The organism is Larkinella insperata (assembly GCF_026248825.1).
In the GTDB taxonomy this organism is placed as follows: Bacteria; Bacteroidota; Bacteroidia; order Cytophagales; family Spirosomataceae; genus Larkinella; species Larkinella insperata.
In genome coordinates, this window is sequence record NZ_CP110973.1 from 6,290,024 (window position 1) to 6,520,709 (window position 230,686).

At 52.7% G+C, this 230,686-nt stretch carries 169 protein-coding genes, 4 tRNA genes and 1 riboswitch (2 of these 174 cut by a window edge); of the genes, 109 read left to right on the forward strand and 64 right to left on the reverse strand.

Going from position 1 to position 230,686, the window contains the following annotated elements:
• Window positions 1–1,176 carry the 3' portion of a sensor histidine kinase gene (locus OQ371_RS25340; RefSeq protein ID WP_265991259.1) on the forward strand. The gene continues 105 nt to the left of window position 1, outside the view, so 1,176 of the gene's 1,281 nt are visible here — the last part of the coding sequence; the start codon falls outside the window, past its left edge; the stop codon is at window positions 1,174–1,176.
• Window positions 1,177–1,238: 62 nt separating this feature from the next.
• On the opposite strand, the gene OQ371_RS25345 is transcribed toward OQ371_RS25340, so the two are convergent.
• Window positions 1,239–5,021 carry a PVC-type heme-binding CxxCH protein gene (locus OQ371_RS25345; protein ID WP_265991260.1) on the reverse strand — a complete coding sequence of 1,261 codons (3,783 nt, stop codon included), beginning with the start codon at window positions 5,019–5,021 and terminating at the stop codon, window positions 1,239–1,241.
• 99 nt (window positions 5,022–5,120) lie between these two features.
• On the reverse strand, window positions 5,121–6,239 hold the full coding sequence (locus tag OQ371_RS25350; protein WP_265991262.1) for a Gfo/Idh/MocA family protein: 1,119 nt from the start codon (window positions 6,237–6,239) through the stop codon (window positions 5,121–5,123).
• 287 nt (window positions 6,240–6,526) lie between these two features.
• Between OQ371_RS25350 and OQ371_RS25355 the strand changes: the two genes are divergently transcribed.
• Entirely contained in the window at window positions 6,527–7,399 is an 873-nt protein-coding gene (locus tag OQ371_RS25355; protein WP_265991264.1) for an AraC family transcriptional regulator, read from the forward strand.
• Window positions 7,400–7,433: 34 nt separating this feature from the next.
• Window positions 7,434–8,774: a sigma-54-dependent transcriptional regulator gene (locus tag OQ371_RS25360; RefSeq protein WP_265991266.1), complete on the forward strand. Its 1,341-nt coding sequence runs from the start codon at window positions 7,434–7,436 to the stop codon at window positions 8,772–8,774.
• 86 nt (window positions 8,775–8,860) lie between these two features.
• On the opposite strand, the gene OQ371_RS25365 is transcribed toward OQ371_RS25360, so the two are convergent.
• Window positions 8,861–9,724: an alpha/beta fold hydrolase gene (locus OQ371_RS25365; protein WP_265991267.1), complete on the reverse strand. Its 864-nt coding sequence runs from the start codon at window positions 9,722–9,724 to the stop codon at window positions 8,861–8,863.
• A 281-nt stretch (window positions 9,725–10,005) separates the two neighbouring features.
• On the reverse strand, window positions 10,006–11,067 hold the full coding sequence (locus tag OQ371_RS25370; RefSeq protein WP_265991268.1) for a PA0069 family radical SAM protein: 1,062 nt from the start codon (window positions 11,065–11,067) through the stop codon (window positions 10,006–10,008).
• A gap of 175 nt (window positions 11,068–11,242) precedes the next feature.
• On the opposite strand from OQ371_RS25370, the gene OQ371_RS25375 reads away from it, so the two are divergent.
• On the forward strand, window positions 11,243–11,941 hold the full coding sequence (locus tag OQ371_RS25375) for a peptidase associated/transthyretin-like domain-containing protein (RefSeq protein ID WP_265991269.1): 699 nt from the start codon (window positions 11,243–11,245) through the stop codon (window positions 11,939–11,941).
• A 293-nt stretch (window positions 11,942–12,234) separates the two neighbouring features.
• On the opposite strand, the gene OQ371_RS25380 is transcribed toward OQ371_RS25375, so the two are convergent.
• Window positions 12,235–12,906 (reverse strand): ABC transporter ATP-binding protein, encoded by a 672-nt coding sequence (locus OQ371_RS25380; protein ID WP_265991270.1) that lies wholly within the window; start codon window positions 12,904–12,906, stop codon window positions 12,235–12,237.
• 162 nt (window positions 12,907–13,068) lie between these two features.
• Between OQ371_RS25380 and sucC the strand changes: the two genes are divergently transcribed.
• Entirely contained in the window at window positions 13,069–14,289 is a 1,221-nt protein-coding gene (sucC, locus tag OQ371_RS25385; protein ID WP_265991271.1) for an ADP-forming succinate--CoA ligase subunit beta, read from the forward strand.
• A gap of 87 nt (window positions 14,290–14,376) precedes the next feature.
• Here the strand turns inward: sucC and OQ371_RS25390 are convergent, their stop codons facing one another.
• Window positions 14,377–15,204, reverse strand: coding sequence for a M48 family metallopeptidase (locus OQ371_RS25390; RefSeq protein ID WP_265991273.1), 828 nt, complete (start codon window positions 15,202–15,204; stop codon window positions 14,377–14,379).
• Between the two features lie 151 nt (window positions 15,205–15,355).
• Between OQ371_RS25390 and OQ371_RS25395 the strand changes: the two genes are divergently transcribed.
• The 9 genes from OQ371_RS25395 (at window position 15,356) to OQ371_RS25435 (ending at window position 22,843) form a co-directional block, all read left to right on the forward strand.
• A complete protein-coding gene (locus OQ371_RS25395; RefSeq protein ID WP_265991274.1) occupies window positions 15,356–15,967 on the forward strand; it encodes a fumarylacetoacetate hydrolase family protein in 612 nt (203 codons plus the stop codon).
• 35 nt (window positions 15,968–16,002) lie between these two features.
• Window positions 16,003–17,979 carry a M23 family metallopeptidase gene (locus OQ371_RS25400; RefSeq protein WP_265991275.1) on the forward strand — a complete coding sequence of 659 codons (1,977 nt, stop codon included), beginning with the start codon at window positions 16,003–16,005 and terminating at the stop codon, window positions 17,977–17,979.
• 60 nt (window positions 17,980–18,039) lie between these two features.
• Window positions 18,040–18,489, forward strand: a complete 450-nt coding sequence (gene bcp, locus OQ371_RS25405) for a thioredoxin-dependent thiol peroxidase (RefSeq protein WP_265991276.1) — start codon at window positions 18,040–18,042, stop codon at window positions 18,487–18,489.
• Window positions 18,490–18,566: 77 nt separating this feature from the next.
• Entirely contained in the window at window positions 18,567–19,424 is an 858-nt protein-coding gene (locus OQ371_RS25410) for a transketolase (RefSeq protein ID WP_265991277.1), read from the forward strand.
• A 14-nt stretch (window positions 19,425–19,438) separates the two neighbouring features.
• Window positions 19,439–20,395 (forward strand): transketolase family protein, encoded by a 957-nt coding sequence (locus OQ371_RS25415; RefSeq protein WP_265991278.1) that lies wholly within the window; start codon window positions 19,439–19,441, stop codon window positions 20,393–20,395.
• A 91-nt stretch (window positions 20,396–20,486) separates the two neighbouring features.
• Window positions 20,487–21,047 (forward strand): RNA polymerase sigma factor, encoded by a 561-nt coding sequence (locus OQ371_RS25420; RefSeq protein WP_265991279.1) that lies wholly within the window; start codon window positions 20,487–20,489, stop codon window positions 21,045–21,047.
• A gap of 44 nt (window positions 21,048–21,091) precedes the next feature.
• The gene (locus OQ371_RS25425; RefSeq protein WP_265991280.1) at window positions 21,092–21,541 is read left to right on the forward strand and encodes a helix-turn-helix domain-containing protein; all 450 of its coding nucleotides are present in this window, start codon (window positions 21,092–21,094) and stop codon (window positions 21,539–21,541) included.
• A gap of 126 nt (window positions 21,542–21,667) precedes the next feature.
• Window positions 21,668–22,078, forward strand: a complete 411-nt coding sequence (locus OQ371_RS25430; protein ID WP_265991281.1) for a hypothetical protein — start codon at window positions 21,668–21,670, stop codon at window positions 22,076–22,078.
• Window positions 22,079–22,249: 171 nt separating this feature from the next.
• Window positions 22,250–22,843, forward strand: coding sequence for an HD domain-containing protein (locus tag OQ371_RS25435; protein ID WP_265991282.1), 594 nt, complete (start codon window positions 22,250–22,252; stop codon window positions 22,841–22,843).
• On the opposite strand, the gene OQ371_RS25440 is transcribed toward OQ371_RS25435, so the two are convergent.
• Window positions 22,824–26,069: a cyclic nucleotide-binding domain-containing protein gene (locus OQ371_RS25440; RefSeq protein WP_265991284.1), complete on the reverse strand. Its 3,246-nt coding sequence runs from the start codon at window positions 26,067–26,069 to the stop codon at window positions 22,824–22,826. The two genes, OQ371_RS25435 and OQ371_RS25440, sit on opposite strands and share 20 nt — an antisense overlap.
• 85 nt (window positions 26,070–26,154) lie before the next feature.
• Here OQ371_RS25440 and OQ371_RS25445 point away from each other — a divergent pair, with 85 nt between their 5' ends.
• From OQ371_RS25445 to OQ371_RS25465, 5 genes are all read left to right on the forward strand, one after another.
• Entirely contained in the window at window positions 26,155–29,565 is a 3,411-nt protein-coding gene (locus tag OQ371_RS25445; RefSeq protein ID WP_265991286.1) for a methylmalonyl-CoA mutase family protein, read from the forward strand.
• 170 nt (window positions 29,566–29,735) lie between these two features.
• Window positions 29,736–30,134: a hypothetical protein gene (locus OQ371_RS25450; RefSeq protein WP_265991288.1), complete on the forward strand. Its 399-nt coding sequence runs from the start codon at window positions 29,736–29,738 to the stop codon at window positions 30,132–30,134.
• Between the two features lie 276 nt (window positions 30,135–30,410).
• Window positions 30,411–33,101 carry an MGH1-like glycoside hydrolase domain-containing protein gene (locus OQ371_RS25455; protein ID WP_265991289.1) on the forward strand — a complete coding sequence of 897 codons (2,691 nt, stop codon included), beginning with the start codon at window positions 30,411–30,413 and terminating at the stop codon, window positions 33,099–33,101.
• 361 nt (window positions 33,102–33,462) lie between these two features.
• On the forward strand, window positions 33,463–35,478 hold the full coding sequence (locus OQ371_RS25460) for a tetratricopeptide repeat protein (protein ID WP_265991291.1): 2,016 nt from the start codon (window positions 33,463–33,465) through the stop codon (window positions 35,476–35,478).
• Window positions 35,479–35,581: 103 nt separating this feature from the next.
• The gene (locus tag OQ371_RS25465) at window positions 35,582–36,016 is read left to right on the forward strand and encodes a DoxX family protein (RefSeq protein WP_265991292.1); all 435 of its coding nucleotides are present in this window, start codon (window positions 35,582–35,584) and stop codon (window positions 36,014–36,016) included.
• Window positions 36,017–36,022: 6 nt separating this feature from the next.
• On the opposite strand, the gene OQ371_RS25470 is transcribed toward OQ371_RS25465, so the two are convergent.
• Window positions 36,023–36,952 carry an AraC family transcriptional regulator gene (locus tag OQ371_RS25470; RefSeq protein WP_265991293.1) on the reverse strand — a complete coding sequence of 310 codons (930 nt, stop codon included), beginning with the start codon at window positions 36,950–36,952 and terminating at the stop codon, window positions 36,023–36,025.
• Window positions 36,953–37,152: 200 nt separating this feature from the next.
• On the opposite strand from OQ371_RS25470, the gene OQ371_RS25475 reads away from it, so the two are divergent.
• The 7 genes from OQ371_RS25475 to OQ371_RS25505 all read left to right on the forward strand — a co-directional run bounded on the left by OQ371_RS25475 (window position 37,153) and on the right by OQ371_RS25505 (window position 43,147).
• Window positions 37,153–38,691, forward strand: coding sequence for an aldehyde dehydrogenase family protein (locus OQ371_RS25475; RefSeq protein ID WP_265991295.1), 1,539 nt, complete (start codon window positions 37,153–37,155; stop codon window positions 38,689–38,691).
• Window positions 38,692–38,819: 128 nt separating this feature from the next.
• On the forward strand, window positions 38,820–39,203 hold the full coding sequence (locus OQ371_RS25480) for a DUF779 domain-containing protein (RefSeq protein WP_265991296.1): 384 nt from the start codon (window positions 38,820–38,822) through the stop codon (window positions 39,201–39,203).
• 313 nt (window positions 39,204–39,516) lie between these two features.
• Window positions 39,517–40,392: a cell division protein FtsX gene (locus OQ371_RS25485; RefSeq protein WP_265991297.1), complete on the forward strand. Its 876-nt coding sequence runs from the start codon at window positions 39,517–39,519 to the stop codon at window positions 40,390–40,392.
• Between the two features lie 38 nt (window positions 40,393–40,430).
• Entirely contained in the window at window positions 40,431–40,634 is a 204-nt protein-coding gene (locus OQ371_RS25490; protein WP_111631096.1) for a DUF3098 domain-containing protein, read from the forward strand.
• Window positions 40,631–41,410, forward strand: coding sequence for an undecaprenyl-diphosphate phosphatase (locus OQ371_RS25495; RefSeq protein WP_265991298.1), 780 nt, complete (start codon window positions 40,631–40,633; stop codon window positions 41,408–41,410). The genes OQ371_RS25490 and OQ371_RS25495 overlap by 4 nt, the downstream gene beginning before the upstream one ends.
• 85 nt (window positions 41,411–41,495) lie before the next feature.
• Window positions 41,496–42,185: a tRNA pseudouridine(55) synthase TruB gene (gene truB / locus OQ371_RS25500; RefSeq protein ID WP_265991299.1), complete on the forward strand. Its 690-nt coding sequence runs from the start codon at window positions 41,496–41,498 to the stop codon at window positions 42,183–42,185.
• Window positions 42,182–43,147, forward strand: coding sequence for a bifunctional riboflavin kinase/FAD synthetase (locus OQ371_RS25505; protein ID WP_265991300.1), 966 nt, complete (start codon window positions 42,182–42,184; stop codon window positions 43,145–43,147). Before truB ends, OQ371_RS25505 begins: the two co-directional genes overlap by 4 nt.
• A gap of 72 nt (window positions 43,148–43,219) precedes the next feature.
• On the opposite strand, the gene pheA is transcribed toward OQ371_RS25505, so the two are convergent.
• Together pheA and OQ371_RS25515 are read right to left on the reverse strand one after the other, a co-directional pair.
• Window positions 43,220–44,296 carry a prephenate dehydratase gene (gene pheA, locus OQ371_RS25510; RefSeq protein ID WP_265991301.1) on the reverse strand — a complete coding sequence of 359 codons (1,077 nt, stop codon included), beginning with the start codon at window positions 44,294–44,296 and terminating at the stop codon, window positions 43,220–43,222.
• Between the two features lie 208 nt (window positions 44,297–44,504).
• Window positions 44,505–46,391, reverse strand: coding sequence for a DNA topoisomerase IV subunit B (locus OQ371_RS25515; RefSeq protein WP_265991302.1), 1,887 nt, complete (start codon window positions 46,389–46,391; stop codon window positions 44,505–44,507).
• A 353-nt stretch (window positions 46,392–46,744) separates the two neighbouring features.
• On the opposite strand from OQ371_RS25515, the gene OQ371_RS25520 reads away from it, so the two are divergent.
• The 23 genes from OQ371_RS25520 to OQ371_RS25630 all read left to right on the forward strand — a co-directional run bounded on the left by OQ371_RS25520 (window position 46,745) and on the right by OQ371_RS25630 (window position 71,581).
• Window positions 46,745–49,309 (forward strand): polysaccharide biosynthesis/export family protein, encoded by a 2,565-nt coding sequence (locus OQ371_RS25520; RefSeq protein ID WP_265991303.1) that lies wholly within the window; start codon window positions 46,745–46,747, stop codon window positions 49,307–49,309.
• Window positions 49,310–49,326: 17 nt separating this feature from the next.
• Window positions 49,327–50,433: a hypothetical protein gene (locus tag OQ371_RS25525; RefSeq protein ID WP_265991305.1), complete on the forward strand. Its 1,107-nt coding sequence runs from the start codon at window positions 49,327–49,329 to the stop codon at window positions 50,431–50,433.
• Between the two features lie 102 nt (window positions 50,434–50,535).
• On the forward strand, window positions 50,536–51,375 hold the full coding sequence (locus OQ371_RS25530; protein ID WP_265991307.1) for an ABC transporter permease: 840 nt from the start codon (window positions 50,536–50,538) through the stop codon (window positions 51,373–51,375).
• A 98-nt stretch (window positions 51,376–51,473) separates the two neighbouring features.
• Window positions 51,474–52,739, forward strand: coding sequence for an ABC transporter ATP-binding protein (locus OQ371_RS25535; protein WP_265991310.1), 1,266 nt, complete (start codon window positions 51,474–51,476; stop codon window positions 52,737–52,739).
• Window positions 52,732–53,805 carry a DegT/DnrJ/EryC1/StrS family aminotransferase gene (locus OQ371_RS25540; protein WP_265991311.1) on the forward strand — a complete coding sequence of 358 codons (1,074 nt, stop codon included), beginning with the start codon at window positions 52,732–52,734 and terminating at the stop codon, window positions 53,803–53,805. The genes OQ371_RS25535 and OQ371_RS25540 overlap by 8 nt, the downstream gene beginning before the upstream one ends.
• A gap of 3 nt (window positions 53,806–53,808) precedes the next feature.
• On the forward strand, window positions 53,809–55,851 hold the full coding sequence (locus tag OQ371_RS25545; protein WP_265991312.1) for an ArnT family glycosyltransferase: 2,043 nt from the start codon (window positions 53,809–53,811) through the stop codon (window positions 55,849–55,851).
• Between the two features lie 14 nt (window positions 55,852–55,865).
• Complete coding sequence (locus tag OQ371_RS25550) at window positions 55,866–56,564, forward strand: WbqC family protein (protein WP_265991314.1); 699 nt, start codon at window positions 55,866–55,868, stop codon at window positions 56,562–56,564.
• A gap of 78 nt (window positions 56,565–56,642) precedes the next feature.
• Complete coding sequence (locus tag OQ371_RS25555) at window positions 56,643–57,296, forward strand: acetyltransferase (RefSeq protein ID WP_265991316.1); 654 nt, start codon at window positions 56,643–56,645, stop codon at window positions 57,294–57,296.
• Window positions 57,293–58,492: a glycosyltransferase family 4 protein gene (locus tag OQ371_RS25560; RefSeq protein ID WP_265991318.1), complete on the forward strand. Its 1,200-nt coding sequence runs from the start codon at window positions 57,293–57,295 to the stop codon at window positions 58,490–58,492. Before OQ371_RS25555 ends, OQ371_RS25560 begins: the two co-directional genes overlap by 4 nt.
• A 15-nt stretch (window positions 58,493–58,507) precedes the next feature.
• Window positions 58,508–59,491: a glycosyltransferase family protein gene (locus tag OQ371_RS25565; protein WP_265991320.1), complete on the forward strand. Its 984-nt coding sequence runs from the start codon at window positions 58,508–58,510 to the stop codon at window positions 59,489–59,491.
• Between the two features lie 16 nt (window positions 59,492–59,507).
• Window positions 59,508–60,341, forward strand: coding sequence for a DUF5672 family protein (locus OQ371_RS25570; protein ID WP_265991321.1), 834 nt, complete (start codon window positions 59,508–59,510; stop codon window positions 60,339–60,341).
• Window positions 60,325–61,353 (forward strand): glycosyltransferase family 2 protein, encoded by a 1,029-nt coding sequence (locus tag OQ371_RS25575; RefSeq protein ID WP_265991323.1) that lies wholly within the window; start codon window positions 60,325–60,327, stop codon window positions 61,351–61,353. Before OQ371_RS25570 ends, OQ371_RS25575 begins: the two co-directional genes overlap by 17 nt.
• Window positions 61,354–61,358: 5 nt before the next feature.
• Entirely contained in the window at window positions 61,359–62,324 is a 966-nt protein-coding gene (locus tag OQ371_RS25580) for a hypothetical protein (RefSeq protein ID WP_265991324.1), read from the forward strand.
• A gap of 328 nt (window positions 62,325–62,652) precedes the next feature.
• The gene (locus OQ371_RS25585; RefSeq protein ID WP_265991326.1) at window positions 62,653–64,005 is read left to right on the forward strand and encodes an O-antigen ligase family protein; all 1,353 of its coding nucleotides are present in this window, start codon (window positions 62,653–62,655) and stop codon (window positions 64,003–64,005) included.
• Between the two features lie 37 nt (window positions 64,006–64,042).
• Window positions 64,043–64,765 carry an FkbM family methyltransferase gene (locus OQ371_RS25590; RefSeq protein WP_265991328.1) on the forward strand — a complete coding sequence of 241 codons (723 nt, stop codon included), beginning with the start codon at window positions 64,043–64,045 and terminating at the stop codon, window positions 64,763–64,765.
• A gap of 34 nt (window positions 64,766–64,799) precedes the next feature.
• Complete coding sequence (locus OQ371_RS25595) at window positions 64,800–65,960, forward strand: glycosyltransferase family 4 protein (protein ID WP_265991330.1); 1,161 nt, start codon at window positions 64,800–64,802, stop codon at window positions 65,958–65,960.
• Window positions 65,961–65,977: 17 nt separating this feature from the next.
• A complete protein-coding gene (locus OQ371_RS25600) occupies window positions 65,978–67,144 on the forward strand; it encodes a glycosyltransferase (protein ID WP_265991331.1) in 1,167 nt (388 codons plus the stop codon).
• Window positions 67,141–68,064, forward strand: a complete 924-nt coding sequence (locus OQ371_RS25605) for a glycosyltransferase family 2 protein (protein WP_265991333.1) — start codon at window positions 67,141–67,143, stop codon at window positions 68,062–68,064. The genes OQ371_RS25600 and OQ371_RS25605 overlap by 4 nt, the downstream gene beginning before the upstream one ends.
• Window positions 68,024–68,599, forward strand: a complete 576-nt coding sequence (locus OQ371_RS25610) for a WcaF family extracellular polysaccharide biosynthesis acetyltransferase (protein WP_265991334.1) — start codon at window positions 68,024–68,026, stop codon at window positions 68,597–68,599. Before OQ371_RS25605 ends, OQ371_RS25610 begins: the two co-directional genes overlap by 41 nt.
• The gene (locus tag OQ371_RS25615) at window positions 68,596–69,348 is read left to right on the forward strand and encodes a glycosyltransferase family 2 protein (RefSeq protein ID WP_265991336.1); all 753 of its coding nucleotides are present in this window, start codon (window positions 68,596–68,598) and stop codon (window positions 69,346–69,348) included. The genes OQ371_RS25610 and OQ371_RS25615 overlap by 4 nt, the downstream gene beginning before the upstream one ends.
• Before the next feature lie 139 nt (window positions 69,349–69,487).
• Window positions 69,488–70,696, forward strand: a complete 1,209-nt coding sequence (locus tag OQ371_RS25620; protein WP_265991338.1) for a glycosyltransferase family 4 protein — start codon at window positions 69,488–69,490, stop codon at window positions 70,694–70,696.
• Window positions 70,697–70,773: 77 nt separating this feature from the next.
• Window positions 70,774–71,085 (forward strand): hypothetical protein, encoded by a 312-nt coding sequence (locus tag OQ371_RS25625; RefSeq protein WP_265991339.1) that lies wholly within the window; start codon window positions 70,774–70,776, stop codon window positions 71,083–71,085.
• A 292-nt stretch (window positions 71,086–71,377) separates the two neighbouring features.
• Window positions 71,378–71,581 (forward strand): hypothetical protein, encoded by a 204-nt coding sequence (locus OQ371_RS25630; protein WP_265991340.1) that lies wholly within the window; start codon window positions 71,378–71,380, stop codon window positions 71,579–71,581.
• A gap of 41 nt (window positions 71,582–71,622) precedes the next feature.
• On the opposite strand, the gene msrA is transcribed toward OQ371_RS25630, so the two are convergent.
• From msrA to OQ371_RS25650, 4 genes are all read right to left on the reverse strand, one after another.
• Window positions 71,623–72,279 carry a peptide-methionine (S)-S-oxide reductase MsrA gene (msrA, locus tag OQ371_RS25635; RefSeq protein ID WP_265991342.1) on the reverse strand — a complete coding sequence of 219 codons (657 nt, stop codon included), beginning with the start codon at window positions 72,277–72,279 and terminating at the stop codon, window positions 71,623–71,625.
• Between the two features lie 113 nt (window positions 72,280–72,392).
• Window positions 72,393–75,779: an ATP-binding protein gene (locus tag OQ371_RS25640; RefSeq protein WP_265991344.1), complete on the reverse strand. Its 3,387-nt coding sequence runs from the start codon at window positions 75,777–75,779 to the stop codon at window positions 72,393–72,395.
• A 381-nt stretch (window positions 75,780–76,160) separates the two neighbouring features.
• A complete protein-coding gene (locus OQ371_RS25645; protein ID WP_265991346.1) occupies window positions 76,161–77,531 on the reverse strand; it encodes a hypothetical protein in 1,371 nt (456 codons plus the stop codon).
• A gap of 255 nt (window positions 77,532–77,786) precedes the next feature.
• On the reverse strand, window positions 77,787–78,242 hold the full coding sequence (locus tag OQ371_RS25650; protein ID WP_265991347.1) for a response regulator: 456 nt from the start codon (window positions 78,240–78,242) through the stop codon (window positions 77,787–77,789).
• Window positions 78,243–78,633: 391 nt separating this feature from the next.
• Between OQ371_RS25650 and OQ371_RS25655 the strand changes: the two genes are divergently transcribed.
• The 3 genes from OQ371_RS25655 to OQ371_RS25660 all read left to right on the forward strand — a co-directional run bounded on the left by OQ371_RS25655 (window position 78,634) and on the right by OQ371_RS25660 (window position 81,458).
• Window positions 78,634–79,062 carry a response regulator gene (locus OQ371_RS25655; RefSeq protein ID WP_265991349.1) on the forward strand — a complete coding sequence of 143 codons (429 nt, stop codon included), beginning with the start codon at window positions 78,634–78,636 and terminating at the stop codon, window positions 79,060–79,062.
• A 1,298-nt stretch (window positions 79,063–80,360) separates the two neighbouring features.
• Window positions 80,361–80,771: a BLUF domain-containing protein gene (locus OQ371_RS26390; protein ID WP_374761458.1), complete on the forward strand. Its 411-nt coding sequence runs from the start codon at window positions 80,361–80,363 to the stop codon at window positions 80,769–80,771.
• Window positions 80,772–81,035: 264 nt separating this feature from the next.
• Complete coding sequence (locus OQ371_RS25660) at window positions 81,036–81,458, forward strand: BLUF domain-containing protein (protein WP_265991351.1); 423 nt, start codon at window positions 81,036–81,038, stop codon at window positions 81,456–81,458.
• Window positions 81,459–82,552: 1,094 nt separating this feature from the next.
• On the opposite strand, the gene OQ371_RS25665 is transcribed toward OQ371_RS25660, so the two are convergent.
• The 4 genes from OQ371_RS25665 to OQ371_RS25680 form a co-directional block, all read right to left on the reverse strand.
• Window positions 82,553–82,849 (reverse strand): hypothetical protein, encoded by a 297-nt coding sequence (locus OQ371_RS25665; RefSeq protein ID WP_265991352.1) that lies wholly within the window; start codon window positions 82,847–82,849, stop codon window positions 82,553–82,555.
• A 318-nt stretch (window positions 82,850–83,167) separates the two neighbouring features.
• A tRNA-Arg gene (locus tag OQ371_RS25670) sits at window positions 83,168–83,241 on the reverse strand.
• 99 nt (window positions 83,242–83,340) lie between these two features.
• Window positions 83,341–83,414, reverse strand: a tRNA-Pro gene (locus OQ371_RS25675).
• A gap of 79 nt (window positions 83,415–83,493) precedes the next feature.
• Window positions 83,494–83,581 (reverse strand) — tRNA-Ser (locus tag OQ371_RS25680).
• Between the two features lie 206 nt (window positions 83,582–83,787).
• Between OQ371_RS25680 and OQ371_RS25685 the strand changes: the two genes are divergently transcribed.
• From OQ371_RS25685 to OQ371_RS25705, 5 genes are all read left to right on the forward strand, one after another.
• Window positions 83,788–84,750: a vWA domain-containing protein gene (locus OQ371_RS25685; RefSeq protein ID WP_265991354.1), complete on the forward strand. Its 963-nt coding sequence runs from the start codon at window positions 83,788–83,790 to the stop codon at window positions 84,748–84,750.
• A 59-nt stretch (window positions 84,751–84,809) separates the two neighbouring features.
• Entirely contained in the window at window positions 84,810–85,517 is a 708-nt protein-coding gene (locus OQ371_RS25690; protein ID WP_265991355.1) for a tetratricopeptide repeat protein, read from the forward strand.
• A 42-nt stretch (window positions 85,518–85,559) separates the two neighbouring features.
• Window positions 85,560–86,735, forward strand: coding sequence for a thiolase family protein (locus OQ371_RS25695; RefSeq protein WP_265994361.1), 1,176 nt, complete (start codon window positions 85,560–85,562; stop codon window positions 86,733–86,735).
• A 74-nt stretch (window positions 86,736–86,809) separates the two neighbouring features.
• Window positions 86,810–87,769: a phosphoribosylaminoimidazolesuccinocarboxamide synthase gene (locus tag OQ371_RS25700; RefSeq protein WP_265991357.1), complete on the forward strand. Its 960-nt coding sequence runs from the start codon at window positions 86,810–86,812 to the stop codon at window positions 87,767–87,769.
• A gap of 22 nt (window positions 87,770–87,791) precedes the next feature.
• On the forward strand, window positions 87,792–88,199 hold the full coding sequence (locus OQ371_RS25705) for an STAS domain-containing protein (RefSeq protein WP_265991359.1): 408 nt from the start codon (window positions 87,792–87,794) through the stop codon (window positions 88,197–88,199).
• A gap of 84 nt (window positions 88,200–88,283) precedes the next feature.
• On the opposite strand, the gene OQ371_RS25710 is transcribed toward OQ371_RS25705, so the two are convergent.
• Window positions 88,284–89,327 carry a Gfo/Idh/MocA family protein gene (locus tag OQ371_RS25710; RefSeq protein WP_265991361.1) on the reverse strand — a complete coding sequence of 348 codons (1,044 nt, stop codon included), beginning with the start codon at window positions 89,325–89,327 and terminating at the stop codon, window positions 88,284–88,286.
• An 84-nt stretch (window positions 89,328–89,411) separates the two neighbouring features.
• On the reverse strand, window positions 89,412–90,326 hold the full coding sequence (locus tag OQ371_RS25715) for a sugar phosphate isomerase/epimerase family protein (protein WP_265991363.1): 915 nt from the start codon (window positions 90,324–90,326) through the stop codon (window positions 89,412–89,414).
• 196 nt (window positions 90,327–90,522) lie between these two features.
• Here OQ371_RS25715 and OQ371_RS25720 point away from each other — a divergent pair, with 196 nt between their 5' ends.
• Entirely contained in the window at window positions 90,523–91,434 is a 912-nt protein-coding gene (locus OQ371_RS25720; protein WP_265991364.1) for a ribonuclease Z, read from the forward strand.
• Between the two features lie 68 nt (window positions 91,435–91,502).
• Here OQ371_RS25720 and OQ371_RS25725 read toward each other — a convergent pair whose 3' ends face one another.
• Together OQ371_RS25725 and OQ371_RS25730 are read right to left on the reverse strand one after the other, a co-directional pair.
• Entirely contained in the window at window positions 91,503–94,763 is a 3,261-nt protein-coding gene (locus OQ371_RS25725) for a M4 family metallopeptidase (RefSeq protein ID WP_265991366.1), read from the reverse strand.
• Between the two features lie 27 nt (window positions 94,764–94,790).
• Window positions 94,791–95,246: an FAD-binding oxidoreductase gene (locus OQ371_RS25730; protein ID WP_265991368.1), complete on the reverse strand. Its 456-nt coding sequence runs from the start codon at window positions 95,244–95,246 to the stop codon at window positions 94,791–94,793.
• Between the two features lie 644 nt (window positions 95,247–95,890).
• Here OQ371_RS25730 and gltB point away from each other — a divergent pair.
• The 5 genes from gltB to OQ371_RS25755 all read left to right on the forward strand — a co-directional run bounded on the left by gltB (window position 95,891) and on the right by OQ371_RS25755 (window position 105,220).
• A complete protein-coding gene (gene gltB, locus OQ371_RS25735; RefSeq protein WP_265991370.1) occupies window positions 95,891–100,465 on the forward strand; it encodes a glutamate synthase large subunit in 4,575 nt (1,524 codons plus the stop codon).
• Window positions 100,466–100,568: 103 nt separating this feature from the next.
• The gene (locus OQ371_RS25740; RefSeq protein ID WP_265991371.1) at window positions 100,569–102,056 is read left to right on the forward strand and encodes a glutamate synthase subunit beta; all 1,488 of its coding nucleotides are present in this window, start codon (window positions 100,569–100,571) and stop codon (window positions 102,054–102,056) included.
• A 125-nt stretch (window positions 102,057–102,181) separates the two neighbouring features.
• Complete coding sequence (locus OQ371_RS25745; RefSeq protein ID WP_265991372.1) at window positions 102,182–103,393, forward strand: pyridoxal phosphate-dependent aminotransferase; 1,212 nt, start codon at window positions 102,182–102,184, stop codon at window positions 103,391–103,393.
• Between the two features lie 107 nt (window positions 103,394–103,500).
• Window positions 103,501–104,286, forward strand: coding sequence for a queuosine precursor transporter (locus tag OQ371_RS25750; RefSeq protein ID WP_265991373.1), 786 nt, complete (start codon window positions 103,501–103,503; stop codon window positions 104,284–104,286).
• A 46-nt stretch (window positions 104,287–104,332) separates the two neighbouring features.
• Complete coding sequence (locus OQ371_RS25755) at window positions 104,333–105,220, forward strand: YybH family protein (protein WP_265991374.1); 888 nt, start codon at window positions 104,333–104,335, stop codon at window positions 105,218–105,220.
• A gap of 200 nt (window positions 105,221–105,420) precedes the next feature.
• Here the strand turns inward: OQ371_RS25755 and OQ371_RS25760 are convergent, their stop codons facing one another.
• The 6 genes from OQ371_RS25760 to OQ371_RS25785 all read right to left on the reverse strand — a co-directional run bounded on the left by OQ371_RS25760 (window position 105,421) and on the right by OQ371_RS25785 (window position 116,094).
• Complete coding sequence (locus tag OQ371_RS25760) at window positions 105,421–105,864, reverse strand: hypothetical protein (protein ID WP_265991376.1); 444 nt, start codon at window positions 105,862–105,864, stop codon at window positions 105,421–105,423.
• A 240-nt stretch (window positions 105,865–106,104) separates the two neighbouring features.
• Window positions 106,105–107,646, reverse strand: coding sequence for a SusD/RagB family nutrient-binding outer membrane lipoprotein (locus OQ371_RS25765; protein WP_265991377.1), 1,542 nt, complete (start codon window positions 107,644–107,646; stop codon window positions 106,105–106,107).
• A gap of 22 nt (window positions 107,647–107,668) precedes the next feature.
• Window positions 107,669–110,866: a SusC/RagA family TonB-linked outer membrane protein gene (locus tag OQ371_RS25770; protein WP_265991379.1), complete on the reverse strand. Its 3,198-nt coding sequence runs from the start codon at window positions 110,864–110,866 to the stop codon at window positions 107,669–107,671.
• Window positions 110,867–111,155: 289 nt separating this feature from the next.
• Window positions 111,156–111,806 (reverse strand): response regulator, encoded by a 651-nt coding sequence (locus OQ371_RS25775; RefSeq protein ID WP_265991380.1) that lies wholly within the window; start codon window positions 111,804–111,806, stop codon window positions 111,156–111,158.
• Window positions 111,807–111,927: 121 nt separating this feature from the next.
• Window positions 111,928–115,158 (reverse strand): ligand-binding sensor domain-containing protein, encoded by a 3,231-nt coding sequence (locus OQ371_RS25780; protein WP_265991382.1) that lies wholly within the window; start codon window positions 115,156–115,158, stop codon window positions 111,928–111,930.
• Between the two features lie 180 nt (window positions 115,159–115,338).
• On the reverse strand, window positions 115,339–116,094 hold the full coding sequence (locus OQ371_RS25785) for a TrmH family RNA methyltransferase (RefSeq protein WP_265991383.1): 756 nt from the start codon (window positions 116,092–116,094) through the stop codon (window positions 115,339–115,341).
• A 40-nt stretch (window positions 116,095–116,134) separates the two neighbouring features.
• Between OQ371_RS25785 and tamL the strand changes: the two genes are divergently transcribed.
• The 7 genes from tamL to OQ371_RS25820 all read left to right on the forward strand — a co-directional run bounded on the left by tamL (window position 116,135) and on the right by OQ371_RS25820 (window position 124,544).
• Window positions 116,135–118,828 (forward strand): translocation and assembly module lipoprotein TamL, encoded by a 2,694-nt coding sequence (gene tamL / locus OQ371_RS25790; protein WP_265991384.1) that lies wholly within the window; start codon window positions 116,135–116,137, stop codon window positions 118,826–118,828.
• 217 nt (window positions 118,829–119,045) lie between these two features.
• Window positions 119,046–120,470 (forward strand): tRNA (N6-isopentenyl adenosine(37)-C2)-methylthiotransferase MiaB, encoded by a 1,425-nt coding sequence (miaB, locus tag OQ371_RS25795; protein WP_265991386.1) that lies wholly within the window; start codon window positions 119,046–119,048, stop codon window positions 120,468–120,470.
• Window positions 120,471–120,492: 22 nt separating this feature from the next.
• Entirely contained in the window at window positions 120,493–121,800 is a 1,308-nt protein-coding gene (locus OQ371_RS25800; protein WP_265991388.1) for a sigma-54 interaction domain-containing protein, read from the forward strand.
• Between the two features lie 67 nt (window positions 121,801–121,867).
• Window positions 121,868–122,359: an LptE family protein gene (locus tag OQ371_RS25805; protein ID WP_265991390.1), complete on the forward strand. Its 492-nt coding sequence runs from the start codon at window positions 121,868–121,870 to the stop codon at window positions 122,357–122,359.
• Window positions 122,360–122,488: 129 nt separating this feature from the next.
• On the forward strand, window positions 122,489–123,361 hold the full coding sequence (locus tag OQ371_RS25810) for a DUF8458 domain-containing protein (RefSeq protein ID WP_265991391.1): 873 nt from the start codon (window positions 122,489–122,491) through the stop codon (window positions 123,359–123,361).
• Between the two features lie 58 nt (window positions 123,362–123,419).
• Window positions 123,420–123,785: a preprotein translocase subunit SecG gene (secG, locus tag OQ371_RS25815; RefSeq protein WP_265991392.1), complete on the forward strand. Its 366-nt coding sequence runs from the start codon at window positions 123,420–123,422 to the stop codon at window positions 123,783–123,785.
• A 165-nt stretch (window positions 123,786–123,950) separates the two neighbouring features.
• Window positions 123,951–124,544 carry a hypothetical protein gene (locus tag OQ371_RS25820; RefSeq protein ID WP_265991394.1) on the forward strand — a complete coding sequence of 198 codons (594 nt, stop codon included), beginning with the start codon at window positions 123,951–123,953 and terminating at the stop codon, window positions 124,542–124,544.
• 4 nt (window positions 124,545–124,548) lie between these two features.
• On the opposite strand, the gene OQ371_RS25825 is transcribed toward OQ371_RS25820, so the two are convergent.
• Both OQ371_RS25825 and OQ371_RS25830 read right to left on the reverse strand, forming a co-directional pair.
• Window positions 124,549–125,373, reverse strand: a complete 825-nt coding sequence (locus OQ371_RS25825) for a DUF2490 domain-containing protein (protein WP_265991396.1) — start codon at window positions 125,371–125,373, stop codon at window positions 124,549–124,551.
• A 74-nt stretch (window positions 125,374–125,447) separates the two neighbouring features.
• Window positions 125,448–125,843 carry a DUF4870 domain-containing protein gene (locus OQ371_RS25830; RefSeq protein WP_265991398.1) on the reverse strand — a complete coding sequence of 132 codons (396 nt, stop codon included), beginning with the start codon at window positions 125,841–125,843 and terminating at the stop codon, window positions 125,448–125,450.
• Between the two features lie 437 nt (window positions 125,844–126,280).
• On the opposite strand from OQ371_RS25830, the gene OQ371_RS25835 reads away from it, so the two are divergent.
• On the forward strand, window positions 126,281–126,559 hold the full coding sequence (locus OQ371_RS25835; protein WP_265991399.1) for an Rdx family protein: 279 nt from the start codon (window positions 126,281–126,283) through the stop codon (window positions 126,557–126,559).
• Window positions 126,560–126,589: 30 nt separating this feature from the next.
• On the opposite strand, the gene OQ371_RS25840 is transcribed toward OQ371_RS25835, so the two are convergent.
• The 3 genes from OQ371_RS25840 to OQ371_RS25850 form a co-directional block, all read right to left on the reverse strand.
• The gene (locus OQ371_RS25840; protein WP_265991400.1) at window positions 126,590–130,045 is read right to left on the reverse strand and encodes a pyruvate carboxylase; all 3,456 of its coding nucleotides are present in this window, start codon (window positions 130,043–130,045) and stop codon (window positions 126,590–126,592) included.
• Window positions 130,046–130,259: 214 nt separating this feature from the next.
• Complete coding sequence (locus tag OQ371_RS25845; protein WP_265991401.1) at window positions 130,260–131,186, reverse strand: DUF389 domain-containing protein; 927 nt, start codon at window positions 131,184–131,186, stop codon at window positions 130,260–130,262.
• Between the two features lie 154 nt (window positions 131,187–131,340).
• Complete coding sequence (locus tag OQ371_RS25850; protein ID WP_265991402.1) at window positions 131,341–132,726, reverse strand: MATE family efflux transporter; 1,386 nt, start codon at window positions 132,724–132,726, stop codon at window positions 131,341–131,343.
• Between the two features lie 444 nt (window positions 132,727–133,170).
• Between OQ371_RS25850 and hflX the strand changes: the two genes are divergently transcribed.
• The 3 genes from hflX to OQ371_RS25865 all read left to right on the forward strand — a co-directional run bounded on the left by hflX (window position 133,171) and on the right by OQ371_RS25865 (window position 135,966).
• Complete coding sequence (gene hflX / locus OQ371_RS25855) at window positions 133,171–134,439, forward strand: GTPase HflX (protein WP_265991403.1); 1,269 nt, start codon at window positions 133,171–133,173, stop codon at window positions 134,437–134,439.
• 76 nt (window positions 134,440–134,515) lie between these two features.
• Window positions 134,516–134,587 (forward strand) — tRNA-Arg (locus tag OQ371_RS25860).
• A gap of 116 nt (window positions 134,588–134,703) precedes the next feature.
• On the forward strand, window positions 134,704–135,966 hold the full coding sequence (locus tag OQ371_RS25865; protein ID WP_265991404.1) for a site-specific integrase: 1,263 nt from the start codon (window positions 134,704–134,706) through the stop codon (window positions 135,964–135,966).
• Between the two features lie 171 nt (window positions 135,967–136,137).
• Here the strand turns inward: OQ371_RS25865 and OQ371_RS25870 are convergent, their stop codons facing one another.
• The 6 genes from OQ371_RS25870 to OQ371_RS25895 form a co-directional block, all read right to left on the reverse strand.
• Window positions 136,138–137,211 (reverse strand): hypothetical protein, encoded by a 1,074-nt coding sequence (locus OQ371_RS25870; RefSeq protein WP_265991406.1) that lies wholly within the window; start codon window positions 137,209–137,211, stop codon window positions 136,138–136,140.
• A gap of 28 nt (window positions 137,212–137,239) precedes the next feature.
• A complete protein-coding gene (locus tag OQ371_RS25875) occupies window positions 137,240–137,839 on the reverse strand; it encodes a master DNA invertase Mpi family serine-type recombinase (RefSeq protein WP_265991408.1) in 600 nt (199 codons plus the stop codon).
• 218 nt (window positions 137,840–138,057) lie between these two features.
• Window positions 138,058–138,441 carry a hypothetical protein gene (locus tag OQ371_RS25880; RefSeq protein WP_265991409.1) on the reverse strand — a complete coding sequence of 128 codons (384 nt, stop codon included), beginning with the start codon at window positions 138,439–138,441 and terminating at the stop codon, window positions 138,058–138,060.
• A gap of 186 nt (window positions 138,442–138,627) precedes the next feature.
• Window positions 138,628–139,617, reverse strand: coding sequence for a hypothetical protein (locus tag OQ371_RS25885; RefSeq protein WP_265991410.1), 990 nt, complete (start codon window positions 139,615–139,617; stop codon window positions 138,628–138,630).
• A gap of 38 nt (window positions 139,618–139,655) precedes the next feature.
• On the reverse strand, window positions 139,656–140,036 hold the full coding sequence (locus tag OQ371_RS25890) for a hypothetical protein (RefSeq protein WP_265991411.1): 381 nt from the start codon (window positions 140,034–140,036) through the stop codon (window positions 139,656–139,658).
• Entirely contained in the window at window positions 140,036–143,782 is a 3,747-nt protein-coding gene (locus tag OQ371_RS25895) for a phage tail tape measure protein (RefSeq protein WP_265991412.1), read from the reverse strand. Before OQ371_RS25895 ends, OQ371_RS25890 begins: the two co-directional genes overlap by 1 nt.
• Before the next feature lie 38 nt (window positions 143,783–143,820).
• On the opposite strand from OQ371_RS25895, the gene OQ371_RS25900 reads away from it, so the two are divergent.
• The 5 genes from OQ371_RS25900 (at window position 143,821) to OQ371_RS25920 (ending at window position 150,037) form a co-directional block, all read left to right on the forward strand.
• Complete coding sequence (locus OQ371_RS25900) at window positions 143,821–144,222, forward strand: Rad52/Rad22 family DNA repair protein (RefSeq protein ID WP_310586602.1); 402 nt, start codon at window positions 143,821–143,823, stop codon at window positions 144,220–144,222.
• Window positions 144,223–144,416: 194 nt separating this feature from the next.
• Window positions 144,417–145,544 carry a hypothetical protein gene (locus OQ371_RS25905; RefSeq protein WP_265991413.1) on the forward strand — a complete coding sequence of 376 codons (1,128 nt, stop codon included), beginning with the start codon at window positions 144,417–144,419 and terminating at the stop codon, window positions 145,542–145,544.
• A complete protein-coding gene (locus OQ371_RS25910; RefSeq protein ID WP_265991414.1) occupies window positions 145,541–146,134 on the forward strand; it encodes a LuxR C-terminal-related transcriptional regulator in 594 nt (197 codons plus the stop codon). The genes OQ371_RS25905 and OQ371_RS25910 overlap by 4 nt, the downstream gene beginning before the upstream one ends.
• Before the next feature lie 227 nt (window positions 146,135–146,361).
• Window positions 146,362–148,947 carry a beta-propeller fold lactonase family protein gene (locus OQ371_RS25915; RefSeq protein WP_265991415.1) on the forward strand — a complete coding sequence of 862 codons (2,586 nt, stop codon included), beginning with the start codon at window positions 146,362–146,364 and terminating at the stop codon, window positions 148,945–148,947.
• Window positions 148,948–149,239: 292 nt separating this feature from the next.
• Window positions 149,240–150,037: a DNA adenine methylase gene (locus tag OQ371_RS25920; protein WP_265991416.1), complete on the forward strand. Its 798-nt coding sequence runs from the start codon at window positions 149,240–149,242 to the stop codon at window positions 150,035–150,037.
• A gap of 334 nt (window positions 150,038–150,371) precedes the next feature.
• Here OQ371_RS25920 and OQ371_RS25925 read toward each other — a convergent pair whose 3' ends face one another.
• Both OQ371_RS25925 and OQ371_RS25930 read right to left on the reverse strand, forming a co-directional pair.
• Complete coding sequence (locus OQ371_RS25925) at window positions 150,372–150,686, reverse strand: hypothetical protein (RefSeq protein ID WP_265991417.1); 315 nt, start codon at window positions 150,684–150,686, stop codon at window positions 150,372–150,374.
• 789 nt (window positions 150,687–151,475) lie between these two features.
• Complete coding sequence (locus tag OQ371_RS25930; protein WP_265991418.1) at window positions 151,476–153,545, reverse strand: PKD-like domain-containing protein; 2,070 nt, start codon at window positions 153,543–153,545, stop codon at window positions 151,476–151,478.
• A gap of 572 nt (window positions 153,546–154,117) precedes the next feature.
• Here OQ371_RS25930 and OQ371_RS25935 point away from each other — a divergent pair.
• On the forward strand, window positions 154,118–154,366 hold the full coding sequence (locus OQ371_RS25935) for a hypothetical protein (protein ID WP_265991419.1): 249 nt from the start codon (window positions 154,118–154,120) through the stop codon (window positions 154,364–154,366).
• A gap of 346 nt (window positions 154,367–154,712) precedes the next feature.
• Entirely contained in the window at window positions 154,713–154,958 is a 246-nt protein-coding gene (locus OQ371_RS25940; protein WP_265991420.1) for a hypothetical protein, read from the forward strand.
• Between the two features lie 402 nt (window positions 154,959–155,360).
• On the opposite strand, the gene OQ371_RS25945 is transcribed toward OQ371_RS25940, so the two are convergent.
• The 3 genes from OQ371_RS25945 to OQ371_RS25955 form a co-directional block, all read right to left on the reverse strand.
• A complete protein-coding gene (locus OQ371_RS25945) occupies window positions 155,361–155,612 on the reverse strand; it encodes a hypothetical protein (protein WP_265991421.1) in 252 nt (83 codons plus the stop codon).
• Between the two features lie 495 nt (window positions 155,613–156,107).
• Entirely contained in the window at window positions 156,108–157,133 is a 1,026-nt protein-coding gene (locus tag OQ371_RS25950) for a Kelch repeat-containing protein (protein ID WP_265991422.1), read from the reverse strand.
• A gap of 239 nt (window positions 157,134–157,372) precedes the next feature.
• Window positions 157,373–158,281, reverse strand: a complete 909-nt coding sequence (locus OQ371_RS25955) for a class I SAM-dependent methyltransferase (RefSeq protein WP_265991424.1) — start codon at window positions 158,279–158,281, stop codon at window positions 157,373–157,375.
• A 473-nt stretch (window positions 158,282–158,754) separates the two neighbouring features.
• Between OQ371_RS25955 and OQ371_RS25960 the strand changes: the two genes are divergently transcribed.
• Window positions 158,755–161,310, forward strand: coding sequence for a TonB-dependent receptor plug domain-containing protein (locus OQ371_RS25960; protein ID WP_265991426.1), 2,556 nt, complete (start codon window positions 158,755–158,757; stop codon window positions 161,308–161,310).
• 144 nt (window positions 161,311–161,454) lie between these two features.
• Here OQ371_RS25960 and OQ371_RS25965 read toward each other — a convergent pair whose 3' ends face one another.
• A complete protein-coding gene (locus tag OQ371_RS25965) occupies window positions 161,455–166,005 on the reverse strand; it encodes a putative Ig domain-containing protein (RefSeq protein ID WP_265991427.1) in 4,551 nt (1,516 codons plus the stop codon).
• A 1,283-nt stretch (window positions 166,006–167,288) separates the two neighbouring features.
• Between OQ371_RS25965 and OQ371_RS25970 the strand changes: the two genes are divergently transcribed.
• The 7 genes from OQ371_RS25970 (at window position 167,289) to moeB (ending at window position 177,303) form a co-directional block, all read left to right on the forward strand.
• A complete protein-coding gene (locus OQ371_RS25970; protein WP_265991429.1) occupies window positions 167,289–171,248 on the forward strand; it encodes a hybrid sensor histidine kinase/response regulator transcription factor in 3,960 nt (1,319 codons plus the stop codon).
• Window positions 171,249–171,412: 164 nt separating this feature from the next.
• Window positions 171,413–171,510: riboswitch (TPP riboswitch) on the forward strand.
• 86 nt (window positions 171,511–171,596) lie between these two features.
• A complete protein-coding gene (gene thiS / locus OQ371_RS25975) occupies window positions 171,597–171,800 on the forward strand; it encodes a sulfur carrier protein ThiS (protein ID WP_265991431.1) in 204 nt (67 codons plus the stop codon).
• A 2-nt stretch (window positions 171,801–171,802) separates the two neighbouring features.
• Entirely contained in the window at window positions 171,803–173,680 is a 1,878-nt protein-coding gene (gene thiC, locus OQ371_RS25980) for a phosphomethylpyrimidine synthase ThiC (RefSeq protein ID WP_265991433.1), read from the forward strand.
• A 14-nt stretch (window positions 173,681–173,694) separates the two neighbouring features.
• Window positions 173,695–174,330 (forward strand): thiamine phosphate synthase, encoded by a 636-nt coding sequence (locus OQ371_RS25985; RefSeq protein ID WP_265991434.1) that lies wholly within the window; start codon window positions 173,695–173,697, stop codon window positions 174,328–174,330.
• Window positions 174,327–175,112, forward strand: a complete 786-nt coding sequence (locus OQ371_RS25990) for a thiazole synthase (protein WP_265991436.1) — start codon at window positions 174,327–174,329, stop codon at window positions 175,110–175,112. Before OQ371_RS25985 ends, OQ371_RS25990 begins: the two co-directional genes overlap by 4 nt.
• Window positions 175,113–175,114: 2 nt before the next feature.
• A complete protein-coding gene (gene thiH, locus OQ371_RS25995) occupies window positions 175,115–176,254 on the forward strand; it encodes a 2-iminoacetate synthase ThiH (RefSeq protein ID WP_265991437.1) in 1,140 nt (379 codons plus the stop codon).
• A complete protein-coding gene (moeB, locus tag OQ371_RS26000) occupies window positions 176,251–177,303 on the forward strand; it encodes a molybdopterin-synthase adenylyltransferase MoeB (RefSeq protein WP_265991439.1) in 1,053 nt (350 codons plus the stop codon). The genes thiH and moeB overlap by 4 nt, the downstream gene beginning before the upstream one ends.
• On the opposite strand, the gene OQ371_RS26005 is transcribed toward moeB, so the two are convergent.
• Complete coding sequence (locus OQ371_RS26005) at window positions 177,300–177,884, reverse strand: thiamine phosphate synthase (RefSeq protein WP_265991441.1); 585 nt, start codon at window positions 177,882–177,884, stop codon at window positions 177,300–177,302. The genes moeB and OQ371_RS26005 overlap by 4 nt on opposite strands.
• 509 nt (window positions 177,885–178,393) lie before the next feature.
• On the opposite strand from OQ371_RS26005, the gene OQ371_RS26010 reads away from it, so the two are divergent.
• Window positions 178,394–180,319: a PAS domain-containing sensor histidine kinase gene (locus tag OQ371_RS26010; protein WP_265991443.1), complete on the forward strand. Its 1,926-nt coding sequence runs from the start codon at window positions 178,394–178,396 to the stop codon at window positions 180,317–180,319.
• A gap of 169 nt (window positions 180,320–180,488) precedes the next feature.
• On the opposite strand, the gene OQ371_RS26015 is transcribed toward OQ371_RS26010, so the two are convergent.
• Complete coding sequence (locus OQ371_RS26015; protein WP_265991444.1) at window positions 180,489–182,369, reverse strand: cytochrome c oxidase subunit I; 1,881 nt, start codon at window positions 182,367–182,369, stop codon at window positions 180,489–180,491.
• Between the two features lie 438 nt (window positions 182,370–182,807).
• Window positions 182,808–182,987 carry a hypothetical protein gene (locus OQ371_RS26020; protein WP_265991445.1) on the reverse strand — a complete coding sequence of 60 codons (180 nt, stop codon included), beginning with the start codon at window positions 182,985–182,987 and terminating at the stop codon, window positions 182,808–182,810.
• Window positions 182,988–184,164: 1,177 nt separating this feature from the next.
• Between OQ371_RS26020 and OQ371_RS26025 the strand changes: the two genes are divergently transcribed.
• The 3 genes from OQ371_RS26025 to OQ371_RS26035 all read left to right on the forward strand — a co-directional run bounded on the left by OQ371_RS26025 (window position 184,165) and on the right by OQ371_RS26035 (window position 189,268).
• Complete coding sequence (locus tag OQ371_RS26025) at window positions 184,165–184,419, forward strand: hypothetical protein (protein ID WP_265991446.1); 255 nt, start codon at window positions 184,165–184,167, stop codon at window positions 184,417–184,419.
• An 852-nt stretch (window positions 184,420–185,271) separates the two neighbouring features.
• Complete coding sequence (locus tag OQ371_RS26030) at window positions 185,272–186,222, forward strand: lectin-like domain-containing protein (protein ID WP_265991448.1); 951 nt, start codon at window positions 185,272–185,274, stop codon at window positions 186,220–186,222.
• Between the two features lie 214 nt (window positions 186,223–186,436).
• Entirely contained in the window at window positions 186,437–189,268 is a 2,832-nt protein-coding gene (locus OQ371_RS26035; protein ID WP_265991449.1) for a PAS domain S-box protein, read from the forward strand.
• Between the two features lie 69 nt (window positions 189,269–189,337).
• Here the strand turns inward: OQ371_RS26035 and OQ371_RS26040 are convergent, their stop codons facing one another.
• From OQ371_RS26040 to OQ371_RS26055, 4 genes are all read right to left on the reverse strand, one after another.
• Complete coding sequence (locus OQ371_RS26040; RefSeq protein ID WP_265991451.1) at window positions 189,338–190,150, reverse strand: SDR family oxidoreductase; 813 nt, start codon at window positions 190,148–190,150, stop codon at window positions 189,338–189,340.
• 34 nt (window positions 190,151–190,184) lie between these two features.
• Window positions 190,185–190,937, reverse strand: a complete 753-nt coding sequence (locus OQ371_RS26045) for a carboxypeptidase-like regulatory domain-containing protein (protein WP_265991452.1) — start codon at window positions 190,935–190,937, stop codon at window positions 190,185–190,187.
• A 188-nt stretch (window positions 190,938–191,125) separates the two neighbouring features.
• On the reverse strand, window positions 191,126–191,488 hold the full coding sequence (locus OQ371_RS26050) for a hypothetical protein (RefSeq protein WP_265991453.1): 363 nt from the start codon (window positions 191,486–191,488) through the stop codon (window positions 191,126–191,128).
• A gap of 243 nt (window positions 191,489–191,731) precedes the next feature.
• Window positions 191,732–192,094 carry an MmcQ/YjbR family DNA-binding protein gene (locus tag OQ371_RS26055; protein ID WP_265991455.1) on the reverse strand — a complete coding sequence of 121 codons (363 nt, stop codon included), beginning with the start codon at window positions 192,092–192,094 and terminating at the stop codon, window positions 191,732–191,734.
• 218 nt (window positions 192,095–192,312) lie between these two features.
• Between OQ371_RS26055 and OQ371_RS26060 the strand changes: the two genes are divergently transcribed.
• The 6 genes from OQ371_RS26060 (at window position 192,313) to OQ371_RS26085 (ending at window position 202,164) form a co-directional block, all read left to right on the forward strand.
• Entirely contained in the window at window positions 192,313–195,015 is a 2,703-nt protein-coding gene (locus OQ371_RS26060) for a DUF5686 and carboxypeptidase regulatory-like domain-containing protein (protein WP_265991457.1), read from the forward strand.
• 249 nt (window positions 195,016–195,264) lie between these two features.
• The gene (locus OQ371_RS26065; protein ID WP_265991458.1) at window positions 195,265–195,630 is read left to right on the forward strand and encodes a hypothetical protein; all 366 of its coding nucleotides are present in this window, start codon (window positions 195,265–195,267) and stop codon (window positions 195,628–195,630) included.
• A gap of 68 nt (window positions 195,631–195,698) precedes the next feature.
• Window positions 195,699–196,973, forward strand: coding sequence for a TolC family protein (locus tag OQ371_RS26070; protein ID WP_265991460.1), 1,275 nt, complete (start codon window positions 195,699–195,701; stop codon window positions 196,971–196,973).
• Window positions 196,974–196,997: 24 nt separating this feature from the next.
• Complete coding sequence (locus OQ371_RS26075) at window positions 196,998–198,125, forward strand: efflux RND transporter periplasmic adaptor subunit (protein ID WP_265991462.1); 1,128 nt, start codon at window positions 196,998–197,000, stop codon at window positions 198,123–198,125.
• A gap of 127 nt (window positions 198,126–198,252) precedes the next feature.
• Window positions 198,253–201,369, forward strand: a complete 3,117-nt coding sequence (locus OQ371_RS26080; RefSeq protein WP_265991463.1) for an efflux RND transporter permease subunit — start codon at window positions 198,253–198,255, stop codon at window positions 201,367–201,369.
• Window positions 201,370–201,438: 69 nt separating this feature from the next.
• Window positions 201,439–202,164: a hypothetical protein gene (locus OQ371_RS26085; protein ID WP_265991464.1), complete on the forward strand. Its 726-nt coding sequence runs from the start codon at window positions 201,439–201,441 to the stop codon at window positions 202,162–202,164.
• On the opposite strand, the gene OQ371_RS26090 is transcribed toward OQ371_RS26085, so the two are convergent.
• The gene (locus OQ371_RS26090; RefSeq protein ID WP_265991465.1) at window positions 202,142–202,912 is read right to left on the reverse strand and encodes a LytR/AlgR family response regulator transcription factor; all 771 of its coding nucleotides are present in this window, start codon (window positions 202,910–202,912) and stop codon (window positions 202,142–202,144) included. The two genes, OQ371_RS26085 and OQ371_RS26090, sit on opposite strands and share 23 nt — an antisense overlap.
• On the reverse strand, window positions 202,909–204,066 hold the full coding sequence (locus OQ371_RS26095; RefSeq protein WP_265991466.1) for a sensor histidine kinase: 1,158 nt from the start codon (window positions 204,064–204,066) through the stop codon (window positions 202,909–202,911). The genes OQ371_RS26090 and OQ371_RS26095 overlap by 4 nt, the downstream gene beginning before the upstream one ends.
• 718 nt (window positions 204,067–204,784) lie before the next feature.
• Here OQ371_RS26095 and OQ371_RS26100 point away from each other — a divergent pair.
• Complete coding sequence (locus OQ371_RS26100; RefSeq protein WP_265991468.1) at window positions 204,785–204,970, forward strand: hypothetical protein; 186 nt, start codon at window positions 204,785–204,787, stop codon at window positions 204,968–204,970.
• A gap of 14 nt (window positions 204,971–204,984) precedes the next feature.
• On the opposite strand, the gene OQ371_RS26105 is transcribed toward OQ371_RS26100, so the two are convergent.
• Window positions 204,985–205,785: a DUF5958 family protein gene (locus tag OQ371_RS26105; RefSeq protein WP_265991470.1), complete on the reverse strand. Its 801-nt coding sequence runs from the start codon at window positions 205,783–205,785 to the stop codon at window positions 204,985–204,987.
• A 226-nt stretch (window positions 205,786–206,011) separates the two neighbouring features.
• On the opposite strand from OQ371_RS26105, the gene OQ371_RS26110 reads away from it, so the two are divergent.
• From OQ371_RS26110 to OQ371_RS26125, 4 genes are all read left to right on the forward strand, one after another.
• The gene (locus tag OQ371_RS26110) at window positions 206,012–206,845 is read left to right on the forward strand and encodes an ABC transporter ATP-binding protein (RefSeq protein ID WP_265991472.1); all 834 of its coding nucleotides are present in this window, start codon (window positions 206,012–206,014) and stop codon (window positions 206,843–206,845) included.
• 110 nt (window positions 206,846–206,955) lie between these two features.
• A complete protein-coding gene (locus tag OQ371_RS26115) occupies window positions 206,956–207,750 on the forward strand; it encodes a hypothetical protein (protein WP_265991473.1) in 795 nt (264 codons plus the stop codon).
• A gap of 2 nt (window positions 207,751–207,752) precedes the next feature.
• Entirely contained in the window at window positions 207,753–208,142 is a 390-nt protein-coding gene (locus OQ371_RS26120) for a GntR family transcriptional regulator (RefSeq protein ID WP_265991474.1), read from the forward strand.
• Window positions 208,143–208,174: 32 nt separating this feature from the next.
• Window positions 208,175–208,855, forward strand: a complete 681-nt coding sequence (locus tag OQ371_RS26125) for a hypothetical protein (RefSeq protein ID WP_265991475.1) — start codon at window positions 208,175–208,177, stop codon at window positions 208,853–208,855.
• 3 nt (window positions 208,856–208,858) lie between these two features.
• Here OQ371_RS26125 and OQ371_RS26130 read toward each other — a convergent pair whose 3' ends face one another.
• On the reverse strand, window positions 208,859–211,234 hold the full coding sequence (locus tag OQ371_RS26130) for a penicillin acylase family protein (RefSeq protein ID WP_265991476.1): 2,376 nt from the start codon (window positions 211,232–211,234) through the stop codon (window positions 208,859–208,861).
• 120 nt (window positions 211,235–211,354) lie between these two features.
• Window positions 211,355–212,158, reverse strand: a complete 804-nt coding sequence (locus OQ371_RS26135; protein ID WP_265991477.1) for an alpha/beta fold hydrolase — start codon at window positions 212,156–212,158, stop codon at window positions 211,355–211,357.
• Between the two features lie 101 nt (window positions 212,159–212,259).
• On the opposite strand from OQ371_RS26135, the gene OQ371_RS26140 reads away from it, so the two are divergent.
• Both OQ371_RS26140 and OQ371_RS26145 read left to right on the forward strand, forming a co-directional pair.
• Window positions 212,260–212,487, forward strand: a complete 228-nt coding sequence (locus OQ371_RS26140) for a hypothetical protein (protein ID WP_265991478.1) — start codon at window positions 212,260–212,262, stop codon at window positions 212,485–212,487.
• Between the two features lie 11 nt (window positions 212,488–212,498).
• Window positions 212,499–212,696, forward strand: a complete 198-nt coding sequence (locus OQ371_RS26145; protein ID WP_265991479.1) for a hypothetical protein — start codon at window positions 212,499–212,501, stop codon at window positions 212,694–212,696.
• Window positions 212,697–212,773: 77 nt separating this feature from the next.
• Here OQ371_RS26145 and guaA read toward each other — a convergent pair whose 3' ends face one another.
• From guaA to OQ371_RS26160, 3 genes are all read right to left on the reverse strand, one after another.
• Window positions 212,774–214,306, reverse strand: coding sequence for a glutamine-hydrolyzing GMP synthase (guaA, locus tag OQ371_RS26150; protein WP_265991480.1), 1,533 nt, complete (start codon window positions 214,304–214,306; stop codon window positions 212,774–212,776).
• Between the two features lie 49 nt (window positions 214,307–214,355).
• Complete coding sequence (locus OQ371_RS26155; protein WP_265991481.1) at window positions 214,356–216,467, reverse strand: sialate O-acetylesterase; 2,112 nt, start codon at window positions 216,465–216,467, stop codon at window positions 214,356–214,358.
• Window positions 216,468–216,588: 121 nt separating this feature from the next.
• On the reverse strand, window positions 216,589–217,815 hold the full coding sequence (locus OQ371_RS26160; RefSeq protein ID WP_265991482.1) for an exo-beta-N-acetylmuramidase NamZ family protein: 1,227 nt from the start codon (window positions 217,813–217,815) through the stop codon (window positions 216,589–216,591).
• A 139-nt stretch (window positions 217,816–217,954) separates the two neighbouring features.
• Here OQ371_RS26160 and OQ371_RS26165 point away from each other — a divergent pair, with 139 nt between their 5' ends.
• A complete protein-coding gene (locus OQ371_RS26165; protein ID WP_265991483.1) occupies window positions 217,955–219,193 on the forward strand; it encodes an ABC transporter permease in 1,239 nt (412 codons plus the stop codon).
• Between the two features lie 804 nt (window positions 219,194–219,997).
• On the opposite strand, the gene OQ371_RS26170 is transcribed toward OQ371_RS26165, so the two are convergent.
• The 3 genes from OQ371_RS26170 to OQ371_RS26180 form a co-directional block, all read right to left on the reverse strand.
• On the reverse strand, window positions 219,998–220,717 hold the full coding sequence (locus OQ371_RS26170; RefSeq protein WP_265991484.1) for an SGNH/GDSL hydrolase family protein: 720 nt from the start codon (window positions 220,715–220,717) through the stop codon (window positions 219,998–220,000).
• Window positions 220,718–221,004: 287 nt separating this feature from the next.
• Window positions 221,005–223,866, reverse strand: a complete 2,862-nt coding sequence (locus tag OQ371_RS26175; protein WP_265991485.1) for a PAS domain S-box protein — start codon at window positions 223,864–223,866, stop codon at window positions 221,005–221,007.
• 398 nt (window positions 223,867–224,264) lie between these two features.
• Complete coding sequence (locus tag OQ371_RS26180) at window positions 224,265–224,651, reverse strand: T9SS type A sorting domain-containing protein (RefSeq protein ID WP_265991486.1); 387 nt, start codon at window positions 224,649–224,651, stop codon at window positions 224,265–224,267.
• Between the two features lie 250 nt (window positions 224,652–224,901).
• Between OQ371_RS26180 and OQ371_RS26185 the strand changes: the two genes are divergently transcribed.
• Entirely contained in the window at window positions 224,902–225,870 is a 969-nt protein-coding gene (locus OQ371_RS26185; protein WP_265991487.1) for an alpha/beta fold hydrolase, read from the forward strand.
• A gap of 74 nt (window positions 225,871–225,944) precedes the next feature.
• Window positions 225,945–227,036 (forward strand): SDR family NAD(P)-dependent oxidoreductase, encoded by a 1,092-nt coding sequence (locus OQ371_RS26190; protein WP_265991488.1) that lies wholly within the window; start codon window positions 225,945–225,947, stop codon window positions 227,034–227,036.
• 118 nt (window positions 227,037–227,154) lie between these two features.
• On the opposite strand, the gene OQ371_RS26195 is transcribed toward OQ371_RS26190, so the two are convergent.
• Window positions 227,155–230,686 carry the 3' portion of a putative Ig domain-containing protein gene (locus OQ371_RS26195; protein ID WP_265991489.1) on the reverse strand. The gene runs 1,295 nt beyond the window's last position, so only the last 3,532 of its 4,827 coding nucleotides appear in the window; the start codon falls outside the window, past its right edge; its stop codon occupies window positions 227,155–227,157.

Consider the following 230,686-nt stretch of genomic DNA (forward strand, 5'->3'; position numbering starts at 1 on the left):
GAACGACAATTTCTGCACACGGTTACCAAAGCCCTTCACAAGGTAGCCTCGCGCGTGGCCCAACCTGAAAAAGACAGTCCGGTTGATGTTCAGGTGATTGCTCATTCTCCGGCCGATTATCTGGTCAATCTGAATGTTCCGTTCGATTCGCAAAAGTTGAACTTACACCTCGACAGCGAACTGGCGCTTCACCAGATTCAAACCCCCTTTTACTACGGGTTGTACAATACTCGCGTCAGGCAGATCATCTACCAAGATCCCAATCAACAAACCACCGATCCTTTATCTGAAAGTAGGGTTGTCAAGCCCATTCCGTCACCGTATTACTTTGTGGTCCATTTCCCCGGCCAGGTCCGTTACCTGACGCAGCAGATGGATTTTGAGATTCTGTTGTCGACCATTGTGCTGTTGCTTACCGCCTTTTTTGTTTATTTTTTCTACGGGTTGTTCAGGCAAAAAAGCCGTACGGAAGAGCAGCGGGAGTTTATGAGCAACATGACGCATGAATTGCAGACGCCCATTGCGTCCATCAGGCTGGCCGCCGATATATTGCTATCCCCCAAAATTATCGAACAACCCGAGCGGATGCGAAAGTATGTGCGGATGGTGCAGGAGGAAACCATGCGGTTACAGCAACAGGTAGAGACGGTATTGACCGTGGCCCGTACCGAAGACAGCAATGGCATTAAACTCCATCCAATTTGTATCGATATGCATGAATTGCTGTACCATCTGGCGGAGCGTCACGGCGACTACCTCCATCTGGAACTGGACGCGCAGCACGCCATCATTCAGGCAGACCGGATGCACCTGGTCAACGTGATTGGGAATTTAGTCGATAACGCCCTTAAATACACGCCTAAAAACCCCCTCATCCGGCTGACGACCCACAACGAGAATGGTCAACTGGTGGTGATGGTACAGGACAACGGCATTGGCATTGCGCCCGAACACCAGCCCCATATTTTCGATGCTTATTACCGGGCGCCCGGCGCTAACGCCCAAAGCGTCAAAGGATTTGGCCTGGGCTTAAGTTATGTGCAGAAAATTATTAAAGCGCACCACTGGAAGATTACATTACACAGCACTCTGGGGCAGGGAACCTCGTTCCGCATTCGGATCCCTCAGCACACCGCCCACGCTCAAAAAGAAATAAGAGTGAAAAGTGAAGAGTAAAAAGTCAGTGATGTATCACCAACCCTTTACCCTTCACTTTTCACTCTTAGCTTACTTCGGTTTTATTTGGCCGCTTTTTCAGCGGTCGACGCGGCTTTCACCTTCATAATACCGTTCATAATTCGCCAGTGACCCGGGAACGTACAAACGAACGGATAATCGCCGGGTTGGGCCGGAGCCGTAAACTTCAGGCGGTAGGTCTGCTCGGGGTTCACCAGCGGGGAAGCTGCCACCACCTGCGGAATAGAGGGAACGTAATTCTTTTCCGCCCCGTCTTTGGCCGTAATCAGTTTATCGGCAGCCGTTCCAATAACCTCCAGTGACTTCGGTTTGCCAATGACCACGTTATGCTGCATGGCATCGATGTTTTCGAAGATAATCTCCACTGACTTACCCGCCGTTACCGTGAATTCTTTTTTGTCGAACTGCAGGGCTTCCTTGATCGGTTTCAAACGGACAACCTCCACATTCGGATCAGCCGCCTGTTCCGTCGACAATCCCCAGGCTTGCAGCACCCGGCCCATGCGGTCGCGGCTTTCGGACGGAATCGTGTTAACCAGACTGGCCACGAAGATTTTATCGGCTTCTTTCAACGTGGCCTTGCGCCGGGGAGCCCAGCCGTCGGATACACCTTTCAAAATAGCCGCACTGCCTGCTGGGTCCAGTTGTTGCGACACCCGCAATAATTCCACGACCGATTCGGCCGGAGCGGCTGCGGTGTAGTTCCGGATGGCGCGTTCCAGTACAAACGCATTCATGTTCTGCGGAAGACGGTACGTCAGCTTGCGCGTCAACACATTGTTATTTTCTTTTCCTTCAGGCAGTACGTTATTGCCGTCCACAGTGGCTACGATGTCGTAGTCACCGGCTTTCTCAAACGACACGTAGAAGCTGGTGTTCCAGGGGCCGTTATTGCCTTCCTGAATGGTGACGGTTTCGCCGGGTTTGATGCCCGCCGTGTGCTTCTGGCTGACGTATTCCATTTTCCGGCCCTGACCTTCCACCCGAATGTTCAGCGGAATGGGCGTTCCTTCCGGAATGGCGACGCCCCCTTTGTTGGTTACCTCCACAAAGATCCGAGCCGATTCGCGAACGACCGGAGAAACCGGTTCCGTACGGATTTTTGTTATCACCAGATCCGGTTTATCATCCGATGATGGAGCCGCCGACTGGGTCGTGGTCTGGGCCGTCATGGCGATGTGGTCGTGGTGGCCGCTCATCGATTCCTGCGGTTTGGCCGCGGTTTTGCTATTCTGCGCCAACTGCTTGATGAAGGTTTGCATCAGCTTACCGTCGTGGCTGGTCAGGGCGCAGGCAAACGCATCGGGCAACCAACGGTCGTTGATTTCCTGAGCGCTGTTCAGACGGGCCAGAACTGCCGTTTCAGACGCCGAGCTTGAGGGCATTTCCGACAATGCCAGCAGCGTATTCAGCACCACCAATGGTTCTTTGTCGTTCAGGGAATTGGCCTGGAGCAGCGCACTGACCGAAGCTTCGTTGCGCGGCAGAACCTGTACCGCCGTTTTCCGAACGCCCGCGCAGGCATGTTTCAGAGCCGCCGTGGCCGTTTGCAGTGCATTGGCATCTGAACCGTCCAGGGCACCCAAACCGTGCAGGGTCCACAGCGCGTGGATAGCCGCCGGGTTGATTCCGATTTCGTCCAGCGACTGATCTTTCACCAGTTCCAGCAGTTGCGGCACCACATCTTTCTGCCCGCGTTCAACCAGCAGACGTTGCGCCGTTTGCCGCCAGAACATGTTGTTGTTTTTCAAAGCCGCCACCAGCTCCTGCGGGCGGTCTTTGCTCAACGTCAGGGGCGTATAAGCCGGTGCTTTTTTGTAGCCAATCCGGTAGATCCGGCCGTGGGTAAAATCCCGCAAATCCGTCTCATACGCATTTCCCGCTCCGTTTGTAGCGCCTTTCGGCGTCGGGTTGTGCTGAATGATGAAGCTATACCAGTCAACAACCCAAACCGCTCCGTCCGGCCCAACTTCGGCAAAAACCGGTGCCACCCATTCGTCGGCCCCCGCCAGCAGGTTGAAGCCTAGCCCTTCCGAATCCTCGAAGTCGGTGCCGTTTTTCACCATGATGTTCTGGTGAACGATGTGGCCCGTCGGTTCTGAAACGAAGGCAACTTTATTCCAGTACGCTTTCGGGAACGCGCGGGCGGTGTAGAAGTTATGCCCGGCGGCCGCCGTAAAGCCCCCAAACACATCGACCTGCCGCACCTTTTCGGTAATCGGTTTCATGTCTTTGTGCGTATCCGTGCTGCGGCTTCCGCTGCCAAACCCACCCGGAAAATACCGGTGCGGAATGGCCTGGTACCAGCCATGCGAGTTGTTGGCCGTGGAGCCAAACACATCGCCGGTTTCGTTGAAGGCAAAGCCCCAGGTGTTGTTCGAGGTGCTGGTTACAAACTCCAGCTTCGAGCCGTCGGGCTTGAACCGAAAGAAGCCCTGGCTGAATTTCAGGCTGTCTTCACCGACTTTACCTATGAACCCGGAATACCCCACGCAGCCCCAGATCCAGTTATCGAAACCAACGTGCAGGTTCGACGGACCGGCGTGCGTATCGCCCGTTCCGAAACCGGTGAACAAAATCTTTTTCTCATCCGCCTTGTCGTCGCCGTTCGTGTCTTTCAGGAACAGCATGTGTGGAGCCTGCGAGACGATGACGCCACCGTTGTAGAAAGCCAAACCCGTTGGGATGCTGAGTCCTTCGGCGAATTTGGTGAATTTATCCGCCTTGCCGTCTTTGTTTGTATCCTCGCAGATGACGATGTAATCGGTACCGCCCGTGTCCTTGCGTTCGTTGGGGTAATCCTTGGTGATCAGAACAAAAAGCCGACCGCGTTCGTCCCAGGCCATCGCAATCGGGTGCATGACATCGGGTTCGTGCGCAAACTGCTCGAGCGTAAAGTCCACCGGCACCTGAATGTGCTTCATCGACTCCTCGGGCGAAAGCGGCAATTGACGCATCTGCGGCCCGGAGCGTTTTTCGTAGTTTGGCAGATTAGCTTCTACGTACTGAAACGTCTGGGGTTTCAGGTCGTCGTGCAGTTTCTTAACCTTGTCGCCAACGGCCCACAGAATGCCCTGTTCGAGCAGATCCTGAAAACCCTGCGTCGTCCAGGTCCGCTGATCGTGGCCGTAAGCCGTGTAAAATACGCGGCCATTTCCGTAAGTACGGGTCCAGGTATACGGTTCGGTTTTCTCACCGGGTTTGTCGTTGGCCTGATCGGCTTTGATGTCGCGCACCGCCAAGACGTTGTTGTCGGGCTGGAGTTGGCTGTGCAGGTACGTTTCGTCGTACGCTTTGAACGGCTTCAGGCCCATAATAGCCGGGTGACCCGGTTGCACGGTCACCGTTTGGATGGTATCCATCCGGTGGCGCCAGAACTGACCGCCCACCATCTTGACATAGTCCGGCGAGTTGCGGAAGCAGTACGAAGCGCAGTGAACCGGAATCAGACCCTTGCCACTGGCTACAAAATCGAGCAGCGCTTTCTCCTGCGGTTTGGGGATGCTGTCCCAGTTGGCGTAAATCAGCAATCCATCGTATTTCGAGAGGTTGTCGGCGTTGATGTCCTCCAACCGATCGGTATACGTAAAATTGATGCCTTTGTCGCCCAGCGCAGCCATCAGCTCCGGCACGCGCTCGGAGGGTCGGTGATGGCCGTTATCGCCCAGAAACAGAATCTCTGTCCGACGCGGTTTGTTGTCGTTCGTGGCCGACACACTGGCTCGTCCACCCATATCGCGCGGATTGCTGGCCGGTTGCCGACGGGCGCAGTCGGTCAGCAAAACCAGCAGTCCCAGGGTCAGGAACAGGTTATAGTTTTTCATATTGGGTAGTTTAACGGAATGGTTATTGGCAAAACACCGGATGAGAACGCCAGCGGGTCAGTTGCCATCGCGTCTTGATCCGGTGTTTCTGAGTGACTCTTATAAGCTGCCGTAATCGGGCAGGTTCTTTAGCTTTCCGCCGTCCATCGCCGAGTCATGCGCCAGAATTCCGACGCTCGTCCAGTTGGCCGACTGCACGGCATTGGGGAACGGCTCGCGGTCTTCAACAATGGCCGACACGAATTCGTGTACCATGTGCGGGTGGGAACCGCCGTGGCCGCTGCCCTGCGTAAACGACAGGTGTGTGTTTTCGGCCAGGTCATAAACTCCCTGCGTCGTAAACGGCTGAATCTCTTCGGGCAGGTAGTGGGCGTAATCCGGCACTTTCACGCGCTCCGGAATCTCATGCTCGGGCTTTTTAGCCGTGTGGATCACCGGATCTTCTCCTTCGATCAGCGGCCACTCGAACGATTTCTGCGAACCGTACACTTCGAAGCTTTCGCGGTACTGGCGGGCCGTATCAAACAGCGAGCGGTAGACATAGGCCGACAAATCGCTGTTCTTGAACTTGATGTGTGCCGACTCGATGGCGAACGGCGAATTGTAATGCGGAATCAGCTCTTCCCGGATCGTTCCCGAACCAAAGCACGAAACGTACTCCGCTTCCAGTTTCAGCAGGCCGGATACCGGACCCACGCAGTGCGTTGCGTAGTGCATCGGCGGCAGACCGGGCCAGTAGCCGGGCCATCCGTCCATGTCCTGTTGGTGGCTAGCCTTCAGGAACTGAATTTTACCGAGTTCCCCTTTTTCGTACAACTCCTTAACAAACAGAAACTCCCGGCTATAAACCACCGTCTCCATCATCATGTACTTTTTGCCGCTTTCCTTACAGGCCTTGACAATTTCCATGCATTCCTCCACCGTGGTCGCCATCGGAACCGTGCAGGCCACGTGCTTGCCCGCCCGCAGGGCCTTCAGCGATTGCTCGGCGTGGTTGTGAATGGGCGAATTGATGTGCACCGCGTCAACCTCGGGATCGGCCAGCAGGTCGTCGATGTTGCTGTACCGCTTCTCGATTCCGAACGCATCGCCGATTTCGTTGAGCTTATCGGTGTTACGCTGGCAGATGGCATACATGTTTGTATGCGGGTGGCGCTGGTAGATGGGGATGAACTCGGCTCCGAAGCCCAGTCCAACAATAGCAATATTGATTTTCATACGCATCGGACGAAGCTTGCCCTCGTCTCTTCTTTGAATTTAGAACGACCGGTCGCGGGTGAGGACGGTCACGGGTTTATAAATGGATTGATTAATACGACACATTTGGCGGCCGAAACCCGAGCAATGCTCTTATTCACTCCGGCTAATTCCTATTTATTCTCAAACAATTACCACAAATGTAACGAAGAAATAGCGAATCGTCTCGGCTTTTCTTGTCAAAAACCGATTGTATTTTAACCAAGAACTTTGATAAATTTGGCAAAAACAGCAAAAGAAAGCAAAACATGCGGAACGCGCTGCGTAAAGACCTGGAACCCGTCGCTTCTTCGTTTATTGTTAAAGAACTGGTGGAACCCCACTTCGATCAGAACTGGCACTTCCATTCGCACTACCAGTTATTTCTGGTGGAAGAAGGCACCGGGACCCGCTTTATCGGCGACTCGATCAAACCGTTTGCCGAGGGTGATCTGGTTTTTCTGGGCCCCAACCTCCCCCACCTCTGGCGCAGCGATCAGGCTTTTTTTCAGCGCGATTCCGGCCTGGTTACCCGCGGCATTGTCGTGTATTTCTCGGCCGACTTTCTGGGGGATCATTTTTTCGACAAGCCGGAAATGAACCTGATTCAGCAATTGCTCCTGCACGCCCGGCGCGGACTCGAGTGGACCGGCGCCACGCGTCTGATGGTTCAGCAGGCCCTCAAAGACCTGGTTGCTCAACCCGTTAGTTTCAACCGCGTGCTGACGTTTCTGCAACTGCTCGACGAGCTTTCACACGTTACGGACTACCGCTTCATCACCAGCCTGGGTTACACCAATACCGTCAAGCCGTCGGAAACCGACCGGATGCAGCAGGTTCATAATTACGTGCTGGGGCATTTCCACGATGACATCAGCTTGGATACCGTGGCCGACCTGGCCGGCATGACGCCCCCGGCTTTTTGCCGGTATTTTAAAACCCGGGCCAACAAAACCTTTTCCGAATTTGTGTCCGAAATCCGCATCGGTCATTCCTGTAAACTGCTGATGGAGGGCAAGCTGAGCGTTACGCAGGTTAGCTACGAAAGTGGTTACCGGACGCTTTCCAACTTCAACCGGCAGTTTAAAACCATTACGGGCCAGACACCATCAGAATACGTCCGCACCGTCCGGGCGGTGTAATGGACGACTGCGGTCTTTTGCTATCTTTGCGTTTATGCAAGGTACCATCCTTATTATTGACGACGAAGACCGGCTTCGCCAGCTTCTGGCCCGGCTTCTCAGTCTGGAAGGCTACCAGGTTCTGGAAGCCAACAACGCCCGCAACGGTCTTCGGGTACTCGAACAAGAAGAGATTCATCTGGTCATCAGCGACGTCAAACTACCGGATAAAAACGGCATCGAACTCTCCGCTCAGATCAAACAGCTTTATCCGTCTACCGAAATCATTGTGCTGACGGCATTCGGCACCATCGCCGACGGGGTTACGGCCATCAAGAACGGCGCCTTTGACTACATTACGAAGGGCGACGACAACGACCGCATCATCCCGCTCGTCAGCCGGGCCATCGAGAAAGCCCAATTGCAGTTTCGCATCCGGCAACTGGAAGAGAAAGTCAGCAAACGCTACGGATTTGAAAGCATCATTGGCGAATCGAAAACCATCCGGCAAGCCGTTGACCTGGCCCGAAAAGTGGCCGTTACCGACACTACAGTTCTGCTGACGGGCGAAACGGGCACGGGCAAGGAAGTTTTTGCGCAGGCCATTCACCAGGCCAGCGCCCGGCGATCGGGCGCTTTTGTGGCGGTCAATTGCAGTGCCTTAGGCAAGGAAATTCTGGAGAGTGAGTTGTTTGGCCACCGGGCGGGGGCCTTCACCGGGGCATCCCGCGACAAGAAAGGGCTTTTTGAAGAGGCCCACAAAGGCACCATTTTTCTGGACGAAATTGGTGAGATGGCGCTCGATCTTCAGGCCAAACTGCTGCGGGTGCTGGAAACGCACGAATTCATGCGCGTGGGCGATACCAAACCGACCCGGGTGGATGTGCGCGTCGTAGCGGCTACCAACCGGGATCTGGAGCAGGAAGCCACTGCCGGGCATTTCCGACTGGATTTGTTCTACCGGCTTTCGGTGTTTCGCATTGAGCTGCCCTCCCTGCGCGATCGGCGCGACGACATTCCGGCTCTCGCCGAGCAGTTTGCCCGCCAAAGTGCACTGAAAATTGGCAAGCGCGACGTCAAATTAAGCCCGGAGTTTGAGCAGAAACTTCGTCAGCACGACTGGAAAGGAAATATTCGGGAGTTGAAAAACGTGATTGAACGAGCCGTTATTCTGGCCGATGGACCGGAGTTAACCCCGGATTTGTTGCCTTATGACCTTTTGTACGCCGGAAAATCGGTTTCAAACGGGCCGGTTTACGATCTGGCGCAGGTTGAAGAAAACCACATCCGCTACATTCTTCACCACACCAACGGCAACAAAACCGAAGCCGCCCGGCTCCTCAACATCGGCCTGACGACCCTCTACCGAAAAATCACGGAATACCAGATAAATTAAAAGGTAAGAGTTAAGAATTAAAAGTTGGCTGACGCGCGTCCACCTTTACTTTTCACTCTTAACTCTTAATTTTTAACTTTTCACTCTTAATAAGCGGTTTCAGTCACCGTACTGGTGGACGATATGAACGCCAGCAGATCTTCGTTCAGTTGATCCTTCTGGGTAAAGAACAAGCCGTGGGGCTCTCCTTCGTACACCAGCAGTTGCGACTGCGGGATCAGGGCGTGGGTTTTCTGACCCGATGCCTCAAACGGCACGGTCGCGTCCGAATCACCGTGAATGATCAGCGTTGGAACGTTAATGGCGGCTACATCCGAACGGAAATCGGTGCCGGAAAAAGCCTTGGCACATTCGATGGTGGCTCTGGGTGAACCCAGCAGGGCCAGCATCTGATCCCGTCTCAGGTGCGAATCGCTCACCGGATGGCTCAGCAGATTGACACCATAAAATTGTTTGCCGAATGTCGCCAGGAAATCGGCGCGGTCGGCCTGTATTTTTTCCAGCATGTCGTCAAAAACCGATGGGTCTACGCCATCCTGGTTATCGTCGGTTTTCAGCATGAACGGTGTTACCGCGCTGACCAGAACAATTTTCGCGATGCGGTCTGAACCGTAGCGGCTCAAATACCGCACCACTTCACCGCCCCCCATTGAAAAGCCAACCAGGGTTACATTGTTCAGATCCAGTTCGTCCAGAACGGCTTTCAAATCGGCAGCCAGTGTATCGTAATCATAGCCGTCCCACGGTTTTGATGATTTACCAAAGCCCCGGCGGTCGTAGGCGATGCAACGCAAACCGTGTTTGGGAAGTTCGGTCAGTTGATATTCCCACATTTCGTGACTCAGGGGCCAACCGTGAATCAATACCACGGGATTGCCCGTTCCCCAATCCTGATAGAACAGATTGACCGGCTCACCATTCGCAGCGGTCCCAGCTTGAATGTAACTCATAACGTTGATTGATTAAAGTGATCACCATACTAACGGTTCTGCTGCTCTATTGGATTTTAACTTTCTCAAAAACCAATTAAATAATCGACAAACGTTTGCGTATCAACACATTGTCTTACATTGATTTACCTCCCAATAAAATATTATCTGGAAGGCATCGCCTACTCCTTGCCACCCCAGCATCATTATTGAATGGCACAGCTGCATCGGAGGTGTCCGCAGACCTTCTGATAGAATTGACGTTCATAGGTGCCTGAAACGTTGTGAAACACCGCAGGCCGTTAATTAAACAGACCCAACTGCCGTTTGCGCAGAAAACGGGTCGTATCCAACTGGGGGAATCCGTTTTTCGGCATGTATTTGTTGAGGGCAATCTGGTGAAATTGGCGAATCTGTTCGGCAAACTTGCCTTCGCCCGCCATACGGGTACCAAATCGGGAATCGCTCAACTGTCCGCCGTGGCATTCCCGAATCTGATTCAGGACTTTGTTGGCCCGGTCGGGGTAGTTTTTCTGTATCCAGTCTTCAAACAACGGGCCGATGGCGCCATTCAGCCGGACAATCGTGTACCCCGCCCAGGTCGCGCCGTGCTGGGCCGCCAGTTCGATGATCCGGGGAATATCCTTCTCGTTCAGGCTGGGAATGATCGGTGCCGTCATCACCCCCACCGGAACGCCGATGACCGATAGTTCTTGGATGATTTGCAGCCGACGCGGGACCGTCAATGTGCGCGGTTCCATCTTTTGGCGCAGTTCCTCGTCCAGGGTCGTAATGGTAATCAGCACCACTACGAGCTGCTGGGCCGCCAGTTGCTGCAACAGGTCTTTATCGCGCAGGATCAACGCATTCTTGGTAATGATACTGACCGGATTGCGGTACAGCAGACACAACTCCAGAATACGGCGGGTCAGCTGAAACCGGCGTTCAGCGGGTTGGTAGCAATCGGTATTTCCCGATAAGTGAAGGACCTCTGGCTGGTAGTTTTTGGCCAAGAATTCTTTCTCCAGCAATTCCGGCGCGTTCTTTTTGACCATGATCTTGCTCTCAAAATCCAGCCCTGCCGAGAAACCCCAGTATTCATGCGTGTTGCGGGCGTAACAATAAATACACCCGTGCTCACAACCCAGATACGGATTGACGGAAGCACTAAAGCCGACATCCGGACTGGTGGGCCGACTGATAATCTGTTTCGGATTATCCTCGTAAAACCGCGTCTGTACAGTTGGTTCCGGGAAATCCGCATCCGGAACATTCTGTTCATCATCCGGTTCTACCTGAAGCTTCTGAAAGCGGTTATGAGCGTTGAACTGTGCTCCACGTCCTTTAAGGAAATCGTTTTTCATGGTGCTATATTTCAAAAATGGACGTCCAATAATACAAGTAAAATATATAAAGCACAAATAGAACCAAAGCCAGTCCTCCTTTTGGTAGCAGAACGAGCGGGTAAGCTGTTAATTTTTCTTAAAGAACCGCCGATTATTGCCAACCCATTTGTTTATCGCGAACTTGCCACTTACTATGAGACTCCTGTTTTTTTTTCTTTTTTTTGCCTCTGCTGCCTATTGCCAAAGCCCGAAGTACATCATCGGTAAAGTACTGGATCAGGAAACGGGTCAGGGAGTGAATAACGCCAGCGTCATCAACAAACGCTCGCTGGCGGTGGGGCGTACTAATCAAACCGGCAACTACTATTTGCAGATTAAACCCGGCGATTCGGTGGTGGTAACCAGCCCCACGCATGGTCGGAAAGCCTTTCGCTGGGATGGAAGTACGCAGCAGCCGGTGTTGCGGATGAAGCGCGAACTAGCGGATAACGTCATCAATCTGGCGGAGGTGACGGTTCGGGGCAAGCAGGAAGCAGAACTCAAACGCGAACTCGAACAACTTCTGAGCGAACCGGAAGCCAAGCGGGGGGTAACGGCGGAACAGGTACTGGATCGGGCGGCTTCGGGATCGGTGATTACCCTGCTCTACGAAGCCTTCAGCCGACGGGCCAAGGCCGACCGTAAAGCGCTCGTGCTGATGCAGGAAGACCGGCGGCACAAGCTGGCCGTTTACCGTTTTGAACTGGTGGCAAGCCGGGCAACCGACCTGACCGGCAACGACCTCGAAAAACTTAAGGAATTTTGCCAGCTTGATGACATGGCCATCCTACAAGCCAGTGAATACGAACTTACGTTTGCCATCCTGCAATGCCTCAAAGCCTTTAAGCGCTAACCTTTAAGCATTTACTACGCCCGCAAGTACACTCATCAGTGACTTGCTTCATAAGTTGTTCTACCTAAAAAACGAAAAAGCCATGCGGAATTTCCCTCATGGCTTTCTGATTTACTCAACGTTATGAAAAACTTTTCTTTTCAATGCAAATATATATGATTAGTTATGATATAAAATTCAAAATGGTCAAAAAAATTTTACACCACCAACTTATCCAAAACAAACCATTGATATTCAATACATTAACCGTAAACTAAAAACTAAGCGTAGACTTCCTGATTAGGTACTATTACTTATCGCTGTTCATCGAGGATCAAACCGTCCCGAATCGTCAGTTTTCGGTCGGCCATATCAGCCAGCAACTCATTATGAGTTACAATCACAAACGCTTGCCCTAACTCATTACGTAACCGAAAAAATAGCTTGTGAAGTTCCTCAGCGTTATGTGAATCTAGGTTGCCGCTGGGCTCGTCGGCGAAAACAATGGCGGGAGAATTGATCAGGGCGCGGGCGACGGCGGTTCGCTGCTGCTCCCCCCCCGATAATTGAGATGGTAAATGGGCCTTCCGGTCACCTACGCCCAGAATATTTAATAATTCCTCCGCCCGGACCCGCACCTTTTTCTCGTCGTGACCGGCAATAAATCCCGGCAGACAAACATTCTCTAGAGCGGTAAATTCTGCCAGCAGGTTATGAAACTGAAACACAAACCCGATCCGTTCGTTTCGGAAGCGGGCCAGGTCTTTTTCATTGAGTTTAAACACATTCTGTTCCGCCAGCGTGATTTGTCCTGAATCGGGGCGGTCGAGCGTTCCTAAGATATGAAGCAGGGTGCTTTTACCGGCACCGGAGGCTCCAACGATGGATACGACCTCCCCAGATTGAATACTCAGGTTGATGCCCTTCAGAACGGGCAGATCGCCGTGGGAACGGGTTATGTTGATGGCTTCCAGAAGCGGTTGCATAGAAGATAAGCGGGTCAGAGTGGCGCGAAAAACCGGTTTTTACCAGCAGAACGAGTTCCCTGCTGAATTTTAAAACCGAAAGAAGTTGTTCCGCTAAATTTCGTTAAACTATCTTTACACGCGAAAGTAATGTTTTTTTCACCATTCCTTGTTTTGCTCCATATGAACATTCACGAGTACCAGGGTAAAGAGATATTGAAACAATACGGTGTCCGGGTCCAGGAAGGCATCGTAGCCGAATCGCCCGAAAAAGCCGTTGAAGCCGCCAAGCAGATCATGGCGCAAACCAATTCGAAGTTTGTCGTAATTAAATCGCAGATCCACGCTGGAGGCCGTGGTAAAGGCAAAATTCAGGGATCGGAGCAACGTGGGGTTCAATTGGCCAAGTCGGTCGATGACGTACGTGAAATTTCCAAAAATATCATCGGTAATGTCCTGGTAACGCACCAGACTGGCCCTGAAGGCCGGAAAGTCAATAAAGTCCTGGTTGCTCAGGATGTATACTACCCCGGCGCTTCCGAGCCCAAGGAATATTACATCGGTATTCTGCTGGATCGCGCCAAAGCCTGCAACGTCATCATGGCCAGCACCGAAGGCGGTATGGACATTGAAGAAGTAGCTGAGCATTCTCCCGAAAAAATCGTGAAGGAATGGGTGGATCCGGCCATCGGCCTGCAGTCGTTTCAGGTGCGCAACATCGCCTTTGCGCTGGGCCTGGAGGGTGAAGCGTTCAAAGAAATGGTGAAATTCATCGGAGCGCTGTATAAAGCGTATGTCGAAACGGATTCGTCCATGTTCGAAATCAACCCGGTGCTGAAAACATCCGACAACAAAATTCTGGCGGTGGATGCCAAGGTGAATCTGGATGACAACGCCCTGTACCGTCATCCGGACCTGAAAAACCTCCGCGACATTGCAGAAGAAGATCCGCTGGAAGTAGAAGCAACGGCCAACGACCTGAATTACGTTAAACTGGACGGTAACGTCGGTTGTATGGTAAACGGTGCCGGTCTGGCGATGGCCACGATGGACATCATCAAACTGTCGGGTGGCGAACCGGCCAACTTCCTGGACGTAGGGGGTGGTGCTAATGCAAAAACCGTGGAAGCGGGCTTCCGGATCATTCTGAAAGACCCAAACGTAAAAGCGATCCTGATCAACATATTCGGCGGGATTGTCCGCGGTGACCGGGTTGCAACGGGGGTAGTTGAAGCCTACAAAGCCATTGGCGATATCAAAGTGCCGATCATCGTTCGTCTGCAGGGAACCAACGCCGAAGAAGGAGCCCGCATCATCGACGAATCCGGCCTGAAAGTATTCTCGGCCGTTCAGCTGAAAGATGCTGCTGCCAAAGTGAAGCAAGTACTGGAAGGAGTAGAATAAGGAATCAGGAGTTTCTATAAAGAAGCGGATGCCGGAAAAGGGAGTGTCTTCCTTTTCCGACATCCGCTTCTTTATTTATTCGCGGCCTTATCGTCTACCTTGCTGGTAGTACTTCATGGCGTCCGGCATTTGCTTTTCCAGGTCGCGAATCCGGCGCTCATCCGACGGGTGCGTTGACAGGAATTCCGGCGGTTTTTGGCCCCCGCCCGCTTTCGCCATCCGGCCCCAGAAATTAACCGCTTCCTGCGGATTATAGCCCGCCATCGCCATAAAAATAAGGCCCAGTTTGTCTGCTTCCGACTCCTGCGAGCGGCTGTGCGGCAATGCTCGCCCGACCTGATAGGCGGCCGGAAGCCCCGCTCCGACGGCCTGAAGCAACAACGCGTTGGTCTGGCTGCGCTGGTTTTGCGAGAGCGAGCCCAGAACCAATTGACCGCCTTGCAACAAACCGCTGGCGACCAGTTCTTCACTCATCCGTTCGTTACCATGCTCGGCAATGGCGTGCGAAACTTCGTGGCCCATAACCGTAGCCACGCCCGCTTCGTTCTGCGTGTAGGGCAGAATACCCGTATAAAACGCCACCTTCCCCCCCGGCATACACCAGGCGTTGACCTGCGGACTTTCAATCAGGTTGAACTCCCACTGAAACCCACTCAAACGGTCGCTGAGGTTGTTAGCCGCCATGTATGTTTCGACGGCTTTCTGAATTCGTGCCCCTACGCGCTTGATCATATCTTCCTGCGCCCCGGTACGAACAACCCGGCTCGAATCCAACACACCCTTATAATTTGTAAAACTCAACGGTAACATCTGAGAATTCGGAATCAACACCAGCTGATTCCGACCCGTTAACGGAACCTTCTGACACGCAATTACAAGGCCAACCAGCAATATGGCCATTATCGCTCTTTTCATGGTTAGAATATAGAATTGTTTAAAAAATTAGACGTCAAAACTATCTACTAGAGACTGTTGTAAGTTCCACTTTGTTCAATTTTTTTAACTAGCGTGCGGTTGAGCCGTCTTTCCTGTTTAGATTTGCGGCAGCAGCAAAAGTTTAATTTTTATGAAAATCATCGCCGTCGGACGCAATTACGCGGAGCACATCAAGGAACTAAACAACGAGCAACCCGACGATCCGGTTATTTTCACCAAACCCGAGACAGCCGTCCTGCGCCCCGGCGATCCGTTTTTCTACCCTGATTTTTCAACCGACGTTCACCACGAAGTAGAAATCATCGTGCGCATCAGCCGCACGGGTAAAAACATTGAGCAAAAGTTTGCCCACCGCTATTATGACGAAATTGGCGTGGGCATCGACTTCACGGCGCGCGATCTGCAATCAAAGCTGAAAACCAAAGGGTTACCGTGGGATCTGGCCAAAGGATTCAACGGCTCGGCCCCCATGTCGGCTTTTGTTCCCAAGACGGATTTCCCGGATTTGCAAAACCTAAACTTTCGGCTCGACGTAAACGGCGAAACCCGGCAGGTGGGCAATACCTCCATGATGCTGTTTCAAATCGACTACCTGATTTCGTTTGTTTCCAACTACTTCATGCTCCTTCAGGGCGATATTCTTTTTACCGGTACACCGAAAGGCGTTGGCCCCGTCCAGATTGGCGACCGGCTGACGGCTTACCTCGAAGACCGGAAAATGTTGGAATTTGATGTAAAATAGCGAACGGCTTCAGGCAGGGGAATATGGTAGAAATTGTGAGAACAAAGTTATTTTACGTAGGTCTGGCGAGCTTGCTGCTGCTGTTGCATTCCGGCTTCGGACAAAAGCCCGACAAGACTATTTTGAAAGCCGTTCAACCCGGTTATTTTCTGTTTCCCATCATGCCCGGCGAAGCCAATTCGCTCTCGGGTGGGTTGGGCGATCTGCGTCCGAACCACTTCCACGCCGGAATCGACATCCGGACCGCCCAGCGCGAAGGACTGGACGTGTACGCAGCCGCCGACGGCTATGTGTCCCGGATTGCAGTCTTCACGGGCGGGTACGGCAACGTTATCTTCATCAAACACCCCAACGGCCTCACGACGGTTTACGGCCACCTCAAAACCCTGAGCGATACGCTGGGTCAGTATCTGCGAGCGGAACAATACAAAAAACAGACGTTTGAAATTGATCTGCGTCCGGCGCCCAACCAGTTTCCGGTGAAAAAAGGGCAGATCATCGCGTTGTCGGGAAACACGGGGGGGTCGGGCGGCCCGCACCTGCACTTTGAAATCCGCGACGAAAAGAATAACCTGCTCAATCCGCTGCTTTTCGGCTTTCAGGAAATCGAAGACAACGTTCCGCCTTATTTTGAGCGGATTGCCCTGCAACCCCTGACGCCCGCATCCCGCGTGAACGGTCAGGCCGGGCGGCTGGCACTCACGCCGGTTCGGCGGCCCAACGGGGATTACGTGCTGACGCAACCGATTTCGGCCAGCGGTCTGATTGGTCTGGAAGTACTGGCGCACGATCGTACCAGCGGTTCTCCGTTCCGGAATGGACTCACCTGCATCGAAATTCAGCTCGACGATCAGGAGATGTTTGCCTACAACATGAACAACTTCCCGAACGAAGAAACCCGGCTGATTAACCTGCACATGAATTACGCGGTGGAGCAATTGACGGGCCAGCGGTTTCACCGGTGTTACATCGCCGACGGCAATACCCTCAACTCGTACCGGTACGATCAGAGACAGGGAAAACTGCCCCTCTTCGATGGCAAACCGCACGAAGTCCGGATTACGTTATACGACTGCTTCCAGCACACCACCAACCTGCGGTTTACGGTTTTGCCCGAAGCCGAAAACGCCCTGCCGGGGAAACTGACGCCGAGCAAATTACCGACGGCCATTTTCAGTTCAGTTGAAGAAAACACCCTGATTATCAGAGCCCGCAATTTTCCAACGACCGTTCCGCCAACGGCTCGCTTGTTCGCGAGCGGCGCTTCCAAAGACTTGCCGGTGGATTACGTCCGAGGGAATGAAGCTTATTACGTAGTGGATCTACAAAAATACCTGCCGGATTCGGTACAAGTTGGCAAAACCGTTCTGCCCCTGAATTTCAAGAAACGGATTCTGCCCGGCAAGTCAGCTTTCTACCGTGATTCATCCGTTACCGTTGCGTTTGCTCCGGAGAGCCTGTACGATACCCTGCACCTATCCGTTTCAACCCTGGGTAACCAGCTGACGATTAACCAGAGAACGATTGCTCTGAAAGATAACATTGAAGTGGATTTCGTTCCGGCCGATCCGGTTGAAGACCCCCGCAAAACGCAGATGTACCTGATCAACGGCGGACGACGCTATTACGTGGGCGGTTTCTGGAAAAACAACCATTTTCTGTTCCGAAGCCGTCAGTTAGGAACATTTCAATTGCTGGCCGACCCGAATCCGCCGACGGTCAAATTCCTGCGGAAAGATCATACGGCGCTGGTAGCGACGGTGAAAGATGATTTGTCGGGATTGGATACCGTGCGGGCGATGGTCAACGGCGAGTGGATTTTGATGCAGTACGATTACAAAAGAGCCCTGGTTTGGTCGGATAAATTAGATCCGGCGAAACCGTTTGAAGGCTCGGTGGTGTTAGAAGCAAAAGACCGGGCCGGAAATGTAACCACCGTCACGGCCCAGCTCCCACCCGCTCCCCGACCGATGACCGTCGATTCGGCGGCTGTTGGGGGGGACGAAAACTAACCCTTGGCAGACCATTGAGACGGTTTGCCGTTACTGACAGAAGACTTAAACCTAAAAACTATGGCTCTCCAAACCGGCGACGCAGCGCCCGACTTTGAATCCCGCGACCAGGACGGCAACCCCGTTCGGTTATCGGATTTTCGGGGCAAGAAGGTCGTGCTGTATTTTTATCCGAAAGACGACACCCCCGGCTGTACGGCCGAAGCCTGCAGCCTGCGCGACAACTACGAACATCTGCAAAAAGTCGGTTACGAAGTACTCGGCGTGAGTGTTGATGACGAAAAATCACACCAGAAATTCATCAAGAAATATAACCTGCCATTTCCGCTGCTGGCCGACACCGACCACAAAATCGTGGAAGCCTACGACGTCTGGCACGAAAAGTCGATGTACGGACGCAAATTCATGGGAATCGTCCGCACAACCTTTCTGATTGACGAGCAGGGCACGATTTCCGAGGTTATCACCAAAATTGACACGGAAAAACACGCGGAACAGATTTTAAAATAGAAATTAGCATCCAGCCAGGAGACGACAGACACTTTTTGAACATCTTGCCTCTCTTGTCATAACTCCCTTTTCTACATATGGAAATCCAAGAATTACAACACATTGCCACGCAGGTCCGGCGCGATATCGTCCGGATGGTCCACGCCGTTAATTCCGGCCACCCCGGCGGTTCGCTGGGCTGCACTGACCTTCTGGTCGCGCTTTATTTTGATGTGATGCGCCTGAAGCGGGACCAGGAAGGGAAGGTCATTTTTGACATGGATGCCCGCGACGAAGATGTGTTCTTTTTGTCGAATGGTCACATTTCGCCGGTTTTTTACAGCGTACTGGCCCGTTCCGGTTATTTTCCGGTTTCTGAACTGGCAACGTTCCGGAAGCTCGACAGCCGCCTGCAGGGCCACCCCGCCACCGCCGAACACCTGCCCGGTATCCGTATTGCGTCGGGTTCGCTGGGGCAAGGGCTCTCGGTAGCCTGCGGAGCGGCTTTTGCCAAACGCCTGAACGGCGACGACAAGCAGGTTTACGTACTGATGGGCGACGGTGAGCAGCAGGAAGGCCAGATTTGGGAAGCTGCGTCGTTTGCTCCTCACCATAAACTGGGTAACTTAACGGCCATCATTGACCTCAACGGCCAGCAAATCGACGGCCCGACAAACCTGGTCATGAACAACCGCGACCTGGGCGCTAAATACCGGGCTTTCGGCTGGAACGTGACCGAAATGCATGGCAACGACATGAGCGACATCATCAAAACCCTGCACCAGTCAAAATCCGAACAGGATGTACCGACCCTGATTTTGATGAAAACGGAAATGGGTTACGGCGTCGATTTCATGATGGGTAGCCACAAATGGCACGGTGTTGCCCCCAACGACGAGCAGTTAGCAACGGCCTTAAACCAACTGCCCCTGACGGCGGGAATGGAAGATTATTAATCCTTGTACCTGACATGAAGAAATATACATACACCGAAAAAAAAGACACTCGCTCCGGGTTTGGCGCGGGCATTCTTGAACTGGGCCGCACCAATCCGAACGTCGTTGCCCTGACCGCCGACCTGGCTGGCTCCCTCAAACTGGAAGGATTTATGAAGGAATTTCCGGACCGCTTCATCCAGTGCGGTATTTCGGAAGCCAACATGATCGGGGTTTCGGCCGGTCTGACCATCGGGGGCAAGATACCGTTCGCGACCTCGTTTGCCAACTTTGCCACCGGACGGGTTTACGACCAGATCCGGCAATCGGTTTGCTACTCGAACAAAAATGTCAAAATCTGCGCATCACACGCGGGTCTGACGCTGGGTGAAGACGGCGCGACGCACCAGATTCTGGAAGACCTGGGCATGATGAAAATGCTGCCGCACATGACCGTCATCAACCCCTGCGATTTCAACCAGACCAAAGCTGCAACCATCGCCATCGCCGACTACGAAGGACCGGTATACCTGCGGTTTGGCCGCCCGGTGGTGCCCATCTTTACTCCCGCCGATCAGAAGTTTGAAATCGGAAAAGCCCTCGTGCTGAACGAAGGCCCGGATGTGTCCATCTTTGCGACGGGCCACCTGGTTTGGGAAGCCATCAAAGCCGGTGAAATGCTGGCCGAACAGGGCATCGAAGCCGATATCATCAACATTCACACGATCAAACCGTTTGATGAAGAAGCCGTGCTGGCATCGGTACGCAAAACCCGGTGTGCGGTTTCGGCCGAAGAGCATCAACTGAACGGTGGTCTGGGAGACAGCGTGGCCCAGGCGCTGGCTCGCAACTACCCCGCTCCGCTCGAAATGGTTGGCGTACACGATAGTTTTGGCGAAAGCGGTACGCCCGATCAGCTGATGAAAAAATACGGCCTGACCGCCGAGAAAATTGTTGAAGCTGCGCTGCGGGCGAAGTCCCGCGTCGTTTAATGTTTATCGTCCACGGTTTGTCGTCAAACAACCTGTAACGCTGGTTGATGGCCGACCGTGGACCGTAAGCTTTAAGCCTTAAACGCATAAAATGACAGACGAGGAACTCCTGCAAAAATACCGTGATCCGCAAAGCCGGAATTATGCCTTTAACCTGCTGGTACGCCAATATCAGCAGAAAATCTACTGGCATATCCGAAAAATGGTTATCGACCATGATGACGCGGACGATCTGACGCAGGAAACGTTCATCAAAGTCTGGAATTCGCTGGAGAACTTCCGGGGTGACTCCCAGTTATACACCTGGATTTACCGGATTGCCACCAACGAGTGTCTGAACTTTTTGAATAAGAAGCGCCGACGGTTCTTCCTGCCCATTGGCGATGTGGAAGGCGAGTTGATGGAAAAGCTGGAAAGTAATTCGGACTTTGTTACCACAGGTGCGGAACCTTCCGGGGAGGAAGTTCAGTTGAAATTACAGAAGGCTTTGCTGAAGCTTCCTGAAAAACAACGCCTTGTCTTCAACATGAAGTATTTTGATGACATGAAATATGAAGATATTTCCGAAATTACCGGCACGTCGGTGGGGGCCTTAAAAGCATCGTATCACCTGGCTGTCAAAAAAATTGAAGAATATCTGAATGCAAATTAAACCTGATACCGACTTGCTTGTCAAACCGTTGTGTTTATAAGACAATGGAACCAAAAAAACCAATACGACTTGACGAACTAGATCAGCAACACGCCCTGCGGCAGCTACCGTTTTCGACACCGGAAGGCTACTTTGATACCCTTCCATCACGGATTCAGGCTGAAGCCACCCGCCGTTCGCACCGTTTTACGATAAGCTGGTCGTGGCAACGGTCAGTGTCGACACTGGCGGGAGCGGGATTGGTGGCGGCCCTGGTCTGGTTTACGTACCCGAAAAAGCAGGATTCGCTGGAACCGGAACTGTTGAGCAACATCAGTTCGGCATCGGTTGTCGAATACCTTCAGGATCAGGATATTTACCTGGAAGATTATTCGGATCTGATCGATTCGCACAAGGTGCCTAACGATTCAACCCTGATCCACGAACTGCATGTTTCGCCGGAATCAATCCAGCAAATGATTGAGGAAGATGCAGCCGGTACCGTAACCATCTGAGTAGTTAAACGGTTTAGAGTTTATGGTTTGTAGCGTAACCCGAATAGCCAATGCTACGGGAATGGCCTGTAAACTCTAAACCCAATCTGCCTGATTATGACCGATTCTTTATTCTTACGTATTACTATGAAACCGTTCATTCGCTCACTGGTCCTGTTCTTTGGTCTGCTGCTAACGCTGCCGGCCGCTGCCCAGAATCAGGATCGCCAAAAAATAGAAAGTGCAAAAATTGGCCTGATTACCAATCGGTTGAACTTGACCACCGAACAGGCGCCACAGTTCTGGGCGATATACAATGAGTACAGTGATAAACGGCGGGATATTACGCGGCAATTGCGCCGACCAAGTAAACCCGGCGGCACTGCGCCCATCAATGAATTAAACGAGTCGGTCGAGTTGAAACAGAAGCTGGTGGATCTGGAAAAGGATTACAACGCCAAATTTCTGCGGGTGATCAGTCCGCAGCAGCTTCAGGAGTTGCACAACACCGAACGCATGTTTAACAAAATGCTGATGGATCAGCTTCGATCGAATTAACCAAAAACTTTGCTATACTACACCTGCAACAAGCCCGGCCACTTGGCCGGGCTTTGTGTTTGCACCCATTTCGAAACCGGTTCGAAAAAGCGCACTAAAAATGAACATGTAAATGTTTTCTGTTTCGGCAGCATTTGCCTTACTTTAACCCCGAGGCAGCCAACAATTACGATGAATTTACCCCAGGCCGAAGCATTTATACTAGCCAGACTGGAGCGGGAACTCGCGCCCACCCTGTATTATCACGGCATTCATCATACCCGGGATGTGGCAGATGTGGCGTTGCGGCTGGCGCAGGCCGAGAACATTACCGATGCTCCGACGCTGGCGCTACTCCGAACGGCTGCTTTGTATCACGATTGCGGTTTCGTTACGACCTACCAGGGGCATGAAGCGGAAGGTTGCCGCTACGCCCGCCAAACGCTGCCGGAATTTGGGTACTCAACCCAGCAGATTGAACAGATTTGCGGGATGATCCTGGCTACCCAAATCCCCCAAAGCCCGCAGAACCTGCTCGAACAAATTCTGTGTGATGCCGACCTGGACTACCTCGGCCGCCCGGATTTTGAACCGATTGCACAGACCCTTTTTAGGGAGTTGAAAGCCCGCAACCTGATCAGCGACGAACCCACCTGGAACCGGGTTCAGGTGGATTTTCTGGAGGGGCACCGCTACTGGACGCCAACCGCTAACGCCCTGCGAAGGGAAAACAAACAGCGGCAGTTAGATCACCTCAAAGAGATTGTCAGCCATTATCCGGTTTGACCGCCAGGGTCTGTAGCCGCTCATTCTGAAGCCGGATGCGCTGGCATAAAATCCGCATCATATTCCGCAGCACTTCCTCGCGCTCCTCCATCAGATCGTAGAAATCTTCGTGATCGATCCGGAAGAGCAGCACCTCAGAGGCCGCAATTGCCGAAGCCGACCGCGGTTCGGTATCCAGCAAAGCCAGTTCGCCGAACACATCGCCCCGTTCAAACTGCGCCAGGCGTTCCTTGCGGTCGTAAATATCAACCGAGCCCGAATAAATCACGAACATACAGGTACCTATTTCTCCTTTTTCAAAAATCGTTTGCCCTTCCTGAAACTGCACTTCCTTCATGATGGGAGCAATCGTACTCAGGATGTTTTCCGGCGTATTGGCAAACAATCGGGTATTTTTCAGGACGATAACCCGTTCAAAATCGGAAATGTGCTCTTCTTCAATTGATTTCATAAGTTCAACAGAAATCGTGGGATAATCGACCAGCAGCCGCTGGTACCAGTCGGGGTGTTCCACCTGAACCACCTGCAAAACCCCGCTGGCGCTTTCACTCAGGAGCTGAACCGAATGGTGCAGATACCCACCCAGCAGCCGCGCGTTGGGCAACGACCGGGGCGTCCACCGGCGCATGGCCACGCTGATGGTCCAGGCGGAAAAGACCGTCTCCCCCTGGTGTAAAATGTACGTCAGCAACGATTCTTCAGCCTGAAATAACCCCAGTTGTGCATCCATCAGACGGACTTTTTCGGCGACCGGAACCTCATCGACCATCGCCTGCAACGACTGATACACCACCCGCGGAATGAGGTTGTCGAGCATTTCCAGGGCGTTGGCCCTCCGCTCCCGCGACGCGTGATCAATGCCCGTCCGGACGCTGGCAATGACATCGCGGTCGTACAATTGCATCAACAGAAAAAACACCCGTTGCAGCAACCGCTCCATCTCGTAATCCAGACAGGCCAGCAATTCCTTGTCGTTTTTGTGCAGACTACCGTGGAGCAACCGTTGCGCCAGTTTCAATTCTTCCTGCAAAACCTGGTGGTAAACGTCCGGGCTGGCGCCCGAAAACTCAAAATGACTGAGGGCTTTTATAGCCGCCGTCCGGACCGACAAGTCCGGGCGTCTAACCAGACTCGTCAGGAGTTGGTGGCTTTCCGGCGTCCGGATTTTGGCGCAAACCCCGGCAATCCGGCGAATCAGCACCGAATCGGTGGTATTCTGCAGGGCGTCTTCCAGTAAAGGCAGGGCCGCCTGCTGCATTTGACTCAACCCCTGGGCCGCCGATCGCCAGTACATCCGGTCGGCCAGCAGATTAACCAGCTTACGGGTTAAGCCCGGATGATTTATGACGCCCGCGGTTCGAATAGCCGCTTTAACCAATTCGGCATCGTTACTTTGTAAGGTGTCGCTTACCAGTGTATCGTACGGCTGCAGTTGCAGAATCCGGATGATTTCCAACACCGCCAACCGATCGACGGTTTGGCGCGATTCGACCAGCGCGCGCAAACTCTCGGCCGCCTGAGCCGCAAACGGACGGTTTTCCCAACCGCCCAGGATGGCCCCTTTCCGAATGGTCAGATCGGCATGATGCAGCAAACTTGTCACTTTTTGGGCATCCGCTTTGGGCGATCCGCAATACAACCGACTGGCCGGTTCGCGAATGGCCGGTTCAGAATCACCGGTAGCTAATTGGTATAGAACGGAAGCATCGGGCGTCAGGGACAAGTCCGTGAACGTTTCCAGCGCAAACCGGCGCACCGGCGCATCGGGATGCTGGAGCAGCCTCGTGGACCGCTCCGCCAGTTTATCCGGACGGTGTGTTTTTAACCAGTCAATGGCGTTGATCACTTCCTCCACCCGGGAGCTTTTCAGATTGCCCAGAATCAGTTTCGCAACCTCGTCGGGAGCCGCCAGTTCATTTGTTTCGAGAAACCGCCGGCTCAGGGCCAATTTCAGTTCATCCAGGTAATACCGGTACGTCCGCCGAAGTAGCCAGAAAGCAACGAGCGTACTCAACCCCATCCAGACAAACGGCACCCATTCGTTCAGTTGCGGATAAGCATGATAAGCGTAGAGCAGGATACCCGCCAGGGCCATACCCAGCGGTTCATAAAACCCCTTTACCAACGTGTGCCCCTGCAACCGCTGCGAAGCGCTAAGCGGCTGGAAGAGAACCAGAAAAACCGGGTCGAACAGCGAACGGCGAATCACTTCGAAGGCCAGGTAAAGCGTGCAGTAGTACAGCAACCAGGTCGATTCGCTTACATCCGAAAGGTAAACAGCCGCAAAGACCAGCACGGCCGCGAAAGCCGTCTGCGGCAACAGTTGCAACGAACGCCGAACACCCAGCCGATCCAGCGCCCGCCGGGACAGCAGCACTTTCACCAGCATTGCCACCAGATACGTCAGGGCCAACACCTGACTGACGTACTGAAGCAGCGAAGTTGTTGCGTGAATCTTGTATTTGACGTTGATGAAGAACGCGTATTCGACGCTGGCGGCCACCGTGGCCACGGCAACCAGACTCAGGCACATCAGGGTAATCAGGTGGCTGTTGCCAAACAATTGCTCGACGATGCGGGACTGGCTGTGCCGCACCCGCGACGAACCGTGCGAGGTGTGAATATCGTGGGATCGGTACGTCAGCCGCAGCATGTAGATAGCCGCCAGAAAAGACCCGAAGGCCACCAGCAGCAGAAAAAACATATCCGTGTGGGCGTGCACGAGAGCCGCCAGAATAGCCCCCAGCGCCTTGGCGGGCATATCTCCCGAACTGATGACGCTGAAAAGCCGCTTGCTCTGCCGAACATCAAACACCACCGCCGACACGCCCCAGAACTCCAGACTGGTCAGTAAGTAGATTAACCGGTAGCCCACCATAATGGCAATGGCCGCCCCCACCGAATGACCTACCAAAACCAGCACGGCCAGCACGAACGTCAGGGCAATCACCGCCCACAGCACCCGAACGGCCAGACTCCGCAGCGCCAGGTGGTGTTCGTAGTGGGTGTAAAGCTTCCCGACCAGCATCATGCCAATGGCCGAGACTACGTAGGCAATCGGTAAACTGGTTTCGGGGTGATTTTCAAGCAGAATGACGTTGGCCGAAACGTACGCCAGAATTGTTCCGATACCGAGAAAGAAATTATGCAGAAAAAACAACCAGACCGTTCTGACTTCGTGCTGGCGAACACCAATCGAACGGTAGAACTTTTGCGCTGGCGACATGCCGTTTTCAGCTTGGTAATAACTATCAATAATACGGCTTTTCCGCCATTCTGCCTACTTTTACACGACAATTTCCAATTTGATCATGGTATCACAACAAACGCCAAAGGCTCATCAGCTTCAGAAACCGATTCGGATTGTAACGGCCGCTGCGCTGTTCGACGGCCACGATGCCGCCATCAACATCATGCGCCGGCTGATGCAGGCATCCGGGGCCGAAGTCATTCACCTGGGCCATAACCGTTCGGTTGCGGAAATTGTCGATTGCGCCATTCAAGAGGATGCGCAGGGCATTGCCGTCACATCATACCAGGGCGGCCACATCGAGTTTTTCAAGTACATGATTGATCTGCTCCGGGAACGGGGTGCGGGGCATGTCAAGGTTTTTGGCGGAGGGGGTGGTACGATTTTACCAATCGAAATCGAGGAGTTGCACCGCTACGGGGTTGCCCGGATTTATTCACCGGACGACGGCCGCACCTTGGGCTTACAGGGTATGATCACCGATCTGCTCGAAAAATGTAACCAAGTAACCGAAACGATTAATCCATTGGAAGACCTGAACGGGCAATTGCCTACCTGGACGCGAGCCAGCGATGGGCAACGGATCGGTCAGTTGATTTCCGTCGCGGAAAATGAACCGGAACGTTACGACAAAACCCGTTCCCGCTGGCCATTGGCCGAAAAGCAACCCCGAACCGTTCCCGTCCTCGGTATTACCGGCACGGGTGGAGCGGGCAAATCGTCGCTGGTCGATGAGCTGATCCGGCGGTTTCTGCTTCGTGTTCCGGATAAAACCGTTGCCATTTTATCCGTCGATCCGTCGAAGCGAAAAACCGGCGGGGCGCTCCTGGGCGACCGCATCCGGATGAACGCCATTCACCCCGATCTGGCGGCCGGGCGGGTTTATATGCGCTCACTGGCAACTCGCCAAGCCAATCTGGCCCTGAGCAAACACGTTCGCGACGCCATCGAGATCTGCAAAATAGCGCAGTTTGACCTGATCATTATTGAAACCTCGGGCATCGGGCAGTCGGATACGGAAATCACCGACCATTCGGATGTGAGCCTGTACGTCATGACCGCCGAGTACGGCGCGGCCACCCAACTGGAAAAAATCGACATGCTGGACTTTGCCGACGTCGTTGCCATCAACAAATTCGACAAACGGGGTTCGCTGGATGCGTTGCGCGACGTTCGCAAGCAGTACCGCCGGAACCACGCGGCTACTCATCCCGGCATCTGGGAAACCGACGACGACAAACTTCCCATTTTTGGCACCGTCGCGTCCCAGTTCAACGACGCCGGCATGACCGCCCTGTTCGCGCGACTGATGCAGTTGATCGGGCAGAAAACCGGCGTCCATTTGCTGGAAGGGACTCCCGCCGAATCCCCCTCCTCGCCCGCTCCGGCTTCCATCATTCCGCCCGACCGGGTGCGGTACCTGGCCGAACTGGTGGAAACCAGCGAGCAGTACGACGCCTTCGTTCGGGAGCAGGTCGTCATTGCCCGCAAACTGTATCAGATCAACGGCGTTCTGGAAACGCTGAAAACCGCACCGGATGGAGCGGCTGCGGTGGACGCCCTGAACGCCATGTACCGGGATTTTGAAAACCGTCTGCACCACGACTGCCGCCAGCGACTGAAAGACTGGCCGGCCCTGAAAGCGAAATACCGGGCCGATACGTATCAGTATCAGGTCCGTGATAAAACAATCCACCAGAATCTGTTTACTACGTCGCTGTCGGGTTTGCGGATTCCGAAAATCAGTCTGCCGACCTACGAGGACTGGGGCGACATTCTGCGCTGGCTGCTGACCGAAAATGTTCCGGGCGAATTTCCCTACACGGCCGGGGTGTTTCCGCTCAAGCGTGAGGGGGAAGATCCGGCCCGGATGTTTGCCGGGGAAGGCGGTCCGGAACGCACCAACCGGCGGTTTCACTACGTTTCGAAAGGCTTGCCCGCTAAACGGCTTTCTACGGCATTCGATTCGGTTACGCTCTACGGCGAAGACCCGGATTACCGCCCCGATATTTACGGCAAAATCGGTAACTCGGGCGTCAGCATCTGTACGCTGGACGACGCCAAAAAGCTCTACAGCGGCTTTGATCTCTGCAATCCGGCCACCTCGGTTTCTATGACGATTAATGGGCCGGCGCCCATGCTGCTCGGTTTTTTCCTGAATGCCGCCATCGATCAGCAGTGCGAAAAATGGCTGCGTCAGCAGGGTAATCTCGATAAGATTTCTGTCCTTCTGCCCACTGCACCCCACTACAACGGCCCACTCCCCGACGGCAACGACGGTTTGGGGTTGCTCCTGCTCGGAACCTCCGGCGACCGGGTTCTGCCCCGGGACGTGTACGAAAAAATCAAGGCCGATACGCTCCGGCAGGTGCGCGGAACGGTGCAGGCCGATATTTTAAAGGAAGACCAGGCGCAAAATACCTGCATTTTCTCAACGGAATTTGCGCTGCGCATGATGGGCGACATTCAGCAGTATTTTACCGACAAGCAGGTTCGCAACTTTTACTCGGTCTCGATTTCGGGCTATCACATCGCCGAAGCCGGGGCCAACCCTATTTCCCAACTGGCATTTACCCTGTCCAACGGCTTTACGTTCGTGGAATATTACCTCGCACGGGGTATGCACATCGACGATTTTGCGCCCAATCTCTCCTTTTTTTTCTCGAACGGTATGGACCCGGAATATTCGGTGCTGGGCCGGGTAGCGCGCCGGATCTGGGCAAAAGCCATGAAGCAAAAGTACAATGCCAACGAACGTTCGCAGAAACTGAAGTACCACATCCAGACGTCGGGCCGGAGTTTACACGCGCAGGAAATCGCCTTTAACGACATTCGGACGACGCTCCAGGCGCTGACGGCATTGTCTGACAACTGCAACTCGCTCCACACGAATGCCTACGACGAAGCCATTACGACGCCAACGGAAGAAAGCGTCCGTCGGGCGATGGCGATTCAGTTGATCATCAATCAGGAATTTGGGCTGGCGAAGAACGAAAACCCGTTGCAGGGTGCCTTCATGATGCAAGAACTGACGGACCTGGTTGAGCAGGCCGTTCTGAACGAATTCCGTAGCCTGAACGAACGCGGGGGCGTGCTGGGCGCCATGGAACGCATGTACCAGCGCAGTAAAATTCAGGATGAATCGATGGCGTACGAAATGCAGAAGCACAGCGGCAAACTGCCCATCGTGGGCGTCAACACCTTCCTCGATCCCAACGGCTCACCCACCCGGATTCCGCAGGAAGTTATCCGCTCAACGGACGAGGAGAAACGCTACGCCATCGAATCCCGGCTGGCTTTTCAGGAACGAAACAAAGCAGCAGCCGCAGTGGCCTTGAAGGAAGTTCAAACCGTAGCCCTGTCGAACGGCAACAGCTTCGAAGCGCTGATGGAAGCCACGAAAGTTTGTACGTTGGGGCAGCTGTCGCGGGCCTTATACGCCGTTGGCGGGCAATACCGACGCAATATGTAAACGACTGATTCGCAGACAAAAATTTACTTATTTCTTATAAGACGATGAAAGCAACGTCCATAAGTGCTCTTATTTTTCTGCTCCCCACCGTTTTATGGGCCCAGCTTTCTAAACAAAGAAGCTGGCAAAACGATTTCTTATTCAGGGTGCCGCCCCGACTGGATTCTGGCATGAACATAAACGGGCTCTCCCGCGAGTCGTGTCACCGATTGATTGACAAAATGTTCACCGTCGATCAGCAATACCGGGACAGCTCTATGCGCTATCAATTGCATTCCGAGAAGGAACGGTATTTTACCCGTTTAATGAACCAGAACGATCTGGTGAACTGGACGCTCCTGTTGAAGATAGTAAAACGGCATGGCTGGCCTTGCCAGGCAAACGGTGAACGTTCGTACAAAGCCTGGATCATTGCCTGGCACGCCCGGGCCGACTGGAAATGGATGCAACGTTTTTACCCTCACGTCCGAAAGGCAAACCAATTGCGCTGTGTGCATCCGAATTTGTACCGGGAATTTAAAGACCAGTTTGACCACCTGAACAAAGTCTTCAACCCCACAGGAACTTAAATGGTGTGCATACCAGTAACAAATATTTTTGGCGATTCCGGCAAGACTGGCCCGAAAAATGATCAGGCTCATTGCATATCTTTTTTGTCTGACAAAAGCAAAGAAATCCGCTTTCTGTTACAGAAGAAGGCACTTTTCACAAAGTAAATTCCCAAAAATTAATCGCTATTGTTAAAGCAGAACATTAATTTAAGGCGACAAATGACTTCATGTCCGCCAAGTCGTCTAACCTCAGGACTTAATTTTTCGACGTAACCACCGTACCTGGAGCTTCATATGGAATACAACCTTAAGATGCAAAACAACATCGAACGCGAGCGAATCTACAGCCGCGCAGACAACAAAGGGTGGAAGAAATGGGGCCCTTATCTCTCGGAACGCTCGTGGGGTACGGTTCGTGAGGACTACAGCGTCCACGGCAACGCCTGGGGATTTATTACCCACGACATGGCACGCTCCCGGGCCTACCGCTGGGGGGAAGACGGTATTGGTGGGCTTTCCGACAACAAAGGGCACGTTTGTTTTGCGCTGGCATTCTGGAATCACCAGGACAGCATCATCAAGGAACGGCTTTTTGGGCTGACCGGTCCGGAAGGCAACCACGGCGAAGACGTCAAAGAGCTGTATTACTACCTCGATAGTACGCCGACGCACTCCTACATGAAGATGCTCTACAAGTATCCGCAGCAGCCGTTTCCGTACGGCCGTCTGGTGGATGCGGCCCGCCATCGCAACCGGCTCGAACCCGAATTCGAACTAGTCGATACGGGTATTTTCGACGAGAATCAGTACTTCGATATTTTTATTGAATACGCCAAAAACGACGAAAACGATATCCTGATCAAGATAACGGCGCACAACCGGTATTCGCAGGAGGCTCAACTGACGATGCTTCCTACGCTCTGGTTCCGCAACACCTGGTCGTGGGGGTACGAACAATATGCCTACAAACCGATTCTGAACGGTATTGCTACCACGCAGATTGCGGTTGATCATAAGCTGCTCGGCAAATACAAGCTCTACTGCGAAGATGCCGACGAATTGCTGTTCTGCGAAAATGAAACCAATACCGAACGACTTTACGGTATTCCGAACGAGTCGCTGTTTTGCAAGGACGGTATTAATAATTACGTTATTTCGGGCGACAAGAAGTATGTTAACCCGAACCAAATCGGCTCGAAGGCTTCTGCGCGGTACGTGCGGGCGGTACCGGGGGGCGATTCGGTGACCATCCGGCTGCGGTTCAGCCAGGATACCCACAACAGCCAGCCGTTTGCCGACTTTGACGAAATTTTTGATCAGCGGCTGCGGGAGGCCGACGAGTTTTACGATCAGTTGCAAAGCAACGTCGTTGATCCCGAACTGCGGACCATTCAGCGGCAGGCCTACGCCGGTATGTTGTGGAACAAGCAGTTCTATTATTACAACGTGAACGAGTGGCTCAAGGGCGACCCCAAAATGCCAACGCCGTTCCACGGCCGGGCCTATCAGCGCAATTCCAGCTGGCGGCATATGTACACGGCCAACATCCTGTCGATGCCCGACAAATGGGAATATCCGTGGTTTGCAGCCTGGGACCTGGCGTTTCATACGCTGACGCTGGCCCGGCTCGATCCGCACTTCGCCAAACGGCAACTGGCGGTTATTCTGCGCGAGTACTACATGCATCCCAACGGCCAGATTCCGGCCTACGAGTGGAATTTCAGCGATGTAAACCCGCCCGTCCACGCCTGGGCGACCTGGAAAGTTTATGAGATCGACCGGGACATGAACGGCAAGGGAGACATCGACTTCCTGGAACGGGTTTTTCACAAAATGCTGCTCAACTTTACGTGGTGGGTCAACCGCAAGGACGTGAACGGGAACAGCATCTTCGGCGGGGGCTTCCTCGGCCTCGATAACATCGGGGTGTTCGACCGCAGCCAGCCCTTGCCGATGGGTGGTCACATTGAGCAGGCCGACGGTACGGGCTGGATGGCGATGTACACGCTAAACATGCTCCGGATTGCCTGCGAAATTGCCCTGACCCGGCCCTCCTACCAGGACATGGCGTCCAAATTTTTCGAGCACTTCCTGCACATCGCAGCCGCCATGAAAAACCTCGGGGGCCAGGGTATCAGTCTGTGGGACGAAGACGATCAGTTTTACTACGACGTTCTGCACACGCCCGACTCCAGTATGCTGCTGAAAATCCGGTCGATGGTGGGTCTGATTCCGCTGTTTGCCGTGGAGATTCTAGACGATAAGCTGCTGGAAAAATTGCCGGACTTCAAACGCCGGGTGGAATGGGTGTTGACCAACCGCCCGGATCTGGCGTCGCTGATTTCGCGCTGGCACGAACCGGGAAAAGGCGCCACGCACCTGCTCTCGCTGCTCCGCGGCCACCGGATGAAGATGCTGCTCAAACGGATGTTCGACGAAACCGAATTCCTGTCGGAGTACGGCATCCGGGCCCTGTCGAAATACCACGGCGACAAACCGTACGAGTTCAACCTGAACGGCGAAATCTTTACGGTTAAATACGTGCCGAACGAATCGGAAACCAGCCTGTTCGGCGGTAACTCCAACTGGCGGGGGCCAATCTGGTTTCCGGTCAATTACCTACTGATCGACTCGCTCCTCAAGTTTTACAACTACTACGGCGACGATTTTGAAATCGAGTACCCGACGAATTCGGGCCAGGTCATGAGCATCAAAGAAGCCACGGTATTGGTTGCCGAGCGCCTGATCAACATCTTCCGGCGCGACAACACCGGCAAAGTTCCGGCCTATAGCGGACACGAGAAGTTTCAGGATGATCCGCACTTCAAGGACCTTCACCTGTTTTTCGAGTACTTCCACGGCGATAACGGAAGCGGCCTGGGCGCCAACCACCAAACTGGCTGGACGGGTCTGGTAGCCGACCTAATCGAGTTTTTATACCAACACCGCCAGCAGCAGGAGCCCATTCACGCCAAGGTGTTGTAGCGGCCTGTAAGCCTGTACTTCGGCTTTTCCGAAACCTTTCTTCGCCAGTCAGTCACTTTTTGTCAACAGAAAGAGGCTGACTGGTTTCTTTATGAGGCCCCTTAACGAAAAATACCTCTTCTTTGTTTGCTCGAAAACTCGGAATTTGCAATCCCCTCGTCACTTTCTTTGGCAGGTCGGGCCAAAACCCGTATCTTCACCCACCCCCTCATAACTTCTGATCCGAATGCCAAGACTGTTGTGTAAGGTTGTTGTGCTGTTCTTGTGTGTCGTTATACAACCGATAGCTGGGTATTCTTTCGAGTTAACGCCTGCTCAACCAACGGATTCCGTTCCCCGTCTCAACAACACGGCGCTCCGATTGGCCCGAAATAAAAATTACGCCGGGGCCCTCCAGTTGCTCAAGCGGGCCGCTGCCGGACGCCCTTCCGACACCCTCCTGTATAACCAGGCCATCATTTTAAGCCACCTGAAACGGTACGAAGAAGCGGCCTCCCTCCTGCAACAGGCGCCGACGTTCTCCCAGGCTCAGGCCAACCAGGGTATCTTTTTCTGCATGAGTGGCGATGTAAAAACGGGTTTGTCTCTACTGGAAAACACGTCTGGCGGAAAGAATGCGGATAAAATCGCTTACAACCGCGCCGTCGCCTATTTGCACGCCCGTCGGTTCGACGACGCCAACCGCGCAGCTTCGGAAGCTGTCAGGATCCGGGGCGGTGAGCCCCTGTACCGGCTGGTGAAAGCCGATGCCCTGCAGGGGCTGGGCAAACACCGGGAAGCACTCAATGCCTATGAAGCCCTTGAAAAAGAGACCAAACTGGCAACCATGCTGCCCGTACGCATTGGTAACGCCCTTCTGGGCCTGAAGCAATACGAAGAAGCCGCTGCCAGTTTCAACCGTTATCTGATCTCCGGCGACCGCAGCAACCAGGCGGAAGCTCGCTACGGTCTGGCCAACGCCTTTTATGGTCAAAAAGAGTTTTCGAAAGCCGTTGCTGAATTTCGGCGGGCGGTGCAGTTTCGGCCCCAGTGGCTGGAAGCCCGTACGGGCCTTGGCAATGCCCTGTGCAGCATCCGGGATTACCGCTCAGCCCGCATCGAATACGAAGCCGCGCTGGCCCTGAAGCCCGACGACCCGCACCTTCACCTTGGTCTGGGTGTGGTGAGCCACCGGCAGGGGTTGCACGAGGAAGCACTGGAGCACTTCGCCAAAGCGTCGAGCTTGCTGGATGAAAAAGACAAAGAACTTGCCGACTGCTTTCTGAGCCTGGGCCTTACCAAACTGGAGATGAACCAGTTGGATTCCGCCCTTGTGCATTTGAATGTGGCGATGCGACTCAACAAAGATCACCCGGCGGCCTACGCCGGTGCCAGTGAAGTTTACCGGAAGAAGGAAAGCTCCCGCTACACCCTGGAATACTTGGAAAAAGCCATCCGCCTATCTCCCCAAAACGATAAGATGTTGACCAACAAAGGCAACATGTACCTGAAGCTGGGAGACATGGACCAGGCTTACGAGAATTTCTACTGGGCTTTAAATCATAATTCGCAGAACATCAACGCCCTGAACGGCCTTTCGATCTCTTTGCTGGAAAAAGACCGCATTGAAGAAGCCGAGACGGTGCTCGACAGCCTCATCAACCGCGGTCATCACAAGGCGTTTTTGCTCAACAACCGGGGTATCGTCCGCTCGTACCTGGCACTGAAGCACGAAAAGCAGAAAGACCAGCACGGCGCACGGCAATATTACTACCGCTCCATCCGCGACTACGAACGCTCCCGCGATCTAGACTCGACGCACAAAACGTATTTCAACAACCTGGGGAACGTCTACAAAAACACGGGTGAATACGACAAAGCCGTTAAAAGCTACCTCGGTCACCTCGACCGCAGTGCCATCAACAACCTGGGCGTTCTGTACGCCCGTAACGGAAAAGGCGATTACGGACGGCATTACCTGAACGTTGCCATCACCATCGATTCGGCCAGTCTGGTCTACCGGTATAACCGCTACAAAGTGTACAAGGAATTTTTCAAGGATTCGCTGACCCGACGACCCGACATCCTTCAGGGCCAGGATTTGATGCCAACCAACTCCATTAGTTCAAAATACAGCAAAGACGGTTACATCAACATCTACCTGTACGATTACGACTTCGAGCATTACGAATTCCCCGGTGACCATTATTTTCCTATTCAGAATGCCCTTCCGGCCCCACCGGAGTACCGCCCGCTGGACGATTTGCTGGCCATGTCGGCGGTCAAAGAGTCGACCACGCCCCGGGTTGCCCCCCCGGTTCGGATTACCAGCAAGCGGATGCCCAAAGCCCGCCGAACCCGCATGGCAGGCAGCACGAAATGCCCCAAGATCATCTGAGTGCTGCTTATGCAGACGAGCCATTTATTAATGAAACATATTCTTGGTTTTATCTAAAATTTTTGGGTAACTTAGAATACGTTACATCAAAAAATGCTGCGTTATGAATGTTATACAACGTGTTGAGCATTGGGGAGATACACATCACCCGGCCTGGATTGACGCACTTCGCATTATGCTGGGAATTGTTCTGTTCCTGAAAGGGGTAAGTTTCATTGGGGATACGGGTCATCTGACCAACCTGGTGGGCGGTACCCGGTTCGATTTGATTCCGATGTTTCTGATTCACTACGTGGCTTTTGCCCATCTGGTCGGCGGCTTGCTGATTGCGATGGGTTGTATGACCCGTCTGGCCGTGCTGGTTCAGTTACCAATCCTGCTGGGAGCGGTATTTTTTGTTAACATCACCCACGGTTTCTCCGCCCTGAATTCGGAACTCTGGTTATCCGTCGTGGTGCTGCTTCTTTTGCTGGTTTTTCTGGTAGTGGGGTCCGGCCGCTTTTCGGTGGATGATTACATGCGGAGACACGACCATTAAAACCGCTTATAACAACTGCTGCTTATACTGACGGGGACTGATGCGCTCCAGGGTCCGGAAGGCGCTGCTAAAGTGCGTCAGGCTGTTGAAACCCGATTCAAAACAGGCGTCCGTGATCGATTTGGCCGGATTACTCAAGATTTGCTTGGCCAGCCGGATACGTTCCTGAAGAATAAACTGGATCGGCGACATGCCCAGTTCGTTTTTAAACAAGCGGAAGAAATGGGATTTCGACAAACAGGCCTGACTGGATAGCTCTTCGATCGCTAAGGTCTTCGTCAGATTTTTTCGAATGTACTCCACGACGTACGCCAGCCGGTGCGTGTTCATGTGCTGTTTGGCCTGGTCCACCAGCACGCGCCGGGCCTGCGTCTGCATGAGCCGCACGATCAGCTCCTGAATCGAGTTGTGGATAAAAAACGGCTTCATTGCGTTGTTTTCCCGATACAGCCGGATAATTTTATCGATCAGCAGGCTGATTTCAAAGCCGTTGCGAAAATGGTAGTTGTTCACGTCCACCTCCCATAGTTCGCTCGGTTCGCTGCGCGGATATTCTTCGTTCAGGTGGTTGACGGTTTGCTGAATAAACTCGCCCGAGATTGAAAGGGCAATGCAGCGGGTAGGCGTCTGAACCGTCGCTTCCGGAAAATCAATTTTCATCAACTTGTTGGCCGGTAACACCAGCGACTCGCCGGGCAGGTAGTCGAACGGTTTCAGGTTATCGATGTGCATCACTTTTTTACCCGTCAGCATACTCGTCAGGACCGGCGAGTTAAACTCCAGTTCGACCAGCTGAGCCCGCTGGAAAGTTTCATACAGGTTCAGTTCAGCAACTTCGTGCGTCAGCGTTAATTTGTTCTCAACCAGCGTATCCAGACGCCCTCCCCAGGATGGCGCGATCTCCTGCTGCTGTACTATCTTTCTTCCCGCTGTCATAGGCGTAACAATTCGATTTAGGAATCTACCTGCTCGTTTGTGGATGGTTAACCGAAACGCAACCTGCGGTATGGGCTCGTCAAAGAGAAAGAGATGATACCGTAAGTTTTTGAGAGAATTGCGAAAATACCATTGAACAATTTCGGCAAAATTTGTCACAATTCAAATCCAAAAAATCAGTTTAACAGATTCTTCAACCCATGGAAACTTTAGAAGCACCCGTAGCGACCCGTTCGGCCACCCAATTGGAACGACCTAAATTCAAAAATCAGTATGAGAATTTTATCGGCGGCAAATGGGTAGCCCCCGTCGGCGGTGAATATTTCGAGAATAAATCCCCCGTTGATGATAGTCTGATTTCCCGCGTCCCCCGCTCGAAAGCGGCCGACATCGACCTGGCGCTGGATGCGGCCCACAAAGCCTTCCCGAGCTGGTCGCGCACGTCGGCCACCGAGCGGAGCAATATGCTGATCAAGATTGCCGACATCATTGAAAAGAACCTTGAGTTTCTGGCCCGCGTTGAAACCGTTGAAAACGGAAAAGCCGTCCGCGAAACCATGGCCGCCGACCTGCCGCTGGTGGTTGACCACTTCCGGTATTTCGCGGGTGTCATCCGGGCGGAAGAAGGCTCCATTGCCGAACTGGACGCCGATACGGTTTCCATGATCATCAAAGAACCCATCGGCGTGGTGGGCCAGATCATCCCCTGGAACTTCCCGCTGCTGATGGCCACCTGGAAACTCGCGCCCGCCCTGGCGGCTGGTTGCTGCGTCGTTCTGAAACCGGCCGAACAGACCCCAACGTCGATTCTGGTGCTAATGGAACTGCTCGAAAACGTAATTCCGGCCGGGGTCGTCAACATCGTCAACGGTTTTGGCCCCGAAGCGGGCAAGCCGCTGGCGCAATCGAAGCGCGTGGCCAAAGTAGCCTTTACGGGCGAAACGACGACGGGCCGGCTGATCATGCAGTATGCATCGGAAAACCTCATCCCGGTAACGATGGAATTGGGCGGCAAATCCCCGAACATCTTCCTGCCGTCGATTATGGATGCCGACGATGAGTTCTTCGACAAATGCATCGAGGGAGCCGTGATGTTTGCGCTGAACCAGGGCGAAATTTGCACCTGCCCGTCGCGTCTGCTGGTGCACGAAAGTGTTTTCGACGCCTTCATGGACCGGGTGATTGCGCGCACGAAAGCCATTAAACTCGGTCACCCGCTCGACACCGAAACCATGATGGGCGCGCAGGCATCCAACGACCAATACGAAAAAATTCTATCGTACATTGAGATAGGCCGGCAGGAAGGGGCCGAAGTCTTAACGGGTGGCGGCCCCGCCCGGCTGAACAATGGCCTTGAAAACGGCTACTACATCGAACCGACCATCTTTAAGGGCAACAACAAAATGCGGATTTTCCAGGAGGAAATCTTCGGCCCGGTGGTTTCGGCGACGACGTACAAAACCGTGGACGAAGCCATCGAAATGGCGAACGACACGCTGTACGGTCTGGGAGCCGGAGTCTGGACCCGCGACGCCCACGAACTCTATAGGGTGCCGCGCGCCATTCAGGCGGGCCGCGTGTGGGTCAACTGTTATCACAACTACCCCGCGCACGCGTCGTTCGGTGGGTATAAAAAGTCGGGTTTTGGCCGGGAAAACCACCTGTCGATGCTCAACCATTACCGCCAGTCGAAAAACCTGCTGATTTCGTACAGCAAGAATAAACTCGGATTCTTTTAATCAATTCTGAACGGGTGAATGATAGAATGGGTGAGCAGGGGCAGCGATGACGTTTTTGTTCGCGGTACGATTCACCGCCCCGACGATCCGGTCATTCTATCATTCACTCATTCGCTCCTTCAAAAATTATGGCTATTTCCCGCGTTGACGTAACGGAAGCCGCGACCATCATCATCGACAGACTGCGCCGGGAACACGGCGAATTAATGTTCCACCAGAGCGGAGGCTGCTGCGACGGATCATCGCCGATGTGTTTTGAAAAAGGCGACTTCCGGATCGGCTCCTCCGACGTCTGGCTTGGTCAGATTCACGGCTGCGATTTTTACATGTCGGAGGATCAGTTTGAATACTGGAAACACACCCACCTGACCGTCGACGTAACGCCGGGCCGGGGGGCCAGTTTCTCGCTCGAAATTCCGTTGGGCATCCGGTTTTTAATTCGATCGCGGCTGTTTGAAATGGAAGAGCTTAATCAGTTACCGCCCGTTCATGTTGGCCCCGCGGAGGCCTGATCGGGATTGAGATCGTGTACAGGCGTCCGTTTTCGGTTAGTCATGTGCGGTTATTAGGGGCCAGTGCGCAAGGCACCAGCGGCTCCAAACCGGACGTGGCTAACCGAACCTTTTTACGCCTACCCCGGGAAAAGCGTTCAGGGGTTGCTGAAATCATTGCGCCCGGATGATTCAGGCCTTGCCCTAATTTGGCACCAACTCTCTTAATTTTTCCTAAATCTCCCTTCTTCCCGACACCGAACACCAACGGTTTGGGCAAAATCCGTATTTTTGCAGCAAACTAGATGCATACTGTTGCCAGACTGCGTTTTCTATGGCCAAAAAGAAAGTAGGTGCGTACCCCGGTGGGATGATTCTTTTCAGCCTGACTTCGGCGTTGTTTCTGATCGGTTTTTGCGGAATGCTGGTGCTTCAGTCCAAAAAACTGGTCCGGTACATCCGCGAAAACAACGAAGTTCGGGTGTTTCTGGATAAAGATTTGGATAAGAAGCAGCTTGAAAAGCTGCACAGCGAGATCGTAAAAAAACCGTATGTCCTCTACGACGGGCCCGCCCCGCAGGTCAACTTTGTCAGCAAAGAAACGGCGGCCAAAGAATTTATGGCCGATACCCAGGAGAATTTCAGCAACTTTCTGAACGAGAACCCGCTTCGTGACAGCTACCGCATCAAGCTGCAGGAAGATTACTTCGAGGAAGCCAAGCTGCAGCAGGTAAAATCCGATCTGGAAGATGTCGACGGTGTTTTTGAGGTCATTTACCAGGAAAACATCGTGGATGAAATCAATAAGAATATCACCAAAATCTACATCATCATGTCGGTTTTTGCGGTGATTATGCTGGTGATTATCATCGTCTTAATGAACAATACCATCCGCCTGGCGCTGTACTCACAACGGTTGCTGATCCGGAGTATGCAACTGGTTGGCGCTACCAACGGTTTCATCCAGCTTCCGTTTTTACGGCGCGGTATGACGCAGGGACTCATCAGCGGGCTGATTGCCGCGGCCCTGCTGTTCATCCTGTTGCAGGTAGCCCTGCGCAACATCGACGGCCTGGCCACTCTGCAGGAACCCGAAAAAACCGGTATTCTGCTGGGTTCGGTAATTGTTCTTGGCATTATTATTGGCCTGATCAGTACGTTTCAGGCAGTACACCGTTACCTGCGTTTATCCCTGGATGAGTTGTATTGACCATCCCGATTTTTAACCATTCGAACCACTGTTGAATTATGAGTAAACTTCCCTTCGGACGCGCCAATTATACCCTGATGATCATCGGCGTGGTCGTTATCCTGTTCGGCTTCATCGTCATGAGCCTTGACTCCGAGGAGTTTGGCTTTGGTGCATTAGGTCTTACCATCGGACCGCTGATCGTGATGGGTGGTTTTATTCTTGAATTTTTTGCCATTCTGCGCCGACCTACGAATCAATGAGTATCCTCCACGCGATCATTCTGGCCATCATTGAGGGCCTGACTGAGTTTTTGCCCGTCTCGTCAACGGGGCACATGATCATCTATTCGTCTTTGGTCGGTATCAGCAAGTCGGAATTTACCAAGCTGTACACCATCAACATCCAGTTTGGCTGTATCATCTCGGTACTGGTGCTTTACCGGCGCCGGTTTCTGCAAACCACGGACTTTTACCTGAAGCTTTTCGTGGCCTTTTTGCCAGCCGCCGTCATTGGCTTCCTGCTCAATGATTTCATTGACTCGCTGCTCGAAAATGTAACCGTGGTGGCCATCACGCTACTGCTGGGTGGTATCCTGCTGGTTTTTATCGACAAGATTTTCAAGCAATTCCCGCGGGATTACGATGTAACGTTTCCGGAAGCGCTCAAAATCGGCTTCTTCCAGTGCATCGCCATGATTCCGGGCGTGTCGCGCTCGGCCGCTACCATCATTGGGGGCATGGCGCAGGGCCTTACCCGGAAACAAGCCGCGGAGTTTTCGTTCTTCCTGGCCGTGCCAACCATGGCGGCCGCAACGGGCTACAAACTGCTGAAGAGCTACAAAAGCATTCAGTCCGATGATATTCAGGTGCTGCTGATCGGTAACGCCATCGCCTTCGTGGTCGGTTTGATTGCCATCCGTGGATTTGTCGGCTTTGTAACCAAATACGGCTTTAAGGTATTTGGGTATTACCGCATCGCGCTGGGCTTGCTCTTACTCGGCCTGATTGCGGCTGGCGTCAAACTGGATATTGTCTGAGGTCGGATTACATACATTGAAGAATTAACTACGATCTGAACCTGGAGAACCCAACAGTCTGCGTTTTCCAGGTTCAGAATTTTTTATGGACGAAGGTCAACTCATTCTCATCGACAAACCGCTTACCTGGACGTCGTTTGATGTTGTCAAGAAGCTCAAATTCGCTTGCAAGTTCAAGAAAATCGGCCACGCCGGAACGCTTGATCCGCTGGCAACGGGATTGCTGATTCTCTGCACGGGCAAAATGACCAAGCAGATCGACAGCTACCAGGCGCAGGAAAAAGAATATACCGGCACACTCGTGCTCGGAAAAACCACCCCCTCCGTTGATCTCGAAACGGCTTTCGACGCCGAATTTGAGGTTTCCGGCCTGACCCCAGAAGCCGTTCAGCAAGCCGCCCAACAACTGACCGGCGTGATCGACCAGATTCCCCCCATCTATTCGGCAGTGCGGGTCAACGGCGAACGGCTTTACGAACGCGCCCGCCGGGGCGAAACCGCCGATAAAGTGGAAGGGGGAATTAAATCGCGTACCATTACGGTTACTGCTTTTGAAGTCGATACGGAACGATTTCCCGAAATTGATTTCCGGATTGTTTGCTCGAAAGGGACTTACATCCGTAGCTTAGTGCGTGATTTGGGACTGCTTTTGCAAAACGGAGCCTATTTAAAAGCCCTCCGTCGGACACGAATTGGTGATTTTCGGATTGAAGAGGCCGATTCCGTTGAAGGATTTATCCGCAAATGCCGCCCCGCTGAGTCATTACCTTCATGAAGATTTACCACGGAACCGATACATTTCAACCCATCCCCTACGCCGTTGTTACCAGCGGTACCTTCGACGGGGTCCATCTGGGTCATCAGAAAATCATTAGCCGCCTGACCGAAATTGCCCAACGGGGCGACACCAGAGGCCAGAAAGGCGAAACCGTTGTGCTGACCTTCTGGCCACACCCCCGCACGGTGGTTTCCAACGACAGCCAGGGCCTGAAACTGCTTTCGACGCTGGAAGAAAAAACCGAGCTGCTGGAAGCCGCCGGAGTCGATCATCTGGTCGTTATTCCGTTTACGCGCTCCTTCTCCGAGCTCTCCTCGGCGGAATTCATCCAGCAAATCCTGGTCGACCAGATCGGTACGAAAAAGCTGGTTATTGGCTACGATCACCATTTTGGCCGAAACCGCGAAGGCAGCTTTGAATACTTGCAGCAGCACGCCCACGAATACGGTTTCGAGATCGAGGAGATTCCCCGTCAGGACGTTGAGGACGTGGGTGTCAGCTCGTCCAAAATCCGGAAGGCGCTGCTGGAAGGCGATCTGGAAACGTCTACCAAGTTCCTGGGCCGCCCCTACAGCCTGAGCGGCACCATCGTGAAAGGCCAGCAACTGGGCCGCACCATCGGTTTCCCGACGGCCAATATTCAGGTCGACGATCCGAGCAAGCTGGTGCCCGCCAACGGTATTTATGCAACCGAGGTGATTTACAAAGGCAAAACGCTGGGGGGGGCCATGAGCATCGGCACGCGCCCGACCGTTGGCGGCACGCACCGCACCCTCGAGGTTTTCATCTTTGATTTTAACCAGGAAATCTACGGCGAGCACCTGACGGTGCGGTTTATCGAGTACCTCCGGCCCGAGCTGAAGTACGAAGGACTAGCGGCTTTGGTCGATCAGATGCACCTGGACGTGGAGCAGGCCCGAACCATTCTGCAAGCTGGAAACAAGCCGGGCAACGCATAAAAGAAAAATGAGTTATGAAGGACGTACTACTCCACGTCGGTTCATTCATAACTCATCTCTCCCAACTCTATTTCAGCCCAGCGACTTCACGTAACTCCCCAACCACTTGACATCGGCGGCATGGTGCTTCAGAATTTCCTGCACACCGGGATCTTCCACGTGCCCTTCAAATTCGATCAGAAACCAGTAGCGGAAGGTAGCTCCTTCGCGCAGCGGACGGCTTTCGACTTTGGTCAGGTTGATATGACGGGCGTCAAATTCCTGGAGAAACTGCGCCAGAACCCCCGGTTTGTTTGTGTTGGGCAGCCGGGCAATGATGGTCGTTTTGTCATGGCCGCTTTTCTGGTTCGTAAAGTCTTTGGCCAGCACCAGAAACCGCGTCCGGTTCAGGTCCGTGTCTTCAATGTTGTCAAAGAGAACCGGCACGCCGAACAGTTTGGACGCAATATTGGAGCAAATTGCCGCGGCTTTGGGGTGTTGGGAGGCCAGTTTAGCGGCCTTGGAAGTGGATTCTACCGGTACCAGTTGGGCGGGCAACCCGTCGAAGTAATCCCGTAAAAACTTGCTGCACTGCCCGAACGCAATGTCTTTGGAGTAAATATGCGTGATTTCGCTCAGAACGTCGGTTTGGGTTGCAAAGGTAAAATGCACCGGAATCTGCGCTTCGGCGGCAATCAACAGGTCTTTTTCCAGCAGCAGGTCGATGGTCTCGTTGACAATCCCCTCCTGGTTGTTTTCGATGGGTACCACACCAAATCGGCAGCGGCCCGTTTCCACGCTTTCGAATACGGACCGAATGGTGGGTAGCGCAATGTAATCACTCATCGCCCCAAACCGGCTTTCGGCGGCCTGGTGCGTAAAACTCCCCTCCGGCCCCAGGTACGCGACCCGCTCGGGCATTTCCAGGTTCCGCGATACCGCGAAGATTTCCAGGTAAATGGCATCAATAGCCGCCGGGGTCAGCAAGCCCGTACTGGCCTGGTGGAGACGGTCAAGGATCTGCTTTTCGCGTTCGGGGCGGTATATAACGGATTTGGTGGACTTTTTCAGTTCGCCAACCTGCCTGACCACTTCCATGCGTTGGTTGAGCAGTTGCAGCAGTTGGTCGTCGATGCTATCAATCTGAATGCGGAGGGATTCGAGCGTCACTGGCAAAAAAGTTTTGGGTAAAAGCGGGAAGCGATACGGGCTTCGACGCACAAAAGTACCCAAAAATCAGGATTAACGGTTTAATTTTTGTGAATCCGATCCCGTTCATCCTGCGAACCATTCCCCACGATCTTGCGCGGAAACCCATTGTTGCTTCGCAGGGTTGAGCGCAGCCCTTGCCCAATCCTGCGAAGCAACATCGTGAATGTTAACTCAGCACCAGCGCAAGCTCCTCCATGTCTTTCTCGATCCGGAGGTTGTCAATAATGAATCGCTGGCGGTCGGGTGTGTTCTTACCCATGTAATAGCTGAGCAGTTTCGGAATGGAGGTTTCTTTCTCCATGATCACCGGTTCCAGCCGCATGTTGTCGCCGATAAACAGCCCGAACTCTTCCGGGGAGATTTCGCCCAGGCCTTTAAACCGGGTGATTTCGATTTTCTTGCCCCCTTTCGTCAGCTTATTGATGGCAACCTGCTTCTCTTCTTCCGAATAGCAGTAGATCGTTTCCTTGTGGTTTTTCGGATTCCGGACCCGAAACAACGGGGTTTCCAGAATGTAGAGGTGACCGTTACGGACCAGATCGGGGAAGAATTGCAGGAAGAACGTCATCATCAGCAGCCGGATGTGCATTCCGTCTACATCGGCGTCGGTGGCAATAACGATGCGGTTATAGCGCAAACTGTCCAGACCGTCTTCGATGTCGAGCGCGTGTTGCAGCAGGTTAAACTCCTCGTTTTCGTAGACCACTTTCTTGGTCAGTCCGAAGCAGTTCAACGGTTTGCCACGGAGGCTGAATACCGCCTGGGTCTGCACATTCCGGGATTTGGTAATCGAACCGCTGGCCGAGTCTCCTTCCGTGATGAACAGCGTTGTGTTGTAGCGATCTTCGGCTTTGATATCGGGCAGGTGGTTCCGGCAATCGCGAAGTTTTTTGTTGTGCAGGTTGGCTTTTTTGGCCCGATCATTCGCCAGTTTTTTAATCCCGGCCAGTTCTTTGCGTTCCCGCTCCGACTGCTCAATCCGCTTCTTGAGGGCTTCCCGCGTATCGCCGTTCATGTGCAGAAAGTCGTCGAGTTGGTTTTTCACAAAATCGATGACGAACGACCGAACGCTGGGGCTGTTTTCGTCGGGCGCCATGTTGATCGAGCCCAGCTTGGTCTTGGTCTGCGATTCAAACACCGGCTCCTGCACCCGCACGCTGATGGCGGCAATGATCGACGCCCGAATGTCGGCGGCATCGTATTCCTTCTTGAAATATTCCCGGACGGTTTTAACGAAGGCTTCGCGCAGTGCGGCCAGGTGGGTTCCTCCCTGGGTGGTGTACTGCCCGTTTACGAACGAATAATATTCTTCGCCGTACTGGTTGCCGTGCGTCAGGGCAATTTCAATGTCCCCGCCTTTCAGGTGAATGATCGGATACCGCAGGGCCTCCTCGTCGGTTTTGTTCCGTAGCAGATCCAGCAGACCGTTCTGTGAAACAAATTTTTGACCGTTGAAACTGATGGTTAACCCGGCGTTCAGGTAGCAGTAGTTCCAGATCATGTTTTCCAGAAACTGCGGGATGAAGTGGAAGTTCTTAAACACCGTATTATCCGGCTCAAAAACTACCAGCGTACCATTTCGCTGGTTGGAGCTGTCCTCCTCCTGGCGAACCAGCACCCCACGTTCAAATTCGGCCCAGACGGTCTTGCCTTCCCGGTACGACTGCACCCGGAAAAACGTGGACAGCGCGTTAACGGCTTTGGTACCGACCCCGTTCAGCCCGACGGATTTCTGGAACGCGCCGGAATCGTATTTCCCCCCGGTATTGATTTTGGAAACTACATCGACCACTTTCCCGAGGGGAATACCCCGGCCGTAGTCCCGTACTTCAACGCGGTGGTCGGTTACTTTAATATCGATCAGCTTACCGTTGCCCATCACGTGCTCATCGATACAGTTATCGATGACTTCTTTAAGCAAAACGTAAATACCGTCATCAGCGGCCGAACCATCGCCCAGTTTACCAATGTACATACCGGGCCGAAGCCGAATATGCTCCCGCCAGTCGAGGGATCGAATGCTGTCTTCGGTGTATTGTTGATTACTGTCCATTAGGTGACTATTAAACGGATTATTAATTGGGATGCGTTAAAAAATGCCTAACAACGGAAAAACCGGCACGGATTGTGTGACGGATGTTCGCAAAATATGAAATTTTGGCCTTTAAAGAGAAAATGTTTAAAAAGTAGTAAAAGTTCGTTTACTTTGTAGCGCAAAGTGCGTTAAATTACACCAATACCCGTTTTATTACCGTTAATAAACAAAAAGTGACTGAGATTGAGCGTCCAGGAACGGCCGTACACATTCTTAAAAATATGCAAAAATCTCCACAATACCATTTTTTAAGCTCAAAATTTTTCGCCTTCTCTTCGATGCAATTTTTCCGCAGAACGCTTCTTGGTGTCGTGCTGATCTGCACAGGTTTGCAGGCAACCGCCCAGGTTATTCAGGCCCCCTCGGCCCCCACATCGGCCCCTGCCACGCTTCCGGCCGGTGTGCCACGCCCAGGACAGCTCCCCGGCGGTCAGCTTCCGGGGCAAACCGGTACGACGCCCCGCAGTCAAACGCAGGGTACGCTTCCGGGCGCCACCCAACAGGGAACGCGCGGTCAGGCCGGGCAAACCGGTGCAGCCCAACAAGGCGCAAACCAGCAGGGCGGTCGTGGTCAGGCCGGCCAACAAGGCGCAGGTACGGGAACGGGCCAGCAAGGCCAACAGGGCCAGCAAACGGGTGCCGGTCTTGACGCCACCGGCGCGGAAGGCGTTGGTGCCACCGACGAACCCATTGGAGACACGGACAATACGCAACTCAAAACAGAACAGGAACTGCAGCGCGAACGGGAACTGGCCGCCCAACGTCGCAAATTGTTCGGTTATCAGCTTTTTAACGACCCAGCCAACGCAGGCGTGTTTCAGCCGAACCTAAACATCGCGACGCCGAAAGGCTACGTGGTGGGTCCTAACGACGAACTAAACATCAACATTTACGGCTATTCGGAAGCTACGTACCCAACGACGGTCAATCCCGACGGTTTTATCTATATCCAGCGGGTTGGACCGATTCACGTGGCGGGTTTAACCATTGAGCAGGCTAAAACCCGAATTCTGGATCGTCTGTCGAAAATTTATGTCGGCCTGAAAAGCGGGCCGTACGGTGCGGCCAACACCTACATGGTAGTCACACTGGGTGATATTCGCAGCATTCGGGTGACGGTAACCGGCGAAGCCATTCGCCCCGGCACCTACACGGTTTCGTCACTGTCAACGGCCATGAACGTGATCTATCAGGCGGGTGGCCCCAGCGAAATTGGCTCCTTCCGGAACGTTCAGGTGATTCGCAACAACCGCGTCGTGGCGTCCCTTGACTTGTACGACTTCCTGACCAGCGGGGTGCAACGGAATGACATCCGGCTCCAGGACAACGACAACATTCGTTTTACAACCTACAAGGCGCACGTCGAAATTACCGGATCAACTCGGCGCAATAACATTTTTGAAATGCTGCCCGGCGAGCCAATGGCCCGCCTGCTCGAACTGGCGGGCGGTTTTTCCAGCAATGCCTACAAAGCCCGCGTCAAGGTAACACGGTTTACCAAGCGGGAACTGAAAATGATCGACGTAGTGGATTCTGAATTTTCGTCTTTCCCACTGGAAGACGGGGATCAGGTTTCGGTGGAAGCCGTGCTGGTCCGATTTGAGAATCAAGTGGGTATTCAGGGGGCCGTGTTCCGGCCGGGTGTTTACTCCCTCGATCAAAATAAAAGCCTGAAGCAGTTGATTGCCAGCGCCGAAGGTCTGAAAGGCGATGCGTTTACGGGTCGGATTCAAATTGTTCGTACCCGGGAAGATATGGCGATCGACAATATCTCCTTAAATTTGGCGGATATCATAAACGGTACGCAGCCGGACGTGCAATTGCAACGCGAAGATCAGGTCATTATTCCGTCCCGTTTCGACATGGCCGAATTTGCCGACATCAGCATTACCGGTGAAGTGATCACGCCCATTGAATCAACACCGTACGTTGCCAATATGACGCTCGAAGACCTGATTCTGCGGGCGGGTGGTTTGAAGGAATCGGCTGCGGCTGCGCAAATTGAAATCGTTCGGCGCAAAAAAGATGTGGAGGTCAATTCAAAATCGGCCCAGGTTTCGGAAATTTTCCGGTTCAGCGTCGATCGTGATCTCAGCATCAAATCCACCGACAGCAAATTTATGCTGTACCCTTATGATCAGGTTATTGTGCGACGGTCGCCTAACTACCGGATTCAAACGTTTGTTACCGTAGAGGGGGAAGTGATAATGCCGGGCGAGTACCCCGTTGTCACAAAAGACCAGCGGATTTCGGATCTGGTCAAAATGGCCGGAGGACTAACACCGTTTGCGTACGTGCCGGGTGCCACGCTTGTCCGGGAAATCCGTCTTAGCGAAGCAGAAAAGCAAATTCGCCAGCAAACCATTAATGAATTGGCCGACGACAGCCCGAAAGCCGTGGTACGGCCTGAGGCAGCGGACCAGAACACGCAGCAGCTTATCGGGATCAATCTTCAAAAAATCATGAGCGATCCCGGATCGATGGAAGATATGATTTTACAGGAAGGGGATGAATTACGGATTCCGAAGCAACTGGAAACCGTACGCGTTGGCGGAGAAGTTCTGCTGCCCACAACGGCAAAATTCCGCCGGGGCCAATCGTTCCAGGATTATATTTCACAGGCGGGTGGTTTTACTAGCCGTTCGGCCCGGAAGAAGGCTTATGTTGTGTATGCCAACGGTTCAGCCGATCGTACGCGCCGGTTTGCATTCTTCAACATCTATCCAAGGGTTGAGCCGGGTTCTGAAATTATTGTTCCTCAGCAAACCAAAGGAGCGCTAACCCCGCTACAGATTATTCAGAGCACAACCACCATCGCAGGTTCGATCATCGGATTGGTTACTACTTTAGTTGCTCTTAGAGCATTAGCCCAGTAATTCGACCAACCAGTATTATGGAAACAATCGATTCAAGAAAACAAGACAACAACGGGCTGCCACCCGATCAGATTTCTCCCAAAGAAGTGATCAGCCGGTTTATTGTGTTTAAAAACCAGGTGGTCAAGAGTTGGAAGCTCATCGTCACATTCATCGTGCTCGGTGGGATTATCGGCTTCATCATTGATTTGAATCAGGACAAACGCCCCACCTTCACGGCCTACATCACGTTCAACCTCGGTGGTAGCTCGGGGCAAAGTGGAATGGGCGATTTGGGAGGGCTGGCCAGTATGTTCGGACTGGGTGGTGGTGCCCCGGAAGCCAACATCTTTACGGGTGAAAACTTTCTGTATTACGTGGTTTCCCGACCCATCATCTCCCGGTCGCTGCTGAAGGAAGTTGATACGCTGATGACCAAACAGGGCCACAAGGACCTGATGATTAATTACTACATTGAACACAGCGGTATTCGGGATGACGAGTGGGAAGAAGAAGATACGCTGCGAAATTTCCGGTTTGTGCGCGGGAAAGATCCAAAAACCTTTACGCGCATTGAAAACAAAGCGCTGGATGGTGTTTATAACCGGATCAAGGGGGAAACCAGCATTGCCCAGCTCGACCGAAAATCGTCTTTCCTGACGCTGAGAACGGGGCAACATTCTGAGCCACTGGCTAAAATCTGGGTAGAGACCCTGCTGGAGACGGTTCAGGAAGACTACACGGAAAAGCAGAGCAAGAAAACCAACGAAATGCTGCAATTGATGAAGTCTCGACGGGATTCGTTGGCGAAGGTACTGGGCAGAAACGATTCCAATCTGGCCCGGTATATCGACCAGAACCAGCAGATCGTGGTGGCTGAAGGGCAGTTGCAGCAAACCAAACTGACCCGCAACTCAACGTTCCTGCAGCAGCTGTATTACTCGGCGGTACAGAGCGTCGACAACCTGCAGTTGAGCCTGATTAAAGAGGCTCCGCTGTTCACAATTGTCGAACCGGTGGCCCTGCCTTTGTTCAAGGAAAGCCATGAACCGTTTGCCATGAAAACCGGTCTGGTGCTGGGGCTGATGCTAGGGATGATCGCCGTCTTCCTGAAAGTCACCTACCAGAGTATCATGCAGAGCTAATTCATACGTAACGAGGAATGCTGAAACAGGCCCGCGAGCCGCTTCAGCATTCCTCGTTATTTGGTCTCGTATCCTCTGTTCACTTTTCGTTAAAGCAAATCTGTGAAAACACACGAAGTGGTTATTGAAGCGGGCCGGTCAGAAAGACATTACTGGCGGGACCTGTGGAAAAATCGGGAACTACTCTACATTCTTTCGGTCCGCGACATTTCGGTCCGCTACAAACAGACAATCCTGGGCACGTCCTGGAGTCTGATCCGGCCGTTGATCACCATGCTGATTATGTTTTTCGTTTTCAGCAAAGTGGCCAAACTCCAAGGCGATCCCGGTATTCCCTACCCGCTGATGATTCTGGCCGGTCTGACCATCTGGACCTTTTTCTCGAACGCCTTCACCCAGATCAGCACCAGCATCACGGCCAACGCCAACCTGGTCACCAAAGTCTACTTTCCCCGGCTCATCATGCCGCTCAGCTCATCGGTCGTTAGCTTCATCGATTTTCTGGTTTCGCTGGGTTTGTTTATTGTTTTGGCCATTTGGTATCAATTCTGGCCCGACTGGCACATTCTGTTTCTTCCCCTCTTTATCCTGCTGGCGTTACTGGCATCGTTTGCTTTTGGTCTTATCTTTGCGGTGTTGAACGTTAGATTCCGGGACATTGGGCAGTTGATTCCGTTCATTGTACAAATCGGCTTTTATGCCTGTCCAATTGCCTACAGTAGCCGGTTGGTTGAAGAGAATGCCGGTGAATGGTGGCATCCGTTCTATTATCTGAATCCGATGGTAGGTATTATCGACGGCTTCAAATGGTCGTTATTAGGTGAAAACGCTTTTTTTAAACCAGACAGCGTCATCAATTCTGTCATCATTGTCGGAGTATTTCTATTCATCTCCATTTATTTTTTCCGGAGACGGGAAAACACTTTTGTAGACGAAATATAACCAAGGTTGCTGGTTTCCAGTCTAATAGTAAATTGCGCCCTACGCCCCTTTATTACGAATGGATAACTAACGATTAAACAACCGGCAACCCATAAGCTATGGCGGTCATTACAGCAGAAGGCATCAGCAAACGATACATCATCGACCATAAACGCGGCAAGAAAAGTTCGAGTATCAAGGATGCTGTGTCCGATCAGTTAAGTAAAATTTTTAAAGGGAAAAAAGACCCGGACCTGGAACACATCGAGCACGAGGAATTCTGGGCGCTACGGGATGTTAACTTTTCCATCGAACAGGGTGACCGGATTGGTATTGTTGGTCACAACGGAGCCGGGAAATCCACCCTGCTGAAAGTGCTCAGCAAAATTACCGAACCCACCTCCGGCCGCATTCACATCCGGGGTCGTATTGCGAGTCTGTTGGAAGTCGGAACAGGCTTCCACCCTGAACTGACGGGCCGCGAAAACATCTTCCTCAACGGGGCAATTCTGGGGATGACCCGCGAAGAAATCCGGAAGCAGTTTGATGCCATTGTCGACTTTGGCGGCATTGAAAAATTTCTGGATACGCCCGTCAAACGGTATTCCTCGGGGATGTACGTGCGGCTGGGCTTTGCGATTGCGGCCCATCTCGACCCCGAAATCCTGATTATCGACGAAGTGCTGGCCGTAGGTGACGCCGAATTTCAGAAAAAGAGCCTCGGTAAAATGCGGGATGTATCGGCCACGGGTCGGACCATTCTGTTCGTCAGCCACAACATGACGGCGGTGCAGGCGCTGTGCAACAAGTCGCTGTACTTCGAACGGGGCCGACTCATCGAACAGGGCGAAACCAACCAGGTGATTGCTTCGTACATGAGTAAAGTCTCGAAAACCAAGCTGCTGCGCGAGTGGAATACCCCGGAAGAAGCTCCGGGCAACGATCTGGTCCGGGTGAAGAAGATCGAAATTGTACCCGAATACGTTGACGGTCAGCTTTTCATTGACGTTCGGACGCCATTCCGCATCCGGTTTGAATACTGGAATATGATGGACCGGGCCAACCTCAACCTGAGCCTGCACCTGAATTCGATGACCGGCGAATGTATTTTCAACGTCGGCAGTTTATCACAACCTTATTCCAAGGGTATCATTGCGGGTGAGTGCCTGGTTCCGGGTCATTTTCTGAACGACGGCACCTACAACGTTTCAATGATGATTGTAAAAGATACGGTTACTCCGCTGTACAATATGGAAGAAGGGCTTATCTTTGACGTTGCTGATTACCGCGAGGGCGTAGCCTGGTACGGCAAATGGCCGGGTTTCGTACGGCCCCAATTATCATTCCACACTGAAATGCTCGAGGAAAACATTCTGAATGATTAACATCACCAAATCATACCTGCCCCCCTTCGAAGAGTACGTCAAACATCTTGAGGGTATCTGGGAACGTATTCAGCTGACCAACAACGGTCCGCTTGTCCTGCAACTGGAACAGGAGCTAAAAAGCTACCTTGGCATTGAACACCTGCACTATTGCGGCAACGGAACCATCGTGCTGCAAATGGCCATCAAGGCGCTGGGCCTTACGAAGGAAATCATTACCACGCCTTTTTCGTACTGCGCCAGCACGCACGCCATTCTGTGGGAAAACTGCACGCCGGTTTTTGCGGACGTTCGCGCCGAAGATTTCACCATCGATCCGGAGAAGATCGAACCGTTGATCACCGAAAACACGGAAGCAATTCTGGCTACGCACGTTTACGGCAATCTCTGCCAGATTGACGCCATTGAAGCGCTGGCCAAAAAATACAACCTGAAAGTTATTTACGACGGCGCCCACTCGTTCGGCGTTACCTACAAAGGAAAATCGGCCCTGGCCTACGGCGATATCAGTACCTGTAGCTTCCACGCAACAAAGGTATTTCATACCGTTGAAGGAGGTCTGGTGGTTTCCCACGATCCCGAAGTTACCGAAAAGCTCAGCCTGTATCGTAGTTTCGGCCACCGCTTCGACGACTACATCGACATCGGCATCAACGGAAAAAATTCGGAATTTCACGCGGCCATGGGGCTGTGCACGCTGCCGAAAGTACCGGAACTTGTTGAAGCCCGTAAACAACGGTTTGCGCGGTACGATTCCCAACTGGATCTCTCCCGGTTGCAGCAGCCGGTTATTCAGCCCGAAATCGAGTACAACTACGCCTATTATCCGATCGTATTTGAGTCGGAGGCTAAGTTGCTGGAAGTAAAAACTGCCCTGGAACAGGTACAGATCAACCCCCGACGGTACTTTTTCCCTTCCCTGAATACATTGCCGTTCCTGAAAAGTACCCAGCCCTGCCCCATTTCGGAAGATGTTGCGCTTCGGGTACTTTGCCTGCCCATGTATCCCGATCTGGAGGAAGACGTGATTGATCAGATTTGTACGATTGTAAATAAACTGCTTTAGGTCTTGACACTGATTTACCTGCTTACGTTTGCCCTGTTTATCTTTTACATCGGCAACACCGCAGCCGGTATCAGCCGACGGTCGCTGACCGAATGGCTGCTGGTTTCTTTTATTCTCTTTACCGGAAGCGTCATTCTAACGGGTTTCTGCCTGTCGGCGCTGTATATGACGGCTTCCACGCCGGTCTGGGCATTCTCGGTTTTCCTGACGGCGACGGTTTTACGGGTCGTATTCGGTAGACTGGTCCATCAGCCACGGTGGTCGGTGGTCCGCCTGATCCGGGATCGGGGAGAAACTTTCAGCAACTGGTACCGTACGCTGTCGGTATACCTGAAGATCCTGTTTGCCGCGCTGCTGGCTACACTGGCTATTATCGCCGTTACCAACCTCCTGCTCGTTCTGCTGACACCTCCCAACGAATGGGATAGCATGACCGGCCACCTCAACCGCGTGATGCAGTACATTCAGCGCGGCACGATGCGGCATTTTGGAGGCACAAACTGGAACATGGACACCTACCCCAAAAGTGTCTGCACCATCCAGATTTATTCGTTTCTGATCACGGGCCGCTTCGAAAATGCCTTCAAGCTGGTCCACCACCTGTCGTACTGGATGGCGATTGTGGCGGTTTTTGGGATTTCCCAACGGATTGCCCGCAACCTGTCGGCCAGCTTTTTTACCGCCATCTGCTACGCGTTGCTGCCCGATTTTCTGATGCAGGCCGTTACGACCGAAACGGACATCGTGCTGACGGCTTACATGGGGAGCTTCATTTATTTTCTGTTTGCTTTCCGCGAATCCGGCACGCCCGTAGCCCGTGACAATCGGTTTCTGTATCTGGCCGGAATGGCCTTTGGAATCGCGTATGGGCACAAAGTCACCTTCACGCTCCTGTTGCCGTCGATGTTCGTCATCATGATCTACACGGTATTCTGGGCTCCCACGGTTTCGGTTTTCCTGAATCGACTGACGTACGCCGTGCCCGCTTTTATCGTGGGTGTGTGTCTGTGGATGCTGCCGACGGGGTACCTTAAAAACATCGAAGTGTTTGGCCACCCTATCGGTCCGCCGACCTCTCTTCGTCACCAGTCGGTTGAACGGGCCGGAACGCTGAGCAACCTGTTCGAACAAGGTAGCCGGAACGTGATTCGGTACGGGTACGATCACATCAACCTCGACGGGTTGCGCAACACTCAGTGGGGCCTTGATCTGAACATCGCCATGCGAAAACCGCTGGTCAAGCTGGAGGAAGTAACGAAAATGCGGTTGGACGAAGAAACCGACTTCTCCATTTTTCCCTTCGTTTTCAGTCGGCGGTTCGAGTTTTACAACGCCAACCCGTATTGGGGCATCATCGGTTTCGGCCTGATTTTGCCGTTGGTTTTTGTATCGTTGATCGGTCTGATGCGCTCGAAGGCCCACTTTTTTCTCGCCATTGCCTTCGCGCTGCATTTTCTGGCTCTCTCCTACTCGGCCCCGTACGACCCGTTCAAGGGGCGGTATTTTATCGAAACCGGTTTTCTGGGCTCTTTATTTCTGCCCCTTTTGTTTACCAACCGCTGGCTCGGCGTTCAGCAGCCGGGGCGGATTGTGCTCAAAGCGTACGTGGGTCTGGTGATTGGCGTCGGCTGCCTGTCGGCGCTGCTGACGGTTTTCCTCAATGAGCGTTGTCTGCCCCTGTCGGCCTACGGCCATCCGTCGGCTTTTCAGTCGGAGCGGATGTACATGCAGATGCTGTTCCGGCCCGATAGCTACGTTCCCTACAAACGGTTTGACGAACTGGTTCCCGAGAATGCAACGGTGGCGCTGGGGACCATCAACGACGACTTTGAATATCCGCTTTACGGCAAACACCTCTCCCGGCGGCTGATTCCAATCAATCCGTTCGAAAAGGGTGTGCAGCCGATTCCGAAAGAAGCTGATTACCTGTTTTTCTCGAAAAACGTCATCAAACCGCAGCCGGGCGACCTGCGCCTGGGTACCGACACCACCATGACGCACCTGATCGTGCCCGGTGAGGATTATTATTTACGCAAGCTTAAGTAAACACACCAACGGATATGACGATTGCCATCATGCAGCCCTATTTCCTGCCCTACATCGGCTACCTGCAACTGATGAACGCCGTTGATAAGTTTATCATTTACGATGACGTTGCGTTCATCAACCGGGGCTGGATCAACCGGAACCGGATTCTGGTTAACGGCAAAGACCACCTGATCACGGTTCCGCTTAAAGACGCCAGCCAGAACAAACAGATTGCCGACATCCACCTGAGCGACGATCCGAAGTGGCGGTCCAAACTTCTGCAAACCATCGGCCAGAGCTATCGGAAAGCGCCTTTTTACACAACGGTCTACCCCTTACTGGAAAAAATAGTAAACTTGGAGGTTCATACGATTGCTGATCTGGTTCGTGGTAGTTTTGTGTTCATTAATGACTATCTCGGCATTCAAACGGAGATTGTTCCGTCATCGGATCGTTATCATAACAGCGACCTCAAAGCCCAGGATCGGATTCTGGATATTTGTCGCCAGGAAAAGGCCGATCGTTACATCAACCCCATTGGCGGGATGGAACTCTACGACCGGCAACGATTTACCGAAGCGGGCCTGGAATTGTTTTTCATTCAGTCGAAACGGGTCGACTACCCGCAGTTTCAGAATGAGTTTGTCCCCTGGCTTTCCGTCGCCGACGTCCTGATGTTCAACGACGTTCCGACGGTGCAGAAAATGCTGGGGGCATTTGAATTGGTTTAACGTTGAATGACTGAATAGCTGCCGCCCTAAAAAGCGCGATCTTTGATTCTACTCACTCATTCAAAATTAGCTACCCACATGGCAAAGGTTGTTATTTTTGGTGTTTTGGACACGGCCGAACTGGCGCATTTCTACCTGACGCACGACTCGGAGCACGAGGTTGTTGCCTTTACCGTAAACCAGGAATACTTGAAGGAAGTGGAGTTTAAAGGACTTCCGGTGGTTCCGTTTGAAACGGTAGAAACCATCTATCCCCCGCAGGAATTTAAGTTTTTCGCGCCCATGACGGGCCGGAAAATGAATAAGAACCGGGAAAAAGTGTACCTCGACGCCAAAGCAAAAGGGTACGAATTTATTTCCTACGTCAGTTCGAAAGCCACCCTGTTCAACAATCCGATTGGCGAGAACTGCTTCATTCTGGAAGACAATACCATTCAACCTTTTACCACGATCGGCAACAACGTTGTTCTGTGGAGCGGCAACCACATCGGCCACCACGGCCAGATCAAGGATCACGTGTTTTTTACGTCCCACATTGTGCTGTCGGGCCACTGCGTCGTTGATTCCTACTGCTTCTTTGGGGTCAACAGCACCATTCGGGATTACCTGCACATCGCCGAAGGAACGCTGGTCGGGATGGCCGCTGCGGTCGTTAAATCCACCGAACCCTGGGGCGTCTACATGGGTAACCCCGCCGAAAAAAAACCGGTACCGAGCCATAAAGTGTATTGAAAAAGATCTTGTTTATCGGCCACGATGCCAACCGGGCCGGCGCGCAGTTGGTGTTGTTACAGTTGCTCCAGATGCTGAAGCAACGAAACATCCCAACCCATTTGCTGCTGGGTGACGGTGGCCCGCTGGAAACCGAATATCGGGAAGTGACCAGCGTGACAAAATGGCCCGAACCCGTTCGGCAGCTCTACAGCCGCCGGATTGATCAGCTTCTTTATCTGCTGCGCATTGGGCAATGGCTGCACCGACGCAGGGAACAACGACGCTGGCGAGCCTTCGAAGACGAGCTGCGGTTGCAGAATCTTGGTCTGGTCTTGGTCAATACGGTTACGAACTCCGGACTTTACCGGCAAATCCACGAATTGATCAAACCGCTGCCCACTATTTTGTTTGCGCATGAATTGGAAATGGCAATCCGTCTGTACACGCAACCCGATAACCTGCGGTTCATGCTCGACCATGCCGACCGCCTGATTGCAGTCTCTCGGGCCGTTGCCCACCATTACGTCGATGCCTATGGCTTCAACCCAAAGCAGATCAGCACATTTCAACTGATTGATATTCCGAACCTGCTGCAAAAAATTGAACAGGCGCGTCAGGCGTCGGATGTACTGGCCCAGCACGGAATTCCGGAAAATGCCATCATTATTGGCGGTTGTGGCAACGCGGAATGGCGCAAAGGCAACGATTTGTTCAACGTGATTGCCCGGCAGGTGATCCGCCAACATCCGGATGTACCGGTTTATTTTGTCTGGGTTGGCATGCCGCGTACCGAATTGTACCAGGACCTGACGCTGGATTTGCAAAAAGCCGGACTGAGCGACCGGGTGCTGCTCCTTGAGCCAACCCCCGACGTGTTCCGGTATACCGTGCGTTTTGATATCTTTGCGCTTTGCTCCCGCGAAGACCCTTACCCGCTGGTCGTGTTGGAAGCCGCTCTGAGCGAAACGCCCGTGGTGTGTTTCGAACGGGCCGGGGGAGCACCCGAACTGGTCGAAACCGACGGCGGTTTCGTGGTTCCGTACCTGGACACGGTAGCGATGGCCAACCGGATCAGCACCCTGATTAACGACCCAACCAAACGCCGGCAAATGGGCCAAACGCTGCGGCAGAAAGTCATCGAACGGCATTCTTCCGAAAAAAATCTGGATTCTTTTCTGGCAATCGTCAACCAATTGACCACAACCCTAAATTGATATAGAATCAGTAGCATGACGCTTGCTTTCACCATCTGCTCGATCAACTACCTGGCGCAGGCGCGCACCCTGGGCGATTCCCTGCGAAAAACCAACCCTGACTGGCAGTACGTGATTGGGCTGGTCGATAAGCTGGATCGGGCCAATTTGCCATCTTCGCTCCTGCCTGAGTATCCGATGCTGGAAGTCGATCAGATTGAGATTGAGGACTTCGCGGGCATGTGCGACCGCTACGACATTACGGAACTGAATACCGCTGTCAAACCGTTTTACATCGACTATTTTTTCAAACACCACCCCGAAGCCACCGAAGTTATTTATTTCGACCCCGATATCATTGTCTTCCAGCCGCTTACCCGTCTGAAGCAGCACTTGGCGGAATACAACCTGGTTTTAACGCCCCACATTTGCCAACCGATCAACGACTGGCTAATTCCCAACGAGTTGAATCATTTGAATACGGGAACCTTCAACCTGGGGTTCATCGGCTTACAGAAAACCGAAGAATCGAACCGGTTTGTGCAGTGGTGGAAAAAACGGCTGGTCAACGAATGCCGCATCGACCTTTGCAACGGTTTGTTTGTCGATCAGCACTGGGTAAATTTTGCACCGATTTATTACGATCGGGTCTGGATTGAAAAGCACCCGGGGTACAATGCTGCTTACTGGAACCTGCACGAACGGTCTTTCTCGGCGCCAAACGGGGTCTGGCGCGTCAACGAAACGGCGGATCTGCAGTTTTTCCACTACAGCGGATACGGAGTTCACAAACCGGAGGAGGTCTCCAAATATCAGAACCGGTTTACATTTAAAGACCGGGCCGATATTGTACCGCTCTTCAAACATTACCATCAGCAACTGCTTGATAATCAAAACGAAACTTACCGAAACTACCCCTGCTTTTACATCAAGCCGCCCAAAATCCTGTATTATCAGAAAGTTCGGAGAGCACTGAAATCTCCGCTTCATGCGTTAATTTCGGTGTTGGAAAACCGGTAACCGTCCTGACACACGAATGAATAACTCCCGCAAGAATCCGCAGTTGGCCTGCGTTGTCATCCCGGTTTATCAGTCGTCGCTGACGGATCATGAGCAGATTTCGCTGAGCCAGTGCCTGCGCGTTCTGGGCAAACACCCGATCATTTTAGTGGCTCCCCAGACGCTGGATGTTTCGTATTTGACACAGCCTCATCCGCAGCTTCAGGTTCGGACTTTCAACGAGTCGTATTTCAAGGATATTCAGGCGTATAACCGACTGATGTTGTCTGAGGAGTTTTATCAGGCCTTTACGGATTTTCGATTCATGCTCATTCACCAACTGGATGCGTTTGTTTTTCAGGATGAACTGACCGACTGGTGCCGCCGGGGGTACGATTACATCGGCGCGCCCTGGCTCCGCGACCGCGATTTCTTCGACTGGAAGGATGAAGCGGTTTTCAGCATCAAGAAAAAGATTGCGCTGTGGCTGGATTTGAAGAAGGCAGATGGGGTTACGCCCCGCGAAATCACCTCCCTGAACGGCGTTGGAAACGGCGGCTTTTCGCTGCGGAATGTGTCGTCGCTGCTGCGCTGGATCCGGTTTTTCCGCAAGAAAATCGACAATTACGAAAAAATTCACGCCCATCAATACAACGAAGACGTTTTCTGGGGAATTGAGGTCAACCGGTATTTTCCCCTGTTGAGCATACCGGACTTCCGGACGGCCATGCGGTTTGCGGTGGAATTCTATCCCGAGCGCGCCATTGCCACCTACAACAACGGACATTTGCCCTTTGGATGCCATGCCTGGGATATTCACGGAACCGATTACTGGCGCCCCATTTTTGCAACTTATGGCTACACCATCTGACCCAGCTCGTCCGACCTTATCGGTGGCGCTTTGTACGTATAATGGCGAAGCCTACCTGGATACGCAGTTGCAGAGCCTGCTCAAACAGAGCCGTTTACCGGATGAGTTGGTTGTCTGCGACGATGATTCGACCGACCAGACCCGGACGATTCTGGAGAAATTTGCCGCTGGGGCTCCTTTTCCGGTTTCAATTACCCGGAACGAGGCCCGGTTGGGATACAACAAAAACTTTGAGAAAGCGCTTTCGCTCTGCAACGGAGAACTGATTTTTATCTGCGATCAGGATGACTATTGGTTGCCCGAAAAAATTGAAACGCTCTCGGCTTATCTGATGCAGCATCCGCAAACCGACCTGGTTTTCACCAACGCCGTTATTACCGACTCGAAGTTGAATGACACGGGGCGGTTATTCTGGGATACGGTGCGGTTTACGGCCCCCGTCCGGGACCGCTGGCGCCGGGGTGAAGCCATGGAGGTTTTGCTGGACGGTAATCGGGTGATGGGTTGTGCGTCGGCCCTGCGTCGGCGGTTGCTGCCCGTGTTGTTACCCATTCCGAACCTGCCCAACTATATTTACGACGGCTGGCTGGGTTTGGTTACAGCCGCCAAAGGCACCATCGATTTTTACGAAAAACCGTTGCTCTGGTACCGAACTCACGAAAAGCAGCAGGTAGGCACCCGCCCCCCGGAGGCCGGAAAAGCCGTCAGCCTGAAAGACCGGTTTTCGCGTCCGCACGCCGAAAAGCTGGAGCCGCTGGTGAGTAAGCACCACGAACTGAACGAATTATACAAGCTGGTCTGCCAACGCATTCCAACAAAAACGCCCGGCATCGGGCAATTTGAGCGACGGTTAAGCCATTACGCCCGGCGGAGCACGATGCCCGACGGGCGGATTCTACGGCTGGGGCCGGTGGTTCGGGAATTGCTGGCCGGGAATTATCACCGCTATGCCGATCAGGAGGCCAACCAGTATGCCCCTTATCTGGCGGCTCTGGGCGATTTAGTCGAGTAAAAAACATGATTACATTTCTAACCGTTTGCACCATTCGGCAACTGCCCCAGGCCCTCGCCCTGGGCGAAAGTTTGCATCAACACCATCCGGCGGACTCCTTCGTCATTGGTCTGTGTGATGATCCGTCGCACCTGCCAACCGGTTTTACCATACCGTATCCAACTGTGCTGCTGAGTGACTTATCGATTCCTGATCAGGATCAGTTGTCGCAGCAATACACGCCCGCGGAGTTTGTAGCGGCCTGCAAACCGCTTTTCATCAAACACTTGTACGCCAGGCAGCCCGAGAACACGTGGCTGATCTACCTGGACCCATCCGTCTACCTGTACCAGCCGCTGACGGAGGTCCGAAGCCGGTACGCCGATGCGACGCTCATGCTAACTCCCCACCTGCTAAAGCCGCTAACCGACAACGCTTATCCGGATGAGAAACATTTCCAGAACGTTGGCTTGTACAGTTCCGGATTTGTTGGCCTGCGGCACACCGCCGAAACGACCCGTTTTCTGGACTGGTGGAGCAGCCGGGTGCCGGAACGGGCCTTTGCCCGGCCCTGCGAGGGGATGTATACCGATCAGATCTGGCTGGTACTGACGCCCGGCTTGTTCGAGGGAGTTACGATTGTCAAAAACCCCGGCTGGCATCTGGGTTTGTGGAACCTGCACGAACGGCCAACGGATGAAACTAGCCTGGTTTTTCTGAATTACAAGGGCATTGTTGATCAGGAGGGGTATTTTCAGGCCCAGACGCGCGTCAAGATTTCGGCGTACGCAGCGGTGCAAACACGGCGGCAGGAATACCAGAAACGGTTACGTCAGCTTAACGCACGCGCGGAGTTGAGTGCCATCGCCCCGGCGTACGGCCTTCAACCCTTTAAACCTCCTCTGAAAGGCTGGCGAAAAAAAACCGTGGAGTCGCTCCGCGAAACCGTCCAGTTTATCGAAACCGTTGACGTTCCCCGGAACATGAAATAAAGCACGGACGAAAAGCCGTTAGGGTACTATTTACGGGCGCTGACAGGCCTAAAACCCGGATGCGTCAGAATGCAATTCGGTATTCTGACCTCACCGTTCTTTTCCGTATCTTTGTAGATACATAAGAAAAATACAATTGACCGGGGCCTGATTCCGTTCTAAAACCAGGAGTCCGCCAGCGCAAAACGGTATACCGGGCGCGTTGATGGCTTCCACGCTTGAAAGCACTCCGGGCATATTAATTGCTTATTACCTTTTCAGTCACTTAATCACACGGTGGTTTTTTCAGCGAACAGCCACCGGCAGACAATGATAACCGATTAGTAAAATGCGTGGTTTGTTAGATTACTTTACGCTCCGAAGAATTGATTTAATGCGGATGGTTGTCGGTATTTTAATCAGTCTCAACGGCTATCCACTTATCTTTTTCTTTAAAGAATCGCTGAGGCTGGCACCCGGTAGTACGGCTTTTACGGCCGCTTTCCTGGGGCTCGGCTACCTCCTCATGATTCCGACGACCATCTTCCGGAAGCTGTACCGGTGTAACCCCTTCCTGTTGAAATTCGGAGTTGTCTTTCTGATTTTCTCCATCATTTCCATGTACGTTTATCCCGCGACCTTCTTTGATACCTACACGCAGGATATGCTGTACTACCTGTACATTTTCGTTTTTTTATTTCTGCTGATTAATATTCCCAACGACATCATTGAAGTTTTTATACCTATTACTGTTGCGTTTGCCGTTGTTTCCAACCTGGCCCTGGTTTATGCCCTGCTAACCGACCCGACCTGGACCATCGGATCGCGGGCGGCTATTCAATACGGGGAAGGCGAATACCGTACGGGTAACCCCCACGTGTTTGCCCGCAACGCCCTGATCTGCGTCGTGGCCTGCGGCATTTGGGTAACCCAGCCTAAAACCAACTTCCTGGCCCGCATCTTCGCACTTTTTTCCGGCGTTTTCAGTATGGGTATCCTGGTTCTGACGCAGGTACGTTCCAGTATTCTGGCCTTGGGTATCATCATTTTTCTATTTCTGTTTTTCAACGTCCGGCCCGCACAAATCAAATCTCTGCTCCGCCAGTTGGTACGTCCGGCATCGCTGGTCATCCTCGGGCTGGTCTTTATCGGTATTTCCTATTTTATCCGAAGAAACTACGACCTCTACGCGGTTTTATACGGGTACGCGGTGGCCTTCATTGAGCGAAACATGGAGAATGTTTACGCGGTGTTTGGGCTCAAAGCATCGGACAACTTCTCGGCTTCGCTGGATGCGTCGGCCAGTAACCGGGCCACCAGCTTTCTCTACCTACGCATTCTGCTGGAGGGTCACCTGAACGTTATTTTATACGGCCAGGGTTATAAATCCGTTTACCTGGACGTTCCGTTGCTGGAAGCGCTGGTAAATCACGGATTTGTTGGTTTCGTTATTTTTGCCTGCCTGATTCTGTCCATGCTGGTTTACAGCCTGAAAGCCATGCGCGATAATCCGGATCCGCTTTCTACCTTCCTGGCCTATTTTTACATCTACATGTTTGTCCAGATGTTTACGGTTGGCCGACCGTACGAAATGGCCCACTGGCAACCGTTGTGCATGATGATTCGTTTTATCGGAATCGATCACCTTTTCCCGGCCCGTTTACTCAACCGACCACCCAAACTGGCTCCCCAGCTCACCTGAACTCGGTATTTTCATTACGCACAAAGCCTAAAACGTTATGAACTTAAACGATGTTAGAACGACGCTCAGGAACCTCGAATTCTCGGCGAAAAAGCGGCTCGGTTATTTTTCCAAAGTTGCCGTTGACCCAACAGCTCTCCCCGCCGAGAAGGTAGGCAGTACCTACGGAAGCTGGTATTTGTTGAAAAAATTCCTGACGCCCCAAAGCATCGTTTACTCATTCGGAATCGGGTATGATTTCACGTTCGGTGCCGCATTGACCGAGCGGTATGGCTGCCACGTTTACGCGTTTGACCCTACGGAAAACGTGTTAAGCTGGCTTGACAACCAGCCATTGCCCGAAAAGTTTCATTACAAAGGACTCGCCCTTTGCGACCAGGATGATACGCTCACGTTTTACACCAATCCTGAAAGAAAGCATTTTAATCACGCCAAAGACGACGAGGTAGAGGAAGTACAAGTCCAGGCTTCGACCATCACCACCATCATGAATGACCTGGCTCACCAACGGGTTGATCGGGTCAATCTGGACGTTGAAGGCTCCACATATAAGGTACTCGATCATTTTATCGAAACGGATTTCAGACCCCGGCAACTACTGGTTGAACTTCACCACTTTTTCACCGGCAACGGCGTAACGGAATCTTCCATTCAGAAAGTAAAGGAGTTTGGTTACAAGCTCTTTGCCATTTCACCTTCCTATACCGAGTTTAGTTTTATCGCCCGGCCGCCTAAACCGTTTTATTGCTTTGCCCGCTAACACGCCCGGGCGCGGTTTGGCCCGTAACCACGGAATGAAAATTTTGATTGTTCACAATATTTTGTGGGCGCACTACAAGGCAACGGTTTTCAGCGAACTCCACCGCCTGGCTTCCAGCTATAAGGCCGAGGTACACGTTCTGCAAATTGCCCAGAGCGAACAATCCCGGGCGCTGCTGGGCAAACCCGACCAACTGCCCGACCAGTATAGCTACGAACTGCTTTTTGACACTTACATTGAGCAGGTCAGTACCCCAGCCAAAATCCGGGCACTGGTGGCCCGGATGCGCGCCTACCGTCCGGATGTTCTCCTGCTCACGGGCTACTATGATCCCGCCCAGATTGCGCTGATGGTGCTTGCCAAACTCAGCGGCATTAAAGTGGTTATTCAAACCGAATCAACCCCGGTCGATCAGGTCCGGAGCGGACTTAAGGAATGGTTTAAAAGCCGCGTCATTGCGATGGCCGACGGCTTTTTTTGCTTTGGCACTCCCCAGGCCAACTACCTGATTCAGTTGGGCGTTCGTCCGGACCAGATTCTGGTTGCCCAGAATGCGGTAGTTGATAATGCAAAACTGCGGCAGGTGTACGAACAGGCCCGGCCCACCCGAACGGCCAAACAAGCTGAACAGAACCTGCCCCCCGCTAACTTTATTTACGTGGGCCGGTTGGCAGCCGAGAAAAACCTGACGGCCCTGATCGACGCTTTTGTTCAGGCACGGCAAAAAGCCGGCAACCGCGCAAACTGGGGGCTGCTCCTGCTCGGCGACGGACCGGAAAAAGGGGCAATCCAGGCCCAGATTGACCGGCTTGGCGCCCAGGATTCGGTTAAAATACTACCCAACCAACCCTGGTACCGCGTTCCCCAGACGCTGGCGCTGGCGGATGTCTTGGTTTTGCCCAGCTTGTCGGAACCCTGGGGATTGGTTGTTAACGAAGCGATGGCCTGCGGGATGCCGGTTGTGGTGTCCGACCGTTGCGGCTGTGCGCCCGATCTGGTGAAAAACGGCCAGAATGGTTATATTTTTGACCCGGCCCGACCCGAAGAGCTGACCAGCTGCCTGCTTCGGTTCATTGACGGGCACGCCGACCGGCAGGCGATGGGACGGGTATCGTCGGAGATTATCGCCCATTTCTCGCCCGATACCGTCGCCCGGGAAATGCTGGCCGGATTTGTGAAAGTGACCCGTACTTAGTTATTTCGAACCAACGTATGCGAATCCTCCACATTTGTGCCTATACCTGGTCCATCGGCGGACCGGCCCGGATGATTTACGACCATACGCAGATTGCGGTGTCGGAAGGCCACCAGGTCGATATTCTGAGTCCGATGTCCCCGGGCGATAAGCTCTATCCGGCTCCGGAAGGCAGCCGGGTTATCCCCTGTCTGCGTACCCCCGTAATCAGTCGGTTTTTCCGGGAAGTCTCGCTGGATCTGTACCGGTATTTAAAAGAGAACCGCTCCCGCTACGACATTATCCATTGCCACGGCCTGTGGCACTTTGGCAGCATCGTTCCCTTTCTGGTGAATAAAACCGTTCCAAAAGTTGTTACCATTCATGGCGTGCTGGACGCCTGGGTGCTGAAGCACAGCCGCTGGAAGAAAGCCCTGATGGACGTTCTGATCCAGAAAAAGCTGCTGGCCGAAGCCGATCTGGTGCACATTTTGAACGAAGACGAGCGGCAGGACGTGGAGCGCTATCTCGGGTATAAGCATCCGAGGGTGGTGCTGGTGCCCAACGGTATTCCGGTTTCGGATTTTGCCAATCTTCCCCCCCGCGGGCTTTTTCGGGAGAAATTCGGTCTCTCAGCCGATCAGCGAATGGTGCTGTACATGAGCCGCCTGAACAGTAAAAAAGGTCTTGATCTGCTGCTGCCTGCCTTTCGGGAGTACTGCCGATCCCATTCGGATGCGGTGCTGGTGCTGGCCGGCTCGGACGACGGTTATCAGCAGCAGGCCGAACAGTTTATCCGGCAGAATGGTCTGGAGAAGCAGATCCGGCTGGTGGGAATGCTGACCGGCGAAACCAAACTAATGGCCCTGTCCGACGCGGACGTTTTCGTGCTGCCGTCGTACTCCGAAGGGTTGTCGATGGCGGTTCTGGAGGCTATGGCCGCCGGCGTTCCAACGTTGATTTCGGACCGGGTGGGGCTGGGTCGCCAGGTGGGCCAGATTCAGGCGGCCTGCCTGACCGATCTGAACCCGGAAGCGATTTGCAAAAACCTGGACGACCTTTTGCATAACGCATCCTACGCCGAAACGATCCGGAACAACGCCCGGCAACTCGTCCAGTCAAAATATGACATCAATGTAGTGGGCAACCAGCTGATTGACCAGTACAGAAGCTTAGTTTTCAGCTCTGAATCGCACCGCGCATGAGTAGCATTTCCGTTATCATTCTGACGCACAACGAGGAGAAGCACATTGGCCGGTGCATTGCCAGTCTGCTGCCGTTTACCGATCAGATTTTCATTGTCGACTCCTTTTCCACCGACCAGACCGTTCAGATCGCCCGGTCGATGGGGGCGGTCGTCGCCCAGAATCCGTGGGTCAACTACGCCACGCAGTTCAACTACGGTATCCGGCACACCCCTTTTCAGACTACGTGGCTGATGCGGATGGATGCCGACGAGTACGTTATGCCCGAACTGGCGACCGAAATCAAAAACCGGCTGGGCACACTGCCCGCCGACGTCAGCGGTATCTACGTCAAGCGCCGGGTTATGTTTATGAACCGCTGGATGAAACACGGGGCCTACTACCCCATCTGGCTGCTCCGGCTCTGGCGCAACGGCCAGGGGATTTGCGAAGAAACCTGGATGGACGAACACATCAAGCTCTCGGCGGGCCGTTCCATTCAGTTTGAGCACGACATTGTGGATCATAACCTCAATAACCTGACGTGGTGGACGCAGAAACACAACCTGTATGCCATTCGGGAAGTCATCGATATTTTAAACATTCGGTATAACTTTGACCAGTCGATTCGGGTTGAACCCAAATTGTTCGGCACGCAGGAACAGCGAAAACGGTATTTGAAACTGCGGTATGCGTCGCTGCCGCTTTTCACGCGGCCGGTGGTCTACTTTTTGTACCGGTACATTCTGCGGCTGGGCATCATCGATGGTCGGCCGGGGCTGATGTGGCATTTTTTGCAGGGACTCTGGTACCGGTTCCTGGTGGATGCCAAACTTTACGAAGTTTACCACCGCGTCGGTACTGATAAACAAGCGATTATTGAATTCTTCAAGACAGAATATGGAAAAGACCTCCTGGCTGAGCGGCCAGGCCAGCACTGACCTGTCGGTGTACGACAACAGCTGGTGGAAGCCCGGACCAAAATGGAAAATTGTGCTGTGGTTTCTGGTGAGCTCGGTTACGATCAATTCGTATCTGCCGCTTCCCATCAGCGTAAAAAAGTGGATTTTAACGCTTTTTGGGGCAAAAATCGGCAAGGGACTCGCCATTAAACCCGCCGTGAACATCAAGTTTCCCTGGCTGCTGACTGTTGGCGACTACGTCTGGATTGGTGAACACGTCTGGATCGATAACCTGGCCCCGGTCACGATCGGCAACCACGTCTGTATTTCGCAGGGCGCCGTTCTCGAAACCGGGAATCACAATTACCGGAGCCGAACGTTTGATCTGTTCATCAAACCCATCCAGTTGGAAGACGGCGTCTGGCTCGGCGTCAAATCGATTGTCTGCCCGGGTGCCAACTGTGCCTCCCACTCCATTCTGACGGCCGGTTCGGTGGCGACCCGGCCGCTCGAAGCCTATGGTATCTACCAGGGCAACCCGGCGGTTTTGGTTAAAAAACGCGAAATTTCATGAAGGTAACCATCATAACGGTCGTTTTTAATGGCGCGGCCACGATCCGGGACAGCATCGAGTCGGTGCTGAACCAAACGTACCCGAACATTGAGTACATCGTCATCGATGGACGATCAACGGACAACACCGCCGACATTGTCCGCTCCTACGGTTCGCGCATCACCCGGTTTGTTTCGGAACCCGACAAGGGCCTCTACGACGCCATGAACAAGGGCCTGCGACTGGCAACGGGCGATGTAGTGGGGTTTATCAACTCGGATGATTTCTACAAGCACAACCAGGTGGTGGAGAAGGTAGTACGGCTTTTCGAAACCACTGACTGTGACGGCGTTTACGGCGATGAAATTTACGTTAATCCGGTTAATACCGAGAAGATAGACCGGTACTGGAAGGTGGGCGAGTACAAAGAAGGTGCCTTTCTGTGGGGTTGGATGCCGCCCCACCTGACCTGTTTCATCAAGCGGTCTGTTTACGAGAAGCTGGGCGGCTACACGCTCGAGCTGAAAAGCTCGTCCGACTACGAACTACTGCTGCGCTTTATTCACAAGAATAAAATAAAACTTAGTTATCTACCCGAAGTTACGGTAGCAATGCGGTCGGGCGGGGTCAGCAACGCAACCCTCAAACACCGGTGGCGGGCCAACCGCGAAGACCGTCAGGCCTGGCGCATCAATGGCCTCCGTCCTTACTTTTTTACACTTTTATTAAAACCGCTGAGAAAATTGGACCAGTTATTGCCGAAGTTCTGAAAAATAGTCGTTTTTTGCACCGCATGATAAGTTTAGCAGCCATACAGTCAATATTTATTGTACAAAAATTATAAAACGGTAACATTTACAGGCTGTCTTATCAGCGGTTTTATAGTAGAAGTATTATCACACCTGCCATATGAATCTTGAATTACTTCTTTCTTATATCCAAAATAAGCTCGCCGACGACTTGTTCCAGCTGGGTCTTTACCAGTGCATGTTGTCATTTCTGGTGGCTTGTTTTGTGGCCGTTGTCTCAATCCCCGTTGTCATTAAAATATCAGAATTGAAGTTTCTGATGGAGAAACCCGGTCACCGGAGTTCCCATAAAACGGCCACCCCAACCTTTGGCGGTATTTCCATTTTTGCGGCTATCCTGATTAGCTACTTTCTCTGGCCGGCCATCGACCAGACTGATATCTACCGCACTAACCTGTCAATCGTCGGCATGTCGATTCTGTTTTTTATCGGAATCAAGGACGACATGGTGGGCATTGACCCCAACAAGAAAATTTTCTTTCAAGTGCTGCCGTCGCTGATTCTGATCTTCTTCGGTAAACTTCGCATCGATTATTTATACGGTATTTTTGGCCTGTATCACATCAACGACGTCTTTTCCGTTCTGATCACCTGCCTGATTTTCATTACAATCATCAACGCCATTAACCTCATTGACGGCATTGATGGCCTGGCGGGCGGCATTTCCACGCTGGCGAGTCTGACGTTTGGCAGTTGGTTTCTGCTCACCAACCACTTTGCCATGGCGTGTCTGGCCTTTACGCTGGCCGGTGCACTGATTGGTTTTCTTCGGTTTAACTTTTCGCACACCAGCAAGATCTTTATGGGCAATACGGGCTCGCTGATTTTGGGCTTTCTCCTGTCGTTTTTTGCCGTGCGATTCATCAACCTGAACAACTCCTTCCGGTTCGATCCGACCTCGTTCTTCAACGCCCCGATCGTGGCCATCGTCATTTTAATTGTGCCAATTTTTGATACGCTGCGGGTCTTTCTGGTGCGGATCATGGCCGGTCGGTCGCCGTTTTCTGCGGACCGCAACCACATGCACCACATCATGATTGATAACGGCCTGTCGCACGCGGCTGCAACAGCGACTCTTTGTGCCGTTTCGCTGGTGAATACCGTCCTGTTCTTCCTGTTTCACCGGGATATTTCGAATACCGTTTCGCTATTTATTCTGATCGGCATGTTCTTCTTATACATGGCCGTCGGCGTTTTTCTGAAAATGCGGGCGCGCGTGCGGGCCATTGACAAGCCGCGCCGGAAAGGATTGTATCTTAGCCAGTTGACCAACGCTTTTTCGGGCAGGAACATTCTCCGGTATCTATAAGACGGATCTGACCGATTACTCCCGGAAACAATTGGCGGGCCAGCTAGTTATATCTCCACAATCAGAATGTATGCATTATGGAAGATCAGACTAGACAATCGGTGAATTCCAATTCCCGCAGAACCGACTATAATCGTGAGTCACAGACTTCGGAGGAACCACAGGAGATCCCGCCCCTTTCTGAGGCTGACACCGCTCCCATGTTTACGGATCTGGGCTTAGGTGCTGAAGATCCATACAACAAGGGGAAAGATGAAGCGATGGATACGATGCTGTATACCGATACGCACACGGCCATCAACACAACCGAAAATCGTTCTAATTCGCTGACTTATGAGGGTGATATTGATGACTTGACGTCAGAGATTGACCCGGAAGAAGAATTCTAAGCACTTTTATACAAAAAAAAGGCTTGCCGGATGGTAAGCCTTTTTTGTTTCTGATTCAGCCATCGAGCTCAAAGCCAATTTCAGCGTTTAGCCAAAAAGCCGTTGGTCCTGTTTGGCCCATGTAACCGCTTTCTAAAAAGGGTAGATTTCCCCTTGTACTTCATATGACATCAGACTAGTTTAGTTACTCAAGCGCCGTGTCAAATTCGACTTATCCGCTACTCATCTGCAGAAGGGATTGGAAATGGGCGGTATTACTTTACCACAATTGACCTTCATCCAATCATAAGTTATGGAAACCAATCTCTCTGAAATTCAGGAAAGACTTTTAGACATCCGGGCGGTCATGGACGAACACGTCGCCAGTAACCAGCTGCTAGACCTTCATACGCTTGGCCAGATTAAAGTCCAGATTCTGGATTTGCTCACGGTTACGGAACTGCTGATCGTAACGAATCAGACGAGTGGCTCCTCTTCAGAGGATGGCCAGGCGTAAGCCTGACTCTCCTTGCCCGGCGTGGTGAGTCAGGCCGCGGGTCAGATGGAGTGCTGGCCTTCGTTTTTGAGTTTTCCTTTCATGGCCTTGCGCAGCTTTTCAACTTTGGGCATGGAAACGCTCCGGATATATGGCTGATTCGGGTGCAGTTTGCAGTAATTCTGGTGGTAACCCTCTGCGGGATAAAACGCCTTCAACGGCAGCACTTCCGTGACTACCGCATTTTTGTAATGCCCGGAAGCGTTGGTCCGCTGGATTGCGGTTTCGATGGCTCGCTTTTCTTCCGGCGTGCGGTAAAAAGCAACGGAGCGGTAATCCCGGCCAACGTCGGGGCCCTGCCGGTTCAGCGTCGTCGGATCATGACCCGCAAAGAACGCTTCAAGCAAATCGTTGTAACTGATCACTTTAGGATCATAATAGACCTGAACTGATTCGGCATGACCGGTTTCGTCGGTGCCTACCTGCTCGTACGTTGGATTTTTGACGTGGCCACCGGCGTATCCCGAAACCACCTCCCGGACCCCGCGAAGCTGATCGAAGCCTTCTTCCTGCGCCCAGAAACAACCACCCGCAAACGTTGCGACGGCCTCACCGGGTTTGAGCGCCGGAAGTTTGGCCGGCGTAGTATCCTGCGTTTGGGCGGGCGTACAGCCCACCAGCAGTAAAAGACCTAAAACGACACCCTGAATGGTTTTCATAAACGGTATAAGTTTGTATCTATATAACAAAAGTAGAAACAAGCCCGTTCATGGACGCGTCATCACCTGCTTCAGCGGGCGTGGATCTGGAGTGATCGTTTAAACCGGTTATTTTACTGCTGGGGCATATACACGCTAAACGTAGCTCCCTGACCAGGCTGGCTGGTGGCTGTAATGGCTCCGCCATGGTTTATAACCACCTTCTCACAAATCGCTAATCCAATACCAGTTCCGGCAAACGTGCTTTTACCGTGCAGGCGCTGGAAGACCTGAAAGATCCGGTCCACGTATTTCTCTTCGAAACCAATACCATTGTCGGCTACATCAATGCGGTAATACGTTTGTGCCGGACGGACGGGCTTCACCAATACGGGCAGATCGCTGGCCGCTACCGGCTTACCGTAAATCTGGATGACGGGATGGACGCCCGGCCGGTGAAACTTCAGGGCGTTGCTCAGCAGATTCTGGAAAAGCTGACCCAGCTGGGAGGCATCCCCGTACACGGTCGGCAAGGAGTCGACCTGCACTGTTGCACCGGTTTCTTTGACAACCAGTTCTAAATCGTTGAGAGCCGTACTGACGATCCGGGTTAATGACACGGGCTGGCTGGCTTCCTGCCGGGTTGAAATCCGGGAATACGTCAGCAAATCCTTGATCAGCACGGACATCCGGCCAGCCGCAGCCTGCATTCGTTTCAGGTGATCGATGCCATCGCCCAGTACATCCCCATAGTGAGCGTTCAGCAGGTCACTGAATGCCTGTATTTTTCGCAGGGGCTCCTGCAAGTCGTGGGAGGCAACGTAAGCAAATTGCTGCAAGTTGTCGTTGGACCGCCGTAAATCGTATACGGATGCCTGCAACTGCTGGGTACGCTGCTGAACCTGCTCATCCAGGTCCGCCGAAAGCTGACGATACCGGGATTCGCTGGCCGCCAAATCCTGATTTACCCGAACCAACTCCGTCACTTCCGTGCATATCTCCAGCACACCCGTGATGGCATTGCCCTCGTAATAAGGCGTCAGCAGCACGTTGAAATAACCCGTTTGCACCTGCCCCCCCCGTTGTACGGGTAGGGCTAGCCCCCAGCTCTGATCCGAAACTCCGGTTTGATACACCTGCCGACACCGTTCCACCAGCACCTGGTCCCGCAGTTCGGGCAAAGCGTCCACCAGCGGTTTTCCTAGAATATCAGCCTGCCGTTGAACCAGCTCCAGCATCGATTCATTGATCAGTTCAATGGTCAGGGCTTCGCCTTTTACCAGCAGCATCGCAACCGGAGCCTGCTGTACCAGATTGCGTAAACGCTCTTCTACCTGCCGGCGCGACTGATTCAGCATAATCTGCGCCCGCACTTTCGTCAGTAACTCCTGCCCCGAAAAGGGTTTAACCAAATAATCATCGGCTCCCGCTTCCAGTCCATCGATGCGGGCTTCCTGCCCCGCCCGGGCCGACAGAAAGATGAGCGGAATTTGGGCCGTCGCAGAATTTTGCTTGAGCTGACGCAGCAACTCCTTGCCGTCCATCACGGGCATCATGATATCGCTCAGGATCAACTGCGGCAACTGACGGCTCAACTGGTCAAGGGCATCGGCTCCGTTGGTAGCCGTATAAACCGTGAAATACGGTTCCAGCAAGCGGCTCAGATAAGCCCGCATATCGGCGTTGTCGTCCACCACCAGGATGCTCGTGGACTTGCTGACTTCATTGTCGGTCGCGGGGGTTTCCGCCAGCGAATTTGACGGTTTATCGTCTTCCAGCATGGTGCTGGCTTCCTTCAGAAACGAATCGGCCAGTTGACTCATGCCATTCCAGGTTGACGTTTCCAGAATCTGACCGGCCGGCAGGTGCTCTTTGCCCAATGGCATCCGCACCGTGAAGGTACTGCCCTTTCCTTCAGCGCTTGTTACGGTTATTGTTCCCGCATGCAGCCGCACCAGTTCGTGAACCAGGGAAAGACCGATTCCACTGCCCTCGTAGGTGCGCCCGCCGGCGTTTGCGACCCGGTGGAACCGTTCAAACATATGCGGAAGTTCGTGTTCCGGTATGCCGATCCCCGTATCGGAAACACGCAGAACGGCCGCGTTGTCTTCAGCCGTTAATTCAACTTGAATACCGCCCTGAAGTGTGTATTTGAACGCATTCGATAGCAGGTTGAGCACAATCTTTTCCCACATCTCGGCATCGGCATACACCACAGACGGCAACGGCTGGCAGTTGACGGAATAATCCAAACCCGCCCGTTCGATGAGCGAACGGAAACTGCTGGACAGATCAATGGTGAGAGCGGTCAGATCAAGGGGGCGAAAGCTGGCTTTAACCCGGTTGGCTTCAATCCGGCTGAAGTCGAGCAGGTTGTTCACGAGCTTCAACAGGCGCAGGGCGTTGCGGTGGGTGGCTTCCACCGGCTCTTTATAGTCCGATGCCTGAAGTTCGGCATCCCGCAGTAACTCTTCCAGCGGCCCCAGCATCAGGGTCAGCGGAGTCCGGAACTCGTGACTGATGTTGCTGAAGAAGGCGGTTTTGGCCCGGTCAATGGCCGTTAACGCTTCTGCCCGCTTCTGCTCCTCCTGATAAGCGTAAACGTTTGAAAAAGCGGTATTGATCGTATTTGCCAGCAGTTCGTAGAAATTCAGGTAGTCCTGATCAAGCGCCCGGCGCGGACTGACACCCGCCAACAGGAAACCGACTGGCTGAGCTTTCGTGGATAGAAAAATGGGCAAACGCAGGGCGGTATGCGGGGCTTCAGGATAGGGTCCGGCAGCCAGGGGGCCAACCCGTTGAGGCAACTCATGGATGACCAGTAGTTCGTTTAGATTAGTCAGCCACTCGGTTTGGGCGACGTGTAGTTCCTCCAACCCGGCAGGAACGGCCTGATCGGCCAGCAGACCAACCGTGCTGACCAACCGGGCCAACTGCCCTTCTTCGTGTAATTCGTAAAACAGCAGAAAAGGCAGATCAAGGGCAAAGTCAACCGGTGAACGGGCGAAACTGGTGTAAATATCGGTATTGGTTTTTGCCTGGCTGGTCAGGGCGGCCACATCCCGCAGAACCTGGGTCCGGCGGGCACTCAGCATTTTGTCCGTTGTTTCGGTGATCGGGTGAAAAATACCGCCAACCTCGCCGGATTCGTCCCGGATGGGTGCAAAGGAAAAGGTCATAAAGGCTTCTTCTAGGTACCCGTGCCGATCCAGAAACATACGCTGGTCTTTGATGTAGGTTCCTTCACCATGCTGGCCGCGCGTGAAGGCATCGCCCACCACCGGCAACGCCGTTTCCCAGCAAATCCGGAAGTTCTGACCCATCGACTCAGGGTGTTTTTCCCCGCAGATCGGGCGGTAACTGTCGTTGTAAATCTGAATGGTTTCGGGGCCCCAGGCAATCAGAATCGGGAAGGTTGAAGAAAGACACAGGCTGACGGAAGTTCGCAGACTTTGTGGCCAGGTGGAAGTAGGTCCCAGCGGAGTTTTTGACCAATCCATCGACCGGATCAACTGCCCCATTTCTCCTCCTCCGGCTAAAAATTGTTCTGACGATTCAGTGCCTGTCCTATGTGAAGTGTTTTTCAAAAAAAGCTTTATTGTTTAGGTGGATTGTCAAATATAAAATTGTTCAACTTTATTTCCCGGCGTTTATTGGTCCGTTATTTCGCCGATTTTTCAGTTTGCCATCCAGGCGGGAAATTAACCGACTGCCGGCAGCTCGTAACGGTCTCGCTCTCTACTTATTTCGGCTGTTTTGTTTTTCGCTCCCTCTATCCAGTGGTCAACATCACCTTCCCAACTAACTCCCTGTCAGCACTTTACCCCATAGCCTGATACCACCTCGCTGAAAGGCTAAGGAGGTGAGATACCGCTGGTAGTAGGGACCGATGAAAATCGAAGTTAGGGTAGCTTGTTGGTTTTTCGGTTTAGCTCCTTCTCCAGCTCGCTTTCCTGCATAGCCGTCACCAGCGGTTTTCCCGGGTAGAGCGGACGCCGTTTGCGTTTGAATCGCTTCGGCCGGGATGCCTTTGCCGAAAGACTATCGGATTTAAGATTTATCGTTCTTTTTGATTGAGCGCGGGCCAGGGAGCGCGGCTGCCGGAGCGGTCTTACGGGTGGTTCCGCTATCGTAACACTATCCTGCGCGGCAGGAACCACGGGCTTCGCAGGACGCGGTGCCTGCCGCGGAAGGGTATCATTCTGCACGGAGTCAACCGGTTTCGGCTGAGGCAGGGTACGCCATCTGCGCTTTGGTCGAAGGCTGTCTACCGCCGGTTTTGAAACCAAGCCCGCGTTGTCTCCACTGCCGATCCAGGGATATTCTTCACTTTTGGGGAGCGTTAGCGGAACACTTTTACCGATTTCGTAGTCCAGATTCTGCTTGCTGCTATCCAGGGTCAGCAGTCCACGGTTTGAAGCGGTTGTATCCGTGGCAACGGTTTCTGATTGGCATAAACTGGGGGCAAGTTCACACCGATATAGATACCCCGTAGCCAGAAGCGCCAGCCCAAGAACCGCCCCGACTCCCATCTTTTGCGCTTTAGTGAACGGTGGCAAACGGTCCTGCACGTTTAGCATCGCCCGAAGAGCCAGCCGCTGGGGCAACCGGTACCAGCCCGATAACCAGATCGACCGGCCTTCCAGGAAAATATGCTGTTGGCTGTAAGGCGCATCGACCAACAACGTTGCCGTATGCCGGCCCACTTTTTCGGGCGCGTAGCGGATGTAAATGTAAGTTCCGGTATACGTCGGGGTCAGCGTTAGGGTAGTCGTTGCCGTAGGGTCAGTCCGGCCCGGAGCCAGGGTAAAATAATCGGAACCATCAACCGACACGATGACGGGCGTATCTGCACCATACTGGCCAATCTTCAGAATGGCAAACGTCTCATTGCCGGGTTCAATTTCATTGAATAGAATGGGTGAATCGTCAACCGTCAGTATCGTTTCAATATGCACCGGCAGCGTCATTTCCTCACCGAGTGGATCACGCAGCGTAACTGAACCGCTCAGGAAAGCAGGCCCGGGAACCAGTAACGTAATGGTGTCGCGGGCGACGTAACTCCCGTCGTCCTGCTTTGCGTAGTGGAGCGTCAACTCCGGTTGGGGGCTTTTACCGGATGGAGTCTTCAGTAAATACCCCGCTGATGGGATGATTTGCAATCCCGCTTGTCCGGGGTTAGATTCCAGTACCGACTCCACTGAAAATGTGTATACATTTTCCTTAAAATGATAGCTACGGATGGTGATGGGAGCTGGTTGTCGAAAAGACATACGGGTTAATTTCAATGAAGGTATCAGACGGATCGGGAAACGTTACTTTCTGTTCTGCGGCTCCGTACTTCGATGCAGCAGACGCAAACCTGAAAGGATCAGTCAGAAAACAAAACAAGTGAAACGGTGCGGAGGAGCGGTACGGACATTCAGGTTGCAACAAATCGATCGAACTGTCACCTGCTTTGGAAATGCCAAAGACGGGTGCGCACGGGCCGGGTCAGGAAGCGATGGTTTTCGCGAAACGGATGAACTTCATAGTTTATTCAGCAAATGCGTAGGCGGTGGGGTGGTGCGTGGTAAGAGTGTAGTTTCATACCAGTACGCCTTCAGTAAAGACATATAGTTTCTCCACCCCTGCAGATTATCAGGCTTTTTAGTAAAGGCGATCGCTCCACGTTCGTAAGCACGGTTGATTTTATCGCTTGACTCCGATACGGTCAGCATAACCACCGGCGTTTTCCCCTTAAACCGGTCGCGGAGTTGGGGCAACAGATCCAGTCCGTCGACGGCCTGCCGCAAATCGATGTCCAGCAAGACGATTTGGGGCGGGTTAGTCGATTTATCGTCCAGGTACCGAACCGTCTGATCGTAGGAAGCCTGCCAGACAAAACGGGCTTGCGGAAACAGTTCGTTTCCTATTCTGACCAACAAATCGTATGTAGGCTGATCATCGTCAATGACCAAGACCTCAAAACCTTGACTTTCCATATGAATATAGCTGTGACTCAGATTGTAGTCCAAATTGTGATAAACGATACGAAATAGTTACTCAAACTTACTAAATATATCGTAAGGCCTTTCATAAAACCAGTAAAGTGCCATGAAGTTTCGGGGATTTTAATCAATTTAATCTACGACGCTGCTTTTAGGTCGCTCGATCTGGATGATTCCTTGAGCGGGGTGTCAATTCCGTATTCTAAAATTGTTTGTGTAAAGCCTTAAGTTTTATACCGCTAAATTGGGGCTGACATCCCAATACGGTGGGTTTTACCTGAAATTACTACGTAAGGCTACTGCGTGAAAGTGGCCGCCTTTTTCCTTTAAATGCCTGTAATTGATTATCTTTACAAGCACTTCGCATTCTATCACTGTACTACGTATGACTCGTAAAAGGCGAATTTGGATTGTTGATGACAACCCCGATTATTGTAACATCATTAAACGAGTATTAACCGAGAACCGTCCTGAATGGGAATTGGTATTTTTTCATGATAGTCGCCAGGTACAAAGCCACCTGGAAAATAACCTTACGACTGGCCCTGACCTGCTTGTGATGGATCTCATCATGCCTGAACCCAACGGGCTGTCGATGCTGAACTACATCAAACAGAATCCTCAATTACGCACCATTCCAACGATCATCGTCAGTGAGTCGGATTCCGATACCGATGCTACTTTATGTTACCAGGCAGGCGCTAACTCTTACATCGTGAAACCTGGCAATCTGGAGGAAGTACGGTACTTTGTAGATGTAACCTGGCAGTACTGGCTTAACGTGGCAGCGACTCCCTCCCACCAAAGAATCTGATCAGCCGCATAGCGCATACGCCAGGCAGCATCCCAGCTTCCTCATTTCGCCGATCCCGTGTGCTCTTCTATGCTATTTCATCCACACTCTTTTTCCTGAGAAGAGACGATGGTCTTGGTTCATCTGCGATGACTCCGCGCTCCGATTATTCATCAACCGATCCTGCCATAACGGTTTTCGCCGATGGTGCGTATACAGGGATGGGTCAGAACGACAAGTTTGCCAATTTCTTCTTGCACCGGCCACTCAGGAATGATTAATCGGTTATTGTAGTCTACCCATGCCCGCTTAAATTTGCCGGAATCAGTTGGCCTCCTTCCCGGAGATCCGCCACTGACTATTTACACGTTTCCGCGCTTACAGTCCCGGCAGTTTCTGTCGGGTTCTGTTTGCGCAGATTTTAATCCGGTTTTAATACCGGTTAATCTTCCGTTAATTCGCTAATCGTCAGCCCTTATCCTGCTCGTAAATGTTACCTTTGTGTATCAATCATCCACCGTAACTTTACCCTTTTAACCAATGCGTCACCACACTTCTACTACGAGCGAATACGCTTCCTGGGCCGTCTTGTTCCTAATGGCTTTCACGGGTGTCGCCTGCATTGCTGGCATCTTGATCTAAGGATTTAGCCTGGCCTTGGCTGTCCTTGAACCTGCGCTCCTGGCTTTGCACTTCTTGCCGGTTTTTAATCGGAGTCTTACGCATCAACCGTCTTTGCACCGGACCCCTCCGATGGCCTGAGCGTGGTTGTTTGAGACGATAGAGCTTTTCAAGGGCGCTGGTCAATTGCGCCGGTACATTCTGCCTTTTCCTGAACGGTTGTCAAGGGATTTTACAGAGCCAAACCTTGCGTTGAGGTTTTATATAATCCGGGATTCCGTCATTCTGCTGTTTCAACTCAGGAAAAGTAACCCCAGCGATACGTTTCAATGGGCCGGTTCTTCTTTCATTCCATCAGTTTCATCCGAATTACTTTCCTGTTCCTGTTGCGATAAGCGGTCAGCCACGTCGCTCGCTAAATCGGCAGAACCCGTCCGGCATCGACAAGCTGGTAACCATTCCGCCTTCCCAGTTATCTAGCGACCAATAGCCTTCGTATTATTCAAAATTTCTTTCGACTGATTCATCTCCAAGACTCAGGTACCTTTTCCTTACTAAAAATCAGGCCAAGCAAACCAATTATTTTGGTTGAGGTTAACATGCTGCTTTTGAAGAAATGTGGGTACAGAGCGAAAACCGATTACCGTCCTTTCTACGATGCTTAACCTGTTTTGATCATGGATTACTGTATTGTTTATATGAGTTACTCGAAGGGATTGTTCTCTGACAAAACCCTAGAAGACATACTCCAGACAAGTAGAAGAAATAATCAGAGGTCGGGCGTAACGGGTGTACTTTTGTACGCAGATGGCAGTATCATACAAGCATTGGAAGGTCCGAAGGAAACCGTCGTAGCCCTCTATGAAACCATCCTTCAAGACCCAAGGCACTGGCACATATCCACGGTATTGAGCCGCCCGATCAGGCAAAGAACGTTCTCAGAATGGTCAATGGGCTTTCAAGCGGTATCCACGATTGAAATAGAAGACATCAGGAATTTAATCATTACGCAGCGAGGACGGCAATCCGCAATAATGTACAGTGATAATGTCGTCTTGGGGTTGCTGCAGCTTTTTTATGCGAGCCACTTTCGGAATGCGCCCTCCTAAGCAACCATATTCAATCATCTTGCACAGGATCGAACCGCCAGAGTCATTTTACGATCCAGCATATGTTTGGAGCGGACCCAACAGGTATCCCAATTGGTTGGAGCCTGATAACCTAACCGATGGCTACATACGTTGAAAGAGTTTTAGAGAATTGCAGAGGTGGCGGCTCCGGTTTTATTCACAAACATCGGGGCCAAACCGGTAAACGCATCCGAAACCCGGCATCTTCTTTGCCCTAGTAGTTTCGAATTTATTCATTTCATCATGGACTATTGTATTGTTTATTTGAGTTCTTCATCAGGTCTTTTTTCTACGGATGAACTAACCGCAATTTTGCAGCAAAGCCGTAAAAACAATAGTGCACTCGGGATTACCGGCATTCTGCTCTACTTTAATGGAAGTATCATTCAGGTCTTGGAAGGGTCTGAAGAAAAAGTAAAGACTTTATATCAAACGATTAGCCTGGATCAACGGCATCGCGGGATAACCAAGCTTTACAGCCGAATCATTGATAAAAGATCTTTTTCGGAGTGGTCGATGGGTTATAAGACTTTAACAGCCAGCCAAATGGACAACCTAAAAAAGATTAATGACGGCGTCAACAAAAGCTTTTCAGAATCGGCCAACGAAGAGAATGCCGTTTTAGGGTTACTCAAACTTTTTTATGAGACCAACGCCCGCAATTAATCGAAGGCGCCATCGAGCACCCAAGTCTCCGTACTGGAGATAGCCACTCTGCTTCCTATAGCCTTATAGTCAAGCCCCGGCCTAGTAGGCCGGGGCTTTTTTTACGCACGAAAAGCAGCATTTAGCAACTCTTTTGTTTTATTTTTGGAAATCCAAGTTAGCATGCACCTTTCCATTCTTAAATAATTTATAACGTAGTTAATTAATAAGCCTTAATTGCGCATTAAAAATTTGAATTATACAATTTTATTTGATTGGCACAATATTTGTACTATTTATTTCATAATTATTAAAGTTACATTGAATACAGGCCCGGCAATTTTTGCCGGGTTTTGTTTTTTCAGAAGAGTCTTTTTACTGTCAGACAAGCTAGAGGGATTCATCAGGCTGACTTAGGCTGTAGATTTCATACTCCTCGATCGTATGCGCGAAGGCATACTCATGAGCTTCCTGTTCAGTAGCAAACCACTGGAGTAAGCCCGACGAATCACGGACAATATCAGGTTTCTCTGACTGTGGATTTATGACTAAAATGTATTTTCCCATTGTGCGTTTCCGATGAACTCCGGTAATAGTAATTCACTCATCTATTTAAATGAGAACTTCGGAAACGAGGGTTTGTTGGGTTGTTTAACCAAATTGTTTTCGACACATCGACTTTTTATGGGCCATTTAATAAGACTTTAGGAATTAGCCAGTCCTCCCTAACCACCCATTCTGCTGGCGATGATGTGGTTTCCCCTTCCCTCTAAGTCTGCACCTGAGAATGTGTTACCTTACCACTCCCACCTGGGGGTCATTTTTAGATACTCACACAATTATATGGCAATTGAATCGGCTTTTGTGATTGAAAAGGGCTGGTGGATCAGTCTACCCTCTGAAGACTTTGATGGTGAACGGTTATTGGCACAAGTATGCCATTGTTGCCTAACTTTTGCCTGGAGTTATTAACGAGCCCGCTAACAGACTCTTGAAGATTGCGCTTGTTTGAGCTCCACAGCCGCAACCCGGATCCTAGTTTGGAAAACCCTAAAGCTAGCAATTAGCTACATGACCCGCGCAAGTAAGCCAAACCGAGGCTGATTCGGCGCTCTTTAAATACTGCCGGACGCTCGAACCAGTTCAAATCTGCGTTGGGACAAATAGCCTTCGAACACCCGGATTCTAGGCGCCGGTGTTTGACGCGAAGGATGGTCCGTATTCCTCGGCGGTTTACCCTGAAAGATAAAGGTTAAACGTGTTTTGGTTTCCTGCTGACTCGGCTGTCCAGCCGGAACCTGTTTAATCTCCACAAACTGAAGTTTTTCAATTGCCTGCGCCGGATATCCTGCTTTGGCCAGTGCACTATAGCAATGCTGATCGTCCGCCCCTTTGACTAATATTCTGTTCATATTGACAGTATAACATTTTCGGCCGTTATAGTCAAGCAGTTTGGTTGTTTCGTCTTACAGCTTTCTTTCGGCTCATCGGTTGTTGGATCAATTCAAACCCGTAAAGCATAGGCGCTTCTGAAAAACGAAAGGGGTAAATGCTCAAAATTTTTACAGGAGGCAAAGAAAAACCTTGACGTACTCTTCAGGGCGGCAGCTGCTCAGCGATTGAGCCTTTGCATTAGGGGCAACTTTAGGGCAAACGCACCAACCAGTCGTCAACATAAAAAAACGCAGGCAGCTAACGGTTAACTATTAGCTGCCTGCGTTTACAAATTGTGATCCCGTTTGGATTCGAACCAAAGACCGTCTGCTTAGAAGGCAGATGCTCTATCCAGCTGAGCTACGGGACCTGAAACAGTTAAGAGTTACGAATTAAGAATAAGAGTGGTTTTAATAAAAAATGCCTCTTAATTCTTAACTCATAACTCTTAACTCTTAACTAAACTTTGTCGGGGTGGCAGGATTCGAACCTACGACCTCCTGGTCCCAAACCAGGCGCGATACCGGGCTACGCTACACCCCGAGGTGAATTGAGAGCGAAGAGCAATACACATAAGCGTAATTTCAATTCCTGATTTTACCCTTACTTTCTGACTCTTTTGCGGAGAGGGCGGGATTCGAACCCGCGGTACCCTTTAGGGGTACGACAGTTTAGCAAACTGCTCCTTTCGGCCTCTCAGGCACCTCTCCTGTTGCAACCCCAAACTTGCTTCGTTGACATTGGGGTCACAAATATAGAGGTATTCCCGCCGTTTCGCCAAGATTTTGACAAAAAACTTTCGCACCAATTTTCAAAAAACCGTCCAGCAACCGATCATTTCCCCTATTTTCGCAGCTTCACGGATCCAAACCGATGCCCCACGTGCGAGTCGGTATTCTGTTGCGGAGTTGTTTGCATGAACTGGAATTATAGCTTGTCCCAAACTGAGTATCTGTTTATTGCGGTTTTTCTGCTGCTCTACGGATACTACTTTTTCCGAACGTTTCGGGTGGCTCACCTGCTGGGAGCCAAAGCCTGGGCTACCATTCCAAAATTTTTTTTGCGGACGGGTTATTTAACGCTGCTGCTGATTGCGCTGCTGGGTCCTTCGTTCGGTGTAGTCGAAAAAGAACTGGTTTCCGAAGGCAAAGATATTTACATCGCCGTCGACCTGTCAAAGTCGATGGACGCACCCGACATTCCACCAACCCGCCTGGAAAAAGTAAAATTTGAACTAAAACGCCTGGTCGAAGCTCTGCCCGGCAACCGATTTGGACTGCTGATTTTTTCTACCCAGGCCTACGTTCACGCCCCCCTGACGACCGACCAGGGAGCCCTGGCGCTCTTCATCCAGTCATTGAACACCCGGCTGATGCCCGAATCCGGTACCAATTTCTGTTCCGCCGTTGAACTGGCCATCCAAAAACAATTGGCCGAAACATCAGACCTCAACCAAACCAAGGTGCTGGTGCTGCTGACCGATGGGGAAGACTTCGGGGAGTGCGATCCGGCCCTGGCCGGACAACTGCGCCGGTACGGCATCACGCCCTTTGTGGTCGGGGTTGGAACCGAAAACGGGAGTACGATTCCAACCTCGAAGGGCAATCTTCGCGATGCGGAAGGCAACATCGTTCATACGCACCTGAATCGCGGTTACCTGCGCCAGTTTGTACAGGACACGCGAGGCTCTTACCTGGAACTGGCCTCCTCATCCGGCGACCTGACGCCCCTTGTATCGGCGATACAAAACCTCGAAAACCGGGTTATCGACCAGCGAAAACTGGAAGTAACGACCAATAAATACTATTACTTTCTGATCGGTGCTCTGGCCCTGATTGCCATCGACATCCTGATAACCGTCCGAACGTTTAAGCTGTAATCGACGTTTTACGGGTTTAGGAAATCATTATTTTTGCCGAACGTCTTTTCATTCCGAACATGACCTACCTGATTTTGTCGGTATTGCTCTGGCTGTATGACAACCGCTCGTTCGACAAGATTTCGCGTGACAACATCGCCCGGATGGAGGGTCTGAAGGCTTACCAGGCCGGTGATTATAAACGCGCAGTGGAACAGTACAATACGCTGGTCAACTCAACGCTGTTTGTCGAACCGTCGGCCCGCCTGAATCTGGCGCACTCCTATTTTCAGCTCCGGCAGTATGCGCAGGCCCAGCAACAATACCGTCTGGTGGCGCAGGTCAACCAGTTGGGGTTAGCGGCTTCCGCTGAAGTGCAGCTGGGCGTTATTGCAGTTCTACAGGGTGATTCGGCCACCGCACTGTCGCTGTTCCGGAAAGCCCTGACAACCGTGCCGGCTCTGGAAGCCGCCCAGTTCAATTACGAACTGATCGAAAAAACGTATTCCGGTAAGCTTCCGTTAAACGCTGCGCTGCGGCCCAAACCGAAACTGCGACAAACGGAGCAGGAAGTCGAAGTAACCCCGGAACCGGGTCAGGAAAGAGGAACTCAGCCCGAACAGGGCGACAACAGGGATGAACTGCTGCGTCGGTTGCGCTCCCTGAATCTGTCGGAAGAACAGGCTCTGTCCATTCTGAACGCCATGCAGAATAACGAAGTCCAGTACATCAACCAGCGCCGACGGGGATCAGCCTCCAAAAACCGGCAACAGTATAACACATACTGATTTTCCGTTTACATCAACAAACCCGTAATGAACATCCAGACAATGAATGAAGTGGTAATAGTTTCGGCTGTCCGTACACCCATTGGTAGTTTCGGCGGGGTGCTTGCCCCGCTTTCAGCCACCGAGCTGGGCGCGGTGGCCATCCGGGCGGCTTACGAAAAAGCCGGTATTTCGCCCGGGCAGGTGGAAGAAGTCATCATGGGCAATGTGGTGTCGGCCAACTTGGGCCAGGCTCCGGCGCGACAGGCGGCTCTGCAGGCCGGTTTGCCCTACCAGGTTCGCTGTACCACGGTTAACAAAGTGTGCGCATCGGGTACAAAAGCCATCGCAATGGCCGCCCAAACCATTCAACTGGGGCAAGCCGATATTATCATTGCCGGTGGCATGGAAAGCATGTCCAACGCTCCCTATTATGTACCGAAAGCGCGGTTTGGTTACAAATACGGAGATGCGCAACTCATCGACGGCTTGGCTAAAGACGGTTTGGTTGACCCCTACGACCAGTGCGCCATGGGCGTCTTTGCCGACCAGACCGCCAAGAAATACGGCATCAGCCGCGAAACGCAGGACGCCTTTGCCATCCGGTCGTACCAGCGGGCCGCCGAAGCAACGCAATCCGGCAAATTCGCCACGGAACTGGTTCCGGTGGAAATTCCGCGTCCCAAAGGCAGCGTGACGGTCAGCGAGGATGAGGAATACAAAAACGTGTTCTTTGACAAAATCCCGAATCTCAAACCGGCTTTCTCGCCCGACGGCACGGTAACGGCCGCCAACGCATCGACCATCAACGACGGAGCCTCGGCACTGGTCATCATGAGTTTAAAAAAAGCGGAAGAACTCGGCATCAAGCCACTGGCCCGGATTCTGGGGTATGCCGATGCGGAGCAGGAACCGGCTTTTTTCACGACGGCCCCCACGCTCGCCATCCCGACGGCCCTGAAACGCGCCGGGATCAGACCCGACGACGTGGATTTCTACGAGATCAACGAAGCCTTTGCGGTGGTTCCGCTGGCGTGTAGCCAGGTGCTGGAAATCCCGCCGGAAAAGCTGAATGTTTACGGCGGGGCGGTGTCGCTGGGCCATCCGCTGGGAGCGTCCGGCGCCCGGATTGTCACGACGCTGACGAGCGTTTTGCAGCAACAAAAGGGCCGCATCGGTGCCGTTGGCATCTGCCACGGGGGCGGTGGAGCGTCGGCGCTGGTGATTGAGAAGCTATAATTTCCGGCTTCACCTATAAACGGAATGCGCCCGGCTCTTTACTTTTACGGAACTTATCAATTTTTCGTCCAGAAATGAACCAAACCAGCCAGGCCATCAAGGAAACCGCTTTTAATTTCGACGGACAAACCGGCTTTTACCGCGGGAAGGTCCGCGATGTTTACCATTTTGACGACCGCCTGGTGATGGTGGCAACCGACCGCATTTCGGCTTTTGATGTGGTGCTGCCCCGCCCGATTCCGTTCAAGGGGCAGGTGCTGAACCAGACCGCAGCCCACTTTTTGCAAGCTACTGCCGACATTGTGCCGAACTGGCTGCTGGATGTGCCCGATCCGAACGTGAGCGTGGGGCTGAAATGCCAGTCGTATCCGGTTGAGATGGTGGTGCGGGGATACCTGGCGGGCCACGCCTGGCGGCAATACCGGGAAGGACACCGCACCCTCTGCGGAGTTTCGCTGCCCGACGGGCTGAAAGAAGCCGACCGGTTGCCCGAACCGATCATTACACCCACGACCAAGGCGCACGAAGGACACGACGAAGATATTTCGCGGGAAGAAATTCTGGAGCAGGGAATTGTTCCGGAAAGCGAATACGTTCAACTCGAAAAATACGCCCTCGCCCTGTTCCGGAAAGGCACCGAGATGGCCGCCGAACGGGGGCTGATTCTGGTCGACACCAAGTACGAATTTGGCTCGCTGAACGGTCAGATTTACCTGATTGACGAAATTCACACGCCGGATTCGTCCCGGTATTATTACGCTGATTCGTACACTGAAAACCAGCGGCAGGGTCTTCCGCAGAAACAATTATCCAAGGAATTTGTACGGGAATGGCTGATTGCCAACAACTTTCAGGGAAAAGAAGGGCAAACGGTTCCGGAAATGGAGGATGCCTGGATTGAGCAGATTTCTAGCCGGTATATTGAACTCTATGAAAAGGTGACCGGTAAATCATTTGTTCGCTCTGAAACCGACAATATTTACAACCGCATTGAAGAAAATATCCGCCGTTCACTGACTGTTACGTATTTTTGAACCGGAAAAAGCGCTATCCACTATGAATTACTCGATCGAAAAAAACGAGCAGTATTCGCTCGTTACCCTCAACGAAACCGTATTTGGCGGAGAAATACCCTCCACGTTTGAAACCCTCAGCCGAAACCTGTTCCGGGAAGGCTACAGCAATATCATTGTCGATTTTAGTGCCGTCGATGAAATCGAAGACGAGGGCATTCCGACGATTCGCAAAATCAACCGGCAGTGTACCAACGAATCCGGCCTGTTCATTCTGGTCACCAAGCAGGAGTATATCATCGACTACCTGGACGACGCCAAAATCGCCGACCTGACCATCCTGCCGACGGTGGAAGAAGCCGTTGACGCCGTGTTCATGAACGAGCTGGAAAACGACTTCCGCAGCGAAGACGACGACAGCTACGAATACGGCGGCAGTTCCGACGACTAAGATCGTACGAATTTAAAAATGGTTAACCCTGAAAATCACGATTATAACACGATGATTTTCAGGGTTAGTCGTTTTAAACCCGTCTCATTGCCCTACGTCAGAAGCCGTTCGCTGCGCCGAACCGTAAATCCGCTCGACGACTTCCTGCAAAATAGCGCCCTGCTCGCCGGTGCAGACGTTGGACGGTTTACCCAGACAGGCGTCTATAAAAGCCGCCGTATTTTTAAGCTGGATGTCACTATCTTCCAGATATGGGAAATGCACATCCGCCAGTTCGCCAGCTATCTCGGTATAGAGCGTAAACGGAAACAACTTTGCCCCCCCCCGGCTGCCGAATACTTCCAGGTTCCGATTGATGTCGATTTGCGTGTTCAGGGCAAATGACGAGGATAAAACGATGGACGCGTTGTTTGGAAATGACAGGTAGGCCATGCAGGCATCTTCTACTTCAAACTTTTCCGGATTCCAGGTTCCCATCAAGCCTTTCCCACCGGTTTTGCCGATGAAGTCGTAGGTATTGGCCAGAATCCGGTCGGGAACGGCGTAGTCGAGGGCACACAGCGCCAGATCGAGCACGTGAACGCCCAGATCCATCAGCGCCCCGCCCCCCTGCATCGACTTATCGGTAAAATAGCCCCAACCCGGAATGCCCCGCCGACGCAGAAAATTGGCCTTGATGTGGTAAATGTCGCCCAACTGTCCGTGGGTTTTGCTCCGCATCATCAGCTCCCATTCATTCGTTTGCCGCAGTTGTAGGTTATACGCCAGTACCAACCCATTGCGGGTGGCCAGGTCGGCCATTTCGCGGGCCTGCCGGGCGGTCAGGGCGGGCGGTTTTTCGCAGAAGACGTGGCAGCCTTTTTCGAGCGCCTGCATGGCGAAGGGATAATGCAGGTTGTTCGGGGTCGAAATCACCACCAGGTTCGGTTGACACTGCTCGTACATCTTGGCGGCATCGTCAAATGCGTGCGGAATACCGTGTTTCTGCGCCAGTGCCCCGGCTTTCATCCCATCTCGGCTGCAAACGGCTACAATGTCGACCTTGTCGGCTAGTTTTTGCAGAGCGGGAATGTGGTTTTTATCGGCAATATTGCCCCCGCCGATCAGGGCGGCCTTGAATGTTGGCATCGATGTAAGGGTTGGGAGTTGTCGCACAGAGTTGATCAGAGGACATCGGGGAGTATGCTGTTTAACTCGGTGCTATCATACATTTTAAAGCACCAGAAATTGACTCAGGTAATTGCGGGAGGTCAGAATTGCCGTCTGCACGTCTTCGGCGCTGCCTTCGTAAGCTTTGTCCTCCACTTCGATACAAACCGGACCCCGGTACCGAACGTCCGTTAAAGCCGCAAAAAACGCGCCCCAGCGAACGTCGCCCAACCCCGGCAGTTTCGGCGAGTGGTATTCCAGCGGGTTGGCCATGATGCCAACGCGGTCGAGTTTGTCGCGGTAAACCTTTACGTCCTTGAGGTGAATGTGGTGCAGCCGGTCTTTGTAATCGTAGATGGGCTTCACTTCGTTCATCATCTGAAAAATCAGGTGCGACGGATCATAATTTAGCCCCAGAATGCGGGACGGAATGATTTCGAACATGCGATCCCAGATGGCGGGCGTCGTTGCCAGGTTTTTACCGCCCGGCCACTCATCGTCGGTAAACCACATCGGGCAGTTTTCAATGCCGATTTTCACGTTGTTTTCCTCCGCCACTTTGATGATTTCGGGCCAGTGCTTGGCAAATAGCTTCAGGTTTTCGGTAATGGTCAGCCCCGGATTGCGGCCAATGAAGGTATTGACCACCGGAATTTCCAGCTGGGCGGCCGCCCGGATGACCTTCTTGATGTGTTCGCGGTAGTAGGCGGCTTTTTCCGGGTCCGGATCGAGCGGGTTCGGGTAATAGCCGAGTCCGGAGATATAAACCCCGTACTTGTGCGTCAGTTGCTGGATGTGCTTGGCATCGAAATTATCCACATCAATGTGCGAAACACCCGCGTACCGCCGGGCGTCGGAGTTATCGGTGGGCCAGCACATCACTTCAACGCACTTAAAGCGTTGCTCTGAGGCAAATTGCAGGACATGCTCCAGATCGTATTCCGCCAGAATGGCACTTACAAAACCAAGATGCAGCATAATAACAGTGGGTTAGTTTCTAGTTTAAGAGTTATTGTTTTTTTCCGTGCGGTAACCAGCCGACCGTTCGATAAACGTTCATTCGTTTTGGCTTGAATTCTCCCGTTTCGCACGCCGAAAAAGACCGAAAGCCTATCAAAAAAGAATAAATCCAGTTTTGGAAACTGAAGAGATTCGTGACAAGTTTACAAAAAATATGATATTCAACCTGACCATACTAGGCAGCGGGTCGGCAACGCCCATACTGGACCGCCACACCACCGCCCAGACCCTGACCATTGAAGGAGATTATTTTCTGATCGACTGCGGAGAGGGCACGCAATACCGTCTGATGGAGAACCACCTCCGGCCCGGACGGCTCAAGTATATTTTCATCAGTCACCTGCACGGCGACCATTATTTCGGACTGGTGCCGCTGCTGTCGAGCCTGAACCTGGCCGGGCGTACCGACGATCTGTGGCTGTTTGGCCCGCGTGGTCTTTGGGAAATCATTACCGTGCAGTTCCGGTATTCCGAGACTAAACTGAATTACCCGATTCATTTTCAGGAGACCGATCCGCACGAACCGGCCGTTATTTTCAACCACCCGAATGTCACGGTGGAAACCATCCCGCTGCAACACCGCATCGACTGCACCGGTTTTCTGTTCCGGGAGAAGGGCCGGAAACGCAAGCTGATTGCCGAAAAACTGCCCGCTGATTTGCCGGTGGCGTATTACCGGCTCCTGAAAGACGGAAAAGACATTGTGGATGATCAGGGCCAGGTGCTCTACAGCGCCGACGAATACACGCTGCCCGCGCCCAGCCCCCGCTCCTACGCCTTCTGCTCCGACACCCGATACAACGAAGCCATGTTCGACCAGATTCGCGGGGTGGATCTGCTCTACCACGAAGCTTCGTTTCTGGACGATTTCGAAGAACTAAGCGCCCGGTATTTTCACTCAACGGCCCGTCAGGCGGCTCTGACAGCGGCTCAGGTCGGTGCGCGTCGGCTGATGATCGGCCATTTTTCGTCACGCTACAAAGTTACCGACGAGTTTCTGGTTCAGGCCCGGTCGGTTTTCCCGGAAACGTACCTGGCGATTGAAGGCGAGACGACGGAGATTTAACAACCTACATATAAAAAGCCGCTCCTGGATTGAGCAGGAGCGGCTTTTTGATTCAGACGGGCCGACGATTACGGTTTTACTACCTTCCGGTGCGCTACACCTTTGGGCGTCTGCACGTTCAGCACGTAGAAGCCCGACGGCAACTGGCTCGTGTCGAGCGTGGCTTGGTGCGTCCGGTTTTTGATCGGCTGCTGAATCAGCGTGGCCCCCGAAACTGTGGTCAGCGTCAGGCTCTCGAAATAGTCTCCCTGCGGCAACTCGACCGTCAGCGTCGCACCAACCGGATTCGGATACGTCTTGAGCGCATCGGCCCAGGTCGGTTCGGTACCGGTAACCGCCAGCACGTTAAACTTACGCTCGACGGGGGTAGCTGCGGCATACTGCCCATTTCCAGCCTGGGTGGCCCGCACGGTCACGACCCCCGGTTTGGTGGGCGTCAGGCGGTTGCCCGCAACGGTTGCCGGACCCGATACGATTTCAAAACTCACCGGCAATTGGGACGAAGCCGTGGCCGCCAGCGTAAACGAACCGTCTCCCTCGTACTTATCCGGAATGGCGTTAAATGTAATGGTCTGGGCGGTTTTACCAGTTTCGGCCCGCGTTCCGGTGGCGTACCAGACACCCCATTTGGCGTTGTCGTACAACGGCTTCACATCTCCTTTGGGCGAAAGTTTATCGGCCTGCATTTCAATCATCGCAATCATTTCCACGTCGCCGTCGGAGTTCAGCGTGTTGAAGACCAGCCGGTCGTCGAGACGGGAATAATCCGGGTAACCAATCGTGACGTTTGAAATAACCGAACTCAGCTTACCGGTTTCCAGATCGCCCGCCAGGATGTTGTACGTTTCCTCGATTTCATTCAGGTAATCGAAGGCAATGATGCTCGGCGAGTTTTTCGAGAAGCTCGGGTTACCCACACTTTCGCCTTCTTCCAGCTTCGAAAACAGCTTCAGGATGTTTCCGTCGTCGAACGTGTTCTCTGCTTTGTCCCACACGCTGATAAAGCCCACGTCCCAATAGTTAATGTCCTCGCCATCCGAATTTTTCAGGCTGTTGTAAGCGTCATACACCAGAAACTCTCCCGTGTGGTTCCACTCAAACGAATCGGCATACTGAACCTCCCCGGTGGTTACGCCCTCGGCCGTGGTCGGGTTGTAGAGCGGAAACTGCTTCCATTTTTTCAGGTCGTAGCTATACACCCAGATCGACGCATCCCGTTCTTTGGTCAGGGCCGCGATTTTTTTACCGTCCCGCGAAATAGCGACGTTGTCCCAGATGGTTTCGTCGGACACCACTACTTCCTCCACCGCACCGGTCAGACTCACCGCCCGGATGCGACCATCTTCGGTAACGTAATAAGCCGCTTTACCGTCGTCGGTGATGCTCGGTTTGTGCTTGATGCCCGCTTTGATGCGGGGCGTCAGCTCACCCGTGCTCACGGGGGCCGTGTACAGTTTCTGATCCCCGACGCTGTAGAGCATCAGCATGTCTTTACCGTTGTTGGCGGGCAAATCCTGCGGTTCTTCCGGATTCTGGGTGCTCTCCTTAACGCCAACGGTATCGAAGGCTTCCCGGGCGGCTTTCACTTCGGCCCCCTCCGCCCCAAACAGGTCGCCGGTGGCCCGGATCACGGCCAGCCGCAGATCAAGAAATTTGGAACTCCGGGTCAGATAATTCGTCAGAGCCCGGTAGTAAATCTGTTCGGCTTTATCTTTCCCGACTTTAGTCGCAAACAGGTAATAGGCGTAGTTGGGAATACCGCTGTTGGCGTGCACCCCACCGTTGTCTCCTTTCGTCACGATGAACTGATCCATCGTTTTAGGCTGGTAGCCCCGCACTTTGGGTCCGTCCTGGTTCGGGTTTGACATGCTGCGCATGGCCCCCGTCGGGTAGGCGCTTTTCAGGATAATATCTTCCCCAATCGTCCAGTCGTCCCGGTCGATCATGGTGCCAAATACATCGGCCATTGACTCGTTGATGGCGCCCGATTGATCCTGATACACCAGGTTGGCGGTGTTTTCGATCACCCCGTGGGTCATCTCGTGCCCGGCCGCGTCCAAACCGCCCGCCAGCGGTTTAAACCCTTTGTTACCGTTTCCGTATCCCATGTAACCGCCGTTCCAGAAGGCGTTATCCATCCCGCTGCCGTCTTCTTCAACCACGTTGATGATGGACAGAATCGAACCGCCTTTTCCGTTCAGCGAGTTGCGTTTGTGCACATTCAGGTAATATTCGTAGGCCAGCCCCGCGTTGGTGTGGGCCGAAATGGCCGTCGCTTTCCAGTCGGTATTGTTTGGGGAAGTGACGAAGAAAAGATTCAGGTTACCGTCTTCGTCCCGTTTACTGCGTGCGTCCAGGGTGACGATGGCCCCGACCGGTTTTTGAGGCATGGTGGAAGCCTCACTGTCGAACATTCCCCGCGAGGCATCGATCAGGTAGTACCCCGAACCGGACTGGTAGCCGTTCAGGTCTTGGGCGATACCGTTCAGGTCTTTGCCCGTGGCTTTCACGGGGCCGTCCACCCCGCAGGTGTGGTTATATTTGTTCAGCACCGCACCCGTCTGGGCATCGATCATGTACTGCCAGCGCTCAATCATGTTTGGGCGGATGGTAACTTCGTAGGCCAGCACCGTCTTATCACCCATCGGATACAGGCACAGCGCCCCCTGCGACGGTTTCAGATCCAGCAGATTCTGCCCGAACGTCCGCACCACCGATTCTTTGCCGACATCCTTGAAAGCCCGTTCCGTTGCCTGCTGCAACGAGATTCGGGCGGTGGTATTGGCATTTTTAACCACTTTATACTGTCCGTTGAGCAGCGTCACGGTTCCGTTGGTCAGGTGCGCCACAAGCTCACTGCCGTACACCGGAATGCCCTGAAAGGTCTGCGCCATCCGAATATGGGTCTGCCCCAGCCGGTCGGTTTCGGTGTTGGTGATCTGAAATTGCTCCTCCGGTTTGTCGATCTTCAGCAAATCCCGAATCTGACCCATGAACGAGAAAGCCGATACCCGGGCGCTCACCCGGGCGCCCCTGGAAGAGAGCGTTGGCTTCACGCGGTTTTCAATGTAAATCGGCAGGTCGGTGTCTTTGTCGCGCACAACCCGCAACCGCAGCGGCTGCGTGTCGAACTGCGGAGCGGATGCACCGGCGGCAATCCGAAAATTACCCTTCCGATCGGCGGGCAGGGCCACTTCCGCATTCAGACGCTGGGCGAGGCCGGGCGTCGCCGGATGTGTTTTCAGTTTTCGCCCAAAACCGGTTGGGGCAGGTTGGGCCAGGGCGCTAAGCGCACAGCTCAGCAGGACAGGCAGTAAAAGTGATTTCATGGATGTATTTGTTGTTACGAATATTTACTAATCTCGTTTTGAAACCGGCACCAGCTTCATGAACGAATTGTAAAATTTACTGAACGCAGGCGGCACGGTTTGCCCGGTGGCCCCCCAGGTGACTCGATACTCCTGTTGACCTTTCTTCCAGCCTACAAACCGATAGGTATTTCCCGGCTGGTCGAACTGTACGGTTTTGATCCGGCAGTTGGCTTCCAATTCGTTAAACAGCCGCCGGGTGGTCGTGGCCGGTTGTTTACCCAGCCGGGTAAACAGCGAATCCGCTTCGGTTTTGCGGTAGAGGTACCCGTTTTCGAGCAGGTAATAAACCGTTGAAGCACCGGTGAATCCGCCCCCTTTCCCGACCATAATCTGGCGTTTCCTGTAACTCAGTGGGTACCGGGAACCGGAAGCGACGGTCTGTGCCTCCGCTACCCCGGCAATTCCCAACAGAAAGAAACTTAAAAGCAAACTCTTCAACATGGTGTGGATGGATTGAACACAGTGCGAATGTAGACACTCCGCAGAACGGGTGCTACTGGTCGCTGGATGAGTCGTCAAAAATCATCGTTGAAGTGTGTATGATTGAGGAATCGGTTGATGAATCAGTCAGTCATGGTGTAAACCTACATACCAAAACAAAAGCTGTTTATTTTTTAACTCTGAAAGGATAAAAACACAACTTTTTCTCCAATTTCAGTTAAATTTCAAACCAATTTTTAGATAAAAAGTCAATTTTCTTCCATTTTAGTCAAAATTACAGCCTTCATCCTGATATGGATTGGTTTTGATACAGAAACACCTCCTATACTGCCAAAACTAACTTTATAGTAGCTAATCCTGCTCCAAATTCACTTAAAATTCTAATTTCCAATCCTTCAACTGATCCGGATTTTTACTAGAATTTATTCACTAACCAAGACAATTTTGCACCAAAATCATAAAATTTGCTATACAAACGAAATTTCGTGTTTTGACCTTTTCGCAAAATATATTTTAATGTAACTTGCACTTCCAACGCAAAAACAGTATTGTCTATCCAGCATTCCTAGTTTTTTTTAAACCCACCTGTAGACCATCTTTTTTGCCAGTTTTTCAATAACCAAAATCACAAAAAAGTTTAGCCGATGTCTTCTTCTAACGCACCGCAACAGGGTCTATACCGGCCTGAGTTTGAACATGACGCCTGTGGAATTGGATTCGTCGCACACGTGAAGGGCCGCAAGTCGCACCAGATCGTGGAAGACGCCCTGACGATGCTCACGCGCATGGACCACCGGGGTGCGGTTGGCTACGAAACCAATACGGGCGACGGTGCCGGGATTTTGATTCAGATTCCTCATGAATTGTTCGTTGACGAATGCCGCAAGCTGAATTTCTCGCTGCCATCGGCGGGCGATTACGGGGTTGGGATGATTTACATGCCCAAAGACGAGCGTCTGCGGAAGGAATGCCGGGATATTCTGAACCGAACCATCAAGAAACTAAACCTGGAGCTGATTGGCTACCGCGTCGTGCCGGTTGATTCATCCGACCTGGGGAACGGTTCGCGCTCGGTAGAGCCGCAGATGGAACAGGTTTTCATCCGCAAACCCGAAACCCTGACTCCCGACGAATTTGAACGGAAATTATACATTGTTCGAAACTACAGCAGCCGGATCATCAACGAAACCGTAACCGGCCTGCAAAATAGTTTCTATTACTCCTCGCTTTCGAGCCGGGTTATTACCTACAAAGGCCAGCTGACGACCATGCAACTCCGGGATTACTACCCCGATTTGCAGCGGGAAGAACTGGTATCGGCCATTGGCGTGGTGCACTCGCGTTTCTCGACCAACACCTTCCCCTCCTGGCAACTGGCGCAGCCGTTCCGGTACATTGCCCACAACGGCGAGATCAACACCGTAAAAGGCAACGTCAACTGGATGAAAACGGCGGAAGCCATGCTCGAATCCAAGTTGTTTACCAAGGAAGAGCTGGCCATGCTGCGCCCGATCTGTAACCTGAATCAGTCGGACTCGGCCAACCTCGACAACGCCATCGAATTGCTGGTGCTGTCGGGCCGGTCGCTGCCGCACGTGATGATGATGCTGATTCCGGAAGCCTGGGATGGCAACGAAAGCATGGACCCCGCCCGTCATGCCTTCTACGAATACCACGCGGCCATTATGGAGCCGTGGGACGGTCCGGCGTCGATTTCCTTTACGGACGGCAAGATTGTCGGCGCAACCCTCGACCGCAACGGTCTGCGTCCTTCGCGCTACTGGGTAACCGACGAAGACGTGGTCATTATGGCATCCGAAGCTGGGGTCAACGACGTTGATCCGGCGAAGGTCGTCAAAAAAGGCCGTCTGCAACCGGGCCGCATGTTTGTGGTCGATATGGAACAGGGCCGCATCATCAGTGACGAAGAAGTAAAATCCGACATCTGCTCGCGGCAACCGTATCAGCAGTGGCTCGACGAAAATAAAATTAAAATCTCCGACCTGCCGAAACCCGTCCGCACGTTCAGCCACATGCGGAAACAGGACATCACGCAGCGTCAGCAGGCATTCGGGTATACGTCCGAAGACCTCCGGATGATTCTGGGGCCGATGGCCAAAACGGGTCTGGAAGCCCTGGGTTCGATGGGAACCGACTCGCCCTTGGCCGTTCTGTCGGACCAAAGCCAGCACCTGGCCAACTACTTCAAGCAACTGTTTGCGCAGGTGACTAACCCGCCGATTGACTCCATCCGGGAGCGGGCCATCATGTCGCTGATTTCGTTCGTGGGGGCCAACGGCAACCTGCTGAGCGAAGAACCCGAACACTGCCGGTTGATCGAGCTGACCCAGCCCGTGCTGACCATCGAAGAATTTGACAAACTGCGGTTTGTGGATAAAAACCACTTCCAGGCCAAAACCATCAACACCTATTTCCGCGCCGATCAGGGCGGGGTAGGTCTGGAACGGGCCCTGGAACGGATTTGCCGCTACGCCGAAGACGCCATCGAAGACGGGTTTGAAATCATCATCCTGTCCGACCGCGCCATCGACTCCGACCACGCGCCGATTCCCTCGCTGCTGGCTACTTCGGCCATCCACCACCATCTGATTCGCAAAGGATTACGTGGGCAGGTCGGTATTCTGGTTGAAGCCGGTGACGTGTGGGAAACGCACCATTTTGCCGCTCTGATTGGGTACGGTGCATCGGGCGTTAACCCCTACATGGCGTTTGAGACCATCACCGACATGAAGGAGCGCGGCCTGATTCAGGTGGATTATCCGGTTGAAAAACTGCACCAGAATTACATCAAAGCCGTTAACAAAGAGCTGCTGAAGATCTTCTCGAAAATGGGCATCTCAACCCTGCAATCATACCAGGGTGCCATGATTTTCGAGTGTCTGGGTCTGAACAAAGACGTGGTGGATCGTTACTTCACGGGCACCATTTCCCGTATCGGCGGTATGGGTCTGGAACAAATCGGCCGCGAAATCCTGGTGCGTCACCGGCAGGCGTTCCCTGAAGACAATAAGCTCACCAACCGCCTGGAAGTGGGTGGTGTCTACCAGTGGAAACAACGCGGGGAAGCGCACATTTTCAACCCCGATACGATTCACCTGCTGCAACAGGCGACCAAGAAAAACGATTACCAGATTTACAAGAAATACGCCAATCTGATCGACGATCAAACCCGGAAAGCCCTGACGCTGCGCGGTTTGATGAAGTTCAAGAAAGGCAATCCGGTGCCCATCGAAGAAGTTGAGCCGATTGAAAGCATTTTCAAACGGTTTGCGACGGGAGCCATGTCCTTCGGGTCCATCTCGTGGGAAGCACACACCACGCTGGCCATTGCCATGAACCGCATCGGCGGCAAGAGCAATTCCGGCGAAGGCGGTGAAGATGAACTTCGGTATACGCCCCTGGCCAACGGCGACAACATGAACTCCGCCATCAAGCAGGTGGCTTCGGGACGGTTTGGGGTAACAAGCCACTACCTGACCAACGCCCGCGAACTGCAAATCAAGATGGCGCAGGGTGCCAAACCCGGCGAAGGCGGTCAGTTGCCGGGTCACAAAGTTGACGACTGGATCGGTCGCACGCGTCACTCAACGCCGGGCGTAGGTCTGATTTCGCCCCCGCCCCACCACGACATTTACTCGATTGAGGACTTGGCGCAGTTGATTTTTGACCTCAAAAACGCTAACCGGGAAGCGCGCATCAGCGTGAAACTGGTGTCGGAAGCCGGGGTTGGAACGATTGCCGCCGGGGTTGCCAAAGCCCACGCTGATCACATTCTGATTTCGGGTCACGACGGCGGAACGGGGGCCTCCCCGCTCAGCTCGATCCGCCACGCGGGTCTGCCGTGGGAGTTGGGTCTGGCCGAAACGCACCAGACGCTGGTTCGCAACAAACTGCGGGGCCGGGTTACGGTCCAAACCGACGGTCAAATCCGGACGGGCCGCGATCTGGCGATTGCCGCCCTGCTGGGTGCCGAAGAATTTGGTGTTGCGACGGCAGCACTCGTGAGCGTGGGTTGTATCATGATGCGGAAGTGTCACCTGAACACCTGCCCGGTGGGGGTGGCCACGCAGAATAAAGAACTGCGCGCGCTGTTTACGGGTAAACCCGAGCACGTAGTCAACATGTTTACATTCCTGGCAACGGAACTGCGCGAAATCATGGCGGAACTGGGTTTCCGGACCATCAACGAGATGGTGGGGCAATCGCAGATGCTGGAAATGCGCAAGGATATCAAGCACTGGAAATACGACCACGTTGATCTGTCGGCGGTTCTCTACAAAGACGCCAACAGCCTTGACGTAGCTAACTTCAAGCAGGAAGATCAGGATCACGGCATGGCCGACATTCTGGACTGGACGCTGCTCGAAGCCGCCCAACCCGCCTTGAAAAACGGTGAGTCGGTGTACGCGGAGTCGCCGATTATCAACCTCAACCGGGCCGTGGGTACGGTTTTATCCAACGAAATTTCGAAGATTCACGCGGGTAAAGGACTACCCGAGGGAACCATTCACTTCAAGTTCCGGGGAACGGCGGGTCAGAGCTTTGGTGCCTTTAACACAAACGGTATCAAGCTGGAACTTGAAGGCGATGCCAATGACTATTTCGGTAAAGGCCTCTGCGGAGCGCAGCTGATCGTTTATCCCGACCGCATGGCGCCGTTCAAACCCGAAGAAAACAGCATTGTCGGTAACGTATCGTTCTACGGTGCGACGTCCGGCGAAGCCTACATCCGCGGAATGGCCGGGGAACGGTTCTGCGTCCGGAACTCCGGAGCCAAAGTCGTAGTCGAAGGCATTGGTGATCACGGTCTGGAATACATGACGGGTGGTCTGGCCATCATCCTGGGCTCCGTCGGACGCAACTTTGCCGCCGGGATGTCGGGTGGTGTGGCATACGTCTGGGATAAAGAAGGCGACTTTGCCGCTAAAGTCAACCCGGAAATGGTAAGCCTGGAGAAACTAGCCGAGGAAGATGTGGCGATCCTGAAGGAATGCGTCGAAAAACACTTCCAGTACACCACCAGCAACGTGGCGCTGCAACTGATTCAGGATTGGGATCACCTCATCGGTCAATTCGTGAAAGTGATGCCAACGGATTTCCGGAAAGCCCTGGCGGGTCGCGGTATCTCGCTGACCGATCAGATTCGCGACAAAAATGTCGTGTACCAGGACATCGTCGTTGACGTGGTTCACCAATAAGCAACCCGTTTTCTTTCGCTCATTTTCTAGAGAATCAAGCTCACACACCGTGGTGTGGGCTTGACCTCAATGCTGATAAAAAACCGTATACGCTTTACCATTCATGGGAAAACCCACTGGATTTTTAGAATTCACCCGCGAACTGCCTAAAAAGCGCGATGCCCAGCAGCGGGTTCACGATTACAAGGAAATCGAAAAACCGTACGCCGAAGAGGATACGCAGAAACAGGCCGCTCGCTGCATGGACTGCGGTATTCCTTTCTGCCACAACGGCTGTCCGCTGGGCAATATCATTCCGGAGTTTAACGACGCGGTGTACGAACAGAACTGGGAGTATGCCTATGAAATTCTGGCGTCGACCAACAACTTCCCGGAATTTACGGGCCGGATCTGCCCCGCCCCCTGCGAATCCTCCTGTGTACTGGGGATCAACAAACCGCCGGTAGCCATCGAGTTTATCGAGAAATCGATTATCGAAGCTGCTTACGCCCGCGGTCTGGTGCAGCCCAACACCGGCATCAAACGCACCGGCAAAACCGTTGCCGTTGTGGGTTCAGGACCAGCAGGTCTGGCTGCGGCCGCCCAATTGAACAAAGCGGGTCATGCCGTTACGGTGTTTGAGCGGGCCGACCAGGTTGGCGGTTTGCTGCGCTACGGTATTCCCGATTTTAAACTGGAAAAATGGGTAATCGACCGTCGGCTGGACGTTATGCAGGCCGAGGGGATTACCTTCAAAACCAACACCAACGTTGGCGAACATATCAAAGCCAAGGAACTGCTGGCCGACTACGACGCCGTTCTGCTAACCGGTGGTTCGACCGTGCCACGTGACCTGCCGATTCCGGGCCGCGACCTGAAAGGCGTTCACTTTGCGATGGAGTTTCTGAGCCAGCAAAACAAACGCGTGGCCGAGCGCCCTGTTGAAGTGGATCACCGGGGTGTGAAATACGCCAACGGCGACATTCTGGCAACCGGCAAAAACGTGGTGGTGATCGGTGGTGGTGATACGGGTTCCGACTGTGTAGGAACTTCCAACCGGCACGGTGCCAAATCCGTTACGCAAATTGAGCTGATGCCAATGCCACCGGCTGAACGCGCCGAGAGCACCCCCTGGCCGAACTGGCCGATGATGCTCCGTACCTCTACCTCACACGAGGAAGGTTGCGAACGGCACTGGTCGATCAACACAAAAGCCTTCATTGGCGACGAAAACGGTAATCTGAAAGCCTTGCGCATTGTTGATCTGGAATGGCAATCCGTTGACGGCAGAATGACCATGGTAGAAGTGCCGGGTTCAGAACGCGAAATCGAATGCGAACTGGCGCTGCTGGCAGCTGGCTTTGTGAATCCTCAGCAGGAAGGCCTCCTCAATGCACTGGAACTGGAATACGAACGCGGCAATGTTAAAGCCGTTAACTATCAGACCACAACCCATCCGAAAGTATTTGCCGCCGGTGACATGCGCCGGGGTCAGTCACTGGTGGTATGGGCCATTTCCGAAGGTCGCGAAGCCGCGCGAGCGGTGGACGTCTTCCTGATGGGCGAGAGCCAACTGGAAGCGAAAGCCAAGTCGATGTTTGCGACGGTCTGACCCACGGATAGCTATAGTACGAGAGCCGCTGGTTGACCACCAGCGGCTTTTTCTTTGTTCGGGCAGCACGACGATCTTTTTGAACTTTATACCTTTGTCTCCATTTTATTCCTAAAAGTACCCCTATGAATTTTTTAAAATCCGACCGGCTCAATGATTTACGCTACGAAATCCGCGGACCGGTTTACGAAAAAGCCCTTGATCTCGAAAGTCAGGGCTACACGATCATCAAACTGAACATCGGCAACCCGGCTCCTTTCGGTTTTGATGCGCCCGACGAAATCGTTCACGACATCATACTGAATATCCGCAATGCCCAGGGTTACTCCGACTCCCGGGGTTTGTTTGCTGCCCGGAAAGCCGTTATGCATTACACGCAGAATCTGGGCATTAAAGACGTGGCCATCAACGACGTATTTATCGGCAACGGCGTCAGTGAGTTAATTCTGCTGACAATGCAGGCGCTGCTCAACGAGGGTGATGAAGTGCTGGTGCCCACCCCCGATTATCCGCTATGGACTGCTTCGGTGGCGCTCTCCGGCGGCAAACCCGTTCATTACCTCTGCGACGAGCAAACCGCCTGGAACCCTGATCTGGCCGACCTGGAAAGTAAAATTACGTCACGCACCCGGGCCATCGTTGTTATCAACCCCAACAACCCGACCGGCGCGGTGTACGACAAAGAAATCCTGAAAGGAATCGCCCGGATTGCGGAACAACACCAGTTGATTGTGTTTGCGGACGAGATTTACGACAAAATCCTGTTCGACGGGGCCGTCCATCATCCGATGGCGACGCTGGTGGAAGATACGCTGTGCGTCTCGATGGGCGGTTTGTCGAAAAACTACCGGGCGGCCGGTTTTCGAGGGGGGTGGCTAATTCTGAGCGGGGCCAAACACCGGGCCAAATCCTACATCGAAGGGCTCACGCTGCTGGCCAGTATGAGGCTCTGCGCCAACGTGCCGACCCAATACGCCATTCAAACTGCGCTGGGCGGTTACCAGAGCATCAACGACCTGATTCTGCCGACGGGGCGACTCTACCGGCAAATTCAGTATGCCTACAACCGCATCACGGCCATTCCGGGGATAACGTGCATCAAACCAAAAGGATCGCTGTACATTTTCCCGAAAATCGACCTGTCGCAGTTCAACATTGCCAGTGACGACGATTTTGTTTACGATTTGCTGGACGAACAGAAGGTGCTGGTCGTGGCCGGAACAGGCTTTAATTACGTCCACAACGATCACTTCCGGATTGTCTGCCTGCCTTCCGTCGACGACCTGACGCCCGCGCTCGACCGAATTGAAACGTTCCTGGAAAGCCGCCGAAAGTAAGCGATGAATTATGAGTTAAGAGTGATGAGTTTTATCTTGTCAAGGCTTTCAATCTCACGGTATTTTTAACTCTACATTCTTAACTCATAACTCTTCATTCTACAAGAATGGCTTCTTTTTCCACCAAACGGACCAACCTGTACATCTTTCTGAGTGCTGTTTTTCTGACCAACGCGATCATTGCGGAGATCATTGGAGTCAAGATTTTTTCGGCGGAAACCTTGCTGAATGTGGCACCGGCTCAGTTGCATTTGTTTGGTGATTTTGTGCTGGATTTCAACCTGACGGCGGGCGTGGTGATCTGGCCAGCGGTGTTCGTCACCTCCGACATTATCAACGAGTATTACGGGGTACAGGGTGTCAAGAAAATCTCCTACGTAACGGCGGGCTTCATCGCGTACAGTTTCCTGATTATCTACTTCGTTACCACGCTCCCACCCGCGCAGTTCTGGCTCGAAGTAAACAAAACCGACGCCGTTGGTAACCCGGTAAACATCAACAACGCCTTTGCGATGATTTTCCGGCAGGGGCTGGGCATCATCATCGGTTCAATCACGGCTTTTCTAGTAGCCCAAATCCTGGACGCGACGGTTTTTCAGTCTCTGAAAAAAATTACGGGTAGCCGCAAAATCTGGCTGCGGGCCACGGGTTCAACGCTGGTCTCGCAGCTGGTGGATAGTTTCGTCGTTCTGGTTATCGCTTTTTACATTTTCGGCAACTGGTCGTTTACGCAGGTTCTGGCCGTCGCCATCGTCAATTACATTTATAAATTCGTCGTGGCCGTCCTGCTGACGCCCGTTCTGTATCTATCTCATTATCTGATCGATATGTATTTAGGTAAGGAACACGCCAAACAATTGGCAAACGAATCGAGCATGAGTACGTTTATGTAGGAAAGGATGAAACGTCCGCACTAATTCCTTTTCATCTTATCAAACCATGACGAAGAACGCCTACATTACGCTACTGCTTTTCACCATGATTGGTCCGGCTTTCGGGCAGAGTCCCCTGGTGACGCTGGTCAATGCCGAAAAGAAATTCGCGCAGTTTTCAAAAGACAGCACTACCAAAGCCGCTTTTCTGGCAAACCTGGCTCCCGACGGGGTTACGTTTGTAAAAGGCAAAGTAACCAACGGCCGGGAATCGCTCGAAAAAAGTCCGGCGACACCCGGAAAGCTAACCTGGCAGCCCCTGGCGGCCGATGTGTCGGCGGCTGGTGATCTGGGGTATACCACTGGTCCCTGGGAATGGCGGCCGAAATCGCTGGCCGACAAACCGACGGGCTACGGTCATTACGTCAGTGTCTGGAGAAAGCAGGCGGATAATAGCTGGAAAGTAGCGCTCGACATCGGCATCTCGCATCCGGTACCCCCTACAGCCCCCGTTAATACCATCCGGGCCGCGACCGGCATTCGTAGCGTCACCAGCGCCGACACGGCGCAAATCCGGGAAGAGTTGCTGGCTTTTGACAAGCAGTTCGTTGCCACGCTGGAAAAGAGTGGAGCCGCCACGACGTATAAACAGTATCTGGCCCCGCAGGCCCGGCTGTACCGAATGGATCAGCAGCCCTACACCGAACAAGCGGCCATCGACCAGATGTTGAAGCAACCCGTTACGCTCGCCTTTTTCCCGCTCAATGCGGCCGTTGCGGGTTCCGGTGATCTGGGGTATGTGTATGGTAATTCTCAGATGGTAACAACAGCGGCCGGGAAACCCGTCAAACAAGCCGGAAACTTTCTGCGAATCTGGAAAAAAGACGGCCAGAGTCAATGGAAAATTGTGGTGGACCTGATTGCCCTGGAACCCACCGAGGCAACGGAAAAATGACAAAAGAGGATAGACACAAGAGAGAAAAGACACCGCGTCCGTAATCCAACAAACGCTCTTTCATCCCTTGTCTTACCTCTTTTGTCCAACCGTGTTGCTTTCAAAAAACGATCCCCCGCTGCGAAGTAAGGCGTAAAGAGCGGCATTCGTTTACGCACTTGCACTTCAACAGCGAGGGATTAGTCTGTTTAGGGCAGCGATTAATCCAGCAGCGATACAAACCGGGCGGGCTCTTTCACCTCCGCCTTTGTTGTTTCCAGCTTGAACGACTTTGTTACTTTGTTTAACCCGTCGCTGATCTGAAACGTGTACAAACCGTCTTTCATCGTTTCCATGTCAAACTTCCGCCAGTATTTTTTCAGGCGTTTGCTCACCTTCTCGGTATGAAGTACCTCGTTCTTCTCGTCCAGCAACGACACCTGCAACGGTACTTCAATGTAGTTCTCAATCAATAAATTCATCTTGGCCGAGTTGATCGACCGGTAGATGGCGACGCCCATGGATTTGGTGCGGCTCACGTTGGGGGATGTAGAAGCAACCTTCTCTTTTTCATCACCGGGTTCGGGGAAATGGGATGACGTTCCGGCTAAAGCCGGGCTGCTCAAAGCGAGAACAAGGGCGGTAACTTTTAGGGCGCGATTCATGTGTATTGGTTGTTTTCTGTTGCTTTTACGTTTCCACTGATTCACGTTTTGCAAACGATTTATGCCCTAAAAGTACCGGATTGGTGCAGGCCCGACGTACCGCAAATGAGGTGATATTTCGGAGTGGAGCCGGTGCCCGGATGAACGGTCGAAAGAGCGGATAAAGAAAAAACTGGCCCAATCAGCCGGTTTTTGATCGTATTCTTTCTGTTCCCGTTGTAGAAAATAACGCCTTCTTCGCTAATTCGTATCCCACCAAACGGGGGTGAGCACATCACCCGGAGCAATGCCCGTGGCCGCAATATTGGGGTTGCGCTGCAATTCCGAATCGACGTAGGGCAGCCGTTTCAAAAATTGATTGCCCGTCAGGTTAACCACCGGAATCGTCGGGGCCGGAAAGCCCGTCCGGCGCTGTTCCGTCCAGGCTTCTACCCCGTTCAAACCGTATAACGCGAGATATTTCTGGATAATGATGGCCCTGATTTTATCGGTCTGTCGGGTGTAGTCCACTCCGGGTTTGGTCAGGTAATCGCCAGCTTGTACCCCGAACCGGGCCATGGATGCCGTGATGGCTTCGTTGTACAGTTTGGCCGGATCGTCGGCGCTGGTTCCGGCCCATCCGCGGGCCACGGCTTCCGCCCGCAGCAACAGACTTTCTTCGTAGGCCACCAGCACCACCGGCCGGGCTTTGGCGGCATTGTCGTCGGCCGCCGTTACGCCACTGGTGGCAGACGTCCCGTTGATGGTCCCGTTCAGAAACCGTTGGCCGATGAAGTACTTACCGGGATAGGACGTGAACTGGGCCGTGTTGGTCGAGGTGGTGCCGTTGGGCGTAAAAACGTACTCCATCTCGGGCGTCCGCAGGTCCGCGTCGAGGAAGTAAACCGGCATCCGCGGGTCGTTGTTGGGCACCATCAGATTACCAATGGTAGTGCTGGCGGTCAGGTTGTTAGACAACCGGAAATTAGCCTGCCAGAGCGGATTTTCGGAATTGGTAACGGTTCCGTTGGCAAACTCCAGGCTTTCCCCCGCCTGCATAAAAGCCGTTCCGCTGCTGGCATAAAGCGCCTGAATACCGGTCCGGGCCGCAGCCGGGTCAACCTGGCTGAGCCGCAGGTAAAACTTTAGCTTGAGCGTGTTGGCCAGCCGCACCCAGCGATCCACGCCTGCCTCATTGGCGGCCTGATAGAGCATATCCGCCGTGCCCGGAAAACGCCCCTGCTTTTTGGCAATATCCGCTTTGGCTTCGTCCAGCAGCGTTTGCAACCCCGCATAAATATCCTTCTGGGCGTCGTATTTGGGCGTGATGGTCAGGTCGGCGTTCAGGGCTTCGGAAAAAGGAATATCCCCGTACAAATCCGTCAGTACGCCGAATCCGTACGCTTTCATGATTTTCGAAATCCCGACCATCCGCCATTCGTTCTGCTGGCTGCCCTGGTTGATGACGTACTGAAAATCCTGCAACGCCCCGGCATACATGCCCACAAACTGCCCACCCTGACCGTCGAGTGTAGACGAGGTGATGTTGTACTGATCCCAGCTTCGGTACTGATTTCCGCCCTTCGGAATGGTCCAGTACTGGGCCAGCACCCCACCCAGAATGTTGAGTTGTCCCCCAACAATAAAAGCCACCTGCGCCTGTCCGGCCGGCAGAGTCAGGTTAATATCCGCTACGGTCGGGTTGTTGGGGTCGGTATTAATATCCAGATAATCGCTGTCGCAGGCGGTGTTCAGGCCGATCAGCAGGCTCAGCAACAGCACTTTTTGTATGATTCGTTTCATCGTTTCAGAAAATCAGCATCCGTTATAACACTAGTTTCAGGCTGGCCCCGTAGCTCCGGGTCGCGGGATAGGCCAGGAACTCGTAGCCCTGGGTGTTGCCGGTCCCGAATGAACTTACTTCCGGGTCGACGTTGGGTTGCGATCTGGGCGTCCAGAGCAGCAGATTCCGGCCAATCACCGAAAGCTGAATGATTGAGAACGGGGTTTTCCCAATCAGCGATTTCGGCAGGGCATAACTCAGGCTCATTTCGCGAAGTTTGACGAACGAGGCATCGTAGAGCGTGTTTTCCCCGAAATTGGACACCGTCGACCAGTATTCGAAACCGCCGTCGGTTTTGATGGTGGTGTTGGGCGTAAAGGAGCCGTCCTGATTCTGAATGACAGAATTGGGGTAGACGAACGGCTGCCGGTCGTTGTAGGTCGTTTCTTTGGTAAAACCGCCAAACTGCCCCAGCCCAGCCGTCTGGGAGAAGAATTTTCCACCCTGCCGCGTATCGACCAGCGCGTTGAAGGTCAATCCTTTGTACGAAACCGTATTGCTCAAGCCAGCCGCAAAATCAGGTTGAACGTTGCCCAGCACCTGCAAGACCGGATCAGCCAGCGGCCGGCCCGTGTTGGGATTGATCACCACGCGCCCCTGCGGATCCCGCAGCATTTTACTACCGAAGAAAGTCCCGTACGGTTCGCCCAGGCGGGCCTGCAAACCCGGCGAAGACAGACCGCCCAGGTTGACCGGCGCCAGGGGGTTATACAACTCGGTTACCTTGTTGCGGTTTCGGGTAAAGTTCAACGATACATCCCAGCGGAAGCCCGACGTTGATTTCACCGGCGTTCCGGTCAACAACAACTCAATGCCTTTGTTGGTCATTGCGCCCGCGTTCAGCGTCTGGGCCAGAAAACCGGAGGTGCTGGAAATGGGTACGTTGACGATCTGCTGGCCGCTTTTGGAATGGTAATAGGTGAAATCAATTCCCAACCGGTTGTTGAAAAACAGAATTTCCGTTCCAATTTCCCAGGATGTTGTCAGCTCCGACCGCAAATCCGGATTTCCGCGAATGTTGCCGACCGAAAAGCCGGGTACTCCGTTGAGCGGAAACTGGTAAGACCCCTGAAAACCGTCGGTGATGGTGGTGCGCGAAAAAACCGGTACGACCTGGTACGCATTGGCCACTTTACCCACCTGCGCGATATTGGCCCGTACTTTGGCGTAACTAATAGGCGTATTTCTTAAACTTAGAAAAGCCGACGTCGGAATGAAACTGACGCTGGCGCCCGGGTAAAAAAACGAGCGGTTTTTCGCCGGCAGCGTCGACGAGTAATCGTTCCGGCCCGTTACGTCCAGAAACAGATAATCCTTGTACGACAACTGCGCATCGCCGTAAATACCGTACAGCCGCGTCCGCGAATCAACCCGCGTGGTGACAATCGTGCTGGCGTTACTGAGGTCGTAAAAACCCGGCACCACCAGCGGCTGCCCGTCGTAAACTCCCCGTGTGGTGTTGTAATCCTGCAGGTTATGGCCCAGAATCACTTTCAGGTTGAGGGACGGATTCAGGTCGCGGTTGAAAGTAACGATGAGGTCCGACAGCAGGCTCTGGAAGTTGGTGTTGTCTTCCACATACCGCCCCCCGACGTTCGCGATTGTGCCCTGGGCAAAAGTCTGTTTGCGTAAATCGGAGTACATATCCGTCCCGATCCGGTACGTCAGATTAAGCCACGGCACGGGGTCGTAGGTTATCTGTGCATTGCCGAAAAAGCGGTTTACGTTGTCTTTCAGCAGGTTATTATCCAGCAACCAGTACGGGTTATTCCGGAAACCGGCCAGGTAATAGCCTTCCAGGTTGTAGCGGGGGTCGTTGTAGTCTTTCTGATCGGTAATCTCGATGTCGCGCGGGGTGTTGTAGATCGTTTGCAGGATATTAGACCGGCCCTGACCCTGCACCCCCCGATCTCCCCCAGAACGGGTGAAGGTCGCCGATAGATTTGCCGAAACCTTGTTGTTGAAAAACCGCGTTCCGGCCCCCACGTTCACGGCGGTCCGGCGGTAATTTGTGTTCGGAATCATGGATTTCGTGTTTACGTCCGTCACCGTCAGGATGTAATTTGACGTGCCGTTGTTGTTCCGAACCGAAAACGAGTTGTTGAGCGTCACCCCGGTTTTGAAAAAATTGCGGACGTTGTTGGGCTTGGCCGTCAGCGGAATTGAGTCGGGCGCTTCCTGCTGGCCGAGCGAATACAACCCGTAGGTATGCCAGTTGGGCACCTTCTGTCCTTCTATTTTAGGGCCATAACTGATGTTTCCCGCGTCGAAGAGGTCGTAAACACCGTTGAAACCGGCACCGAACGTGTTCTGGAAATCGGGCAGCCGCAGCGGGTTTTCAAACGTCACCGAACTGTTCAAACTCACCTGCGGCTTGTCCGTGACGGATTTGCTCCGGTTTTTGGTGGTGATGATGATCACGCCCGAAGCCGCCTGCGAGCCGTAAAGCGCGGCCGCGGCTGGCCCTTTCAGGATCGATACCGACTCGATGTTGTTGGGGTCAATGTCGGCGGCCCGGTTGGTGATGTCCACTCCGTTATTCAGGTCGCCCCCCCCCACGGCGGAGGGAGTTCCGTTGCCGTTGATGATTTGGGTGGTTGTGTTGTTGTTGCTGACGATGATCCCGTCGACCACGTACAGCGGCTGGTTGTTGCCGTTAAACGACTGCGCCCCCCGAATCACGACGCGGGTTGCGCCCCCGGCGGCCCCCGATGCGCTCGAAATCTGCACGCCCGGGACGCGCCCCTGCAACGCCCGCAGCATGTTCGACTCGTTGGCCCGGATCAGCTCATCGCCCTTGACGTTGGTGACTGCGTAACCAAGCGTTTTTTTCTCCCGCTCAATGGCCGACGCCGTCACGACAACTTCATTGAGGATGGCCGTACTTTCTTCCAGCGTAATGTCAATAGTCGTGCGATTCCCAACCGCCACTTCCTGCGTGGTAAAGCCGATGAATGAAAAAACCAGCGTTGCCTCCGGCGGCACGTTCGCAATCCGGAAAGCGCCGTTTCCGTCGGTGGTGCCTCCCTGCGTGGTGCCTTTGATCCCGATTGTTACGCCGGGCATCGGTGCTCTGTCCGACGCACTCCGAACCGTTCCGGACACCGTTCGGGTTTGCGCTACCCCATCCTGATAGCTCAGCAGCCACAGCATGATTCCCCCTAGTAGTCTTAATTTCATTAGTTTGTTGATCTGCGTTTAGTGTTCTGTAAAGTATTTTTAACAAAGTTCACTAACCGGACGCGTTCGAAAATCACGCAATGCGGGGGATTTTGTGCAACAAAAAAACCAGCCGACCCCGGCTGGTTTTTCGTTCACGTTCATCTCATAGAATAGGTTCGGATTGCTCAGAACCTGGGCTTTGTTTTCCCATCGATGAGCACATTGCCTTTGCCCTGCCCTGTGTCAACAAGACAAAAGTAAGGCCCGGCTCCGGGGGCACTCTACCCCAGAAAAGGGGATTTTGCGTTTAGATCAGCCGTTCTTTGATGGCTTTTTCAATGGCTTCCGCCTTGGAGTGAACCTCCAGTTTCCAGTAAATATTTTTGATGTGCGTTCGAATGGTTTCCTTGTCAACAAACAACTGTTCGGCAATGGTCGTGTAACTTTTGCCTTTCGACAGCAGTTCCAGCACCTCGGTTTCGCGGGCGGTCAGCGGAGAGTTCCGATTTTTCTGAAACGACGCGACGACCATCCGGGCGATGTTGGTACTCATAGGCGCGCCCCCATCCTGAATGTCGCGGATGGCTTCCAGCAGGCGGCCGGGTTGCATGTTTTTGGTCAGGTAGCCGCCCGCTCCGGCGCACAGAGCCTTGAACACCAGTTCGTCGTTTTCGTAGACCGTTACAACAATGATATTGGTTTTGGGACGGAGCTTCTTGATTTTGGCAATGCCTTCGATGCCGTTCATGCCCGGCAACTCGATGTCCATCAGGACCACGTCGGGCGCGTCGGAATGGATGTTCTTGATGGCATCCTCACAACGATAGTACGTATTGACGATCTTGAAGCCGTAGGTACTGTTGATCAGTAGCGCAAATCCGTCCCGAATCAGGTTATCGTCCTCCACAATGCATATTCGTATCGTCTGCGGACTGCGCATAAGTTGAATTCCATTCATACGTGTGTTCATTAGAGTTTGCAAGGTTAAATATCGGCTTTTTCAGGGCATACGGCGCTGATATTACACCAGCGGAGCAATTGTCTTTACGAAAGGAAGGTCGATGAAGTAACAGCGGGTTTCACCCAATGTGCGGGATGTCCATTCGAAACATCACGGTGGTTCCCTCCTGCTGGACGGATAAGATATCCACTTTGCCGCCAATCTTCTCGGCCCGGCTGCGAATGTTGTTTAACCCGTTGCCCACGGCGGATTTGTTACTACCCTGAATTCCAATACCGTTATCCTTCCACCGCACTTCGATCCGCCGGTTCAGCATGGCGAAGTGAATCTGCGCGCTGGTGGCCCGGGAGTGTTTCAGCGTGTTGCTCATGGCTTCCTTGAACAGAAAAATCAGGTGGCGGCTCGTTCCCATCGGTAACACAGCTTTCCGCAGATCGTCGGTGATGCCGATGGCTTCGAAGGTGATGCGGGTCCGGTCGAATACGTCGTCGCCGAAGTCTTTCAGGCGGATGGCGATTTCCAGAAAATTATCGTGTTCGGGGTTGATCGCCCAGATGAAATCTTTGGTTCCCTGGTAGAGCCGGTTGCTGTTGTCGCTGATTTTGGTCAGCAGGGGCCCAATCTCGGCTCCATGGCCGTTCAGTTTGCTCTTGATGATCTCGGTCAGCATCGAAATCCGGGTGATCGTGTTGCCAAACTCGTCGTGCAAATCCTGGGCGGCCATTTTCCGAACCCGCTCGTTTTCGGCCAGCGTTACGCGTTCCAGTTCGAGCAGGTGTTCCACTTTTTTCCGAACGCGGTAGTTGTAAACCAGCCAGACGGTTCCGCTGATCACCGCTACGAGCAGCGCCAGAAACCACCACGTTTGCCAGAAAGGCGGCAGCACCGTAATCGGAATCCGGAGCATGTTGGCTTCGTTCCACAACCCGTCGCTGTTGGATCCGCGAATTTTCAGGACGTAATCGCCGGGCTTCAAATTCGTAAAACTCACGTACCGGCGCGTGCCGCTGTCGATCCAGCCGTCGTGAAACCCCTCCAGCATGTACGCATACTGGTTTTTGTGGGAGTTGGTATAATCCAGAGCCGCAAACGACAGCGAGAAAAAGTTTTCACCGGGCAGAATTTCAATGGCTCCTTTCTGCGCCAGGAGGCTATCCACGTTTACCGGTTTTTCAAACTTCTTGAACGAAGTCAGGACCGTGCGGGGCAGGTGCCGGTTCCGAACCATGCGCATCGGTCGGAAACTCACCAGCGAACCAATCCCGCCGAAAAACATTTCTCCGTCCGCGGCCCGGTGGTAGGCATTCATGTTGAATTCGTTGATCGTCAGACCGTCGTTGATGTCGTAATTTTCAAACTGTTTCTTTTCCGGATCAAAGCAGGACAGGCCCAGGTTGGTGCTCATCCAGATGCGGCCCCGCTCGTCTTCCAGGGCTCCGTACACCAGCTCGTTCGGCAAACCGCTCCGTTCGGTGTAATGGATAAACCGTTCTTTTCCGCTCGGGTCCCACACCAGTTGGCTCAGGCCCTTGTTGCTGCACACCCAAAACCGGCCTTTGCTGTCGCGCAGAAACCCCATCACCTGCTCGCCAATGAGGCTGTTCGGATCGCTGGGGTTGTTTTCGTAATGGGTAATTTTGCCGGTTTTCAGGTCGATTTTGTTTAAGCCAAACCCCGTTCCGACCCATACCATGCCCCGCTGGTCTTCCTGAATGGCGTACACAATATACGCCCGCAGGCTGTTGGCGTCTTTCGGATCATGACGGTACGCCGTGAGCTGGCCGGTTCGGGCGTCGATCCGGCGCAAACTGGAATAACCGCCGACCCAGAGATTCCCCTGCCGATCTTCGTGTAAACTCAGAATCCCGTCGCCTTTTTCGATGCCTTTCGACGTCATCACTTTTTCGACGCCTGACAGATACCGGTCAAAGCGGTTCCGCTGGCGGTCGAAACGGTACAATCCCTCCGGGGTCCCCACCCAAAAATTACCCCGCCGATCTTCCAGCAGGCATTGAATCCGGTCGCTGCCGATGCTGTGGGGATCCGTCGGATTGGCCCGAAACCGTTGCGTGGCCGAGGTCAGCCGGTCGATCTGAATCAGTCCTTCGTGCGTACCGATCCAGAGTTTACCCAAACGGTCGGTGGTAACGGCAAACACCAGACTGGCCGCCGACGACTGCTGCCGACTGGTCATAACGGGCCATTGCCGAAACGTATTTTTGGAACGGCTGTAGAGCTGCACGCCCGCGTCGTGCGTGCCGATCCAGACAACATCTTCCCGTTGGGCCGGGCCTTCGTAGATCGAGTTGATGTAGCCGGTTTTCAAGCCTTTTTTGCCAAACAGGTCCTCCTGAATTCCGTCAATGTAGCGAACGTGCTGATCGCTGGCAATTTTGTACCGGACGATCCCGCCCTGGTCCGTTCCGATCCAGAGCACGGCATACCGGTCGACGTGCAGCGAACTAATGGACTGACCGCCCGTGCGCTGGTCAATTTCCGGATACTGTTCAGACTGCTTCAGTTGGGGGTTGATGCGGGCCACTCCGCGGGCCGTTCCGGCCCAGATCGTTCCGTATTCGTCCTGCGCCAGCGTTTTTACCCAGGGATCGGGCAATTTATACTGCTGGTTGAGGCTGCGCGCCCCAATGGTGACCTCCTGCGGCTGCGCCGATGCGGCCCCCGGTTTTGTAACGGGCAGTTGAGCCAGCCCATTTCCCGTTCCAACCCACAGCGTTCCCCGAGCATCGATCAGCAACGCGTTCACCATCTGCGCCCGGTGGTCGTCCTCGCTTTCGATCGTGTAATGCGCCACTTCATGGCGGTCTTTGGCACCGGGAATAAAGCGCTTCAGGCCCAGACTGGTGGCCAGCCACAGGGTGCCAAAGCGGTCGGTGGTGATGGCATTGACGGTCATTAAGCCAAACCGACGTTGTTTGACTTTCAGCAAGTTATTGCATCGCCAGAACCGCCCGGTCACGGGGTCATACCGGTTTAGCCCGTTGACGGTTCCGATCCAGATTCGGCCGTGCGCGTCCTCGTACATGGACATGATCTGGTCGTGGGAAATCGTCGTGCTGTCGAAGGGGTTGTGCTTGTAGTGGGTAATCTGGTAACCATCGTAGCGATTCAGGCCGTCCTGCGTGCCAAACCAGACGTACCCCCGGCTGTCTTTCAAAATGCAGTAGACCTCGCTCTGCGATAAGCCGTTATCGACCGAAATCTGGTCCAGAAAGTGCATCACCGGCCCGCGGGAGTCAAAAGAATTGCCGCTTGGCAAATTTTTAGTAGCCTGGGTGAATGCCGTCACCCAGCTTAGGCAAAACACCAGTATGCACCAACGAGTCCTCATCCGTTCTGGGGTAGAAATAGCCCCTCATCTCACAAATTTACACCTTCTATCCGTTTGTATAAATCCCCCAATCTGGGTTAAATGTGGTGCTGCAATACCGTTGTACTTTTGTCGAAAGTATGTACATTTAGTTTAGGTTAAGAAGCAGTAAAAGTAGCCTTGCCAAGAACAGGGCTATTTTTATTTACGCCCCATCGACCGGCGCAGGTTATCGCAGATCACCGCCGTAGCGATGCCCACGTTCAACGACTCCGCCTGCCCATACCGCGGAATGGTTATCCGCTGGTTTACAAACCGTTCCACTTCACGGCTAATTCCGTTGGCTTCGTTGCCCATCACGATATACCCCGACGCCCCGAAAGTTTGGGTGTGCACATCGGCCCCCTCCAGAAAAGCGCCGTAAACCGGCACACCGGCCAAGTCGCTCATGTAACCGTTCAGATCGCAGTAGTACCACTCCACCCGCGTAAAGGAGCCTTTGCTGGCCGAGATCACTTTCGGATTGTAAACGTCGGCCGTTGACTGCGAGCAAATTAGTTTCCGAATCCCGTACCAGTCGGCAATGCGCAGGATGGTACCCAGATTTCCGGGGTCGCGTATATCGTCCAGCACCAGCGCAAATTCATCGGCGTCGGCCACTAAAATGCGGTTTTCCTTCGTTTTGGCAACAGCCAGGCAGGCGTCGTTGGCCACCAGCGAACCCACCCGCCGGAGGTCGTCGGCCGTAACCATTTCGAGCCGTACCCGTTGTTTATCCAGCAGCCGGGCGTTTTCTTTGTAAAACGACTCGGTTGTCAGCAACCATTCGATGGAATAATCCGACGCGCAGAGTTCAAGGACGTTGATGGCCCCTTCTACCAGAAAGGCACCGTGTTCGTGTCGGTATTTTTTCTGGTGCAGCGACTGAATATATTTGCTAAGTGATTTTGAAAGCATGACTAAAAAAATGAGTTACCACCGGGTTGCCGGTCAGCGTATGAATTGCGAATTACGGAGAATCGGCCGTAATCTGACGTTCGGAACGCGTAATTCATTCGTTGCCCTCCTTTTTTTAGGCCTACTGACCTGGTTATCAGGTTGCGTTAGTTCGGATAAGTTACAAAAAAATCAGTACCTGCTCTACAGCCAGACGGTACGCGGCAATCGGACGATCCAGAGCTACGACCTCGAATCCCTGATTCCGCAGCGCCCCAACCGCCGGTTGCTCCGTTTGCCACTTACGCCCTCCCTCTGGGTTTATCAGTTGGGCTCGCGCACCTACGACAAGGCAGCCGCTCAACGCGAGCTGGAGGCCAAACGGAAGGAGTACGATCAATTCGTTGCCCAACCCGACTCAACCCGGGCGTACCGAAAAAAATTAAAACGCTATAACCGCCAGCTCGGACGACTGAACCGGCGGGTGGACGAAGGCAACTGGGTGATGCGCTCGCTGGGTGAGCCCCCCGCCTATTACTACGAAACCGACGCCCAGGCCAATGCTCAGAAAATGCAGCGGTTTCTGTACAACAAAGGTTTTTTACGCGGCAAAGTGGGCTATACCGCTGACAGCAGCACGGCGCTCGGACGGCGGGTTCGGGTAACGTATAACATTGCCGAAAATACCCCATTTCTCCTCAACCAGATCACGTACCAGATCCCCGATCCGCGGGTTGACTCCATCGTCCGGTCCACGCTCGACCGGTTTTCCATCCTGAAAAAAGGCGACCGTTACGATGCCGACAACGTGGAAGCCGAGCGCATCCGGATTGAGGACTTGTTACGAAACAACGGCTATTACAGCTTCACGCGGCAGTACATTCCCCTTCCTCTGGATGTACTCGATCTGGACACCGCCCGAACCGACAGCGCCGATCTCACCCCCCACCGGCTCAACATGTGGGTCAAGATTGTCAACCCGCCCGGCCAACCCCGCCACCCGGTTTATAAAATTGGGGAGGTAGAAGTTCGGGTACTGCGGGCCGAAGACCGCGCTTCGGCAGACACGGTTTCGCACAACGGCATCCGGTTTTACCTGGGTCGTCAGCAGTACTCCATGCGCCTGCTCGACAGCCGGATTTTTCTGCGGCCCGACAGCCTGTACCGGCTTAAAAACTACCAGGACACCCAGCGCCAGTTGTTTCTGCTGAACCAGTTCAGTTTTGCCAACATCAGCTTTCTGGATACAACCGCCCGCCGGTTGCGGACCCGCATCAGCCTGATTCCCATTGATAAATATGAAATAACAACGGAGGGCGGGATATTCGTCTTATACCAGGGGCAGGGTTATCCGGGGCCTTTTGGCAATCTTTCGTTCCGTATTCACAATATTTTCGGGGGCCTGGGCACGTTTGAGACGGCGGCCCGGTACGGTATTGAAGCCACAACCGGTTTTATTCCGAACAGTTCCATCGGAATTTCGCAGGAGTTTGGGCTCAATACATCCTTGATTTTTCCTCATATTCTGTTCCCGGGTAAAGTTCGTTTTAAATTCAACCGGCTTAACCCCCGCACCCAAATCAGTTTGGGCTATAATTATACCAAACGTCCAGAGTACGGGCGACAACTTCTAAGAGCGGCCATGTCATACAACTGGCTGAAAAACACGAATCATCAGTACAACTTTTTTATAGCGGATATTAACTATTTAAACGCTACCATTTATCGAGATGGCAATGGACAGTCTGCTTTTCTAGATTATCTTGACCGGCAGGCTGCAGCCGGAAGTACCATAAAAAACAGCTTTCTGAACTCTTTTGCTTCTAACGTTGGCTTTGTTTATACGTATAACACCAACATTCTGGGCCAAAACCGACGCGCCAATTTTCTGCGCGTTTCTCTCGAATCAGGCGGTACAACGCTGAATCTATTCAGCCCGTCACAGCTTCAAAATATCTTCCGGACTACGGATACAAGTGGTCTGCAATATTATAAATACCTGCGGGGAAATATCGACTATCGGCATTACGTTCCGTTGCGCCCTAAAACAACGCTGGCTTTTCGTTTTAATACCGGATTGGTGTATGGGTACGGGGTTAACAGAACGGCTCCTTACGAAAAGCTGTTTTTTGCCGGTGGTAGTAGCAGTGTTCGTGCCTGGCTTCCCCGGCGGCTTGGAGCCGGTTCGGCAATACCTTATACGGTTCCGGTTCTTGACCCTAAAGACAGACTGATTCCGGATTTTAAAAGAGACCGGAGAAACCCCGAACAGTCAACAGGGCAGTTCCGATATGACTTTGAACAGCCCGGCGATATTTTGCTCGAAGCCTCGGCGGAGTTACGGACGCATTTGTTCCGTTTGGGCGGAGACATCAACGGCGCTTTTTTTGTTGACGCCGGAAACGTCTGGACCTTGCGCGACAATGAAAACCGGGTGGGTGAAAATTTCCAGTTCCGGAAGCCCGGCAACGGTCCATACAACCGCAGCTTTTTACAGCAAATTGCCGTTGGTACCGGGATTGGCCTGCGCATCGACTTTTCGTTTTTCATCATTCGGTTTGACGGTGCCATTAAAGTTTACGATCCGGCCCGTTATTTCGTTTATGCCCCTGATCGAAACGGGTATATTCTACCGGGTAAACAGCCCGACGATATCATCGACGAACGGTTCATCCTGTCCAAGTTTCGCTTCGATAAGATGTTTCGGGGTGTTAACCCGCTCGTTATTAATTTTGGAATTGGTTATCCGTTCTGACGAAACTTATCGATTATACTTTCCTACCTGACAAACTGTCACAGTTCCCCAAAATCTTCGTACCTTTGCAACTTCATTTTACGAGTCACCGGTCTGCCGGTTTGCGGCCGAAAGCCGGTTCTCTTTTTAGCGTTCATCGGGCGAATCATGCGCCATGCGTGTGACGGGAGAATGAGGGCCAGCCAACGACCCAGCCGATAACTGACAAGATTAACTTATGGAACGCATTACGGAGACCTTATCCATACTAACCGAAGCCGACAAAGCAAACACGGACGAACCCCGACTGCTGGAAGAAGAGCTGGCGGTGGGCAAAAAACGGCTTTACATTGAGAGCTACGGTTGCCAAATGAATTTTTCAGACAGCGAAATCGTCGCATCGGTGATGCGGAACGCGGGTTTTGCCACCACCGCCGACGCCGACGAAGCGGACGTTATTTTTCTGAATACCTGCGCCATCCGCGACAATGCCGAGCAGAAAGTTCGCAACCGGCTGAAGCAGCTCAACACGCTGAAGAAGCGCAAACCCGAACTGCTGGTCGGGATGCTGGGCTGCATGGCCGAACGCCTGAAAGCCAAGCTGCTGGAAGAAGAAAAGATGGTGGACATTGTGGCCGGGCCGGACGCCTACCGCGATATTCCGAAACTGGTGGAAGAAGCCGAGTCGGGGCAAAAAGCCGTTAACGTGTTTTTGTCACGCGAGGAAACCTACGCCGATATTTCGCCGATCCGCCTGAATTCCAACGGCGTGACGGCTTTTATTTCCATCATGCGTGGCTGTGACAACATGTGCAGTTTCTGCGTGGTGCCTTACACCCGCGGCCGCGAACGCAGCCGCGATGCGCATTCCATCGTGCGCGAAGCCCAGGAACTTTCGGCGGCTGGCTACAAGGAAGTCACGCTGCTGGGCCAGAACGTGGACAGCTACAAATGGACCTCCGCCGACGGAACCGAGAACGTCAACTTCGCCCAGCTGCTCGAACGGGTTGCGCTGGTTGACCCCGAACTGCGCGTACGGTTTTCGACCTCGCACCCCAAGGACATCACCGACGAGGTGCTGTACACGATGGCGAAGCACGAGAACATCTGTAACTACATTCACCTGCCTGCCCAGAGCGGCAACGACCGGATTCTGAAGCTGATGAACCGGACGTACGACCGCGCCTGGTACATTCAGAAAATCGACCGCATCCGGGCTATTTTGGGTGAAGACTGCGGGATTTCGCACGACATGATTTCGGGTTTCTGCTCCGAAACCGAAGAAGAACACCAGGATACGCTGTCGCTGATGGAGTACGCCCGGTACGACTACGGTTACATGTTTGCCTACTCGGAACGCCCCGGTACTCCGGCCGCCCGCAAATACGCCGACGACGTGCCAAACGACGTCAAAATCCGGCGCCTGAACGAAATCATCGCCCTTCAGCGGAATATGTCGCTTGAACGCAATCAGCGGCACATTGGCAAAATTCAGCGCGTGCTGGTTGAAGGACCATCCAAACGTTCCGACGAGTTTTTGTGTGGCCGCAACGACCAGAACAAAATGGTGGTTTTCCCGAAAGGCGACTACCAGAAAGGCCAGTATGTCAACGTTCTGGTGACGGATTGCACGGCGGCTACGCTGCTGGGCACCACGGTGTAAGTATTTCCCTTTTCCATACCTCATGAATTTAAAAGAAGTCCAGTCGGTTAAGCAGCGTTTTGGCATCATCGGTAACGCGCCGAGCCTGAATTATGCCATCAACGTGGGCATTCAGGTAGCTGCTACTGACTTAACAGTCTTGATAACCGGCGAAAGTGGAAGCGGGAAAGAATCATTTTCGAAAATCATTCACAGCCTGAGCAGCCGCAAGCACGGCCAGTTTATTGCGATCAACTGCGGAGCCATTCCGGAAGGAACGATTGATTCTGAGCTGTTTGGACACGAGAAAGGCTCTTTTACGGGGGCCGTCGATCAGCGCAAAGGGTATTTTGAAACCACCAATGGCGGCACCATTTTTCTGGATGAAATCGGCGAAATGCCGATGGGTACCCAGGCCCGGCTGCTGCGGGTACTCGAAAACGGCGAGTTTATCCGCGTGGGTTCGTCGAAAGTGCAGAAAACCGATGTTCGGGTGGTAGCGGCTACAAACGTTAACCTGCTGGCGGCCGTTGAGCAGGGCAAGTTCCGCGAAGACTTGTATTACCGACTGAATACCGTACCGATTTTTGTACCGCCCCTGCGCGAACGGGGGGAAGACATCGAATTGCTCTTCCGGAAGTTTACGACCGACTTCGCCGAACGCTACCGGATTAAGCCCATCCAGCTGTCGGAAGCCGCCAAACTGATGCTGTTGCGGTATCCGTTTCCGGGTAACATCCGCCAGTTGAAAAATATTGCCGAGCAGATTTCCATTCTTGAGTCGGAAAGCAACAAAGTGATTGAAGCCGAGACGCTGGCCAAATACCTCCCGCCCGTTTCGTCGCAGGCGGCTCAGTCACCTATGGTTCTGCCGGGTGCCTTCAGCGACACCAATTCCTTTTCCGAACGCGAACTGCTTTACAAAGTACTGTTTGACATGCGCCGGGATATGAACGACCTGAAACGGCTCGTGCTGGATGTGCTGAAAAACGAGCAGAATGGACACGAGATCCTGAAAAACAACAAGGAACTGTTCGACACGTTGCAATCCGGCGATTTCCTTCCGGCCGAACCCGAAAAAGCCGTGGCCCGTTTGCTGCCCGCCAGCAACATGGTTGATGTCGACGATTACGACCCGACCGATGCCCCCGGCGAAGTAACCGTGGAAGACATCACGCACGAAACCGAGGAGGACGATTCGCTGTCGCTGGAGAAAAAAGAGAAAGAGATGATTGTCAAAGCGTTACGACGCAGCAACAACAAACGTAAATACGCAGCCCAGGCCCTTGGCATTTCGGAACGGACCCTGTACCGAAAAATTAAACAGTATCAGATAGATGAAGAAGACTGATTCAGTTAGGAAGTATGAGTTAAAACGGGGCCGCCCGGCGGTGAAGAGGTATAGAATGATGAGCTGGATGGTACTCTTACTTCTTAACTCTTCCTTCCTGACGCTTTCCTGCGGGAAATACTCGTTTACGGGAACGACGCTTGATCCAACGATCAAGACGGTTACGGTGAATACCTTTACGACTTCGGCGGCTGGGGGACCCGCCAATTTAACCCTGCAGTTTACCGAACGGCTCAAAGAGTATTATCAGCGATATACTAACCTTAAGGTAGTGCCTTCGAACGGGGATATCGTGCTGGAGGGTTCCATTACGGGATATGATGTTCTGCCGGTGGCGGCTACGGCGGCCGATCAGGCTGCGCAAAACCGCTTGCAGGTAACGGTTCAGGTCCGGTTCTCCAACGCGAAGGACGAAACCAAAAACTTTGATCAGCCCTTCTCGTTTTACCAGGATTTTCCGGCCAACCAGACGCTCACCCAGAACGAAAGCCGTCTGTTGCCCAAGATTCAGGATCAGCTCGTGTTGGATATTTTTAACAAAACGGCCGCCGATTGGTAAGATACGGTTTCTTGAAACCGGTTTGTTCCAGTTTTTCCGCCGAATTTTAACTCCTTGGGATAAACCGGAAACTGGTAACAATTTGTTAAATTTGACCAAGCGCCACCACCCCTACCGATTACTACTCCAATGAACAAATTGGATAAAGAAACTTTTTCTTTCTGGGTAACTCATCCGGAAGAGTTGCTACCGATTGACTTACAACCACTAAAGGAAGCCATGACGGCTTTCCCGTATTGTCAGTCCCTGTATCTGCTGGCCGCCAAAGCCACTTCGGTTCATCAGAAGAGTCACGCCATTGAGCACGTTCGGCAAGCGGCCGCCCACGCCCTGAGCCGTAATGCGCTGCGCAAGTTGATTGATAACGAATTTCAGTGGTCGGATAACCTGCTGAGCCGTCTTAATGAATTGTCACTTAAGCACGTTCCCATTCCCGACGACTACAAGAAAGAGAGCTACGAGCTGTTTAAGCGAAAAGCCGAACAGAGTCATACCCATTTTTCGAATCCGATTTTTGATTTTGCCAAATCGGCAAGCTTCGATGCAATAACGACCCACGAAAAACCGGCCGACGTTGCAGCGGCCACGGACGGTGAGGCTGAAAAGTCACTTCCGATTATTGACGAGGTGCTTCAGGTCGAGAACGTCATCCAGAGCACGCTCGAACAGCAGGATACGGGGTCCAAAGAAACAGAAACGGCCCCGGCTGACCCGCAACGCAACTTTCAGTTGCAGCTCATCGACGATTTTATCAAGCGCGAACCGTCCATTCAGCGCCCGCGGATGAACTCGAATGAACAGACCGAGCAGGAGGACCTCACGCGCCGTATGCCCGTCAACACCGGGGTACCCGTTACCGAAGCATTTGCCAAAATCCTGGCCAAACAGGGCAAGCCCGACCGGGCCATTGACATTTACATGAAGTTAATATTGAAAAATCCGGAAAAAAAGGTTTATTTTGCGGATAAAATTGCGGCTCTAAAAGCTGCGCAGAATCAGTAAGTTACTTCTTTATTAATAACCAATACGCATATCAAAATAACCGCAAGGGCGAACTAAAATGCTGACGGCAATAATTGTATTAATTTGTATCTGTACGATACTGCTGATTTTGGTGGTATTGATTCAAAATTCCAAAGGGGGCGGACTCGCCGGTGAATTCGGTGGGCTTGGTTCTAATCAGTTGATGGGTGTTAAAAAAACAACCGATCTGCTGGAACAGGTTACCTGGGGACTCGCCATCGCTATTATGGTCCTGACACTTTCTACTTTTATTGTCATTGATCGGAACCCCGTTGGAGCCACCATCAACAGTGCAAACGTTGATGCAGCCGCGACTAAAACAACCCCGGGTCTGCAAACGCCTGCTCAACAGCAGCCAGCGGCCCCGGCTACAGCGCCCCAGAGCGGTACGCCAGCCAAATAACGGACGGAAAAGACCTCTTTTTAAACCATTGATTGCTAGACCTGTAGGGCTTCAAAAACCGTATAGGTCTTTTTTTTACCATATTTTTTGACTCGGAAAGTATAAACCGGCAGACCGCTTACGTTGTAATGAAAGGTTTTGCATTCTGTATCTTCACCCAGCCTGATGAGAAAAAGTACCGCTGCTCCATTAGCCGTTCTGTGTTGCCTGTTTGCCGCTTCCTGTCACCGTCCCTACGCACGCTACCAGCCGATGCCCGTTGAATCGTTCCGGTCGACCGGCCATTCGCAGATGGCGGTATCCGGCACCGACTCCGTTGGGGTTCGGGAGGAAGACTGGACTCAGTTCGTGCAGGAGAAACCACAGTCAGAGCCCGACCGACCGGAAGCCTATGCTTCGTCGGCCGTGGTTCCGCCCCTACCGACGGTTCAGCAACGGGTACAGCAGGCAACGACTTCCCTGAACCATACTTCCTCAACCGCTTCTTCGGAGACAGGCGCACTCCCTCAGCAGCCCCGGCCCAAACCCGGCCAGAAGAAGACGCTGCGCGAAATTCTCGGGCTAAAGCCCCGCAAAAAGCTAAACTGGTGGCAGCGGATTCCCTGGCAGCTCAAAGCTTCGATTCCGGTCATTGGTGTTGCCATTATTTTTGCCATTCTTCACATCAGCGTTCTAGCCATCATTTTTGGTTTGCTGGGGGCCTTATTGCTGATTCGTGGTTTAAAGAAGAGCTTCAAGGTCCGTCGGCCGTGGTTTTAAGCCGTCAGTCCATTTGCGAAGGTAGCCGATCACGCTCGCCGTTTTTGCGGTGGAACCGGTACATGACCGATAGGACGACGTTGTTCTTACTTCCAAGCCGTACCGGGGCCTGATCATACTGATTTACCCATCCGGCCTGTAGAATCCAGTTAAGATCGAGCTGGTAGCCCAAGCCCGCATAAATCCGGTTGCGTTCCAGATTTGGGGCTTTGTAGTTCAGAAAAAGTTCGTCGTAAACCGAAACAAAGACGGTTTTGGGCTTGATGGTTTCCTCATTCAGCGGAATCATCAGGTTCATGCGGTAGCGGATCCGGTTTCGATACCGCCCCTGAACGGCGAGGTTCTCGGGTGTTGATTCGCCAAACCAGCGCTGTTCAATCCGGTAGCGGTGTTCGAACTTCAGCCGGTCAACGTTCTGGCTCATCGTTATCTGCTGCCACAACCGGGTTTCGAGCATCTGGGGCCCATCGTTCAGATCCCGGAAATTGTAGGTATGGTACCGACCCGTTGCCACCAGCGCCGAAAAAGCCGGTCCCAGGTCATAGCTGATCCCTCCTTTTACTTCGTAGTAATTTACCTCATCAAACAACGAATTGGAACGCAACTGGCCTTCTACGAAACCGCCCCAACCCCGTTCGCGCGCCGGAAGCTGCACGGAACCAATAAACCAGGTGCCCCACGGATGCTGTTGGGCCTGGGCAAAATCCGGCATTAGAAACAGGGAGAACAGAAAACTGGCAAATCGTTGGAAGCCTTTCAGCAAACCTCTGCCGGGCAAACCGTTAGCAGAAAGCCTACCAATTGGCGGGGCATCAAGAGACGGAATCATTCAGAAAGTAGCTTAGTGTCGCGTTGATAACAACAAAACGAAGAAACAAGCTTTACTGAAGATTACCAACTTATTTATTGGATAAAACGAAAGGTGAACGGATACCTGTAGTACTCGCCGTTATTGGCTTTTACGCCCGCCAGGATGGAAAAAACGACGCTGACCAAACCGAGAACAACGAGAATGGGTAGGCCAATCAGGAGGATAACCAGCAGAAGGGCGATACCCAAGGCAATGGTCATGGTTATCTGAAAATTCAGTGCCTCTTTGCCGTGGTAATCAACAAAAGCCGATTTGTCTTTCTGAATCTGCCAGACCACAACGGGTCCAATGATGTTTCCGAAAGGAATGAGAAAACCGGCCAGCGCGCTCAGATGAGCCAGCATTCCCCACATCCGTTCGTCGGACGGGCTTAGATAATTACCAGGTGGTGGTGGGGGCGTCGGATTGTTGTAGGGTTGATTTTCCATGACATACAGCGTTTGGTGAACCAAGTAAAAAGAAAGAATTGGCTTTTACAATTTTTGACTGAAAATCAGATCGTTGGGTCTATTTTTCCTTTGGGAAGCCTATTGACAAGCCTCAGGTGCCTGCACCCTTTTCGGAACCGCTGGCAAGGACACTGCGCCAAACGCTTCGGCGGCAGGACTTACCCCGGCAGCACTGGCTGCCCCGGTGGGTAGGCTCTTTTTTCAACGGCCCGAAATGCACCGGTTTCACCATTAGTAGGATTAACACACCACTAATTACGGCGATATTGTCTGGTGGCACATGCTGTTTGGAACCTATCAGAATCCGACGGAGTTCAATTCTTCGTGTGGTTTTGACAACGGAAAGGAGCAGCGGCCCGGCGAGGTGTTGCGTTTCCGCGATGTTCATAAAAATTAAACCCCCAACTCAGAAGAAAATGAAACCGACAATCACGATTGAATACTGTCCCAAATGCGGCTGGATGCTGCGCTCGGCCTGGATGGCGCAGGAACTGCTGACCACCTTTACCGACGACCTCCACGGCGTACTGCTCCACCCATCGGAAATCAGCGGACGGTTTTCGGTTGAGATTGATGGCCAGAAGATTTTTGACCGGAAAGTCGAAGGTCGTTTTCCCGAGATTAAGGAATTGAAGCAACTGGTTCGCGATGTGGTAAACCCGGAAAAGCCGCTGGGGCACTCGGACAAAAAATAAAAGGGGAGCCAAGTTGGCTCCCCTTTCGGATTAGAGTTCCAGTTCAACAACCCAGTCGTCCTGTTCCACTACGGTGCCTTCTTTCAAGACCACCTGTTTAACGGTACCGGCTTTGGGTGCGGCCACAATGCTCTCCATTTTCATGGCTTCAATTACGAAGAGCGGCTGGTTTTTATTGACTTTATCGCCCGGCTTCACTATGATTTTGGTCAATCGGCCCTGCAACGGTGACCCTACGTCCCCGTCTTTGCTGACCTTAGCGTTGGCCTGATAGGCAACCTTCAGCGACTTATCGCGCACCTGCACCTGACGGCTCTGTCCGTTCAGCTCGAACGTAACCGTGCGCATACCGTGGCTGTCGGGTTCCGATACGTACGAAAGCCGTACCAGAATATTTTTACCCTCGTCGATTTCGATCAGAATTTCCTCGTTTTCCTTCAGGCCGTACAGGAAAGCCGGGGTTGGAATGATGCTCACGTCGCCGTGCTCCTGAACGGCTTTGTAGTATTCCTCGTACACTTTCGGGTACATCTGGTACGAGAGATAATCCAGAAAGCCCTCGCTCTGCGGAAATTTCTCCTCAAACTTTTTAAAGTCGGCGTCGAAATCAATCGGTTGCAGCTTTTCGTTCGGACGCCCGGTGATCGGTTCCTCGCCCTTCAGGATAACCTCCTGAAGTTCTTTCGGGAAACCACCGTAGGGCTGGCCCAGCTCGCCTTTGAAGAAGCCTTTCACCGATTCCGGGAACGAGAGCGACGCGCCTTTTTTGATCACATCCTCGGCCGTCAGGTTGTTGGACGTCATGAACAGGGCCATGTCACCAACCACTTTCGACGAAGGAGTTACTTTTACAATATCGCCAAACATCTGATTGACCGTACTGTAATTTTTCTTCAACGTCTCAAACTTATCACCCAGGCCCAGCGCAATCGACTGCGGCTTGAGGTTTGAGTACTGCCCACCCGGAATCTCGTTCTCGTACACTTCCGCGCTACCGGCCTTCATGCCCGACTCAAACGGATAATACCACTCCCGCACGTCTTCCCAGTAATTGGAGTAAGCATTCAGCGAATCCAGGTTGATGGAGCTTTCGCGCTCGTGGCCCTGCAACATCGCCACCACGGAGTTGAAGTTGGGCTGCGACGTCAGGCCCGAGAGTGCGCCCAGGGCGCAATCAATCACATCAACCCCGGAATCAACGGCCTTCAGGTAGGTTGCCGCCTGAATCGACGAGGTATCGTGCGTATGCAGGTGAATCGGAATGCTGACGGCTTTTTTCAGCTCGCGAACCAGCACTTCGGCCGCCAGCGGCTTCAGCAAACCGGCCATGTCCTTGATCGCCAGCATGTGCGCTCCTTCGTCCTCCAGTTGGCGGGCCATGTCCAGGTAATACTGCAACGTGTATTTGTGCTGATCGGGAGCCAGCATATCGCCGGTGTAGCAGATGGCGGCTTCGGCCAGTGCGTTGGTCCGTTCGCGCACGGCCCGGATGCTGACCTTCATGGCTTCCACCCAGTTCAGCGAGTCGAAAATCCGGAACACGTCGATGCCGTTTTCCCAGGATTTCTCCACGAACTTCTCAATCAGGTTGTCGGGATAAGCCGAATAGCCCACCGCGTTGGAGCCCCGGAACAGCATCTGCAACAGCATATTCGGCATGGCCTCGCGGAATTTCTGCAAACGCGTCCACGGACTTTCGTGCAAAAACCGCATGGCGACGTCGAACGTTGCGCCCCCCCAGACTTCCATCGAGAATAGTTCGGGGTGGCTTTTGGCGAATCCTTCGGCCACGGCCAGCAAATCTTTGGTCCGAACGCGAGTAGCTAACAACGACTGGTGCCCGTCACGGAACGTTGTGTCGGTATACAGGATGGGCTTCTGATCGCGGACCCACTCCACAAACTTCTCCCGTCCGAGTTCATTCAACCGGTCTTTATTGCCTTTCGGACAATCGCCGTATTTGTCATAGACAGGAACAACGGGTGTCCGGAATTTGTCTTTAGCGCCGGGTTTAACCTTCACCTCCGGATTGCCATTGACAATGACGTCGGCCAGGTAATTCAACGCCCGCGTCGAGCGGTCCTGGGGTTTGCGCAGATCAAACAGTTCGGGGTGGTTTTCGATGAACGAAACCCGCGCTTCGCCCTGCTGAAAAATCGGGTGAGCGATTACGTTCAGCAGAAACGGAATGTTGGTTTTTACCCCCCGAATCCGGAACTCAACCAGCGCGCGTCGCAGCCGTTGGGTTGCGCCCCGGAGCGTGCGGCCCCGCGCCGATACCTTCACGATCATCGAATCGAAATAAGGCGAAATTTTTACGCCGGGGTATGAGCTCCCCTCGTCGAGCCGGATGCCGAAACCGGCGGCATTGCGGTAGGCAATGATGATCCCGAAGTCGGGCCGGAAATTGTTGGCGGGGTCTTCGGTGGTGACCCGGCACTGAATCGCGTAGCCGTTCAGCGGTATTTCGTCCTGGTGGTTGATGTAAATACCGTTGTCCGACAACTTATACCCCATCGCCACCAGAATCTGCGTCCGAACCAGGTCGATACCGGTCACTTCTTCCGTGATGGTGTGCTCCACCTGAATCCGGGGATTGACCTCAATAAAGTAAATATTCTCCTGTTTATCCACCAGAAACTCAACCGTTCCGGCGTTGGAGTAATTGGCCTGTTTACCAATCTTCAGAGCGTATTCATACAGCTTATTTTTGGTGGCCTGCCGCAGTCCAAACGAGGGTGCCACTTCAACAACTTTCTGAAAGCGACGCTGTACCGAACAGTCCCGTTCGTAAAGGTGGACGATATTTCCGTGCGTATCGCCCAGCAATTGCACCTCAATGTGCTTGGGATCGACCACAAATTTCTCCAGGAAAATGGTATCGTCGCCAAACGCGTTTTTCGCTTCGTTGCGGGCTTCGTTGAATGACTTTTCAAAATCTTCCTCCTGACGAACAACGCGCATTCCGCGTCCTCCCCCACCGGCGACGGCTTTGATCATCACCGGAAAACCAATCCGTTGCGCTTCGGAAAGGGCAAAGGAATAGTCCGACAAATCCGCCCGACTATCGGGAATCATCGGCACATCGGCCTGGGTAGCCAGGTTTTTCGCCCTAACCTTGTCGCCCAGCAAGTCCATCGCTTCCGGCGTCGGTCCGACGAAAATGATTCCTTCCTCCCGGCACCGGCGCGCCAGCGTCACATTTTCCGACAAAAAGCCGTAACCCGGGTGAATCGCATCAATTTTTTTTCGTTTGGCGAGCTGAATAATCCCTTCAATGTCTAAGTAGGGCTTCAGCGGTTCATCGTCGCGACCAATCTGATAAGCTTCGTCGGCTTTGTAGCGGTGAAGCGAGTAACGGTCTTCGTACGTGTAGACGGCAACGGTGGTGATCCCTAACTCGGTGGCAGCCCGCATGATACGGATAGCGATTTCGCCCCGGTTGGCGACGAGCAGGCGATGAATCGGGCGAATGTAATCTTTCATGTGTCCCAGAACAGCAGGATGGGGTTTTCGAAATTGGTGAACAATGCGGCAAGTTTAGGGAAAAGTTTGTAAAAATCAGGTTTTACCGAAGGTTCATCGGAAAAGTATGGTTTTTCGTCAAATATTGCAGCAAACTACCGCGAGCCAATCCGTCATGCGGAGGTTTTCCCAACCCTCCGACAACGTCATCAACCAACGAGAAACCGCGAACCGGTTAAACCAACGGTTTGCGCCGACGCAGAAACCACTGCTTACACCCAAAAACCAACGTTCCCGTCAGAATGATCAGGCCCACATCAATTCCTGTACGCTGTAAGCCGTGCCAGGCCAAATCCAGCCTACCACATGCCAGCGACACGCCCACCATCGCCATAGCCGTGATGACCACCATGGCAATCAGCGCCCCGGCAATGACGCTGCGCCGGTAAGCCGCGACGATGATGCACCCCGCCAGCGTCCCTCCCAATGAAACGGTAATGTTTTTACCCGTCGGATTGGCAATGGCATCTACTTCCGAATTACTCGTAAACTCATCCACGTTGGTGACTCCCAACCATTGCAGCACGAGAAAAGTCAAAATCGCTCCCAAGCACACCAGGCCATAACCGATCAGCGATGAACGGAGACCAAAGGAAACGGTTTGATAATTTTTCAGAATCAGCCCCAGTGGCACTTTTGCCAGCGGTTCAAAGCCCGGTGCAATAATGGAAGCTGCGACAAACGCCAGGGTCTGCGGCCCCGGTTCGGACACCAGCCCAACGGCCGAAATGCCTCCCCCCAGCGCCATCAGCGCGATGAAATTACCGGTCAGACGGCCATGATACCGCAGGCCGCTTTCCATTTCTTCCCAAATGGCTTCGTCGACGTCGAGCCGGATTTGTTCGTGCTTGGCCGGGTTGATCATACTCGTCAGTTCGGCCGAAGCGATGGCGTAGTGGTTGGGCGGGCATACGCGTTCAATCCGACGCAGGACTTCATCAGCCCCCGCATTGAGTACCTGCACGGTCAGCACATCCCCCGACGGTTTGACCGAACTGCCCCGTTGGAGCGACAAGGCAATGACCTCATCCAGGGGCCGCAGTTGGTGGATCAGGGGATCGGTATAGGCGGGAGTCAGCGAAATGGTAAACGTGCGTTGCATGGAACCGACAGATCAGATGGCTACTCAGGGTAACCAGCAGAGCGGGGCAAGCGTTTGATTTCTAATCATATTCTAATGATTAGAAATCAAACGCTGCCGTTCGCTCTTTACCTAGTCAGCCCACTCCATAGGGTGCGGATAACACCATTCTTGGTTATACCTGCACCAGTTTCCAGCGTCCCCGCCGGAAAACCAGCACCGCAATAACGGCCAGTAACGACTCACTGAACGCTACCGACCAGAACACGCCCGTTGGTCCCCATGCCAGCGAGTTGGCCAGCAGGTAAGCCAATGGCACTTCGATGATCCAGAAACACACGACGTTGATGATCGTGGGCGTTCGCGTATCCCCTGCCCCGTTCAGAGCCTGGCTGATGACCATTCCGTAGGCGAAAAAGACGTAGCCCAGGCAGAAAATCCGCAGGCACTGCACGGCAATGTCGACCACTTTCGGATCGCGATTGAAAATACCAACGATCTCGGCAGCTCCTATGTAAAACAGAATACCGACGCTCAACAGAAACAGCATGTTGCAGAAAGCCGCCCGCCAGGCCGAGGTTTCGGCCCGCTCGGGCTGCTGGGCACCCAGGTTCTGCCCGACCAGCGTTGCGGCCGCGTTAGCCATTCCCCAGGACGGCATGATGGTGAAAATCATGATGCGAATGGCAATGGTATACCCCGCCACGATGTCGCTGCCAAATGTTGACAGGATGCGCGTCAGAAACACCCAGCTGGCCGAACCCACCAGGAACTGCGCGGTTCCACCAGCGGCAATGCTGAGCAGGTTGCGAATGATGGCGGCATTGGGTTGAAAAGTTGCCGTTTCCAACTGCACGCTCCGGCCGTTGCGCATCAGACTAACCAGTTGATACAAGGCCCCGGCGGAACGCCCAATCGTCGTTGCAACGGCCGAACCGATCACGCCCATTTCAGGGATTGGCCCCCAGCCGAAGATAAAGATCGGACACAAAATGATATTGAACCCGTTAGCAATCCAGAGCGACCGCATGGCCACGGAGGCTTCTCCGGCTCCCCGCAAACACCCGCTCAGGGTGTAAAGCAGCACGATGACGGGTGAACTGGCAAAGATCAGCCGGGTAAAGCCTGACCCGTTGGCGATCAGATGCTCATCACCACCCATGGCCCGCAGAATTTCGGGAGCAAACAGCGCTCCAGGAATACCGATGAGCAGGGCTACGGTGACCGATACCAGGATGACCTGCGCCACCGACTTGCCGGCTTCGCGGGCGTTTCCTTCGCCCACCCGCCGGGATACCAGCGCCGTTGCGGCTGTGCTTAATCCGATACCTACGGAGTAAACAATGGTTAATACCGACTCGGTCAGGCCGACGGTAGCGACGGCTTCCGTGCTGATTTTCGCCACAAAAAAGACATCGACAATCGCAAACAGTGACTCCATTACCATTTCCAGTACCATCGGCACCGACAGCATGAAGATGGCCCGGTTGATACTACCGGACGTATAATTACCTTCAGAACCCCGCAATGCGGCCATGAACAGGCGAATAAACTTCGTCATGAAATAGAAAAGATAAGCGGCAGGAGTGCCGAATACTAACTAGTTGGAAATATAAAACGTACACCACCGGTCCGTCGGACAGGGCATTTGTAGAGAAATGAAGAGGGCCCGTTAAAGGGCGATGACAGCGGTGTTCATCGGATTTTCGCTTTGAGACGGCAAATGTACAGAAAGTTTTGGGTTAGAAAAGAAAGTTTGAGGAAACGGCATCTTTCTTTTAAAGATTATTTCGTATATTTGCAACCTCTAAAGGTACTACGCCGATGAAAATGTTAGCCGTTTACGGCCCCTTCCACTTCTGCTAAAACCGTTTCTCCATCTAACGGTTGTATTTCTTATTCTCATTTGTAATTTAAGGTTGTCGAACTGGCACAGTGAGGTTTTGCGAGCACTTTATGCAAGCAGTGCCTGGCTTGTTTGGCCCCTTACAAATCCATTCCATCTATGATTGAAACACATAAACAGCCCGAAACCGCGGTTCTGGTGGCCCTTGTGACGCAAAAACAGTCGGCCGAAAAAACGCAGGAATACCTGGAGGAATTAGCTTTTCTGGCCGAGACCTCGGGCGTTATTACCGTAAAATCGTTTGTTCAGAAGCTTGACCGGCCCGACATCCGCACGTATGTAGGCAAAGGAAAGCTGGAGGAGATTTATACGTTTGTCATCGACAACCCTGTCGATACAATCATTTTTGACGACGATCTGTCGCCCTCGCAGGTGCGGAACCTCGAAGCGGCTTTGCCAAACATCAAAGTGCTTGACCGGAGTCTGCTGATCCTGAATATTTTCTCGATGCGGGCCCAGACCGCCCAGGCCAAGTTACAGGTTGAGCTGGCTCAGTATCAATACATGTATCCACGGTTGACCCGGATGTGGACTCACTTGAGCCGGATGAAAGCCGGGGTAGGTACGCGGGGGCCGGGGGAAAAAGAGCTTGAAACTGACCGCCGGATTGTAAAAGACCGGATTGCGTTTTTAAAGGAAAAGCTGGATAAAATTGATAAACAAAGCATAACCCGTCGGAAAGAACGCGACCGGCTGGTGCGCGTGGCGCTGGTTGGCTACACAAACGTGGGCAAGTCAACGTTGATGCGGACGATGGCGAAAGCCGATGTTTTTGCCGAAAACAAACTTTTTGCAACGGTTGATTCAACGGTTCGGAAGGTGGTGCTGGGTAACATACCGTTTTTGCTGACGGATACCGTTGGCTTCATTCGTAAATTGCCCACTACGCTGATCGAAGCTTTTAAGTCGACGTTGGATGAGGTACGTGAGGCCGATATTCTGCTGCATGTGGTCGATGTGTCGCATCCGTCATTTGAGGAGCACATTGGCGTTGTCAGCGATATCTTAGCGGAGATTGGCGTTGGTAATTCGGCCGGTGAAAAGCCGACGGTCCTGGTTTTTAATAAGATTGACCAGTTTGAACCCCGCGACGAATGGATGCACCCGGAGGATGATTTCGACGATGAGCTGCCAGTGGCCATCCGGAAGCAGTCGGCCTTGGATTATTTGAAAAAAACGTATTTAACGCAGAAAGCCGAACACGTTGTTTTCATCTCGGCCGAGAAGCGCGAAAACCTCGACGAACTGCGTAACCTGCTGTATACCTTAGTCAAAGAAAAGCATTACAGCATCTATCCTAATTGGCTAGAGGTCCCCCTTGGCGAGTGGGCGGAGGAAACGGACACCAGCGAGGATTTTGGTAAATAGCAGATTTCTAAGCATTTTTGCAGTCAATACGGCACGTCAAACCTGTATGGCCTTCAAAACCATACAGGTTTTTTCTGGTCTCATAGTTCAACGGATAGAATAGAAGTTTCCTAAACTTTAGATCTGGGTTCGATTCCCGGTGGGACCACGAAACAGCCTAAAAAGTGCCTTTCCAGCGCGTGAAGGCACTTTTTTGTTTCAGAATCTCTTTCAGAATAATTTTTTACCCCTCTTTTTCGACCCGATTTTCAGAATATTTTCAGAATGGGAGAGCATCAAAACTTCTCGAAGAAGCTCATCATTACCGACGAATACGTTAAAAATGATGGTACCAGCGCCCTATACATTTATGTTAGTATCGATGGTAAACACACCCGCATAAAATTGAATATGTTCTGGCCACCCGCCTTTTTCGATAAGAAGGCGGGCCAGATCCTACCCCGGAAAAAGAACGATCAGGATTACAATGATTACAGCCTGATCATTACCACCGAAATCGGGAAGCTGAACGATATCTTCAAAGCGTACCGATTGGCGGGTAAAAAGCTGGCGCTGGATCAGCTGGTGGAAGAATACCATTCGTTTACGTCTAAAAACGACTTCCTTCGATTCTGGGCCGCTGAAGTGCATGAACGTTGGAAGCGGAAGAAGATCGAAGCAAACACCAGGGCGGGCCACGTAGCCACTTTAAACAAGCTGAAAGCGTTCTGGAAACAGGAAGCCCCGAAGCGAAAAATAAAAGCGCCAGCGGGATCTGATCAGCCACCGCTTCCGTTTTCTGAAGTAACGCCGAAGCTTCTGGAAAACTTTCGGGCTTACCTACGAACGGAAGTCGGAAACGGTGTCGGTACCGTCGAAAAAACCATCAAAGACGTTCGTACGTATGTGAAGCGGGCGCTGGCGGATGGAAACGTATTTGATGATCCGTTTAAAGTGGTTAAGATCCGGCATCCCCAGACAAATCCCGATGTTTTGACGGAAGATCAGCTGGTGATCCTACTACGGATGTTTAACGACAATAAGACCCCCGAAGCCTGGCTAGTGGTGTTGCGCCACTTTCTTTTCAGCTGCTTTACTGGCCTTCGGATTTCAGACGCTAAAACGGTTGGGCATGAGCATATTAAAGGCGATTGGCTGGTAATTATGCCATTCAAAAGCCGTAAATTTCAGAAGATCATCCGGATACCGATCCACCCGATGGCCAGACCATTAATTTCGACCACGTTGGGGAAACTATTCCAGACCTACAGCGATCAGTATACGAACCGACTTCTGGCCAGGATCGGCGAAGCGGCTGGCGTTGATTTTAAAATGACTACGCACACCGCCAGACATACGTTCGGAACGTTGTTTATTGAATTAGGTGGCGACGTTGTGACTTTGAAGGATTATATGGGTCATAGTAAACTGGAAACTACTATGAAGTACGTCCACATCAGCGAACGCCGGAAGAAGGAACGGATAAACGTTTTCGATAAAATCTTTAAAACGGCCAGGGAAGAAAAAGGCGGCCAGGGTGCCGCTTAGTATAAACTTTTACCGTTTTTCAGGCCGTTTTCGTACTTTTTAGTATGGGGGCGTACCTTTAAGAACTTTTTAATTATAGGATGAATGCTGTAAGGTGGCCGGGGTTCCTAGCCACCTTCTTTTTTACATCCTTCACTGAAAGATGATTTTACGAATGACGCTTCTTCCCTGTCAATAATCAATAATTGGTCTTAAAGTAATATAAGCAAAAGGTTGAAGGAATGGATATAGATAGTTCCAGTGCAAAATTGCGTCCCTACCTAAACGCCATAGTAATTTAGGATCATTCATAGTCTTTGCTCCTAGTTCCCCAGGATGCAATGATATTTGTTGATGCGAAGTTTCAGCTATTGCATTCAGAATGGCACGTATCATTTTTTCCATCTCTGGCCACATCTTATATCTAACTTCATCATAGGCCTTATCCCTTTCTTCAGGACTCAAACTATTCCGTTTATCAGGGGGGAGATTGATAGAAGTATTTGCCACTCCGTAGCATATTAGAATCCTCATAAAAGGAGTTACGTATGCATGAACCTCATATTCTTCAAGAGTTGTTACGGCCCTATCAAAAACAAGAAAGAAAACAGTGAATATAAAGGCCATTATGCGAAAATCTACAGCATCTCTGTCTGGATCGTTCGGAAAATGCTTACTTGGATTAAACCTAACTTGTAGCAGTGCTGCTAGACCACTAATCGCTCTCGTATCTGCATCTATCTCAATTGTCTTTCGATTTCGGGGCGTTAAGATGTCAATCAAATTGTTGTCTTCCTCTGACGCTTTGATCAACCGCAAATGACCACAAAGGATATGTCCGAATTCGTGGTTCATAATGAAAATCACCATTACCTCATGCAAAAACATCAAAAGCTCCGCTCGCTTTTGTGTAAAATTCATGACTGGGCCTTGCGTCAATGATTCTATAAACTCTTTATAGGTGTCATTATGAAGCTTTTCTATTCGCAACGAATTATAACTTATGCCAGAACCTTCAAAAATTCTATTATCCGAAAGGAAAATAGCAAGAGTGTAAAAAATCCAACGAAAGCTAACTTCTGGAATGTATATATTATAAACATGGTCCTCTTGATCGTACCATACTCTTATATTTAAGTCATCCTCTTTTTCGTATATTATATTGATTTTGAACTTATTGTCGTAGTCGTTAACAATATCATTGGCCCAATCATTTACAAGCTTTTTTGAGGCTTCATTAATAATTGCATCAAATGGCAATTCCATATGAATCATGTTTAGTATTTATATCTGACTAATTTAAGTTTCTGTTTTTGATAAAATCCGCCACGGTCTGGCGGTTCACGCCCAGGATCCGGCTGATCGCTGAATGGCTTACCTTGTTCTTTAACAGTTCCCGAATCGCTTCTTCTTTTCCCGATAGCTTGGTTTCCTTCGATTTCGATCCGGCCGGGCGGCCCAGAACCGCGCCTTCCGCTTTCTTTCGTTCCAGGGCTTCTTTCGTGCGCTGGCTGATCAGCTGGCGTTCAATCTCGGCCGATAAGCTGAAGGCGAAGGCCAGTACTTTACTGGATATCGTGTTTCCTAGTTCGTAGCCTTCCTTAATGGATATCACCAGTACATCCTTCTTCATGCACTCATTCAGGATCGACATAATTTCCAGAAGGGAACGGCCCAGGCGCGAAAGTTCAGTAACATATACGATATCGCCCTTTTTCAACCTGTTCAGCAATTCGCCCAGCTGGCGATCCTGGGCGGCCTTCACGCCCGAAGCGGTTTCTTCGATCCATTGATCAATGTGGTGGCGCTTATCGGCGGCCGCCTTTAGAATCTGGAAGCGTTGGTTCTCCACCGTTTGAACGTCGGTAGAAACACGTAAATAAGCGTAGATCATAAAGCGTTAAAATTGTGGGCGCTGATACCGTATTTGGTTTACGTACTTGATGAAATCCATTCGCCGATTAAAAGCCTGGGATAACTCCCGATAGTCCACCAGGGAATACTTTTTTTGCTGAAGAAAAATCGGCTTCCACAGATCCAGTACTTCCAACTCGGTATTACAATACGGAAGCAATTTCAGGGCTTCTTCTTTGGAGTGCGTTGGCTGATCCATCAGATCGGATTAATGGAATCATGGATGGCAGATTTCAGGCCTGGCACGTGGCCGCCCCGCTGGAAGGCCGAATGATACCCCTGAAGTTCTACCACTTCGGGCTGGGCCGCTTCTTCTTCCGTCAGCTGGCGGCCTTCCGCCTTAATCTGATCATACAGGATTTGACCGATCCCTAGATCCAGCACGAAAAAGAAGTGGGTTCGCCCATCGGCCAGGGCTTCGATCCGGCCCGTCCGAAGCGGCTTCTGGATGTACGGCCCGATCCGTTCCAGAAAATCGGCCGCCGTTTTCAGAGTTAATTTAAAGTCGCAGTAGAAGCCCGCCGAAACGAAGGTGCCAGGTATTGCTTCCTGTTTGAAGATGAAAAAACTGTCTTTTAGCATGATGCAGGATTAAACGTATTAATCTGAATTAATTTACGCAATTATAGCCAGAATTAAACCTCATTTCATTGGACAGTTTTCGCGGGCATAAAACGCTCGTTTAAACCCTACAAAAAAGCCCCCGAACGATCCGTTCGAGGGCCAGGCCTTCAAGTGCGACAGGGCCGCCTGCGCGGTAAAAGCCCGTTACACCCGCCACAGTTCCAGCTGGGTCGGAATCACCCGCTGATCTTTGGCCAGGTTCATCTTCGCCGATCCCACCAGGTAATTCACGCCCTTAATGTGGACCTTCTTTTTGAAGCTGAAGGTGGCCAGATCGGCGGGCGTTAGGGCCACGTTCTTCGCCAGGCGGAACGTCCCAGCCTTAAACCGTTCATAGTGGCGATAGCCCGAATCCACCAGGTTATTTTCCCCGTTCCAGATCAGGCTTCGCGCCCCGCTGGTATTCGTGGCCGTGGGTACGCCCGAAACCATTCCATTCCAGAACAACAGCTTCGGAAGTGCCTGGCTTTGGCTATCCTTGTTTAGCGGGCTGATCCCTGGCTGGCTACACCGGGCCAGGCCCGTTACCGGATTGGTTAAGTACGTCGATAAACGGCTCCGGATCGACAGCACCGAACCGCCTTCGTTTTCGGCGGTTTCGGGCGTAACGTACTTATCCATTGCCGCCGGAATCGGTTTCATCAGGGCATCGTTTGAATCCAGTTCATACCCTAATTCCAGCCGGTTAATCGTTTCCGGCGTTTTTGTGTGACCAGGATCCGCTTTTTGCGTCCAATCTATTATACACGCCGATTTCAGCACATCTTCACAGAAGCCCAGATCCAGCACCTTCCGCCGAACATCGAAATCCAGGTACAGATTAAACAGCTTCCGAAGCTCCAACAACAGCCCGCCCGCCGTTAGATCCGGAAGGTGGTTGGCCGGAAAGATCGCCGTGGCCGAATCTAAGGAATACAGGTTCGCCAGCACCAGCCGCGAAAGATCCGGATCATCCAGAAACGCCCCTTTAAACGTCCAGCCCGCCCGCTGGCCGAACTGATTCAGCACCCACCGAAGAAAGAAGTGGGGAACCCTGGCTTCGTCGTTATACCAGCCGTTTCCCGAATCATACTTATTGACGATCCCGCTGAAGCCCTGGTTTCCGTAGAAGCCAGGGTTTTCGATGGATGGCAAACAATACGGATCCTGAAGATGATCGGCGGCCGCCACGTTCAGGGCGGAAGCGCCAGCTGGCCGAAGCCGATTTCCGACAGCGCCAGCCCTTGCAGATCGCCGAAGATTTCGCCCAGGTTTTGGGTAAAGTACAGGGTGGTTTCCCCGGCCGCCGATTGCTGGATCTTTACATACCCCTGTTCGATCACCTGGCTATCCACGTACTTTTCACAGTAATACCGCCGGTTGGTGTAGCCCACTTGCGGATCATAGAAATACCCCAGGATCCGCCGGTTTAAGGGCGTATCGGGAAGGGTGAAACTGTTGACCCTGGATCCTTGCACCGTGGCGAAGTCCAGCATCGGATTATACTTTTCCAGGGTAATCTGGGTACCCGGTTTTAGATCCACCGAATACCCTTCAATTCTGATATCAAACATTATTTGAAGTTGCTGGCTTCGGCCACCACGTTTATTTGATTGTGAACATTTACCCACGTTGATACGCTAAGATCCTTTTGGGCGATTCGGTCCAGGTAGCCGTTCGCCTGGCCTAAGTTGCCCGCCAGATGATCCAGCTTCGTCCGAAGCGTTGTTACTACCATCATGTTCCCGGCCTGCTCGGCTTTGATCAGCTGATCCAGCAGGGCCGAAATCTCTTTAATCAGTTCGGAGTGGTGGGAATTCATCGAAAGCCGCATCATCAGCAGACTAGCCGAAATTGATTTCTGAAGTTCTTCGGCTTGCTTGGCCAGGCCCGTCGTAAACTTGCCCGCCAGGTATTCGCCGATTTCCGCCAGCGCCAGGGCGGTCGCTTCCGTGTTATCGGCGATCGATTCCATCAGCGCCTGGCTTTGCTCGATCTGTTCCTGGGTCGCGTCCACGCTAGCCTGGGCCGATTCCACACCCGCCGTTCCATCGCCCGATGATCCGTAGTTTGCCCCCGAATCGCCCAGGTAATCATCGGCATTGTAGGAAATCCCGCCATCTTCGTACTTTTTCCAGCTGGGCGCTTTGGGAACATAATCGCCGTAGGTGCCGCCATCGCGGAAGATCCGCGCCCCGTTCTTGTGCATGGATGAATGAAGAAGCATATCGATAATCGGCCCGTTATTCCGGCGCGTTTCCCGCGAAAGAATCATAAACGGTTCCCCGCCTTCGGCTTCGCCCACTTCCTGGCCGGTCGCCCGGTCGATCATCGAAATACCCGCTTCACCAGGCCGGGATCCGTGGCGGCCGCCCTGAAGTACGCCCGCGTTTTTAAAGTAGCCCTGGCCAATTTTACCCCCTTTGGCGAAGGTCGGCGGCTTCTGGCTCTGGATCATACCCACCTGAATCGCCGTGGCGGCCGCCGCACCCGCTACCCCGATTAAGCCCAGCGGCCAGCCCATTGTGGCCAGCGATTTAAGGGCCGCTTGCGCCCCGTTAACGATGGCCATCGTAATATTCAGGGCTTGTTCGCGCTTCCAGGCCTTCAGCTTTTCATCTTTGATTTTGGCTTCCGTGTCTTTGGTAATCTCGACCACCTTTTTATCATAGGTGTCTTTATTGATGATCCCCTTATCGTACTGCTCTTTCCAGGCCGCCAGCTGTTTATCCTTTTCCTTCGTAATCTTTAGAATCTGGCTATCCAGATACTTCTGATTCAAGGTCTGAAGCGTTGTAATCACCTGGCCCGCCACCTTCAGCGTGTCCTGGCCTTTGGCCGTAAAATCCTGAAGCGCCTTCTGATTCTTGGCCTGTTCGTTGGCCAGCTTCAGGTTCAGCAGATCCAGAAACTTCGAGTAATCGCCATTCATTAATCCATCAATGGCAGAAAAATACTGTTGCTGATTGGCCAGGCGTTGGGCGGTTTTTTCGGCAGTCAGCGCCGTTTTAGCGGCTTCGTACTGATTATCGTTACTGGTCAGCTGGGCCTTCAGCCGATCATCGATCGCTTTATCCGCCTGGGCGCGTCGATCCGAATCCGCGATCAGTTCAGCGTTTCGGGCTTTTTCTTCGGCGGCTTCGTTTTGAAGCTTCTGGCGGTTGTAATTGTACTCGGCCGTTAGTCGGTCCAGCTTCGCTTCGTAAATGGCCTGGGCGTTGTTTTTGGCATTCGTCAGGTTCAGTTCAGCATTCGCCACGGCCGCCTGGAATTGCAGATCAAAAAGCTGGCGTTCGCCCGCCAGTTCCTTTTCCCGCTTCTCGGTATTCTTCTGAAGCTCCTTCTGGCGCTGATCGTCGTTTTCCTTCTGGATATCCGAAGAAAGCTTCTTATTGATCAGATCCAGCGCCACGGCTTTGCGGGCTTCGTCGGTTATCGTGCGTTCCACTTCGGCCTTTGCCTGATCCGCCTGGAATTGAAGTTCCGCCAGCTTCCTTTCGTGTTCGTCGGCGATCAGACTGATCAGAAGCTTCCTTTGTTTATCGGCCGCTTCCTGATCGGCTTTCGCTTTCTTTTCCCGGTACTCCTTTTCGATGGCCGCCTTTCCGGTTTCGTACGCTTTATCGGCGGCCGTGTATTGCGCCAGCTTCAGCTTGTGATCAGCCTGGCTTTCCTGGATCTTCTTTTTCTCCTGATCCAGTTCGTACTTCAGCTGGGCAATTTTGCGCGTTTGTTCGTCCGCGATGGCCGCAATACTGGCTTTTCGGGCCGCGTCGATCGCGTCCTGATTGGCTTTCTTCTTATCGTCCGAAAGCTTCTTTTCGTGATCCCGGCGCTTCTTCTCATCATCCGACAAATACCCGGCGTTATCCTTCGACATTCCCGCCAGGCCCGTTTTATTGGCCACGGTGGCATCTTCGGCCGATTGTTCAGCGCCCGCTTTGCTGGTGGCGGTTTTCTTGTCTACGTGGGCTTTATGGTCGGCTTCGATCTTGGATTGCTCGGATTTGATCTTATCCGAATAGCCCTTCCCGTACGCTTCGGCGATCTTCGTCCCGCCCGTACTCCATATTTTAGCCGCCCCGGCGAAGTCCAGATTTTTTAAAGCCGATCCGAAATCTTTGACCAGGCCCAGACCCACCTTCAGGGCTTCCCAGATCCCGGCGATCCCGGCCCGAAGTGGCTGGATGTTATTGTACAGCAGAGCAAAACCGGCCACCAACAGCGCCACGGCGGCCACCACCGCGCCGATCGGGTTCATGGCCATTGCGGCATTTAGTAAGGTTTGGGCCGTGGTTACGGCTCCGGTCACAATCGCCCGGCCTTTTTCGGCGGCCGCCAGGCGAAGGCTGTTCGCTTCGGCCACGATGGCCTGGGCGTTGAACGTCACCAGCGCCACGCCCAGGGCCGCCAGCGAAACCTTGTTTTCATTGACAAATTCCGGAACGGCCCGAATGGCGTTCACGAACGTAATCATACCCGCCACCGCTTTGATCACAATGGGAATAAGCGCCTGGCCTACTTCCACCGACAGGCTTTTCACCTGTTTGCCCATTTTATCCAGTTCGGCGGCCGCGTTGTTATTCTTTTTGTTGAATTCGTCGGTTAAGCTGGTGCCTTTCTTCATTTCCGCCGAAGCCAATTCCTGATACTTTGTTACAAGTCCAGTTTGGTCTTTCAGTAAGGACATTACCTTGCTGGCTTCCTGCGATGTAATTCCCAGGGCTTTCAGATCTTTTTCAACCTTATCGGTAGGTAATCCACGCATCCGATCCGCTAATTCCAACAGGAATTTATTAGGATCCGTATTGATCAAATTCTTTACGTACTGTTCTGATTTGCCCAGATATTCCGCGAATTCGTCCGTAGCAACAGCCGCCGTTTTTAGGATGTTGGTTAAGCCGCCCGCGGATATTTCGGCGCTCATTCCCAATTCCTGAAGGGCCGCGCCTAATCCCATTGTTTCCGCAATTTGCGGGCTTAAATCGCCCAGCTGACCCATTCGGGCCGTAAAATCCGATACCACTGGCGCCGTGGCCGAACCGGCCGCGCCCAGGGCATTTAAAGCCGATCCGATTTCGTTGATCGCCTGGCCCGCATCCAGATCCTTCGTTTCTTTGAATAGCTTCTGAAGCGTACCGATCGAACTGGCCACTTCTTCCGCCCCGCCCGTAAATTCATCGCCCAGTGCCACCACGGCCCGATCCACCGACTCGACAAACCCCAAAACTTCATCTTTGGCAATCCCCAGCTGGCCCGCCACCACGGCGATCGAATTCAGATCTGCAAGTAATCGAAGCGAAGAACGGTAAACCGGCAAAGCTGATTGTCGTTCCGTATATCACGAACCGTTCGGTAATGGAGCGATTCGATGAACAGTTCGGTTGGGATAAATGGCAAAACGATATCCTCGAACTGAAAGATGGATTTATCTGCACGATTACCGTTACGCTGAATAACGGCGATCGAATCAGTAAAACCGACGGAGCAAGCCGTACGGCAATTGAGCCGGTGAAGGGTGGTATCTCCGACGCGATGAAACGAGCCGCCGTCCATTTCGGTCTGGGCCGGGGCCTGTACAACTATCCGAAAGTGTTTATCGAGTGCGAAGGCAAATACATCCCTGATTGGGGTCAGCGTCTGCTGGATGCGCTGGTTGACTCGGTCAACTCGGGCAAGCCGCAGCGCGATGTCGTCATTCTCAAAGAAGAACACGTTCGGCAACTCCAACGGCCGGCTACTGGGGGAAGAGCCCAATAAAGTTCTACTAGACTCCACAAAACAAAATCGCCCCGGCACAATGCGCAGACAGGGCGATCAAAATATAAAGGTTATTACTCCAAACCGGGTACACAAATTGTACCACGGGGCAAAAAAGCAAGTATATGGTTACCCTCCACTACTGGCTGTAGTTTGAATCAAAGTTTAAGCTTACTCCAAAATCTCCAATAAACATGACTGACGAAACCGTTCAGGAAGCCGTGGTGATACCCGGCCCAGAAACCCCTATTGTCTTTTCCGTCACGGATGCGGCAATCAACCAGATGAAAGCCGAACTCCTGAGCCTGACTATTCCGGCTCAGGAAGACCGTGAAGGCTACAAACACATTGTCGAAGCCCGGAAAATGGTGAAGAAAACCCGGCTGGATGTGGGCAAAAAGCATGACGAAATGACCGAGGAGGCTAAATCCTACGTCAAACGAGTCAAGGCCGAAGCCGACCGGATCGTCGGTTCACTCAAGCCGATCGAGCTTCACCTGCAAAGCCTGGAAGATGCTTACGATGCGGAGAAAGAACGTATCCGCAAACAGAAGGAAATTGAAGCGCAGGCCCGGATTGAAAACCGGGTCAACCGACTGCGGTCAGCAGGTATGATCTGGGACGGAGTCGTTGAGATGTTTATTCTGTTGCAGGAACATAAAATTTCTTGGGAGGATATTAAGAATCTTCCTGATGATCAGTTCGAACCCCTAGCTATTGACATCGAAGATCGGTACAAAGCGTATTTGGAAGCCGAAGCGGAAAGGAAGCGACTGGAAGAGGAGGAAGCCGCCCGGAAAGAAGCTGAGCGGATAGCAGAAGAGAAACGAATCCAGGCTGAACGCGACCGGCAGTCTGCTGAACTTAAAGCGGAGAATGACAGGCTGGAAAAGCTTCGCAAAGAGCAGGCAGAGCTCCAGCGGCAGTTGGATGAACAAGCCGCCGAGTTGCAACGCCAACAGGATGTAATGCGGTTGGAACGGGAACGGCTGGAAGAACTAGCCAAACCGAAGGAGACAGAGCCGGTTGCCGAAGTGTCAGTACTTCCGGATCGGGAACCATCTACGGCCGTAACTGTCCCAGTTGCTGAAGCTATTCCCCAAGAGCCTGCATTAGAAGCGCACTGGGCAACCAATTTAAGTAAGGGAGCTCAAAGGGAGTGGGAAAAAGACTTGCAAAAGTTGCGAAAAGTGAGTGAAGACTTTGGAGCTTATAAATACCCGGAATTGGAGTACGTCGATGCGCGAAATGTATTGGAGGAGTTTCAAAACCGGTTAGTGGTTGCAATTGGTCAATTAACAGCAAACATCAGTGAGTTGTGAAAACGATCCTCATCCACACCAACGATCGTTTGAAAGCCGACTCGCTGGAGAAGCTCCTGAAGGTCGACGGCTTTGCTATCCTGGGCAAATCAGTTGCCATCGATACGATCATCACCCGGCGGCCGGACATCGTGCTTACGGACGGGATCGTCGATACCACCCCCTTCGATAAAGTCCGTTTCGTCCTGCTGCTGCCCGAGTTTGACTCTCACCGCATCGCCGACGGACTGAAAGCCAATTACTGGGGCTTTGTGCTCAGTGACGACGGTTTGCAAGGTCTGTATGACTGCCTGCGGTCGGCGCAATCGGGTGAGAAGTTCTTTAGCACGGCCGTGCTGGAAAGGCTCCGACGCTCCGGCGTGGCCGTGCATGAAGAAACGGTGATGAAATCCATCGCCCAGCTGAGCACCCGGGAGAAGGAGATTCTCAGGCTCATCGCTACGGGTTTACCTGGGCACACCATCGCCGACCGGCTTTTCATGAGTTACCGGACACTGGCCAATCACAAGACCAACATGACGGAGAAGCTGAAGCTGGTGTCCGCCAAAAACCTGCCCCACTTCGCTATTTCGGTCAGAGACTATCTGTAGCTCATCTTACTAAGATAACGCTCCTCTTTTAATAAAATAGATCGGTATTTTTCAGACGGCAACGATAAAGTAAAACAGATATATCAATCCAGGTTCTTGTCAATTTATCGAGTAGCATTTAAATCCTACCCATTTGTTAAGTTTATGTCTGATAATAGGTAGATTTATTACGATTTTCTTTTTCAATTAAAGGAATGAAACTATGCTTAACTGCTTAAAAAAAACTTATGGAACACTTTACACACTTAAAGAGGTTAACCTTTGCCTTCTCAACTTTCCTTTATTATTGTCTATTTATTTTCATAACCGCATTTTTCAACCAGGCACTAGCCCAGTATGCTTATGGAATCAACTCCTCAACTTCTGACATTGATGTAGTTAATCTGGCTACCAACCAGGTGGTCAGTAAAATTGCTACAGGTGTAGGGCAAACGAATATTGATATTACCCCAGATAACAGCCGCATCTTTGTGACTAATAATAAGAGCAATACGATTTCTGTATTCAATACCTCCACAAATCAGATAGCGGCTATAATACCAACTCTATCAGATCCGCAGGATATAAAAGTTAGCCCAGATGGTGGCCATATGTTTATTATTAATCAGAGTTCCCAAATTGTTCTGGTTTATAATGCTAATAACTACCAACCCATTTCGACAATTTCCTCAGGGTTAAGCCCTAACAATTTAGTGTTGAGTCCGGACGGAAAAAATCTTTACTGGCTGGCATACAAAACTGGAACTCAGCTTTATGAGATCAAGCACTATAATACTGTTACTAATCAGCTAGAAGAGCCAGTACCCGTTGAACTTGATTTTTTGAGTTATCCCATTCTGAAGATAAGCCCAGACGGAACACGTCTTTACGCAGGCAATAGTGAAAAGGGTATTTATGTTGTTAACCTAGCGTCCAGAAAGCTGGAAACGAAAATTTCTAATACAACCGGGGCGAGTAGTTTTGAAATAAGTCCAGACGGTAACCAATTGTATTTAAGCAAGTCAAGTGAAAAAATGATTCAAATAATTGAAACTGCTACTAATCAAACTGTGTATGCAATTGAAACAGAGAAGCCAACGGACGATCTGGCTATTAGTTCTGATGGGAACCTTATATATGCTGCAAATTCGAACGATAAAGCTGTTACTGTGATTAATACAGTGACCCGAAAAAAGGAAGCCACTATTTCTTTTAATGTATATATCAGCAAATTGGTTCTGCAAAAAAGGAAAACCACGACTCCTCCAGCTTCAGGTCAACCTAACTACGAAGGTTTTCTGGATAAGGTGGAATGTGGTTCCATTCGAGGATGGGTATGGGATAGCAAACGCCCCAATACACCGCTGACCGTGGAAATTTTAGCCGACGGTAAAGTCATTGGAACGGCCTCAGCCAATATATTTAGACAGGATATTAAAGACGCCGGAAAAGGTAACGGCGAGCACGTTTATAGTTTCTCTACTCCTGAACAGTACAAGGATGGAAAGACATATTCAATCAGCGCTCGGGTACAAGGAAGTAATTACACCTTAAAATCCTCGCCCAAAACGTTGACTTGTATTATCCCTCAGCCAGTAGACGGCCCAAGTTGTGACTCGTTCACGAATTATAAAGTAGAGAATGGTGCAAGCCATAAGGCTGTAAGTGGAGTAAAAGTGGTAGGAAACACTATTTATATCGCTACTCATGGAGGTTTAGGAATCTCTACCGATGGAGGAAAGACTTTTACCTATAAAACGACGGCCAATGGACTAGGTCATAACCAGGTGTCAAAAGTCTATGTTGTTGATAATACTATTTATGCCGCCACCTACGGAGGATTAAGCATTTCAACCGATGGTGGGAATACCTTTACCAATAAAACAACTGCCAATGGTTTGTTAATTAACTATATACTAGATGTTCTTGTCATCGGAAACACAATTTATGCTCTTCCATATGGGCAAGGCATCGCCATCTCGACCGATGGTGGAAACACCTTTGAAACCAAAACACGAGATGAGGGATTAGGAGCTCGTACTGTTAATGGAATATATGTCGTCGGCAATATGATCTATGCAGCTACTACCGGGGGGCTTAGTATCTCCAGTAATGGAGGGAGATCCTTTGTCAACAAAACAATGGCTAATGGTCTGGCTGCGAATTCTGTGAGTGGAGTGTATGTAGTTGGAAAAAAAGTTTATGCCTCAACTGGGGGTAGAGGCATAAGCGTTTCGACCGATGGGGGGAATACTTTTACCAGCCGGACGACCGCTGATGGTCTGGGTAGTAACACGGTATGGGGCATATTCGCCCAAGGTAACACCGTTTACGCTTATACTGATAAAGGATTAAGTATCTCTATCGATGGAGGTAATACATTCACAAATAAAACTATTGCTAACGGGTTGGGGAACGATGTAGTACGTGAAGTATATTTAGTTGATAACAAAATATATGCTGCTACTTACGGGAGCTTGTCTTATTGTGAGTCAGACGTTTCATCCAACCGGTTAACGCCATCTTCTAGCCGTATACAGTCAGAGGAGCCTGCTAAAAGTCTGCAATCCAATTCAGCATGGGACGCAGTGCTATTGGGTAACCCAGTTTCAACTGGCATAGTCGAAGTAGAAATAAAAGGTGCTCAGGGCCATCAAGTTAAACTGTCATTAATTGATTCTGAGGGTAGGGTAATCGGTCAAACTCAGGTAAAGATTACAGAAGGCATTGAGCGTCACCGTATAGTGGTGAGAGATAAGCCTCCGGGGCTATTGTTGCTTCAGGTAAGTACTCCTACGCATTCAAAAACGTTAAAAGTGCATAATGCACAATGACCTTTGTTAAAAAGCTTCATGTTTTAAAAAACAAGAAGTCATGATTAACTTTCATGACTTCTTGTTTACAGCTTATGAAAACAATCCATCATCTCTTAAATAAACTCCCCGAAGGCTTTCACGTCTTTATTGTAGGCTTATTGGGAACCCTTGCCGTTCTATTATTAATCATGAGTCTACACAGCCTGCAATAAACTAACAGAAATATTTTCTATAATATAAGTATTATATAAATAATTCATTTGTATTATAGTTTGGTCATGCGTTTCTTTGTAAAAACTTACTCAACGTTATGACCACCGTACAATTAAAAACTCCTATCACCTATTATGGTGGTAAGCAGCTGATGCTGCGTCACATTCTCCCACTCATCCCCGAGCACCACACTTACATCGAGCCTTTTTTCGGCGGAGGAGCCGTCTTCTGGGCCAAAGCACCATCAGCCGCCGAGGTTATCAATGACATCAACAACCGGCTGATAACCTTTTACAAAGTACTGAAATACGATCTGGACGAATTACAGGATCTAATCGACGAAACCTTTCACAGTCGAGCCCAGCATAAACAATCCGATGAGGAGTACTTATCAGGGGAGCTAGAAATCCGGGACGTGCTCCAGATGGCCTGGGCGGTTTGGGTGCAAACAAATATGTCCTTCAGTTCAACGATTGGCGGTGGTTTCGGTTACGACCGCTACGGTAAGTGTGCGATGAAGATTGCCAACAAAAAGAAGTTGCTGACAGATGCCTATCAGGAGCGGCTCAGAAAGGTGACCATTGAATCTTACGACGTGCTGAAGGTAATCAAAGCCTACGATGCTCCGGATGCGTTTTTCTATCTGGACCCGCCGTACGTCAGCGCTGATCAGGGACACTACGCCGGTTACAGTCAGGAAGATTTTGTAAAACTGCTGGACGCCTGCTCAAAGCTGCAAGGCAAGTTTCTGCTCAGTACGTATCCTGAACCGGTATTGATGGATTACCGGGAGCGATTTGGCTGGAAGTCGCAGGATATCGAAAAAACACTGGCGGTTGACGGCCGCCGGAAACAGAACCGCAAGAAGGTCGAGTGTCTGACCTGGAATTACTGATTTTCTTATATTTGTTAACCTTCCACCACGGACAGCTGTACTATGGAATGAATGATGAGGCCCGATATAAAGTCGGGCCTTTTTCTTAAATCTTGATCGAATCAATCTTCTGTTTAGCTGCACCAATCAAGTCGATTAATTTTCTGACGTCTTCTATTTTCAAATAGGCTGTCGTTTTACCGATCGTCCCACTTGTAACAGCAAGGCTGATTGAACCTTTATAAGTGTAAGCTGATATCTCTAAATCGTCTTTTGTCTTATAATCAGCTTCAAAATCATTAAGCTTTGTAACCGACTTGCCGATTTTGCTGATATACTCTAAACCTTTTATTAATCAAGAAATTTCATCATAATCTATATATGATGTATTACTTCTATTCACTCGATCTTCTTTTTTAACTTCAATGGAAATACCATACTCTTTTTTACCGTCGACTGCGTTTGTATATTCTCTAGCTTCAACTATGACTGACGTTTCATAAGAACCACTGACAGTGCCTATTTCCGAAAATGCCTTTATATAAACGCGACCGTACTGCCCGGAAAAGGTCTCAAGCTTTGTTTTAGGTGGTTGGTTTTTAACTTCATCTTGGGAAAAAGCAGCCGTAGAAGCACATAAACTAAAAAATACAATGTAAATAGTTTTCATAGATGACTTGTGAGGTTTCCAGTTAATTTGCAAAAACAGTGCTAGGCCTCTTGGCGCGTGTATGGATTTGACCCCACCGGTATTTTAAGTTATTATGGGGTCAAATTTTATACACATCCTTCGGTTTCTATCAGACAGTACCGGAAATAGAATATCGGCAAACAAAAACCAAAATGTATTCTAAACCTGTCTGGCCTATCCCTTTCCTATAAATGCCGATCAAAGCCGATGGAAAGGGAAGAAAAAGCGACGACTCAACTTCCGGTGGGACCAATAATAAACATTTCAATACCTGACCTTTAATTAGCCAATTACCAGCTATTTGTTGCGAGAACGCTTCAAAGGTCGTTTTGAAATTGTAACAAACCATTGTGAGCTTATTCCTTCATCCTAAGGCGGCCGTTTTAATGCACTCATCAGACCAGAACCCATAGAAGGTTGTGTTGCCAGTCCTCACGAGTGCACACTTACGATCAGACTATCAGGCCTCTTCAAACTGATGGTCTTTTTGTTTGATACACACTTGTTTTTAGTGTCAAAATAGATGCGCTTCGTTTCAAGATTGTTGCTGGACGAAAAACACGAAGCTAATTAAGTTTCGTGTCCGGGGATTCGAGGACCCTAGACAAGTATCCGCCAAAAACCTGCATCACTTCGCCCTATCCGTCAGAGATTATTTGTGTATAGATACTTACTTAGCCAACGAAAGCGCGCTAGCAGTCAGCGCGCTTTCGTTGCATTCCATTTCAAAACGGATGGTTATTCAGGCGAAAAATCGCCTAGCGTGCCTCAATCTTTCGTTGTCAGCTTCAAAGTTTTACTCTTGGTACTGGTTACGATTCGCAACAACAAAATTTCATTGGAGCGATGGTCAAGGGATAAACGAAAGCGCTCCAAGTTTGAGGTAGGTTGCACCGGGGTGATTTTTTTAAGCAACTGTCCCTGAGCATCGATTACCTCCAAGCTAAGCGTCTGACCCTGGGCATTTTTCAACTCAACGTCTACTTCGCCCGACGAAATTGGATTCCCTAGCAAAACAGCACTCCAATCAGCATCATTGGCCGTTTCGGACTGGGACAACCGGAATGGGCTGGGACATTCTACTGTTTTAGGGGCCCATTTTAGTACGTAACTTGTTCCTAATACCCGGGCGCTGATCGAATGGGACTTCCCATCTTTTATGTGTTCTGGCGTTCTGAAATTGTACACGTGTTCTCCGTTACCCTTGCCGGCAGCCTTGATGTCTTGCCGGTATATATTGGCTAAGGTGGACCCGATCACAATTCCATCCGCCGAAAACTCAACCGGCAAGGGTGTATTGGGTTGTTTGCTATCCCATACCCACCCCCGGATGGTGCCGCACTCAACTTTATCCAGGAAGCCTTCATAGTTCCCCGTTGCCGGCGGGGGATTGACCACCACACTCATCGCTCTCATGGGAGCCGCTCCACAGTGATTGTGGGCCACCACACCGACTCCCCCCGAGTACAGGCCCCAGTTTACGGTTATCTGAGCGGTGCCCTGCCCCGCCGTGATAGTTGCATCCCCTGGAACTACCCAGTCATATTTATCTCCAGGAGCACTATTCTTTACTGAGTACGCCAGGTTTTTTTGCCCCGCAATCACATTGAAAGGCCCCGTAATCGACTGGGGTCTACGGGGAATAGTATCTACTTGATGATTAGCCACTACCTGAGTTGCAGAACCCTCCAGCGTTACAACTGCTTTGTGTACACCTGAGCGGTATGTCAAAAAAGTTGAAGTGGCCTGGGATTGCCGGCCAAACCGTCGGATGCCGTTCCCGACCAGATCAGCTACGTAAACATTGCCGCTGTTGTCGGCCCAAAGGCCAAAGGTGCTTCGAATTTGATTCGGAGCAGCGCCAAACCCGTTTCCTCCAGCTACGGTAATACCATAACTGGCATTGGGGCTCCAGCGCTGTACCCGGTAGTTGCCCCGGTCTACTACATAAATATTGCCTTCCGAATCCACGCTGATGGCCGAGAAGAAATCTGACTGGCTGGCTGTTTTGCCTTTCCCCATTTTTCCAATCACGGTTTGCCCCGTGGTAGCTCCGGGAGCCCATTTCTGAACCCGGTTGTTGAACTGATCGATCACATATAAATTGCCTTTGTGATCAATTCCTATATCCATCGGTTCGTAAAACTGATTGTCACCGGATCCCTTACCGTTTCCTCCCGCCACGGTTTGCCCCGTGGTAGCTCCGGGAGCCCACTTCTGAACCCGGTGGTTCCAGCGGTCGGCAATGTACATATTACCGGCCTTGTCCATGCAAATGGCCCGGGGGCCACTGAATTGATTGGCGGCCGATCCTTCTCCATTACCACCCGCTACTGTAACACCAACAGTAGCCCCAGGGGCCCACTTCTGAACCCGGTTTTTGGCGTAATCGACTACGTAAACACTGCCGCTTTCGTCTACCCAGATACTTGAGGGAGAAAAGAATTGATTCATTTCCGATCCTTTGCCATTGCCCCCGGCTACCGTTACACCGGCGGTGGCTCCGGGAACCCACTTCTGGACCCGTTGACTACCATCTTCGAGAACGTAAATGTTTTTCTGGTGATCCACAAAAACATCCAGGGCAATTGGGCTCAAGTTGGAGCCATTGCCGCCAGTTACGACAACGCCTTCGGCTTGCCAGGTCGAGTTAACCTGTAAAAGTGTATTACCCAGATACCAGTCAATGCGCTTGGGAACACCAGAGCCAGCCTGCAGGGTGAGGGTAGCGCCCACACAGGGATCGCCTGTGATGGAAACTTGAGCTTGCGACAGGCAAGTACTGAAGAAAAACACCCCGTAAACAAGGGCGAGTAAGGGTGATGCATTTTTTTCCATTTGTGTTTAGGAATAATGGGTGATGGCCGTTCTGTTTTCAAACTATTTATCAGACAAGCAAGGTATACTATTTCGATTTATTTCAGAGTTATAAAACCAAAATCATGAACATTGTATCTAAAAATTATTCAACAGGAAATTTTACCGTACCCCAGAAATAGTAGTAATGATTTTCAGATTATTGCGTAATGAACCCGCGAAGTATCCCCTTGGTCGATGCTGTTAATGCGCTCTAGGGTGTCAAACAGTAGTTTATCAACAAGCGCATGAAACGATTGACTGCTGTTTACAATAATCGATAAGAATAGTATACGCCTTAGATCTTACTATGATAAGTTGGCGATTTCTCGCTTCTTAATACGAACATCAAAATAATGGTTTCCGGCGTTTGTAGGTATATGTAAAGGATAAAAACCAGGTTGACCGTTTACACAATTTGCTTTGCCTTTCCATTCTAAATGCGGTAGAATTGATTCAGGAGTGACGCCATCTTAACACTTATTCGAGCATCGCCGGAGTCCTTATCTAGCTCCTTACTATTTTTGCAAGAGGCCCCTAAACCGTCTGCTGTTATGGATAAAAGCGAAAAGGAAAATAAGGGTAACGGCGAGTCCGAAAGCAAAGCCACAGCATTGATCGGCATTATCGGTTCCGTAGTAACCATCCTGTTAACAATCTGGAACACTTATACTAAATCGGTAATTGACGCTCAGGAAAAAGGTCTTCAGGAATTAGAGATTCGCTTGAAAGAACGGGCAGCGGGCCTGGAAGAGTCCCGTGAGCGAGTCGAGCGCTACAGATGGGTCTTGTTTCGCTGTTGAAATGCTAACACGACTGAGGTGCGCAAAAGGTCGGTTGCCAGCCTTATTACTTTGTATAAATCCTCTTCGCAGGCCATAGAATTGGCGCTTCAACTCTATGACGCCGACCGCATAAACGCTTTATCACCCAGTGGATTGATCAACGGATTGTATTTTCTAAAAGCAACCGACCCGATGGCCTGGCAAGCTCAGCAAATTGCAACGGGCCGGGAAGTTGTCAAGCGGGTAAAAACCAGAACTGCTGGGCCCCAAACCCGTCAAATTGCAGATGAACTACTCGCATTCTTGTCAACAATTAAACGCTGATTCCGGTTAATCAGGGCGAGCTACCGATCTGAAATCAATTATGGACAACTCAGAAGAACAGGACCAGAATAGAGATTTGCCCCATCAGCAAAATTTTGAAAAGCTAAGAGAAGCTTTTATTAACCTCTTGAGCAGTGTTGATCCAACCATTGACTGGTCGAAGGTCCGTTGGGACCACCAAGCCGGCGAAGGCTTTGGCTCCTGCACCTCCGACGATCCGGAAACGAAACAGAAGCTACTGGCTACGTATTTCGTGCTCAATGCAAACAAGTCAGATGATGAATAAGACCGGATGTTTCAGCCTCGCGGGCTGTTTATCTGATTTGGAGTGTTCTTCTTACTCAACCCGGTACTAAAAAGCGTTCTGCAAATCCCGAGAACAAACCAACCCTTTTGCACGGTTTGGAAGAAATAGGCGCAGCGTTATGCTCAACCCAACTCTCTTTAAAAACAGGCCCCAAGTTATCCCCATCCAACTCTATCTGCTGATTGACGAGATCACCTAGACCGTAGTAAGTAATTGAAAACTACCGGAGTTTTAGCGGAACAGACCCAGGTTTAATTGATGGAAATGTAGTAGCCCTTCTGGAACGAGACTCCAAAAACATACAGCATGGCCCAGGGGTACTGTTTATGTGGTTTGGTGAAGGCTATAAAATCGATTGAATAATTCATACAGGTAGTTTTTTTACAGGCGAACCAAAAGCCTAAACTCTTTTTGCAGGTTTTTCATATGCTCATCAATGGATTTTCCATCGAATACGTCCAGGGGTAAATCCGTACGCACGCCCTTTGTGTCAATTACAAAGGCCGATAAAAGTGTATCTCCTTGTGCAACCAGAAAGTTTAACAAATTGAAAATGGCTTCCAGGTCGAGGCCAATACTACTACGGGTATTGACAAGGCCTTCTGAGTTGACATAGGAGAAGCTAAGGAACATTGTGGATCTGAGTAAAAACACTTCAAATATACAAACTTACCAGTAAGCTACTTTCCTATTAGAAAAAAATGGTTAGAAAACCAAAATTACACACTTTAATAAAAACCGTATTAGCAGATCGGTCCCGTAAAAAGAATAGTTCGAAACATACATGGGCAGGATCGCTCCGGAATAGTGAACGATAAGTGAGACAATTATCGAATGAGGAGCGATTGAAAGACGGAGCGCGGGGGTTGATTTTCGAAGAAAACAGCCAAAATCTTACGCCCTTGCCCCTCCCGAGAGTTGAAATGGGACTGATTAAAACACAAAACCCGGCGAAGGAACCGGGTCTGTCGTACTACCGTAACATTCTTTACTGGGGAGTAAAGTTAGTTGTCTGGTAAATAGGATGTATCTAAATGTATGTGAGTTGTTAATTTAACGATATGAATCGGCGAAATAAGGCAGTATAACCTGTTGCTGCACTTGGCTACGCACCAATTATCCGACTCCTCAGTCGGGCGTATATTCCAGGAGCTGATGGGTCTGATTGATGAAATACGCTTTTCCGGCTGCGCCCGTACCCACCACCAGCGGGCTTGTCAGATCATTAAATTTTTGCCACTGATTAGACGCAGGTCTGAAACTAACCAGTTGCCCGTGGGCCGTGATGATGTACCCCGTCTGATCCAGGGCGAAAGCCTGACTCGCCAGCGTTAAATCATAGTCCGGCGCGGGCGCTTTAATTGCATTGCTAACGGCCAAATCAAGGCTTCCGGGCTTTTCAGCGATTTCAAATTCGTAAAGCTCCCGGGCTAAAACGTCCTTGCGAACCTCCTCATACCCGTAGAAGGGATCGACTGTCGACGAATGACGCGTATCCCCTCCGCCCGTATAAACCCGGTTGTTGATGGAAAACCCGAAGCCTCGGTAACGGATAACCCGACTCGCCATCACCTGACTTTGGATGCGATCGTCGGTGATTTGGGGGATCGCGGGCAGGTTTGAAATGGTTACGTTTACCGGCATCCACCCTTTTACGGCATCGTAAACCACACCCCCGGCATTAAACTTTGTCTGTTGACTGCTCATGTTTCGATACGTTCCCCACAGCGCTACTCCGTACGGTTGCAGAGGGAAGGAAATTGCCCCCCTACCGTAGCGGGGCGGGGCCGCTACGGTTTTCCAGTTATCCGTTGCCGGGTCGTACTCGTAAAAATTCGAAGAATAGACTTCCAGACCAAAACTGGCGAAGGGGTCCGTTTCGCCGGTGGTCGAAAAGCCAACGTACAACTTGCCCGCCACGGTGAAATAACTGAGCCCATCGGCTAATTTGCCCGGAAAATCCTTTTTGGATTTCCAGCTATTCGTTTCAGCGTCATACTGCCATAATTTGGTCAGAAGATCGGGATATTGCCCGTTACCGGTACCGGCGTAGAGATTACCCTGGAGATTGACCAGGAAAAAAGGCGTAGAACCGGGTAATTCGGCCAGGGTCCGCCAGCCACCGGGTTGTTGCGGACTAACGTGGTCCCGCATGCAACTGGTTAAAAACAAAGTGTTTGCAAACAGTAAAAAGAAGAAAGAAAACCGTAGTATAATTGAAGTGAAGTTAAACGTATTGCTTTAAAGAGCAACAAGAAGCTTTTTAATGGGTAAATAGAATCCTGTTGGGCAATCAGACTGGCCCGCCCAAGAATAAAAAAAGCAGTAGTTTCGGCGTTTCTAGTAAAATCGAATAGATTCGCCAGCAGACAAAGCGCTAATAGCCAGGAGACTTACTTTTTCCGCAACCAGATACTACCTCCCGGATTATACAGAAAAAGCGGCATGTTCTTGGCGAACCAGGTCTGGTACTGCTGGTGCATGAACGAATTGAAAAACAGGATTTCAAAATCATGATTGTACATCATGAAGTTGCGCAGCATGTAGCTTTCATTCCAGCCAAATCCCTTCCAGCCCAGCACCCATTCTTCCGGGTATTCAAACGGGTAGAAGATGTCGTGGAAATGAATAACAACCCCGCTCTTCAGATTCGGCAGAATCTCGAAAAAGATGTAATTGACATCACTACCGGTTTTGGCCACGTGCGTTGAATCAATAAACAGCATGTCGTTGGGTTGCAGGGCCTCGAATAAGTGCACCGGAATCGACTGCACCCCAAACTCCAGGACCGTCACCTTCCGCTGATCTTCCGGACGGAGCAAACCGTACAGCCGCTCCGGATTGGGATCAATGAACGTCAACTTTAGACTATCATCGAAAAACGACTCGCTGGTATCCAGCATAACCGCCGAGCTAAAACCGGACCCTACTTCAATGATCTGCTTTGGCTGCAGATGCCGCATCATGGAATGCAGCACAATCGCATCGCCGTAACTGTACAAATCATTGTGGTAGTAATACCGGTAGGAAGGGTGTGGATGAGTCGGAAAGGGGATTGTCGGGTAAAACTTGGCAAATTCCTGCAACAACCGGTATTGGTAGCGTTTCCGCAAGTCAATGCCTTTCAACTGCCGGGGTCGCCGGGAGAACAGAGTCGTGCGGAGCGGAGTCAATTCTTCGGCGTTTACAATGGGGCTGTAAAAATGTCCAGGCGGAAACATTGTCTGATAATGCTCCAACTGCAAACGCATATTCCGGATATAAGGAATATGATTCAACAGGTTTTTAATCAGCGTCTTCATACGTATCTCAAAGGGTCGGCTTAGGTAATAATACAGGATTCAATAAACTCGCAAAGGGTTGTAAGTGTTATTGACTATCAAGCCGTATCCTACTTTTATGGCTAACCTTGTCTATTAAAAAGTAGACTTTACCGTTGTTCTAAAGCGGCTTTTTAACCGCTTCTAGCTCTTTATCGGCGTCAGGGAAAATAGGTGAATGGAATTCGACTTTTTTCTGAAAAAATTCCCGACTAGCTGCTTAGTGAATCTTCACAAAGGGGTAGGTAGCAGGTAATCAATTAGGGCTATATCCTTCGACCAGAAGATCCGGTGGCAACCCGGCTTCAAACCCTTGATCGACATTGAAATTGAGTCGTACCTTCTGAAATGACGCGCCGTTACCAATCAAATTTTTCGTCTGATTGGCCGCTCAGTAGAATTTCGCCGGAAGTGGCTGGGAAAGCGTTATGTTTGCCCGAACATAACGACTTTCTATGAAGCTTATTTTACCGATCCTACTCCTGCTGACCGGCCCGGCAATCCAGGCCGCTACGCTGCAGGATTCGACTCGCACCCCCAAAGACTCCCTGCGCAGAATTCAACTGAACGAGGTAGTGGTGTCGGCTTCGCGGGTTCCGGAAAGCATCCTGAAGTCGCCGGTAAGCATTGAACGGCTTGACGCCCGGCAGATTCGCCAGTCTGCCCAACCCTCCTACTTCGACGCCATCGAAAACCTCAAAGGTGTTCAACTGCTGACCTCCAGCCTGGGTTTCAAGGTGTACAACACCCGGGGATTCGCCAATCCGACCAACGTCCGGTTTGTGCAGCTGGTCGACGGGCGGGACAACCAGGCTCCGCATATTGGTGCGCCCATTGCCAGCGCCCTAGCTCCCGCCGATCTGGATATTGAGCGCCTAGAAGTGCTGCCGGGCGCGGCCTCCGCCCTGTACGGATTGAACGCCCTGAATGGCCTGGTCAACCTCATCACCAAAAGCCCCTTTGATTCGCCCGGCCTGAGCATTAGCCAGAAAACGGGTGTTAACCACTTGAACGACCCAGCTACCGGTGCCCGACTGTTCAGCGAAAGCAGCCTTCGCTACGCCCACCGCCTGGGCGACAAACTGGCGTTTAAAGTAAATCTGGTCTATCAGACGGGGTACGACTGGATAGCCCACGACCCCACGGATCTGAACCCCAGCGCCAATGCCTCACTCGGTCTGCTCGGTTCCGACAATCCGGGACGCGATCGGGTGAATGCCTACGGCGACGAATCGGCCAACCGTCGAACCCTCACACTGGGCGGCAAACGGTATGTCGTGGCGCGAACGGGCTATTTTGAAGGAGAAGCCACCGATTACCGGCTGCGCAACCTGCGCGGGGACCTGGCGCTGCATTACCGCATCCGGCCTAATCTGGAGGTTATTTACCGCTATCAGGGGGCCACGCTCAACAATGTTTACCAGCGTACCAACCGGTTTCGACTGGAAGACTACCGACTCGATCAGCATAGTCTGACCCTGCTATCGCCTTCGTTGCAAATCCGGGCCTACCGGACCCGCGAAAACACGGGCCGCTCTTACAACATCCGCTCGATGGCCGAAAACGTTGACCGAAGTTTTAAGTCCGACGATCAATGGTTTGCCGACTTTGGCCAGCAATTCAATGCCGGTACCGCTGCTGGAATGGCTGTGCCGCTGGCTCTTGAAGCCGCAAGGTCTGCCGCGGATCAGGGTCGTCCGCAGCCCCACACGCCCGCCTTCGACGCCGAGGTAGAACGGCTTCGCGCCATTAACAACTGGGATCAGGGGGCTGCCCTTCAGGTAAAGTCGTGGCTTTATCACCTGGAAGGGCAGTATGAACCCACCAAAACCTTGTGGAAAGCGCTGGCTGACCGGACCCAACTGCAGGTGCTGGCCGGTTTTGATTATCGCCAGTACGTGGTCTATCCCGACGGAAATTATTTCATCAACCCGGAAGCGCCGGGCACCAATCTGATTTACACCAAAGGCGGAGGGTTTGTGCAGGCTTCGCGCCCCTTTTTCAACGAAAAACTAAAGCTGACCGGCTCCCTGCGTATTGATAAAAACCGGTATTTCAACCCGCAGACCAACGGGCGCATCGCGGCCGTCTTTTCGCCCGGACAGGCGCATCACCTGCGTATGGCTTACCAGAACGGCTACCGGTTCCCCTCGCTCTTTGAAGCCTTTTCCAATGTCAATTCCGGCGGGGTCAAACGTGTGGGCGGGCTTCCGATCATGTCCAGGGGTATTTTTGAGCAATCGTATTTCCGGACCTCCATTGAGGCTTTTCAGACTGCCATCAACACCGACGTCAACGTCAACAAACTAACCACCCCGCAGGCCATCGAAAAAAACAAGGGACTTCTTAAACCGAACACGTACACCTACCTCAAACCGGAGCGGGTGAACAGCCTGGAACTGGGCTACAAAGGATTTCTGCTGGGCGGGAAATTGTACGTCGATGCCGATGGGTATTACAACATCTACCGGAACTTCATGGCGCAGGTGGAAGCCAATATTCCGGCCGGCACCCGGCCGGATTCGCTGGCATACTACCTGGCCGACCGGACCCGCCAAAACCGCTACCGCCTGTGGACCAACTCAAAAACCACCGTTTATAATTACGGGGCCAGCCTGGGCCTTCGTTACGTGTTTTCCCAGAACTGGATTGCTTCCGGCAACGCATCCCTGGCTCAGCTAAGCCGCAAGGAAAGTGGTGACGGGTTGGAGGAAGCCTTCAACACACCAAAATGGATCACCAACCTAAGCGTCTCGAACGCCAGTCTGTGGCACGGTCTCGGCTTCTCGGTCGCCTACAAACACCAGAGTTCTTTTTTGTGGCAGTCGTCGCTGGCAACCGGTATGGTACCAGCAATTCATACCGTCGACGCCCAGATGAGTTACCGCATCCAGCGCCTACGACTCGACCTAAAACTTGGCGCCAAAAATTTGTCGAACCACCCCTATACCACGTTTGTCGCCGGTCCCAGCGTGGGCGGCTTCTATTATACTACCCTGACGTGGCATTAGTCGCTCCTGGTTAGTTGACCCTTCTGAAACACGCCCCAAAGCGTACTCGACACACACCATACCCTAGCAGAATTGTGTGTTGGGAGTAGGGATTGGGAAAAGCAACGGGCTGGCCGCTAGGTTACCAAGCCCGTTGCTTTTGTTTCATTGAAGTTTCACCAGTCTAAACCGTCTCGCTCTTTTCCCCTCTCCCAGTTGCAGGATGTACAGACCCGCTGGCCACTGCTTGCCCGCCTGAATAATCTCCTCCGTCTGCGGCATATCCTCCGCGTTAAAAATCAGTCGTCCGTAAGCATCATGAATGAATACAGGCATTTTGCCGCCGTATCTTCCCTGCACCTTTAGGGTAAACGATTCGCGGAACGGGTTGGGGTAATAGAGTACCTCCATCTCATCCCCGTCGGCGTTGGCTTCAACCCGGCCCTGCGGGGTTTGATTAATCACAGTAAAGTTCAGGGTCAGCGGAGTGCCCACCGAGCCGGTTGCCCCCGCCCCCGTGTAAGGCGTCACCGTCAGGCTGTAACTGCCCACCGGCGGAATCCAGTTGTTGTAGTCGCCGTTGCTGTCGCCAAACAACGAATAGGGCGCCCCCGTCTCGGTCTGGGTGCGGTTCTGACGACCACTCAGCACCATCCGCACCGAGCCCACCGTGGCCGGGGACGTGTTGGCCCGCAGGTTCAGGTTGCGCGAAGCCAGCGTGGCCAGGTTGATCTGCTCACCGTTGCTCAGCAGCCTGATCTGCTGATCCGTGGTGGCATTCATCAAGCTCACACTCACCACGACAGGGCCCGTCGAGCCGGCCGGGTTGACCGTTATGCGGATGGTTTCCTGCTGGCTCAGGGCTGGCGAGCCGTTGTCGGTCACCCGGATGGTCAGGCTGAAGCTGCCGGTGGTGGTGGGTGTCCAGCTAAAGGCACCGGTGCTGGCGTTGATGCTGGCATCGGTTAGGCCGCTGACGCTGTAGGTGAGCGTCTGGGCGGGCAGGTCAGTGTCGGTGGCCTGGGCGGTAAAGCTCAGCGGCTGGCCCACCACGGCGGTTTTACTGCCGATGCCCGTCAGCACCGGCGCGGTGTTGACGGTCTTGATCGTAATGACAAAGCTATCACTCACGCTCCCTCCTTTACCGTCACTGGCGATGACCTTGATGGATAGGCTGGCGGGGTTTGCACTGGTGGGCGTTCCGCTAAAGGTGCGGGTGCTGGCGTTGAAGCTTAACCAGGCCGGAAGAGCCGAGTTGTTGTCCAGCGTGGCACTGTATGATAAACCGTCTCCATCCGGATCGGTGAAAGCCGTTGCGCCAAAACTGAAAGCGAAGCTGCTTCCTACCTGTACCACCTGATCGGCCAGGGCACTGCCTACCACCGGTGGCCGATTACTGATAGCCTGCTCGACCACAGTAAAGTTCAGGGTCAGCGGGGTGCCCACCGAGCCGGTTGCCCCCGCCCCCGTGTAAGGCGTCACCGTCAGGCTGTAACTGCCCACCGGCGGAATCCAGTTGTTGTAGTCGCCGTTGCTGTCGCCAAACAACGAATAGGGCGCCCCCGTCTCGGTCTGGGTGCGGTTCTGACGACCACTCAGCACCATCCGCACCGAGCCCACCGTAGCCGGGGACGTGTTGGCCCGCAGGTTCAGGTTGCGCGAAGCCAGCGTGGCCAGGTTGATCTGCTCACCGTTGCTCAGCAGCCTGATCTGCTGATCCGTAGTGGCATTCATCAGGCTCACACTCACCACGGCAGGCCCCGTCGAGCCGGCCGGGTTGACCGTTATGCGGATGGTTTCCTGCTGGCTCAGGGCTGGCGAGCCGTTGTCGGTCACCCGGACGGTCAGGCTGAAGCTGCCGGTGGTGGTGGGTGTCCAGCTAAAGGCACCGGTGCTGGCGTTGATGCTGGCACCGGTTAGGCCGCTGACGCTGTAGGTGAGCGTCTGGGCGGGCAGGTCAGTGTCGGTGGCCTGGGCGGTAAAGCTCAGCGGCTGCCCCACCACGGCGGTTTTACTGCCGATGCCCGTTAGCACCGGCGCGGTGTTGGTAATCGCTTCGGACGTTACCTTTATCAGATCCCAGGTCGCCGTAAAGGGGGTTGAATTTAGGGACGTGCACACAATCCCGACTGCCAACGCCCGGACGCCCTGGATAGCTTCCAGCAACGGCCCACTAACGGCAATAGAAGACCCAAGATCCGTTAGGGCGCCCCCGTCTTTGGCATACCTGGGCTGCACCCGGCCCGTCGATTTATTGACCGACAGAAACAAATCAAGCGACCCGCTAGGCAGCCCCCCCGGCAAATTATACGTAACGCTGCTGGCCACTCCGTTGCTTTCATACACCACTTCAATGCCCCCCGTACCACCATCGGCCGCTAGTGCCACTTTCACGTAGTTATCCTGATCGCCCACGCCAATGTACAAACCCTGCGATTGGTGGTACTGAGGAGTCCGGTTATTGAAAAAAGGTCCCAGCAGCCGGGTCTGCACCCTGAAAGGTCCGGGCGTGCTATTGGTGTTAACCCCAAACTGAAAACCGTTTTCCTGCGTGTTTACAGCCTGAAACGGATCACCCGCCGTAGCTTCGACCACCGAAAAGGCCCCCACGGCTCCACCAGCCACCAGGTTGTCTTCATCAAACAAGTCCAGGTAATTGATCCCTGTGACCTTGGGCAGCATCAACCCCGTGAAACCCAAGCCGAATAATCCCGTGCCCGGATCGTTGTTGAACAGATTGTACTCAATCGGTAAGTTCGTGCTCAGACCGTTGGCCGCATCCAGGGGAAAGTAGTCGACATCGTCATTGAGTCCGTCGTTATCATCGTCCGGATCATTGAAGTCGGATACTTTATCCCCGTCGGCATCGCTCGGGCGGCTGGAAGAGGAACAAGGGTTAGAGGCATTGTCAATTTCATCGGCATTGCTGTAGCCATCTCCATCGTCGTCAAACGCCGTGCTGTAGGCCGCCGAGCAGCCCCCACCACCTCCTTCGGGTTCGAAAACGTAAATCTGATTCTGCAAATAACACACCACCCAGACCGTGCCGGGAAAGATGTCATTGTCGCCCTGAGCGGTGATGTCCAAGGGCTGCGAACCGAAGTTGGAAGCAAACGGCAGGTCCAGGTTCCTCTTCTTGGCTCCCAGACTGTTGGTCACCCCTGTACCACTGGCATTGAGCGTAATCTTCTGGATGGTCCCGTCAAAGGAAGCCACCAGTAAATGACCTTTTAATGCATTGTTGAAACTAGAAGACGTATACTCGGTAATGCCGTTGGTAGATACCGTATAGGTTACCAAGGCATTATCTTTCTCCCCCGGATTCTGAAAGTCCCCCTCAATGGGGTGTGCCATGCTCAGAGGCACCGGCGGCCAGTCCGATGGCAGCGGGTTGGCCCCGCTCGTGCTGGTGCGCCACACCCCGCTCGTGCCGTTGTGGGTGTACAATCCCGCCCCCGCTGGGTTGGCCCGGATCGGGTGCGGATGCCCCCCGTAGAAGCTGCCCGCCACGTAATTATTCAGATCGCCCACGTAGTGGAAGTTGTCCAGGTTGTTCACCTTTGGATCATTCGGCCCCGCCCCCGTCGAGCCCGGCTCGCCGGCCACGTAGTTGTTGGTGGCCGTACCCACCCCCTCACTGGCCGGATGACCGCCCCAGCCCGGGTTGGCCCCGTTGTCGGTCACGTACATCTTGCGGGACCGGGTGATCACCAGATCATAGGCGTTGCGAAACCCACTGGCAAACACCTGCACCGGACCTCCCGCCACCAGCTTGGCCTGGTTCAAGCCGTCGTTGCCCCCAAACGGATCGTTGGCGTCAGGGTTGCCCGGCCGGTCGGGGTCGTCGAGCGTGGGCAGGTCATACTTGTAAGCCGTGTTGCCACTGCCCCTGGTGGGCAGCGCTTCGATCACCGCCAGGTCAATCGACAGCACACAGGCCGCCAGGGCATACTCGGGCGTGTAGGCAAAGTTGGTCGAGGGAGACCCCGCGTTGGTGTGCCCCCCCACCACCAGGTAGAGCCGGGTGCCGTCCAGTTGCAAGCCGTTGGTGGCGTGGTTCTCCTCGGAGCGGGGCAGCCCCCGCACCAGGTCGACTTTCACCCAGCCCGTGGGGGTTTTGGTCAGTTTGGAGACGATGCCCGAGTTGGTGTCCAGGTTCAAATCGCCCTCGGGTCCGCCGATGCGGCTGTCGCTGGAGGAGACGTAGAGGATGGGGCTGCTGGCGGTGCCGCTGACCAGCAGGCCGGTGACCTGTCGGGTGGTGACCGCAGGGGCCAGTGAGCCGTCGTCGTTGTGGTTGGGGATGGTGTTGATGAGGCTGATGGTCTCCTGGCTGGCGATGGCGTAGTCGTTGGGGGCGTTTTTGACGATGGTCAGGACCTTGATCAGGCCGTTCTGCTGGGCCACGTAGAGTTTGCCGTCAGGTCCAAACTGTAGAGAGGTGGGGTTTTTCAGGCCGGCGGTGATGTCGAGTCGGCCGTTGGGGTTGTCTTTCAGCAAACTCGACTTGAAATTAAAACTAGCGTTTTTGACCTGCTCTTTAGAAGGCTTGGCGTTGCGTACTTTTTTAATCAGTTTATATAAACCCCTGAATTTATTCTTATCAGGTCCTTTGCCCTGTCCCCAGGCGTCCGGAGCGTTGAAACAGGTAACGAGCGCCAGCCATACGCAGATACTGTTCATCACCAATGTGAATCGGGTAGATGTATTTTTCATCTGATTTCAGTAAGTGAATGGTTAATTAAGAAACAGGAGGTTGAGATAATAAAGCAACGTGTAAGACGCAGGAAACTGAACGTTTGGCGTTTCAGCTATTTTCTCGATTTAGATGGCGTTAAGAATTTTGTCGCCTGATGCGTTGTATAAGGAATAGGCCTCTTACCAGTAGTTATCAAATCGATACTATTCTTTCGCAGGGTTAAGAATATTTAACTATATGACCTATGATTATCAATAAAGTATCAACAATTTTTTACTTCTTAGCTAATTTAACTACTTATCTATAATAAGAACCTTTTGAATTATCGATACCAATAAGCCGTAAAATCCTTAATTATACTTATAACAGTCGTGTTCGACCTGGACCATTTACTGAACATACCTAAAAAACTTTAACTTGGTTTAACATATGTAAATAAGACTCCCCTACTATGTTTTGCCGGTTTATCTCTCGTTTTACTATCAATGCTTTAGACCTTCCATCGACAGGCTTATTTCGACTTAACGGGATACTACAAACCGCTTAAAACCTAATTACAGGTATTAATCGATGCTGACAACTTCGTCAAAAAGAATTCAAAAGTAGACCTTGAATAGTAGGGGAACTATAAGAAAAAAGACAAATCCTATAAATTTAGAAGCACACTTTCATTCCAAAACGGTTTGGCGACAGGTAATAGAACCTCAATAGTTGATATATCATAAACAGAAGTCTAACTATTACAAACTTCGATACCAGGTTTTCTTACGTCATTCAAATGCCTTTCAATACTAGATAAACAACTTAAAACCCTAAACTATAAACTGCAAAACCTGCTAGAAGCACATTATTTTTAGCCCCCCTTTTGCATCATTAGTAATCTGTATAGTAAAGCGAACGTACAGAAAGAATGGAGAGAAAAAATGCCAATCGAGAAAACACAATGGTATTTTTTCTCATAAAATCGACTACCATCCAATTGCTACAAATAGAGAAAAACAATCGAAAAGACAAGAATTAAGGGCATTGCAAAATATGGATAGCTGGAACGGTAGATAACTATATCGAATTACTTACTCAGAAAACCCTCAGATATAACAAAGCCTACTTATATTGTATGGTACAAAAAACTACAAATACCTATCATTTAAAATACTACTTCAGCACAAAATATAAGTATATGTAATCTAGCGCCTTATCTATTTGATAAAACGTTTTGCGAGTATAGAAAATGAAATTCTTTGCGAAGATTTATTGTCGAGTGTTGTGGGCATTCTCTCTGTTGCTGACCAATTGTTCTTTGTTCGCGCAATCTAGTCAACTACCCCGCCCTGTACCCATTAATTATCAGCAAGGACTACCCCAGGCATTCGTTACCTCAATCGTACAGGACCAGCAGGGCTTCATCTGGGTAGCCACCCGCGATGGCCTTAGCCGCTTTGATGGTCACCAATTCAAAACGTTTCAACCCTCAACCGATGGCCGTCCTTCATTATCCTATACAAGCATTACCAAGCTCCAGGTTGACGACCAGGGCCAAATCTGGATTTTCACCGAGCAGGGCGGCATTGACATGCTCAATCCGGAAACTGAACTCTTCACTAATTTCTCGCAATTGCCGTTCTTTCAACGCGCCTTCGGAAAGCGTTCCATCCTGGGTTTTTACCCCGATCATCACAACCGGCTCTGGGTTTCTTTTGCGAACGATGGTTTGGCCTGTATTGATTTGAAAACCCGCAGATTTCGCTGGTTTCCGCCGAACAATCATCCTACAACCCTTACGTTAGCCGGCCGGAGTATACTGGAAGATCGATTCCAGACGGTCTGGATTACAACCAATACCGGATTGGCCTACTTTGATGAAAACACCCAACGGTTTGTGGCTAAATCGCCCGACAATCTGCCCGAAAAAGACCGAATTCATACCCTTGATCAACGGCCTACCGGTGAGTTGATCCTCGGCTCTGACAATTTTTTTTCCGTCTGGGATGCGCGCAACGGTACGCTTCGACCGCACGCCTTGCCGGCTAAAAGTGAAGGAAAAAACTACTGGGGCTTCCAGATAGCCCGTGACAGCCGGGGAGTTATATACGCAGCCTACCGGAATTATCTTTTCCGGTACACCGAAGAACGCGGCCCTCAGATTATTGCCCATTTTCCCCAGTTCTCCAAACGGTGCCTTAGTCTGTTCATCGACCAGTCGGATGTGCTCTGGATGGGTACAGACGGGTCGGGTATTCTTAAATACGATCTGCGGGCGCATCAGTTTCAGACCGCCAGTTACGAAACCGCCTTCTTCCAGGATCTGCTGCATTCGTGGCTGGCGGCCTCCCCGCGACTTTCTGCCGACGAATTGGCTGTCGACCCCTACTTTTTTCGCTATACAATTGACCAGCAGGGCGTAATTTGGATGAACACGGGTTTGGCAACTTGTTACCAGCTTGATCTGGCGACGCGTCAGCTACGGAAGCTTCCCTTGCCCGCCCGTTGGCCCAACAGCCCCAAGCCCACCAAGCCGATGGTAACCGATGAACAAAACCGGGTGCTGGTGCTGGATGCCGGTCAGCTATGGCGCTATGAGCCCGACCAAAAGGAGTGGGTTCGCCTGCCTCACCAGTTTGATCCCGCCCTAACCGGAGAAGTGGTGCAGATGGTGATTGATCCGCGGGCTTTCTGGCTGGCGACCGCCCAGAACGGACTTTTCCGGCTGGATCGGCGCACCAATCAGCTCCGTCAGTTTACCCACCAACCCACCGTCGCCACCTCGCTGAGCAGCAACATTCTAATCAGCTTGTCGGACGATCCGGAACGTCCGGACCGCCTGTGGATAGGTACTTTCGGGAGTGGCCTTAGCATATTTGATAAACGAACCGGCAGGAGCCGTCGCCTGACCACCGCGAACGGTCTTCCCAATAATGTGATTTATTCGGTTATTCCGGACCAAAATAGGTATCTGTGGATGGGGACCAACCAGGGGCTGTGCCGCCTGAACCGCCGAACTTTTCAGACAAAAACTTACACGCACGAGGATGGGTTGCTGGCCGACGAATTCAACCGATTCCACTACCTGAAACTCCCCAACGATTCCATCATCTTGGCGGGTCTGGAAGGCTTTACGGCATTTCATCCGGCTAGGTTGGCCGACGACCACTTCCAGCCCAGAGTGGAACTGACGCAACTGATGATCCATAACAAAACCATCGCGTCTGGCGATGAATCGCCCCTGACTCAGCCCATTCAGGGGGTCGACCGGATTGAGTTGCCCCACAACCAAAACTTTCTGACCATCCGGTTTGCGGCCCTTCAGTTCAACAATCCCCCCAAAAATCGCTACCGTTACCAACTTCAGGGCCTGGACGACAACTGGATTGAAACCGATCAACCCCAAACCGTCTATACGTCGTTACCGCCGGGGCGGTACACCCTGCTGCTGAACGCGTCGAACACCTCCCGTATCTGGAGCTCCCAGGTGCGTCGGTTGTCCGTCATCATTCATCCGCCTTGGTGGGCGACCTGGTGGGCGTATGGGTTGTACGTGCTGATCGTTGTGGGCCTGGTCTGGGCGTTTGTCCGCTCGTACATCAACCGCCTGCGGTTACGGCAGACGATGCAATTACACCTCCAGAAAATTGCCTTCCAGAACAAAGAGACCCAGCAACTCAGGTCATTGGATGAGCTAAAAACCCGCTTTTTCACCAACATTACCCACGAGTTTCGCACGCCCCTGACTCTGATTATGGCCCCGGTCGAATCCTTACTGACCGACTTGCAGGATACCACCTATGCCAAACGGCTGGGCCTGATCAGCCGGAATGCCAAACAGCTACTGGGGCTTATTAATCAGTTGCTGGAATTGACCAAACTCGACGCCCACCTGATGCTCGTGGAGGAAACCATTGGCTGGCCGGGGTCTTTTGTCAAAAGCCTGGTTCAGCCCTTCGAAGAACTGGCGCAGGCTAAAAACATTCAACTGACTTACACCTCCGAGGTCACATCGCCTTACTGGTTCGACCGCGAAAAACTCGAGCGAATTATCAGCAACCTGGTGTCCAATGCCATCAAGTTTACCACCAGTGATGCAACTGACGGCACGATGGGAAAGGTGGCCGTGCGCCTGGCGGAAAAGAACGGCCTTCTGCTGACGGTAACCGACACGGGGATCGGCATCCCGCCCAAGCAGCTTCCTCATATTTTTGACCGGTTTTATCAAGTGGATGACTCCCGAACGCGCCAGCAACAGGGCACGGGCATCGGTCTGGCCCTGGTGAAAGAACTGGTGGATTTGCAGGGTGGTCGCATTACCGTCAACCGGCTAGACAACACAGAATTACCCTGGCAGACGCGCTTTCAGGTGTGGTTACCCTGCCGACCGGCCGGGGCCAGTAACGTTGCCCCGAATGATTCTATACGTTTCTCCCAATTCGAACCTACCATCGTCAGGGTGCCGTGGCTTTCCGAGCCCTCCGTCATGGCGTCCGCAGGGCAGGAAACCGAACCTCAGGAAGGCCCCCTGCTGCTGGTGGTTGAAGACAACGACGAACTGGCCGAATTCATTGCCGACAACCTGCCACGCTCCCACCGCGTCGTTCGGGCGGCCAATGGAGCCGAAGGCGTGAAACTGGCCCTCGATCAGATTCCGGATTTGGTGATCAGTGATGTGCTGATGCCGGTTATGGATGGCTACACGCTCTGCCAGCACCTGAAGCAGGATGAGCGCACCAGCCACATCCCGGTTATTTTACTAACGGCCAAGGCCACGTTGGAAAGCCGGTTCGAAGGGCTTTCTCGCGGGGCGGACGATTACCTCATCAAGCCGTTCCACGTTCAGGAACTGCAACTGCGGGTGCACAACCTGCTGGAACGGCAGCGTCGGATGCGGGCCTGGATAAAAGCGTCGCTGGTGTCGCATCTGGATTTGCCCGAAGTGGTGGAGTCGTTGCCCACGGATCCCTTCCTGGAGAAGCTCTACGGGATTATTGAAAAGCACCTGGAAAATTCAAATTTTGGCGTGGAGGAACTGGCGACCGAGATTGCCATAAGCCGCACCACCTTAAACCGGAAACTTAAAGCTTTGACGGGTTTATCCACCCGGGATTTGATCCGCAATTACCGGCTCCGGCAAGCGAGGGAATTGCTCCGGCAGGGTTACAACAGTTCAGAAACAGCCTACCGGGTTGGCTTCGAAAGTCCGGCCTATTTCACCAAGAGCTTCCGGGAGTTTTACGGCATGACCCCGCTGGAGTATGTCCGCCAGTCCTAACCGAAAACGGCGGGTTGAAACGGCGGGCGTCGTCACTGGCCTAGTCTCGTTTCGGGAAGGTATTCGGGTAAACCGTTTTCATTCGTTAACGGGAAATTTATCGTAGGAAAGATATTTGTAGCCATTCATTATCTTCTTTCCTATATTTGCCCAGCTTAACACAAGCCAAACTTTAGGGGTGTTCGCCTTCGGGCGGGCTGAGATGATACCCTCTGAACCTGAACAGGGTAATGCCTGCGAAGGGAAAAGTGACTCGTTGGACCAAACCGTACGTGGCTGCGTAGGTGGTTTGGCCATTCATTTTCATCCTCCCCGCTGTTTGGCCGAACCGAAACCGGTAGCCAAATCATGCAAGTCAAACTCAATTCAAAACCCGTCGATTGTCCGCCAGCCAGTACGCTGCTGGGGCTGTTGCAAACCCTTGGTCTGTCCGACCAGAAAGGCATTGCCGTAGCCTGCAACGACCGCATCATTCCCCGCGCCCGCTGGGGCCAGACTTCCCTTCAGGAAGCCGATTCCATCACGCTTATTCAAGCCACTCAGGGAGGATAATTATGAGCCAGAAAACCGAGAAACAGCCTGCACCGCCGTCCATCACCCGCGAACCGCTGACGGGATCGCGCAAAATTTACGTACCCGGTCAATTGCACAACATTCGCGTGGCCATGCGCGAAATTTTGGTTTCGGATACCGTCAGCCACCTCAACGGTCCGGAAATCAGAACCGCCAACGCGCCCGTTACCGTCTACGACACCAGCGGCCCGTACACGGATCCGGCGGTGCCCATCGACCTGCAAAAAGGCCTGCCCCGGCTGCGGGAATCCTGGATTCGGGAGCGTAACGATGTGGAAGAACTACCGGATTTTTCCTCTGATTACTGCCGCCAGCGTATGTCCGATACCCGACTGGATTCGTTGCGGTTCGAGCACATCCGTAAGCCGCTGCGGGCCAAACCGGGCCAGAACGTCACGCAGTTGCACTACGCGCGTCAGGGAATCATTACGCCGGAGATGGAATACATTGCTATCCGCGAAAATCAGCGCATTGACGCCATTCGGGGGGCTGACCCGCTGAAAGAGCAGCACCCCGGCAACAGCTTCGGAGCCAACACGCCAAAAGGCTTCATCACGCCGGAATTTGTGCGGCAGGAAGTGGCCGCTGGCCGGGCCATCATCCCCTCGAACATCAACCACCCGGAAAGTGAGCCAATGATTATCGGGCGTAATTTTCTGGTAAAAATCAACACTAACATCGGTAATTCGGTGGTGACGTCGAGCATCGAGGAAGAGGTCGAAAAGGCGGTATGGAGTTGCCGCTGGGGGGGCGATACGCTGATGGATTTATCGACGGGCAAGCACATTCACGAAACCCGGGAGTGGATTATCCGTAACTGCCCGGTGCCCGTCGGAACCGTGCCGATTTATCAGGCGCTCGAAAAAGTGAACGGTAAAGCCGAAGACCTGACTTGGGCGCTTTTCCGCGACACGCTCATCGAGCAAGCCGAACAGGGGGTCGATTATTTCACCATTCACGCGGGCGTTCGGCTGCGTTACATTCCGCTGACGGCCAAGCGGGTAACGGGCATCGTGTCGCGGGGTGGCAGTATTCTGGCCAAGTGGTGTCTGGCGCATCATCGGGAAAATTTCCTGTATACGCACTTCGAGGAAATCTGCGAAATCATGAAAGCCTATGACGTGGCGTTCTCGCTGGGCGACGGTCTGCGGCCCGGTTCCATTGCCGACGCCAACGACGCGGCCCAGTTTGCCGAACTCGAAACGCTGGGCGAACTGACCAAAATCGCCTGGAAACACGATGTACAGGTGATGATCGAAGGCCCTGGTCACGTACCGATGCACCTGATCAAGGAGAACATGGAAAAGCAGCTTCAGCACTGCGACGAAGCACCGTTTTACACTCTTGGGCCGCTGACAACCGACATTGCGCCCGGTTACGACCACATCACATCCGCCATCGGAGCGGCCATGATTGGTTGGTACGGAACGGCCATGCTCTGCTACGTGACGCCGAAAGAGCATCTGGGGCTGCCCAACAAAAAAGACGTCAAAGACGGAGTGATTACCTACAAGATTGCCGCCCATGCCGCCGATTTGGCCAAGGGTCATCCGGGGGCGCAATACCGCGACAATGCCCTGAGCAAAGCCCGCTTCGAGTTCCGGTGGGAAGACCAGTTCAACCTGTCGCTGGACCCCGACACGGCCCGATCTTTCCACGACGAAACGTTGCCCGCCGAAGGGGCTAAAATTGCCCATTTCTGTTCAATGTGCGGCCCGCATTTCTGCTCAATGAAGATCACGCAGGATGTTCGCGCGTACGCGGAGCAGCAGGGATTAGCCGAAGCGGATGTGCTGGATAAGGCGATGGAAACCAAAGCGAAGGAGTTTGTCGAGCAGGGCGCTCAGATTTATCAATAAGCCGAAAAATGAGCATGAAGATTAGCCAATTACACTATATCACCACCTCCCCCGAACAGGCCGACGCGGCTTGTCGGGCGGGGGTAGACTGGGTGCAGTTGCGGGTTAAAAACCGCAGCGCAGCCGATTGGAAGGCGCTGGCCCTCGACACGCTGGCCGTTTGCCGCCAGTACAACGCCCGGCTGATCATTAACGATAACGTGGTCCTGGCCGGTGAAATCGGTGCCGATGGCGTTCACGTCGGGAAAGAGGACCTGCCCGTGGCCAAAGCCCGGCGGTTGCTGGGCCCTTCGGTGATTATCGGCGGCACGGCCAACACCTTAGAGGACATGCGAGCCCACCACGCTGCTGGAGCAACCTACATTGGTCTTGGGCCGTACCGATTCACGAATACCAAGGAAAAATTAAGCCCTATTCTGGGCCTGGAAGGCTACCACAACTTACTGACTGCTTGCGCATCCGAAGGGTTTTCGCTGCCGATCATCGCTATTGGTGGCATTGAGGTGGCCGACGTATCGGCGCTCCTTCGGGAAGGGGTACACGGCATTGCCGTTTCGGCGGCTATTACCCGCGATCCCCAACGGCAGGTGCCCGCCTTCTGGCAGGCCATTCAAACGGTTACACCCTATTCAACGCTGGAAAAACAATGAACGAAGTGATTTCACAACCCCTGCAAATTGCGGATAAAACCTTTTCGTCGCGCCTGTTTACGGGCACCGGCAAGTTTAGCTCAACCGACCTGATGGAAGCGGCCCTGCTGGCTTCCGGTTCCGAACTGGTGACGGTGGCGCTGAAACGCGTTGATTTGGCCAATAACAACGACGATACGCTGCTGCACCTGAAGGCTCCGCACTTGAACTTGCTGCCCAACACCTCCGGGGTGCGCACCGCCCGCGAAGCCGTGTTTGCCGCCGAACTGGCCCGCGAAGCACTCGAAACCAACTGGCTTAAACTGGAAATTCACCCCGACCCGCGCTACCTGCTGCCCGATCCCATCGAAACGCTGAAAGCCGCCGAAGAGCTGGTCAAGTTGGGGTTTGTCGTACTGCCCTACATCCACGCCGATCCGGTGCTGTGCAAGCGGCTCGAAGCGGTTGGTGTGGCTGCCGTGATGCCGTTGGGTGCGCCCATTGGCTCGAATCGGGGGCTGCGAACGCTGGATTTTCTGGAAATCATCATCGAACAAAGCCAGGTGCCGGTGGTGGTCGATGCCGGCCTTGGTGCCCCGTCGCACGCGGCAGCCGCGATGGAACTGGGGGCCGATGCGGTGCTGGTCAATACGGCCATTGCCGTAGCCGATAACCCGGTGCAGATGGCCGTCGCCTTCAAGCTGGCCGTCGAAGCGGGGCGGCTGGCGTACGAAGCCCGGTTAGGAGCCGCTTCCCCGACCGCCGTAGCGAGTAGTCCTTTCACTGCTTTTCTGGAGGAATAACGATGTTTAGCGAACTACTGAAAAAATACAGCTGGTTGGATAGCCAGCGGGCCATTGCGACAAAAACCGCGCGGGACGTGGAAATGGCGCTGGCCCGAACCGACCGGACGCTGGCTGATTTTCAGGCCTTGATTTCGCCGGCGGCCGCTCCGTATCTGGAAGAAATGGCCCGCCAGAGCCACCACCTGACCCAGCAGCGGTTTGGCAAAACCATGCAGATGTACGCCCCGCTGTACTTGTCTAACGAGTGCCAGAACATCTGCACGTACTGCGCGTTTAGCGTGGACAATAAAATCCGGCGACGAACCCTGGCCGATGACGAGATGCTGCGCGAAGCCGATGCGCTGAAAGCGATGGGGTACCAGCACGTGTTGCTCGTGACGGGTGAGGCCAACCAGACTGTCGGGGTGCCGTACCTGAAAAATGCCATTCGGTTGTTGCGCAGCCGGTTTGCCCACATTTCGATGGAAGTCCAACCGCTCGACCAGGATGCCTACGAAGAACTGATCCCGGAAGGACTGCACACGGTGCTGGTCTATCAGGAAACCTACGACCGCGATAGTTATAAAATCCACCATCCAAAGGGGAAAAAAGCCAGTTACCGCTATCGGGTCGAAACGCCCGACCGGCTGGGCCGCGCGGGCATTCACAAGCTGGGGCTGGGCACCTTGCTGGGGCTGTCGGACTGGCGCACGGACAGCTTTTTTACGGCCCTGCACCTGCATTACCTGGAACGTACGTATTGGCAAACCCGCTACAGTCTGTCGTTTCCGCGTTTGCGGCCCATCGACGTACTGGGCGTGGAGGGGATAACGTCCCGAAATTTCAGCAACTGCCTGACCGACCGGGAGTTGGCCCAACTGATTTGCGCCTACCGGCTGTTCAGTCCCGAAGTCGAATTATCGCTGTCAACGCGCGAAAGTCCGACCTTCCGCGACCACGTTATTCGGTTGGGAATCACCAGCATCAGCGCGGGTTCGAAGACCAATCCGGGGGGCTACGTCGTGGAGCTGCAGTCACTCGAGCAGTTTGAAATTTCCGACGAACGTTCCCCGGCTGAAATGGCGGCCGTACTCCGGCGGGCCGGTTACGAGCCGGTCTGGAAAGATTGGGATTCCAGCTTAATGACCGTACATCCATGACCGAGATTGAACAGGAACGATACAGCCGCCATTTGCTCTTGCCCGAAATTGGGCTGGCAGGGCAGGAAAAGCTGAAAAGGACCCGGGTGCTGGTTATCGGCGCGGGTGGGTTGGGCTGCCCGGTGTTGCAATACCTGACCGCTGCCGGAATTGGGACGATTGACGTGGCCGATGGCGATACCGTCGCCCTGAGCAACCTCCAGCGGCAGATTCTTTTTTCGACCGCCGACGTTGGTAAGCCCAAGGCGCAGGCGGCAGCCACCCGCTTACGGGAGCAAAATCCGCTGATAACGATTCAGGCTCATTCGACCTTTCTAACAGACGAAAACGCCCTGGACTGGATCGCTGGTTATGACGTGGTGGTGGATGGCTCGGATAATTTTGCCACCCGGTATCTGGTCAATGACGCCTGCGTGATGCTGAACAAACCGCTGGTGTTTGGCTCGATTTACCGGTTTGAGGGGCAGGTGAGTGTGTTCAATGTCGGCGACGGCCCCACGTATCGCTGTCTGTATCCTGATCCGAGCGATCTACCTGCCTGCGCCGAAGCGGGTGTTTTGGGGGTGCTGCCCGGCATTACAGGCTGTTTGATGGCTAATGAGGTGATCAAACTGGTGACGGGTACGGGCGAATTGCTGAGCGGAAAACTGCTGGTTTTTAACGCGATGAAAATGAGTTTTCAGACCTTCGCGCTGGCGGCTGATCCGGCAAATAAAATCATCATGGAACTGTCGGCGGGGCGTTCGGTATGTGCTTTACCGGTTCTGGAAATCACCCATGCTGAATACCGAAAACGGCTAGCTCAGGCGCCTGATCTACAATTAATCGATGTGCGGGAGCCGGAAGAAGCCGCCCGGCGAACGTTAGGAGGTAAGCTGATTCCATTGCGCCAATTGCTGGCACAACCGACGCTCATCCGGGCCGACCAGCCCATTGTCATTTACTGCCAGTCGGGAATGCGGAGCCGGAAAGCCGTGGAGTTTTTGCAAGCGCAAGGTTTTCAACAAGTCGTTAGTTTACAAGGAGGAATAAACGCCGTACCTGTTTAAGCGAGCTGCTGAACCAACTGCCGCACGGCCTGAACCGGGTCCGGGCTTTCCCACAGAGCGCCGAGGACGGCCGCTCCGTCGAAGCCAACTTGTTGTACCTGGGCAATATTATCCGATTGAATGCCGCCTAAGCCGATTAGTTTGGGTAAGGCTTCGGTGGATTGACGGAGCGTTATAATTCTGTCGGCCTGTTCATCCAGCGTCAGGGTCGGGCCGTAACCGGGTTTGCTGATGCTGGGAAAAATCGGGCTGTAAAATACCATCTCAACGCGCCCGGCCAGCGCGGGCCAGTGGGTCAAGTCGTGAATGCTGGACGAGAAAGCCTGGCTGTCGGAGGAAATTGTCAGTCGGTCGAATTCCTTCCAATGGCGCTTAAAATGAGTATTGGGCACCGAAAAAGGCAGAATAAGCTGGGCGTGGTAGAGTTGTAAAGATTGCTTTTCTAACTGACGTCGTAGTTCGACCGAATCGAGCTGGCGAATGTACAGATACGAAAGTCCGGCTTGAAAGAGTGCCGGAATAGAGGCCCACAAAGTTGGGGAAAGTTTGGGAGTGGTTACACCAATCAAGTGGAAGGGCATGACTTCGGAGAATGATTATGGATTGCAAAAATAGGCGATTTGCCTGAAGGACCTTAGTTTTTAACCTCTGTACCTTACCGACTTCCCTCCCCTCCGGATGACGACTAATCAGGAACTGCCAACCCATTGATCTTTATTTTCCGGCTTCCCATGCGGTTCACTTTTGAAACCGTCTTTTTAGATCAGCAAGCCCAGGGCCATTCGCTCACTTTCAACCGGTTTCTTGCCCTCCCGCTTTTAAGTCTGTGTTCAAAAACAGCGTTTATGCCTAATTTTCAGACACGATGATGGAACCGAAAAGGCCGATTCTGAATCTACCGGACGTCGGTTGGAGCCGTCAGCGTCGGGATGGTAGTGATGGCGACGGCGACCGGAAGGCTGGCATTACTACCACGAAGACGGTGAGCCGCACCGCAACACGGAGTGATTTCACCGAACGGACTCATACCGATTCTTATCAGTCATGCCATTTCCTGTAATTCAGCGTTCGCTTTGCTTGTAACCATACGATGAAAAACCGTTCACTGTCGGCTGCTGGGCTCCTTAAGTCCGCGGGCTCCCCCTCCCCGGAGGTCATCCAGTATGCAGTCAATATCTGGGACGAGCAGCGTCGGCTAGTAGATTTTGAATGCATAAGAGCCAACGCTCCGCTGGGGACGGTTTTCGGCCTGGAACCGGTGGGTCGGCGGTACAGTGACCTCTGGGCAGTGGCTGGCGGAGCAAATCTGCTGGAATCGTTCAAGTGGGTGGCCGAAACCGGTGACCGGTTCGAGCAGGAAATCTGGGTTGGCGGCAATTCCGATAATCCCGACTACTGGTTTAACGTAACGGCCCGTCGATGCGCCAGCGGCCTCATCGTCAAGCTGAACGATATTACGGCTATCAAACGCGCGCAACGGCCGATGTCAGAGAGTTGGGAGTTACTGGAACAGGTAATGATTGCGTCCGGCATCGGCATTAAGCTACTGCAAAGCATTCACGACGAGTCCGGTACCCTGGTGGACTTCGCGATTGTCCAGGCCAATAAAGCCGCCCATCAACTCCTGCAAAGGACGGATCTGATCGGCAGACGCTGGTTAGAAACCTACCCACGGGACTGGCAAAACGGCCTTTTCCACCAACTAGTGGCCGTCAGCCAAACCGGCGAGCGTTTGCAAACCGATGTGCAACTGACACTGGCTGATCAACGGGTTTGGTATTCCCTGTCGGCGACCCAGATGCCGGACGGGATTGCCCTCACGTATCAGGATATTACCGATCGAAAACAGGCCGAAGAGCAGCTTCAACAAACGGCGGAGAATTTACAAGCCGTGCTGGATGCTTCTCCGACGGCTATCGGGTATGCCAAAGCGGTTTACGACGATCTGCCGGAACCGGTTGACTTCCAGATTGTGGTCTGCAACCAGAAGTTTGCCCAATTTACCGGCCTACCGCTGGAACAACTCCCGGGGCAATCGATCGCTTACTTATCGAAGCGGGTCTGGGGCAGCTTTTCCTCCCTGGAACCGCTAAACATGCTGCAGCAAACCGGGGCCGTCTTGTACCGGGAACGACAGGAAGAACTTACCGGCCAGCACCGCTGGCTGGGCATCGCGGCAACTCGCCACCAGGGTGGTCTGGTGCTGACTGCCCTCGATATCACGGACTTAAAAGAAGCCGAAGCGCAGCAGGCATCCTTACAAGGCCAATTAGCGCGCTCCCAGCAAACCCTGGAAGAACTAGAGCAACTTCGACAAAAGATACGCCAGCAGGGCGAGTTTCTGCGCTCTACCACCCACGACCTGCGGGGCAGTTTCGGTATTATTCAGGGCGTTACCCATCTGGTGAATCTGGCGGATACTGAACCGGAACGCTCCAACATCCTGCATATGCTGGAACGAAATGTCAGCCAAATGACGCACATGCTGACCCAGTTACTGGATTATGCCCGCTTACAAGCCGGTCAGGAAAAGGTGGAATTGGCCCGTTTCAATGTAAGCGACCTGTTGCACCCACTTCTTGATGGGATACAGGTTGTGGATGCCGAGCGGGGGCTTACCGTCAGCGCAGCGGGTCCGGAAAACCTCTGGGTCACGGGTGACCGGGTGAAAATCCGCAGGATCGTGCAAAATCTGTTGCTGAATGCAGTCCGCTATACCGGGTCGGGCAGCGTCCGATTAACCTGGGGAACGGGCGAAGAGCATTGGTGGCTAGGCGTCGAAGATACCGGTCCGGGTTTACCACCGGCCTTGATTTACCGGCTGACGGGACACTCCGCGACGGAAGACGAGGTGAAGTTCTATTCCTCGGCGGGTGGCGAAGGCATTGGCTTGTTTATTGTCAATCAGCTGGTTGATCTGCTCGGCGGACAGATAACGGTGGAAAGTCAGCTGGACCAAGGAACGCAGATTCGCGTGGTGCTTCCCCGGATCCAGGAGTCTACTCCTGCTCATTAAAAGAAAAAGCTGCTCCTCCCGCTGCGGCAGGAATGCGCAAAATCGGCGGATACAAATGCCCCGCTGGCAACGAAAATTGCCTTCACGCGCGACGACTATCGACCCGTGAAGGCAATACCAAATGTTGATCTTAAACCCATGTTCGGCGTCTCCGCCAGCGAAAACCCGCTTAATGCGCTTTTTTGAACTGATCGTTGAAGTTCTGGGCGTCAATTTCTTTCTCCTGAGCAATGAGCGCTTTTTCGTGGGGAAGATTTGATTCGGGCGTCAGGGAGTACGGAACATTCTGCGGAATGAAATCCTCCTTCGCCCCCGGTTTACTGTAATCATACGGCCAACGGTAAACCGCCGGAAGTTCGCCCGGCCAATTACCGTGACCCGGCTCAACCGGGGTGGTCCATTCCAGCGTATTCGCCCTCCAGGGATTCAGACCGGCTTTTTTCCCGAAGAACATACTACGGAAAAAGTTGTAAAGAAAAATCAACTGCGCAGCACCCGCGATAAAAGCCGCAACCGAAATAAAGACATTGAGATCGTTAAATTTACGAAACATCTCAAAATTGGTGAACGCGTAATACCGTCGGGGGAAACCGGCAATGCCCAGGTAGTGCATGGGAAAGAACACCAGGTAGATGCAGACGAACGTAAGCCAGAAGTGAATCTGGCCTAAGGTTTGATTCATCATCCGGCCAAACATTTTAGGAAACCATTGGTAAATGCCCGTCAGCAGACCAAAAGCGGATGCGGCCCCCATTACCAGATGAAAATGAGCTACCACAAAGTAGGTATCGTGCAGTTGGATATCCAGGGTGCTGTTTCCCAGGACGATGCCGGTCACTCCGCCGGAAATAAAAAACGAAACCATCCCGATCGCAAACAGCATGGCGGGGGTAAATACAATGTTTCCGGCCCAAAGGGTGGTAATGTAATTAAAGACTTTGACGGCGGAAGGAACGGCAATGATCAGCGTCAGGAACATGAAAATCGAACCCAGAAACGGATTCATACCCGACACAAACATGTGATGCGCCCAGACGATGAACGACAGAAAAGCAATCCCGATCATCGAAACAATCATGGCTCGGTACCCGAAAATTGGCTTGCGGGCATTGACCGAAATGACTTCTGAAGTAATGCCCAGAGCGGGCAAAATCACAATGTAAACCTCCGGATGGCCCAGGAACCAGAACAGGTGCTGGAACAGAATGGGCGTACCTCCGATTTGGGCCAGCGGCTCGCCACCGATGTATATTTCGCTCAAGTAGAAGCTGGTTCCAAACTGCCGGTCAAAAATCAGGAGCAACACCGCAGCGAACAGCACCGGAAACGAAATCAACCCCAGTACGGCCGTCAACAGAAAAGACCAGACGGTTAGGGGCAATTTGCTGAACGACATGCCACGTGCCCGCAGGTTGATCACGGTAGTGATGTAATTAATCCCGCCCAGCAATTGGGAGATGATGAAAAACGCCATGCTGATCAGCCACAGGGTCATGCCCAGGCCGGAGCCCGAAACCGCCTGCGGCAAGGCACTCAGGGGCGGGTAGACGGTCCAGCCCCCCATGGGAGGCCCGGTTTCGACAAACAGGGCGCTGAACATGATCAGGCTGGACAGAAAAAAGAACCAGTACGAGAGCATGTTCAGAAAACCCGAGGCCATGTCGCGCGCGCCGATCTGGAGCGGAATCAGAAAATTCGAGAAGGTGCCGCTCAGGCCCGCCGTCAGGACAAAAAACACCATGATCGTACCGTGCATGGTAACCAGCGCCAGGTAAAATTCGGGGTCAAGCTTACCGGATTCGTCGATCCAGTTTCCCAGAATTGGGCGCAGCCAGTCCAGCTTCGCACTTTGAAAGGCGAGCTGGATGCGAAAGAGCAGCGAAAGCATAACGCCCACAATCGCCCAAGCAATACCGGTAAAGAGGTACTGCTTGGCGATGACTTTGTGGTCTTCCGAGAAGATGTACTGTCGCCAGAAGGGCTGCTCTTCGTGGTGATCAAATTCGGCAGTTTCACTCGCTGCTGCGGTTTGTGGTAGTGGCGTTGCCATAGGTCAAAAAAGGGTATGATTCTTCTGCAGAAACTACCGCTTAACCAAACCGACATCTCATGAAAAATAAACTAAGGAACCGGCCCCCTGCGGTTGTTTTTCCGCCGTTGAAACCTGTTGGCCGGGGCCGCCGGCTAACGAAAAAAGTGGGAAAATGGGGCTGATCGCTCACGTCACGCAATTACAAACCTCCTCTTGTTCCAACGGCTCAGGACAGGCATCCGGACAGAAGATCGGCAAAGCTTCCTGCTACGACTAAGTGATAGTTTACGCCCCTGACCGATTCCGTGGAGATTCATTACCGGGCTGCGGGTAGGCCGAGCAAACTTACTGGTGCCAACGTGGTTGGCAGGCCGTTCCGATGCCGGATAGGCAGGACTAAGGAGAACCGTAGAGAAAATCGACTTTGGTTAGCCGGCTAAGAGAAACCGGCCCTTGTTATAAGCGTTCTGCGCTCAGGATTTGCTGGTATTCCAGCTCCAGCGTCCGCATATGAACCCCGATCGGTCTGCCGTCAAACGCTTCCAGCGGCAACTCAAAGCGCCTGCCGTCATCATCCAGCATAAAGATATGGTACAATTGAAAACCGGCTAGCAGCAAATCATTTAGGATATCCATATGCTGTTCAAGATGAGGAGAACAGAAGCTATGGGATTTCATTTCGCCTTCGGAAGATAATATGGAAAAAAAGAGCCACATTGTTCACTGATCACTAAGTAGATACTGAAGAGGTAAGGCAAAAAGGAAGCCAAACCTTTTTTATTTATGAATAGTAAGTAATCGGTATACCTGCGTGTAAGACGAAAGAACCCGGCCAGCTGGTCGGGTTCTTGATGTTTACTTATCAAAAATTCAGGCAAAACAGTCTATGCCATGACCGCTATTATACAGACGATTCCAGTTACGGCCATCAAAACAAGCACGGCCCATAGCGCGTGTTCATTAATTGTAGAATTAGGACGAATCATAAAGTAACAGTTACGGTAGTTAACAGACAACAAATTTACAAAAATCATCACTCGGTGTCCCTGTTTAACACCGAATTAAGCCAATTTTAACAGGCATTAAAATACGTATAAATCACCCCGAATCGAGCCCTTCCAGCGTACATGCCAGCTGTGCTTGCTTACTCGGTATCCATTTGAAGTTAAAGTAGTGGAAAGCTGAATGAATGACGTCAACGAAGCCATCGGATCAACGAGAAGCGGTGTTTGAACGGATTGAACTGACCGGTTGGTCTGCAGGAGCAAACCCGACTTAAAGGGGTAAAGCCGCCTGTAGAGCCCGCAAAATTTATTATACGCGCGCATTTTGACCCCATCCCGGCATCTTAATTGATAGTTAACCTACCGCAGGCGGTGCTCTTGGCCCCTCTCCTGCTTACCCACCGCTCATTTTTGATTTCAACTGCTGATGCCACAACCAATCAAACCACCCGATGGTCACAAAGACTGGATGGGTCCTATAATTTGGTCAGGCGTACTGCTGGGAGCTACCAGTACCTTAGGTGTACTTATCAAGTTATTGGTGCATTCAATTGCTTACGTCCTGGCTATTTTCGGCACAATGGGAACACTCGCGCTATTCTATCACTCGTATTTCAGAAGTAAAAAACCATGATTATCAGTCACCGGGCCACTGCTTCCTTTATGATTAGAAAGCCCTTTCCTGAAGGCCGGGCCTAGTTTTTGCTCCAACTTGATTAACGTACCCGGAAAAGTTCGGCCGAGTGGGCGTTATTAGCAGAAAGCCGGAGGAAAAGCTTTTTTTGAATTAGTTTCCCCAACTCAACGTCATGAAAAAGTATATCATTTTAATGGTGTCGCTCGCTACTGTTTTTGCTGTGGCGACACTGACCAGCACCGGTTTTCTCTCCACACTCTTCGGTGCGTTGACCATCGCGCTTGCTGCCTGCTCGGGTATGCTGTTATCCCATGCCCTGGTGGATGCCTATTACAACCCAATCCGAAAAGAACCCACTGCTACGTCAAAAACAACCCCGTTTCCTTTACAAACCCAAGGTTTATCGAAAGCATCCGCTCTCAAGTAAAACCGTAAACCCTTTTTATGAGGTTTAGTAGCTACTCCGAGGATAATTGATATCCCTGAGTTAGCCCGAGTTTATGTGCCCTCCCCTCAAGACATTACCCGGCTCACCAGCTCTTGAAAACGTTGTGCATTTCCTGTGGACAAATCCTTTTTTTTGAGAAATAATCTGGCTATTTTTCTTTTACTACCATTTCCTCAATTTATCAACGCAAAATAGCATTTTTCTTACCCAGGAATACTCAAATTTTTCGAACCGGTAAATTGCGTAAAAAACCGGATGTTGTATTCTTGCCGTAGTAAGTTGAACGCATGAATTTTTAATCGTAAGCATGACCTACCCGCATCTATCATGTTATATAGATTATTTTGGTAGAGCAAAGAGATTAAACGAGCGATGGGGCAAAAGAGGTAACGCACTAATTATATAGTCATTAATTACTAGACGTTAATACTTATATTCCCTTTCCTGTAAATTATGATCTTTCGGTTGGTACAATAGCATATTACCTTCATGTCCGGATAATCTAGCGGCCTGCCACATGGCTAGCAGGATTCGACCGATTTACCGGGGAAAAGATCTAATAATTGTCTGACAAATAGGCGCTTTTTATCGGACTATCTACAAAGCAACTCCGTATATTCACCGGAACAGGCAAACCATTCAACTCCTTAAACGGCCCCACTCCTGTCAGGTATTATTCCTAATTATATCTTTGTTAATTCGTTATAACTCTGTTAAATACCGTTTTCACTTCACAATTTTATGAAAGTATAGCACTATCTGTAGGATTTGCAGGTACTAACCATCTGCTTATTAACTTGAGGTAAGTATAGTACCAACGGTGCCATATCCATGCGATCGTTTCTTGTGCAGCTTCTATTGGCAGGGTATTTCCTAAGTCTCCCATCTTTCCTGTATGGGCAATACCAGCTCATGGGCAATGCCCAGCCGGGTCAGTCTACTAATTGCTATATCATGACAACCGACACCTCCATGCAGGCGAGTGCGGTCTGGAATACGCAGCCGATTGACCTTTCCCAATCCCGGAGCTGGGAATTTACCGTCAATCTGGGAAACAATCCGGAAGGGGGCGAAGGACTTGTTTTTGTCTTGCAGGCGCAGGGGCTGGGTGTTGTCGGTGATCCCGCGGGGTCTCTGGGCTATACCGGCATTCGCCCTTCCATCGGCATTGAGTTTGATACCGATACGGGTGGTTTTGACAACATCGCGATCAACAAGAATGGCACCATAACCCACGACCTGGCCAGCCCGGTTCCGGCCTTTTCAACGTTTGCTACCTTAAAAGACGGCCGTGACCATTTTGTCCGGATCGAATGGAACGCCCCGGCGACCACGCTCCGCATCTTCCTCGATTGTGAATTAAAAATGACCAAAACCGTTGATCTGGTCAAAGACATCTTTGGACGGAATCCGTTGGTCTGGTGGGGCATGACCGGCTCTACCGGCCCCGAGTCAAACGTAAACACCCAACGGGTCTGTTTTCAGGTTCCCGCCTGCTCACCGGTTGTTTATGTACCGGACGTTTTTTCCCCCAACGCCGACGGTAAGAACGATCATCTGGAAATTAAAACGAAGGACGATGTAGCCATTGACCTGACGGTTTTCAACCGGTGGGGAGAAATCGTTTTTCAATCCCATTCCCTGGAAAACACCTGGGATGGCACGTATCAGGATGCAGAATGTGCTCCCGGCACCTACACCTATAAGCTGATTTACCAGCGGGCTGACCTGACTGGCGGCACCCTCTACCAGCAAACCGGCCGCGTACTGCTGGTTCGGTAAACCCTAACCCGGCTGCGTCTTTTTTTTGCGGACCTCCTCCCACACAGTAGGCTACCGCTACCGGAAAAAACAAACGAATAAATCCGGTCTATTCATTTATGTTGGATAACCAAATAGCCTGAATACGGGTTTGTTTTACCAAAGACCGGGGCTGATTGTTCGCCTGTTTCTGCTTAATTTCGCTGTGGAGCAAGCCCTGAAGTAACGCTCGTTTATGAATAGTACGCAATCTCATCCGTCAGCACCCGCTGCTGATGACTTTAAAACACTTGTTGAGTCTTTTGCACGGGCTACTTGGGAAACCGATGCCGCCGGAAATTTTTCAACCGATTCTCCGGGTTGGCGGGCCTACACCGGCCAGAGCCGTGAATCCTGGCGGGACGCGGGGTGGGTGGAAGCCGTTCATCCCAACCAGCGCCAGCTAATTCGCGAGCATTGGCAGCAGGCATTGGCGCAACGCACGCCCCTCAACGTTGAAGCGCGCGTGAGCAGACCGGACGGCAACTGGCAATGGACCAACGTGCGGGCGGCCCCGGTCATCAGCGTCGACGGTTCAGCCAGCAAGTGGGTTGGAATGGGAATCGATATTTCCGCGCAAAAGCAAAGCGAACTGGAGCTGCGGGAGTCGGAAGCCACCTACCGTACTTTATTCGAAACCATGGATCAGGGCTTCTGCATCATTGAAGTTCTTTTTGATTCCACCGGAAAACCGTACGATTACCGTTTTCTGGAATTAAATGCCGCCTTTGAACAGCAAACCGGCCTGAAAAACGCCGTTGGCAAAACCATTCGCCAGTTTGCCCCTAACCACGAAGAGCACTGGTTTGAGATGTACGGCCGAATCGCTCTGACGGGCGAACCGGCCCGTTTCAAAGATTCCGCCGTGGCGCTCGGACGGTTTTACGAGGTGTACGCTTTCCGGGTGGGCGAACCCGAAAAGCGCCGGGTTGCAGTCCTGTTCAATGACATTCTTGACCGGATTATCGCCCGTCAGAAACAGGAAGAAATTCAGCGTCAGGTCCTGACGTTTTTTGAACAGTCCCCGGTGGGTATTGCCATCATCAGTGGTCCGGCACTGATCTACACCATGGTCAATCCTTTCTACCTGGAACTCGTGGGCCGAACCTACGACCAGATGATTGGCGAATCACTGCTGGACGTTCTCCCGGAATTGCGGGATCAGGGCTTTGATCAGATTATCCTAGATGTGATGAACACGGGCCAACCGTACAACGCCCGGGAAGTAGCCGTCGAGCTGATTCGTAACCAGCAACGGGAAACCATCTATGTGGACCTGGCCTTTCAACCCCAGTACGACGTTGATCGTAGTATTCTGGGCGTTATGGTGATTGCTACCGACGTTACGCAACAGGTCAAAACGCGCCAGTCGGTCGAAGCCAGCGAAGCCCGGTTGCGCTCGATCGTCGCCACGGCTCCGGCGGCAATGGGCCTGTTTGTGGGCCGGGATTTGGTGGTCGAACTCCCCAATCAGGCGTTTATTGATATTGTGGGCAAAGGACCGGATATTGTTGGCAAGCCCCTGCGCGAAGTCATGCCGGAGCTGGAGAACCAGGCGTTCCTGCAAATTCTGGACGATGTGTACACCTCGGGCAAGATGTACCAGAGCTTTGGCACCCAGGTTAACATTGTACAAGAAGGCGTGATGACCCACAATTACTACAACATCACGTATACTCCTCTGCTCGATGATCAGGGCCAGACGTACGCCATTCTCGATATTGCCATCGACGTAACCGAAGCGATCAAGTCCCGCCAGAAAATAGAAGAAGCCGAAAGCGCCCTTCGCGGGGCCGTTGAACTGGCCGAGCTCGGTACGTGGGAACTGAACGTAACGACGGGACGCATCACGTATTCCGATCGCATAAAATCGTGGTTTGGATTCACGAAGGATGAAGTCGAACACAGCCAGGTTTACAATCCAATTCACGAAGAGGATCGTCAGCGCGTGGCAACCGCCATTCAGGCTGCGCTTGCACCCGGCTCGCCGGGCAGTTACGATGAAGAATACCGGCTCATCGACTACCGTACCGGCCACGTACGTATTATTCACGCGCAGGGCCGGGTCTATCTCGATGATCAGGGCCGCCCCCTGAAAGTGATGGGCACCGCGCAGGATGTCACCCAGCAGCGGCAGCTGCAACTCGCCCTGGAACAGCAGGTTCAACAACGCACGGAAGAGCTGGCAGCTGCGAACGAGGAACTGGCAGCCGCCAACGAAGAGTTGCAAACGACCAACGAAGACATAGCCTCGATCAACGAACAGCTGCACGCGCTGGTCCACGATTTGAAGCGGTCCAACGACAATTTGCAGCAATTTGCTTACATCGCTTCGCACGATCTGCAGGAGCCCCTGCGCAAGATTCAGGCCTTCAGTTCGCTCCTGCAACACCAGTACGGCGAACGCCTTGGCCCGGATGGACTCGATTACCTGGAGCGGATGCAAACCGCCGGGGAACGAATGTCGGCCTTTATCCGCGATCTCTTGGCCTACTCCCGGATTTCAACCCGGCAGCAGAAACACAATGTGGTCGCGCTGAACGACATCATGGAGAAAGTTCTGCAAACCCTGGAGTTTCAGATTCAGCAAACCCAGGCGCAGCTCGACATTGATCCGTTACCGATGCTCAACGGAGACGCCAGCCAGTTGAGCCAGCTTTTCCAGAACTTACTCTCGAATGCGCTGAAGTTCACCCGCAAAGATGCGTCGGGTGTTTCGGTTCCGCCCCGCATTCAGATCAGGGTCTCCCAGGTTGCAGCCGGTGCCATTCCGGTCTGGGCGAAACCAATCAGTACGGCCGAGAACTTTCACCAGATTTGCGTGACTGATCACGGAATCGGGTTCGACAATAAGTACCAGGAGCGCATTTTTCAACTATTTCAGCGGTTGCACGGCAAGAGCGATTATGCCGGTACGGGCATCGGTCTGGCCATCTGTCAGCGGGTGGTCGAAAACCACGGCGGTACCATTACCGCCGATAGCCAGCCCGGCCAGGGAGCAACCTTTTGTATTTACTTACCGACCTGACAAAGAGCGGCCTGTACCCATAAACTAGTTACGTAATACAGTCTTGAACGATTAAACGACCGGACCGTTTTACGGCCCTTCGCGGTTGCGCACAATGCGGGAGAGCAGGCCCGGCAAAAACCGCTTCAAATAAATTCCGACGGTTTCACGGCCGCCGATATAGACCTCCTCTTTTTGGCGGGCAACGGCCTTCAGCAGACGCCGGGCAAAGACGTCCGGTGCCATGCCCTCCTGCTGGTTGGTGTCCATTTTGCCGTGAAGGTGCCCGGTTGCGTTCAGGGCCTGAAGGGAAAGGGGGGTGCGGATGTAACCAGGGCACACCAGGGTGATGTGCAGACCCGCCCGGTGAACCTCGGCCCGGAGGGCGTCGAAAAAGCCGTGCAGGGCGTGTTTGCTGGCGCAATAGCCCGAGCGGTACTTGGTTCCTAGTTTACCGGCTACGCTGCTGGTCACCACCAAATGACCACTTCCCTGAGCAAGCATGATCGGCAAAACGGCTTTGGTCAGGGCAATCGTCCCAAAGAAATTAACGTCCATCAGCCGCTGGTAAACCGAAAGATCGGTATCAACCACGGTGCTACGCTGGGAAATTCCGGCGTTGAGGTACAGAAAATCAATCCGGCCGAAATGCTGCCGAACCCGTTCAACGAGAGCAGGAAACTGGTCGAAGGCCGTAACATCCACGGGCAGCACCAGCACATCGGTTGCTGGCAACCCCGTTTGCCGGGCCACGCGTTCGAGTTCGTCCGTCCGGCGGGCCGATAGGACCAGCTTAACGGGATGATCCGGGCGGGCCATCCGGCTTACTTCAAGGGCAATGGCCTCGCCGATCCCCGACGAGGCTCCCGTAATCCAGACTATTTTGTGGGCGAGTACCGACATAAAAACCGTCTTAAAGAACGGCTAATATAGCGGCTTACAGCACACCAACCAGCAGGCCCAGCCGGAAGTGCTCCGATCCTTCAAAATCCTCGTCTTCGAACAGCGCCGTTACCGAGGCTGCGTAATCGCGGGAAGAATCCTGAACGCTGACGCCCAGGCGCTGACCGGTTACTTTATCGCGGGCCGAAATCTTGTATTTCCCGAGTGGAATATCCTTGACGTGATAGTCGCCCTGCGGCATCATCGTAACGATTTTTTTGCCCGTGCTACCGTCCACCAGCGGCCCCTCGGGTTCGAGCGTGAGCTCGATGTTTTCAAAAACGAGGTTATTAACATCGTGGTAGACTTCCAGCGTGGCCCCGAGTGGCGTTGCGGTTTCAGTATCATCAGCGGTCCGTTTGCCCGTCAGGCGAAAAACAAAATTCCGGACGACTCCTTCGTAGGGAGAAAACGCGCGGGTGTCTTCCTGGTACAAAGCCATCCGGTAGTTTCGGTTGTGGTACTTAACCGTTAGCGAACCGCTAAGCGTGTAGGAGCCTTCTGCAATACCCGTGGGAACTTTAAAGCGGTAGTTTCCCTGCGCATCGGTGTGGCCGGTAACGGTTTTATCATGAATGTCCTTGCTGTTTGCAATGATCTCGGCGTTGGCAACTCCCTGGCCCTGGCTATCGACCACCCGGCCCTGGACAATTCCCTGCTCGACTTTGGCGGGCGCCTGCGGCCCCTCAACCCCGGGCTTGGTACAGGCCACAGCCCCGAGCAGCGCCATCATTAAAAACTGTTTCATCGCGTTCATTGGAGTAGTAAGTTGTTGTTTACACAGCAAAGATGACTCGGTAAGCAGCTGGTTTTCAATACCTGCCTGTGTCAATTAGCCCAAAGGCTCCGTCAATTGTCGGCAACCGGGTATGAACTGAACAAAAAAGAGCCACACCCGTCGGGTGCAGCTCTCCGAAAGTCCGCTATCCAGTTTGCTTATTTCTTTTTGTTGCCGCCAAACCGGATGGTTTGTGCTTTGCCGTCTACCTGGGCGGTCCAGTTCAGCAACAGCGTTTTGGGCGAGGAACTGCCCGCATACCGAAATTCGCTTTTACCCTCGTTGGCCATGTAATACGAATTGGCCTGATGAACAACGTTGTCAATCACAAACGTGGTGAATCCGCGGCCACTGACTTCCACTTCGGAAGCCCCGACTTGCTTAATGGTCACATCGGCGTTCGAGTACGAAGCAACGCCTACATTATCCTCGACGCTCATAGGTCCCGAGAACGTTCCGCCCAGGGTCGGGCTGGCGTCTTTGTCTTTGCAGCCGCTCAGAGACGCCACAACTAGCAGCATTAAACCGATCTTTTTCATACGCATCATTCAAGAATGGAGTGTGGTTGACCTTAAAATGGTGTTTCGGCCCCGGGCGCTTTGTGATGTATAAAAAGCCCTCCAAAAGAGATTCAGACCGCATCAACCCCGGGATTCGAAACCCAAAATTGGAGATCAAGGACAAAAAAACGTCCCTTCATATGTTTGAATTGCGAAAAAAGGGGGGTCAACCTGCCAAAAAGCAAAATGATTTGTTTTCAATTGTCAGACGTTTTTCTGACCGGAAGCAGCCTGCTCATACGCTTTAAGCTGCCGCGAAGAAGCCACCCATCGCCAGGCTTTTTCCACCAGTTCGGCCATCACCTCCCGGCGCACCGTAGCCAGATCCACCAGCAGCACCGGACTGCTGCGGTAGTGGTCGGTCAGAAAGAACGTATCCGGCGCCTGTTCAAAATAAGCATCGCGCTGACCGGGATTCATTTTGATGACCAGCGTCTGCGCATCCTCCCGCAACCGCGCCATCAGCTTACGGCCCACGTGCAGCGAGGGTGTCCCGTAAGCCTGCCCCTCCACCACGCCGGGATAGTGGAGCGCCAATTCGCAAACCGCGTCATACGTTACTGCCATGTGAAAACGTTTTCTTCCAGACTATCAAAGTTTTATCCCGAACCGCATCACAAAGTAGATTAAAAGTAGGGTATTTGTCTTGCGCTGGCGCAACTTTGCCCCTTCCTTTTGCATCATACCGTAGAAATCTGCTCCTGTGGCGTCGGCTTATTCGGCATACCATTGCACCAGAACACCAAAATCGGTAGTTTTCTACCTGCGAACACACAGCCTGAACTATGAAATACCTGTTTAGCTTCTTCTTCACGTTTTGTTTGATTCAGTTTACAACCGCTCAGGGCATTCGGGGAACCATCAAAACCGCCAAAGGCGAGGTGCTCCCCTACGCAGCCATTGTTATAAAAGGAACATCAAACGGAGCCGTTACCAACGCGGAAGGTCGCTACGAAGTGCCGCTTAAACCGGGGAAATACGCCATCGTTTTCCAGTATTTAGGATTTCAGGCCCAGGAGAAAACCGTCGAAATCGGCAGCCAATGGCAGACGATCGACGTTACGATGGAAGAACAGGCTTTCCGGTTGCAGGAAGTACAGGCCCGCAAAGGCAAGGAAGATCCGGCCTACAGCATCATGCGCCGGGCCATCGCCAAAGCCAAGTACCACGAATTGCAGGTAATGAGCTACACCGCCCGGGCCTACACCAAAACCTCCTTCACGGTAACCGACCTGCCCATGCAGTTTATGTACCGGAAACAACTCAAAGAAGCGGAGAAAGACGGTTTCAAAATCGGCGTTCCGATGCTCTACGAATCGGTTTCGGAAGTAACGTTCCGGCAGCCTAACTCCTACCAGCACCGGCTCATGGCAACCCGCAGCTCTATGGGCGACAATGTTTCGATCAACGATTATTTTCTGTCGAGCTTCTACCGCCCGGAAGTCAACAAGGCCGTTTCGCCCCTGTCGCCCAAAGCCTTTGCTTATTATAAATTTGAGTACCAGGGCACTTTCAGCGAACGCGGCATCGACGTGAGCAAGATTGCCGTCAAACCGCGTTCATACGGCGAGGGCGTTTTTCGGGGGACCCTGTTTATCATTGAAGATACGTGGGCCATTCACAGCCTGCAGCTCGAAACCCGTAACCCGCTGGGCTTCGACATCAAAATCCGGCAGGTTTACAGCCCCGTCCAGAACGTCTGGCTGCCGGTCAACCAACGGTATAACCTGGATGGTAAAATCATGGGAGCCGCCGGCAACGCTCAGTTTGTGATCAGTCAGACGTTCAGCAAACTTCAGGTTAATCCGGCGTTTGTGGAAGAAGTCAAAATCATTGACGAAAAAGTTGAAAAACCGGCGGTGCGGCTGTCGAACAAAGACATCAAGGGGCAGAAACTCGAAGACAAAATTGCCCAGCAGAAGGAATATTCGGCCAAAGATTTCAGAAAATTGCTGAAAGAATACGAAAAACAGGAGTACCAGGCCAAGAAAGAGCGGAACGAAGAAGCGGATGTTGCGCGCAACGACTCCACGGTGATCGACTCGCTGGCCAGTAAACGCAGCAACGCGTTCTGGGATTCGCTCCGGACGGTTCCGTTGACCTCGGCCGAGATCAAAAGTTACGTCAAACGGGACAGCCTGACGATTGTGCGGAAAATTGAAGTGCAGAAAGACAGCACCAAAGCCGTGAAGGATTCGACCCGCAAGCAGCGTTCGAGCAAGACCTTCAAGCCGGGTCAGCTCCTTTCGGGTAACACCTGGAACTTCAGCGGCCGAACCGCGCTGACCTGGGACAGCCCCCTGGAAAAGGTTTATTACAATACCGTCGAGGGATACACCTTCGATATGGGTCTGCGACTCCGCTATCACCTCCGCAAACCGCAGAAAGATTCCACGCGTCGGCGCGTTACTTACAAACCGACGCCCGACCTGACCGTGGGCGGGGCAGGCCGTTATGAGTTTGGCCTGAAGCGACTGATCGGCACCGGAGGCATCACCTACAACTACAAAACAACAAACCTCAGCCTGACGGGCGGGCGCTGGGTCAATCAGTTCAACCCCAACGAACCCATCAGCCCGTTTCTTAATTCGATCACGAGCCTGCTGTTCGAACGAAATTTTGCCAAGCTTTACCAGCGGGATTTCCTGCGGCTGGGCGTGGCGGCTCAACCCTTCAAAAGCCGCATCAGCGTAACGAGTAGCCTTGAATACGTCCAACGAACCGAACTGGCGAATTACCGGGAGGACCTGAAGCCGTGGATCAACTGGAACCAATACAGCTTCACGCCAAACCGTCCGGCAAACGCGGAATTGATTTCGGCGGGTTTTCCGGAAAATCAGGCACTTATTTTCAACATCGGCGTGTCGGGCAAACTGGCGGCTACCCAATACCGGGTTCGCAACGGTCGGCGGGTGGCCAGCCGCAACAACAGCCCCGAACTGACGCTGAACTACCGCAAGGGGATTCCGTTTCGGTCCGGCGCGGTCGAAGCCAGCGACGTGGATTACGATTTTCTCCAGGCCGGTTTGAGCCATTCCTTCGAAACCGGCATCCGGAGCCGGTTGAGCTACAACGTTTCGGCGGGGGCCTTCCTGAACGACAAAGCCGTGTTCTTCCCCGATTTCAAGCATTTTCAGGGCAACGAGTTCTTCCTGCAACAGGGCGACCCAACGGCCATCTTCCGGATGCTGCCGTATTACCAGTACAGCACCGGCAAGCGGTTTTTCGAAGGGCACGTGCTGATGGAATACCGCAAGTTTCTGATCACGCAACTGACGATGGTGCGGTTGACGGGCCTGAAAGAAAATCTGTTTGTTCATTACCTCGGCACGCCCAACTCCCGCAACTACACCGAAGTCGGCTACGCACTCGACGGCCTGATTCCGGGCATTTTCCCGTTCTTCCGGGTGGAAGTCATTTCGCAGTGGCAGGACTGGCAGTATCAGAAGCTCGGTTTCCGCATTGGCACGACGCTGAAATTCCGATAACCCCACCCTCCTTCAACTCCCTGGCGGGGTTGACGCTGAATAGCCCCGGATGCAATCCGGGGCTACCCCAACATACGGACCATCTTGACGGTCACGCCCGGCAATCCGACGTGCCCCGCGCGCAGTGCGGGGCTATTGACAGTCAACCCCTGGCGGGGTTGGAGGTACGACCATTTTAACCTTCTTTTAACAGCAATTTTATCCGGTTTAAATCTTGACATGCTTTGTTTGTATCAAGAAGCAAAGCCAATGCGCATCTCTCGCAACATCCTGTTAACGGTCGGCCTGCTGTGGGCGGTACTTTTCCGGGTCTACCCGTCGGTAGCCGGAACGGTTTCTGCTTCGGATTTCGCCAGACAGAACACGGTTAACCAGGGAACGCACGCGGCTAAGCCTTCCTCTGATGCGGTAATTTATCTGGCTCAGGATGAAGACGAGCAACAGGCTCCGAGCGTTCATCCGGACTTTTTGCCCACGCTGCCGGTCCAGTGGCAACACCTGCTGCTGGCGTCACTTTGGCTCCTGCCTCTTCTAACGTCCCCTGACCGAAAACCGGCCAGCCACACCCCACCTTACTACCTGCTCTACTGCTCGTTACGCATCCCTTCGGCCTAACTCTACCGAGCATTATTCTATACGCCAACCGGCAAATTCTCTCTTAAAACAGCTTTAGAAAATACACCATGAAAAGGATTTTTCTTTTCGTGTTTGGGTGCATCCTGTGTAGTCCGTTGGTATCGTCTGCACAAAGCGATACGTTGCGGCTTACCCTGCCCCAGGCCGAAGCACAGTTCCGTCAGAACAACCTGCAACTGATGGCCACCAAACTGGGCGTCGATGAAAATAAAGCCTACGAGTTTCAGGCCAAACTCTGGAACAACCCGACCCTTTACGTCGAGCAGATGCCTTACAATGCCCAGACGAAGGAAGTGATGCCGCTGCGGCAGCGGAATTCGGAGCAGGTGGTTCAGGTTCAGCAATTGCTGTTGCTGGCGGGCAAACGCAACAAACAACTGGCCATTGCCCGCACCAGCACCGAACTGGCCAACGACCGTTTCTTCGACTTGCTGCGGACGCTGAATTATCAGTTGCGGGCCACGTTCTACGATCTTTATTACAACCAGCAGGCCCTCGGGGTCTACGAACAGGAAATCGGCACGCTCCGGCAAACCGTCAGCCTCTTTCAGCAGCAGTACGACAAAGGCAACATCCCGCTGAAAGACCTCGCCCGGCTGAAAGCATACCTGTTCAACCTGACCACCGAGCGCCAGCAGTTGCTGCTGAAATTGACCGACGACCAGGCCGACATGGCCCTCTTACTGAATGCCAGCCCTTCTGTAACCTTCCAACCCGTGCTGGAAAATACCGAGGCCATTCAGCCTGCCGTCGGTCAGCTTAACCTGAACGAATTGTACAAACTGGCGGAAAAAAACCGCTACGACCTGAAAGCCTACCGCGATCTGGCCATTCAGGAGAAGCAGAATCTGGCGCTGCAAAAAGCGATGGCCGTCCCGGATTTGTCGCTTCAGGCCACCTACGACCGCAACGCGGGCTACATTCCGAATTACGTGGGCGTGGGTGTGGGCATCAATCTGCCGGTTTTCAACAAGAATCAGGGGGCCATCAAAGCCGCCACTATCCGGACCCAGAGCAGCCAGCAGGCTACCAATGCCTACGCGCTGCAGGTGGATACCGACGTTCGGCGGGCTTACCAGAAAGTTCAGCAAACCGATCAGGTTTACCGCACCTTCGACCAGAAATTCAACGGCGACTTTGGCCGGCTCATCGAGGGCGTCACCGCCAATTACCGCAAACAAAACATCGACGTGGTGGAATTTCTGGACTTTTTCGACTCCTACAAAGCCAGCCAGATTCAATACAACCAGCTGCAAAACAACCGGATGCAGGGCCTGGAAGAACTCAACTTTGCCGTCGGCACGAACCTATTCACGAAATAATACACGGTTTTAAACCGTACCGTCATGAAAGCGAATCATCTCTTAAAACCGTCTCTGAAATCGTTCTCCAAACCGGCCGCCTGGCTCCTGGCGGGTCTGCTGGTAACTCAACTGGTGGGTTGCCAGTCGTCGGCCACGCCCGAATCCAACGGCGACGAAGTCTCGCAGCGAAAAGTCGATCTGCTGGCAACGGCCAAAATTGACACCGCCAGGTTGTTGCCCGTTAATAACGAACTGAATCTCACCGGAAAAATCACCTTCAACCAGGACAAAGTTGTGAAAGTGTTTCCGCTGGTGGGTGGTCATATCGAAGAAGTAAAAACCGACCTCGGCGACTTTGTCAAGCGCGGGCAGACGCTGGCCATCATCCGGTCCGGCGACATGGCCGATCTGGAGCAGGAAGCCGTAGCGGCCAAAGGCCAACTGGCCGTGGCTCGTAAAAACCTGCAAGTGACCGAAGACATGTCGAAAGCCGGTCTGGCCGCCCAAAAAGACCTGATTGCCGCCCGCGAGCAAATGCAGGCGGCCCAGGGCGAGGTCAACCGGGTGGCAGCCCGCAAAGGCATCCTCGGCGGTTCGGGCTCCATTTACGTGGTGAAAGCCCCGACGGACGGTTTTGTGGTCGAGAAAAATGCCGCGCAGGGCATGGAACTCCGCTCCGATGATCCCGAAAACCTGTTCACCATCTCCAACCTCGATCAGGTCTGGGTGCTGGCCAACGTTTACGAATCGGATCTGGCCAACGTTAAAGAAGGCTACGCGGCCACCATCACAACCCTTTCCTACCCCGACCGCGTTTTCAAAGGAAAGATTGATAAAATTTTCAACGTACTGGACGCCGACAGTAAGACCATGAAAGTACGGGTCACGCTGCTCAACGCGGATTATACCTTGAAACCCGAGATGTTTGCCAACGTGCGGGTGGAATACGCCGGACAGGAACAACGGATTGGCATACCGGCCAAGGCGATTGTGTTCGACAAAAGCCGCAATTTTGTCGTGGCCGTCAATAGCCACAACCAGCCGGTCGTGCGCGAAGTCGACATCTTCAAAACCATCGGCGATATCGCCTACCTCAACAGCGGTTTGAAACCCGGCGACCGCGTGGTAAAACAAAATCAACTCTTGATTTACAGCGCGTTGGGCAACTAAGAGAAGTTATTTCGCGGAGTTAAGCGGAGCAAAATTAGAATTTAGCAGAGCGGTAATTTTCTCCGCTCAACTCCGCGAAACAACCTTAGCTTCCTCTTTCCTCCACCACTCCTTTCCACCTTCTTCCATGAATAAGTTCATCAAAAATATCATCTCGTTCTCGCTGAAGAACCGGTTCTTTATTTTCTTCCTGACAGCGCTGGCGATCGTTGCGGGTTTCATCAGCTACCAGAACACGCCGATTGAAGCCTTCCCGGACGTTACCAACACGCAGATCACGATCATCACGCAATGGCCGGGCCGGAGCGCGGAAGAAATTGAAAAGTTTGTCACCATCCCGATTGAAATCGGACTGAATTCCGTGCAGAAAAAAACTGACATCCGCTCAACCACCCTCTTTGGTTTGTCGGTGGTCAAAGTGATGTTCGACGACGGGGTTGACGACGCCTTCGCCCGCCAGCAGGTCAACAATTTGCTGAGCAACGTCGATCTGCCGGAAGGACTGAAACCCGATGTGCAGCCGCCCTACGGCCCCACCGGCGAAATTTTCCGCTATACGCTCAAAAGCAGCACCCGCACCAGCCGCGAGCTGAAAACCATGCAGGACTGGGTCATTGAACGGCAACTGAAAAGCGTACCGGGCGTGGCTGATGTGGTGAGTTTCGGCGGAGAAGCGAAAACCTACGAGATTTCGGTTGATCCGCGCCGGTTGCTGGATTACGGCATTACCCCGCTCGAACTCTACCAGGCCGTCGCCAACTCCAACGTCAACGTCGGCGGGGATGTGATCGAAAAAAACGCGGAAGCCTACGTCGTGCGCGGTATCGGTCTGCTGAAAAATAGCCAGGACATTGGCAATATCATCATCAAAAACGCCAACGGAACGCCCATCATGGTCCGCAACGTGGCGCAGGTGTCGGAATCGGCCCTGCCGCGGCTGGGTCAGGCGGGCCTGACGCGGCCCGGTCGCGATAACCAAAATGACGTGGTGGAATGCATTGTGGTGATGCGCAAAGGTGAAAACCCGAGCGAAGTCATTGAAAATGTGAAGGCAAAGATCAACGAACTGAATACCAGCATCCTGCCGTCGGACGTTCAGATCGACACGTTCTACAACCGCGAAACGCTGATTCACTTCGCTACGCACACGGTTACGCACAACCTGATTGAAGGGCTGGTGTTCGTCACGGTTATCGTCTTTTTGTTCATGGCCGACTGGCGGACCACCATCACGGTTTCGATCATCATTCCGCTGGCGCTGCTGTTTGCGTTCATCTGTCTGCGGCTGAAAGGCATGTCGGCCAACCTGCTTTCGATGGGCGCCATCGACTTCGGCATCATCGTAGACGGCGCGGTGGTGATGGTGGAAGGAATCTTCGTGACGCTCGACGAGATGGCGATTCACAACGGAATGACCAAGTTCAACAAACTCGCCAAGTTGGGCATCCTGCGGAAAACCGGCACGGAGATGGGCAAGGCCATTTTCTTCTCCAAACTCATCATTATCACCTGCTTGATACCGATTTTCTCGTTTCAGAAAGTGGAAGGCAAGATGTTTTCCCCGCTGGCCTGGACGCTCGGTTTCGCCTTATTGGGGGCGCTGATTTTCACGCTGACGCTGGTGCCGGTGATGGCGAGTTTTCTGCTGAAAAAAGACGTTCGCGAAAAGCACAATCCGGTGGTCGAATTTATCACCCGGAATGCGACCAAAGCCTTCGGGTTCACGTTTGCCCACAAAAAACTGAGTTTGCTGGTGGCCGCCGGGTTGGTCGTGGTGGGACTGTCGGGTTTCAAACTGCTCGGAACCGAGTTTCTGCCCGAACTGGACGAGGGGTCGATTTACGTGCGGGCCAGTATGCCCATGAGTATTTCGCTGCCCGAATCCGTCAAGCTGACCACGCAGATGCGCCACGTTTTCGAGGAATTTCCGGAAGTCAAAGGCGTCATCTCGCAGACCGGTCGCCCGAACGACGGCACCGACCCCACGGGTTTTTACAACATCGAATTTCTGGTGAGCATTTTCCCGAAAGAAGAATGGAAGAGTGGAATAACGAAGGAGCAGTTGATTGCTCAGATGCAGAAGAAACTGGCGGTTTTTCCGGGCGTCGATTTCGGTTTCTCGCAGCCGATCATGGACAACGTGGCCGAAGCGGTTTCGGGGGTAAAAGGCTCCATAGCCGTCAAAGTGTACGGCCCCGACCTGTACACGCTGGAACGGAAATCCACCGAAATTGAAAAACAACTGGCAACCGTCGACGGCATCACTGACCTGGGCGTGATCCGCAACATTGGTCAGCCGGAACTGCGCATTGAACTGGACGAACGGAAGTTAGCCCTCTACGGTGTGGATAAAGCCAACGCCCAGACCGTGGTGGAAATGGCCATCGGTGGAAAAGCCGCTACCCAGATTTACGAAGGGGAACGCAAGTTTGACCTCCGGATTCGTTACGACGAACCGTTCCGCTCAAACGAAGCCGAAATTGGCAACCTGATGGTGCCGACCAACAACGGCACGCAGATTCCGATCAAGGAAATCGCCAAGATTTACACCCAGACCGGCCCCATCCTGATTTACCGCGAAGGCAACCAACGCTACGGGGCGGTGAAGTTCTCGGTCCGGGGCCGTGACATGGGCAGTGCCGTCACCGAAGCACAGCAGAAAGTAGCCGCCAACGTGAAACTGCCGCAGGGCTACACCATCAAATGGGCGGGTGACTTCGAAAACCAGCAACGCGCGACGGCCCGGCTGGAACAAGTGGTACCGATCAGTCTGCTGGGGATTTTCTTTATCCTGTTTGTCTTGTTTGGCAACGTGAAAGATGCCGGTCTGGTGCTGTTCAACGTACCGTTTGCCATCATCGGCGGCATTGCGGCCCTGCTCATCACGCATGTTAACTTCAGCATTTCGGCCGGTATCGGCTTCATCGCCCTGTTCGGAATCTGTATTCAGAACGGGGTCATTCTGATCTCGGTGTTCAAGAAAAACCTGCATAACAAGCTTAGTCTGGATGAATCCATCCGGCAGGGCGTGGTTTCGAGGGTGCGGCCGGTGGTGATGACGGCCATGATGGCGGCCATTGGGTTGATCCCGGCGGCTGTGTCAACCGGCATCGGTTCCGAAACGTCCAAACCGCTCGCCATCGTCGTGATTGGCGGGCTGATAACGGCCACATTCCTGACGCTTTTCATCTTCCCGCTGGTGTTTTACGTCTTTTACCGACCCAAAACGCTGGTGACCGTTTAAAAATATTTTGGCAATGTTTTAAGAGAATCGGTACAGACCCGCCAATTTTGGCGGGTTTTGTCTTGAAGCATGAAAACGGTTTTGATCATAGGAGGGCTGATTTGGGTAGGCGTCACCGGCAGTTGGGGACAAGCCGTGTCGACGCACCTGCCGACCGACTCGGTGTCCAGACCGGGTCGGAAGCCGATTCGGTGGACGGTCAATCTCGATTTTCGGAATTCGTTCATCAACCGCCAGCCCGTCAACGTCTGGGGCGTCAACACCGGCATTGTGGTGGGCCAAAAGCGGCACCAGATCACGGTCGGCTACTACTGGTTATCCTACAACTCGTATTTGCGGCTGATTAACTGGCACCGCAACGCGGCCCGGCGGCTGAACCTGGAATATTACACCAAAACTGATATGGCGTACGCCAGCCTGCTGTTCTGGGACAATCTGATCAACAACCGCCGGTGGTTGTTCAGTGTGCCGATTGAAATCGGGGCGGGAAAAGCGTCGGCCATTCGGCAGGATACGCAGACCGACACGCTGAAAGGCTGGGCTCACTGGGATTTTTTCATGCCCGTTCAGGCCGGTGTCTATGGACAGTATAAAGCCACCCGCTGGCTGGGTCTGAGTGCTCAGGTCGGTTACCGGTATTCCATTTTTCAAAGCAACGTCAACCAGCACTACAACGGCATGTACTACAGCGTCGGGACGGTGGTATATCCGGAGTTCTTTCGGGATATCTGGGGCTTCATCCGGCACAGAGAATGGCCCAAAGAATCGCTGCTCAGCGCCCCAGCCACTCCTTAAAAGCCGTTACCCGGTCGATGCTCACAAATACTTCCTGCCGGGCTTCGGGCAGCAGGTCCAGCTTGAGCTTGCTCCCGGAATAGGTGTACACCGAATGGATGGCCGGCAAGGCCACCAGAAACGAGCGGTTGATCCGGAAAAACTGGTTCGGGTCCAGCAGTTGCCCCAGCTTATCCAGGCTGTAGTCAATTACGTAATTCTGCCCCTGGCGCGTAGTCAGGAAGGTGGCTTTGTTTTCAAAAAAGAAGTAGGCAATGTCGTCGGTCTGCACCGGAAAAAGCCGGGGTCCCACCGTCACCATAAACCGGTCGCGGTAGGTATTGGGCCGGTAATTGGCCTTCATCTGAGCCAGCACATCCGAATTTACCGACAGCTCAAGGCGGTTTTGACGCAGGGTTTTGAATTTGTCGATGGCCCGCGCCAGTTCGTCGGCATCAATTGGTTTGAGCAGATAATCAATGCTGTTGACCTTGAAGGCTTGCAGCGTGTATTCGTCGTAGGCCGTCGTAAAGATGATCGGCGTGTTCAGATTAAGCTGTTCGATGAGGTTGAACCCCAGATCGTCTTCGAGGTGAATATCCAGAAAAATCAGGTCCGGCTCGGCTTCGGGCTGGCTTTCAAACCACTCGACCGACTTGGCTACCGACGGCAGCTGGGCCAGCACCCGAATCGTGGGATCATAATCGTGTAGCAGCTTGACCAGCCGCTGGGCGGTTAGTTCCTCATCTTCAACGATCAGCACTTTCATGGCAACAACGGTATTTGAACCACAAATTCATTTTCATTCCCACCAACCACGACGGGTTTCGTGGTTAAAAGCTTGTAGCGACTGATGATATTTTGCAAACCGAGTCCGGTCGATTCCTCCTTTTTCGGACGTAGTTGCAGGCCATTCCGGATCTCCAGCGTATCGAGCTGCTTCCGGATGGTAACCACGAGCGGTTTTTCGGTCGACATCTGGTTGTGTTTCACCGCATTTTCGATCAGCAGTTGCAGGCTCAGCGGAGCAATACCGTACCGGGCCGCGTCGCCCTCCGGAATGTCGATGTCCACCTTCAGCTTGTCGGCAAAACGGATGTTGAGCAGAAACAGATAGGAATCAATGAATTCGAGTTCGGACTTGAGGCTGATCCGCTCGGCGTTGCGCTGTTCCAGAATGTAGCGGTACACTTTCGAGAGCCGGTTGATGTACTGCACCGACAGCCGGGTATTGGTTTCGACCAGCGACGACAGAATGCTCAGGCTGTTGAATAGAAAGTGGGGATTTACCTGATTTTTGAGGGCCGAAAATTGCGCCTGGACGGCCTCCTGCTTGAGCTGTTCGCCCTTGACCCGCAGGTCTTCCAACCGTTTGTAACCCCGGCGGTTGGCGGCCAGGTAAAACGCCGACAGCATGGCCATTACCGTCAGACCGTCGTTAATTTTCCGGCGCCGTTCCAGATCGATCCGCCAGCAGTCGGCATCGAAATACAAACCCCAGTCGATGGACGGCGAACGCGACAAACGGTTTTCCAGCAAGCCGCTGATAGCTACCCAGAGGTAACTGAACACGCTGTTGAACAGAACCGCCAGCGCCCCGGCCACAATCAACGTCGCCAGTTGGGCCGGCAAGGTAAATTCAACCAGAAACTCCTTGCCCGATTGCCCGAAAAACCGTTGCTGAATCCACTCCGTTACGTGGAGCCAGAGCCAGAAGAATAGCATCGTGAACCCCACTTCCATAATCCAAAGCGGCCAGATCCGTTCCAGAAACGGCCAGGCAAACCCGTTCAAGGTGCCTGCTCGACCAATTGGCCAGTTGGCGTACGCCCGGATGGGCCAGTAAATCACGAAGATAGTGGCCGCGAGCTGCCACTTCTGAAGATTCGAAAGCTGATGGTTGGAGATGGCAGCAGAATGCATGGGTTGAGTTCCGATTGGCGGTTTGAGTCTTCCATCTGCGGTTATCCACCCTGAGCAAAAAACAACGCCAACTCCGGAAAGGCAATACCGCTCTTGTAAACACGTCAGCTACTAAGACAAATCCCCGGGAAGTGCCGGGGACTGTGCGAATAAAACCAATTATTACAAAACATATCTGAGCGCAAAACGCTCAGACCTTGCAAGGTAAGTAAGTTTGCATGGTGAAGCCATTCAAAATCGCTGAATGCCGCAATATCATAGATGAATAGCCTGTTGTGCCTGACGAATCAGGATGGTATTATTTCAGGAAGCAGTAATTTAACAGGAAGCCGCTGGGAAAACATAGCCCTTTAACCGCACCAATTCCGGCCGGAGGGATGTCGGAATCTTGCCATGAAAGACATATCAGAAAAACCGTTGGGCTCGTTATTGCCTGAAAACCCTACTTACGATGAAAGCCGTCTTGCTGGTTACCCTGTTTGGCCTTGGTATCGGCTCGCTGCCGGTCGCAGCCGCCCCGTCGTGTTCGAATGCGGCCGGGCCCGACTCAATAGCGTCGGAGCGCAGGATTTGGCTTGCCGGGCAAAAATTTCAGCCGCGTCCCGCTTTTCTACCGTCACAACCGTCTTTGCGGTCGCGGCCCCGCTATCATACGCAAATCATCCGGCCCCGTGCCAGTCAGGAGAGGAGCAGATTAACTCCGGCTGAGCTTTCCCTGATGCACCCGATAATTGATGAAAAAACGCTGTCCGTCCACGTCGGCAACGACGTGCTGCAGCCCGGCAAAGATTACACGTACAGCCCATCCACCAACCGGATCAGGATTCTGAACCCGCAGGCTTTGCGCTCCACCGAATCCATCCAGATCATGTACGACACCGGCAGTTTAGGGCATACACATTGACCCCAGCTTTTCCTTCACCAATACGGCTCGGAATTGTAAGTTTCTTTCAAATGGCGATCGACAATCTCATTGATGAGTCGGGTCGTTTCGGTTTGCTCTAGGTGGTACTGTTTGGACAACGCCCGGGCCAGCGACTGGAACAGCATGGAGGCCGCGTAACCGTTCTTGAAGTCCTCCTTTTTTCCATCCATCCTCACGGGATTAGCGTTGGCCAGTGCCGACAGCATTTCGTCGTACGTAACAAAATGATAATGCTGCGGCTTTTCGGGCGGTGTGCTCGGCTCCGCCGGGGTTGACTTCGGCGGTCTTGCGTCCCTCAGCTTGTCCTGTAACCGTAATTTAGCAATGCTGGCAAACTCATTTCGAAAGCTGGGGTGCTGATAAATTTCCTCCACCAACGACCGGTAGTTTGCCAGCATCGCTTCCACAACTTCCCGTTTCGACAAATCCTGGTGCCACCATTTTTTCAGCGTTTCGGTGCCCAAAGCTACCTGCCGTTGGTAGGCTGTTTTAAACAAATTCAACAGGATTGCGTAGGAGTTATCGAGTGAATCTTCGCCCGTATGAATACGCAGCCCTTTCTTTACCAGGGACCTCTTGACAATTAAAACCCGCTCATCGTTTGGCGAAACATGGGCCGATGCCTGCTCAACTTCGGCATCTGTTGGATAAACCTGATCGATCAGAGAAAGCAGTTTAAACACCCGTTTCCGCTTTTCATCGTCCATCAACTGGCTGAACCCGCGCACTATTTCTCCTTCCGAGCGAATGCCCTGCGCGAATTCAACAATCATCACTTCTTCTTCCAGGCTCATGATTCTAATCGCTAAAATGGGTTAAGGACAACCGCGCAGGCCCTGCAACACCTGCAGCGTTTGCGTACCGAAAAGGTAAGAAGATTCGCCAACGTTTCCTGTTCCTGAGTCGCTTAAAATACCCCCGTTCGCTAAATACTTTTCGGCAAATCGCACCCGGCGGCTTGACATTATCAGAACTATTTTAATTCTTTGCTGTGTATTAGATAAATAGTACACTAAAATTATGATCGAGCTTGCAAATCTGACGTTCGGTTACACACCGAAAAAAATCTTGTATCGGGATCTGGACCTTTCGCTGCGGCCGGGCAGCATTTACGGCCTGCTGGGGAAAAACGGTGCGGGCAAATCGAGTCTGCTGCGGCTGATGGGCGGGTTACTCTACCCAACGGCCGGAACCATCAACGTGGCCGGGTTTATCCCCCGAAAGCGCGAACCGGCTTTTTTGCAGGAGATGTATTTCATTCCGGAAGAAATCTACCTGCCGTCGGTTTCACTCAACCGCTTCATCGACACGATGGGGCCGTTTTACCCAAAATTCAGCGAGTCGCAGTTTCGGAAGTACCTGGTTGAATTTGACGTACCGCCCGATCAAAAGCTGACGGCGATGTCGTACGGACAGAAAAAGAAAGTGATCATCAGCTTCGGGCTGGCCACCAATACGCAAATCCTGATCATGGACGAACCCACCAACGGCCTGGATATTCCGTCGAAAAGCCAGTTTCGCAAGATTGTTTCTTCCGCCCTCGCCCCCGAACGGCTCATGCTGATTTCGACTCACCAGGTGCGCGACCTGGACAACCTGATCGACGGGATCATCATCATCGACGAAAGCGAAATTCTGCTAAACCACTCCCTGACCGACATTGGCGACCGGCTGATGTTTGGCACCCTGAGCAGCGTTACCGAAGCCGACCGGGTGTTATACGCCGAACCGTCGATGCGCGGCTACTCGGTCGTGATGGAAAACCTCGAACAGGAAGACAGCCGGGTTGACCTCGAACGGCTTTTCAACGCCGTGGTTACCAACCGGGACGGCATCAAAAACATTTTTCGCTAGCTGCCATGAGCTTCCTGCCAATCCTCCAGATTTTGCTGACGGCGCTCTTTTCGGACTTGCCGGCACCCCTGCTTTCGTTTATCTCCCGTCTTACGTCTCTCTTCTAAACCATGAACCAGACCTTTGCAATCAACCGTTTCGGCCTGCTGCTGAAGCTCCACCTCTATGAACACCTGAAGTCCTACCTACTCGGCATCGGTGTTCTGTTCGGCGTGTGGCTCCTGATGCTCCTGCCCAGCGCCACCAAAATTGATACTTTCCACGAGTCCATTTACAGAAATCACGCCATGCTGTTTAGTTTGATTGCCAGCGGAGCCGGGGCCTGGTTTGCCAGCGAATCTTTTCGGGTGGTCAGCACGCCGGTTCGGGGCATCCCCTTTCTAACCCTGCCAGCTTCGCAACTGGAAAAATTTCTGGTGGCGCTTCTGATGCTGCTGCTGTTTGTGCCCGTGTTTCTGGGGGTGTTTTATACGGCAGAAGGAATCTGTTTTTCCATCGTCAACGCCCGGCTGCCCCAGGGTTCTCCCCGGTACGAACTGCTCAATCTGCTGGGGCCGCACATGGACCCCGTCATGCGCTATCTGACGCTGGTCACGCTGGCTTTCTTCCTGGTCGGCTCCATTTATTTCCCCAAACTACCGTTCGTCAAAACCGGTGTGATTGCCTTTACGCTGTTTTTTCTGGTTACGCTGGTGCTCAATGAATTTCTGCTGCGTCACATGCTTCCGGGCCACGAAATGTACGGGGGCACTCCGTTTCAGGAGGCCCGTTTCATCCAAAACCGGCGTTTTTACCGGATTGAGTTAGACGGAAATCCGGACCTGATTGTTAAAACGATTCTGGTGCTGGCCCTTCCGGCGCTGTTGTATATTGCTTACGCCCGTTTCAAAGAGAAAGAACTTTAAGTATGGATTTTCAGGATAAAAAAGCCATTTACCTACAAATCGCCGATTACGTCTGCGAGAAAATACTCCTTGGTCAGTGGCCGCCGGGCGAGCGAATCCCGTCGGTTCGGGATCTGGGCGTCGAACTGGAAGTGAACCCCAATACCGTCGTGCGCACGTATGACTTTTTACAGCAGAAAGGCATTATTTACAACAAGCGCGGCATTGGTTATTTCGCGGCCGACGAAGCCGTTGACCGCATAAAATCCTACCGCCGGGAGGTGTTTCTGGAAACCGAATTGCCCCAGTTTTTCCGGAGCCTATACCTGCTCGACATTGACCTGAAAGACATTGAAGAACGGTATAAAAGCTTCATTGACAAAGAGTTCGACCCAAACCAAATCGGTAGCTAACGGCCTACCGATTCCGCAAATCTTAAATCACGATGAAAACAAGCAATAAACTTCTGATCGGGTTGTTCGTCATTTGTCTTCTGACGTTGATCGGAGCAAACATGGCCCTGAAGGAAAAGCACGATAAGATTGATTTTAACGATCCTTTTTACGGGCTGGCGTCGATGAGCCTGAAACCGTTCCGGGTCCTGAAACTGGAAGGAAACAACGCCGGACTCCTCAGTGTGCAAACCGGTAAAAAGTCCGAAATCCGGCTTCCGGACCGGGCCCGGGAGCAGTTTACGTTCCGTTACCAGGGCGACACCCTGCTGCTCCGGTACACGCCCTTGAGCGTTCCCTGGCAGTCGCGGGCCAACATGTACCTGGATGCCGTCCCCTCGGCCGTTGTTCTGACGCCAACGCTGCAAGCCGTCATGACCAACCGGATCAGTTGCAATGTCAACCGCCTGACCACCGACAAGCTGACTGTCATTCAGGAAAGCGCGGGCGTTCTGCTCACCAACAGCACCATCGGCACCCTGACCGTTACCGACTCGCGGGGCAGCGACCTGCATACCAAAGCGACCAACCGCATCGGTACCGCCCTCGTTGCGTCGCGCGACAGTTCCAACCTGCTGGTTGAACGGGATGTTTTTGGCACCCTGACGCTGGAAACCGATAGCCTAGCGACGGTGAAACTACCGGGCGGGTTGCTGAAAAAGCTGAAACTGTAATAGTTACGGCTCAAAAACCGTCCGCTTTTCCGTGACGGTTTTTATTTTTTCCTTCGTGAAGTAAACCGGGAAGTAGTCGTTTTTGGCCCAGATCGGGAACAGGTCGCGGTAGTGCGGGCTGGCGGGGTTGCCCGATTGGCCGGGGCTGTTGATGCCCAGCGTTTTATCCCAATCCTGGGTATCGACCAGAATCCGGAAGCTGGCCCCGTGTTCCTGGTTCAGGCTGTTACCGGTATTGTTGACGGTTTCGCCGTAGCCGCCCCGCTCCACCGGTCCCATACCGTACTGGGCCGCCTGCTGGGGGGGCAGGAGGTTACTGAGCGGATGCGCCAGTTGAATGTGCTTGTTGGCCGACTGACCGTACCACCAGTGTGTCCGGTCGTACCCCAGCCGGTCGGTCAGATCGTCTACGGCCTTTTCCAGGCAGGTCAGCAACAGGTCTTTCCGATCCACTTTTTTCAGGGGACCGGGCGTCGCGGGCTGCAACCACTCGATCAGCCTTTCGGTGCTGATGGAACTCAGGTATTTTCGGGCGTTTTCCGGAACGGCCTCTTCGTAAACAGCTTCCCGCAATTGCGCTTCCCAGGCGGCATAAACCGCTGCGGTGATAGAACCCGGCTCGAGTTTGTAGTCCCAGTTCAGCAATTGCTGCCGCGCCCATTCCACGGGTTCGTCGGCGGCCTGTAAGCCATTCAGCAACGGCACCAGCCGCCGGGCCGGGATGGACAGATAATCCGCCTGCAGCGTTTTGAAATCGGCCAACGTATGGTTCGGTTTGGCTTTCAGGACCTCCGCAATCCGGTTGGCCCGCGACGGCGACGCCCAATCCCAGCCGATTGCATTCCGGTGCGGATGGTTGGCGGGGGTCAGGTTGTTGTTGGCCGTAACGAGATAGCCTTCCGGCGGGTTGGCTTTGCTGGGCAACTGCTGAATGGGCAGAAAACCATTCCACTCATACCGGCCGTCGCCCGGCACCGGCACCAGGCCCGTCCAGTTCGGGCGGACCGGCGAGATGCCCGTCGCCTGCCAGCCGATCGATCCATTTTGCCGACCGGCCCAAACCATGTTTTCGCCCGGAATCCGGCTGAAGGTGCAGGCCTGCCGAAATTCGTTCCAGTTTCTGGACTGATTCATGCGCAGGCTGGCCAGATACGGCGCGCACCCCATTTCGAGCCAGGCCGCCCGTACGGCGTACAACTTGTGATGGTTCGCGTCTTCAAACACCACCGGCCCGTGCCGCGTGTATTTCAACGAGACCACCACCGGTTTTTGCCCTTTGACCGGAATTGTGTCGATCACAACCCGCAGCGACTCCCATTTGCCCCGGTATTTGTATTGATTCGGATTGGCCGGATTCGCTTCGTAGACGTACAGATCTTCGTTGTCGGTTTCAAAAATCGTCAGACCCCAGGCTCCGAACTCGTTGTGGCCAATTGAAATGCCCGGTAACGTTGGCTCGCCCGCCCCCACGGCATTCCACCCCGGGGCCTGTAAGTGAACCCAATACCGCAGCGACGGAATTCCCTGCGCCCGGTGCGGATCGTTGGCCAGCATCGGAAAACCGCTCGCCGACCGCTTGCCGCTGACGACCCAGTTGTTGGAGCCGACAAACCGCTTTTCGTTCTCGAACCAGACGGACGCTTCCTCTTCCGTTGCGCCCAGCCCCCGGTCGTTGGCGGTAAACCGGATGGGCAGCCGGAACGCTTCGTACAGTTCCAGAATAGGCTGAAACAGTTCGGCTCCGGCCACGTGCAGGTTCAGGTTGGGTTCACCGGCTTTGGCGACGGGATGAAACCAGGCCAGTTCGCGCACTTTTTCCGCCCCCAGCAGATGCACCAGCCGCCCGAAATTCAGCTCGTCGCGCACGTTTTCCAGTAACCCCTGATGCCGGCTGATCACAACTTCGGGCGTCCATAAACCGGGCTGGGTTTTCAGAATTTTAAATTCAACCGGCAGCCGATCGGGCGTTTGGTTGATCTGCCGGATGTAGGCGTTGATGCCATCGACAAAAGCCCTTACGATCTGCGGGCCGTGGGGATGGTAATGTTTGAGCTCCTGTTCCAGATTTCCCCGGAATTTAAACAGCCGCGTGCCCTGGTCCCGCTTGATTTCCTTCGGCCCGAGCAGTTCAGACACCGTTCCGGTGGCCTGTCGACGCCACATTTCGAGCTGAAAAAGTCGGTCGGAGGCTGCGGAATAGCCCTGCGCAAAAAACAGATCGTGCTCGTTCTGCGCGTAAATGTGCGCAACACCCCAGCGGTCGCGGAGGACCTCGACGGGTTGGCGCAGGCCCGGAAGTTTCAGATTTTCGGCGGATTGGGTACAGGCAAAAGGATGACTTAAAAACAGGCTGGCCAACAAGATTACCATCAATCGCATACCAAGAGAATCGGTTAAATACGGACCCGTGGTTCGACCCCGACCAGTCCGCGTTAAAATTTATGGTTTACGAATAAACCTGATCGAATTTTCTTTCGAATGCCTCAAAAAGCAGAACGGCTACTTCGACGATCTTAAAAACGCCAGCACCTCCCGGGCAAACCCGTCCGAACCGGACGTGTTGTTGTGATTGCCTGGCACGGTTTTCAGCGTAGCCGTTGGGATGAGTTTCGCCAGATCGCCCGCCCGGCCGTTGTCTTCGTCCTGCTCCCCGCAAATGATCAACACCGGAATCCTGGCCTTGCTCAGTTCCGCCGGGCTGGTCGATGGTTGCGCCTGTTGCTGGAACCCGAGCGACAAGGTATCCAATCCCCGGGTTTTGGCCGCATTCAGAGCGCCCTGAAACTCCGGGTGCAGGTGGGCTTTTCCGCTGAACAAGTCGGCAAACGCCCGGCGACGGGGCCAGTCGGGATCGGTAAAATCCGCCCCCATGCCGCCTAGCACCGCCGAACGCAGGTTTGGGTCCAGCACCAGCAGCCGCGCCGTGATGATGGAACCGCGGGAGTACCCCACAACGTCATAATGGTTCAGTTTCAGGTGGTTCATCAGCGCTATGATGTCACGGGCTTCGGCGTCGTTCTGGTAAGCCGCCAGGGTATGCGGTTTGTCGGACTGGCCGTTGCCCCGCAGATCGAGTTGCACTACTTTATAGCCTGCATCCAGCAGCGATTGCCGCAAAACGGCTTTTTGCCAGGACGTGCTGTTGCCCATAAACCCGTGAACGAGCACGACGGGTCGGCCTTCTCCGGCAACTTCGTAATGAATTTTTGTACCGTCGAAGGAGGTAAACAGGGGTTCGCGATTGGTTTGCGCCCAGGCACTTGCCGACACAACAAGCAGGAAATAAACGAGGAGGTTTTTCACTGATTACCAGGTTAGGACAGGTAAGATACGAAAAAAACCTTTCGGCGACGCCGTGGTTATTTATCTATACGTAAACTGAATACGCGATGAAAGACCCCGAATTGATTGGGTCGCGTGCGTGGCGCGTGGACCCCGGCCTGTTCACCAACCAGAGTGGTGCGGCCATTGAAGACGGTGATGAGGACGAACTGGACGAGGTCGAGGAAGAAACCGATCTTTACGACGAACCGGTAGACGAGGACGGTGATCCGACCGGCGAACACGACCACAATTATGACGACAACTACGCGCTCGGCGGCAAAGTAGCCCGCAGCGGCACGGGTACTTAAACCGAAACGATATGGAAAACTACAATCCAGCCGAAGATGAAAATCAGGGCGTGGCCTCAACCCTGGCCCGTAACAACGACGATACCGGCGAAGAACTCGAACCGGATCTGAGCCCATCCGGCAACCTACCCGGTCCTGAACCCGATCTGGACGCGGAAACGCTCTACGAAGACGAAGACACCGATGAGGGACTGACCAGTGAAGAATGAAGCTTAAGGAGTGAAGAATTATAAGTTAAACGTGCGTCAGCTAACTCATAACTCTTCACTCCTAACGCTTCACTTTTTTATTCCCACTCGATGGTTGCGGGCGGTTTAGAGGAGATGTCGTAGACGACGCGGTTGACACCTTTGACCCGGTTGATGATTTCGTTGGAAATGTCGGCCAGAAACTCGTAGGGCAAATGCGCCCAGTCGGCCGTCATCCCGTCGACGCTCGTAACGGCGCGCAGGGCTACTACACGTTCGTAGGTCCGCTCATCCCCCATGACCCCAACGGATTGGATCGGCAGCAGAATGGCTCCGGCCTGCCAGACCTGATCGTACAAACCGTATTTCTTCAGCCCGTTGATGTACAGGGCGTCCACTTCCTGCAGGATGTGCACTTTCTCGGCGGTGATGTCGCCCAGAATCCGAATGGCCAGCCCCGGCCCCGGGAACGGGTGGCGTTTCAGGATGGCATCGGGCAAACCGAGCGTTTTTCCGACGGCCCGCACTTCGTCTTTAAACAGCGTATTGAGCGGCTCCACCACTTTCAGCTTCATGAAGTCGGGCAAACCGCCGACGTTGTGGTGCGACTTGATGGTGGCCGAAGGTCCCTTTACCGAAACCGACTCGATAACGTCGGGGTAAATGGTCCCCTGCCCCAGCCAGTCAACGCCTTCAAGCAGGTGCGCTTCGTGGTCAAAAACCTCGATAAACGTCCGGCCGATGGCTTTGCGTTTGGCTTCCGGATCGGTCAGTCCGGCGAGGGCTTTGTAGAACTGGTCTTTGGCATCGACGCCCTTGATGTTCAGCCCCAGGTGCTGGTAGGATTCCAGCACGCTTTCAAATTCGTCTTTCCGCAGCAACCCGTTGTCAACGAAAATACAGTAGAGGTTCTGGCCGATGGCTCGGTGAACGAGCGTGGCTGCCACCGACGAGTCGACCCCGCCCGAAAGCGCCATGACGACTTTGTCGTTGCCCAGCTTCTGCTTCAGATCCGCGATGGTCGATTCCACGAACGACTCGGCGGTCCAATCCTGCGAACACCCGCAAATATCGACCACAAAGTTTTTGAGCAGCATTTTGCCCTGCGTTGAATGGGTCACTTCCGGGTGAAACTGAATGCCGTAGGTTGGCTCATTTTCGACCTGGAAAGCCGCTACCTTCACGCTTTCGGTGGAGGCAATGATCTGGAAATGATCGGGCACCGACGTGATGGTATCCGCGTGCGACATCCAGACCTGGGTGTTGGCTTCCAGCCCTTTCAGCAGCGCATTTTCCGTATTGAGCGTCCCTAATTTAGCCCGACCGTACTCACGAATGGCCGACGGCTGCACCTCGCCCCCGCTGGTGTGGGCCATCAACTGAGCGCCGTAGCAAACACCCAGCAAGGGCATTTTGTGCCGAAAAGCCGCCAGATGAACCATCGGCGCGTCGTCGTCCCGCACGGAACACGGGCTGCCGGACAAAATGACGCCCTTGACGTCGTGACTGATGGGCGGAATATGATTATAAGGGTGAATTTCGCAGTAAACATTAAGTTCGCGCACCCGGCGGGCGATAAGTTGGGTGTATTGCGAACCGAAATCCAGGATCAGAATTTGTTCGGTTGTCATGGTACGTATCCAAAACACAAAATTAGGGTGTTTTTAGGAACCGGGCAACTCAAACCGCTGAAACCCTTCCGGTAATCTTCATCCCGGCGCGCAAGAAGGGAAAAAACCGTTCAGAATTCAGGGAAACGTAACGCACAACCACCACCTTTCGGACCACTTTCCGGTTGTCGATCTGGGCCGTCACCAACACCGTCTGGGTACCGGCCCCGGATAGTTCAATGACTTCTTCGTGAACCCGGTTCTGGCCCGGCACGGTTTTCTGCCAGACCAGCCGCCCCGCCAGATCGGTTATTCGGAGCGTCGCCGTTTTCATTCCGGGAATAAACAGTTTGAGGTAAAGCCGGCCCTGCGCCGGATTCGGGTAGGTACTCACCGTAAGCGCTTCCAGCCCGGGCGTTGCCAGAATGGGTGACTTCTTCGGACAGTTCACGGTTTTCGGTCCACCCGTCAATTGGAAATTATGGCCCCTTACGCGAACCAAGATGACCTGATTTTTTCCATCTTTCAGGGCATCTGGCGTTGGAAACCGGAAACCGTACTGCCCCACTTCCAGACCCGGTCGGCTTTCAGCCGCGTTTACGGTTCCGATTACGGCGTTGTTGGCCAGTATTTCCACCGTGATAAACGGGTTTGCCGTTCTCGGTTCGGCTTCCACCCATCCCCAGATGCTGTCGCAACGGGCTCCCTCCAGGTGACCGCCGTAAAGGGTGTCCGGCGGTGCGGTCGGCGCTTCACTGATGGCAACGTTGTGAAAGGTAAACGCCCGCATTCCCCGCCTGTTTTTCAGGAAAGGGCCATTAAGCGAACCCGGATAGCTATTGGGAAGGTACGTGATGGTTTGGGCCGCAAGGGGTTTGGCCAACTGCAGAATGATCCGATTGCGCTCCGCCGAACCACTTTCAATCAGCCGCGCCTGCGGAGAGCCTGCATAATCAAAGTAAATCAGATCCCGCAGATCAGTTTTTTTCCCCTTCACCACCGTATCCTGCTTCCAGACCATCCGGGCGCCCGGTTCAAATTCCAGCACCACTTCTTTCTTTTCGGCGGTTCGGTAATACGCTTTCCGGATGGCGGGCGACGCAATACCGTCTACGTCGGGTGAGCCGTAGCCGTCGCGGGCGATCAGCCGGTAGAGTTCGAGCGCAAACTGGTAGTGCCCCTCGGCTCCGTAATGAACGCCATCATAGGCTGCCAGTCCTACCGTGGCGATGGCTTCCGTGCGGGGAAAAAGCTGCGGGGTTCGCCGTTGAAAATCCCGCAGTTGGGCGGCCCCCGGGTTGTTCTCCGGCAACAAACTCACCTGCGCGATGTAGAATTTACCCACGTTGGGGTAATCGTTTTGCCAGTAGTCAAACAACGTTCTCAGCGCCAGTTCGTAGCCATCGGCCCGTCCGCCACCGGCTTCGTTTTCCCCCTGACGCCACACGAAGGCTTTAACTTTATGGGCAACACCGGCTTTCCGGGCCAGATACAGCAGTTTTCCGTACAAAGTTTTGGGATCGGCCGGGTTGGCCGGATTGCGTTCCAGGTGACTTTTGATCGACGTTCCGCCCACCGCCCCGTTGATCAGGCAGGTCGGCATTCCGAAGTTCTCCATGATCAGCCGCTGCACTTCCGTTCCGATCCGCCCGACCTGCCCGTCGCGCTCGTTTGAAAGGTGCCAGAGCGTATCGGGCCTTGCCGACGCGCTGTTGCCGAAAGTCCGCAGGAACTTGTTGCGGTAGAAATAATCATCCGGATAATAGCCCGTGATGTTGGACTGACCGTGGAACAAAATTACATCCCCGCAGACGATATCATCGCGGGAATCGACCCGTACCGAATCTTTCCCGCGAATGGCGAACACCTCAAACCGGTAGAGGTTTAAACCCGCGTCGATGGTGGGCAACAACTGAAAAGTGGCCTGATTGCCGTTGCTGGTAACCGAAACCCGCGCGTATTTCCAGCGGGTGCCGTTTTGGTAGACCCAAACCGATACGTGGGTGTACGTTGGTGACTGTAATTGCCCGACCAGGGGAACCTCAGCCTTGTTTTGTTCATCGCGCGGATAGAGTTGCAGGGCTGCGGGCCACTGCTGCCATTTAACAAGCCCCTGCGCAACCGCTGCCGATGGCAAAATCAACAGGATGATCCAGCCAAGAACTGTAGAGGTTCTTTTCATATGATACGGTCAAAACCACCGTAAAATATCCGCAATTCAGCCCAATTAACCAACAAAAAGTTGCCCGGTGTTGCTCTTTTTCAGGACCTGAAACCACAGGCCGGGGCGGGGTACTAAAACATTACTCCGGGTAGATCAGGTACTTTTTTCGTTTGGTTTTGTAGTCGCCCAGACCAGGTTCCCAGGTTTTCCGAATGGCTTCTTCGGTCAGACCGACTTTCAACTGTAACCGCAACTGATCGCTGCCGTACAGCTTGTCGATGTAATTCGTCGCCAGAAAGAACTTGTCTTTGTCGACCGCTTTGTTGTAGAATTCGATCAGGTACTTGAGGGTTAGTCCCTGATTGGTAGCATCGATTCCCGACAAATCACGGCCGTAACAGAGTTTGCCTTCCTGCGGGGGATTCATGGCGCCCGGCTTATCGACCGGCGTAAACTGGTACGAGCCAAATTTCGGATTGCCCGGTCCGCCGATCACCTGAAACTGTTTATCGGTGCCCCGCCCTATGCTGACGATCGTGCCTTCAAACAGGCAAAGCGTGGGGTACAGCAAAATAGCCTGCTGATTCGGCAGGTTTGGCGAGGGAGCCACCGGCAGCGTGTACGGCATCTGGTGCGTGTAGTTTTTTACGGGAACCACCGTCAGCGGGCACAGCAGTTCGGCGCTGCCTTTCAACGGTTTGAGCCATTTTTCGCCGTTGATCATCCGGGCCAGTTCGCCGACAGTCAAGCCGTGCAGAATGGGAATGGGGTGCATACCAACAAACGACTGGTACTGCCTATTCAGGATCGGCCCGTCGACATAGCGGCCGTTGGGATTCGGTCGGTCCAGCACAACCAACGACTTTTTGTATTCGGCGCAGGCTTCCATGGCGTAGTGCATGGTGCTGATGTAGGTGTAAAACCGGGTGCCTACGTCCTGAATATCAAAAACGATCACATCCAGTGAATCGAGTTGAGCCTGGGTGGGTCGGCGGTTGGCCCCGTACAGCGAGATAATGGGAACACCGGTTCGGGGGTCGCGACCATCGCTGATTTTTTCCCCGTCGGTGGCCTGCCCGCGAAACCCGTGTTCGGGCGCAAAGATGGTTTTAATCGTCACACCGAGTGCCAGCAGGCTGTCTACCAGGTGCGTCTTGCCAATAACGGACGTGTGGTTGACGATCATCCCGACCCGTTTGCCGAGCAAGGTGGGCACGTACAGGTTGGTCTGCTCCGCTCCGGTTTGGATTCCGTCCGTCGATTGGGCCGCGGCCGGTTTTTTATTGGTTTGTCCGGAACAACCAATCGGCTGTCCCAATACCGCAATGAGGCAGATCAGTAAGAGCAATTTTCCGGATGAAGTCATAGCAGCTAAGCGTTTATCCTGCAAATCTGTTACTTTTATGTGGTATTTTATAGAAAACCGTTAACCGGCTGGCAATTTTTCCGTTATCAATCCAAACCGGTTCTCCGACACGGTCACCCGATCGTTAACCTCTTTACACTTGAACGTTCCGTTTTTCATTGCCCGGCGAATTCGTCATACGCCGACCGAAAGCTTCTCCGCCACCGTTACCAAGGTCGGTGTAGCCAGCATTGCCATCGGTCTGGCCAGCGTCATCATCGCTTTTGCGGTCTTGTTTGGCTATAAATTCGCGATTCAGCAGAAAATTTTCGTGTTTGGATCGCACATTACCGTTTCCAAATTCTCGCTTAACAATTCGTACGAAGAAACCCCGCTGGAGCTGAAAACGACCCTCTATCAGCAGGCTACCAGCATTCCGGGCGTTCGGCATGTTCAGGGGGTGGCCACAAAAGCCGGGATGCTCAAAACCGCCGATGAACTCTCGGGCGCGGTTCTGAAGGGCGTCGGCCGCGAGTACGACTGGGAGTTGTTCCGCAGTTCGCTGGTGGCCGGGAAGCTGCCCCAGTTTTACAAAGATAGCGCCCAATGCAACCCCAATTACTCCTGCCAGGTGCTGATCAGCAAACGGATTTCCGATCGGCTTCAGCTCGACGTGGGTAAAGACGTGATCATGTACTTCATCGGTAACCAGTTGCGCCCCCGGAAACTTCAGGTGACGGGTATTTACGATACGGGACTCGAAGAAGGTGATAACGTGATGGTCATCGGCGATCTGCGGCTGATCCAGCAACTCAACAACTGGGGGGCCGATTCGGTGGGGAGCTACGAAATCTTCGTCAACGATTTCAACCGCCTGGACGACGTCTACCGGCAAGTCCGCGAGGTTGCTGCGCCCGATATGCGGCCCCTGCGCGTTACCGACACGTATAAACCGTTGTTCGACTGGATGACGCTCCTCGACCAGAACACCGGCATTTTTCTGGCCCTGATCCTCTTCGTGGCGGGTTTCAACATGGTGGCAATTCTGCTGGTTCTGATGCTGGAACGAACGCCCATGATCGGGTTGCTGAAAGCCTTTGGCAGTTCCAACACGTTGATTCGACGGGTTTTTCTGTACGTCGGCTTGAACATGGTTCTCAAGGGTCTCCTGATTGGTAACCTGCTGGGCATTGGGCTGTGCGCCCTCCAATATTACTTCAAGCTGATTCCGCTCGATCCCAAAAACTATTACATGGATACGGTTCCGATTGCCTGGGATTTCCGGATGATTGCCTTGGTCAACGTGGCTACCATTGTGCTGATTGCGCTGGTGCTCTGGCTCCCAACGCTGGTGGCCACCCGGATTCAGCCGATTAAAGCGTTGGTATTTAAAAAGTAAAAGGATTCAGAGACTCTGGCCGACTGACCCTTTGCAAATCAATAAATTAAAATGGGTTGGAGACAAAACCTCCAACCCATCTCGAATAGAAACTAACCCGTACTCTGTTACTTAGATCACAATTAGTATCACATCTCGTATCGTTTAGTATTTATACTCACCTATTATTGTACAACTTTTTGCATACCATACACTTATGGGTTAGCTGCGTTTTAAATTACCTTACAATTTTATACTTTTTTCCTGAACGCATCAAGTACAAAATTCCTTCTTTTACTAAACGGCAGCAATAATATTTTACCATACCAAATTTTCCATGCAATAATGACCTAAAATATTATACGTCGGCTAATTTTACTTAATCTTTAAAGGATTGCATCACCACTTAATCCCCTCAATAATAGCCGTTTACCGTCAACACCTTCTTTTGCCAGACTATTGCCACCACTCTTGTTTTATTTTATTTATTTCTTTTCCGTCTCGGGGTAACAATTACTTAATACGTATAGGGATTGATGGTTTAGTGTTGGACGAATAAAGAACCGGGCCGTTGAACAACGCGACGGCATTGTCCAACGGCCCGAATTGCACCCGACCATGGGAGACGTAAATTCCCTTCCCGCTTATTTTACCCGGTATGGTTTTCCCCTGCCACAGCCGAATTACGAAGCAGATCCACTTCCCGGGCCCCGATTCCATTAATTGAGTGAGTTCCCGGGTCACCATTTGGCGGTCTTACTTCCGTACTATCCTGCACCGGCAATCCACCCCGTAGTCCGTTGTTCACCAGTAAGATTTAAAGAATTACTGGCGGGTCAGGACCGGCATACTTTGCAGAATGCGCTCGGCCACTTTCTGATTGCCCTTCTGGTTGAGGTGCAGCAGATCGACCCGCAGGGAAGCCGGTACCACATCGTAGGTGTGATCAATAATGTCCTGCATTTTAGACGGGTCGTACTGGGAAAGCAGATACGCGTGGATGTTGACGTAGTGATCCCCGTAGATTTTATACAACTCCCCGTTCAACTGCATAATGGCCTGATGCCGTTGCGTAAACACCTGTTCATTCTGATCAAAATCACCATTGATCATGCCCAGCACCAGATAGCGCTGGTGACCCAGAGCCGCCACCATCGATGCGATATCGGCTTTGATCTGCTCCGGTTTGTCCAGGTTATTACGCCCCGCCCAGATGATGGTGTTGTACGGGTGTTTCTCTTTGTCCGCGAGCATGCGCTCGGCGATCTGGCTGCTGGTCTGGCCCGAAATGCCTTTATTGATGTACTTGTAGGTCGTTCCCGTCAGCTTTTCGAGTTCGGTCAGGTACGTAGATGTACTGGGGCTGCCTTCCGTCAGGCTATCCCCCCAGCCGATGATGTACTCGGAGCGGGAATTGTCGGGAGCCACATCGTTGCCGGATTTGCATCCGCCTACTGTGTAGATAATCAACAGTAGGCTCAGACGGGTGAGAATGGAAGAACAAAAAGCCGTTTTACGTTTGGTAACCTGCCGAAGCGTGATCATACTGACCCTGTAGAAATAGATAAAAAGTCATCGGGCGTTCCTCCGCCGTCGCCCGACGGAATGTTGAGGTTTGTGCCCTTTACTAAACGGCCGATTGAGCCGGAAATTGTATTTGCAAAAAGGCGTCAGAGTGCCCAGTTAGCGGTATGAGATGATAGTTTTGGGCGGACTTCCCTCAAAAAAATCCAAACAGTCGCCCGGCTGGCCAGGAAAACCGTTTGGAAGTTGAGGAAAAGAGTAACCCCATTGGCACGGAAAAGCCGCCCGCCCTTTGGGCGTTTGTTCGGTTAACCGGAGATGCTTCCGTTCAGATGAGCTTCCATGACGGACTGAATGACCGGCATTTCGGATTCAAGCACCTGAATGTACTGATCGATCAATGGAGCAATTTCAGCCATTCCTTTCTTATCGGCAATCAGCGCTTCTGTGGCGGTAACGAGTCGCGCGGCTTCGGTCAGTCCGAAGGTTTGAATAATGGCTTTCTGGGTATGAATCAGGCGTTTAATCGCCATCACGTCGCCTTCGGCCACCGACTGTTTTAATTGTTGAATTTCGACCGGCGTCTGATGCAGAAACAATGTCATCATCTCTACGGCAAAATCCATGTCATTGCCAACGGCATCGAGCAACGGTTCTACGGAGAAACTGGGAGCCGGTGGGGTGTACGTTTTTTGGTTGGGTGTCATTGTTGATATACCGGGTAAATATTTTCGGATAATCCGTTGTAACTCTTCTATTTGAAAAGGTTTGGGTATAAAATCATTCATGCCTGACTGAAGGCATTGCTCCCGTTCATTGGCCAGGGCGTGGGCCGTCATGGCAATGATCGGGACTTGTTTATTCAACGTCGTTCTGATGTACCGCGTGGTGGTGTAGCCGTCCATGACGGGCATCTGGATGTCCATCAGCACCAGATCAAAGTCGGTTTTCTGGAGCAGTTCAACGGCAATCTGCCCGTTCTCGGCAACCTGCGCCGGGTAACCCAGCCTTCCCAGCACCTGAAGAGCCAGCTTCTGGTTCATGATATTATCCTCCACCACCAGGATTTTCACCTCCCGGTCGATGGGTCCGGCTTCTTCCTCCGCCAGCACGGCATCGTGGACGGACTGGTGCGGTGCAATCTTATACGGTATTTCCAGGGTGAAGCAGGAACCTTTTCCGGCCTCACTTGCAACCGTAATCCAGCCGCCCTGCATTTCCGTTAGCGATTTGACGATGTTCAGGCCCAATCCGGTCCCTCCGTAGTAGCGGGTTGTAAAATCGCTGGCCTGCCGGAAGCGCTCGAAAATATGGGGCAGAACGTCCTTTTCCATCCCAATTCCCGTATCCTCAACGGTAAACCGGATCCGGGCCGACTCATCCTGCACACCCGTTTTTTCGATCGATACCGCTACCCCGCCGTACTTGGTAAACTTGACCGCGTTGCTGAGCAGGTTCAGCAGGATCTGCGTGAGCCGGGTGGGGTCGCCCAGCACCACCGGAGGTAAATCCGGACCAGTTGCAACGCGCAGGAAGAGGCCTTTGTCGCGGGCCGATGCATCGAGCATGGTCCGGATGGAGTCCGCCAGCGAACAGATACTGAACGGAATACTCTCCAGCGGCAGCATCCCCGCTTCAATTTTGGAAATATCGAGAATGTCGTTGACGATAGTCAGCAGGTTTTTACCGGCCGTCCGAACGTAGTCAACGTATTCCTTTTGCTCGGAGCTCAGCGCCGTCGATCCCAGCAGGTTCGAAAAGCCCAGGATGGCGTTGAGGGGCGTCCGGATTTCGTGGCTCATGTTGGCCAGAAACTGCTTTTCGGTATGCCGGGCATCTTCCGCCACCAGCTTTGCCTTCGCCAGTTCCTGCTCAAGCTGCTTTCGTTCGGAAATGTCGTAGTGAATGCCCATGGAGCCAACTACTTCGCCCTGTTCGTCCAGTATGGGTGCGCCACTGACGATAACCCAGATGGGAGTTCCGTCTTTGCGCCGGAGTTGCAGTTCGTAGGAATTGGCTCCGCCCTCATCCCGCAGCTTCTGCTGCTGGCCCTGAAACGTTTTGAATTCATCGGGCACCAGCAGGTCGTTGGCCCGCTGGCCAATCAGTTCCTCCTCGGAGTAACCCACCATCTGGCAAAACCGGTCGTAAGCCTGCCGGATCACCTGATTATTATCCACCTCCAGCAGCCCCAGCTCCATGCGGTTCATGATGCCCCGGTATTTCTCTTCGCTTTTGCGAATCTGCTCGTTAGCGCGGTACTTTTCGGTTATATCGGTATACTGCCAGAGATGCCCCCGGTACTCCCCTTCCAGAAAAATGGGAATGTAATTGCGTTTGACGATACGCCCGTCCACCAACTCAACAACTTCGTTGACAACGGTTTTCTTTTGCTGGATGGCGACGTCCATTTGACAGGTGAACAGCTCCGGATTAGTAAACAATGCATCCGACGGATGGGCCCACCGGAAGTAATCCGTACCAATCACCTCATCGGGCGTCACCTGAATGCCGAACAAATCGCAGTACAACTGATTGACCAGTATCACCGTACGGTTTTCGTCTTCCACCAGAACGCCGGTTTGCAGGTTCTTGATGAGCGAAGTCAACCGGGCCTGGGTACTTTGTAGTTTATCTTTGTTGATGATCCGGGCGGTAATGTCGCGGGCTACGGCAACCAACTCCGACTTTTGCCCGCCTTCTTCGATTACCCGGACCGTCTGGCCGATCCACACTCTGCGTCCGTCTTTGGCCCGAACCGGAAACTCGGTATACATGCTGGACTGCCCCGTCTGGAACATATTCAGGTAAAATTCGGCCACGGTGGCCCGCCACTCCGGCTCGATCAATTGCAGGTAATTCAGCCCAATGATCTCCGCTTGCGAATAGCCCAGACACGATTCCACAACGGGATTGACGAATGTAAAAAAGCCGTCGAGGGTGGTTGTAAAAATGATGTCCTGCACCGACTCGATGACGTGCCGGTAGAGGCTTTCGCTCTTTTGAAGCTCAGACGTTTTTGCGTCAGGATATGGCATTTCCTGCAGCATCCGGAGCTGCTCGTTGGCGTGCCGAAGCTGCTGTTCTCTTTCCACCAGAACAGCTTCAGCCTGCTGACGGCTTTTTTGCTCGGAAGCGAGTTGGCGTTCCAGCTGTTCTATTGAAGACATACTATTTCCTGATCATGATAATCCGGGCCGCCGGGTACGGAAGGCGAAAAAACCCTGAAATCAACGGCTCTCTGAGCCCTCCCAAACCAATTTTCACCGATCAGTAAATACTCATACCGACTCCACCGTTTTCTTATCACGATCTTTCCGTTGAGAGATGGACTAACTATACGTTCAAAGTGCAAAAGTGACCTTCCATTCCAGAGCAACAATTATGCCGCGTCGTATGAAAAAACACCCGGGGTTCTGCCCATTTTCAAGGATAAAAAGTGTTCTCCCAGAGAAGGTTAGGCAGCCCTTATTCCGTCTGATAATGTAAGCACTTTTACGGGCTTAAAAAACAAAAATCCGACTTTCCAGCCGGATTTTTTTCAGGATCAAGTAAATTTAATCGTCTATTAATTCATGCTCACCAAGCGGGATGTCTGTACGGTGGGCGTGCGGGTTTCCAGTTTTACCGTTTTTGCTTCCGTGTAGTTCCCATCGGAGATTTCAACTTTGTAGACTCCGTCTTCCAATCCGTTAAGATCGAAGCGGAAATTCGTGGCTTCGTGGCCTTTTCCCAGCTTCTTCGTGACCAGCGTGTGCCCGTCGTTGTTGATCAACCGGATGTTCACCTTGCTGTCTTTCGCTTTGCTGATGTTTACACCAACTTTCATGCTGTTAATCATGGGGTAAACAGCCGACTGGAATGTGGCTTTGGCCTTACCGGCGTTGTCGGTGGCAAATGCGCTGGAAGCAACCAGCGTCAGGGCAATGAGAGCGGAGGCAAATAGCATTTTCATCGTATTGTTGTTTAGAGTTGAAGGATGTGCTTTTCTGTTGTTTACTGCTTTTTGTTGATTCAAAGGTAATACTTACATAAGGTACCTTGCTATGCATAGTACTTTAGCGGTCGAAAAACCGGGCGAATGGTAACCGGCCAGGATAAACATCTGGCCTTGCGGATAAGATAGGTTATTAACCCACTTTTAATCCATCCGCAAACATCTCAACGGCCCGGACGTTGGTTTTCTACATGAACTTCTTTTTGCTATGCGACTTTTCAGCTTTCAGATTCTGGCTTGCCTGGGCCTTCTTTTTTCCTCTACGCTTCTTGTTGCTCAATCTACGGCCGTCGACTATCCGTATCCGGTGCAGTTTCTTTCACTGAACATAGAGTCAAAGCCCGTTCGGATGGCTTACATGGACGTAAAACCCGCCCAGCCCAACGGCAAAACGGTTCTGCTGCTGCACGGTAAAAACTTCAATGGGTACTACTGGAAAACCGTTGTTCACTGGCTGACGACCAACGGCTACCGGGCCATCGTTCCGGATCAGGTAGGCTGGGGAAAATCGTCTCACCCCGACATCCACTACAGTTTTCACCGGCTGGCGGCCAATACCAAACACCTGCTCGATACGCTCGGCATTCGGAATGTAACGGTTCTGGCCCACTCCATGGGCGGTATGCTCGGAACACGGTTTACGCTGATGTACCCCGAAATGGTGGAGAAACTGGTGCTCGAAAACCCGATTGGCCTGGAAGACTACAAAACGTTTGTTCCGTACCAAACGCCCGAACAGCAATTTCAGAAGGAGAAATCGGCCACGTTCGAATCCTACCAACAATACCAGAAAAGCTATTACCCCGTCTGGAAACCGGAATACAACGATTTGGTGCGGGTGCAGGCCAGCGACCTGAAATCGCCGGATTTCAGCACCATCGCCTGGTCGAACGCCCTGACGTACCTGATGATCTACGAGCAGCCCGTCTGTTACGAGTTTAATCGCGTGAAGGCCCCCACCCTGCTGATCATCGGGCAGGAAGACCGTACGGTAGTTGGCAAGAATCTGCTTTCCAAAACCGAGCAGGCACAGCACGGCTTTTACCCCGAGCTGGGCAAGCAAACCGTCAGGCAGTTTCAGACGGGAAAACTCGTCGAACTAGACGGTGTTGGGCACATTCCGCACATTCAAACCCCCGAACGGTTTCTTAAAGCCCTTGGCGATTTTTTGAACTGAGTCCAAATTATTTCCAACCATCTGACCCGTTGGACAGTTAAAATTGAATAAAGGGATCAACCAACTCACACATCATGGATAATCAGGAAAACAAATCAGCCAAAACCGCACTGATCACGGGTGCCTCCAGCGGCATCGGCCAGGAACTCGCCAAACTGTTTGCCAAAGACGGTTATAACCTCGTCCTTGTTGCCCGCAGCACCGAAAAGCTGAACGAACTCGGCGGCCGGTTCTGGGATGAATACGGCGTTGAAACGGTGGTCATTACCAAGGATTTGTCGGAAGAGGATGCCGCCCGGGATGTTTATAATCAGATCAAGGAGAAGAATATTACCGTTGATATTCTGGTCAACGACGCCGGTGTTGGTCTGTACGGCATGTTTGCGACCGAGACGGATTGGGAAAAAGAAAAATCTCTCATTCACCTGAACGTACTCACAACGACGCTGCTGACCAAGCTGTTTCTGAAAGACATGGTGGAGCGGAACGAGGGTAAAATTCTGAATCTGGCGTCCATTGCGTCCATTACGCCCATGCCGCTGATGGCGGTCTATGCCGCCACTAAATCGTACGTCTACAGCTTTACCCAGTCACTGATCAACGAGCTAAAAGACACGAACGTCAGTGTAACGGCCCTGCTGCCCAACGCCACCGACACCGATTTCTTCAACAAAGCCGGTGCTTCGAACACGAAGGTAACGGAGAATCTGGACGATGCGGCCATGGTTGCCAAAGACGCCTACAACGCCCTGCTAAAAGGCGCTTCCAAGGTGATACCGGGCGGTTTGGGTAACAAGGCGCAGGAAATCATGGCGTATTTGGCCCCCCAGGAAGCCATTGCCCAGATGATGCGAAAAAATATGGAGCCGAAAGACAACACCCCGACGGAAGAAAAAAGCAACAAAGCCGCCTGGGCGTGGGGCATCGGTATTGCCGCTGTCGTGATTGCCGGAGCTGCGGTGGCGCTGGCCTACAACAACAGCAACCTTGTGGATAAAGCCCGGTACCGGTATAGAGCGGGTAAACTCAAATCCGGCGCGGATGATGTCTACAGCGATGTAAAAGACTCTCTGTTCAGTGGATTGGACAACGTGAAAGACGCCGTTGCCACCGCGAAAGAAGTGGTTGCCAAAGCCCGGGAAACCTTCGCCAGTGCCATTTCGTAAGTGGCAAAGGGATTAACCGTGTTCGAGTAGCCTAGATAAAAAGAAAACCGCCGGTCAGCGCGGGTTGCGTTTTGGACGCTCCCTGCCGACCGGCGGTTTTGTTATTAAGGAATCCTCCTTACTCGCCTTTCACCAGCTTAAACCGCTTGGCCTGGTTGCCCTTACCTACCTGTATGATGTACAGACCCGGTACGAACTCGCTACCCAAGTTAATCTGCTGGTCAGACGCTACATCTTCCAGTTGCAGCACCACCCGTCCGTAAGAATCGTAGACAACAACGGGCAGTTTGCCTTCCTGACGACCTTTGATTTGCAGGTTGAAAGAACGCGTGAAGGGGTTCGGATACGTCTTGATCGACATACCCGCCGTTTCCGGATTGCCAAACACGCTCAGACGGCCCGCAGCAGCTTGATCAACCACGCTGAAGGACACCGTCAACGGCGTACCCGCAGCCCCCGTTGCACCGGCACCCGTGTAAGGGGTTACAGTCAGGGTGTAGTTGCCAACGGCGGGCGTCCAGCCGTTGTAATTTCCGTTGTTGTCGCCGAATAAGGCATACGGGAAGCCCGTCTCGGTCTGCGTGCGGCTTTGTTTACCACTCAGTACCATCCGTACCGAACCTACCGGACTTGGGTTGGTATTGGCCCGGATGTTCAGGCTACGGGTTACCAGCGTAGCCAGGTTAAGCACCTGCCCGTCGGTCAGCGTCAGAATTTCCTGCTCGTTATCCGCATTCATCAGGCTAACACTTACCACCTGCTGAGCCGCGGCAGCCTGGCTAACCGTCACGATCACTTCGTCAGAAGCCGTGGTATTCTGATTATCGGTTACCGTCAGGCGGAACACATACGTACCGGCCACTAAGTTGCTGGCGGTCAGAGTAGCTGCGCTGTTGTTTGACAGCGTAGCCAGTGCCGGACCACTTTGCTGCGTCCAGCTGTAGGCGGTTATGCTGCCATTGGCATCTGAACTGGTTGAACCATCCAGCGTGACGCTGTTTGTCGGCAGCGTAATGGTTTGATCAGCACCTGCCCGGGCTACGGGTGCCGTGTTTGACGGCGCCTGATCAATGACCGTGAAGCTGAGTGTCAGCGGAGTACCGGCAGTTCCGGCGGCACCCGAAGCGGTATAAGGCGTAGCCGTCAGGGTGTAGCTGCCGGTGGCCGGTGTCCAGTTGTTAAAGTTACCGTTTACGTCACCGAAAAGGGCATACGGCAAACCGTTGTCCGTTTGGGTACGGCTTTGTTTGCCACTCAGCACCATGCGCACGGAACCAACGGCACCCACATTGGTATTGATCCGAATGTTCAGGTTACGCGAAGGCAACGTGGCCAGGTTGATCGTCTCGCCGTTGCTCATTTCCTTGATTTCCTGCTCGTTCGATGCGTTCATCAGGCTAAAGCTCACCACCGCCTGCGGAACCGTTACCGTGAAGACTTTCTGATCAGAAAGCGCGGGCAAGCCGTTATCCGTAGCGGTAACCGTCAGGCTCACCGTACCGGTGGTCGTCGGTGTCCAGCTGAAGGCACCGGTGTTGGCGTCGATGCTGGCAGAAGCCGCTCCTGCGACACTGTAGGTCAGGCTTTGATCCGTATCAGGATCGGTGGCCTGTACCGTGAAAGTCAGGGCTTGTCCTAACGTAGCCGTCTTGCTGCTAATCTCAGCCAGCACGGGCGGCTTGTTAGCAGCGGTTGCTTCGCAGAGTACCGAGATGTTGATATCACCATCTACATCAGAACTGCGGATGGCTAACGTAGCGTTTTTGAAGCCTTCTGACAGCGGGCTAAAGCTGATTGGCAAGTTTACGGTCTCTCCGGCCGGTATTACAAATGGTACCGGGTAATTGACCTTAAACTCAGAACCCTGCGGAAAGCTTGCTGACGTAACGACGATGGCCTGGTTTCCACCCGTATTCGACAGTTTGATAATGCTCGTCCGGGTCGCGTTGACAGGGATCGCTGACAGCACTTTGCTTGAACCTGCGTCGTCAGAGATAGACCCTGGCGTAACCTGCGTAACGGTCGGCGTGGTGGGTTCACCTTTGAAGTAAACTTCCTGCTCGCTGATGGCGTTGCTTCCCTGCGCACCGGAACCCGCAGCGACGTAGATACCGCCATTGTTGACGATTGCCTGCGTAGCGTGCCGTCCTTTCTGCATGTTGGCCAGCTTTTTCCAGATACCCGTACCAAAGTTCAGAGCTTCCGTTTCACCGTGAGCCGCTGGCTGGTTACTCTCTCCCCCAATGACCACCAATTCACCATCCAAAACAACTGAGGTTGTTCCAGCGCGCTGGGTCGGAATTGGATTGGGCAACGTTGACCATTGTCCGGTCGTGAAATCATAGACGTCAACCTCCGGCACGGTTAGCGTGAACGTCTGATTGGTGTTGGCCGACGTGCGACGGCCCGCAGCCGCATACAATTTGTTTTCATAAACCACGGCCTGGAAGTGATCGCGGGCGTGTGGTGCATCGGCCAGTGTTCGCCAGATACCGGTTGCCGGATCGTACTCATCAAACCAGGCTACATATCCGTTGTTGTGGCCTTTTGTGTTTCCGCCAACAATGTAAATCTTCTTGTTGTAGACGACTACACCGGCGGTTCCCCGACGTCGATCAACTGGGATATCGGGTCCTAAATACCATTTATTGGCTTTAGGATCGTAAATGTGAACCTGATTAACCGTGGGCTCCTGCGGATAGCTACCCGAGAGAGCACCCACAACGTAAACCAATCCATCCAGCGTAACGGCCTGGAAGTGGTGCATATCAACCGGGGTTTGGGCCGCGTTGGTCCACACTTTCGTGATGGGGTTGTAAACCTGTACGGGCTTAATTCCACGACCACCAATCAGGTAAAACTTGTCACCCACCTGTACATATCCGTTCTCGAAACGCGCGGTTGGCTTCCCGGTGTTGGGAATGATGTTTTGCCAGCCACCCGCAACGATCGGCGGAGCAATCGTGATTACAAAGTTGCTGCTTACCGTTCCGTTCTGACCATCGTTGGCCGTTACTTTCACCGTAATGCTCTCAGGGCCACCTGCAGGCGGTGTTCCGTTGAAGGTCCGGGTATCCGAGGTAAAGCTCAGCCACTCCGGCAAAGCCGTGTTATCGCTCAGGCTGGCGGAGTACGTCAGCACATCGCCATCGGGATCCGTGAAGGCATTCGCATCAAACGCAAAGGTGAAAGCAAGGTTTGCTGTTGCGTGTTGTTCCGGAATTGCATTGGCAACTACTGGCGGGCGGGGCGCCTGATCGATTACCGTAAAGCTGATGGTGAGCGGGCGACCGGCGGTATCCGTTGCGGCAGTACCGACGTACGGTGTGGCGGTCAACGTATAAGTACCAACTGCCGGTGTCCAGTTTTTGAAATCACCGTTGGTATCACCGAAGAGCGCATACGGCAAACCATTATCTACTTGCGTACGACCTTGTGCTCCAGTCAATACCATCCGTACCGATCCTACGGGGCTGGGGTTCGTATTAACCCGGATGTTTAAATTGCGACTGGGTAAGGTTGCCAGATTCAAGCGGTCGCCGTTAGCCATCACTTTGATCTCCTGATCGCTGGTGGCGTTCATCAGGCTGAAACTTACCACCGATTGCTGACTCACCGGCGGAACCACCGAAACCGTAACAATTTCCTGC

What these genes read in the sequence shown, in the direction of transcription:
- OQ371_RS26080 (WP_265991463.1), top strand. Translation starts at nt 198,253, where the DNA reads ATGAATAAGTTCATCAAAAATATCATCTCGTTCTCGCTGAAGAACCGG.
- OQ371_RS26185 (WP_265991487.1), top strand. Translation starts at nt 224,902, where the DNA reads ATGCGACTTTTCAGCTTTCAGATTCTGGCTTGCCTGGGCCTTCTTTTT.
- OQ371_RS25730 (WP_265991368.1), bottom strand. Translation starts at nt 95,246, where the DNA reads ATGTTGAAGAGTTTGCTTTTAAGTTTCTTTCTGTTGGGAATTGCCGGG.
- OQ371_RS25480 (WP_265991296.1), top strand. Translation starts at nt 38,820, where the DNA reads ATGGCTATTTCCCGCGTTGACGTAACGGAAGCCGCGACCATCATCATC.
- OQ371_RS25945 (WP_265991421.1), bottom strand. Translation starts at nt 155,612, where the DNA reads ATGTTCCTTAGCTTCTCCTATGTCAACTCAGAAGGCCTTGTCAATACC.
- OQ371_RS26075 (WP_265991462.1), top strand. Translation starts at nt 196,998, where the DNA reads ATGAAAGCGAATCATCTCTTAAAACCGTCTCTGAAATCGTTCTCCAAA.
- guaA (WP_265991480.1), bottom strand. Translation starts at nt 214,306, where the DNA reads ATGACAACCGAACAAATTCTGATCCTGGATTTCGGTTCGCAATACACC.
- msrA (WP_265991342.1), bottom strand. Translation starts at nt 72,279, where the DNA reads ATGAAAACCATTCAGGGTGTCGTTTTAGGTCTTTTACTGCTGGTGGGC.
- OQ371_RS25410 (WP_265991277.1), top strand. Translation starts at nt 18,567, where the DNA reads ATGGAAATCCAAGAATTACAACACATTGCCACGCAGGTCCGGCGCGAT.
- OQ371_RS25765 (WP_265991377.1), bottom strand. Translation starts at nt 107,646, where the DNA reads ATGAAACGAATCATACAAAAAGTGCTGTTGCTGAGCCTGCTGATCGGC.
- OQ371_RS25570 (WP_265991321.1), top strand. Translation starts at nt 59,508, where the DNA reads ATGAATAACTCCCGCAAGAATCCGCAGTTGGCCTGCGTTGTCATCCCG.
- OQ371_RS25515 (WP_265991302.1), bottom strand. Translation starts at nt 46,391, where the DNA reads ATGGACAGTAATCAACAATACACCGAAGACAGCATTCGATCCCTCGAC.
- OQ371_RS26390 (WP_374761458.1), top strand. Translation starts at nt 80,361, where the DNA reads ATGAGTTACTCGAAGGGATTGTTCTCTGACAAAACCCTAGAAGACATA.
- OQ371_RS25455 (WP_265991289.1), top strand. Translation starts at nt 30,411, where the DNA reads ATGGAATACAACCTTAAGATGCAAAACAACATCGAACGCGAGCGAATC.
- OQ371_RS26060 (WP_265991457.1), top strand. Translation starts at nt 192,313, where the DNA reads ATGAAATACCTGTTTAGCTTCTTCTTCACGTTTTGTTTGATTCAGTTT.
- OQ371_RS25630 (WP_265991340.1), top strand. Translation starts at nt 71,378, where the DNA reads ATGGAAACCAATCTCTCTGAAATTCAGGAAAGACTTTTAGACATCCGG.
- OQ371_RS26030 (WP_265991448.1), top strand. Translation starts at nt 185,272, where the DNA reads ATGCGATCGTTTCTTGTGCAGCTTCTATTGGCAGGGTATTTCCTAAGT.
- OQ371_RS25425 (WP_265991280.1), top strand. Translation starts at nt 21,092, where the DNA reads ATGGAACCAAAAAAACCAATACGACTTGACGAACTAGATCAGCAACAC.
- OQ371_RS26130 (WP_265991476.1), bottom strand. Translation starts at nt 211,234, where the DNA reads ATGCGATTGATGGTAATCTTGTTGGCCAGCCTGTTTTTAAGTCATCCT.
- OQ371_RS25775 (WP_265991380.1), bottom strand. Translation starts at nt 111,806, where the DNA reads ATGAATGGAATTCAACTTATGCGCAGTCCGCAGACGATACGAATATGC.
- sucC (WP_265991271.1), top strand. Translation starts at nt 13,069, where the DNA reads ATGAACATTCACGAGTACCAGGGTAAAGAGATATTGAAACAATACGGT.
- OQ371_RS26160 (WP_265991482.1), bottom strand. Translation starts at nt 217,815, where the DNA reads ATGACTTCATCCGGAAAATTGCTCTTACTGATCTGCCTCATTGCGGTA.
- OQ371_RS25445 (WP_265991286.1), top strand. Translation starts at nt 26,155, where the DNA reads ATGGTATCACAACAAACGCCAAAGGCTCATCAGCTTCAGAAACCGATT.
- OQ371_RS25650 (WP_265991347.1), bottom strand. Translation starts at nt 78,242, where the DNA reads ATGGAAAGTCAAGGTTTTGAGGTCTTGGTCATTGACGATGATCAGCCT.
- OQ371_RS25935 (WP_265991419.1), top strand. Translation starts at nt 154,118, where the DNA reads ATGGATAAAAGCGAAAAGGAAAATAAGGGTAACGGCGAGTCCGAAAGC.
- OQ371_RS25850 (WP_265991402.1), bottom strand. Translation starts at nt 132,726, where the DNA reads ATGACGAAGTTTATTCGCCTGTTCATGGCCGCATTGCGGGGTTCTGAA.
- gltB (WP_265991370.1), top strand. Translation starts at nt 95,891, where the DNA reads ATGTCTTCTTCTAACGCACCGCAACAGGGTCTATACCGGCCTGAGTTT.
- OQ371_RS25755 (WP_265991374.1), top strand. Translation starts at nt 104,333, where the DNA reads ATGACGAAGAACGCCTACATTACGCTACTGCTTTTCACCATGATTGGT.
- OQ371_RS26015 (WP_265991444.1), bottom strand. Translation starts at nt 182,369, where the DNA reads ATGGCAACGCCACTACCACAAACCGCAGCAGCGAGTGAAACTGCCGAA.
- OQ371_RS25810 (WP_265991391.1), top strand. Translation starts at nt 122,489, where the DNA reads ATGAACAAATTGGATAAAGAAACTTTTTCTTTCTGGGTAACTCATCCG.
- OQ371_RS25370 (WP_265991268.1), bottom strand. Translation starts at nt 11,067, where the DNA reads ATGAAAAACGATTTCCTTAAAGGACGTGGAGCACAGTTCAACGCTCAT.
- OQ371_RS25900 (WP_310586602.1), top strand. Translation starts at nt 143,821, where the DNA reads ATGGAGCGATTCGATGAACAGTTCGGTTGGGATAAATGGCAAAACGAT.
- OQ371_RS25760 (WP_265991376.1), bottom strand. Translation starts at nt 105,864, where the DNA reads ATGAATCGCGCCCTAAAAGTTACCGCCCTTGTTCTCGCTTTGAGCAGC.
- OQ371_RS25990 (WP_265991436.1), top strand. Translation starts at nt 174,327, where the DNA reads ATGAACGAAGTGATTTCACAACCCCTGCAAATTGCGGATAAAACCTTT.
- OQ371_RS25940 (WP_265991420.1), top strand. Translation starts at nt 154,713, where the DNA reads ATGGACAACTCAGAAGAACAGGACCAGAATAGAGATTTGCCCCATCAG.
- OQ371_RS25555 (WP_265991316.1), top strand. Translation starts at nt 56,643, where the DNA reads ATGGCAAAGGTTGTTATTTTTGGTGTTTTGGACACGGCCGAACTGGCG.
- OQ371_RS25420 (WP_265991279.1), top strand. Translation starts at nt 20,487, where the DNA reads ATGACAGACGAGGAACTCCTGCAAAAATACCGTGATCCGCAAAGCCGG.
- OQ371_RS25490 (WP_111631096.1), top strand. Translation starts at nt 40,431, where the DNA reads ATGAGTAAACTTCCCTTCGGACGCGCCAATTATACCCTGATGATCATC.
- OQ371_RS25465 (WP_265991292.1), top strand. Translation starts at nt 35,582, where the DNA reads ATGAATGTTATACAACGTGTTGAGCATTGGGGAGATACACATCACCCG.
- OQ371_RS26095 (WP_265991466.1), bottom strand. Translation starts at nt 204,066, where the DNA reads ATGCATTCTGCTGCCATCTCCAACCATCAGCTTTCGAATCTTCAGAAG.
- OQ371_RS25965 (WP_265991427.1), bottom strand. Translation starts at nt 166,005, where the DNA reads ATGAAAAATACATCTACCCGATTCACATTGGTGATGAACAGTATCTGC.
- OQ371_RS25685 (WP_265991354.1), top strand. Translation starts at nt 83,788, where the DNA reads ATGAACTGGAATTATAGCTTGTCCCAAACTGAGTATCTGTTTATTGCG.
- OQ371_RS25525 (WP_265991305.1), top strand. Translation starts at nt 49,327, where the DNA reads ATGGAAACAATCGATTCAAGAAAACAAGACAACAACGGGCTGCCACCC.
- OQ371_RS26070 (WP_265991460.1), top strand. Translation starts at nt 195,699, where the DNA reads ATGAAAAGGATTTTTCTTTTCGTGTTTGGGTGCATCCTGTGTAGTCCG.
- OQ371_RS25710 (WP_265991361.1), bottom strand. Translation starts at nt 89,327, where the DNA reads ATGCCAACATTCAAGGCCGCCCTGATCGGCGGGGGCAATATTGCCGAT.
- OQ371_RS26020 (WP_265991445.1), bottom strand. Translation starts at nt 182,987, where the DNA reads ATGGATATCCTAAATGATTTGCTGCTAGCCGGTTTTCAATTGTACCAT.
- OQ371_RS25955 (WP_265991424.1), bottom strand. Translation starts at nt 158,281, where the DNA reads ATGAAGACGCTGATTAAAAACCTGTTGAATCATATTCCTTATATCCGG.
- OQ371_RS25825 (WP_265991396.1), bottom strand. Translation starts at nt 125,373, where the DNA reads ATGATTCCGTCTCTTGATGCCCCGCCAATTGGTAGGCTTTCTGCTAAC.
- OQ371_RS26065 (WP_265991458.1), top strand. Translation starts at nt 195,265, where the DNA reads ATGCGCATCTCTCGCAACATCCTGTTAACGGTCGGCCTGCTGTGGGCG.
- OQ371_RS25350 (WP_265991262.1), bottom strand. Translation starts at nt 6,239, where the DNA reads ATGAAAATCAATATTGCTATTGTTGGACTGGGCTTCGGAGCCGAGTTC.
- OQ371_RS25360 (WP_265991266.1), top strand. Translation starts at nt 7,434, where the DNA reads ATGCAAGGTACCATCCTTATTATTGACGACGAAGACCGGCTTCGCCAG.
- OQ371_RS25690 (WP_265991355.1), top strand. Translation starts at nt 84,810, where the DNA reads ATGACCTACCTGATTTTGTCGGTATTGCTCTGGCTGTATGACAACCGC.
- OQ371_RS25615 (WP_265991336.1), top strand. Translation starts at nt 68,596, where the DNA reads ATGAAGGTAACCATCATAACGGTCGTTTTTAATGGCGCGGCCACGATC.
- OQ371_RS25380 (WP_265991270.1), bottom strand. Translation starts at nt 12,906, where the DNA reads ATGCAACCGCTTCTGGAAGCCATCAACATAACCCGTTCCCACGGCGAT.
- OQ371_RS26010 (WP_265991443.1), top strand. Translation starts at nt 178,394, where the DNA reads ATGAAAAACCGTTCACTGTCGGCTGCTGGGCTCCTTAAGTCCGCGGGC.
- OQ371_RS26035 (WP_265991449.1), top strand. Translation starts at nt 186,437, where the DNA reads ATGAATAGTACGCAATCTCATCCGTCAGCACCCGCTGCTGATGACTTT.
- OQ371_RS25610 (WP_265991334.1), top strand. Translation starts at nt 68,024, where the DNA reads ATGGAAAAGACCTCCTGGCTGAGCGGCCAGGCCAGCACTGACCTGTCG.
- OQ371_RS25930 (WP_265991418.1), bottom strand. Translation starts at nt 153,545, where the DNA reads ATGGAAAAAAATGCATCACCCTTACTCGCCCTTGTTTACGGGGTGTTT.
- OQ371_RS25830 (WP_265991398.1), bottom strand. Translation starts at nt 125,843, where the DNA reads ATGGAAAATCAACCCTACAACAATCCGACGCCCCCACCACCACCTGGT.
- OQ371_RS25780 (WP_265991382.1), bottom strand. Translation starts at nt 115,158, where the DNA reads ATGAGGACTCGTTGGTGCATACTGGTGTTTTGCCTAAGCTGGGTGACG.
- OQ371_RS25950 (WP_265991422.1), bottom strand. Translation starts at nt 157,133, where the DNA reads ATGCGGGACCACGTTAGTCCGCAACAACCCGGTGGCTGGCGGACCCTG.
- OQ371_RS25345 (WP_265991260.1), bottom strand. Translation starts at nt 5,021, where the DNA reads ATGAAAAACTATAACCTGTTCCTGACCCTGGGACTGCTGGTTTTGCTG.
- OQ371_RS25745 (WP_265991372.1), top strand. Translation starts at nt 102,182, where the DNA reads ATGAATTTTTTAAAATCCGACCGGCTCAATGATTTACGCTACGAAATC.
- OQ371_RS25470 (WP_265991293.1), bottom strand. Translation starts at nt 36,952, where the DNA reads ATGACAGCGGGAAGAAAGATAGTACAGCAGCAGGAGATCGCGCCATCC.
- OQ371_RS25920 (WP_265991416.1), top strand. Translation starts at nt 149,240, where the DNA reads ATGACCACCGTACAATTAAAAACTCCTATCACCTATTATGGTGGTAAG.
- OQ371_RS25575 (WP_265991323.1), top strand. Translation starts at nt 60,325, where the DNA reads ATGGCTACACCATCTGACCCAGCTCGTCCGACCTTATCGGTGGCGCTT.
- OQ371_RS26045 (WP_265991452.1), bottom strand. Translation starts at nt 190,937, where the DNA reads ATGAAACAGTTTTTAATGATGGCGCTGCTCGGGGCTGTGGCCTGTACC.
- OQ371_RS25355 (WP_265991264.1), top strand. Translation starts at nt 6,527, where the DNA reads ATGCGGAACGCGCTGCGTAAAGACCTGGAACCCGTCGCTTCTTCGTTT.
- OQ371_RS26025 (WP_265991446.1), top strand. Translation starts at nt 184,165, where the DNA reads ATGAAAAAGTATATCATTTTAATGGTGTCGCTCGCTACTGTTTTTGCT.
- OQ371_RS25595 (WP_265991330.1), top strand. Translation starts at nt 64,800, where the DNA reads ATGAAAATTTTGATTGTTCACAATATTTTGTGGGCGCACTACAAGGCA.
- miaB (WP_265991386.1), top strand. Translation starts at nt 119,046, where the DNA reads ATGGAACGCATTACGGAGACCTTATCCATACTAACCGAAGCCGACAAA.
- OQ371_RS25580 (WP_265991324.1), top strand. Translation starts at nt 61,359, where the DNA reads ATGATTACATTTCTAACCGTTTGCACCATTCGGCAACTGCCCCAGGCC.
- OQ371_RS25365 (WP_265991267.1), bottom strand. Translation starts at nt 9,724, where the DNA reads ATGAGTTACATTCAAGCTGGGACCGCTGCGAATGGTGAGCCGGTCAAT.
- OQ371_RS25655 (WP_265991349.1), top strand. Translation starts at nt 78,634, where the DNA reads ATGACTCGTAAAAGGCGAATTTGGATTGTTGATGACAACCCCGATTAT.
- bcp (WP_265991276.1), top strand. Translation starts at nt 18,040, where the DNA reads ATGGCTCTCCAAACCGGCGACGCAGCGCCCGACTTTGAATCCCGCGAC.
- OQ371_RS26100 (WP_265991468.1), top strand. Translation starts at nt 204,785, where the DNA reads ATGCACCCGATAATTGATGAAAAAACGCTGTCCGTCCACGTCGGCAAC.
- OQ371_RS26120 (WP_265991474.1), top strand. Translation starts at nt 207,753, where the DNA reads ATGGATTTTCAGGATAAAAAAGCCATTTACCTACAAATCGCCGATTAC.
- OQ371_RS25785 (WP_265991383.1), bottom strand. Translation starts at nt 116,094, where the DNA reads ATGCTTTCAAAATCACTTAGCAAATATATTCAGTCGCTGCACCAGAAA.
- OQ371_RS25840 (WP_265991400.1), bottom strand. Translation starts at nt 130,045, where the DNA reads ATGAAAGATTACATTCGCCCGATTCATCGCCTGCTCGTCGCCAACCGG.
- OQ371_RS25720 (WP_265991364.1), top strand. Translation starts at nt 90,523, where the DNA reads ATGATATTCAACCTGACCATACTAGGCAGCGGGTCGGCAACGCCCATA.
- OQ371_RS26110 (WP_265991472.1), top strand. Translation starts at nt 206,012, where the DNA reads ATGATCGAGCTTGCAAATCTGACGTTCGGTTACACACCGAAAAAAATC.
- OQ371_RS26085 (WP_265991464.1), top strand. Translation starts at nt 201,439, where the DNA reads ATGAAAACGGTTTTGATCATAGGAGGGCTGATTTGGGTAGGCGTCACC.
- OQ371_RS25715 (WP_265991363.1), bottom strand. Translation starts at nt 90,326, where the DNA reads ATGCTGCATCTTGGTTTTGTAAGTGCCATTCTGGCGGAATACGATCTG.
- OQ371_RS25620 (WP_265991338.1), top strand. Translation starts at nt 69,488, where the DNA reads ATGAATCTTGAATTACTTCTTTCTTATATCCAAAATAAGCTCGCCGAC.
- OQ371_RS25665 (WP_265991352.1), bottom strand. Translation starts at nt 82,849, where the DNA reads ATGAACAGAATATTAGTCAAAGGGGCGGACGATCAGCATTGCTATAGT.
- OQ371_RS25880 (WP_265991409.1), bottom strand. Translation starts at nt 138,441, where the DNA reads ATGCTAAAAGACAGTTTTTTCATCTTCAAACAGGAAGCAATACCTGGC.
- OQ371_RS25770 (WP_265991379.1), bottom strand. Translation starts at nt 110,866, where the DNA reads ATGAAATTAAGACTACTAGGGGGAATCATGCTGTGGCTGCTGAGCTAT.
- OQ371_RS25660 (WP_265991351.1), top strand. Translation starts at nt 81,036, where the DNA reads ATGGACTATTGTATTGTTTATTTGAGTTCTTCATCAGGTCTTTTTTCT.
- OQ371_RS26090 (WP_265991465.1), bottom strand. Translation starts at nt 202,912, where the DNA reads ATGAAAGTGCTGATCGTTGAAGATGAGGAACTAACCGCCCAGCGGCTG.
- OQ371_RS25415 (WP_265991278.1), top strand. Translation starts at nt 19,439, where the DNA reads ATGAAGAAATATACATACACCGAAAAAAAAGACACTCGCTCCGGGTTT.
- OQ371_RS25835 (WP_265991399.1), top strand. Translation starts at nt 126,281, where the DNA reads ATGAAACCGACAATCACGATTGAATACTGTCCCAAATGCGGCTGGATG.
- OQ371_RS26050 (WP_265991453.1), bottom strand. Translation starts at nt 191,488, where the DNA reads ATGCTGCTAGTTGTGGCGTCTCTGAGCGGCTGCAAAGACAAAGACGCC.
- OQ371_RS26055 (WP_265991455.1), bottom strand. Translation starts at nt 192,094, where the DNA reads ATGGCAGTAACGTATGACGCGGTTTGCGAATTGGCGCTCCACTATCCC.
- thiH (WP_265991437.1), top strand. Translation starts at nt 175,115, where the DNA reads ATGTTTAGCGAACTACTGAAAAAATACAGCTGGTTGGATAGCCAGCGG.
- OQ371_RS25505 (WP_265991300.1), top strand. Translation starts at nt 42,182, where the DNA reads ATGAAGATTTACCACGGAACCGATACATTTCAACCCATCCCCTACGCC.
- OQ371_RS25750 (WP_265991373.1), top strand. Translation starts at nt 103,501, where the DNA reads ATGGCTTCTTTTTCCACCAAACGGACCAACCTGTACATCTTTCTGAGT.
- OQ371_RS25585 (WP_265991326.1), top strand. Translation starts at nt 62,653, where the DNA reads ATGCGTGGTTTGTTAGATTACTTTACGCTCCGAAGAATTGATTTAATG.
- OQ371_RS25905 (WP_265991413.1), top strand. Translation starts at nt 144,417, where the DNA reads ATGACTGACGAAACCGTTCAGGAAGCCGTGGTGATACCCGGCCCAGAA.
- OQ371_RS25875 (WP_265991408.1), bottom strand. Translation starts at nt 137,839, where the DNA reads ATGATCTACGCTTATTTACGTGTTTCTACCGACGTTCAAACGGTGGAG.
- OQ371_RS25740 (WP_265991371.1), top strand. Translation starts at nt 100,569, where the DNA reads ATGGGAAAACCCACTGGATTTTTAGAATTCACCCGCGAACTGCCTAAA.
- OQ371_RS25485 (WP_265991297.1), top strand. Translation starts at nt 39,517, where the DNA reads ATGGCCAAAAAGAAAGTAGGTGCGTACCCCGGTGGGATGATTCTTTTC.
- OQ371_RS25845 (WP_265991401.1), bottom strand. Translation starts at nt 131,186, where the DNA reads ATGCAACGCACGTTTACCATTTCGCTGACTCCCGCCTATACCGATCCC.
- OQ371_RS25925 (WP_265991417.1), bottom strand. Translation starts at nt 150,686, where the DNA reads ATGAAAACTATTTACATTGTATTTTTTAGTTTATGTGCTTCTACGGCT.
- OQ371_RS25800 (WP_265991388.1), top strand. Translation starts at nt 120,493, where the DNA reads ATGAATTTAAAAGAAGTCCAGTCGGTTAAGCAGCGTTTTGGCATCATC.
- hflX (WP_265991403.1), top strand. Translation starts at nt 133,171, where the DNA reads ATGATTGAAACACATAAACAGCCCGAAACCGCGGTTCTGGTGGCCCTT.
- OQ371_RS25600 (WP_265991331.1), top strand. Translation starts at nt 65,978, where the DNA reads ATGCGAATCCTCCACATTTGTGCCTATACCTGGTCCATCGGCGGACCG.
- OQ371_RS26105 (WP_265991470.1), bottom strand. Translation starts at nt 205,785, where the DNA reads ATGAGCCTGGAAGAAGAAGTGATGATTGTTGAATTCGCGCAGGGCATT.
- OQ371_RS25605 (WP_265991333.1), top strand. Translation starts at nt 67,141, where the DNA reads ATGAGTAGCATTTCCGTTATCATTCTGACGCACAACGAGGAGAAGCAC.
- OQ371_RS25645 (WP_265991346.1), bottom strand. Translation starts at nt 77,531, where the DNA reads ATGTCTTTTCGACAACCAGCTCCCATCACCATCCGTAGCTATCATTTT.
- OQ371_RS25865 (WP_265991404.1), top strand. Translation starts at nt 134,704, where the DNA reads ATGGGAGAGCATCAAAACTTCTCGAAGAAGCTCATCATTACCGACGAA.
- OQ371_RS25700 (WP_265991357.1), top strand. Translation starts at nt 86,810, where the DNA reads ATGAACCAAACCAGCCAGGCCATCAAGGAAACCGCTTTTAATTTCGAC.
- OQ371_RS25820 (WP_265991394.1), top strand. Translation starts at nt 123,951, where the DNA reads ATGAGAAAAAGTACCGCTGCTCCATTAGCCGTTCTGTGTTGCCTGTTT.
- thiS (WP_265991431.1), top strand. Translation starts at nt 171,597, where the DNA reads ATGCAAGTCAAACTCAATTCAAAACCCGTCGATTGTCCGCCAGCCAGT.
- OQ371_RS25705 (WP_265991359.1), top strand. Translation starts at nt 87,792, where the DNA reads ATGAATTACTCGATCGAAAAAAACGAGCAGTATTCGCTCGTTACCCTC.
- OQ371_RS26125 (WP_265991475.1), top strand. Translation starts at nt 208,175, where the DNA reads ATGAAAACAAGCAATAAACTTCTGATCGGGTTGTTCGTCATTTGTCTT.
- OQ371_RS25550 (WP_265991314.1), top strand. Translation starts at nt 55,866, where the DNA reads ATGACGATTGCCATCATGCAGCCCTATTTCCTGCCCTACATCGGCTAC.
- OQ371_RS26155 (WP_265991481.1), bottom strand. Translation starts at nt 216,467, where the DNA reads ATGAAAAGAACCTCTACAGTTCTTGGCTGGATCATCCTGTTGATTTTG.
- OQ371_RS25725 (WP_265991366.1), bottom strand. Translation starts at nt 94,763, where the DNA reads ATGAAATCACTTTTACTGCCTGTCCTGCTGAGCTGTGCGCTTAGCGCC.
- tamL (WP_265991384.1), top strand. Translation starts at nt 116,135, where the DNA reads ATGAATTGCGAATTACGGAGAATCGGCCGTAATCTGACGTTCGGAACG.
- secG (WP_265991392.1), top strand. Translation starts at nt 123,420, where the DNA reads ATGCTGACGGCAATAATTGTATTAATTTGTATCTGTACGATACTGCTG.
- OQ371_RS25395 (WP_265991274.1), top strand. Translation starts at nt 15,356, where the DNA reads ATGAAAATCATCGCCGTCGGACGCAATTACGCGGAGCACATCAAGGAA.
- OQ371_RS25450 (WP_265991288.1), top strand. Translation starts at nt 29,736, where the DNA reads ATGAACATAAACGGGCTCTCCCGCGAGTCGTGTCACCGATTGATTGAC.
- OQ371_RS25475 (WP_265991295.1), top strand. Translation starts at nt 37,153, where the DNA reads ATGGAAACTTTAGAAGCACCCGTAGCGACCCGTTCGGCCACCCAATTG.
- OQ371_RS25565 (WP_265991320.1), top strand. Translation starts at nt 58,508, where the DNA reads ATGACGCTTGCTTTCACCATCTGCTCGATCAACTACCTGGCGCAGGCG.
- truB (WP_265991299.1), top strand. Translation starts at nt 41,496, where the DNA reads ATGGACGAAGGTCAACTCATTCTCATCGACAAACCGCTTACCTGGACG.
- OQ371_RS25435 (WP_265991282.1), top strand. Translation starts at nt 22,250, where the DNA reads ATGAATTTACCCCAGGCCGAAGCATTTATACTAGCCAGACTGGAGCGG.
- OQ371_RS25440 (WP_265991284.1), bottom strand. Translation starts at nt 26,069, where the DNA reads ATGTCGCCAGCGCAAAAGTTCTACCGTTCGATTGGTGTTCGCCAGCAC.
- OQ371_RS25540 (WP_265991311.1), top strand. Translation starts at nt 52,732, where the DNA reads ATGATTAACATCACCAAATCATACCTGCCCCCCTTCGAAGAGTACGTC.
- OQ371_RS26145 (WP_265991479.1), top strand. Translation starts at nt 212,499, where the DNA reads ATGGAAAACTACAATCCAGCCGAAGATGAAAATCAGGGCGTGGCCTCA.
- moeB (WP_265991439.1), top strand. Translation starts at nt 176,251, where the DNA reads ATGACCGAGATTGAACAGGAACGATACAGCCGCCATTTGCTCTTGCCC.
- OQ371_RS25890 (WP_265991411.1), bottom strand. Translation starts at nt 140,036, where the DNA reads ATGTTTGATATCAGAATTGAAGGGTATTCGGTGGATCTAAAACCGGGT.
- OQ371_RS26180 (WP_265991486.1), bottom strand. Translation starts at nt 224,651, where the DNA reads ATGAAAATGCTATTTGCCTCCGCTCTCATTGCCCTGACGCTGGTTGCT.
- OQ371_RS25985 (WP_265991434.1), top strand. Translation starts at nt 173,695, where the DNA reads ATGAAGATTAGCCAATTACACTATATCACCACCTCCCCCGAACAGGCC.
- OQ371_RS26040 (WP_265991451.1), bottom strand. Translation starts at nt 190,150, where the DNA reads ATGTCGGTACTCGCCCACAAAATAGTCTGGATTACGGGAGCCTCGTCG.
- OQ371_RS25805 (WP_265991390.1), top strand. Translation starts at nt 121,868, where the DNA reads ATGGTACTCTTACTTCTTAACTCTTCCTTCCTGACGCTTTCCTGCGGG.
- OQ371_RS25375 (WP_265991269.1), top strand. Translation starts at nt 11,243, where the DNA reads ATGAGACTCCTGTTTTTTTTTCTTTTTTTTGCCTCTGCTGCCTATTGC.
- OQ371_RS25390 (WP_265991273.1), bottom strand. Translation starts at nt 15,204, where the DNA reads ATGAAAAGAGCGATAATGGCCATATTGCTGGTTGGCCTTGTAATTGCG.
- thiC (WP_265991433.1), top strand. Translation starts at nt 171,803, where the DNA reads ATGAGCCAGAAAACCGAGAAACAGCCTGCACCGCCGTCCATCACCCGC.
- OQ371_RS26170 (WP_265991484.1), bottom strand. Translation starts at nt 220,717, where the DNA reads ATGATCACGCTTCGGCAGGTTACCAAACGTAAAACGGCTTTTTGTTCT.
- OQ371_RS25495 (WP_265991298.1), top strand. Translation starts at nt 40,631, where the DNA reads ATGAGTATCCTCCACGCGATCATTCTGGCCATCATTGAGGGCCTGACT.
- OQ371_RS25960 (WP_265991426.1), top strand. Translation starts at nt 158,755, where the DNA reads ATGAAGCTTATTTTACCGATCCTACTCCTGCTGACCGGCCCGGCAATC.
- OQ371_RS25695 (WP_265994361.1), top strand. Translation starts at nt 85,560, where the DNA reads ATGAATGAAGTGGTAATAGTTTCGGCTGTCCGTACACCCATTGGTAGT.
- OQ371_RS26190 (WP_265991488.1), top strand. Translation starts at nt 225,945, where the DNA reads ATGGATAATCAGGAAAACAAATCAGCCAAAACCGCACTGATCACGGGT.
- OQ371_RS25870 (WP_265991406.1), bottom strand. Translation starts at nt 137,211, where the DNA reads ATGGAATTGCCATTTGATGCAATTATTAATGAAGCCTCAAAAAAGCTT.
- OQ371_RS26175 (WP_265991485.1), bottom strand. Translation starts at nt 223,866, where the DNA reads ATGTCTTCAATAGAACAGCTGGAACGCCAACTCGCTTCCGAGCAAAAA.
- OQ371_RS25915 (WP_265991415.1), top strand. Translation starts at nt 146,362, where the DNA reads ATGGAACACTTTACACACTTAAAGAGGTTAACCTTTGCCTTCTCAACT.
- OQ371_RS25430 (WP_265991281.1), top strand. Translation starts at nt 21,668, where the DNA reads ATGAAACCGTTCATTCGCTCACTGGTCCTGTTCTTTGGTCTGCTGCTA.
- OQ371_RS25625 (WP_265991339.1), top strand. Translation starts at nt 70,774, where the DNA reads ATGGAAGATCAGACTAGACAATCGGTGAATTCCAATTCCCGCAGAACC.
- OQ371_RS25590 (WP_265991328.1), top strand. Translation starts at nt 64,043, where the DNA reads ATGAACTTAAACGATGTTAGAACGACGCTCAGGAACCTCGAATTCTCG.
- OQ371_RS26005 (WP_265991441.1), bottom strand. Translation starts at nt 177,884, where the DNA reads ATGCCCTTCCACTTGATTGGTGTAACCACTCCCAAACTTTCCCCAACT.
- OQ371_RS26115 (WP_265991473.1), top strand. Translation starts at nt 206,956, where the DNA reads ATGAACCAGACCTTTGCAATCAACCGTTTCGGCCTGCTGCTGAAGCTC.
- OQ371_RS25640 (WP_265991344.1), bottom strand. Translation starts at nt 75,779, where the DNA reads ATGGGGCAGTTGATCCGGTCGATGGATTGGTCAAAAACTCCGCTGGGA.
- OQ371_RS25535 (WP_265991310.1), top strand. Translation starts at nt 51,474, where the DNA reads ATGGCGGTCATTACAGCAGAAGGCATCAGCAAACGATACATCATCGAC.